211 protein-coding genes and 1 pseudogene (1 of these 212 running past the window's edge) are annotated in these 223,417 nt (G+C 66.0%); 88 read left to right on the top strand and 124 right to left on the bottom strand.

The window, feature by feature from the left end; all coding sequences use genetic code 11:
- The 3 genes in view from glcF to glcD are tightly spaced (at most 12 nt apart) and all read right to left on the bottom strand, a layout consistent with a single transcriptional unit that may run on beyond the window.
- Positions 1-1,142, bottom strand: the 5' portion of a protein-coding gene (glcF, locus tag ACUCV0_RS13205) for a glycolate oxidase subunit GlcF (protein ID WP_482212891.1). 91 nt of this gene lie to the left of the window's left edge; the window shows 1,142 of its 1,233 coding nt (coding positions 1-1,142); it begins with the start codon at positions 1,140-1,142; its stop codon lies off the left edge, out of view.
- Positions 1,143-1,154: 12 nt separating this feature from the next.
- Positions 1,155-2,201 (bottom strand): glycolate oxidase subunit GlcE, encoded by a 1,047-nt coding sequence (gene glcE, locus ACUCV0_RS13200; protein ID WP_482212890.1) that lies wholly within the window; start codon positions 2,199-2,201, stop codon positions 1,155-1,157.
- Positions 2,201-3,700: a glycolate oxidase subunit GlcD gene (gene glcD / locus ACUCV0_RS13195; protein WP_482212889.1), complete on the bottom strand. Its 1,500-nt coding sequence runs from the start codon at positions 3,698-3,700 to the stop codon at positions 2,201-2,203. The genes glcE and glcD overlap by 1 nt, the downstream gene beginning before the upstream one ends.
- A 208-nt stretch (positions 3,701-3,908) precedes the next feature.
- Here glcD and glcC point away from each other — a divergent pair, with 208 nt between their 5' ends.
- Together glcC and ACUCV0_RS13185 are read left to right on the top strand one after the other, a co-directional pair.
- Positions 3,909-4,676, top strand: a complete 768-nt coding sequence (gene glcC, locus ACUCV0_RS13190; RefSeq protein WP_059316654.1) for a transcriptional regulator GlcC — start codon at positions 3,909-3,911, stop codon at positions 4,674-4,676.
- Positions 4,677-4,812: 136 nt separating this feature from the next.
- The gene (locus ACUCV0_RS13185; protein WP_059316655.1) at positions 4,813-6,177 is read left to right on the top strand and encodes a hemolysin family protein; all 1,365 of its coding nucleotides are present in this window, start codon (positions 4,813-4,815) and stop codon (positions 6,175-6,177) included.
- A 12-nt stretch (positions 6,178-6,189) separates the two neighbouring features.
- On the opposite strand, the gene ACUCV0_RS13180 is transcribed toward ACUCV0_RS13185, so the two are convergent.
- Positions 6,190-8,088, bottom strand: coding sequence for a sensor domain-containing diguanylate cyclase (locus ACUCV0_RS13180; protein ID WP_482212888.1), 1,899 nt, complete (start codon positions 8,086-8,088; stop codon positions 6,190-6,192).
- Positions 8,089-8,274: 186 nt separating this feature from the next.
- On the bottom strand, positions 8,275-9,162 hold the full coding sequence (locus ACUCV0_RS13175) for a M23 family metallopeptidase (protein ID WP_059316657.1): 888 nt from the start codon (positions 9,160-9,162) through the stop codon (positions 8,275-8,277).
- Between the two features lie 350 nt (positions 9,163-9,512).
- Between ACUCV0_RS13175 and ACUCV0_RS13170 the strand changes: the two genes are divergently transcribed.
- A complete protein-coding gene (locus ACUCV0_RS13170) occupies positions 9,513-10,313 on the top strand; it encodes a helix-turn-helix domain-containing protein (protein ID WP_059316658.1) in 801 nt (266 codons plus the stop codon).
- Positions 10,314-10,340: 27 nt separating this feature from the next.
- Here ACUCV0_RS13170 and ACUCV0_RS13165 read toward each other — a convergent pair whose 3' ends face one another.
- The 7 genes from ACUCV0_RS13165 to ACUCV0_RS13135 form a co-directional block, all read right to left on the bottom strand.
- A complete protein-coding gene (locus ACUCV0_RS13165; RefSeq protein WP_323149807.1) occupies positions 10,341-11,240 on the bottom strand; it encodes a M23 family metallopeptidase in 900 nt (299 codons plus the stop codon).
- 77 nt (positions 11,241-11,317) lie between these two features.
- The gene (locus ACUCV0_RS13160) at positions 11,318-12,238 is read right to left on the bottom strand and encodes a response regulator (RefSeq protein WP_271653388.1); all 921 of its coding nucleotides are present in this window, start codon (positions 12,236-12,238) and stop codon (positions 11,318-11,320) included.
- Positions 12,239-12,310: 72 nt separating this feature from the next.
- Complete coding sequence (phoU, locus tag ACUCV0_RS13155) at positions 12,311-13,036, bottom strand: phosphate signaling complex protein PhoU (RefSeq protein ID WP_059316661.1); 726 nt, start codon at positions 13,034-13,036, stop codon at positions 12,311-12,313.
- A 57-nt stretch (positions 13,037-13,093) separates the two neighbouring features.
- The gene (gene pstB, locus ACUCV0_RS13150; protein ID WP_156428981.1) at positions 13,094-13,921 is read right to left on the bottom strand and encodes a phosphate ABC transporter ATP-binding protein PstB; all 828 of its coding nucleotides are present in this window, start codon (positions 13,919-13,921) and stop codon (positions 13,094-13,096) included.
- 22 nt (positions 13,922-13,943) lie between these two features.
- A complete protein-coding gene (pstA, locus tag ACUCV0_RS13145; protein WP_323149808.1) occupies positions 13,944-15,614 on the bottom strand; it encodes a phosphate ABC transporter permease PstA in 1,671 nt (556 codons plus the stop codon).
- Positions 15,615-15,642: 28 nt separating this feature from the next.
- A complete protein-coding gene (locus tag ACUCV0_RS13140; protein WP_482212887.1) occupies positions 15,643-17,928 on the bottom strand; it encodes an ABC transporter permease subunit in 2,286 nt (761 codons plus the stop codon).
- A gap of 94 nt (positions 17,929-18,022) precedes the next feature.
- On the bottom strand, positions 18,023-18,994 hold the full coding sequence (locus ACUCV0_RS13135) for a PstS family phosphate ABC transporter substrate-binding protein (protein WP_059316664.1): 972 nt from the start codon (positions 18,992-18,994) through the stop codon (positions 18,023-18,025).
- Between the two features lie 267 nt (positions 18,995-19,261).
- On the opposite strand from ACUCV0_RS13135, the gene ACUCV0_RS13130 reads away from it, so the two are divergent.
- The 3 genes from ACUCV0_RS13130 (at position 19,262) to ACUCV0_RS13120 (ending at position 22,730) form a co-directional block, all read left to right on the top strand.
- The gene (locus ACUCV0_RS13130; protein ID WP_271653391.1) at positions 19,262-20,560 is read left to right on the top strand and encodes an MFS transporter; all 1,299 of its coding nucleotides are present in this window, start codon (positions 19,262-19,264) and stop codon (positions 20,558-20,560) included.
- A gap of 11 nt (positions 20,561-20,571) precedes the next feature.
- On the top strand, positions 20,572-21,753 hold the full coding sequence (locus ACUCV0_RS13125; protein WP_434775287.1) for a M20 aminoacylase family protein: 1,182 nt from the start codon (positions 20,572-20,574) through the stop codon (positions 21,751-21,753).
- 110 nt (positions 21,754-21,863) lie between these two features.
- A complete protein-coding gene (locus tag ACUCV0_RS13120; protein ID WP_482212886.1) occupies positions 21,864-22,730 on the top strand; it encodes an SMP-30/gluconolactonase/LRE family protein in 867 nt (288 codons plus the stop codon).
- A 20-nt stretch (positions 22,731-22,750) separates the two neighbouring features.
- Here the strand turns inward: ACUCV0_RS13120 and ACUCV0_RS13115 are convergent, their stop codons facing one another.
- The 9 genes from ACUCV0_RS13115 to arnB are packed head-to-tail and all read right to left on the bottom strand — an operon-like array spanning position 22,751 to position 33,224.
- Positions 22,751-24,433: an ArnT family glycosyltransferase gene (locus ACUCV0_RS13115; protein ID WP_482212885.1), complete on the bottom strand. Its 1,683-nt coding sequence runs from the start codon at positions 24,431-24,433 to the stop codon at positions 22,751-22,753.
- Positions 24,433-25,830 (bottom strand): UDP-glucose dehydrogenase family protein, encoded by a 1,398-nt coding sequence (locus ACUCV0_RS13110; RefSeq protein WP_434775290.1) that lies wholly within the window; start codon positions 25,828-25,830, stop codon positions 24,433-24,435. The genes ACUCV0_RS13115 and ACUCV0_RS13110 overlap by 1 nt, the downstream gene beginning before the upstream one ends.
- Positions 25,827-26,228: a 4-amino-4-deoxy-L-arabinose-phosphoundecaprenol flippase subunit ArnF gene (arnF, locus tag ACUCV0_RS13105; protein WP_059316670.1), complete on the bottom strand. Its 402-nt coding sequence runs from the start codon at positions 26,226-26,228 to the stop codon at positions 25,827-25,829. The genes ACUCV0_RS13110 and arnF overlap by 4 nt, the downstream gene beginning before the upstream one ends.
- Positions 26,225-26,566: an EamA family transporter gene (locus tag ACUCV0_RS13100; RefSeq protein WP_482212884.1), complete on the bottom strand. Its 342-nt coding sequence runs from the start codon at positions 26,564-26,566 to the stop codon at positions 26,225-26,227. Before ACUCV0_RS13100 ends, arnF begins: the two co-directional genes overlap by 4 nt.
- Positions 26,563-28,206: a lipid IV(A) 4-amino-4-deoxy-L-arabinosyltransferase gene (arnT, locus tag ACUCV0_RS13095; RefSeq protein WP_482212883.1), complete on the bottom strand. Its 1,644-nt coding sequence runs from the start codon at positions 28,204-28,206 to the stop codon at positions 26,563-26,565. The genes ACUCV0_RS13100 and arnT overlap by 4 nt, the downstream gene beginning before the upstream one ends.
- Positions 28,203-29,084, bottom strand: coding sequence for a 4-deoxy-4-formamido-L-arabinose-phosphoundecaprenol deformylase (arnD, locus tag ACUCV0_RS13090; protein ID WP_059316968.1), 882 nt, complete (start codon positions 29,082-29,084; stop codon positions 28,203-28,205). The genes arnT and arnD overlap by 4 nt, the downstream gene beginning before the upstream one ends.
- Positions 29,085-29,095: 11 nt before the next feature.
- Positions 29,096-31,075, bottom strand: a complete 1,980-nt coding sequence (gene arnA / locus ACUCV0_RS13085; protein WP_482212882.1) for a bifunctional UDP-4-amino-4-deoxy-L-arabinose formyltransferase/UDP-glucuronic acid oxidase ArnA — start codon at positions 31,073-31,075, stop codon at positions 29,096-29,098.
- Between the two features lie 14 nt (positions 31,076-31,089).
- Positions 31,090-32,079 carry an undecaprenyl-phosphate 4-deoxy-4-formamido-L-arabinose transferase gene (gene arnC / locus ACUCV0_RS13080; RefSeq protein WP_059316674.1) on the bottom strand — a complete coding sequence of 330 codons (990 nt, stop codon included), beginning with the start codon at positions 32,077-32,079 and terminating at the stop codon, positions 31,090-31,092.
- The gene (gene arnB, locus ACUCV0_RS13075) at positions 32,076-33,224 is read right to left on the bottom strand and encodes a UDP-4-amino-4-deoxy-L-arabinose aminotransferase (protein ID WP_482212978.1); all 1,149 of its coding nucleotides are present in this window, start codon (positions 33,222-33,224) and stop codon (positions 32,076-32,078) included. The genes arnC and arnB overlap by 4 nt, the downstream gene beginning before the upstream one ends.
- 243 nt (positions 33,225-33,467) lie before the next feature.
- Here arnB and ACUCV0_RS13070 point away from each other — a divergent pair, with 243 nt between their 5' ends.
- From ACUCV0_RS13070 to ACUCV0_RS13050, 5 genes are all read left to right on the top strand, one after another.
- Positions 33,468-33,797, top strand: a complete 330-nt coding sequence (locus ACUCV0_RS13070; protein ID WP_237140551.1) for a hypothetical protein — start codon at positions 33,468-33,470, stop codon at positions 33,795-33,797.
- Positions 33,794-34,084: a cell division protein ZapA gene (zapA, locus tag ACUCV0_RS13065; protein ID WP_313648665.1), complete on the top strand. Its 291-nt coding sequence runs from the start codon at positions 33,794-33,796 to the stop codon at positions 34,082-34,084. Before ACUCV0_RS13070 ends, zapA begins: the two co-directional genes overlap by 4 nt.
- Before the next feature lie 1,011 nt (positions 34,085-35,095).
- The gene (locus ACUCV0_RS13060) at positions 35,096-35,653 is read left to right on the top strand and encodes a chorismate mutase (RefSeq protein ID WP_482212881.1); all 558 of its coding nucleotides are present in this window, start codon (positions 35,096-35,098) and stop codon (positions 35,651-35,653) included.
- A gap of 93 nt (positions 35,654-35,746) precedes the next feature.
- The gene (locus ACUCV0_RS13055; protein WP_271653399.1) at positions 35,747-36,424 is read left to right on the top strand and encodes a response regulator transcription factor; all 678 of its coding nucleotides are present in this window, start codon (positions 35,747-35,749) and stop codon (positions 36,422-36,424) included.
- A complete protein-coding gene (locus ACUCV0_RS13050) occupies positions 36,421-37,815 on the top strand; it encodes a sensor histidine kinase (protein ID WP_482212880.1) in 1,395 nt (464 codons plus the stop codon). The genes ACUCV0_RS13055 and ACUCV0_RS13050 overlap by 4 nt, the downstream gene beginning before the upstream one ends.
- A gap of 339 nt (positions 37,816-38,154) precedes the next feature.
- Here the strand turns inward: ACUCV0_RS13050 and ACUCV0_RS13045 are convergent, their stop codons facing one another.
- Genes ACUCV0_RS13045 through ACUCV0_RS13030 form a run of 4 tightly spaced genes read right to left on the bottom strand, consistent with a single transcriptional unit; the run spans position 38,155 to position 42,655 of the window.
- On the bottom strand, positions 38,155-39,387 hold the full coding sequence (locus ACUCV0_RS13045) for a thiolase family protein (protein ID WP_482212977.1): 1,233 nt from the start codon (positions 39,385-39,387) through the stop codon (positions 38,155-38,157).
- Between the two features lie 23 nt (positions 39,388-39,410).
- Positions 39,411-39,959 carry a DUF3237 domain-containing protein gene (locus tag ACUCV0_RS13040; protein WP_482212879.1) on the bottom strand — a complete coding sequence of 183 codons (549 nt, stop codon included), beginning with the start codon at positions 39,957-39,959 and terminating at the stop codon, positions 39,411-39,413.
- Positions 39,952-41,184, bottom strand: a complete 1,233-nt coding sequence (mhpT, locus tag ACUCV0_RS13035; protein WP_482212878.1) for a 3-(3-hydroxy-phenyl)propionate transporter MhpT — start codon at positions 41,182-41,184, stop codon at positions 39,952-39,954. The genes ACUCV0_RS13040 and mhpT overlap by 8 nt, the downstream gene beginning before the upstream one ends.
- A 10-nt stretch (positions 41,185-41,194) precedes the next feature.
- Positions 41,195-42,655 (bottom strand): alginate export family protein, encoded by a 1,461-nt coding sequence (locus tag ACUCV0_RS13030; protein ID WP_482212877.1) that lies wholly within the window; start codon positions 42,653-42,655, stop codon positions 41,195-41,197.
- A gap of 392 nt (positions 42,656-43,047) precedes the next feature.
- On the opposite strand from ACUCV0_RS13030, the gene ACUCV0_RS13025 reads away from it, so the two are divergent.
- Entirely contained in the window at positions 43,048-43,380 is a 333-nt protein-coding gene (locus ACUCV0_RS13025; protein WP_017639258.1) for an I78 family peptidase inhibitor, read from the top strand.
- Between the two features lie 52 nt (positions 43,381-43,432).
- Here the strand turns inward: ACUCV0_RS13025 and ACUCV0_RS13020 are convergent, their stop codons facing one another.
- Positions 43,433-44,080: an HAD hydrolase-like protein gene (locus ACUCV0_RS13020; protein WP_482212876.1), complete on the bottom strand. Its 648-nt coding sequence runs from the start codon at positions 44,078-44,080 to the stop codon at positions 43,433-43,435.
- Between the two features lie 97 nt (positions 44,081-44,177).
- Here ACUCV0_RS13020 and ACUCV0_RS13015 point away from each other — a divergent pair, with 97 nt between their 5' ends.
- Positions 44,178-45,074: an alpha/beta hydrolase gene (locus ACUCV0_RS13015; protein ID WP_482212875.1), complete on the top strand. Its 897-nt coding sequence runs from the start codon at positions 44,178-44,180 to the stop codon at positions 45,072-45,074.
- Here ACUCV0_RS13015 and ACUCV0_RS13010 read toward each other — a convergent pair.
- On the bottom strand, positions 45,071-45,559 hold the full coding sequence (locus ACUCV0_RS13010; protein ID WP_059316686.1) for a GNAT family N-acetyltransferase: 489 nt from the start codon (positions 45,557-45,559) through the stop codon (positions 45,071-45,073). The two genes, ACUCV0_RS13015 and ACUCV0_RS13010, sit on opposite strands and share 4 nt — an antisense overlap.
- A 37-nt stretch (positions 45,560-45,596) precedes the next feature.
- Entirely contained in the window at positions 45,597-46,187 is a 591-nt protein-coding gene (locus ACUCV0_RS13005) for a TetR/AcrR family transcriptional regulator (RefSeq protein ID WP_482212874.1), read from the bottom strand.
- A 76-nt stretch (positions 46,188-46,263) separates the two neighbouring features.
- On the opposite strand from ACUCV0_RS13005, the gene ACUCV0_RS13000 reads away from it, so the two are divergent.
- The 4 genes from ACUCV0_RS13000 to ACUCV0_RS12985 all read left to right on the top strand — a co-directional run bounded on the left by ACUCV0_RS13000 (position 46,264) and on the right by ACUCV0_RS12985 (position 51,276).
- Positions 46,264-46,899 (top strand): glutathione S-transferase family protein, encoded by a 636-nt coding sequence (locus tag ACUCV0_RS13000; protein WP_482212873.1) that lies wholly within the window; start codon positions 46,264-46,266, stop codon positions 46,897-46,899.
- A gap of 217 nt (positions 46,900-47,116) precedes the next feature.
- On the top strand, positions 47,117-49,810 hold the full coding sequence (gene mgtA, locus ACUCV0_RS12995; RefSeq protein ID WP_482212872.1) for a magnesium-translocating P-type ATPase: 2,694 nt from the start codon (positions 47,117-47,119) through the stop codon (positions 49,808-49,810).
- A gap of 122 nt (positions 49,811-49,932) precedes the next feature.
- A complete protein-coding gene (locus ACUCV0_RS12990; protein ID WP_482212871.1) occupies positions 49,933-50,691 on the top strand; it encodes an SDR family oxidoreductase in 759 nt (252 codons plus the stop codon).
- A gap of 51 nt (positions 50,692-50,742) precedes the next feature.
- Positions 50,743-51,276 (top strand): DUF924 family protein, encoded by a 534-nt coding sequence (locus ACUCV0_RS12985; protein ID WP_482212870.1) that lies wholly within the window; start codon positions 50,743-50,745, stop codon positions 51,274-51,276.
- Positions 51,277-51,346: 70 nt separating this feature from the next.
- Here the strand turns inward: ACUCV0_RS12985 and ACUCV0_RS12980 are convergent, their stop codons facing one another.
- Positions 51,347-52,012, bottom strand: coding sequence for a nucleoside/nucleotide kinase family protein (locus ACUCV0_RS12980; protein WP_482212869.1), 666 nt, complete (start codon positions 52,010-52,012; stop codon positions 51,347-51,349).
- Between the two features lie 269 nt (positions 52,013-52,281).
- On the opposite strand from ACUCV0_RS12980, the gene ACUCV0_RS12975 reads away from it, so the two are divergent.
- Positions 52,282-53,742: a YdgA family protein gene (locus tag ACUCV0_RS12975; RefSeq protein WP_482212868.1), complete on the top strand. Its 1,461-nt coding sequence runs from the start codon at positions 52,282-52,284 to the stop codon at positions 53,740-53,742.
- Between the two features lie 145 nt (positions 53,743-53,887).
- On the opposite strand, the gene ACUCV0_RS12970 is transcribed toward ACUCV0_RS12975, so the two are convergent.
- From ACUCV0_RS12970 to ACUCV0_RS12950, 5 genes are all read right to left on the bottom strand, one after another.
- Complete coding sequence (locus ACUCV0_RS12970) at positions 53,888-55,849, bottom strand: DUF7844 domain-containing protein (RefSeq protein WP_482212867.1); 1,962 nt, start codon at positions 55,847-55,849, stop codon at positions 53,888-53,890.
- Positions 55,846-56,166 carry a DUF2388 domain-containing protein gene (locus ACUCV0_RS12965; RefSeq protein WP_059316695.1) on the bottom strand — a complete coding sequence of 107 codons (321 nt, stop codon included), beginning with the start codon at positions 56,164-56,166 and terminating at the stop codon, positions 55,846-55,848. Before ACUCV0_RS12965 ends, ACUCV0_RS12970 begins: the two co-directional genes overlap by 4 nt.
- Before the next feature lie 34 nt (positions 56,167-56,200).
- Complete coding sequence (locus ACUCV0_RS12960; protein WP_059316696.1) at positions 56,201-56,500, bottom strand: DUF2388 domain-containing protein; 300 nt, start codon at positions 56,498-56,500, stop codon at positions 56,201-56,203.
- Positions 56,501-56,602: 102 nt separating this feature from the next.
- Positions 56,603-56,923, bottom strand: a complete 321-nt coding sequence (locus ACUCV0_RS12955) for a DUF2388 domain-containing protein (RefSeq protein ID WP_323149593.1) — start codon at positions 56,921-56,923, stop codon at positions 56,603-56,605.
- A 73-nt stretch (positions 56,924-56,996) separates the two neighbouring features.
- Complete coding sequence (locus ACUCV0_RS12950) at positions 56,997-57,206, bottom strand: DUF1127 domain-containing protein (RefSeq protein ID WP_482212866.1); 210 nt, start codon at positions 57,204-57,206, stop codon at positions 56,997-56,999.
- Between the two features lie 261 nt (positions 57,207-57,467).
- On the opposite strand from ACUCV0_RS12950, the gene argC reads away from it, so the two are divergent.
- Positions 57,468-58,421 (top strand): N-acetyl-gamma-glutamyl-phosphate reductase, encoded by a 954-nt coding sequence (argC, locus tag ACUCV0_RS12945; RefSeq protein ID WP_059316699.1) that lies wholly within the window; start codon positions 57,468-57,470, stop codon positions 58,419-58,421.
- Positions 58,422-58,610: 189 nt separating this feature from the next.
- Here the strand turns inward: argC and yihA are convergent, their stop codons facing one another.
- Positions 58,611-59,249: a ribosome biogenesis GTP-binding protein YihA/YsxC gene (gene yihA, locus ACUCV0_RS12940; protein WP_059316700.1), complete on the bottom strand. Its 639-nt coding sequence runs from the start codon at positions 59,247-59,249 to the stop codon at positions 58,611-58,613.
- 202 nt (positions 59,250-59,451) lie between these two features.
- On the opposite strand from yihA, the gene ACUCV0_RS12935 reads away from it, so the two are divergent.
- From ACUCV0_RS12935 to ACUCV0_RS12925, 3 genes are all read left to right on the top strand, one after another.
- Positions 59,452-60,081, top strand: a complete 630-nt coding sequence (locus ACUCV0_RS12935) for a thiol:disulfide interchange protein DsbA/DsbL (RefSeq protein ID WP_017639243.1) — start codon at positions 59,452-59,454, stop codon at positions 60,079-60,081.
- A gap of 177 nt (positions 60,082-60,258) precedes the next feature.
- Complete coding sequence (locus ACUCV0_RS12930; protein WP_482212865.1) at positions 60,259-62,022, top strand: diguanylate cyclase; 1,764 nt, start codon at positions 60,259-60,261, stop codon at positions 62,020-62,022.
- A 25-nt stretch (positions 62,023-62,047) separates the two neighbouring features.
- A complete protein-coding gene (locus tag ACUCV0_RS12925; protein WP_482212864.1) occupies positions 62,048-62,833 on the top strand; it encodes an N-acetylmuramoyl-L-alanine amidase in 786 nt (261 codons plus the stop codon).
- A gap of 15 nt (positions 62,834-62,848) precedes the next feature.
- Here the strand turns inward: ACUCV0_RS12925 and gbdR are convergent, their stop codons facing one another.
- Positions 62,849-63,946 (bottom strand): choline metabolism transcriptional regulator GbdR, encoded by a 1,098-nt coding sequence (gene gbdR / locus ACUCV0_RS12920; RefSeq protein ID WP_017639240.1) that lies wholly within the window; start codon positions 63,944-63,946, stop codon positions 62,849-62,851.
- Between the two features lie 465 nt (positions 63,947-64,411).
- Between gbdR and choX the strand changes: the two genes are divergently transcribed.
- The 4 genes from choX (at position 64,412) to choV (ending at position 68,755) form a co-directional block, all read left to right on the top strand.
- Positions 64,412-65,353, top strand: coding sequence for a choline ABC transporter substrate-binding protein (gene choX, locus ACUCV0_RS12915; protein WP_482212863.1), 942 nt, complete (start codon positions 64,412-64,414; stop codon positions 65,351-65,353).
- Between the two features lie 268 nt (positions 65,354-65,621).
- Positions 65,622-66,560, top strand: coding sequence for a choline ABC transporter substrate-binding protein (locus ACUCV0_RS12910; RefSeq protein WP_059316704.1), 939 nt, complete (start codon positions 65,622-65,624; stop codon positions 66,558-66,560).
- A gap of 116 nt (positions 66,561-66,676) precedes the next feature.
- Positions 66,677-67,519, top strand: coding sequence for a choline ABC transporter permease subunit (choW, locus tag ACUCV0_RS12905; protein ID WP_059316705.1), 843 nt, complete (start codon positions 66,677-66,679; stop codon positions 67,517-67,519).
- 3 nt (positions 67,520-67,522) lie between these two features.
- Complete coding sequence (gene choV / locus ACUCV0_RS12900) at positions 67,523-68,755, top strand: choline ABC transporter ATP-binding protein (protein WP_059316706.1); 1,233 nt, start codon at positions 67,523-67,525, stop codon at positions 68,753-68,755.
- Between the two features lie 312 nt (positions 68,756-69,067).
- Here the strand turns inward: choV and ACUCV0_RS12895 are convergent, their stop codons facing one another.
- The 6 genes from ACUCV0_RS12895 to glyA form a co-directional block, all read right to left on the bottom strand.
- A complete protein-coding gene (locus ACUCV0_RS12895) occupies positions 69,068-69,925 on the bottom strand; it encodes a formyltetrahydrofolate deformylase (protein ID WP_059316707.1) in 858 nt (285 codons plus the stop codon).
- 100 nt (positions 69,926-70,025) lie between these two features.
- Positions 70,026-70,655, bottom strand: a complete 630-nt coding sequence (locus ACUCV0_RS12890; RefSeq protein WP_059316708.1) for a sarcosine oxidase subunit gamma — start codon at positions 70,653-70,655, stop codon at positions 70,026-70,028.
- A gap of 15 nt (positions 70,656-70,670) precedes the next feature.
- Positions 70,671-73,691 (bottom strand): sarcosine oxidase subunit alpha, encoded by a 3,021-nt coding sequence (locus ACUCV0_RS12885; RefSeq protein WP_059316709.1) that lies wholly within the window; start codon positions 73,689-73,691, stop codon positions 70,671-70,673.
- Positions 73,688-73,987, bottom strand: coding sequence for a sarcosine oxidase subunit delta (locus ACUCV0_RS12880; protein WP_059316710.1), 300 nt, complete (start codon positions 73,985-73,987; stop codon positions 73,688-73,690). Before ACUCV0_RS12880 ends, ACUCV0_RS12885 begins: the two co-directional genes overlap by 4 nt.
- An 11-nt stretch (positions 73,988-73,998) precedes the next feature.
- Positions 73,999-75,249 carry a sarcosine oxidase subunit beta family protein gene (locus tag ACUCV0_RS12875; protein WP_059316711.1) on the bottom strand — a complete coding sequence of 417 codons (1,251 nt, stop codon included), beginning with the start codon at positions 75,247-75,249 and terminating at the stop codon, positions 73,999-74,001.
- 79 nt (positions 75,250-75,328) lie between these two features.
- Entirely contained in the window at positions 75,329-76,582 is a 1,254-nt protein-coding gene (gene glyA / locus ACUCV0_RS12870) for a serine hydroxymethyltransferase (protein ID WP_059316712.1), read from the bottom strand.
- On the opposite strand from glyA, the pseudogene ACUCV0_RS12865 reads away from it, so the two are divergent.
- The 3 genes and pseudogenes from ACUCV0_RS12865 to ACUCV0_RS12855 form a co-directional block, all read left to right on the top strand.
- Positions 76,499-77,569: pseudogene (locus ACUCV0_RS12865) on the top strand (PAS domain-containing protein); the annotation flags it as partial. The gene glyA and the pseudogene ACUCV0_RS12865 sit on opposite strands and share 84 nt — an antisense overlap.
- The gene (locus tag ACUCV0_RS12860; protein ID WP_482212976.1) at positions 77,570-78,157 is read left to right on the top strand and encodes a methyl-accepting chemotaxis protein; all 588 of its coding nucleotides are present in this window, start codon (positions 77,570-77,572) and stop codon (positions 78,155-78,157) included. It begins immediately after the preceding pseudogene.
- Between the two features lie 93 nt (positions 78,158-78,250).
- Positions 78,251-78,679 (top strand): universal stress protein, encoded by a 429-nt coding sequence (locus ACUCV0_RS12855; protein ID WP_271653423.1) that lies wholly within the window; start codon positions 78,251-78,253, stop codon positions 78,677-78,679.
- A gap of 57 nt (positions 78,680-78,736) precedes the next feature.
- Here ACUCV0_RS12855 and ACUCV0_RS12850 read toward each other — a convergent pair whose 3' ends face one another.
- Complete coding sequence (locus tag ACUCV0_RS12850) at positions 78,737-79,516, bottom strand: catabolite repression control protein Crc (protein ID WP_007160046.1); 780 nt, start codon at positions 79,514-79,516, stop codon at positions 78,737-78,739.
- A gap of 80 nt (positions 79,517-79,596) precedes the next feature.
- Between ACUCV0_RS12850 and pyrE the strand changes: the two genes are divergently transcribed.
- The 4 genes from pyrE to ACUCV0_RS12830 all read left to right on the top strand — a co-directional run bounded on the left by pyrE (position 79,597) and on the right by ACUCV0_RS12830 (position 82,662).
- The gene (pyrE, locus tag ACUCV0_RS12845) at positions 79,597-80,238 is read left to right on the top strand and encodes an orotate phosphoribosyltransferase (protein WP_059316715.1); all 642 of its coding nucleotides are present in this window, start codon (positions 79,597-79,599) and stop codon (positions 80,236-80,238) included.
- A gap of 25 nt (positions 80,239-80,263) precedes the next feature.
- On the top strand, positions 80,264-80,860 hold the full coding sequence (locus tag ACUCV0_RS12840; protein ID WP_482212862.1) for a DUF4124 domain-containing protein: 597 nt from the start codon (positions 80,264-80,266) through the stop codon (positions 80,858-80,860).
- Between the two features lie 269 nt (positions 80,861-81,129).
- On the top strand, positions 81,130-81,795 hold the full coding sequence (locus tag ACUCV0_RS12835; RefSeq protein WP_482212861.1) for a GntR family transcriptional regulator: 666 nt from the start codon (positions 81,130-81,132) through the stop codon (positions 81,793-81,795).
- Positions 81,796-81,810: 15 nt separating this feature from the next.
- On the top strand, positions 81,811-82,662 hold the full coding sequence (locus tag ACUCV0_RS12830) for an urea carboxylase-associated family protein (protein ID WP_313647635.1): 852 nt from the start codon (positions 81,811-81,813) through the stop codon (positions 82,660-82,662).
- Between the two features lie 60 nt (positions 82,663-82,722).
- Here the strand turns inward: ACUCV0_RS12830 and argB are convergent, their stop codons facing one another.
- The 4 genes from argB to coaBC form a co-directional block, all read right to left on the bottom strand.
- Complete coding sequence (gene argB / locus ACUCV0_RS12825) at positions 82,723-83,625, bottom strand: acetylglutamate kinase (RefSeq protein WP_059316719.1); 903 nt, start codon at positions 83,623-83,625, stop codon at positions 82,723-82,725.
- A gap of 74 nt (positions 83,626-83,699) precedes the next feature.
- Entirely contained in the window at positions 83,700-85,094 is a 1,395-nt protein-coding gene (gene algC, locus ACUCV0_RS12820; protein ID WP_271655882.1) for a phosphomannomutase/phosphoglucomutase, read from the bottom strand.
- A 1,212-nt stretch (positions 85,095-86,306) separates the two neighbouring features.
- Positions 86,307-86,762: a dUTP diphosphatase gene (gene dut / locus ACUCV0_RS12815; protein WP_059316721.1), complete on the bottom strand. Its 456-nt coding sequence runs from the start codon at positions 86,760-86,762 to the stop codon at positions 86,307-86,309.
- A complete protein-coding gene (gene coaBC / locus ACUCV0_RS12810; RefSeq protein ID WP_059316722.1) occupies positions 86,755-87,978 on the bottom strand; it encodes a bifunctional phosphopantothenoylcysteine decarboxylase/phosphopantothenate--cysteine ligase CoaBC in 1,224 nt (407 codons plus the stop codon). Before coaBC ends, dut begins: the two co-directional genes overlap by 8 nt.
- Positions 87,979-88,114: 136 nt before the next feature.
- Between coaBC and radC the strand changes: the two genes are divergently transcribed.
- On the top strand, positions 88,115-88,789 hold the full coding sequence (gene radC, locus ACUCV0_RS12805; protein WP_482212860.1) for a RadC family protein: 675 nt from the start codon (positions 88,115-88,117) through the stop codon (positions 88,787-88,789).
- 52 nt (positions 88,790-88,841) lie between these two features.
- Here radC and ACUCV0_RS12800 read toward each other — a convergent pair whose 3' ends face one another.
- Entirely contained in the window at positions 88,842-89,348 is a 507-nt protein-coding gene (locus tag ACUCV0_RS12800) for a hypothetical protein (RefSeq protein ID WP_482212859.1), read from the bottom strand.
- A gap of 323 nt (positions 89,349-89,671) precedes the next feature.
- Between ACUCV0_RS12800 and ACUCV0_RS12795 the strand changes: the two genes are divergently transcribed.
- The gene (locus ACUCV0_RS12795; protein WP_271653427.1) at positions 89,672-90,109 is read left to right on the top strand and encodes an acetyltransferase; all 438 of its coding nucleotides are present in this window, start codon (positions 89,672-89,674) and stop codon (positions 90,107-90,109) included.
- A gap of 75 nt (positions 90,110-90,184) precedes the next feature.
- Here ACUCV0_RS12795 and ACUCV0_RS12790 read toward each other — a convergent pair whose 3' ends face one another.
- Positions 90,185-90,853 carry a uracil-DNA glycosylase family protein gene (locus ACUCV0_RS12790; RefSeq protein ID WP_482212858.1) on the bottom strand — a complete coding sequence of 223 codons (669 nt, stop codon included), beginning with the start codon at positions 90,851-90,853 and terminating at the stop codon, positions 90,185-90,187.
- A gap of 141 nt (positions 90,854-90,994) precedes the next feature.
- Here ACUCV0_RS12790 and ACUCV0_RS12785 point away from each other — a divergent pair, with 141 nt between their 5' ends.
- The gene (locus ACUCV0_RS12785; RefSeq protein ID WP_059316742.1) at positions 90,995-91,372 is read left to right on the top strand and encodes a glutaredoxin family protein; all 378 of its coding nucleotides are present in this window, start codon (positions 90,995-90,997) and stop codon (positions 91,370-91,372) included.
- A 110-nt stretch (positions 91,373-91,482) separates the two neighbouring features.
- Here ACUCV0_RS12785 and ACUCV0_RS12780 read toward each other — a convergent pair whose 3' ends face one another.
- From ACUCV0_RS12780 to ACUCV0_RS12730, 11 genes are all read right to left on the bottom strand, one after another.
- On the bottom strand, positions 91,483-92,031 hold the full coding sequence (locus ACUCV0_RS12780) for a DUF3299 domain-containing protein (RefSeq protein ID WP_271653430.1): 549 nt from the start codon (positions 92,029-92,031) through the stop codon (positions 91,483-91,485).
- Positions 92,032-92,198: 167 nt separating this feature from the next.
- Entirely contained in the window at positions 92,199-92,447 is a 249-nt protein-coding gene (locus ACUCV0_RS12775) for a GlsB/YeaQ/YmgE family stress response membrane protein (protein ID WP_059316743.1), read from the bottom strand.
- 129 nt (positions 92,448-92,576) lie between these two features.
- Complete coding sequence (locus tag ACUCV0_RS12770; protein WP_059316744.1) at positions 92,577-93,659, bottom strand: 5-(carboxyamino)imidazole ribonucleotide synthase; 1,083 nt, start codon at positions 93,657-93,659, stop codon at positions 92,577-92,579.
- The gene (gene purE / locus ACUCV0_RS12765) at positions 93,656-94,150 is read right to left on the bottom strand and encodes a 5-(carboxyamino)imidazole ribonucleotide mutase (RefSeq protein WP_007160060.1); all 495 of its coding nucleotides are present in this window, start codon (positions 94,148-94,150) and stop codon (positions 93,656-93,658) included. The genes ACUCV0_RS12770 and purE overlap by 4 nt, the downstream gene beginning before the upstream one ends.
- A 361-nt stretch (positions 94,151-94,511) precedes the next feature.
- The gene (locus ACUCV0_RS12760) at positions 94,512-95,432 is read right to left on the bottom strand and encodes a dihydrodipicolinate synthase family protein (protein WP_271653433.1); all 921 of its coding nucleotides are present in this window, start codon (positions 95,430-95,432) and stop codon (positions 94,512-94,514) included.
- Entirely contained in the window at positions 95,429-96,220 is a 792-nt protein-coding gene (locus ACUCV0_RS12755) for an AraC family transcriptional regulator (RefSeq protein ID WP_059316747.1), read from the bottom strand. The genes ACUCV0_RS12760 and ACUCV0_RS12755 overlap by 4 nt, the downstream gene beginning before the upstream one ends.
- A complete protein-coding gene (locus ACUCV0_RS12750; protein WP_482212857.1) occupies positions 96,217-97,452 on the bottom strand; it encodes an FAD-dependent oxidoreductase in 1,236 nt (411 codons plus the stop codon). The genes ACUCV0_RS12755 and ACUCV0_RS12750 overlap by 4 nt, the downstream gene beginning before the upstream one ends.
- Positions 97,449-97,685: a (2Fe-2S)-binding protein gene (locus tag ACUCV0_RS12745; protein ID WP_059316749.1), complete on the bottom strand. Its 237-nt coding sequence runs from the start codon at positions 97,683-97,685 to the stop codon at positions 97,449-97,451. The genes ACUCV0_RS12750 and ACUCV0_RS12745 overlap by 4 nt, the downstream gene beginning before the upstream one ends.
- Positions 97,679-98,794 carry an NAD(P)/FAD-dependent oxidoreductase gene (locus tag ACUCV0_RS12740; protein ID WP_482212856.1) on the bottom strand — a complete coding sequence of 372 codons (1,116 nt, stop codon included), beginning with the start codon at positions 98,792-98,794 and terminating at the stop codon, positions 97,679-97,681. Before ACUCV0_RS12740 ends, ACUCV0_RS12745 begins: the two co-directional genes overlap by 7 nt.
- Complete coding sequence (locus ACUCV0_RS12735) at positions 98,791-99,729, bottom strand: 4-hydroxyproline epimerase (protein WP_482212855.1); 939 nt, start codon at positions 99,727-99,729, stop codon at positions 98,791-98,793. Before ACUCV0_RS12735 ends, ACUCV0_RS12740 begins: the two co-directional genes overlap by 4 nt.
- Positions 99,730-99,835: 106 nt before the next feature.
- On the bottom strand, positions 99,836-100,741 hold the full coding sequence (locus ACUCV0_RS12730; RefSeq protein ID WP_059316971.1) for a LysR substrate-binding domain-containing protein: 906 nt from the start codon (positions 100,739-100,741) through the stop codon (positions 99,836-99,838).
- A gap of 154 nt (positions 100,742-100,895) precedes the next feature.
- On the opposite strand from ACUCV0_RS12730, the gene aspA reads away from it, so the two are divergent.
- The 6 genes from aspA to ACUCV0_RS12700 all read left to right on the top strand — a co-directional run bounded on the left by aspA (position 100,896) and on the right by ACUCV0_RS12700 (position 107,464).
- Complete coding sequence (gene aspA / locus ACUCV0_RS12725) at positions 100,896-102,329, top strand: aspartate ammonia-lyase (RefSeq protein WP_323150188.1); 1,434 nt, start codon at positions 100,896-100,898, stop codon at positions 102,327-102,329.
- Positions 102,330-102,428: 99 nt separating this feature from the next.
- Positions 102,429-103,430, top strand: a complete 1,002-nt coding sequence (locus ACUCV0_RS12720; protein ID WP_482212854.1) for an AraC family transcriptional regulator — start codon at positions 102,429-102,431, stop codon at positions 103,428-103,430.
- 45 nt (positions 103,431-103,475) lie between these two features.
- On the top strand, positions 103,476-103,835 hold the full coding sequence (locus ACUCV0_RS12715) for a cupin domain-containing protein (protein ID WP_313647667.1): 360 nt from the start codon (positions 103,476-103,478) through the stop codon (positions 103,833-103,835).
- A 123-nt stretch (positions 103,836-103,958) separates the two neighbouring features.
- Positions 103,959-104,990 (top strand): histone deacetylase family protein, encoded by a 1,032-nt coding sequence (locus ACUCV0_RS12710; RefSeq protein ID WP_454252229.1) that lies wholly within the window; start codon positions 103,959-103,961, stop codon positions 104,988-104,990.
- Positions 104,991-105,013: 23 nt separating this feature from the next.
- A complete protein-coding gene (locus ACUCV0_RS12705; protein ID WP_257704948.1) occupies positions 105,014-106,114 on the top strand; it encodes a polyamine ABC transporter substrate-binding protein in 1,101 nt (366 codons plus the stop codon).
- A 144-nt stretch (positions 106,115-106,258) separates the two neighbouring features.
- Complete coding sequence (locus ACUCV0_RS12700; RefSeq protein ID WP_482212853.1) at positions 106,259-107,464, top strand: GGDEF domain-containing protein; 1,206 nt, start codon at positions 106,259-106,261, stop codon at positions 107,462-107,464.
- Here the strand turns inward: ACUCV0_RS12700 and ACUCV0_RS12695 are convergent.
- Positions 107,461-108,249, bottom strand: a complete 789-nt coding sequence (locus tag ACUCV0_RS12695) for a helix-turn-helix domain-containing protein (protein WP_482212852.1) — start codon at positions 108,247-108,249, stop codon at positions 107,461-107,463. The genes ACUCV0_RS12700 and ACUCV0_RS12695 overlap by 4 nt on opposite strands.
- 276 nt (positions 108,250-108,525) lie before the next feature.
- Here ACUCV0_RS12695 and ACUCV0_RS12690 point away from each other — a divergent pair, with 276 nt between their 5' ends.
- Together ACUCV0_RS12690 and ACUCV0_RS12685 are read left to right on the top strand one after the other, a co-directional pair.
- Entirely contained in the window at positions 108,526-109,980 is a 1,455-nt protein-coding gene (locus ACUCV0_RS12690) for an alanine/glycine:cation symporter family protein (protein ID WP_454252231.1), read from the top strand.
- 161 nt (positions 109,981-110,141) lie between these two features.
- Positions 110,142-111,125: an asparaginase gene (locus ACUCV0_RS12685; RefSeq protein WP_482212851.1), complete on the top strand. Its 984-nt coding sequence runs from the start codon at positions 110,142-110,144 to the stop codon at positions 111,123-111,125.
- A gap of 600 nt (positions 111,126-111,725) precedes the next feature.
- On the opposite strand, the gene ACUCV0_RS12680 is transcribed toward ACUCV0_RS12685, so the two are convergent.
- The gene (locus ACUCV0_RS12680; RefSeq protein WP_059316761.1) at positions 111,726-112,628 is read right to left on the bottom strand and encodes a D-hexose-6-phosphate mutarotase; all 903 of its coding nucleotides are present in this window, start codon (positions 112,626-112,628) and stop codon (positions 111,726-111,728) included.
- Positions 112,629-112,797: 169 nt separating this feature from the next.
- On the opposite strand from ACUCV0_RS12680, the gene ampC reads away from it, so the two are divergent.
- Positions 112,798-113,958 (top strand): class C beta-lactamase, encoded by a 1,161-nt coding sequence (ampC, locus tag ACUCV0_RS12675; RefSeq protein ID WP_482212850.1) that lies wholly within the window; start codon positions 112,798-112,800, stop codon positions 113,956-113,958.
- Between the two features lie 201 nt (positions 113,959-114,159).
- On the opposite strand, the gene ACUCV0_RS12670 is transcribed toward ampC, so the two are convergent.
- The 4 genes from ACUCV0_RS12670 to ACUCV0_RS12655 form a co-directional block, all read right to left on the bottom strand.
- Complete coding sequence (locus tag ACUCV0_RS12670) at positions 114,160-115,830, bottom strand: Na/Pi cotransporter family protein (protein WP_059316763.1); 1,671 nt, start codon at positions 115,828-115,830, stop codon at positions 114,160-114,162.
- 164 nt (positions 115,831-115,994) lie between these two features.
- Positions 115,995-116,747: a TerC family protein gene (locus tag ACUCV0_RS12665; RefSeq protein WP_059316764.1), complete on the bottom strand. Its 753-nt coding sequence runs from the start codon at positions 116,745-116,747 to the stop codon at positions 115,995-115,997.
- 116 nt (positions 116,748-116,863) lie between these two features.
- The gene (locus ACUCV0_RS12660; RefSeq protein ID WP_482212849.1) at positions 116,864-118,198 is read right to left on the bottom strand and encodes a CitMHS family transporter; all 1,335 of its coding nucleotides are present in this window, start codon (positions 118,196-118,198) and stop codon (positions 116,864-116,866) included.
- Between the two features lie 265 nt (positions 118,199-118,463).
- Positions 118,464-119,381 carry a LysR family transcriptional regulator gene (locus ACUCV0_RS12655; RefSeq protein WP_482212848.1) on the bottom strand — a complete coding sequence of 306 codons (918 nt, stop codon included), beginning with the start codon at positions 119,379-119,381 and terminating at the stop codon, positions 118,464-118,466.
- Between the two features lie 99 nt (positions 119,382-119,480).
- Here ACUCV0_RS12655 and ACUCV0_RS12650 point away from each other — a divergent pair, with 99 nt between their 5' ends.
- On the top strand, positions 119,481-120,233 hold the full coding sequence (locus ACUCV0_RS12650; protein ID WP_482212847.1) for an SDR family oxidoreductase: 753 nt from the start codon (positions 119,481-119,483) through the stop codon (positions 120,231-120,233).
- Positions 120,234-120,304: 71 nt separating this feature from the next.
- On the opposite strand, the gene ACUCV0_RS12645 is transcribed toward ACUCV0_RS12650, so the two are convergent.
- The gene (locus ACUCV0_RS12645; RefSeq protein ID WP_482212846.1) at positions 120,305-121,207 is read right to left on the bottom strand and encodes a homocysteine S-methyltransferase family protein; all 903 of its coding nucleotides are present in this window, start codon (positions 121,205-121,207) and stop codon (positions 120,305-120,307) included.
- 100 nt (positions 121,208-121,307) lie between these two features.
- Between ACUCV0_RS12645 and ACUCV0_RS12640 the strand changes: the two genes are divergently transcribed.
- The 5 genes from ACUCV0_RS12640 to ACUCV0_RS12620 all read left to right on the top strand — a co-directional run bounded on the left by ACUCV0_RS12640 (position 121,308) and on the right by ACUCV0_RS12620 (position 126,856).
- The gene (locus tag ACUCV0_RS12640; RefSeq protein WP_482212845.1) at positions 121,308-122,129 is read left to right on the top strand and encodes an ABC transporter substrate-binding protein; all 822 of its coding nucleotides are present in this window, start codon (positions 121,308-121,310) and stop codon (positions 122,127-122,129) included.
- Positions 122,126-122,932, top strand: coding sequence for an amino acid ABC transporter permease (locus tag ACUCV0_RS12635; RefSeq protein ID WP_482212844.1), 807 nt, complete (start codon positions 122,126-122,128; stop codon positions 122,930-122,932). The genes ACUCV0_RS12640 and ACUCV0_RS12635 overlap by 4 nt, the downstream gene beginning before the upstream one ends.
- Positions 122,933-123,068: 136 nt before the next feature.
- A complete protein-coding gene (locus ACUCV0_RS12630; protein ID WP_271653453.1) occupies positions 123,069-123,959 on the top strand; it encodes an SH3 domain-containing protein in 891 nt (296 codons plus the stop codon).
- A 12-nt stretch (positions 123,960-123,971) separates the two neighbouring features.
- On the top strand, positions 123,972-125,849 hold the full coding sequence (locus tag ACUCV0_RS12625) for a hypothetical protein (protein ID WP_482212843.1): 1,878 nt from the start codon (positions 123,972-123,974) through the stop codon (positions 125,847-125,849).
- The gene (locus ACUCV0_RS12620; protein WP_059316773.1) at positions 125,849-126,856 is read left to right on the top strand and encodes a hypothetical protein; all 1,008 of its coding nucleotides are present in this window, start codon (positions 125,849-125,851) and stop codon (positions 126,854-126,856) included. Before ACUCV0_RS12625 ends, ACUCV0_RS12620 begins: the two co-directional genes overlap by 1 nt.
- A 9-nt stretch (positions 126,857-126,865) precedes the next feature.
- Here ACUCV0_RS12620 and pdxR read toward each other — a convergent pair whose 3' ends face one another.
- The gene (gene pdxR / locus ACUCV0_RS12615; protein ID WP_482212842.1) at positions 126,866-128,281 is read right to left on the bottom strand and encodes a MocR-like pyridoxine biosynthesis transcription factor PdxR; all 1,416 of its coding nucleotides are present in this window, start codon (positions 128,279-128,281) and stop codon (positions 126,866-126,868) included.
- Positions 128,282-128,369: 88 nt separating this feature from the next.
- Between pdxR and ACUCV0_RS12610 the strand changes: the two genes are divergently transcribed.
- From ACUCV0_RS12610 to ACUCV0_RS12600, 3 genes are read left to right on the top strand one after another with little or no spacing between them, the layout of a single operon-like run.
- Positions 128,370-129,020, top strand: a complete 651-nt coding sequence (locus ACUCV0_RS12610; RefSeq protein WP_482212841.1) for an FMN-binding negative transcriptional regulator — start codon at positions 128,370-128,372, stop codon at positions 129,018-129,020.
- On the top strand, positions 129,017-129,466 hold the full coding sequence (locus ACUCV0_RS12605; protein ID WP_482212840.1) for an N-acetyltransferase family protein: 450 nt from the start codon (positions 129,017-129,019) through the stop codon (positions 129,464-129,466). Before ACUCV0_RS12610 ends, ACUCV0_RS12605 begins: the two co-directional genes overlap by 4 nt.
- Complete coding sequence (locus ACUCV0_RS12600; RefSeq protein WP_482212839.1) at positions 129,463-130,134, top strand: GNAT family N-acetyltransferase; 672 nt, start codon at positions 129,463-129,465, stop codon at positions 130,132-130,134. Before ACUCV0_RS12605 ends, ACUCV0_RS12600 begins: the two co-directional genes overlap by 4 nt.
- A 4-nt stretch (positions 130,135-130,138) precedes the next feature.
- On the opposite strand, the gene ACUCV0_RS12595 is transcribed toward ACUCV0_RS12600, so the two are convergent.
- The 8 genes from ACUCV0_RS12595 to ACUCV0_RS12560 form a co-directional block, all read right to left on the bottom strand.
- Entirely contained in the window at positions 130,139-130,573 is a 435-nt protein-coding gene (locus ACUCV0_RS12595; RefSeq protein ID WP_017639179.1) for a CBS domain-containing protein, read from the bottom strand.
- 66 nt (positions 130,574-130,639) lie between these two features.
- A complete protein-coding gene (locus tag ACUCV0_RS12590) occupies positions 130,640-131,485 on the bottom strand; it encodes a metal ABC transporter permease (protein ID WP_482212838.1) in 846 nt (281 codons plus the stop codon).
- Positions 131,485-132,339, bottom strand: coding sequence for a metal ABC transporter permease (locus ACUCV0_RS12585; RefSeq protein WP_454252247.1), 855 nt, complete (start codon positions 132,337-132,339; stop codon positions 131,485-131,487). Before ACUCV0_RS12585 ends, ACUCV0_RS12590 begins: the two co-directional genes overlap by 1 nt.
- The gene (locus ACUCV0_RS12580) at positions 132,339-133,100 is read right to left on the bottom strand and encodes a metal ABC transporter ATP-binding protein (protein WP_482212837.1); all 762 of its coding nucleotides are present in this window, start codon (positions 133,098-133,100) and stop codon (positions 132,339-132,341) included. Before ACUCV0_RS12580 ends, ACUCV0_RS12585 begins: the two co-directional genes overlap by 1 nt.
- Positions 133,097-133,990, bottom strand: coding sequence for a metal ABC transporter substrate-binding protein (locus tag ACUCV0_RS12575; protein WP_482212836.1), 894 nt, complete (start codon positions 133,988-133,990; stop codon positions 133,097-133,099). The genes ACUCV0_RS12580 and ACUCV0_RS12575 overlap by 4 nt, the downstream gene beginning before the upstream one ends.
- Positions 133,991-134,178: 188 nt before the next feature.
- Positions 134,179-134,310, bottom strand: a complete 132-nt coding sequence (locus ACUCV0_RS12570) for a hypothetical protein (protein WP_256562914.1) — start codon at positions 134,308-134,310, stop codon at positions 134,179-134,181.
- Positions 134,311-134,457: 147 nt separating this feature from the next.
- On the bottom strand, positions 134,458-136,263 hold the full coding sequence (oadA, locus tag ACUCV0_RS12565; RefSeq protein ID WP_482212835.1) for a sodium-extruding oxaloacetate decarboxylase subunit alpha: 1,806 nt from the start codon (positions 136,261-136,263) through the stop codon (positions 134,458-134,460).
- A gap of 10 nt (positions 136,264-136,273) precedes the next feature.
- Positions 136,274-137,689, bottom strand: coding sequence for an acetyl-CoA carboxylase biotin carboxylase subunit (locus tag ACUCV0_RS12560; protein ID WP_482212834.1), 1,416 nt, complete (start codon positions 137,687-137,689; stop codon positions 136,274-136,276).
- 139 nt (positions 137,690-137,828) lie between these two features.
- Here ACUCV0_RS12560 and ACUCV0_RS12555 point away from each other — a divergent pair, with 139 nt between their 5' ends.
- Positions 137,829-138,803 carry a LysR family transcriptional regulator gene (locus ACUCV0_RS12555; protein ID WP_482212975.1) on the top strand — a complete coding sequence of 325 codons (975 nt, stop codon included), beginning with the start codon at positions 137,829-137,831 and terminating at the stop codon, positions 138,801-138,803.
- Here the strand turns inward: ACUCV0_RS12555 and ACUCV0_RS12550 are convergent.
- Together ACUCV0_RS12550 and hexR are read right to left on the bottom strand one after the other, a co-directional pair.
- Entirely contained in the window at positions 138,733-138,954 is a 222-nt protein-coding gene (locus ACUCV0_RS12550) for a PA3496 family putative envelope integrity protein (RefSeq protein ID WP_082696406.1), read from the bottom strand. The genes ACUCV0_RS12555 and ACUCV0_RS12550 overlap by 71 nt on opposite strands.
- Positions 138,955-139,028: 74 nt before the next feature.
- Positions 139,029-139,898, bottom strand: a complete 870-nt coding sequence (hexR, locus tag ACUCV0_RS12545; protein WP_059316785.1) for a transcriptional regulator HexR — start codon at positions 139,896-139,898, stop codon at positions 139,029-139,031.
- A gap of 341 nt (positions 139,899-140,239) precedes the next feature.
- Between hexR and ACUCV0_RS12540 the strand changes: the two genes are divergently transcribed.
- The 3 genes from ACUCV0_RS12540 (at position 140,240) to ACUCV0_RS12530 (ending at position 143,500) form a co-directional block, all read left to right on the top strand.
- Positions 140,240-140,758, top strand: coding sequence for an Hcp family type VI secretion system effector (locus ACUCV0_RS12540; RefSeq protein ID WP_482212833.1), 519 nt, complete (start codon positions 140,240-140,242; stop codon positions 140,756-140,758).
- A gap of 142 nt (positions 140,759-140,900) precedes the next feature.
- Positions 140,901-143,069: a DNA helicase II gene (uvrD, locus tag ACUCV0_RS12535; protein WP_482212832.1), complete on the top strand. Its 2,169-nt coding sequence runs from the start codon at positions 140,901-140,903 to the stop codon at positions 143,067-143,069.
- A 2-nt stretch (positions 143,070-143,071) separates the two neighbouring features.
- Entirely contained in the window at positions 143,072-143,500 is a 429-nt protein-coding gene (locus ACUCV0_RS12530; protein ID WP_059316787.1) for an EamA family transporter, read from the top strand.
- A gap of 180 nt (positions 143,501-143,680) precedes the next feature.
- On the opposite strand, the gene ACUCV0_RS12525 is transcribed toward ACUCV0_RS12530, so the two are convergent.
- Positions 143,681-145,441 carry a cation:proton antiporter gene (locus tag ACUCV0_RS12525; RefSeq protein ID WP_482212831.1) on the bottom strand — a complete coding sequence of 587 codons (1,761 nt, stop codon included), beginning with the start codon at positions 145,439-145,441 and terminating at the stop codon, positions 143,681-143,683.
- 272 nt (positions 145,442-145,713) lie between these two features.
- On the opposite strand from ACUCV0_RS12525, the gene ACUCV0_RS12520 reads away from it, so the two are divergent.
- The 5 genes from ACUCV0_RS12520 to ybaL all read left to right on the top strand — a co-directional run bounded on the left by ACUCV0_RS12520 (position 145,714) and on the right by ybaL (position 150,301).
- Positions 145,714-146,559 carry a Tim44 domain-containing protein gene (locus ACUCV0_RS12520; protein ID WP_482212830.1) on the top strand — a complete coding sequence of 282 codons (846 nt, stop codon included), beginning with the start codon at positions 145,714-145,716 and terminating at the stop codon, positions 146,557-146,559.
- 178 nt (positions 146,560-146,737) lie between these two features.
- Positions 146,738-147,139 carry an SMI1/KNR4 family protein gene (locus tag ACUCV0_RS12515; RefSeq protein ID WP_059316790.1) on the top strand — a complete coding sequence of 134 codons (402 nt, stop codon included), beginning with the start codon at positions 146,738-146,740 and terminating at the stop codon, positions 147,137-147,139.
- A gap of 68 nt (positions 147,140-147,207) precedes the next feature.
- The gene (locus tag ACUCV0_RS12510; protein ID WP_059312981.1) at positions 147,208-147,966 is read left to right on the top strand and encodes an SDR family NAD(P)-dependent oxidoreductase; all 759 of its coding nucleotides are present in this window, start codon (positions 147,208-147,210) and stop codon (positions 147,964-147,966) included.
- Between the two features lie 59 nt (positions 147,967-148,025).
- Positions 148,026-148,508, top strand: a complete 483-nt coding sequence (locus ACUCV0_RS12505; protein ID WP_059312982.1) for an acyl-CoA thioesterase — start codon at positions 148,026-148,028, stop codon at positions 148,506-148,508.
- 74 nt (positions 148,509-148,582) lie between these two features.
- Entirely contained in the window at positions 148,583-150,301 is a 1,719-nt protein-coding gene (gene ybaL / locus ACUCV0_RS12500) for a YbaL family putative K(+) efflux transporter (protein ID WP_271653465.1), read from the top strand.
- Here ybaL and ACUCV0_RS12495 read toward each other — a convergent pair.
- Both ACUCV0_RS12495 and ACUCV0_RS12490 read right to left on the bottom strand, forming a co-directional pair.
- Entirely contained in the window at positions 150,298-151,257 is a 960-nt protein-coding gene (locus ACUCV0_RS12495; protein ID WP_434775364.1) for an energy transducer TonB, read from the bottom strand. The genes ybaL and ACUCV0_RS12495 overlap by 4 nt on opposite strands.
- Before the next feature lie 131 nt (positions 151,258-151,388).
- Positions 151,389-152,345, bottom strand: a complete 957-nt coding sequence (locus tag ACUCV0_RS12490) for a GTP-binding protein (RefSeq protein ID WP_313648212.1) — start codon at positions 152,343-152,345, stop codon at positions 151,389-151,391.
- 49 nt (positions 152,346-152,394) lie between these two features.
- Here ACUCV0_RS12490 and ACUCV0_RS12485 point away from each other — a divergent pair, with 49 nt between their 5' ends.
- The gene (locus ACUCV0_RS12485) at positions 152,395-152,745 is read left to right on the top strand and encodes a hypothetical protein (RefSeq protein ID WP_059312986.1); all 351 of its coding nucleotides are present in this window, start codon (positions 152,395-152,397) and stop codon (positions 152,743-152,745) included.
- A gap of 18 nt (positions 152,746-152,763) precedes the next feature.
- On the opposite strand, the gene glmS is transcribed toward ACUCV0_RS12485, so the two are convergent.
- From glmS to rpmH, 21 genes are all read right to left on the bottom strand, one after another.
- Positions 152,764-154,599 carry a glutamine--fructose-6-phosphate transaminase (isomerizing) gene (gene glmS / locus ACUCV0_RS12480; protein WP_271653468.1) on the bottom strand — a complete coding sequence of 612 codons (1,836 nt, stop codon included), beginning with the start codon at positions 154,597-154,599 and terminating at the stop codon, positions 152,764-152,766.
- Between the two features lie 67 nt (positions 154,600-154,666).
- Positions 154,667-155,437: a DeoR/GlpR family DNA-binding transcription regulator gene (locus tag ACUCV0_RS12475; protein WP_323148287.1), complete on the bottom strand. Its 771-nt coding sequence runs from the start codon at positions 155,435-155,437 to the stop codon at positions 154,667-154,669.
- Between the two features lie 54 nt (positions 155,438-155,491).
- Positions 155,492-156,859: a bifunctional UDP-N-acetylglucosamine diphosphorylase/glucosamine-1-phosphate N-acetyltransferase GlmU gene (gene glmU, locus ACUCV0_RS12470; protein WP_482212829.1), complete on the bottom strand. Its 1,368-nt coding sequence runs from the start codon at positions 156,857-156,859 to the stop codon at positions 155,492-155,494.
- A 154-nt stretch (positions 156,860-157,013) separates the two neighbouring features.
- Positions 157,014-157,439, bottom strand: coding sequence for a F0F1 ATP synthase subunit epsilon (locus ACUCV0_RS12465; RefSeq protein ID WP_059312990.1), 426 nt, complete (start codon positions 157,437-157,439; stop codon positions 157,014-157,016).
- Between the two features lie 38 nt (positions 157,440-157,477).
- Complete coding sequence (gene atpD / locus ACUCV0_RS12460) at positions 157,478-158,854, bottom strand: F0F1 ATP synthase subunit beta (protein WP_017641466.1); 1,377 nt, start codon at positions 158,852-158,854, stop codon at positions 157,478-157,480.
- A 30-nt stretch (positions 158,855-158,884) separates the two neighbouring features.
- On the bottom strand, positions 158,885-159,748 hold the full coding sequence (atpG, locus tag ACUCV0_RS12455; RefSeq protein ID WP_059312991.1) for a F0F1 ATP synthase subunit gamma: 864 nt from the start codon (positions 159,746-159,748) through the stop codon (positions 158,885-158,887).
- A gap of 48 nt (positions 159,749-159,796) precedes the next feature.
- Complete coding sequence (atpA, locus tag ACUCV0_RS12450) at positions 159,797-161,341, bottom strand: F0F1 ATP synthase subunit alpha (protein WP_059312992.1); 1,545 nt, start codon at positions 161,339-161,341, stop codon at positions 159,797-159,799.
- A gap of 18 nt (positions 161,342-161,359) precedes the next feature.
- The gene (locus tag ACUCV0_RS12445) at positions 161,360-161,896 is read right to left on the bottom strand and encodes a F0F1 ATP synthase subunit delta (RefSeq protein ID WP_017641468.1); all 537 of its coding nucleotides are present in this window, start codon (positions 161,894-161,896) and stop codon (positions 161,360-161,362) included.
- A 12-nt stretch (positions 161,897-161,908) separates the two neighbouring features.
- Complete coding sequence (locus ACUCV0_RS12440) at positions 161,909-162,379, bottom strand: F0F1 ATP synthase subunit B (RefSeq protein ID WP_059312993.1); 471 nt, start codon at positions 162,377-162,379, stop codon at positions 161,909-161,911.
- 55 nt (positions 162,380-162,434) lie between these two features.
- Positions 162,435-162,692: a F0F1 ATP synthase subunit C gene (gene atpE / locus ACUCV0_RS12435; protein ID WP_003097235.1), complete on the bottom strand. Its 258-nt coding sequence runs from the start codon at positions 162,690-162,692 to the stop codon at positions 162,435-162,437.
- 138 nt (positions 162,693-162,830) lie between these two features.
- Complete coding sequence (atpB, locus tag ACUCV0_RS12430; RefSeq protein ID WP_059312994.1) at positions 162,831-163,694, bottom strand: F0F1 ATP synthase subunit A; 864 nt, start codon at positions 163,692-163,694, stop codon at positions 162,831-162,833.
- 16 nt (positions 163,695-163,710) lie between these two features.
- Positions 163,711-164,115, bottom strand: a complete 405-nt coding sequence (locus ACUCV0_RS12425) for a F0F1 ATP synthase subunit I (protein WP_037006585.1) — start codon at positions 164,113-164,115, stop codon at positions 163,711-163,713.
- 146 nt (positions 164,116-164,261) lie between these two features.
- Entirely contained in the window at positions 164,262-165,134 is an 873-nt protein-coding gene (locus ACUCV0_RS12420) for a ParB/RepB/Spo0J family partition protein (protein WP_059312995.1), read from the bottom strand.
- A gap of 9 nt (positions 165,135-165,143) precedes the next feature.
- Positions 165,144-165,938: a ParA family protein gene (locus ACUCV0_RS12415; protein WP_059312996.1), complete on the bottom strand. Its 795-nt coding sequence runs from the start codon at positions 165,936-165,938 to the stop codon at positions 165,144-165,146.
- 8 nt (positions 165,939-165,946) lie between these two features.
- Positions 165,947-166,591: a 16S rRNA (guanine(527)-N(7))-methyltransferase RsmG gene (gene rsmG / locus ACUCV0_RS12410; protein WP_059312997.1), complete on the bottom strand. Its 645-nt coding sequence runs from the start codon at positions 166,589-166,591 to the stop codon at positions 165,947-165,949.
- Positions 166,591-168,483 carry a tRNA uridine-5-carboxymethylaminomethyl(34) synthesis enzyme MnmG gene (mnmG, locus tag ACUCV0_RS12405; RefSeq protein ID WP_059312998.1) on the bottom strand — a complete coding sequence of 631 codons (1,893 nt, stop codon included), beginning with the start codon at positions 168,481-168,483 and terminating at the stop codon, positions 166,591-166,593. The genes rsmG and mnmG overlap by 1 nt, the downstream gene beginning before the upstream one ends.
- Positions 168,484-168,926: 443 nt before the next feature.
- Complete coding sequence (gene mnmE, locus ACUCV0_RS12400) at positions 168,927-170,291, bottom strand: tRNA uridine-5-carboxymethylaminomethyl(34) synthesis GTPase MnmE (RefSeq protein WP_482212828.1); 1,365 nt, start codon at positions 170,289-170,291, stop codon at positions 168,927-168,929.
- A 63-nt stretch (positions 170,292-170,354) separates the two neighbouring features.
- Positions 170,355-172,070, bottom strand: coding sequence for a membrane protein insertase YidC (gene yidC, locus ACUCV0_RS12395; protein ID WP_059313000.1), 1,716 nt, complete (start codon positions 172,068-172,070; stop codon positions 170,355-170,357).
- 2 nt (positions 172,071-172,072) lie between these two features.
- The gene (gene yidD, locus ACUCV0_RS12390) at positions 172,073-172,321 is read right to left on the bottom strand and encodes a membrane protein insertion efficiency factor YidD (RefSeq protein WP_082696248.1); all 249 of its coding nucleotides are present in this window, start codon (positions 172,319-172,321) and stop codon (positions 172,073-172,075) included.
- Positions 172,314-172,715, bottom strand: coding sequence for a ribonuclease P protein component (gene rnpA, locus ACUCV0_RS12385; protein ID WP_059316791.1), 402 nt, complete (start codon positions 172,713-172,715; stop codon positions 172,314-172,316). Before rnpA ends, yidD begins: the two co-directional genes overlap by 8 nt.
- A 12-nt stretch (positions 172,716-172,727) precedes the next feature.
- Complete coding sequence (rpmH, locus tag ACUCV0_RS12380; RefSeq protein WP_007160134.1) at positions 172,728-172,862, bottom strand: 50S ribosomal protein L34; 135 nt, start codon at positions 172,860-172,862, stop codon at positions 172,728-172,730.
- Positions 172,863-173,388: 526 nt separating this feature from the next.
- Here rpmH and dnaA point away from each other — a divergent pair.
- The 4 genes from dnaA to gyrB are packed head-to-tail and all read left to right on the top strand — an operon-like array spanning position 173,389 to position 179,527.
- The gene (dnaA, locus tag ACUCV0_RS12375; RefSeq protein ID WP_017641477.1) at positions 173,389-174,858 is read left to right on the top strand and encodes a chromosomal replication initiator protein DnaA; all 1,470 of its coding nucleotides are present in this window, start codon (positions 173,389-173,391) and stop codon (positions 174,856-174,858) included.
- Positions 174,859-174,886: 28 nt separating this feature from the next.
- The gene (gene dnaN, locus ACUCV0_RS12370) at positions 174,887-175,990 is read left to right on the top strand and encodes a DNA polymerase III subunit beta (RefSeq protein WP_007160136.1); all 1,104 of its coding nucleotides are present in this window, start codon (positions 174,887-174,889) and stop codon (positions 175,988-175,990) included.
- A gap of 10 nt (positions 175,991-176,000) precedes the next feature.
- Positions 176,001-177,110, top strand: coding sequence for a DNA replication/repair protein RecF (gene recF, locus ACUCV0_RS12365; protein WP_017641478.1), 1,110 nt, complete (start codon positions 176,001-176,003; stop codon positions 177,108-177,110).
- Positions 177,107-179,527: a DNA topoisomerase (ATP-hydrolyzing) subunit B gene (gene gyrB / locus ACUCV0_RS12360; RefSeq protein WP_271653475.1), complete on the top strand. Its 2,421-nt coding sequence runs from the start codon at positions 177,107-177,109 to the stop codon at positions 179,525-179,527. Before recF ends, gyrB begins: the two co-directional genes overlap by 4 nt.
- A 402-nt stretch (positions 179,528-179,929) precedes the next feature.
- Here the strand turns inward: gyrB and ACUCV0_RS12355 are convergent, their stop codons facing one another.
- The 4 genes from ACUCV0_RS12355 to glyQ are packed head-to-tail and all read right to left on the bottom strand — an operon-like array spanning position 179,930 to position 184,247.
- Positions 179,930-180,679 carry a lysophospholipid acyltransferase family protein gene (locus ACUCV0_RS12355; RefSeq protein WP_059313002.1) on the bottom strand — a complete coding sequence of 250 codons (750 nt, stop codon included), beginning with the start codon at positions 180,677-180,679 and terminating at the stop codon, positions 179,930-179,932.
- The gene (gmhB, locus tag ACUCV0_RS12350; protein WP_323148285.1) at positions 180,679-181,221 is read right to left on the bottom strand and encodes a D-glycero-beta-D-manno-heptose 1,7-bisphosphate 7-phosphatase; all 543 of its coding nucleotides are present in this window, start codon (positions 181,219-181,221) and stop codon (positions 180,679-180,681) included. The genes ACUCV0_RS12355 and gmhB overlap by 1 nt, the downstream gene beginning before the upstream one ends.
- Before the next feature lie 3 nt (positions 181,222-181,224).
- Complete coding sequence (glyS, locus tag ACUCV0_RS12345) at positions 181,225-183,282, bottom strand: glycine--tRNA ligase subunit beta (protein WP_482212827.1); 2,058 nt, start codon at positions 183,280-183,282, stop codon at positions 181,225-181,227.
- The gene (glyQ, locus tag ACUCV0_RS12340) at positions 183,282-184,247 is read right to left on the bottom strand and encodes a glycine--tRNA ligase subunit alpha (RefSeq protein ID WP_271653478.1); all 966 of its coding nucleotides are present in this window, start codon (positions 184,245-184,247) and stop codon (positions 183,282-183,284) included. Before glyQ ends, glyS begins: the two co-directional genes overlap by 1 nt.
- A 343-nt stretch (positions 184,248-184,590) precedes the next feature.
- Here glyQ and ACUCV0_RS12335 point away from each other — a divergent pair, with 343 nt between their 5' ends.
- From ACUCV0_RS12335 to ACUCV0_RS12325, 3 genes are all read left to right on the top strand, one after another.
- Complete coding sequence (locus tag ACUCV0_RS12335) at positions 184,591-185,175, top strand: DNA-3-methyladenine glycosylase I (protein WP_323148282.1); 585 nt, start codon at positions 184,591-184,593, stop codon at positions 185,173-185,175.
- A gap of 90 nt (positions 185,176-185,265) precedes the next feature.
- Positions 185,266-186,153 carry a lysophospholipid acyltransferase gene (locus ACUCV0_RS12330; protein WP_482212826.1) on the top strand — a complete coding sequence of 296 codons (888 nt, stop codon included), beginning with the start codon at positions 185,266-185,268 and terminating at the stop codon, positions 186,151-186,153.
- Positions 186,154-186,345: 192 nt separating this feature from the next.
- Positions 186,346-186,618: a PilZ domain-containing protein gene (locus ACUCV0_RS12325; protein WP_482212825.1), complete on the top strand. Its 273-nt coding sequence runs from the start codon at positions 186,346-186,348 to the stop codon at positions 186,616-186,618.
- On the opposite strand, the gene ACUCV0_RS12320 is transcribed toward ACUCV0_RS12325, so the two are convergent.
- From ACUCV0_RS12320 to def, 4 genes are read right to left on the bottom strand one after another with little or no spacing between them, the layout of a single operon-like run.
- The gene (locus ACUCV0_RS12320; protein WP_482212824.1) at positions 186,609-186,926 is read right to left on the bottom strand and encodes a tetratricopeptide repeat protein; all 318 of its coding nucleotides are present in this window, start codon (positions 186,924-186,926) and stop codon (positions 186,609-186,611) included. The genes ACUCV0_RS12325 and ACUCV0_RS12320 overlap by 10 nt on opposite strands.
- Positions 186,927-186,937: 11 nt before the next feature.
- A complete protein-coding gene (gene rsmB / locus ACUCV0_RS12315) occupies positions 186,938-188,239 on the bottom strand; it encodes a 16S rRNA (cytosine(967)-C(5))-methyltransferase RsmB (protein WP_482212823.1) in 1,302 nt (433 codons plus the stop codon).
- The gene (fmt, locus tag ACUCV0_RS12310) at positions 188,236-189,180 is read right to left on the bottom strand and encodes a methionyl-tRNA formyltransferase (protein ID WP_482212822.1); all 945 of its coding nucleotides are present in this window, start codon (positions 189,178-189,180) and stop codon (positions 188,236-188,238) included. The genes rsmB and fmt overlap by 4 nt, the downstream gene beginning before the upstream one ends.
- Positions 189,181-189,238: 58 nt before the next feature.
- On the bottom strand, positions 189,239-189,745 hold the full coding sequence (gene def, locus ACUCV0_RS12305) for a peptide deformylase (RefSeq protein WP_059313012.1): 507 nt from the start codon (positions 189,743-189,745) through the stop codon (positions 189,239-189,241).
- Positions 189,746-189,974: 229 nt separating this feature from the next.
- Between def and ACUCV0_RS12300 the strand changes: the two genes are divergently transcribed.
- The 3 genes from ACUCV0_RS12300 to tsaC all read left to right on the top strand — a co-directional run bounded on the left by ACUCV0_RS12300 (position 189,975) and on the right by tsaC (position 192,762).
- On the top strand, positions 189,975-191,006 hold the full coding sequence (locus ACUCV0_RS12300; protein ID WP_059313013.1) for a LysM peptidoglycan-binding domain-containing protein: 1,032 nt from the start codon (positions 189,975-189,977) through the stop codon (positions 191,004-191,006).
- A gap of 51 nt (positions 191,007-191,057) precedes the next feature.
- On the top strand, positions 191,058-192,143 hold the full coding sequence (gene dprA, locus ACUCV0_RS12295; protein ID WP_482212821.1) for a DNA-processing protein DprA: 1,086 nt from the start codon (positions 191,058-191,060) through the stop codon (positions 192,141-192,143).
- A 64-nt stretch (positions 192,144-192,207) separates the two neighbouring features.
- Positions 192,208-192,762, top strand: coding sequence for an L-threonylcarbamoyladenylate synthase type 1 TsaC (gene tsaC / locus ACUCV0_RS12290; protein ID WP_271653484.1), 555 nt, complete (start codon positions 192,208-192,210; stop codon positions 192,760-192,762).
- Between the two features lie 54 nt (positions 192,763-192,816).
- Here the strand turns inward: tsaC and ACUCV0_RS12285 are convergent, their stop codons facing one another.
- Positions 192,817-196,200: a PAS domain S-box protein gene (locus ACUCV0_RS12285; protein ID WP_482212820.1), complete on the bottom strand. Its 3,384-nt coding sequence runs from the start codon at positions 196,198-196,200 to the stop codon at positions 192,817-192,819.
- Between the two features lie 158 nt (positions 196,201-196,358).
- Positions 196,359-197,336 (bottom strand): NADPH:quinone reductase, encoded by a 978-nt coding sequence (locus tag ACUCV0_RS12280; protein WP_482212819.1) that lies wholly within the window; start codon positions 197,334-197,336, stop codon positions 196,359-196,361.
- Positions 197,337-197,452: 116 nt separating this feature from the next.
- On the opposite strand from ACUCV0_RS12280, the gene hemF reads away from it, so the two are divergent.
- Positions 197,453-198,382 (top strand): oxygen-dependent coproporphyrinogen oxidase, encoded by a 930-nt coding sequence (gene hemF / locus ACUCV0_RS12275; protein WP_482212818.1) that lies wholly within the window; start codon positions 197,453-197,455, stop codon positions 198,380-198,382.
- A gap of 4 nt (positions 198,383-198,386) precedes the next feature.
- Complete coding sequence (gene aroE / locus ACUCV0_RS12270; protein WP_323149837.1) at positions 198,387-199,202, top strand: shikimate dehydrogenase; 816 nt, start codon at positions 198,387-198,389, stop codon at positions 199,200-199,202.
- 104 nt (positions 199,203-199,306) lie between these two features.
- Here aroE and ACUCV0_RS12265 read toward each other — a convergent pair whose 3' ends face one another.
- On the bottom strand, positions 199,307-199,732 hold the full coding sequence (locus ACUCV0_RS12265) for a hypothetical protein (protein WP_059313020.1): 426 nt from the start codon (positions 199,730-199,732) through the stop codon (positions 199,307-199,309).
- Positions 199,733-199,803: 71 nt separating this feature from the next.
- Between ACUCV0_RS12265 and ACUCV0_RS12260 the strand changes: the two genes are divergently transcribed.
- A complete protein-coding gene (locus ACUCV0_RS12260) occupies positions 199,804-200,154 on the top strand; it encodes a MerR family transcriptional regulator (protein ID WP_482212817.1) in 351 nt (116 codons plus the stop codon).
- Positions 200,155-200,340: 186 nt separating this feature from the next.
- Here ACUCV0_RS12260 and ACUCV0_RS12255 read toward each other — a convergent pair whose 3' ends face one another.
- Positions 200,341-200,892: a gamma carbonic anhydrase family protein gene (locus ACUCV0_RS12255; RefSeq protein ID WP_482212816.1), complete on the bottom strand. Its 552-nt coding sequence runs from the start codon at positions 200,890-200,892 to the stop codon at positions 200,341-200,343.
- Between the two features lie 44 nt (positions 200,893-200,936).
- On the opposite strand from ACUCV0_RS12255, the gene prlC reads away from it, so the two are divergent.
- The 5 genes from prlC to gloA2 all read left to right on the top strand — a co-directional run bounded on the left by prlC (position 200,937) and on the right by gloA2 (position 205,973).
- Positions 200,937-203,033 (top strand): oligopeptidase A, encoded by a 2,097-nt coding sequence (prlC, locus tag ACUCV0_RS12250; RefSeq protein ID WP_174523118.1) that lies wholly within the window; start codon positions 200,937-200,939, stop codon positions 203,031-203,033.
- Positions 203,030-203,302, top strand: coding sequence for a YheV family putative zinc ribbon protein (locus tag ACUCV0_RS12245; protein ID WP_058762516.1), 273 nt, complete (start codon positions 203,030-203,032; stop codon positions 203,300-203,302). Before prlC ends, ACUCV0_RS12245 begins: the two co-directional genes overlap by 4 nt.
- Before the next feature lie 369 nt (positions 203,303-203,671).
- Positions 203,672-204,136, top strand: a complete 465-nt coding sequence (locus tag ACUCV0_RS12240; protein WP_482212815.1) for an anti-virulence regulator CigR family protein — start codon at positions 203,672-203,674, stop codon at positions 204,134-204,136.
- A 281-nt stretch (positions 204,137-204,417) separates the two neighbouring features.
- The gene (locus tag ACUCV0_RS12235) at positions 204,418-205,584 is read left to right on the top strand and encodes a lactonase family protein (protein WP_482212814.1); all 1,167 of its coding nucleotides are present in this window, start codon (positions 204,418-204,420) and stop codon (positions 205,582-205,584) included.
- Positions 205,584-205,973: an SMU1112c/YaeR family gloxylase I-like metalloprotein gene (gloA2, locus tag ACUCV0_RS12230; RefSeq protein WP_482212813.1), complete on the top strand. Its 390-nt coding sequence runs from the start codon at positions 205,584-205,586 to the stop codon at positions 205,971-205,973. Before ACUCV0_RS12235 ends, gloA2 begins: the two co-directional genes overlap by 1 nt.
- Before the next feature lie 9 nt (positions 205,974-205,982).
- On the opposite strand, the gene ACUCV0_RS12225 is transcribed toward gloA2, so the two are convergent.
- Positions 205,983-206,969, bottom strand: coding sequence for a choline sulfate utilization transcriptional regulator (locus ACUCV0_RS12225; protein WP_482212812.1), 987 nt, complete (start codon positions 206,967-206,969; stop codon positions 205,983-205,985).
- Positions 206,970-207,087: 118 nt separating this feature from the next.
- On the opposite strand from ACUCV0_RS12225, the gene betC reads away from it, so the two are divergent.
- Positions 207,088-208,587 (top strand): choline-sulfatase, encoded by a 1,500-nt coding sequence (betC, locus tag ACUCV0_RS12220; protein WP_482212974.1) that lies wholly within the window; start codon positions 207,088-207,090, stop codon positions 208,585-208,587.
- A gap of 19 nt (positions 208,588-208,606) precedes the next feature.
- A complete protein-coding gene (locus ACUCV0_RS12215) occupies positions 208,607-209,524 on the top strand; it encodes a choline ABC transporter substrate-binding protein (protein WP_059313030.1) in 918 nt (305 codons plus the stop codon).
- A 3-nt stretch (positions 209,525-209,527) separates the two neighbouring features.
- Here the strand turns inward: ACUCV0_RS12215 and norR are convergent, their stop codons facing one another.
- Positions 209,528-211,066, bottom strand: coding sequence for a nitric oxide reductase transcriptional regulator NorR (gene norR / locus ACUCV0_RS12210; RefSeq protein ID WP_313648573.1), 1,539 nt, complete (start codon positions 211,064-211,066; stop codon positions 209,528-209,530).
- A 132-nt stretch (positions 211,067-211,198) separates the two neighbouring features.
- Between norR and hmpA the strand changes: the two genes are divergently transcribed.
- Positions 211,199-212,368, top strand: coding sequence for an NO-inducible flavohemoprotein (hmpA, locus tag ACUCV0_RS12205; RefSeq protein WP_482212811.1), 1,170 nt, complete (start codon positions 211,199-211,201; stop codon positions 212,366-212,368).
- 87 nt (positions 212,369-212,455) lie between these two features.
- Here the strand turns inward: hmpA and ACUCV0_RS12200 are convergent, their stop codons facing one another.
- Together ACUCV0_RS12200 and ACUCV0_RS12195 are read right to left on the bottom strand one after the other, a co-directional pair.
- Entirely contained in the window at positions 212,456-212,683 is a 228-nt protein-coding gene (locus ACUCV0_RS12200) for a DUF1161 domain-containing protein (protein WP_482212810.1), read from the bottom strand.
- Between the two features lie 40 nt (positions 212,684-212,723).
- Complete coding sequence (locus ACUCV0_RS12195) at positions 212,724-212,939, bottom strand: dodecin (RefSeq protein ID WP_482212809.1); 216 nt, start codon at positions 212,937-212,939, stop codon at positions 212,724-212,726.
- Positions 212,940-213,160: 221 nt separating this feature from the next.
- Here ACUCV0_RS12195 and ACUCV0_RS12190 point away from each other — a divergent pair, with 221 nt between their 5' ends.
- Positions 213,161-213,484: an ElaB/YgaM/YqjD family protein gene (locus ACUCV0_RS12190; RefSeq protein ID WP_059313034.1), complete on the top strand. Its 324-nt coding sequence runs from the start codon at positions 213,161-213,163 to the stop codon at positions 213,482-213,484.
- 39 nt (positions 213,485-213,523) lie between these two features.
- On the opposite strand, the gene ACUCV0_RS12185 is transcribed toward ACUCV0_RS12190, so the two are convergent.
- Positions 213,524-214,420, bottom strand: a complete 897-nt coding sequence (locus ACUCV0_RS12185; RefSeq protein ID WP_482212808.1) for a LysR family transcriptional regulator — start codon at positions 214,418-214,420, stop codon at positions 213,524-213,526.
- 92 nt (positions 214,421-214,512) lie between these two features.
- On the opposite strand from ACUCV0_RS12185, the gene trpB reads away from it, so the two are divergent.
- Both trpB and trpA read left to right on the top strand, forming a co-directional pair.
- Entirely contained in the window at positions 214,513-215,721 is a 1,209-nt protein-coding gene (gene trpB, locus ACUCV0_RS12180; protein WP_059313036.1) for a tryptophan synthase subunit beta, read from the top strand.
- Complete coding sequence (gene trpA, locus ACUCV0_RS12175; RefSeq protein ID WP_482212807.1) at positions 215,718-216,524, top strand: tryptophan synthase subunit alpha; 807 nt, start codon at positions 215,718-215,720, stop codon at positions 216,522-216,524. The genes trpB and trpA overlap by 4 nt, the downstream gene beginning before the upstream one ends.
- Positions 216,525-217,254: 730 nt before the next feature.
- On the opposite strand, the gene ACUCV0_RS12170 is transcribed toward trpA, so the two are convergent.
- From ACUCV0_RS12170 to gbcA, 5 genes are all read right to left on the bottom strand, one after another.
- Positions 217,255-217,665, bottom strand: coding sequence for a DUF2141 domain-containing protein (locus ACUCV0_RS12170; protein WP_482212806.1), 411 nt, complete (start codon positions 217,663-217,665; stop codon positions 217,255-217,257).
- Between the two features lie 10 nt (positions 217,666-217,675).
- On the bottom strand, positions 217,676-218,308 hold the full coding sequence (locus ACUCV0_RS12165) for an HAD hydrolase-like protein (RefSeq protein ID WP_323148995.1): 633 nt from the start codon (positions 218,306-218,308) through the stop codon (positions 217,676-217,678).
- 97 nt (positions 218,309-218,405) lie between these two features.
- The gene (locus ACUCV0_RS12160; protein WP_482212805.1) at positions 218,406-220,031 is read right to left on the bottom strand and encodes a methyl-accepting chemotaxis protein; all 1,626 of its coding nucleotides are present in this window, start codon (positions 220,029-220,031) and stop codon (positions 218,406-218,408) included.
- A 134-nt stretch (positions 220,032-220,165) separates the two neighbouring features.
- The gene (locus tag ACUCV0_RS12155; RefSeq protein WP_482212804.1) at positions 220,166-221,791 is read right to left on the bottom strand and encodes a methyl-accepting chemotaxis protein; all 1,626 of its coding nucleotides are present in this window, start codon (positions 221,789-221,791) and stop codon (positions 220,166-220,168) included.
- A 174-nt stretch (positions 221,792-221,965) separates the two neighbouring features.
- Positions 221,966-223,258: a glycine-betaine demethylase subunit GbcA gene (gbcA, locus tag ACUCV0_RS12150; protein WP_059313042.1), complete on the bottom strand. Its 1,293-nt coding sequence runs from the start codon at positions 223,256-223,258 to the stop codon at positions 221,966-221,968.
- Positions 223,259-223,417: the final 159 nt, after the last annotated feature.

The following is a 223,417-nucleotide window of genomic DNA, read 5'->3' as shown; positions in this document are numbered from 1 at the left end:
CAACCGATGTTGGCGGTGGCGATCACCTCGGGGTGGCCGCTCTCCAGGGCATCGAGCTTGGCGTCGCGCAGCCGCCGCGACAAGTCCGGCTGGGTCAGCGAATAGGTGCCGGCCGAGCCGCAGCAGAGGTGGCCGTCCGGCACCGGCGCCAGCGGAAAGCCCAGGCGTTGCAGCACGCCTTCCACGGCGCCACCCAGGCGCTGGGCGTGTTGCAAGGTGCAAGGGCAGTGGAACGCCAGCCGCGGGGTGTCCGTCAGGCGCAACTCCTCCAGTGGCAGATCACGCAGCACCTCCACCAGATCAAGGGTGCGCGCCGAGACCTCCCGGGCCTTGGCGGCGTAGACCGGGTCGTCCTTGAGCAGGCTGGCGTATTCCTTGACGAAGGCGCCGCAGCCGCTGGCGGTCTGGATGATGGCCTCGGCGCCGCCCTGCAGGGCCGGCCACCAGGCGTCGATGTTGCGCCGGGCGCGGTCGAGGCCGGCTTCCTGGGCATTGAGGTGATAGTCCACCGCGCCGCAGCAACCGGCGCGGGGCGCGGCGTCCAGGCTGATACCGAGGCGATCCAGCACCCGCGCGGTGGCGGCATTGGTATTGGGCGACAGCCCCGGTTGCACACAGCCTTCGAGGATCAGCATGCGCCGGGCATGGCGAGGTGCCGGACGCACCCCGGGCGCGGCGATGCGCGCCGGCAGTTTGGCCTGGACGCTGGCCGGCAACAGCGGTCGCAGGGTCTGGCCGCTTTTCAGCAGGGCGCCGAACAGCCGTGGCTGCGGCAGCACCTGGCGCAGTCCGGCGCGCAACAGGCGCTGACCCAGGGGCCGCGGCACCCGGCGCTCCACCTCGGCGCGGCCGATATCGAGCAGCTCGTGGTAGGAGACGCCCGAGGGACAGGTCGTCTCGCAGTTGCGGCAGGTCAGACAGCGGTCCAGGTGCTCGCGGGTCTTTTCGCTGACCTCGCCGCCCTCGAGCATGCCCTTGATCAGGTAGATGCGCCCACGGGGCCCGTCCAGCTCGTCGCCGAGCAGCTGGTAGGTCGGGCAGGTGGCATTGCAGAAGCCGCAGTGCACGCAGCTGCGCAGCACCCGCTCGGCATCGGCGGCGCGGGGCAGTTCGCGGGCGGCGGGACTCAGATTGGTTTGCATGACATCGCTCCCTTACAGCCCGGCGTACAGCCGACCCGGATTGAAGATCCCCTGGGGGTCCAGGCGCGCCTTGAGGCGACGGTGATAGTCCAGCAGCGCGGCCGGCAGCGGATGCTGGGCCTCGCGTTCGGCGTCGGGCGTATAGCAGAGGGCATGGCCGCCAGCGCGCTCGGCGATCTCGCGCAGGACCGTGGCCGGGGCATCGCTCTTGAGCCAGTACTGGGCACCGCCCCAGTCCAGCAGCCGGGTGCCGGGCAGCTCCAGCAATGGCGTATTGACCGGTACCGACAGTCGCCACAGCGGCGCGGGGCCGGCGAAGAAGGCCAGGCGCTGCTCGTTGAGGTCGTCCCAGAAAGCCTCGGCCAGGCTGTCACCGCCAAGGCGATCGACCGCCGAGCGTACCGAACCCTCCCCACCTTCCAGGCGCAGGTGCAGACGCTGGCCGTCATGGCAGGCCGCCGAGATCGGCAGAGCTTCACGGCCCCAGGCGGCGAGGCGCTGCAGGGCGCGCTCGGCGTCCAGTTCCAGACTCAGGCTCTGGGTGCAGCGCGGCTTGGGCAGGACCTTGAAGGACACCTCGGTGACCACCCCCAGGCAGCCCTGGCTGCCGGCCAGCAACCGGGAGACGTCGTAGCCGGCGACGTTCTTCATTACCTCGCCGCCAAATCTCAGGTGTTCGCCAGTGCCGGTGATCAGTCGGGTACCCAGGACGAAATCCCTCAGGCTGCCGGCCCAGGGCCGCCGCGGACCGGAAAGCCCACAGGCCAGGGTGCCGCCAACCGTGGCGCCCTCCCCCAGCCCTGGCGGTTCGCAGGGCAGCATCTGGCCCTGCTCGGCCAGGGCGGCATTGAGTTCGGCCAGCGGCGTGCCGGTACGGACCGTGGCTACCAGCTCGGTGGGGTCGTAGTGCACCAGGCCGCGATGGCCACTGACGTCCAGCGGCTCACCGTCCACCGGGCGGCCCAGGTGGGCCTTGGTGTCGCCGCCATGGATACGCAGCGGCTGGCGACGAGTCAGGGCCTCGCGGACCTGGTCGAGGAGCAGTTCCAAGTTGTCCATCAGAAACGCTCCAGTTCGGGGTGGGGCAACTGGCCGTGGTGCACGTGCAGCCCGCCGAACTCGGCGCAGCGGTGCAGGGTCGGCACGTTCTTGCCGGGGTTGAGCAGCCCAGGAGCGTCGAAGGCGGCCTTCACCGCGTGGAAGAAGGTCAGCTCGCCCGGCTGGAACTGGGTGCACATGGCGTTGATCTTCTCGCGACCCACGCCGTGTTCGCCGGTGATGGTGCCCCCCACCGCCACGCACAGATCGAGGATGCGCCCGCCCAGGGCCTCGGCCTGCTCCAGTTCGCCGGGACGATTGGCATCGAAGAGGATCAGCGGATGCAGGTTGCCGTCGCCGGCGTGGAAGACGTTGCCCACCGCCAGGCCGTATTCCGCCGACAAGGCCTCGATACCGCGCAGGACTTCGGGCAGGGCGCGACGCGGGATGGTGCCGTCCATGCAGTAGTAGTCGGGCGACAGCCGCCCCACGGCGGGAAAGGCGTTCTTGCGCCCGGCCCAGAATTTCTGCCGCTCGGCCTCGTCGCGGGCCAGGCGGATCTCGGTGGCACCGGCGGCGGCCAGCAGGCTGCTGACGCGCTCGATATCGGCGGCCACGTCGGCCTCCACCCCGTCCAGTTCGCAGAGCAGGATGGCCGCGGCGTCCACCGGGTAGCCGGCGTGGATGAAGTCCTCGGCGGCTCTCAGGGTCAGGTTGTCCATCATCTCCAGGCCACCGGGGATGATGCCGGCGGCGATGATGTCGGCCACCGCCGCCCCGGCGCGCTCGATGTCGGCGAAGCTGGCCATCACCACCCGGGCACAGGGCGGCTTGGGTAGCAGCTTGACGGTCACTTCCACCACCACCCCGAGCAGGCCCTCGGAGCCGGTGAACAGGGCCAGCAGGTCGAAGCCGGGACTGTCCAGGGCGGCGCTGCCCAGGGTCAGGCGCTCACCCTCCAGGGTGACGATCTCCACCGCCAGCACGTTGTGCACGGTCAGGCCGTATTTCAGGCAGTGCACGCCGCCGGCGTTCTCGGCCACGTTGCCGCCGATGGAGCAGGCGATCTGCGACGAGGGATCGGGAGCGTAGTAGAGATCATGGGGCGCCGCGGCCTGGGAGATGGCCAGGTTGCGCACCCCGGGCTGGACCCGGGCACGGCGGCCATCGGGATCCACCGCGAGGATGCGATTGAAGCGCGCCATCACCAGCAGCACGCCCTGCTCCAGCGGCAGGGCACCGCCGGAGAGACCGGTACCGGCACCGCGCGCCACCAGGGGTACGTTCAGCTCATGGCAGAGGCGCAGGGTCGCCTGCACCTGCTCCACTGTTTCCGGCAGCACCACCAGCAGCGGCGTGGTGCGGTAGGCCGCTAGGCCGTCGCATTCGTAGGGCTTGAGGTCTTCCCTGTCGTGCAGCAGGCAGTGCTCGGGCAGCGCGGCGCGCAGTCGCTGCAACAGCTGCGCCTTGTCCGGGCGGGGCAAGACGCCGTCGAGACGTTCGTCGTAGACCAGGCTCATCGGGTAACCACCCTTGTTGTTGTTCTGGCTGGAGAGGCTTCGTTGTACCCCGACTGCAACGGGCCCGTCCATTGCTCGGCGTACTGGTCATACCAGTTTTTTCGTCTTCTTCGACCAAAGGATTAGCCTGTTTCTGCCGCCTTGACGGCGATGAGCGCCAGTGGCTCACTAGCGCTGAACCTTGTGGTCATACCAGCAGGAAACCAGCATGTCCGCGCCCATCGCCCGCCTTCCCGTCGCCGAGAACGTCAGCCAGCAGATCGAACGCCTGGTGGTGGACGGCGTGCTCAAGGTCGGCCAGCCGCTCCCCTCCGAGCGGCGCCTGTGCGACAAGCTCGGCGTCTCCCGGACCGCCCTGCGCGAGGGCCTGGGCCTGCTGCGTGCCCGTGGCATCATCGAGACGCGCCACGGCCAGGGCAGCTTCGTCGCCCGGCTGGCGGCGCCGGCGGCGGAAAATCCCCTGCTGCACCTGTTCAGCAGCCAACCGCGCACCCTCTACGACCTGCTGGAAGTCCGCGCGCTGTTGGAGGGCGAGGCCGCGCGCCTGGCCGCGCTGCGCGCCACCACCGCCGACCTGGTGCTGATCGGTCGGCGCTACGAGGAGCTCTGCGCCGCCTGCCAGGATCCGGCCAGCCTGCCCGCGGAAACCCATGCCCGCCTCGACCACGCCTTCCACCTGGCGATCAGCGAGGCCTCGCACAACCCGGTGCTGGTGCACACCCTGCAATCGCTCAACGAATTGCTGCTGGGATCGGTGTTCGCCTGCATCGCCAATCTCTATCACCGCCCGCCGCAGCGCCGCGAAATCGACGCCCAGCACGCCCGCCTCTATGCCGCGGTGAGTGGACGCCTGCCCGACGAGGCCCACGCCGCCGCTCGCGACCATATCCACAGCGTCAGGGACAGCCTGCGCGAGATCGAACAGGAAGAGCAGCGGCTGGTACGGGCGACCATGCGTCTGGAGGGCTGGACCTGAGCCGGGGCAAAGGCCTGCGCCAGACGTGACGCGGAACCTGACAGGCGCCAACCCGACCATCCGTCGGGCGCAACATCTTGCAACTGCCCTGCCCCGCCCCCATGCTTAGGCGACCTTTCTCCAGCTCTCGGCCCTAATGGACCCTTCCACTAGTCTTTCCTCGACGTTGTTCGCCGATCTCGGCCTCGTGTTCTTTGCTTTCTTCCTCGTGCTGCTCAACGGCTTCTTCGTCGCCGCCGAGTTCGCCATGGTCAAGCTGCGCGCTACCCGCGTGGAGGCCATCGCCAAGAAGCACGGCTGGCGCGGACGCATCCTCAAGAAGGTGCACAACCAGCTCGACGCCTACCTCTCCGCCTGCCAGCTCGGCATCACCCTGGCCTCCCTGGGCCTGGGCTGGGTCGGCGAGCCGGCCTTCGCCGAATTGCTCGAACCGGTGCTCGGTGCCGTGGGGGTCAACAGCCCCGAGGTGATCCACGGCATCGCCTTCTTTTCGGCCTTCTTCATCATCTCCTACCTGCACATCGTAGTCGGCGAGCTGGCACCCAAGTCCTGGGCGATCCGCAAGCCCGACCTGCTTTCGCTGTGGACGGCGGTGCCGCTGTACCTCTTCTACTGGCTGATGTATCCGGCCATCTGGCTGCTCAATGCCAGCGCCAACGGCATCCTGCGCATCGCCGGCCAGGGCGAGCCGGGCGCGCACCACGAGCACCACTACAGCCGCGACGAACTCAAGCTGATCCTGCACTCCAACCGCGCCACCGACCCGGACAGCCGGGTGCTGGCCTCGGCCGTGGAGCTGGGCGAGCTGGAGGTGGTGGACTGGGCCAACTCCCGCGAAGACCTGATCTACCTGGACAGCAAGGCCAGTCTGGACGAGATCCTCACCCAGATCCGCCGCTCCAAATACAGCCGCTATCCGGTCTATGACGAAGACAGCCAGACCTTTACCGGGGTGCTGCACATCAAGGACCTGCTCCTGGCCATCGCCGGGCTGGACAGCGAAGTCGCCTCCTTTGACCTCGACGACCTCGTGCATCCGCTGGAGCGGGTGACCAAGCACATGCCGCTGTCGGAACTGCTGGAGCAATTCCGCCGCGGTGGCGCGCACTTCGTGCTGGTGGAGGAAGCCGACCACAAGGTCATCGGCTTCCTGACCATGGAGGACGTGCTCGAGGTGCTGGTGGGCGACATCCAGGACGAACACCGCAAGACCGAACGCGGCGTGGTGGCCTACCAGCCGGGCAAGCTGCTGGTGCGGGGCGACACCCCCCTGTTCAAGGTCGAGCGGCTGCTGGGCATCGACCTGGACCACGTCGAGGCCGAAACCCTGGCTGGCCTGATCTACGACAGCCTGAAGCGCGTTCCGGAAGAAGAGACGGTGCTGGACGCCGAAGGCTTGCGCATCATCGTCAAGAAGATGAAGGGCCCGAAGATCGTCCTGGCCAAGGTCATCAAGCTGGACCCCAAGGACGCCCGCCGGCACTCACCCGAAGAACGCTGAGAAGGGGCGCCCTCAGCCGCGGCCGCTGCCCAGCCCCGGCAGGCCATCGCTCAGGCAGACGCGGTTGCGGCCGCCGCGCTTGGCGGCATAGAGCGCCCGATCGGCATCTTCCAGCAGTCCCAGGCCGTGTTCGAGGTTGCTCGGCACGGCCACCGCGACGCCAAGACTGAGCGACAGCCGCAACCGCCCCTGCTCGGCTTCCAGCTCCAACCCCGCCACCTCCTGACGGATACGCTCCGCCAGCACCTGGGCCGCCGCCAGGTCGCTGCCTGGCAAGGCGATGACGAACTCCTCGCCGCCGTAGCGCGCCGCCACCTCACCGGCACGCTGGGTGTGCCGGCCCAGCACCTCGGCCACGCACTTCAGGCATTCATCACCCAGGGTATGGCCATGGGTGTCGTTGACCGCCTTGAAATGATCGATGTCCAGCAGCAGCACCGCCAATGGACGCTCCGCGCGAATGGCGCGCCGGATCTCCTGCTGGAAGACCCGCTCGAAATGCCGGCGATTGCTCAGCCCGGTCAGGGGATCGGTCTGGCTCTGATGCAGCAGCTCCCGATTCAATCGCTCCAGCGCGGCCTTGGCCTGCTGCAACTCCACCGTGCGCAGCGCCACTCGCAGTTCCAGCTCGACAAAGGAGGCCTCTCGCTCCCGCGTCAGGGCGGTCGAGGCTTCCAGCGCCTGGCGCTGCGCCTCGATCCGCGCGCGCCGTCGCAGGCTGAGGCCCTCACTGAGCCCTATGGACAGGACCACGAAGCCCAGCGCGAAGCCGGTCATCTGACCGTGGAAGGCCAGGCTCGTCGGCGCCAGCCAACCCGCGACCGCCAGCAACTGGACCAGACTGCCCAGCAGCAGCAACGCCCAGGCGGCGCTGAACCACAGCGCCATGCGATTGCCATGCAGCGCCAGGTACGAGGTGGTGCCCAGCAGGCCCAGGCAACTCAGCGCCATCATGCCGAGCAGTTCCTGGAAGCTCAGCAGATTCGGCCAGAACAGCGCGACGACCAGCGCCACGCTCCAATAGCCGATGAGCAGGCGATTGCCAAAGTCGATCCAGCGGCCACCGTGATAGAGGCTGAGCAGATAGCGGACGAACAGGCCCGCGCTCAGGAAGCACAGGGCGGCACACACCAGGTGGGCACGCAGGCCGAAGGCCGGACTGTCCGGCCAGAGCAGCCAGGCGCCGTAGCCGGTGGTCACCGCCTGATACCCGATGACGCTGAGCAGATAGAGGGCATACCAGCCAAAACCCGAGCGGCGCCCGAAGCTCCACAGCGTGAGGGTCAGCAACAGGATGGTGAACAGACCACCAAAGAAGCCGCCGATCAGCCAGGCATCCTGCTGGGCTTCCTTCAGATAGACAGTCGGCGTCACCAGGCGCAGCGGCAGGATGAAGGTCTCGCGCGACTCCAGGCGTAGATAGACCTCTTCCACGGCGCCGGCCTTTGGCGTAAGAGCGAATATCAGCTGGCGGCCAGGCAGGGCTCGCGCCGCTACCGGCAAGGCGATGCCACTCCGTTGCAGCGGGCTCCAGCGGCCAGCGCTGTCGCGCGTGCGCACGTCGAGCCGATCCAGCACCGGCCAGCTGGGAATCAGCCACCAGGCCTGGTCATCGCGCCCCTGGATGCGAAAGCGCAGCCAGAGTCCCTGGCGCCCGTCGTGAAGCAGCATCTCCAGCACGCCAGGCGCATGCCAGCCCTGTTCCGTTCCGCTGGGTCGGGCGGCGGCCTCGGCGAAACTCAGGCTGGCCGGCGCCTTGAGGATTTCCAATACTGGCCGCGGATCGTAGGTGCGGGCGGGATCGTCGAGCAGCAGCACCTGCGCCCGGCAGTCGAAGGCGACCAACAGCAGCAACAGACAGAGAGCATGGCGATGCCTACAGGCGCGCAAGGCGACTAAAAGTCCATTCATGGGCAGCGTCCACGGCCTGGAGAGAGATAGGCAGCTGGAAGACCAGCGGGCTAGACGGGAAAAGGCAAGTGATAGCATAACGCCACCTGCCCGGTGCCTGGCAATGGATTTCTAGGCGCGGCGGCGCCCCTGACCGCCTGCCAGACAGGCGGCGACGCTATGGCGGGAACGCCTTTACCGTGGGACTCAGCGGTCGCCCAGCGCCATGTTGGGCAGCGCCGCCAGCGGCCGCACGAAGCGGAAGGGAATGGAGACCATTTCGCCGCCTTCGCGAGCCTGGACCACGAAGTGCAGATGGGGGCCGGTGCTGCGTCCGGTATTGCCGGACTCCGCCAGGGGCGTACCGATCTCCACCCGCTCGCCGGGACGCACCTTGACCGAGCCGCGGCGCAGGTGCAGATAGGCGCTCTGACTGCCGTCTTCGTGGGCGATGCGCACGAAGTTACCCGACGGACTAGGGCCATGGCCGAACTGGCCGTTTTCCACGTCGATCACCGTGCCGGCGCGGGCGGCGCTGATCGGCGTGCCCTCGGGCATGGCGATGTCCACTGCATAGCGGCCCTTGGGCGTGTGGTGACTGAAATCACCCCCGGCGCCCTGGGTCACGTAGTAGTTCCCCTCCCGCCAGGGCCAGGCGTAACCGTAGCCCAGTCCGCTACCGGTCGCGCTCGGAGCGCCGTCCGCCAGCGGCGGCAGGGTGCCGACGGCCAGCTGCGGGCTATAGTTGAACGACTGGTCGAAGTGCATGGGAAAGCCCTGCTGGCGCTTGCGAATCACCGCCAGCTGCACGGTGGAGCGCGGCGCCACGACCTGACGGATCGGCCGTTCGGCGCCGGCCACGTTCACGGTGCGTTGCAGGCGCAGTTCGACGCGCACGGGCACGTCGAAATCGTTGCGGACTTCGAAGATGCGACCCTCGCTGGCGTTGCGGACCTTGAGCTTGACCTGCCCCTTGCGGGCCTGGCTCTTGGCGGAGGTCTTGGTCAGGGTCGCCGACTCGGCGGCCGGTGCAACGGCGGGCACGGCCAAGGCGAGGGTCAGGCAGGTGATCAGGGCGGTCAGGCGTCGGTCCATGGCATAGGGCCACCATGATGGGCAAGGACAGACGCTAACAAAGCCGCAGCGCGTGAGCGATGCCCAAACCTTGGCTTTGTGAAGCCGCTGGCAAAGCATCGTCATGAATAAAAAAGCGAGGCACTCAAATCCCTGTGCCACGCTGTCACCGATCGGACGGTAGTTCAAAATACAGGCCTGACGGTTCAGGCAGGTCAGCCAAGCGGCGGGTGTTCTGTGCGACACTCCCGCGAGAGGCATGTCTTCGGCGTGCAGAGGGATCACCCCTGGGCTCGCCTAATGCTCCGGCCATAGTGCTGCAGGTTAGGCCCTAGCGCCTTGACGATGCCCAACCGAAACGGACAGCCGCTATGCAGGAACAGACAATCGACCCGGCGCGGAGCGTGGCCGCGGACGCCCCCGTCCCCGCCGCCGGGCCCCTGGTGTCCCAGCTCAACACCTTCGTCCATGGCCAGGTGTGGCCGCCGCATGTCCACGATCAGGCGCACCTGATGTACACGGTCAACGGCGTGCTGGAGGTCACCACTCACGAAGGGGTCTGGTACGTCCCGCCCAAGCAGGCGATCTGGATTCCCCCGCGCATCGAGCACCAGGCGCGGGCCAATGGCGAAGCCACCCTGCAGGTGGTGGTGATCGAGCTGCCGAGCGGCCTGCCCTGCCCGCAGTCGGCCACCCGCATGGTGCTCATCTCGCCGCTGCTGCGCGAACTGCTGCGCTGCCTGCGCCGGGGCGGCGCCTCCTATGGCGAGGCAGAGCTGGGCAGGCATGTGCGGGCGCTGATGTTGGCGGAACTGGTGTTTCTCGAAGAGACCGCGCTGCACCTGCCGGCGCTGGCCGATCGCCGGCTGCAGACCATCCAGACCAGCCTGCACGCCGATCCCGCCAACGACACGGCGCTGGAGACCTGGGCGCAGCAGCTGCACCTCTGCTCGCGCAGCCTGGCGCGGCTCTTCCTCAAGGAAACCGGCACCAGCTTCTCCACCTGGCGCCAGCACACCCGGCTGATGCTGGCCCTGCCACGCCTGGCCGCCGGCGAGCCAGTGACCCGCGTCGCCCTGGATCTGGGCTATGCCTCACCCTCGGCCTTTACCCGGATGTTCCGCCGGGTGCTGGGCGTATCGCCCAGCGAGTATCTCAACGCCCAGGGCTAGCGGGTTCTATCTGACAAGCGCCAAGGATCAGGGACCGCCGACGGCGAAATTCGGCAGGCTGTCCACCGCCTGGGCGAAGCGGAAGGGAATGGACTCGACGGCCTCGCCGGTATTGCGCTGAACCACGAAATGCAGGTGCGGCCCGGTGCTGCGTCCGGTGTTGCCGGAAGCCGCCAGCGCCTGGCCGGTACGCACCCACTGCCCTTCGCTGACCTTGATCGAGCCGCGCTGCAGGTGCAGATAGACGCTCATGGTGCCGTCGTCGTGGAGGATACGGACGAAGTTGCCGGAAGGATGGTTGCCGCGGCCGTCCTGGCCGTTCTCCACCTCGACCACCTGGCCGCTGCGCGAGACCACGATGGGCGTACCCTCGGGCATGGCGATGTCCACCGCATAGCGACTCTTGGGGGTGTGGTGGCTGAAACCGCCGCCAGCGCCCTGGCTGACGCTGAAGGGCCCGCCCAGCCAGGGCAAGGGATAGGCAAAGCCCGCGGTGAAGACCGGCGTGGCGCTACCCATCAGGGTGGTGAGCTGGGGGGTGTAGCGCTGCGGACGGCTCGGATCGGGGGCGACCAGGGTAGCCAGGCGGGTCAGGCTGCGCGCCGGCAGCACCTTGCGGATCGGCGCCTCGCCCACGCCGCTGACGTTCTGCAACGCCGAGAGGCGCAGGGTCACGGTCACCGGCAGGAAACTGTCGTTGCGCACCTCCAGCACCGTGCCACCGGCATAGTGCCGCGGCTGCAGCTTGACCCGCTGGTCCAGCCGCTCGATGGGATCGTCGCTGAAGGTCATCACCTTGGCGCCCTTCTGCGCCTTGTCGGTGTAGGTGACCACGCCATTGGCATCGACGTACTTGTAGATAGGCGCCGCCAGGGCGGTACCGGACAGCGCGAGCGACAGCAGCAACAGGCGATGGACGAGGGGCATGGGCAGGGCGTCAGAAATCCGCGGTATCACCGCGTCAAGCAGTCTCCGTGCCAGCCCCCTCATGGCGCCACCCTGCCCTAGGCGCCCGGCACGTAGTGCCGCTGAGCGGTACCCTTGGCGATCAGCCGCGACAGATAGTCGAGCTTGGCCGGGTCACGGTCGATGAAGCGGAAATTGACCTGCACCCACTCGCTGGCCGGCGTCGCTTCCACCGCGGTCAGCGAATGCAGGTAGCCGTTGAGACGTGCCACGTCACCGCCGTCTTCGCCCTGCTCCAAATCGAGCACGGCAGTTTCCAGAATTTGCGGTAGCGGATCACCCCGACGGACCACCAGCAGGGCCTCCTTGATGCTAATGGCCTTGATCAGGCAGGCCATGCTGGCGTTGGGCAGACGCAGCTGCCCCTGACCGAAGTTGGGAGCGGCCTTGCCCCGGGTGGGAGCCGACGGCGCAGCGCCAGTGAGCAAGGCGGCACTGGAGGAAGCGACCGGTGCGGCGGCGGGCGCGGCGGTCGGCTGGACCACCTCGCTGCGGCCGGCGGTCAGGGCACCGAGAGAATCGTTGGCGAAACCGGTGGCCGGGCGCGGTTGAGCCCCAGCCTGCAGCTCGGCCAGCTTGCCGGTGCGCTGCAGGGCCTTCTTGACCTTGGCGGCCAGTTGCTCGTTGGAGAAGGGCTTGCCCATGTAGTCGGACACGCCGGCCTGGATGGCCTGGACGACGTTTTCCTTGTCGCCGCGGCTGGTGACCATGATGAAGGGCACGCCCTTGTGGTCCGGCTGGGCACGAAACCAGGTCAGCAGTTCCAGGCCGGTCATGCCGGGCATTTCCCAGTCGCAGAGGATGAGGTCGAAACGCTGCTTGCCGAGTATCGTCTGGGCGCGGCGACCATCGGCCGCCTCATCCACCACGAGCCCGGGAAACAGATTGCGCAGGCCCTTCTTGATCAGATCGCGGATGAAGGGCGCATCGTCCACAACCAGTACGTTCAACTTGCTCATCGGTCACTCCATGCCAAGTCTTGCAGCATAGCAGGCAGCTCCGGGACGCTACCCGGGGAGTGACCGGGCGGATCATTCCCGCGACCGGTTGACCTCTTCGGCCATGCGCTTGAGGCCCATGTGCCGTACATCGGTACCCTGCACCAGGTAGATCACCAGTTCGGCGATGTTGCGCGCATGGTCGCCGACCCGCTCCAGGGAGCGCAGTACCCAGATGATGCTCAGTACCCGGGAGATGGAGCGCGGGTCTTCCATCATGTAGGTGGCCAGCTCGCGCAGGGCGGACTTGTACTCGCGGTCGATCAGCTTGTCGTACTGGGCCACCGACAGGGCCAGCTCGGCGTCGAAGCGGGCGAAGGCGTCCAGCGACTGGTGGACCATCTTGCGCACCTGCTCGCCGATGTGGCGGACCTCGACGTAGCCACGCGGGGCCTCGCCGTCCTCGGTCAGCTCGATGGCACGGCGGGCGATCTTCGAGGCTTCGTCACCGATGCGCTCCAGGTCGATCACCGACTTGGAGATGCTGATGATCAGGCGCAGGTCGGATGCCGCCGGCTGACGGCGGGCCAGGATGCGCAGGCATTCCTCGTCGATGCCGCGCTCCATGATGTCGATCTGGTCGTCGATGGTGCGCACCTGGCGAGCCAGACCGGCATCGGCGTCGATCACCGCGCGCACGGCGTCGCTGACCTGCTTTTCCACCAGACCGCCCATGGCCAGCAGGTGACTGCGGACCTCCTCCAGTTCGACGTTGTATTGCTGGGAGATGTGCTGCGTGTGACCGTCTTTGTTGATCATGCTGTCAGTCCTGCCTGAGAGGATCGAGTCGCCGGGTGGGCACCGGTCTGCCTGGAACTAGCCGTAGCGGCCGGTGATGTAGTCTTCGGTCTGCCGCTTCGCCGGATTGGTGAAGAGGGTATCGGTGTCGCCGTGTTCGACCAGCTGGCCCATGTACATGAAGGCGGTGTAGTCGGACACCCGCGCCGCCTGCTGCATGTTGTGGGTGACGATGACGATGGTGTAGCGCTGTTTCAGTTCGTGGATCAGCTCTTCCACCTTGAGGGTGGAGATGGGGTCCAGCGCCGAGCACGGCTCGTCGAGCAGCAGCACATCGGGCTGCACGGCGATGGTGCGGGCGATCACCAGCCGCTGCTGCTGGCCGCCGGAGAGGCCCAGGGCGGACTCGTGCAGACGGTCCTTGACCTCGTCCCACAGCGCCGCGCCGTGCAGCGCCCATTCCACCGCCTCGTCGAGCACCCGCTTCTGCTTGATGCCCTGGATGCGCAGGCCATAGACCACGTTTTCGTAGATGCTCTTGGGAAAGGGATTGGGCTTCTGGAACACCATGCCCACCCGCCGCCGCAGCTCGGCGATCTCGGTGCCGCGGGCATAGATGTTCTGGCCATCGAGCAGGATTTCGCCCTCGATGCGGCAGTCTTCCACCAGATCGTTCATGCGATTGAAGCAGCGCAGCAGGGTCGACTTGCCACAGCCGCTGGGACCGATGAAGGCGGTGACGCGCTGGCGCGGGATCTCCAGGGCGATGTCCTGCAGCACCTGCTTCTTTCCATAAAAGAGGTTGAGCCGCGGCACCGACAGGGCCACGCCACCTTCGCTCGCCGCCGGCTGGGCGCTGGCCGCGTAGGCGGCGGCGGTTCTGAAGATGGAGGAATCGGAAGGCATGGGGTCTCCTCGGCCGTGGCCGTTAATCTTCCAGCAGCCGGTATTTTTCGCGCAGCCGGTTGCGCAGCAACACGGCGGACACATTCAGCCCGGCGATCACCAGCACCAGCAATAGCGCGGTGGCGTAGACCAGCGGGCGGGCGGCTTCCACGTTGGGGCTCTGGAAGCCAACGTCATAGATGTGGAAGCCCAGGTGCATGATCTTCTGGTCCAGGTGCAGATAGGGATAGTTGCCGTCCAGCGGCAGCGAGGGCGCCAGCTTGACCACCCCCACCAGCATCAGCGGCGCCACCTCGCCGGCGGCCCGGGCCATCGCCAGGATCAGACCGGTCATCATCGCCGGGCTGGCCAGCGGCAGCACCACCTTCCACAGGGTCTCGGCCTGGGTGGCGCCCAGCGCCAGGGAGCCTTCGCGGATGCTGCGGGGAATCCGTGCCAGGCCCTCCTCGGTGGCGACGATCACCACCGGTACGGCGAGGATCGCCAGGGTCAGCGAGGCCCATAGCAGGCCCGGGGTGCCAAAGGTCGGCGCGGGCAGGCTGGCCTGGAAGAACAGCTGGTCCAGGGAGCCGCCCAGCACATAGACGAAGAAGCCCAGGCCGAAGACGCCATAGACGATGGCCGGCACCCCGGCGAGGTTGTTGACGGCGATGCGGATGGTGCGGGTCAGTGGCCCCTGGCGAGCGTATTCGCGCAGGTAGATGGCGGCGATGACGCCAAAGGGGGTGACGATCACCGCCATCAGCAGGGTCATCATCACGGTGCCGAAGATGGCCGGGAAGACGCCACCCTCGGTGTTGGCCTCGCGCGGATCGGCGCTGAGGAACTCCCACAGCTTGCTGCCATAGAAGCCGAGCTTGGCGCCCACGCCCATGGCGTTGGGCTGGTAGGCGCGCACGATGCGGGCGAGGTTGAGCTCCAGGGTGCGGCCCTCGACGTCGCGCAGCACCACACTGTCGCGCCGCCGCTCCTGGCGCAGGCCGGCCAGCTGGTCTTCCAAGTCGCTGTAACGCGCTTCGAGTTCGGTGCGGCGCGCGGCGAGATCGGCCTGGGCGGTGGCATCGAGGCGGCCGTCCAGCTCCAGGCCACGGCCCTCCAGGCGCAGCCGCTCCAGCGCATGATTGACGCTGCCAATGTCATGCTTTTCCAGGCGCTCCAGGCGCTCGCTCAGGTCACGGGTACGCAGCAGCCGGCGCTGCAATTCGGGCACGGCCGCCGCGCCCTTGGCCACCTGGCGCCCCTCTTCGCGCACCTCCAGCGCATAGCCGTAGAAGTTGCCCCATTCGCGGCGCTCCAGCACCAGGACGTCGGCGGGGGTCTGCCGATCCTGCAGCCAGTCTCCGATCAGCCAGACGAAATCGCTACCATAGAGGTCGCGATTGCCCAGCTTGAAGAGTTCGCGGGTCAGGGTTTCACCGCTGCCAGCCGGCAAGGTCATTCCGGCACTCTGCAGACGCGCCGCCGGTACCGCTTCGCGCTCCACCACCTCGCCCAACACCAGCCGCGGTTCGAGACCCGGCGGCGTATAGCGCGCCTGCACCACCTCGGCCGGCCAGAAATGCGCCAGGCCGCGCACGGCGATGATGCCGATCAGCCCCAGGGTCATGAGCACGGCGATGGCCACGGCGCCGCCGCTGAGCCAGACGCCAGGCGCGCCGCCGCGCAGCCAGTGGCCAAGAGAGCGCCGCTTCACGACGCCTCGTCCCTGCGACGCGCGTGATTCAGAGCGCCGCATACTTTTTCCTCAGCCGCTGGCGGATCAGCTCGGCCAGGGTATTCATCAGGAAGGTGAAGCTGAGCAGCACCAGCGCGGCCAGGAACAGCAGCCGGTAATGGGTACCGCCCACCTCGGATTCGGGCATCTCGACGGCGATGTTGGCGGCCAGGGTACGCATGCCCTCGAAGAGGTTGGCATCCATGATCGGGGTGTTGCCGGTAGCCATGAGCACGATCATGGTCTCGCCCACGGCGCGGCCCAGGCCGATCATCAGCGCCGAGAAGATGCCGGGGCTGGCGGTGAGCAGCACCACCCGCGTCAGGGTCTGCCAGGGGGTAGCGCCCAGGGCCAGGGAGCCCAGGGTCAGGCTGCGCGGCACGCTGTAGATGGCGTCCTCAGCGATGGAGAAGATGTTGGGAATGACGGCGAAGCCCATGGCCAGCCCGACGATCAGGGCGTTGCGCTGGTCGTAGGCGATGCCCAGCTCCTGGCTCAGCCAGAGACGCAGGTCGCCGGCGAACAGCAGCTCTTCCAGCCAGGGACTGAGCGAGAGTGCCAGCGCCGTGGTCAGCAGCACCACCGGCAGCAGCAGCAGGCTCTCCCAGCCCTCCGGGATCCGCTCGCGCAGACTTAGCGGCAGCCGCGACCAGCCGAAACCCGCTGCCAGGATGCCCAGCGGCAGGAGCAATAGCAGGCTGAACAGCCCCGGCAGGTGATTTTCCACGAAGGGCGCCAGGAACAGGCCGGCGAAGAAGCCGAGGATCACCGTGGGCAGGGCCTCCATCAGCTCGATGACCGGCTTGACCGTGCGCCTCATGCGCGGCGCCATGAAGTAGGCGGTGTAGACCGCCGCGGCGATGGCCAGGGGCGCGGCGAACAGCATGGCGTAGAAGGCCGCCTTGAGGGTGCCGAAGGTCAGCGGCGCCAGGCTCAGCTTGGGTTCGAAATCAGTGGTGGCCGCACTCGACTGCCAGACCCGCGCCGGCGCCTCGTAATTCTCGTACCAGACCTTGCCCCACAGCGCCGACCAGGAGACTTCCGGGTGCGGATTGTCCAGCTTGAAGCCGAGCAGCCGGCCGTCCGCTTCCAGCAGCAGGCGATCGGCCCGGGGCGACAGGGCCAGCATCCCGGCAGTCGGCGCGATCTGCGCGCGCAGCAGGGTACGCCCAGCGGTGCTGTGGAAGACGCCGAGCTCGCCTGTGGCGTCCAGCGCCAGAAAGCCCTTGCGCCGCTGTTCGGGCACCAGCTGGACGATGGGCGCAGCGCCCAGCTGGAAGCTGCGGATGTGCCGCAGCACCGGCTCGCCATCCGGGCCGCGGACCATGAACCATTGGCCGATGCCGCCCTTGGCGGTGCCCACCAGCAGCGACACGCCGCCAAGCAGCTGGGCGCTGGCGGTGATCTCGTCATCGGCTGCGTCGAGCAGCTTGTAGTGGCCGTTGAGACTGCCGTCGCGCAGATCGAAGACATCCGCCTGGGCGCGGCCATTGAGGGCATAGAGCCAATGGCCGCGCGGGTCCAGGTAGAGGGCCTTGGCGGCGGCATTGAGCGGACCGAATTGGGTAGAGCTCCGCACCGGGCTCACCGCGCCGCCGGTCACCGGTGGCGCCAGGCCGGCGAGTCGCAGCGCCGTTACCCGATTGCCCTGGGCGCCGGCGAGCACCAGCAGGTCATCGTCACCGGCGATGGCGACGCGGTCCAGGGCCGCGCGCGGAGCGCCCAGGTCCAGCGGCTCGCGCCCGTAGGGGAAGTCGAGCTCGGGGGTGATGACACGGCTACCCTGGGGATAGCGGGAGACATAGCGCTTGTGCGCCACCAGCACGCGGCCGTCGGACAGGCCCAGGGCGATCAGCCCGCGAGGGGCGTCCTGGGCCTGGCTGGTGATGGCCACCCCGGGCGGCAGCGGCAGGCGCTCGCGCGTGATTGGCTGGCCGTCGGCCAGGGTGAAGAACACCGCCTCGCCAGCGCGGGAGAGGTGCAGGCCGAGGCGATTCTGCTCATCGATACCCAACAGCAACGGTGCGCCAGCGGCGGCCAACCAGCTGGGCTGGGGCAGCGGCTGCGCTTCGAGACTGGCGCCACGCAACAGCGGCAGTACCACATAGGCCAGATAGAAGAAGATCAGGGTGATGGTGGCCAGGACGGCAAGGCCGCCCACCAGCACGGACCCTCGTACCAGTCGATCCTGCAGGGCCCGCCAACGTCGCCGCCGGCGTAGTGCGGGCGTGTTGAAGTCCAGCCGAGCAGGGCCGCGAGGATCGGGCAGGGACGGGGGTACCGGGGATTTCATGGCGCAGAGCCTAATCACGTCGTGTGACAGAAAGGTTACAGCGAATGGGCGGCCGCAGCCGCTACCACCGTGGCAGCGACAGCGCGCCAGGCGCTCAGTAGCCCAGGGTCTTCAACGCCTGCTGCACCACCGGGGCCGGCAAGGGAATGTAGCCATCCTTGACCACGGCCTCCTGCCCCTTGCGCGAGAGGATCAGCCGCAGGAATTCCCCTTCCAGGGGGTCGAGCGGGCGATTGGGCGCCTTGTTCACATAGACGTAGAGATAGCGCGCCAGGGGATAGCGCCCGGACAGGGTGTTTTCCTGGTTGTCCTCGACGTAGTCGGTGGTGCCTTGCCGCGCCAAGGCCACGGTGTGGACGCTGGCGGTCTGGTAGCCGATGCCGGAGTAGCCGATGCCACCGAGGGACTGGCTGATGGCCTGGACCACCGAGGCCGACCCGGGCTGTTCGTTGACGTTGGCGCGGAAGTCGCCACGGCACAGCGCCGCTTCCTTGAAATAGCCGTAGGTGCCCGACACCGAATTGCGACCGAATCGCTGGATCGGCCGCTTGGCCCAGTCACCGGTCAGCCCCAGGTCACCCCAGGTCTTGAGTTCGCGCGGGCCACCGCAGAGACGGGTGCTGGAAAAGATCGCATCGACCTGCTCCAGGGTCAGCTGGCGCAGCGGGTTGTCCTTGTTGACGAAGATCGCCAGGGCATCGATGGCTACCGGCACCGCGGTGGGCTGGTAGCCGAAACGCTGCTCGAAGGCCTGCAACTCGGCGTCCTTCATCTTGCGACTCATGGGGCCGATGCTGGCCGTGCCCTCGATGAGCGCCGGCGGCGCGGTGGACGAGCCGGCCGCCTGGATCTGGATGTTGAGGTTGGGATACTCGCGCTTGTAGCTCTCGGCCCAGAGCGTCACCAGGTTGGCCAGGGTGTCGGAACCCACGCTCGACAGGTTGCCGGAGACCCCGCTCACCTTCTGGTAGTCGGGGATGGCCGGGTCGACGCCCTCGGCCCGAGCGGTCGTGCCACTCAGCGCCAGAGCGAGCGCCACAGCGGTCAGCGGACCTTTGACGTACATGCCGGATTCCTCGCGGGGATGGGAGACGGGCCTGGGCCGCCGACGCTCAGGCGCAAGCGGGCACTCTAGGCGGGCATTGTGACGGATTTATGAGAGAGCGCCAGCCGCACTCGGCGCTTCGACTAGGCTGCAAGGACGCCGCTTCCTGCACCAGGCTGGCGCAGGCAGCGACCACTCGTCCGGCGCCCGGGCTCTGCCTTGCGGCTCTCGCGTACCGGACCATCATTTGCATAGCGACGCATTCATCTCAGTGCAGAGGAACGCACCATGGCCCAGGCTCTTCCGACGTCCTCCACCCCGGCCGCTCAGGCAACCACCGCCCCGCCCTCGCGCGCCAAGCTGATCGCCGCGGCCAGCCTCGGCAACGGCCTGGAGATGTTCGACTTCACGGTGTTCAGCTTTTTCGCCGCCATCATCGGCCAGCTCTATTTCCCCTCGGATACCCCCTATGGCTCGCTGCTGATGGCGGTCGGGGTCTTTGGCGTCGGCTTCGTCATGCGGCCGCTGGGCAGCATGGTGCTGGGCGCCTATGCCGACCGTCACGGCCGCAAGCAGGCCATGCTGCTGACCATCTCCCTGATGGGCCTGGGCAGCGCCCTGATCGCCTTTACCCCGACCCACGCCCAGATCGGCCTCGCCGCACCGCTGATCCTGCTCCTGGGGCGCCTGCTGCAGGGCTTTTCCGCCGGCGGCGAGATAGGCGCCGCCACCACCCTGCTGCTGGAATCGGCCAGCCCCGGCCGGCGCGGCTTCCATGTCAGCTGGCAGGTGATCAGCCAGGGCGGCAGTGCCCTGCTCGGCGCCGCCCTGGGCGCCCTGCTCACCCGCAGCCTGTCCGAGGCCGAGCTGCACGCCTGGGGCTGGCGTATCCCCTTCCTGGTCGGGCTGCTGATCATCCCGGTCGGCCTCTATATCCGCCGCCAGGTGGACGAGACCTGGCGCGGCGCCGGCGCGGTCGAGGGCGGTCCGGTGCGCGCCTTCCTGCGCGAGCATCCGCGGCGCTTCGGCCTAGGTCTGTTGATCGTGATGTCGGCCACCCTGCTGACCTACCTGATGCAGTTCTACATGCCCACCTACATGACCCGCATCGTCGGCCTGCCGGCCACCAGCGCCTACCTGGCCGGGGTGGCCTCCAGCGCGGTACAGATGGCCGCCGCCCTGGCCGCCGGCCTGCTGCTGGACCGCTTCGGCCGCTACAAGCCGGTGGCCCTGGTCAGCCTGGCGGTGGCCCTGCTGGGCATCTACCCGGCCTTCGTCTGGTTGAACGACCCCACCACCCAGGGCCTGGCCTTCGCCGCCCGCTTCGTGGTGATCACCGCCATGAGCGTCAACATGACCGCCGGTCTGCTGCTGATCCTCGCTGGATTGCCGCGGCCGGTGCGCGCCACGGGCCTGGCCATGACCTACGCCCTGGCGGTGACGTTGTTCGGCGGCACCGCCCAGTTCATCGCCACCTGGCTGATCGAGGCCACCGGCAGCCCGCTCGCCCCGGCCTGGTACCTGATCGTCATGCTGCTGATAGGATGGCTGGCATTGCTGAGCTATCCCGAACGCCACCTGGACTGAGAGAGATCGCCATGAGCCTTGCCACCGCTGCGGATCAAGACGCCACCGCCCGTCATATCGCCGGCTACCTGCCGGAAATGGTCGCCCTGCGCCGCGACATCCACCGCCATCCCGAACTGGGCTACCAGGAGCAGCGCACCAGCGACCTGGTGGCTGCCGCTCTCGAAGGTTGGGGTTACGAAGTCCATCGCGGTCTGGGTGGTACCGGAGTGGTCGGTACCCTGCGTGCCGGCAGCGGCAGCAAGGTGCTGGGCATCCGCGCCGACATGGACGCCCTGCCGATCCTGGAAACCACCGGGCTCGACTACGCCAGCCAGCACCCCGGACGCATGCACGCCTGCGGTCACGACGGCCACACCACCACCCTGCTCACCGCCGCCCGCTGCCTGGCCGAGACCCGCGCCTTCGACGGCACCCTGCACCTGATCTTCCAGCCCGCCGAGGAAGGCCTGGGCGGCGCCCTGAAGATGATGCAGGACGGCCTCTTCGAGCTGTTCCCCTGCGATCAGGTATTCGGCCTGCACAACATGCCCGGCGTGCCCACCGGCAAGTTCTGCTTTGTCGACGGCGCCGCCATGGCCTCCTCGGATACCGCCCTGCTGCGCATCCGTGGCCAGGGCGGCCACGGCGCGGTACCGGACAAGGCCGTCGACCCCATCGTCGCCAGCGCGGCCACGGTGATGGCGCTGCAAACCGTGGTCTCGCGCAACGTGGCGCCGCTGGACACCGCGGTGGTCACCGTGGGCAGCATCCACGGCGGCGAGGCCTCCAACGTCATCCCCGACGCGGTGGAGATGAAGCTCACCATCCGCGCCTTCCAGGACAGCACCCGCGACCTGCTGGAGCAACGCATCGGCGCCCTGGTGCGCGCCCAGGCGGAAAGCTTTGGCGCCACGGCCGAACTGGACTACCAGCGCGGCTATCCGGTGCTGGTCAACCACGACGGTCCCACCGCCTTCGCCCGCCAGGTGGCCGTGGACCATTTCGGCGCCGACGCCCTGCACCCCTTCGCGCCCATCCCGGCCAGCGAGGACTTCGCCTACATGCTGCAGCAGGTGCCCGGCTGCTACCTGTTCGTCGGCAACGGGCCGAGCGCCAACCTGCACAACGCGGCCTACGACTTCAACGACGCCCTGCTGCCGGTGGGCGCGCGCTACTGGGTCAAGCTGACCGAGGCCTTCCTCACCGCCTGAGGCACCTCCTCCGTCGCGCCGGCCGCCGCCCAAGTGGCGCGCTGGCTACGGAATCTTCACGCACCGCCCGCTAGACTGGCCGGTCATTCCTTCTATCCAGAGAGGTCGCCATGCGACGTGTTTCGCGCCTGGGCTGGCGCCAGGGCCTGGCGCTGGGCGTCGTTGTGCTGGCCGCGGGATTCGCCTATCCGGCCTGGCGGCATTTCCATCCGGTGAGTGCCGCCGCGGGCTGGAGCTACCGGGAGTTCGCCGCGGACATCCCCATGGTCAGTGCCCTGGCCCTGGATGCCGATGGCAGCCTGTTCGTCACCCAGGAGTTCTCCAGTCGCCGCGGCAGCCTGCTGCGCCTGCTGGCCAATGGCGAGCGCCAGCCGGTGCTGGGCGAGCTGTCCAAGCCGGATGGCCTGGTGATGTTCCAGGGCGGTCTGGTGGTCAGCCAGGAAGGCGGTCCGCTGCCGGTGTTTCTCCTGCGCGACGGGCATCGCGACGCCCTGTTCGACGGTAACGATGTCGAGGGCGTCGCCACCGATGGCCAGACCCTCTATGCCATCGAGGACCTGCCGCGCGGGCGTCTGCTCAGCTACGACCCGGTGCAGCGACGCCTGGCGGTGCTGCGCGAGGGCCTGGAAGAAGGCGAAGGGGTAGCGCGCTGCCCGGATGGCCGGCTGTTCTATACCGAAAAGGCCAAGGGCTGGGTCAAGCAGTGGCAACCCGGGGGTGCAGACACCCTGGTCGCCACGGGCCTCGACGCCCCCGGTTTCGTGCAGTGCTCGGCCGATGGCCTGTGGATCACCGAGGATGCCACCCACGGCGCCCGGGTGCTGCTGGTCGAGCCCGACGGCCACCTGGTCACGGTGCTCTCGCACCTGCGCTCGGCGCAGACCCTGATCCCGCGCGGCGACGGTCATTACCTGGTCGCCGAGCAGGGCCGCAACCGCATCCTGGAGTTCTCTCGAGAAGCTGGAGCCGACCGCTAGGGCGATCGGCTCCAGGGGTCTCAGGGCAGGCGATACACCAGGCAGGGATTGCCGTTGAGATGGCGCCCCAGCACCGGGGTCAGGTCGGCCAAGGGGGTGCCGGCCAGCAGGCCGCGGTCTTCGCGGGCCAGGATGATCCAGGCGCCGGACGGCAGGTGCGCCAGGTCCGCAACCTGGGGCCGGGCGATGAAGATCGGCTGCTCGTCATGGTCCAGGTTCATCATGTAGCGGATCGCCCAGCTGTCCTGGCCGAGGCCAAAGAACACCAGCGGACCCGGCTGCTGCTGACGCAGGCCTTCCACCTGCTGGACGAAGCCACGGGTGTCGTACTGCAGGTCCTGCGCCGGCTCCACCACCGCGACCAGCATCAGCCACTGGGCGGACAGCGCCAGGGCGCTCAGGGCCAGCAGCTGGCGGCTGCCGGTCAGCCGACGCCAGCCGACCAGGGCGGCGATCTGCAGGGCGACAAAGACCGGCACCAGCAGCGCCAGGGAGACGTCCGGCCAGTAGTCGTGGCGCTGCCAGAGGTGACGGCAGACCAGCATGGCGATCAGGGCGAGCCCCGGCAGGGCCAGCACCAGCGCCGTGTAGAGCGGCGCGACCCGGCGGAACCAGCTCTCCGCACGCAGCAGGCCATGGGCGGCGATGGCGGCCAGGAAGGGCACCATGGGCACCACATAGTAGGCCCGCTTGAAGTGCGGGATGGACAGCCCGATCAGGATCAGCAGACCGCTGCCGGCGAGCCCCAGCAGCAAACGACGCTGGGCGGTGTGCGGCCAGCTCAGCAGGCGGCGGCGCTCGGCGATCAGCACCAGCAGCGCCAGGGGCAGCACCGGCAGATAGCGATACAGACCTAGTTGCAGATAGAACCAGAACGGCTTGCCGCTCTCGTCCAGCCGGCCGGTGACCTGCATGTGCCAGACCTCGGCGGCGAAATCCGCGCCGCCTTCATGGTGGGCCAGCTGGATCAGCGTCCACCAGCCCAGGACGAGCAGGGCCAGACCGGCCAGGCCATAGCCAAAGAGGCGTTGCAGGGCGAAGGTGCGGCGCGCCGGTTCGCCCCAGGCCACCACCAGCCAGTAGAGACAGACCACGCCGCAGGGCTCGATCAGCCCGAGCGGGCCACGGATGGCGAAGCCCAGGGCGAACAGCGGCAGCACCAGCAGCCGGCGCAGCGGACGACCGTCGCGGTCGGCGCTGTGCATCAGATAGAAGCAGGCCAGCACCACCAGGGCGACCAGCTGGTCGAGGCAGACCGCGCGGGCCTTTTCCAGCCACTGTGGGGTCAGGGCCACCAGCAGCACCGTGAGCAGCGCCCAGGTGCGGCGGGTGTCGGCCAGCAGCCGATAGGTCAGCGCCAGCACGCCGGCCGAGGCCAGGGCGGTGGGCAGGACATTTGCCAGGTGATTGGGCGCGCCGATTACCCGCGCCGCCAGCCAGCTCAGCCAGGTGGCAGTGCCGGGATAGTCCGGATAGGGCTGGCCGTAGGTGGTGGCGAAAAAGGATGGGCCATGGCGAAACATCTCGCCGAGAAAGACCGCCCAGCGGCCGTCGAAGCCCTGGGGCGCCTGGTTCCAGATGCCGAGGGTGAACATCAGGGTGGCGACCAGTCCGAGCAGCAGGCTTTCGCGGCGCAGGCGACTGGCCGCCGGCAGCGCGAAGAGGGGCGCGCTGCGTGGAGTCAGGGGCATGGGCGAGACCATCAGGCGGCATCCACGCGGCGGGCGACCTGGGGACCGCCCAGGGCGGCGCCACGACCGATGGCGAAGTATTCGATGCCGCGGCGCTCCATGCGCTCGGGATCGAACAGGTTGCGGCCGTCGAAGATCACCGGCTGGTTGAGCTGGCGGGCGATGAGGTCGAAGTCCGGGGCCTTGAACTGTTGCCACTCGGTGCAGATGACCAGGGCATCGGACCCGGCCAGGGCCGCCTCGGGGGTGCCCATCAGCGCCAGGCGCTCGTCGTGGCCATAGAGGCGCTGGGCCTCGGCCATGGCCACGGGGTCGAAGGCGCGCACCTTGGCGCCGGCCGCCCAGAGGGCTTCCATCAGCACCCGGCTGGGCGCATCGCGCATGTCGTCGGTGTTGGGCTTGAAGGCCAGGCCCCAGAGGGCGAAGGTGCGACCGCGCAGGTCACCGTCGAAGTAGGTATTGATGCGCTCGAACAGCTTGGTCTTCTGGCGCACGTTGATGGCTTCCACGGCGCGCAGCAGATCCAGCTCCACGGCATTTTCCTCGCCGGTGCGGATCAGCGCCTGCAGGTCCTTGGGGAAGCAGGAGCCGCCGTAGCCGCAACCTGGATAGATGAAGTGGTGCCCGATGCGCGGGTCGGCGCCGATGGCCTGGCGCACCGCCTCGATGTCGGCGCCGACGTGCTCGGCGAGTTCGGCGATCTGGTTGATGAAGCTGATCTTGACCGCCAAGAGGCTGTTGGCGGCGTACTTGGCCAGTTCGGCACTGCGCAGGTCCATGCACTGGATACGGTCATGGTTGCGGTTGAAGGGCGCATAGAGTTCGCGCATCACGTCGCGGGCCACCGGCGAGTCGGTGCCCACCACGATGCGATCGGGCTTCTTGCAGTCGGCGATGGCGGCGCCTTCCTTGAGGAATTCCGGGTTGGAGACCACCTCCACGTGCAGGGTGCGGCCCTCTTCGGCCAGCACCTCGTGGATCAGCGCGCGAACGCGGTCGCCGGTGCCCACCGGCACGGTGGACTTGTTCACCACCAGCAGCGGATCGCGGGAGACCGGCTGGCCGATCAGCGGCTCGCGCCGCAGGCGGGCGATGGTCTCGGCCACGGCGAAGACGGCGGACAGATCGGCCGAGCCATCGGCGGCCGGCGGGGTGCCCACGGCGATGAATTGCACGGCGCCATGGGCCACGGCCTCGGCGGCCTCGTGGGTGAACACCAGGCGACCGGCAGCCAGGTTGCTGCGCACCAGCTCTTCCAGACCCGGCTCGTAGAGGGTTACCTCGCCGCGCTTGAGCTTGTCGATCTTGGCGCGGTCGATGTCCATGCACACCACCTGGTGGCCGACTTCCGCCAGCACGGCGGCCTGCACCAGACCCACGTAGCCGATGCCGAAAACGCTGATGTTCATAGGGTATTCCTCAGGGTGGGAGTGGCGCTGGCCCGGGGCCCGCCGACAAGGGCGACGCCGGCCACGACCAGCGCGACGCCCAGGGTTTTCCAGGGGGTAAAGGATTCGGCGGCGCCTGGCAGCCAGGCCGCGCCGAGGTGGACGAACACGTAGGAGAGGCCCAGCGCCGCATAGGCGCGACCCAGCGGCAGGCGTGCCAGGGCCGCCAGCCAGGCCAGCAGCGACAGGCCATAGCAGAGGATGCCCAGGGCCAGCAGCAGACCGGCCGCGCCGAACAGCGCCGACGGCGTGCTCAGCCAAGTGGCCATCGCCGGCAGCCGCACCAGGGCGGCGCGCAGGGACAGTTGCGCGAGGGTGGTGAGCAGGATGCTCAGGCCGAGCGGGAACAGGCCGTTCATAGCTGGCCCCCCAGCAGCGCGGCGCCGGCGACGATGCACAGGCAGCCGCACCAGGCGCGGGCATCCACCCTCTCGCCAAACACCAGCCGGGCCAGCAGGGTCACCGCCAGGGTGTTGAGCGAGAGCAAGGGATAGGCGACGCCCACCGGCACCCGCTGCAGCACCGCGCACCAGACCAGCAGGGCCAGGCCCAGGCAGACCAGCGCGCCCCACAGCCAGGGCGAACGCAGCCGTGCGGCCAGGGCACCGCCCGCGGCCACCGCGCGCTTCTGGCCCAGTTGGCCGGCGCTGGTGAGCAGGATCACCAGGGCGATCAGCAGGCCGTCGACGGCGCTCATTGCCCGGTCCTCGGATAGACCAGCAAGACCAGGCGCTCGCTGGCAATGCTCTCGCCTGGCTCGGGCAGGCTGTCGAGCAGCTGGCGGTCACTGGGGCCGTCCACCCGCAGCAGGATGGCCACCGGGCCCTGGTCGCGATGGGCGGCGAGCCAGCCGGCCAGGTCGCGCTCTTCGATCAGGCGCCCGCTGTCGGGTTCACGGGCGAAGCCGTACTTGAGTTCGCCCGGACCGCCTACCAGCACCACGTCGTCGCGGTGGGTGGCCCAGGCCAGGCTGGCGGCCACGCCGAGGTCGTTGCTGACCAGCAGGCCGGCGTGCTTGAAGTGGCCGAGCTGGGCCTGGATGAAGCTGCTCGGCAGCTTATTGTCGACCAGGCCGTTGGGCAGCGCGACGGACAGCAGCGGCAACAGCACCCAGAGCGCCAGGGCCGGCGCCAACAGGGTACGCCGCGGCCAGACCAGCGCCGCCAGACCGGCCAGCAGCAGGGCCAGGGGCGCCAGCAGGGCCAGGCCATGGGTCAGGCCTTCACCGGCCGCGTAGAGGCGACCGCCGTAGATCAGCAGGGCCACCAGCCCCACCAGGCCCAGGAGCAGGTTGCACAGGCCGTTCAGGCGCAGCGCGCCGGTGGCACCGCGGCGTCCGGCCTCCAGCAGGGTACGCGCCAGCAGCGGTACCAGAGCGGCCAGGACGGGCAGCAGGTAGGTGGGCAACTTGCCCCGGCTGAGGCTGAAGAACAGCAGCTGGCCGACCACGGCGATGCCCAGGAAGGCGGTGCCGACATGCCGGCGTTCCTGCCAGGTACGTCCCAGGGTACGCGGCAAGAGGCCGGCCCAGGGCAGGATGGCCACCAGCAGGATGGGGCCATAGAACCAGAAGGGCCGCTCGTGCTGGGCGTCCTGGCCAGCGAAACGCTGGATGTGTTCGTGCCAGAAGAAGAAATTCCAGAAGTCCGGATCGCGATGGGCCACCAGCAGCGCCCAGGGGGCGACCACCAGAGCGGCCACCAGCACCGCGAGGGGACCGCGGCAGAGCAACTCGCCAAGGCGTCCCTGCAGCAGGAAGAAAGGCACGGCGACCAGCACCGGCAACACCAGGGCGAGAAACCCCTTGGTCAGCAGACCACAGCCACAGGCCAGGCCCAGCAGTGCCCACTGGGCCAGGGCCGCGCTACGGGTTTCGGCGGCCTGTGCCTGCCAGAGGGCGAGCAGCGCCAGTGCCATCCAGAAGGCGAACTGGGCATCGAGGGTCACATAGGTGGCCAGCCCCGCCACGGCCATGCAGGAGAGATAGAGCACCCCGGCGAGCAGCGCCAGGGAACGGTCCTGCCAGATCAGCCGGGTCAGGCGCACCACCAGGGCGGCGGTGGCGAGACTGGCCAGCAAGGGCACCAGGCGCACGCTGAACAGCGAATCACCCAGCCAGGCCTGGGCGATGGCCTGGGTCCAATAGCCGCCGATGGGTTTTTCGAAATACGGCAGACCGAGGAAGTGCGGCACCACCCAGTCGCCGCGGCGCCAGAGTTCCTGGGCGATCTGCGCATAGCGCGACTCATCCGGGATCCACAGGCCACGCCAACCCAGCGGCAGCCCGTAGGCCAGGAGCGCCAGTGGCAGCAGCATCCAGAAACGACGCCGACTCATGCCTGCACACCCAGCCAGCCCTGGCGTCCGGCCAGGCTGCCCCGCACCAGGTTGCCCGCGGGCAACTGGCGCGGGTCGGCCGGCAGGCGGTCGCCCAGGGTCAGAAAGAGAATGCCCTCCTCCCGCGCCGCCTTGAGCAAGGCGCGGAAGTCCTCGGCGAAGGCGATGCCTTCCACCTCGGCGTGCAGGGTGTAGACGTTTAGCGCGCCCGGACGGAAGCGCTTGAGCAGGTAGCTGTTCCAGTTGGCGGCGGCGAGTTCAGGGCCGACCACTTCGTCGAAGGTCGGCATGTCCACCGGTACCTGAGGGGTGCCGTGGCCGCCGTTGCCCAGCCGCGGCCGGAACAGGGCGCTGCCGCGGCAATCGCTGTTGTATCTGAGGCCGAAGGCCTCCTTGGCCAGCACCACGCGCGGATCGGCGCGCCAGCCAGCGGCGGCGGAGCAGTCCACCTTGGCACCGAGGATGTCTTCCAGGGCCTGCAGACCGCGACCGAACTCCTCGCCCAGTCGCTCCAGGCTCCAGTTGCCGGTGTGGGCCTGCCAGGCGTGGTGATCCCAGGCGTGCAGCCCGACTTCGTGGCCGCGGGCGCGGGTCTCGCGCATCAGGTGGCCGAGGTCGCGGCCGATGGGCCGACCCGGCCAGGCGGTGCCGGCCAGCAGGATGTCCCAGCCATAGAGGCTGGCGGCCTTGGACCTGAGCATCTTCCACAGGAAGGTGGGCTTCACCAGGCGCCAGAGATGGCGCCCCATGTTGTCCGGCCCGACGCTGAAGAAGAAGGTGGCCTTGACCCCGGCCTCGTCCAGCAGGTCGAGCAGCCGCGGTACCCCTTCGCGGGTGCCGCGATAGGTGTCCACGTCGATGCGCAGGCTGGCCGGGATCAAGGTGTTCATCAGGCCTCCCGCTGCGCCATGGCTTCGCGCAGGAAGAAGTCCAGCGTCTTGCCGACGGTGGCGGCCATGGCGGTGCTCGGCTGCCAGTCGATCAGGCGGCGGGCGTTCTCCACGCTGGGCTTGCGGTGGGCCACGTCCTGGTAGCCATCGCCATAGAAGCTCTTGCTCTCCACCTCGCGGAAGCCGGCGAAGGGCGGGAATTCGTGGCGCAGCGGATGGGCCTCGAACTGGGCCAGCAGCTCCTCGGCCAGCTCGCGAATGCTCGCTTCGTTGTCCGGGTTGCCGATGTTGATGATCTGGCCGTCACAGCGACCGCCCTGGTTCTCGATGATGCGGAACAGCGCCTCGATGCCATCGTCGACGTCGGTGAAGCAGCGCTTCTGGGCGCCGCCGTCCACCAGCTTGATCGGGGTGCCTTCCACCAGGTTGAGGATCAGCTGGGTGATGGCGCGGGAGCTGCCGATGCGCGCCGAGTCCAGGCGATCCAGGCGCGGGCCCATCCAGTTGAACGGGCGGAACAGGGTGAATTTCAGGCCCTTGGCGCCGTAGGCCCAAATGACCCGGTCGAGCAGCTGCTTGGAGACCGAGTAGATCCAGCGCTGCTTGTTGATCGGACCGACCACCAGGTTGGAGCGGTCTTCGTCGAAGCGCTCGTCCTGGCACATGCCGTACACCTCGGAGGTGGACGGGAAGATCACGCGCTTTCCGTACTTCACGCAGTGGCGAACGATCTTGAGGTTTTCCTCGAAGTCCAGTTCGAACACGCGCAGCGGATTGCGGGTGTATTCGATGGGGGTGGCGATGGCCACCAGCGGCAGCACCACGTCGCACTTCTTGATGTGGTATTCCAGCCACTCGGTGTGGATGGAGATGTCGCCTTCCACATAGTGGAAATTCGGATTGGCCTTGAGCCGCTCGATGGCGTCGGAGCCGATGTCCAGGCCATAGACCTCATACTCGCCGTCGGCCAGCAGGCGCTCGGAGAGGTGGTTGCCGATGAAACCGTTGACGCCCAGGATCAGCACCCGGGTACGGCGCTTGGCGCGGCGATCCTGGCGGTGCAGGCGGGCACCGGCCACCAGGCCGGCTTCGCGGCCCAGTTGCGGACCGGACAGGTAGAGGCCGTTGTCGCCCAACTGGCCGGCCTGGATTTCCAAGACGCCCTCGCCACAGGCAATGCGCAGCGGCTCCAGGCTCAGCACGCTGCCGGGGGCCTGGCCATGGGCTTCCTGGCGCGCCTGGGCGCTCCAGACGATCAGCTTGCGATCACCGATCCAGCCGAAGGCGCCCGGATAGGGTTGGGTCACGGCGCGCACCAGGTTGTTCAGCTCCACGGCCGGACGGCTCCACTCCAGCTCGCCATCGGCGGCGCTGCGGCGGCCATAGGTGGTGGCCTGGCTCTCGTCCTGCTCGCGCTCGGTCAGGCGGCCTTCGGCCAGGGCCGGCAGGGCGTCGCGCAGCAGCGTCTGGCTGGCTTCGCGCAGCTTGGCGTGCAGGGTCAGGGCGGTGTCGTCGGCGGCGATGGCGACGCGCTGCTGGGCGACGATGGCGCCGGCGTCGGCGCGCTGGACCATGCGGTGCAGGGTCACTCCGGTCTCGGTCTCGCCGTTGACCAGCACCCAGTTGGCCGGGGCGCGACCACGATAGCGCGGCAGCAGCGAGCCGTGCAGGTTGTAGGCGCCGCGCTTGGCGCAGGCCAGGACGTCGTTGGACAGCAGGTTGCGGTAGTAGAAGGAGAAGATGAAATCCGGCTCCAGGGCGCGGATGCGCTCGACCCAGATCGGGTGGTTGACGTCTTCCGGGGCATGCACCGGGATACCGTGGCGGGCGCAGAGCTGGGCCACCGAACCAAAGAAGCGGTTCTCGCTCGGGTCATCCGGGTGGGTGAAGACGGCGGCGATGGGATAGCCGGCCTGGATCAGCGCGGCGAGGCCGGCGCAGCCGATGTCGTGGTAGGCGAAGACGATGGCGGTTTTCATCAGGGGCTTTCCTGTTACTGGACCTGGCGCAGCGGCGCCGGCGAAGGAGAAAGGGTGGCGGCGCGGATCACTTGTTCCACGTGGAACCGGGGCCGGGCACGGACGTCGTGGTACACCCGGCCGAGGTACTCGCCAAGCAGACCGAGGCCGACGAACTGGGCGCCGGTAAAGATGAACAGCACGGCGAACAGCGAGAACACGCCATCGGCCGCCCACTCGGCGCCGTGGGTGACGCGCAGGACCAGCAGCAGTGCGGCGAATAGGAAGCCGAAGACGGCCAGGCCGCCGCCGAACAGGCTGAGCATGCGCAGCGGGGTGGTGGTCATGCAGGTCAGCAGGTCGAACATCAGGTTGATCAGCTTGAGGAAGCCGTACTTGGAATCCCCGTGTTCGCGCTCGGCGTGGCCCACCTCGATCTCGGTGGTGTGGCGGGCGAAACTGTTGGCCAGGATCGGGATGAAGGTGCTGCGCTCGTGGCAGGCCAGCATCGACTGCACCACCTGGCGGCGGTAGGCGCGCAGCATGCAGCCGTAGTCGCGCATGGCGACGCCGGTAGAGCGCTGCACGGCGCGATTGATCAGCCGCGACGGCAGGGTGCGCAGGTAGGAATCCTGACGCTGCTGGCGCACGGTGCCGACCACGTCGTAGCCCTGGGCGGCGGTGTGCACCAGGCGTGGGATCTCTTCCGGGGGATTCTGCAGGTCGGCGTCCAGGGTGATGATCAGATCGCCCCTGGCCTGCTCGAAGCCGGCGAGGATCGCCGAGTGCTGGCCGTAGTTGCGATTGAGCAGCACCGCCACGACGGGACTGTCTGGCTCGCTGGCGGCCTGCTGCAGCAGTTCGGCGCTGCGGTCGCGGCTGCCGTCGTCGACCAGGATGATCTCCACCTGGCAATCCAGCAGGCGGCAGGCGGCGCGGGTGCGGCGCAGCAGTTCCGGCAGGCTGGCTTCTTCGTTGTAGACGGGAATCACCACGGATACCCGGTCGATGGCATAGGGCTTCATGCGCCTTTCTCCAGCAGGTCTTCGATGGCGCCAACCACGCGGTCGACGTCGGCGAGGGTCATGTCGGGAAACAGCGGGATGGAGCACAGCCGTGCCGAATTCCATTCGCTGTTGGGCAGCGCCAGCGCCGGCCAGCGCTCGCGGTACCAGGGGTGCAGGTGGGTGGCGGTGAAATGGATGCCGGTGCCGATGCCGCGCGCCTTGAGGCCGGCCATGAAGGCTTCGCGCTCCAGCCCGCACCGCTCGGGGCAGATGCGCAGGATGTAGAGGTGCCAGGCGTGGGTCTGGGCGTAGTCGGGCAGCGCCAGAGGGGCGACCGGCAGATGCGCCAGGCGCTGGGTGTAGGCCTGGGCCAGCAGCCGACGACGGCTGTTGATGTCGCCCAGGCGGTCCAGCTGCACCAGGGCCAGGGCGGCGTGGATGTCCGAGAGGTTGTACTTGAAACCGGGCTCCTGCACCTGGGCCTGGGGCTTGCGGCCCAGGGCGTGGCGGTCGAAGGCGTCCACGGCCAGGCCATGGAATTTCAGCCGACGCACGCGCTCGGCTAGGGTGGCGTCGTCGGTCACCAGCATGCCGCCTTCGGCGCAGGTTAGATTCTTGATGGCGTGAAAGCTGAAGATGGCGGTGCCGCGCTGGCCGATGGACTCGCCCTGGTAGCGGGTGCCAGCGGCATGGGCGGCGTCTTCGATCAGCGCCACGCCATGCTGCTGGGCCAGGGCGCGCAGCGGAGCCAGGTCGCAACTGGCGCCGGCATAGTGCACCGGAACGATGGCCTTGGTGCGCGGGGTGATGGCCGCAGCCACCTGCTCGGCGGAGACCATCAGGGTATCGCGGTCGACGTCGACGAACACCGGGGTGGCGCCGATCAGGGTGATCATGTTGGCGGTGGAGACCCAGGTCAGCGAGGGGGTGATCACCTCGTCGCCCGGGCCGATGTCCAGTGCCAGCAGGGTCACGTGCATGGCAGCGGTGGCCGAGCACAGGGCCACGGCATGGGCGGCGCCCACGGAATCGGCGAAGCGCTCTTCCAGCAGGTTGGCCTGGGGGCCGGTGGTGATCCAACCCGAGGTCAGCACCTTGCTCACCGCGGCCACTTCCTCGGCGCCGATGCTGGGCCGGGAGAACGGCAGGAACGGCTCGTCCAGCTGATGCGGGGCGGTGCTCTGGGACAGATCGGTCATGGCGGCTCATCCGAAGCGAGGGGCGCCGGAACAGGACAGCCGACGCGATGAGCCCAGGCTAAGGCGCCTTGCCTTACGGCCCCCTTAGCGCAACCTGACAACTGCCTGACAGCCCGTCAGTTGCCTGGCCACCCCCGTGAACCCTTTGGCAAAACAAGGGCTTAGCCCGCGATGAATGGGGTGCCGGTGGTCGGCGAGAGGCCTAGAATGCACACCCTGCCCCCACCGGCAGCCCTGAACCTGACACGAGAGACGACCGCGCCCATGCTGGACAAGACCCTGAGCGAACTGGAAACCGCGATCCGCGACCTGCTGCAACGCAACCAGCGCCTGACCGCCCGCACCCACGAGCTGGAGCAGGCCCTGCAAGCCGCGCGCGAGGAAAACGACACCCTGCAACTGAGTCTGATGGAGCAGGAAGAACACGGCGCCAGCACCCGTCAGCGCGTGGAAGGCCTGCTGGCACTGCTGTCGGCTCAGTCGGTCGAGCACCAGGCCGCGGCCGAGGTCGAGCAGCGCCACGTGGCCGTCGAGTGAAGACCGCCAACGCGGGCGCCGACGACGAGGTGGAGGTGCTCGGTCGCCGCTACCGCTTCAAGGTGGCCGAAGGCGACCGCGCCGCCCTGCAACAGGCCGCTGCCCGCCTGCGCGACGAACTGGTCGCCATCCAGGGCGACCGCCGCCGCGGCGATGCCATCGAACTGCTGGTGCTGGCCGCCCTGCGCCTGAGCCTGAACACCGCCGCCGATGCCGGCGCCCTGAGCGCCCTCGACGCCCGCCTCCAGGCCCTGACCGCCGAGGTGCGGGCGGCGCAGGAGGCCTAAGGCCTCTCCCCTCCCCTGACACGCTGATCCGCTCTCTCCTGAGGTGAGGGAAGGACGCCGGTCGCGGCCACGCCCTGTGTTCGAATCCGCCTTGTTGGTCTTCGACGATAGCGCCGTCTCAACCCAACCTACGAGGACGTTCGGAGGTTGGGTTGAGCGCAGCGAAGCCCAACACTGGTGAGCACCTATGCGCGGGTACCCGCGTGGAAAACGCTGCGCGGTTTTCCACTCTACGCCTCCCTCACCTCCACGCCGATCCGCTCCCTTTCCTGGGGTAAGGGAAGGACGCCGGTCGCGGTCACGCCCTGTGCTCGAATCCGCCTTGTTGGGCTTCGACGTTAGAGCCGTCTCAACCCAACCTACGAGGAGTTCGGAGGTTGGGTTGAGCGCAGCGAAGCCCAACACTGGTGAGCACCTATACGCAGGTACCCGCGTGGAAAACGCTGCGCGGTTTTCCACCCTACGCCTCCCACGCCTATCCGCTCTCTCTCTCTCCTCGGGTAAGGGAAGGACGCCGGTCGCGGCCACGCCCTGTGCTCGAATCCGCCTTGTTGGGCTTCGACGATAGAACCGTCTCAACCCAACCTACGAGGAAGTTCGTAGGTTGGGTTGAGCGCAGCGAAGCCCAACACCGATGAGCACCTATGCGCAGGCACCCGCGTGGAAAACGCTGCGCGGTTTTCCACCCTACGCCTCCTCACCTCCCTCACCTACCTCACCTCCCACACCGATCCGCTCCCTCTCCCGCCGGGAGAGGGCTGGGGTGAGGGAAACCTGGTCGCGCTTCAGAACACCCGCCAGGTGGAGATGCGTAGGTGACGGCACTCGCGCATCTGAGCCTGATACGCACGCTACCTACCTCGGCTGGGAGCTGGGGGCTATCCAGGGTGCTTCGCGCCGCACGAGCTGCTCTAGAATGCAGGTTCAGGCCCACCCATCCTGGGTGACGAAACCACACCTTCACGTGCCCCCTGTAAATTTCACTCCCCGTGCCTGTTCCTGGAGATCGCCATGCGTCATCTACGTGTGCTCAGCCTGCCCTTGCTCTCTCTCGCCCTGAGTGGCCCCTTGCACGCTGCGGCCAACCCCCTGCCGGCGTTGATCGATGCCGTCAGCCAACGCCTGGCGATAGCCGACCAGGTCGCCCGCAGCAAGCTCGATACGGGCAAACCCGTGCTCGACGAGACTCGCGAGCAGCAGGTACTGCAGTCGGTGCAGCGCGCGGCAGCCGACCGGGGAGTTCCGACCGCCACGGCCCGGACCTTCTTCAGCATCCAGATGGAAGCCAACAAGCTGGTCCAATACGGCCTGCTGGATGCCTGGCGGCGCCAGCACCATATTCCGCCGCCAGACAAACCGGACCTGAGCAAACTTCGCAGCCGCCTGGACGAGCTGCAGGGACGCCTGCTCGACGGCCTGGCCGCCACCGCGCCCCTGCGCCAGGACAAGGACTGCCAGGCCAAGGTCGATCAGGCGGTGACCCGCTACCAGCTACAGCACTGGCAGGACAGCCTGCATCGCCTGGCCCAGGTGCGCGCCCTGGGCGACTTCTGCAGCCTACCGGACTGAACGCGCCGGCGGACAGCGGCGCGGTCTGCGACAGACCTCGGCGGCGGACGCTACACTCTGCGGCAGACCGTACTCACCGCTTGAGGAATGCCCATGCACATCCTGCTCGTCGAAGACGACGCCACCCTGGCCGACGGCATCCGCCGGGTCCTGGAAGGGCATGGCATGCAGGTCGATCTGCTGCGTAACGGCGCCGAGGCCGATGCCTGGCTGCGCACTACCCGCTTCGCCGTCGTGGTGCTGGACATCGGCCTGCCTGGCGGCCTGGACGGCTTCGAGGTGGTGCGGCGGCTGCGTCAGCGGGGCAGTGACCAGCCAGTGCTGCTGCTCACCGCCCGCGACGCCATCGACGACCGGGTGCACGGCTTCGAGGTGGGCGCCGACGACTACCTGGTCAAGCCCTTCGCCGTGCCCGAGCTGGTGGCGCGGATCAAGGCGCTGGTCCGTCGCGCCGGTGGCCAGAACAGCGCCGACCTCACCCTCGGCGCCCTGCGCCTGGACACCGCCGCCCACCAGGCGCGCGTCGGCGACATGCCGCTGGATCTCTCGGCACGCGAGTGGGCCGTACTCGAACACCTGCTGCGCCAGGCCGGCAAAGTGGTCTCCAAGCAGCAGATCATCGACGCCCTGGCGCCCTGGGGTAGCGAGGACCTGACCCACAACGCCGTGGAGGTCTATGTCTCGCGTCTGCGCTTGAAGCTGGCCGACTCGGGCGTCGGCATCCGCACCGTGCGCGGCTTCGGCTATCGCCTGGAGGAAGCCGCGCCATGACCGCCACTGCGCCCAGCCTGCGTCGGCGGCTGCTCAAGTGGCTGGTGCTGCCGGTGCTGCTGGTCAACCTCGGCGGCGCAGTGGTCAGCTACCAGTTCGCCCGCAAGCCGGCGTTCAGCGCCCTGGACGGCGATCTCACCGATGCGGCGATCCTGCTGGTCGAGCAGCTGGAGATGGACGGCAATGGCCGCCTGTGGCTGCCGGCGGAGGCCGACTACCTGCTGCGGCACAACAGCCACGACCATGTCTGGCTGGCGGTGAGGAGCCTGGACGGTCAGCTGCTGTTCGGCGACGCCGCCATGCCGGTCCAGGAGATCACCGACGAGATGCGCGACGGCCACACCACCGCCCTACGTACCCACATCAATGACCGCTCGGTGTTCATGGTCGGCCGGCTAGGCAACGTGGCGGGACAGCCGGTGGTGGCCAGCGTGGCCCAGACCCTGAGTCGCCACACCGCCGCCCTGCAGCGCATGGTGCTGACCCTAGTGGCGGTGCAGATCCTGGTCGCCCTGCTGATCGCCGCCCAGCTGCTGTGGGCGGTACGTCGCGGCCTGAAGCCGCTGGAACGGCTGGAGCGCCAGCTCGACAGCCGCCACTACGATGACCTTGCCCCGCTGCGCGAAGAAGGGGCACCCCGCGAGCTGGGCACCTTCGTCACCGCGCTCAACGGCCTGCTCCTGCGCATCCGCGAAGGCGCGCGCAACCAGCGCGCCTTTCTCGACGACATGGCCCATCAGCTGCGCACCCCGCTGGCCGGCATCAGCACCCTGACCCAGTGGCTGCGCCAGCGGCACGCCGGCGATGCCGAGAGCGCCGCGGCCCTGGCGCAACTCCAGGCTGCCACCGAGCGTATGACCCGCCAGACCAACCAGCTGCTGACCCTGGCCCGCGCCGCCACCGCGCGCCTGGAGAGTCCGCCGCGCGAACCCCTGCGGCTGGACGAACTCATCGGCGAAGCCATGCCCAGCCAACTGTCCCAGGCCGATTGCCACGGCATCGACCTGGGCTATGAACTGGAGCCGCAGACGGTACTGGGCAACGCCTTCCAGCTGCGCGACCTGCTCGACAACCTGGTGGACAACGCCCTGAGATACACCCCGCAGGGCGGTCAGGTCACGGTTCGGCTGCACGGTCAGGCCGGGGCGACGGTGTTGGAAGTGGAAGACGACGGCCCGGGTATCCCCGAGGCCGAGCGCGAACGCATCTTCGAACGCTTCTATCGCCTCGACCGCGGTATCCACGGCACCGGCCTGGGGCTGGCCATCGTCCGCGACATCGCCACCGCCCACGACGCCGGCATCGAACTGGCGACCGCGACCGGCGGCCAGGGTCTGCGGGTGGCCATCCATTTCCCGCCCCTGGCCTTGCCGCCAGCGGAGGCTTCGTAGGTTGAGTTGAAAGCTACCCTCACCCCAACCCTCTCCCCAAGGGAGAGGGGGCAATCCGGCACACCCTGCACCTTTGTAGGTTGGGCTGAGCGCAGCGAAGCCCAACACGCCGGAGCCTATCCCCTTACCCCAACCCTCTCTCCGCGGGAGAGGGGGCAATCCGGCACATCCTGCACCTCCGTAGGTTGGGCTGAGCGCAGCGAAGCCCAACACACCTGAGCCTATCCCCTCACCCCAGCCCTCTCCCCGCAGGAGAGGGGGCAATCCGGCACATCCTGCACCTCCGTAGGTTGGGCTGAGCGCAGCGAAGCCCAACACGCCCAGACCAACCCCTGCACCTTAACGCCCCCGCCACCCCGGGTTCTCCAGGAGCACCGCCATCCCCTGCCCACCACCAATGCACACCGCCGCCACGCCGTACCTGAGCCCCTCGGTACGCAGCTGGCGCGCCAGGGTGATGGCCAGGCGCAGACCGGTCGCGGCCAGCGGATGGCCGAGGGCGATGGCGCCGCCGTGGACATTGAGACGCACCGGATCCAGCTCCAAGGCGCGCTGTACCGCCAGCAGCTGGGCGCCCTGGGCTTCGTTGATCTCCAGGCGGTCGATGGCGTCCAGCGTCAGGCCGGCACGGTCGAGCAGGCCCTGGATGGCCGGCACCGGACCGCTGCCCATGAGGTCCGGCGGCACCCCGACCACGCAGCTACCCCGGACCCAGGCCAGCGCCCGTTCCGGCACGGCGTCCGCGCCCCGCGTTAGCAGCACGGCGGCGGCACCGTCGGCCACCGCGCAGCTGTTGCCGGCGGTCTGGACCCCGCCCGGATGCACCGGCGTCAGCCGTGCCAGGGCCTCCCGCGAGGTTTCCCGTGGATGGCTGTCATGCTCGACCACCGCGCAGCCCCGCGGCAGGCGCAACTCCCGCGGCGCCAGGCCCTCGGCCTCGAAGCGCGCCGCCGCCACTGGCACGATCTCTTCCGCGAACCAGCCCTGGCGCTGGGCCGCCAGGGCGCGCTCGAAGCTGCGCAGCGCCCAGGCATCCACAGCCTCGCGGGCGATGCCATGGCGCTGCGCCAGCCGCTCGGCGGTGGCGATCATGTCCAGCCCCGCCGCCGGATCCTTGAGCGCTTCCCAGAGAAAGTCGTGGAATTCCACCGGCGCACCGAGGCGAAAGCCACTGCGGTGGGTATAGGCGGCGATGGGATTGCGAGTCATGGACTCGGCCGCTACGCACAGCACCTGGCTGGCCTGGCCGCTCTGCAACTGGTCACCGGCCTGGCGCAGCAGCTCCAGGCCAGTGCCGCAGACCCGCTGCACCTGCAACGCCGGTACCGACTCGGGCACCCCGGCATAGAGGCCGATGTGGCGTGGCAGCAGATAGGCATCGAAGCTGGCCTGGGCCACCGAGCCGGCCAGCACGGAATCCACCACGTCGGCGTCGTGACCGCGCGCCAGCAGTGCGCGGGCCACGGCGATGCCCAGGTCGGTGGGCGATACCTGCCCCAGGGCGCCATTCAGATCGGTCCAGGGCGTGCGCACGCCATCCAGCAGCAGGACATCGTCGTAGAGCGCACTCATTCCGGTAGCCATCGGGTACTCCTCTATTGCAGCAGATAGGCGTCGTAGACCACCGCCTTGCCCAGGCGCATGGCGCTGCCCACGCCCAGGGCGCGGTTGAGCCAGGCATAGGCCGGGGCGGCGGTCTCGAAGGTCAGGGTGACGCGAAAGAAATAGCGCCGCGGGTCCACTGGTTTGCCTGCCGCCAGCTCGCGCATCACCTCCGGCGGGCCATAGCGATAACCCTTGGTCTGCAGATAGATCAGGGCGCCGTCGTCGGTCTGCAGCAGATAGCGGGTGTCGATGATGGCCAGGCCATCGGCGGTCACCACCTGCCAGTCGGCGCCATTGTTGAGGATCCGTCCGTGCAGGCGTTTGCCATCGAAGCGGCCACCGGTAATGGGGATGATGCGCCGCTTGCCCAGGCCGCTGGTCTGGCCCAACTCCCACACCGGGGCGTCGAGGGCTACCTCGAAGCGCGCCAGGGGTTCGAGCTGCAGCGGCGGCGGCGTGGCGGTGGCCGGATCGCCGTCCACCGTGGCCGCGCGGGCCAGGCCGGTCAGCAGCAGCATGACCAGCAGCAGGCTACGCATGACCGGGAGCCTCCACGCGGGCGATGGCCGTCGGCGCCGGTGCCCGGCGTTGCAGCAGGGCCAGCACAGCGCCCGCCGCCACCAGTACCGCCGGGGTGGTGGCCACCACCAGGGTCGCCGCACCGCCGCCGACAGCCAACACCTGGCCGGCCAGCAAGGGGCCGGCCATGGCGCCCAGGCGCCCCACCGCCACCGCCGCACCGGTCCCGGTGGCCCGTACCGCCGCCGGATAGAGTTGCGGTGCCAGGGCATAGAGCACCAGCTGGCCGCCGACCACGAACAATCCGGCGGCGAAGCCGGCCAGGGCCACCAGCGGATAGTCCTTCGCCAGACCCAGTCCGGCCAGACCCAGCAGGATGCCTAGGTAGATGGCCAGCACCGTCAGGCGTGGCCGCCAGCGATCCATGAGCAGGCCGAACAGCACCGAGCCGATGCCGCCGCCCAGGTTGAAGAGAATCTGCACCCCCACCGCCTGGCCGCGGCTGAAGCCCTGGCCCACCAGCAGCGAGGGCAACCAGTTGAGCAGCATGTACATCACCGTGAGGGTGAAGAAGTAGCCCAGCCACAGCAGCAGGGTGGTCGACAGCGGCACCGCTCCCAGCCAAGCCCCGCGCCTGCTGCCTGCCTGAGCCGCTTCGTGGCCGCGGAGAAAACCGGCGGTCTCCGCCAGGTAACGTCCAAGCAGGGGCGCCACCAGCAGCGGCGCCAGACCGCCGACATAGAACACCGTCTGCCAGCGGCCGACATCCAGCAGCCCCACCACCGCCGCCAGGGCGCCGCCCAGGGGCACGCCGCAGTACATCAGGCTGACCGCCGTGGCGCGGGCGCGCTCGTCCACCGACTCGGCGGACAGGGCGATCAGGTTGGGCAGGGCACCGCCCAGGCCGATACCGGTGAGCAGCCGCGCCAGCAAGAGGCTTTCCAGACTCCAGACATGGGCGGTGGCCACCGAAAAGACACCGAAGATCAGCACGCAGGCGATCAGCACCTTCTTGCGGCCGATACGGTCGGCACACCAGCCGCCAATGAAGGCGCCAGGCAGGAGGCCAAGGATGCTGGCGCTGAACACCAGGCCCATCTGCCCTGGCTGGAAGCCGAAGGTCTTGGCCATGGCCGGGGCGGCGATGCCCATGGCCTGGAGGTCCATGCCCTCCAGCAGGGCGACGATGAAACACAGCACGAGGGTCAAGCGGGCCCCGGAGGGGGCGTTGGCGAACAGACGCATGGCGGATTCCTCAGAAACGGAAGGTGGTGGCGGCCGACAGGTAGCTCGTACTGTCGCCATCGGCCTGGCGGATCGCAGCGCCGGCCTGGAAGTAGCTGTATTCCAGGTCCAGGGTCAGGTAGGGCAAGGGGCGCCAGCGCAGGTTGTTGCGCCAGAGGTTGCCGGTCTTGCGTGCGCTGCTGGCGGCGGAGCCCGGCACCGTCACCATGCCCGGCAGATAGACGCCGTCGTTGGTGTTCTGCCGCCAGACGGCGAACAGCCCGCTTTCCAGCTGCAGCGTGGGTTGGGGCGCAAGGGTCAACAGCGGACCGACCAGGTAGAGGTTGGCCAAGGTGGTGAGGCCGGAGTTGCCGTAGACGCCGTTCTTCGGATACAGCGGATCGAAGGTACCGGCCCGGTCATCGCCGGGCCGGTCATCACCGCTGGCGGCATCCAGGCGCACGGCCAGGCGCGGCTTCCAGGCGCCGGCGAGTCGGTAGCCGGTCTCGCTGCTCACCGCCCAGGCGCGGATCTGGGCACCATCGAGATGCCCGCCCTGCCCCATCAGATCCCAGCTCCAATCCCAGCCGTCGGCCTTGCCGAACAGCCGCACGCCGCCGGTGTAGCGCTGCTCCGCGCCGCTCAGGCCGTCCAGGCTGCGCTGATCCTTCTCCTGGCCGAAGCCATAGACGTCCAGCTGCAGCGATCCTGCCAGCGGCAGGGTGCCGTAGAGGCCATAGAACTTGACCGCGTTGTCGGAGCCGTCGTCGAAGCTGTCCTCGCCGGTCACCACCGGCCGCAGGGCGAAGGCATCCAGGCGATAGCCGCCCGGCTGGTTCCAGGACAGGCGCAGGCCGTCGAAATTGATGCGGATGTTGGGGCCGTCGCGGTAGGTGACCAGGACCTGCTCGCCATAGCCCAGCTCCTGGCGGCCGATCCGGGTCATCAGTTTGCCGCCGGCCAGCGGCGTGTTGAGGTCGATGAAGGCCTGGTGCAGCTCGGTGCGACTCTGGTCGAAGGGGCCATAGATCGCCTTGTTCCAGGTCCGGGTGTTCTCCAGCTGGACGAAGGTACGCACCGCATCGTCGAACAGGTGCAGGTCGGCGTGCAGCTGCAGACGCTGCTGGATGTAGTGGTCGGTGTTCACCCCGCGCCGACCAAAGACCGGATTACGAAAGGTATCGACGCGATAGCGGGCCTCGCCACCGGTCTGCAGCCAGGCTGACTCACTCAGGCGCTGGTAGCGCAGGCCATCGAAGGGATCGGTGCGCTTGGCGTGATCGTCGAGGAAGCGGTAGTCCTCGATCCAGCGCGGTGGACCGGGCGGTAGCGGCCGTTCCACCTCCAGCCTGTTGAGCGGCTTTGGCGGTTGCTCCAGATTGAGCGAAGGTGCGGCGGCAATGCCCTGGCTGAAAAGCAAAGCGGCGAGAGAGGCGAACGCAAGGCACGAGCGGGCCCGTGCGCAGGCCTGGGGCGAGCGCGATGTCGACATGGTGTGAGTCCTGACGAAGGAGGCGGAAAGCGCCTTGGGGCGCGAGGATCAGGGCCTAGCGGACGCGGATCGGCTGATCGTCAGGAGGGAAAGCGGCGGGATAGCGAGCTGACATGGCGGGTGTTCCTTTCTTGTTGTTGTCATCACCGTAAGAGGCCGTATGGCCCTGGTTCGATGATGGTCGATGCCAAAAATGGATCAAGCCGTGCCACCCGAATTTGGCCGATTACCGAACGTTATATTTGTTAACTTTATCCCTGGGAGATGACTGGTCACCTGTGGCTATCAACGTCGCCTGACTCGCGATTTGTAACAATGCCCACCCCAGAGGGGTCCATGCAGAGGCCCGTACGGGTTAAGGTTCCTTCCCCCACGATCGAAAAGGCGAACTCATGAGCTCCAAGTCCCCTCTCCTGCTGGCCAGTGCCGCCCTCTTCACCCTGCTGGCCGGTTGCAGCTCGCATGAAACCCAGGACAGCCCGGCGGCCTCCTCGACCACGAGCGGCGCCGTCAGCAGCAGTGGCCGTTGCAACTCCGATGCGGTCCAGGACCTGGTTGGCAAGGCCCTCTCCCCGGCCCTGGCCGAGGAAGGCCGTCAGCGCGCCGGTGCCCAGGTCGTCCGCGTGGTCCGTCCGCAGGACCCCATGACCATGGACTTCAATTCCCAGCGCCTGACCATCACCACCAGCGCCAGTCTGGTAGTGCAGACCGCCACCTGCGGCTGATCCCCGCGCCCCTCGACCTGCCGGCCCAGGCCGCGCAGGTCGGCACGCTCCACTAGAGGCCGAAACCCTGGCGCAGGGCTGCCACGCTGTGGAAGTGAAAGGCCGGGCGCTGGCGCTCCAGTTCTTCCCGGCTGCCGAAGCCATAGCCCAGGGCCACCGCCGCCACGCCGTTTTCACGCGCGGCGATCAGGTCGTGCTCACGATCGCCCAGCATCAGGCAACTTTCCGGCGCCAGCCCTTCGGTTTCCAGCACGAAACGCAGCAGCTCGGTCTTGTCGGCGCGGGTGCCATCCAACTCGCTGCCATGCAGCGCGGTGAAGAACTCCGTCAGGGCGAAGTGCCTGAGGATCTCCACGGCGAACACCCGCGGCTTGGCCGTCACCAGATAGAGCCGCCGCCCGGCTGCCTGCAGATCGGCCAGCACGTCGCGGATGCCCGCGTAGACCTCGTTTTCATAGAGACCGGTGGCGCGGAAATACACCCGATAGGCCTCCACCGCGCGCCAGGCCCGCGCCTCGTCGAGGCCATAGTGGGTCATGAAGCTCTGCAGCAGCGGCGGGCCGATGAAGACCTCCAGCCTGCGCGAGTCGGGCTCCTCGATCCCCTCGGCGCGCAGCGCCACCTGGATCGCCCGGGTGATGCCCAGGCGTGAATCGGTGAGGGTGCCATCGAGATCGAACAGCAGATGGGGGTGATGCATGGGGTGTCCTGGCAACGGGAAATCCTGGCCAGTATGGCGAGCGGGAACAGAGATCGGTAGGCTCGACCGCTCTACTGGAAATGAGTCTTGTTCGCTAATGCCGCTTTCGCCACGCTTCACCCGTCAGAGCGCCTGGCTGGCCCTGCCGCTGCTACTCGCCCTCGCCGCTCCCGGCCAGGCCCGCCCCATCGATCAGCCCATGGACGCCCAGGTGCTCCAGCAGCCGGGCCATGGCTATGCCTTCAGCGAGCTCAAGCTGGATTCCGTCGATGGCGCCCGCCACTACCAGGTATGGATCGCCCGACCCGCCACTCCGGCACCGGCTGCCGGCTATCCGGTGCTCTATCTGCTCGACGGCAACGCCGCCCTGGGCGGCCTGAACGCCGAGTTGCTCGACACCCTGGCCAAGCGGCCTAATCCGCCCGTGCTGGTGGCGGTGGGCTATGTCGGCGGCAAGCGCATCGACGGCCCCGGACGGGCCTACGACTACACGCCGTCAGCGCCTACCAGCGAACGCTTTCGCGAGATGGCCACCGGCGGCGCCGACGTCTTTCTCGCCTGGCTGCTGGAGCGCCTGGAACCGGCAGTTGGCCGTCAGGTGCCGTTGGATCGCGGCCAGCGTGCGCTCTGGGGTCACTCCCTGGGCGGGCTGTTCGTCCTCCATGCCCTGCTCACCCGCCCGGACGCCTTCGCCCAGGGCTATGCCGTGAGCCCCTCGCTGTGGTGGAGCCCTACCGTGCTGCCCCAGGGTGATGAACAGCTCAAGGAGCGCTTCAGGGCGCATCCGGCCCGCCTGGTACTGCTGCAGGGCGGCGCCGAACGCGAGCTGCCCGCGCATTTCCAGAGCGAGGTCCCCGCCGACGCCACCCGGCGGCTGGCCGATCGCCTCGGCCAGATCCCTGGCATCCAGGTGCGCTACGAGGTCCTCGCAGGCCTCGGCCACGGACCCATGCTGCCGGCCTCGCTGAAAGCCGTGCTGAGCGAGTGGCGCTAGTCCGCCAGCCAGCGATACATCACCAGGCAATCCACCAGCCCCAGGCTGGCATGGCGATAGGCCCTGGGCAGGGTGCCAACGATCTCGAAGCCATGCTTTTGCCAGAGCCGCACCGCCACCTGATTGCTGGCCACCACCGAGTTGAATTGCATGGCCTGGAAGCCGAGTTCGCGGCCTACCTGCAGGGAGTGCTCGCAAAGGGCGCCGGCCACGCCCTGGCCGCGGGCGGCGGGGGCGACCATGTAACCGCAGTTGCAGACATGATCGCCCGGGCCCATGGCATTGGCCTTGAGGTAGTAGCTGCCGAGAATCTGGCCATCGCGTTCGGCGACGAAAGTCGCCCGGGGCAATTCCACCCAGAGCCGCCAGGCGTCGTCACGGCTCATGTCCGGATCGTAGGCGTAGGTTTCCCGGGCCTGGGCAACCTGCTGGATCAGCGGCCAGACCTGGTCGAAATCGGCGGCTTCGAGGGGGCGAATCTGCATGGGTGACTCCGGCGGACAAGAGAGTCGCCAGTGTCGCCTAGCCGGCCGCCGCTGCCAAATCCTCGCCCGCGTCCAATAGCCCCTGACCGCCCTGGCGACAGGCCGCCAGCAATTCCTCGGCGAGCCCCTCGTCATCCAGCGCTCGCGCCAGGGCCACGCCGCCGATCAGGGTGGTGGCCAGCTGCAGCGCCTGGGTGCGCCGTTGCGCCGGCGGCCCTGGTAGATCCTGTTCCAGACGGGCGACGAAGCGCGCGAAGAAACGGGTATAGCTGCTACGGATGGCGGCCTCCTGGTGGGTGACGTCGGCCGCCAGAAAGGCCAGGGGACAGCGTAGCGACTCGCCCTCGGCGTGCTCGCGACTCAGGTAATGCTCGACCAGTTGACCGAGGCCCTCGCCACCCAGGCTGTCGAGCCGGGCGCTGCCTACCTGGGCGGCATGGGCGATGGCATGGTCATAGAGCTCGGTCTTGGTGCGGAAGTGGTGGTAGAAGGCGCCACGGGTGAGACCGGCAGCGGTCATCAGTTCGTCGAGCCCGACGGCGTCGAAGCCCTTCAGCGCGAACAGGCGGGCGGCGCTGTCGAGGATGCGCTGGCGGGTCTGCTCGCGCTGATCAAGGGGCCAGGCCATGAAAACTCCAGATTATGTTCTTGAACATAAGGTCCCCTTTGCCAGCATCAGGCCTTCTTTGCAAGGAGCCTGATCCATGACGCCCTATCTCTTCGGTCCCGCCTTCAGCACCCTGGTACGCAGCGTACGCCTCCATGCCCTGGAAGGAGGCCTCGAACTACCCTGCGGCCTGGCCCCCGGTGGTCAGGCCGTCGCCTGGCGCAGCGAGGCCCATCTGGCACTGCATCCCTTCGGCCAGGTCCCCGTACTGCTGCATGGCGAGCAGCGGGTCTTCGAGACCCTCGCCATCTGCCGGTATCTCGACCGTCAGCTGCTACCGCCCCGTGAGGCGGTCGACGACCCGGAGCAGGACGCCTGGGCCAGCGCCCTGCTGACCACCGTGGACACCCGCCTGATCCGCCACTATCTGCTGCGCGTGGCCGGCCCTCGTCCTCGTCCCTACCAGACGCCGGAAGAACAGCAGCGGGCCGTGGCCGAGGTCGACGCGACCCTGGCGGTGCTCGATCGCCAGCTGGGTGACAGGGGCTTTCTCTGCGGTCCCCGCTTCGGCCTGAGCGATGCCCTGCTGGCACCGATGCTGGACTACCTGGAGCGCCTGCCGGAGCCGCGCTGGCTGGCTACCTGGCCGCGCCTGGACGCCTACCTCGCCCGCCTGCGCGCGCGGTCGTCCGGCCAGGCGATCCTGGTGGCAACCGACTTCGCCCTGCGTTAAGCCAGTCTTAACCCACCTCTGGTGCAATCGCCCCGCGCCACCGGCCTGCCCGGTGCGCACCCCCTTTCCAGACGGAGGCCACCGCGCCTGATGAACCCCGACCCCAGTCCGTTACTCAGCGCCAGGTAGCCCCGTACGGCCGCCTGGCTTGCCAGGCGGCCGCGACTCTCGCGTGCCGCAGCCCGCTTATCGTGGCCCCGGCCACGGGGAGTTCGCCATGTTCAAAACCCTGACCCAACCCCTGCTGGAGTTCTTCAGCCAGCGTCTCGACCGCCGCCTGTTCCGCCGCCCCGTCCTCTGGCAACACCTGCCCACGGGCCACGGCCGCAGCGAACCCCAGGCCGACTTCAGCCGCCGCCTGCACGAGGCCGCCAGCCTCGCCGAAGGCGACCTGTTGCGCCGCCATCGCAGCAGCCCCCTGGGCCTGTCCGCGGCCGAGGCCGCCGAGCGCCGCGGCAGCGACGGCTACAACGAGGTCGAGCAGGACCAGAAGCTCAGCGCCTGGCGTCACCTCTGGCTGAGCTATCGCAATCCCTTCAACCTGCTGCTGACCCTGCTGGCCATCGTCTCGGCGCTTACCGACGACCTGCCCGGCGCCACCGTGATCGGCACCATGGTGCTGGTGTCCACGGTGCTGCGTTTCGTCCAGGAATCGCGCTCCAACCGCGCCGCCGAGCGGCTCAAGGCGCTGGTCAGCACCACCGCCACGGTACTGCGGCCGGAGGCCGGCAATCCCTTCGGCGTCGAGGTACCGATCCGCGAACTGGTGCCGGGCGACGTGGTGCGCCTGGCCGCCGGCGACATGATCCCGGCCGACCTGCGCCTGCTCAGCGCCCGCGACCTCTTCGTCGGCCAGGCCGCCCTCACCGGCGAATCCTTGCCGGTGGAAAAGCGCGCCCTCACCCTGACCGCCGCCGGCAGCGCGCTGGAGCTGGACAACCTCTGCTTCATGGGCACCAACGTGGTCAGCGGCGCCGCCACCGCCGTGGTCATCGGCACCGGTGTCGGTACCTATTTCGGTAGCCTGGCCGAGCGGGTGACCCGCGTCACCGAGGAGCCCAACGCCTTCCAGCAGGGGGTCAACAAGGTCAGCTGGCTGCTGATCCGCTTCATGCTGGTGATGGCGCCGCTGGTGCTGCTGATCAACGGCCTGACCAAGGGCGACTGGCTGGAAGCGGCACTGTTCGCCCTCTCGGTGGCGGTCGGCCTGACCCCCGAGATGCTGCCGATGATCGTCACCTCCACCCTGGCCAAGGGTGCGGTGGTGCTGGCCCGGCAGAAGGTGGTGGTCAAGCGCCTGGACGCCATCCAGAACTTCGGCGCCATGCAGGTGCTGTGCACCGACAAGACCGGCACCCTGACCCAGGACCGCATCGTCCTGGAACGCCATACCGATGCCCGCGGCCGGCCCAGCGATGCCGTGCTGGAGTACGCCTATCTCAACAGCCACTACCAGACCGGGCTGAAGAACCTGCTCGATGTGGCGGTGCTGCAGCACGCTGAACTGCGTGGCCTGAGCCTGGCCTATCGCAAGGTGGACGAACTGCCCTTCGACTTCGAGCGCCGGCGCATGTCGGTGGTGGTGGCCGACGGTCAGCGCCATCTGCTGGTGTGCAAGGGCGCCCTGGAAGAGATGCTCGCCGCCTGCACCCGGGTTCGCGAAGACGGCGTCGACCTGCCGCTCACCGCCGAGAGCCTGGCGCACATCCGCACGCTCACCGCCGAACTCAATGACGAAGGCCTGCGCGTGGTGGCCGTGGGAATTCGCGAACTGCCCGGCGACAGCCTCGACTACAGCGTCGCCGACGAGCGCGATCTAGTGCTGATCGGCTACATCGCCTTTCTCGATCCGCCCAAGGAGACCGCGGTGGCCGCCCTGCGCGCCCTCGCCGCCCAGGGCGTCGCGGTCAAGGTGCTCACCGGCGACAACGAGCGCGTGACCCGGCGTGTCTGCCAAGAGGTCGGCCTGGAGGTGGACGGCCTGCTCACCGGCGCCGAGATCGAGGCGCTGGACGACCGCGCCCTCACCGCGCGGCTGGCCACCACCACGGTCTTCGCCCGCCTCACCCCGGCGCACAAGGAGCGCCTGGTCCGGCTGCTGCGTGACCAGGGCCTGGTGGTGGGCTTTCTCGGCGACGGCATCAACGACGCCCCGGCGCTGCGTGCGGCCGACATCGGCATCTCGGTGGATTCGGCGGTGGACATCGCCAAGGAAGCCGCCGACATCATCCTGCTGGAGAAGAGCCTGCTGGTGCTGGAAGAAGGCGTGCTGCAAGGCCGCAAGACCTTCGCCAACATGCTCAAGTACATCAAGATGACCGCCAGCTCCAACTTCGGCAACGTCTTCAGCGTGCTGGCGGCGAGTGCCTTCCTGCCCTTTCTGCCGATGCTGCCGCTGCACCTGCTGGTGCAGAACCTGCTGTACGACCTGTCGCAGACCGCCATTCCCTTCGACCACGTCGATGACGACCTGCTGACCCGCCCGCAGCGCTGGAAGGTGGAGGACATCGGCCGCTTCATGCTGTTCTTCGGCCCGCTGAGCTCCATCTTCGACATCCTGACCTTCCTGGTCATGTGGCACGTCTTCGGCGCCAACACCCCAGCCCACGAGACGCTGTTCCAGACCGGCTGGTTCGTCGAAGGCCTGTTGTCCCAGACCCTGGTGGTGCACCTGATCCGCACCCGCCGCCTACCCTTCGTGCAGAGCCGCGCCGCGGCCCCGCTGCTGATCATGACCGGCGTCATCGTCGCCATCGGCCTGCTGCTGCCCTTCTCGCCGCTGGCCAGCTACTTCCGCCTGCAGCCGCTACCGCTGGGCTACTTCCCCTGCCTGGTGCTCCTACTGGCAGGCTACGCCCTGGTGGTCCAGGGCATGAAGGGCTGGTTCATCCGGCGCTACGGCTGGCAGTAGGGGACGCGGCCAAGGCTCCCACCCGCGCCCTCTCCTGCGGGGAGAGAGCCGGGTAAGGGGCGCCCACCACCCCAGCACGACCTGCTAGCCTTGAGGCACCCTTTCCGCCCCAAGGATCGCCCATGACCACCACCCGCCCCATCGCCCTCGTCACCGGTGCCTCCCAGGGTATCGGCCGCGCCGTCGCCCTCGGCCTGCTCGCGGACGGTTTCCGCGTGGTCCTCGCAGCGCGCCGCGCCGAGCCCTTGGAAGCCCTGGTGGAAGAAGCCCGGCAGCAGGGTGGCGAAGCCCTGGCGGTCCCCTGCGACGTCACCGACGCCGCCAGCGTCGAGGCGCTCTTCGCCCGGATTCGGGACACCTATGGCCGTCTCGATCTGCTGTTCAACAACGCCGGCGTCGGCGCCCCGGCGGTGCCCATCGACGAGCTGGAACTGGATGCCTGGCACCGGGCGGTCAACACCAACCTCACCGGCGTCTTCCTCTGCAGCCGCGCCGCCTTCGCCCTGATGCGCGAGCAGTCGCCGCGTGGCGGGCGGATCATCAACAATGGTTCCATCTCGGCCCATACCCCGCGTCCCTTCAGCGCGCCCTATACCGCCACCAAGCACGCCGTGGCCGGGCTGACCAAGGCCCTGGCCCTGGACGGCCGCGCCTTTGACATCGCCTGCGGCCAGATCGACATCGGCAACGCCGCTACCGAGATGACCGAGCGCATGGCCAACGGCGTGCTCCAGGCTGACGGCAGTACCGCCGTGGAACCGCGCATGGACGTCAGGCACGTCGCCAACGCCGTCCGCTACATGGCCAGCCTGCCGCTGGACGCCAACGTCCAGACGCTGACGGTAATGGCAACCAAGATGCCCTACGTTGGTCGCGGCTGAACGGTTCCACGTGGAACCCGATCAGGCCAGCCCTCATCCGAGGAGTACGACATGACCCCAGCGGACGTGGTCACCTTCTGGCGCACCGCCGGGCGCCACCAATGGTTCAACGGTGGCGCCGCCTTCGACGCCAGCTGCCGCGCACGTTTCCAGGCAGCGCACCTTGCCGCCAGTCGCCGCGAGTTCGATGACTGGGCCACCAGCGCCGAAGGCGCCCTGGCCCTGTGCCTGTTGCTCGACCAGATTCCACGCAACATCTTTCGTCACAGCGGCCATGCCTTCGCCACCGACGGCCTGGCCCTGAGCCATGCCCGGCAGGCGATCGAGGCCGGTCTGGACCTGCAGATCGAACCCGAACTGCGGGCCTTCTGCTACCTGCCCTTCGAGCACTCCGAGGTGCTGGCCGACCAGCAGCGCTCGCTCGAATTGTTCGCGGCCCTGGGCATCGAGCACTACCTTCGCTACGCCAAGGCGCATCTGGAGGTGATCGTCCGCTTCGGTCGCTTTCCCCATCGCAATCGGGCGCTGGGCCGCATCAATACGCCGGACGAACAGGCCTGGCTGGATGCTGGTGGCGGTTTCTAACCAGGCCCTTACGGACGAGGCCCGCAGCCCTGTCGGTCGGCAGGGAAGCAGACCTTTCGTCCTTGCCGGACTATAGGGCCGCCGCCCCGTCGCGCCACTCCACCACCAGATCCGCCCGTGCCCGGTCGCCGTCGATCAGCTGTGCATTGGGCTCGTCGGTGCTGGCCACCCAGGCTTCGGCGTCTGCCCGGCTCCGGCCGAAGTGCATGTGCCGGGCGACCAGGCGTTCGCGACGCTCCTCGGGGTCGACGCGAACGTACCAGCACTCGTCGAACACCTCGGCGACATCGCTCCAGGGCGCCTGGGTCAGCAACAGGTAATTGCCCTCGCTGATCACCAGCTGGGTCTCGGCCGGCACTGGAATGGCGTTGGCGATAGGCTCCTCGATCTCGCGATTGAACAGCGGCGCATAGACGATTTCCCCAGCTACCGGCGTCTTGAGTCGCTGCAGCAGGGCGCGATAGCCCCGGGCGTCGAAGGTGTCCGGCGCCCCTTTGCGCTGGGCGCGTCCCAGGCGGGCCAACTCACGATTAGCCAGATGGTAGCCGTCCATGGGCACCACCACGGCGCGCTCGCCCAGCGCCGCCGCCAGCAGCTCGGCTACGGTGGACTTGCCCGCACCCGGGGTGCCGGCGATGCCCAGCAGGCGGCGTCCGCCCTGGGCCAGCAGCGCCTCGGCGCGGGCCAGGAGTTCGGCGGGTAGTTGTAAGCCCGCTACCGGACGCTGACTGCTCATGCTGGCACCCCCGGCAGCAAGACGGTAGCGAAGACAGGCAGGCATGGGAGAGCAGTCATGGCGGATGTTCCGGCAATGGGGATCGCGGCACGCTAGCACCCACCGGAGCGGCCGTCGACTCGGGGTATGCGCCGGCGGAAAGCGATCACAGTCGGCACCCCATTCGACCGGATGGCCGAGTGCCCCCTCGGCATCCGCCCAAGGCTCTCGTACACTCCGCCTCCACTCGGCGCGGGTTGCTGCGCTACCTACAAAGGGATTTGGTCTCCATGAAGAAGCCGCTACTTACCACCCTCGCCGGACTGGCCCTGGTCGCCGTCGGCACCGCCGTGGGGGGCGCCTGGTACACCGGCACCCGGCTGGAAGGCGAATTGCGCCAGGCCGCGAGCCAGGCCCAGGTGGCCTTGCAGGTGCAACTGCCCGAGTACCCCTTGCAGCTCCAGCTGGTCGAGCTGCAGCGCGGTGTGTTCAGCAGCACCGCCACCTTCAGCCTGACCGTGCAGGCCGAGGATCGACCGCCGGTGGAGGTGCTGCGGCTGCAGGACGACATCCAGCATGGCCCCTTCCCCCTGACCCGTCTCAAATCCCTGCAGCTGGCGCCGGTCATGGCGGTCAACCGCTTCACGCTGGCGCGCACGCCGGTCACGGCCGATCTCTTCACCCTGGCCAAGGGCGCCGAACCCGTGCAGCTCGACGCCACGCTGGGCTACGACCGTGGGGTGCAGGGTGGCCTGACCCTGGCCGCCCTGCACCTGGACCAGCCCCAGGGCGCGGTGGCCTTCTCCGGCCTGAACGCCACCTTCCACACCGACATGGAGGCCAGCCGGCTACGCCTGGACAGTTCAGTGGGGCAATTCAGCCTCAACGTCCGCACCCCCGACGGCTGGGCCAAGCTGGAGACCGAAGGCTTCGCCCTGACCGGCGACAATCGCCGCAATGCCGATGGCTTCTGGCTAGGCCCAGGCCAGCTGCGCCTGACACGCCTGATGCTGGCGATGCCCGGCAAGCCGGCGGTCGAACTGCAGGATCTGCAGCTGCGTGGCGATACCCAGCAACAGGGCCAGCAGCTGTCCGGGACAATCGACGCCAGCCTCGGCCGGCTCGACGTCGCCGGCCAGACCCTGGGCAAGGCGACCCTGAGCGGGCGCTACACCAACCTCGACAGCCCCGCCCTGGCCCAGCTCAACGCCCTGCTGCAGCACCTGCAGCTGGATGCCGAAGAGGGTCTCGATCCCACCACCCAGGCCACGCTGCGGCAGCACCTCAACGATGTGCTAGCGGCTCGGCCGCACCTGGTGGTGGATGATCTGCGCCTCGACACCCCCAGCGGCAGCAGCCATCTGCGCCTGGACCTGACCCTGGACAAGCCGGCGACCTTCGATCTGCCACCGGAGCAACTTACTGCCCAGCTGCTGTCTCGGCTTGATGCTCGCCTGTCGGTCGCGCGCGGTAGCCTGGTGGATGGCGTCCTCTTTCAGGCCGGTGCTCAGCGCACGCAGCCGGCGATGCAGCAACAGGCCCAGGCCACTGCCGAAGCCCTGGCCGGCATCGGCCTGAACAGCGGCCTGCTCAAGGCCGAAGGCGACGACCTGGTGGCTACCCTGGCCTATGCCGCAGGCCGCTTGACGCTCAACGGCCAGGAGGTGCCACCGGAACAGCTGCTGGCCCTGCTGGAGCGCCCGCAGCCGGCAGCTCCGACGCCACCCCAGGGTAAGACACCGAAGCGATAAGCGTGGCAGGTAGGTTGGGCTGAGCAAAGCGAAGCCCAACAAGGCCTTCACCCGCTGGACTTCGACGGTGAAGCCGTCTCAGCCCAACCTACAACGCCCCGTAGGTTGGGCTGAGCGCAGCGAAGCCCAACAGGCCCCAACCGCCCTATTTCAGCTCCAGCCCACCGCTGGCTTTGTTCAGCTCGCGCAGGTGCTTGCCGAGCAGATCCAGGTTGGCTTCGGTCAGGTCCAGGCCGTCGCGGGCCTCCGGCGAGAGCAGCTGCCGGACCTCGTTGTTGAGCGTATCCCTGAGGCTGCGCAGATGGGCCTGGCGCTTCTGGCTCTCGGCAGTCAGCTGTTCCCACTCGCCCGGTTGCGGCAGGCCGTAGCCGTCGGTGCCCAGCAGCTCGGCCGGGCGGCTCAGGTAGCCGCTGTCCTTGAGGATCTGCTCCAGGGCGCCACCGGCCTTGCCGAAGCGCGCCTTGTCCACGGCATCCTGACCCAGGTAGCGATCCTTGAGCTCGGTCTGCGCCTGCAGCAGCGCACGGCGATAGGCCGCTTGCTCCAGCAGCAGCAAGGCGGCGCTGGCGCGCAGGTCGGCGCGCTGGAATTGCTCGCGACGCTGCTGCGGGGTCAGCGCCAGCCAGGCCTCGACGTCCGCCTGGGGCAGGTTCAGGCGCTCCCTGGCCACCTTGAACATGGCCTGGAAGCGTTCGCGGAAGCTGTCGAAGCGATAGCCCAGCCGCAGCGCCTCGCGCGGATCATCCAGCACCGAGGTGTCCACCAGGTCCTTGAACCTGAGCGCGTCCATCAGCCCGGTGGGGGTGATGACATCGAGCTGGGCATCGGCCAGACGCGGCACGCCGTCGTGCAACAGCTTGAAGGTTTCCACCGCGCAATTGTTGGTGACGAAGTAGTACTGGCCGTCATAGCTCCAGTGCACCTGGGCGGTACGTTCGAGAAAGTCGGCGATCTCCGGGCGGGTCAGCTTGAGCGGGACCGATTGCAGGCCGCGCAGCTCCACCTTGGTGTACTCGTCCACCACCTGGGCCAGCGGCAGCACGAACAGCCGCGAGGGGTAGGAGCCGGTCAGACCGCGCCAGCTGGAGAGCTGGACGTCGTTGACAAAGGCCCGGAACGACAGCACCAGGTGGTATTGCAGGTCCAGCCGGCAATCCGGGCCGCGTGGCCGACCGGGGGCGCAGACCACCAGGCGCAGCATGCTGTGGCCCCAGCGGCTCATGACCTTCTCGTTGCCCTCGGCCAGCAGGTAGTCGACCGCATAGACCCGCTCCGGATCGAGCCAACCCAGGGGCGCCTCGCCGAAGTCATTGCCAGCGTTGAGATAGGGATAGCGCCCCGGACAGGCGTCGTGCGCCGGTGACCAGCCGAAGTGCTCGGCGAAGTAGCGCTGCAGCGCTGGCCGGCGACAGGCGTAGCTGGGATCGAGCAGGAAATACTCCATGTTCACCGCCACGAATTCCTTCGGGTTGGTGACTTCATAGAGATCGGGACTGCGCGCGATAAAGAGGTTCTTCGACTCGCGATTGCCGTGCTTGCGCGTCTTCACCTGCCAGCCGGCCAGGTCCAGCAACCGTGGATCATCGGACAGGGTATAGCTGCGCCCGGCCTGGCCCTGGCATTTCACCGGCAACTGGTCGGAAGTCAGCCCCAGGCCGCCGCAGGACAGGATCAGCTGGCGCTGCTCGGGCGTCCAGACGCGCTCGCGGTCATAGAAGTGGGTCAGCTCATGCAGCACCGTGGCCAGCAGCTCGCGGTGCTGGGTGCCATGGGGTCGACCGGTCTGGATGCGGGTGTCGCTGCCGTCCACCAGACTGGGCAGCAGGCGGCGATTGAGCAGCAGATTGCGCCGATCCGCCTCGCCATAGGCTTCTTTCAGCAGCTCGCTGCTCCAGCGCACCGGAATGCGTTCGTCGAGCGCCGCCTTGAATTTGGGTGGCAGCAACGCCTGGGCCTCATCCAGCAACTGCTGGGTAGCCTGGATCTGCGCGGGCGTCAGGCCCTGGGTGTCGAGTTCGAGGTGCAGGGCGGCCTGAGCCCCACCGAGGGCCAGGCCGGCCGCGAGGCCAGCCAGCCACTGCCGCAGCCGGCCGGCGCGGTTGTTCACAGCGCCAGGATGGCCTGAGCCAGCTGCAGGTCGTTGGCCTGACGCGCGGCCGGGAACTGGTCGCGCAGGCTACGGAAGGCTTCTTCCAGCTGCACGCCGCGGATGTCGCCGTCGGTGGCGACAAAGCTGGCGGCATCGCCACGGGCAGCCTGGACCACCTTGGCGTCACGGATGGAGGTGGTGGTGTCGGAAGTGAAGTCGATGCTGCGCTGCAGCGCCCGCACCACGATGTTACTGGTGGCCACCAGGGTCTGGGCCTGAGCCAGGCTCGAAACGCCCAGGGTCAGGGCAGCGGCGATAAGCAGGGAACGGCGCATGGATACTCCAGGGATGTCACGGAATTGAAACGGACTACTGACTCAGAATGGCCTGGGCGAGTTCCCGGTCGGAAGCGTGCAACCCGGGATCGGCCGCGCGCAGGGCTCTTAAGGTTTCTTCCAGCTGAGCGCCGCGCAGGGCGCCGTCGGTGGCGACGAAAGCCGCGGCATCGTCACGGGCCGCCAGGACCAGTTTGTTCTGGAAGGGGCCGGTGGTGAGCTGGCTGGTGCCGTAGATGGTCTTGACCAGACCTTCGGTGGTGGAGTCGAACGCCAGAACCGGCGTGGCAAGACAGAGCCCGAGCAACAGCCCGGCAGAACGGCGGAAATACATGGATGACGACCCTCCGGTGGCAGATGGTCGCCAAGGCTAACGCAGCCCCCCGCTCCGGGCTAGCAGACAGGCGGCGCAGGGGGTATTTCGCGGTGTTGCGGTCTAGATCGCCAGGATCGCCTGAGCCAGCTGGTCGTCGCTGGCCTGACGCAGTTCTGGCGCCTGGCTGCGCAGGTGGTCCAGCGCCGCTTCCAGACGTACACCGCGGATGTCACCGGCGCTGCCGACGAAGCTGGCCGCATCGTCGCGGGCATCCAGCACCAGCTTGTCGTTCTTGAAGGACCCGGTGATGGACGACGTCGTATCGGAGGTCGCATCGATGGCGTTGACGATGATGTCGGTGGTGACATAGAAGCTCGACGCCGACGCGGCGGTGGACAGGCAGAACAGCGCCGCAGCGGCGCCCAGGTGCAAGGTTTTCATGGGTAGCTCCCGTCTGGATATGCCTGAGTGAGACTACTGCCAGCCGGCGGAAGTCTCACCTCGACGCATAATTTCACTCCTGCCAGAAGGACTTGCTTCCTTCCCGATACTGATCGGCCAGGTTCAAGCCCAGATCGCCTAGCGCTCGGGGATCCAGCCGCTGCAGTTGGCGACGGCCGATCGATCGTCGCCGCCAGCGGGCGAAGAGCTGCAACAGTCGACGAAAGCCGCGACCGCAGGCCAGAGACCGCACGGGGGCAGAACCGAAGGTCAGGGGATCCATGGCGAATTCCGGTGTAGTGGCAGGAAGACTCCAGCTTCGCCGCCACAGGCAAGGCAGACCACTTACAGCTATCGAACACTGTATCCGTACAAAACCTGCCAATTTGGATCTGTACCTCTATCCATCAGGGAGAGGACGCTGGCGCGTCCGGCTGCGCTGGTCTGACAGGCCCTTGCTGTAACCCTGACCTCCGGCGTATGCCTGCTGTGCCCGAGTCGCTACAATCGATGCTTTCAGCGCCCATCCGCGAGAGGCACCGCCATGAGCTTCAAAGTTTTCGTCGACGGCCAGGAAGGCACCACCGGCCTGCGCCTGCTGGACTATCTGACCGGCCGTTCGGATATCGAGCTGCTGCGCATCGACGAGAGCAAGCGCAAGGACCCGGCCGAGCGTGCGCGCTTCCTCAATGCCGCCGACGTGGCCTTCCTCTGCCTGCCCGATGCCGCCTCCCGGGAAGCGGTCAGCCTGGTGACCAATCCGAACACCTGCATCATCGACGCCAGCACCGCCTTCCGCACCGACAGCGGCTGGACCTACGGCCTGCCCGAACTCGCCCCCGGACAACGCGAGGCGCTGCGCGCCAGCAAGCGCATCGCCAACCCGGGCTGCCACGCCAGCGCCTTCATCCTGCTGGCTCGCCCGCTGGTGGACGCCGGCCTGCTGGCCCCGGAAACCCCGCTGTCGGCCTTTTCCCTGACCGGCTACAGCGGCGGCGGCAAGCAGATGATCGCCGCCTACGAAGCCGGCGGCGATGCACGCCTGCAGAGCCCGCGTCCCTATGCCATGGGCCAGGGCCACAAGCACCTGCCGGAAATGCGCGTACAGAGCGGCCTGGCCGCCGCGCCGGTGTTCAGCCCCATCGTCGGTCCCTTCCTCAAGGGCCTGGCAGTCACTATCCCGCTGCACGCCAGCCAGTTGCGTCCCGGCACCACGGCGGCCGACCTGCAGGCGGCGCTGGCCCGGCACTATGATGGCGAAGCCTTCATTCGCGTGGCGTCGGTAGCGGCCGAGGAGGAACTGGACAATGGCTTCTTCGACGTCCAGGCCAGCAACGACACCAACCGCGCCGATCTTTTCGTCTATGGCAATGCCGAGCGGATGACGCTGGTAGCGCGCCTCGACAACCTGGGCAAGGGCGCGGCCGGTGCCGCCGTTCAGTGCATGAACGTACACCTGGGGGTCGACGAGGGCCTGGGACTCGCCAGCGGCCGCTAGTCAGGGCGCCGGCTTTCTTCCCGGGTAGGGCGAACCTTTCTCAAGGCGCCCCGTCTGAATTGCTGAACGGTTCGGATAACCGTTCAGCTCCTTTGCTGTTTAGTGTTGGCAGATGCTGGACCCCTGCTTTGGCGGTCCAGTCTTGAACTCCGGACTTCTCCCCTCCCCCGATGGAAGTCCGGAGTTTTTTTATGCCTCGGCGACGGGCTCGTCGAGCCCCAGCCAGCCGGCCAGCACCCGCTGCGCATCTTCCACGCCCTGGCGCTTGGGCGCCGAGAACAGCTGGATACTGGCGGTATCGCCCCAGCCCTGACGTATTTCGCGCTGCACCTTGAGCAGGGCATTCTTCTGCGCGCCGAAGGCCAGCTTGTCGGCCTTGGTCAGCAGGATGTGCAGCGGCATGGAGCTGGCCTGGGCCCAGTCCAGCATCAAGCGGTCAAATTCGGTCAGCGGATGGCGGATGTCCATCATCAGCACCACGCCGCTGAGCGAATTGCGGCTGCTCAGATAGGCCTCCAGGTGCTCCTGCCAGTGCTGCTTGAGCGGGATCGGTACCTTGGCGTAGCCATAGCCGGGCAGGTCCACCAGGCGCCGCTCCTCATCGAGGCTGAAGAAGTTGAGCAGCTGGGTGCGCCCCGGCGTCTTGGAGGTGCGCGCCAGGTTGGCATGGGTCAGGGTGTTGAGCGCGCTGGACTTGCCGGCGTTGGAGCGGCCGGCAAAGGCCACTTCCAGGCCGCTGTCGAACGGGCATTGATCGACCTTGGCGGCGCTGATGAGAAAGGACGCCTGTTGGCACAGACCGACGATGGGATTCTTGAAGCTGGACATGGGGGTACTCGCGAGCGCGCGGCAAAGCCAGCAGTATATCGGATGCGCCGGACGAGAGCCTTGCCCGCCGGCAACCTGAACGAAGCCTGAACATGGCCGGCCTCGGCCGCTCTGGCGACTAGGCGCGGCGATGCACCCGGCTACAATGCCCGCAATCCGTCATGCCCGGTTGGTGGGCGTGCCTTCTTCCAGGAGTAGTCCCATGCGCAACCTGCTTTTCTCCGCCGTGTTCGCCGCCGCCAGTCTGTTCGGCGCGGCCGCCCATGCCGACGACATCCAGGCCGGCAAGCAGTACACCGAACTGAGCAGTCCGGTTCCGGTGTCCGAGCCCGGCAAGATCGAAGTGGTTGAGCTGTTCTGGTACGGCTGCCCGCACTGCTACGCCTTCGAGCCCACCCTCAACGCCTGGTCCAAGAAGCTGCCCGACGACGTTACCTTCAAGCGCGTGCCGGCCATGTTCGGTGGCGTCTGGAACGTCCACGGTCAGCTGTTCGTGACCCTGGAAGCCATGGGCGTGGAAGCCAAGGTGCATGACGCCGTCTTCGCCGCCATCCACAAGGAACACAAGAAGCTCGCCACCCCCGAAGAGATGGCCGACTTCCTCGCCACCCAGGGCGTGGATCGCGACAAGTTCCTTAGCACCTACAATTCCTTCGCCGTGAAGGGTCAGGTGGAAAAGGACAAGAAACTGGCCATGGCCTATCAGATCACCGGCGTGCCGACCATGGTGGTCAATGGCAAGTACCGCTTCGACCTGGGCTCCTCGGGTGGTCCGGACGAGACCCTGAAGGTCGCCGACTTCCTGATCCAGAAAGAACGCGCCGCCAAGTAAGCGTTACCCGCCGCCGCGCCCTGCGGCGGCGGCTCCTCAGCTCGTCCCTCTCAAGCGGCCTCCGGTCGTCCTGCTCAAACTTTCTCCGAAACCGCCGATACCCTAGCGACTATCAAGTGGGCTGGCCGCCTGGTCGCGCCTGCCTGCTGGCCACCCTTAAGCCTTTGGAGCGGGCGGATGGAGCGCGCGGACGTCGAACGCTGGAAAAGCAAATACCTGGAAAGCCTCGAGAACCTCGAACGCCTGGAAAGCCGGTGGGAAAACCGCCTGGATCTGGTGCGACGCGGTCTCGTGCGCAGCAGCCTGGCCGCCGAAGGCAACGACGTGGCGGTGGACGCCTGCCTGGTCGAATTGCGTGACATCCTCCGCCGTGACGACAGCGACGCCGACCTCGCCAAGCTGATCCCGCGCCTGGAGCGCACCGTACTCGATTCCGAGCAGCGCCGGGAATTGCGTGCACGCCAGGTGGCCGATGCCTTCGCCGAACTCTGTCGCCTGCTGCAGACCCTGGAGTTGCCCCGCGATCTGCGCAAGGCGCTCAAGGGTTTCGCCAAGCGCGCCCAGGCCGCGGCCGGCCAACCGGGCGAACTGCCCGCGCTGCTGGGAGAGTTCAGCCGTCTGCAGCAACAGGCCCTGAACCAGTTGCACCCCGAGCAGCCCGCCCGCCCTGGCTTTTTGCAACGCCTGCTGGGGAGTCGCGGTGAGACAGCCGAGGACGGGCCGGCCCCGCTGCCCGCGCAACCCGTGGAGTCCATCCCACCTCCTGCACGGGAGGAAGCGGCGGAGCTGTCCGAACCGGCTTCGTCAGCGCTCGATCATCCGCCATCACCGGCTCCCGAGGCCTCGCCTGCCCCGGCCGATCCGGCCTATGCCCTGCCTCCCGTTCCCGAGCCGGGCTACAGCGCCATCGCCCCGCATCTGGAAGCCACCCTGCTGCGGCTGCTCGATGACCTGGCCCTGCCCGATAGCCACAAGCCCCAGGCCGAACACCTGCGCCAGCGCATACAGGGCAGCCTGAACTGGTACGAACTCGTCCCGGTGCTCGACGACCTGTCGGTGCTGGTGCTGGCCCTCAACCATTCCGGGCAGAGCGAATTCCAGCTCTACCTGCGCCGCCTCAACGAACGTCTCGCCGCCTTTCAGAGCGGCCTGCAGGACGTCCACGAGCAGCGTCAGGATGGCCAGACCCAGGAGCGCGCCTTTGGCGAAGTCCTGCGCGGTCAGGTCAACGACCTGCAGAGCGAGGTGCAGGACGCCACCGACCTGGACAGTCTCAAGCTGTCTCTGGACAGTCGCCTGGAAGGCCTGCTGGCCAGCCTGGCCGAGCAGCAGACCCAGCGCGAGACCCGTGAACAGGAGGCCAGCGACCAGCTCAGCGCCCTCACCGAGCGCGTCGCCGGCATGGAACGCGAAGCCAAGCAGTATCGCGGCCACCTGGAAGAACAGCGGCTGAAGGCCCTCTGCGACCCGCTCACGGGGCTGCCCAACCGCGCCGCCTGGAGCGAGCGCCTGGACCTTGAGGTAGCCCGCTGGCAACGCCATGGCGGCGACCTGCTCATGGCCGTGCTCGACGTCGATCTGTTCAAGCGCATCAACGACGGCTACGGCCACCTGGCTGGCGACAAGGTGCTCAAGATCATCGCCAACGAATTGCAACGCCGCCTGCGCAAGACCGACTTCATCGCCCGCTTCGGGGGCGAGGAGTTCGTCGTGCTACTGGGCGCCACGCCCCTTGCCGGCGGGGTCACCCTGATCGAGCAACTCCGCGCCGCGGTCGCGGCCTGCCCCTTCCATTTCAAGGGTGAACGGGTGGTGGTCACCCTGTCCGCCGGTCTTGCCGCCTTTGCGCCAGGCGAGGATGCCGATACCGTATTCGAACGTGCCGACCAGGCGCTCTACCGCGCCAAGCGCGCCGGACGCGATCGCCTGGACGTGGCCTGACCCTTCCGCCGTTCGCGAGGTAACCGTGCGAAATCCCTTCAAGCTCCTTCCCTGGCTGCTCTGCGGCCTGCTCCTGGCCGGCTGCTCCAGCGGTCCGCGCATCAATGACGACTACACCGCTCGCGACCAGGACAGCCGGGTGCAATACATCGTGCTGCACTACACCGCGGCCGGCTCGCAGCAATCGCTCAAGCTGCTGACCCAGGCTGGCGTCAGTGCCCACTACCTGATCGACACCGATGGCACCATCTATCGCCTGGTGGACGAAAATCGCCGCGCCTGGCACGCCGGCGTCAGCGAATGGGAGGGGCGGACCTGGCTCAACTCCACCTCCATCGGCATCGAGATGGTCAACCTGGGCTTTCGCGACACCCCGGCCGGACGCCAGTGGTATCCCTTCAGCGAAGCCCAGATCAAGGCACTGATTCCGCTGCTCAAGGACATCGAACAACGCCATGGACTGGATCGCCGCGCCATCGTCGCGCACAGCGACATCGCCCCGGGGCGTAAGCAGGATCCGGGTCCGCTGTTTCCCTGGGCTCGTCTGGCCGCGGCGGGCCTGATCAACTGGCCGGATCAGAACGTGGTCGCCCAGCGCCAGGCCAGCCTGGGCGGCGTGCTGCCGCCTCCGGCTTGGTTCCAGGATCAACTGGCACGAGTTGGTTATGCGGTACCCCGCACCGGCGTGCTAGACCAAGGCACTCGCGATGTCATCGGCGCCTTCCAGATGAAGTACCGGCCAGGCCGTTTCGACGGCCAGCCGGATCTGCAGACGGCGGCGTTGCTGCTCAGCCTGCCCAGCGGTCGCTAGGCGCTGTGAGGCGGCTTACAGCCGCACGCTGGCAAAGGTGGATTCGCCCTGGGCCTGGCTCAGGGCGGCCAGCGCCGAGGACGCGGGCATCAGCGACAGCTCCTGGGACAGCGGCATCAGCGCGATGGGCTGCTGGATGGTCGGCCCCTGACGCTCGTCGCGCGGCGGGATGCCGAAGTACTCGCGGTAGCACTTGGAGAAGTGCGGGGTGGAGACGAAGCCGCACACCGAGGCCACCTCGATGATCGACAGGGTGGTCTGCTTGAGCAGCTGCCGGGCGCGGATCAGGCGCAGCTTGAGGTAGTAGCGCGACGGCGAGCAGTGCAGGTACTTCTGGAACAGGCGCTCCAGCTGGCGCCGGGACACGTCCACATAGACCGCCAGCTCGTCGAGATCGATAGGCTCTTCGAGATTGGCCTCCATCAGCGCCACGATCTCCTGCAGCTTGGGCTGGTTGGTGCCCAGCATGTGCTTGAGCGGGACCCGCTGGTGATCCTGCTCGTTGCGGATGCGCTCGTAGATGAACATTTCCGAGATCGCCGCCGACAGCTCTCGACCATGCTCGCGACCGATCAGGTGCAGCATCATGTCCATCGGCGCCGTGCCGCCCGAAGCAGTGCAGCGGTTGCGGTCGATGGTGAAGAGACGGGTGCTGAGCACCACGCGCGGATAGGCTTCCTGCAGCGCTGCCAGGGTTTCCCAGTGCACGCTGCAATCGTAACCGTCAAGCAGGCCGGCGCGGGCCAGGGCCCAGCTGCCAGTACAGACCGCGCCCAGCTTGCGACCCTGACGCGCCTGGCTCTGCAACCAGGTGCAGTGTTCGCGAGACACGCTGCGCTGGATGCCCACGCCGCCACAGACGATCACCATGTCCATTGCCGGGGCAGCGCTCACGGCGCTGTCCGGGGTGATCTGCAAGCCGTCGCTCGCCCGCACCGGACGGCCATCCAGGCTCAGGGTGCACCAGCGATAGAGTTCCCGTCCTGACAGCTGATTGGCCATGCGCAGCGGCTCCACGACCGAAGCCAGGGAGATGAGCGTGAAATTATCCAGTAGCAGAAAGCCGATGGACTGGATCGCACGGGCCTGTGACGAGGTGGGAATGGGCGACATGGTTTGAATCTCCTTCACGCAGGCTAAGGCCCTTGGCTGGGCTCTAATGAGGTGCGGCAGACGACTGTGGGCGAAGAATGTGTCGCGGACGCATAAGTCATGTCGCAATTCCCATGCCGAAAATAGGTGAACCCAGTGACGACGAGGCTGTCTGGGCCGAATAACCCATTCAGCAGCAGCCAATAGCCTTGATTAGATAGGTTTTTTAATTGCGACCCTTCTGATCCGAGACCGACCTCTGGGCAGTAGCACTTCGCCACATGTATTCCATTGGTAACACCGGGACGTAACCGACGCGCGCCAAAATGTGGCATGGCGACTCAGTGGGCACAGTCGTAGGTCAGCCGATCGACCGTTTGTCGCCCCTCTGGTGACACATGGCGAAAAGCCAGTAAAGCCCGGGCTAGACGGACCGGTACGTGCAACGGTCAGGCCCCTCACCGTCGCGATCCGTTGGAGTCTAGGATGAAGATCTCCCAAGCGCTGTGGCTGTCCGGTCTGTTGCTGTGCTCGGCTGCGCAGGCAGCGGGCGAACTCGAAAGCTGCCATGAGGTACGTCTGGCCGATGTCGGCTGGTCGGATCTCAATGTCACCAACGCCATGACCCGCTATCTGCTCAGCGCCCTGGGTTACGAGACCGAAGTGCTGCGACTTTCCCTGCCGCAGACCTACGAAGCCCTGGCCAAGAACGAGGCCGATGTCTTCCTTGGCAACTGGATGCCCGCCCAGACCAAACTCAGCCAGGCCTATCTCGATGCCGGCACGCTCGAACGCCTGCACGCCAACTTGGAAGGTGCTCGCTACACCCTGGCCGTGCCCCAGTACGTTTATGACGCCGGGGTGAAGAACGTCGCCGATATCGCCCGCTACGCTGATCGCTTCGGCCACACCCTCTACGGCATCGAGCCGGGCAACGATGGCAATGCCCTGGTCAAGAAGATGATCGCCAACAACGCCTTCGCTCTGGGCGGCTTCACCCTCGACGAATCCAGCGAACAGGGCATGCTGACCCAGGTGCGGATGAAGGAGCTGCTGGACCGGCAGTGGATCGTCTTTCTCGGCTGGGAGCCGCACCCGATGAACATCCGGCACAAGCTGGCCTATCTCGATGGCGGTGACGACTACTTCGGTCCCCAGCAGGGCGGTGCTACGGTCTACACGGTGGTGCGCAAGGGCTATGCCCAGCAGTGCCCCAATGTGGCCCGGCTGCTGGGCAACCTGGTGTTTTCCCTGGACATGGAAAACCAGCTGATGGACAGGGTGCTCAACGAAAAGGACAACCCGCGCCGCGCCGCGCGCCTTTGGCTACAGCGCAATCCCGAGCAGCTCGAAACCTGGCTCAAGGGCGTTGTCACCCGCGGCGGAACTCCTGGCAACCTGGCGATCAAGGCCAGTCTGGCCCAGTGACCATCCACCTTGGAACGCTCGCCAACACCTCTGGCCTGGGTTTTACCGCACGAGCCCGCGTAGCCGGCGGACCAACCGATGCGCTCTGCCGCGACCGCCGCGAAAGCGCCCTGGACCCCATGCTGGATACGACATTTCCGCTTCTGGTTACGACGCCGCGTACACTGGTAGCGACGCAGGCGGTAGGCGCGCCTGGGGGGATGAGTTACAGATAAATACACGTGGGGCGCACCGAAAGGTACCCCACCAAACGCAAGGAGATGTGTCCATGAAAGGTTGTTCCCGTTGGCTCTGGAGTGCCGCCCTGCTGGCGCCACTTTTTGTTCAGGCAGCCGAGCCGGCCTCTTGTGCCAAGGTACGCTTCGCGGATGTCGGTTGGACCGACATCACGGTAACCACGGCCGTGACCAGCGAGGTGCTGCACGCCCTGGGCTACCAGACCACGACCAACATGATCTCCGTACCGGTCACCTATAAGTCCCTGCAAAACAAGGACATAGACGTCTTTCTCGGCAACTGGATGCCGAGCATGGCAGCGGACATCAAGCCCTATGCGGACAATGGCAGCGTCGAGACCGTACGCGCCAACCTGGAGGGCGCCAAGTACACCCTGGCCGTCCCCCAGTACGTCTATGACGCCGGGGTCAAGAGCTTCGCCGACATCGCCAAGAATGCCGACAAGTTCGACGGCAAGATCTACGGGATCGAGCCGGGCAACGACGGCAACCGCCTGATCCAGGGCATGATCGACAAGAATGCCTTCGACCTGGGCAAGTTCAAGCTGGTGGAGTCCAGCGAGGCCGGGATGCTGTCGCAGATCCAGCGCGCCGAGCGACGCAAGCAGTGGGTGGTATTCCTCGGCTGGGAACCCCATCCGATGAACACCCGCTTCAAGATGGCCTACCTCCAGGGCGGCGACGACGTCTTCGGCCCCAACTACGGCGGCGCCACCATCTACACCAACGTGCGCAAGGGCTACGTCCAGGAATGCTCCAACGTGGGCAAGCTGCTGACCAACCTGTCCTTTACCCTGGACATGGAAAACCAGCTGATGGACAAGGTCCTCAACGAAAAACAATCCGCGAGCGCGGCCGCCAAGGTGTGGCTCAAGGCGCATCCGCAGGTGCTCGACCAGTGGCTGGCCGGCGTGACCACACGCGACGGCAAGCCTGCGCTAGAAGCGGCCAAAGCCGCCTTGGCACCCTGACGGAACAATAACATTCGACTGTCCCGCGCCACTTCGGGCGGGTACTGCCACAGCCGAAGCACGAATCAGCGTTTCTCGTGCTTCGACCTGTCCACTCCTACCTGACGGGCACCGTTATGTTAATAACAGACCACAAACTCCCTCTCGGTCAGCAGATCGCCGACTTCATCGACTGGTTGACGCTGCATGGCGCCAGCGTCTTCGACAAGATCTCCGATGTGCTATCCGGCCTTATCCATGGCCTCACCGCCGGCCTGATGTGGTTCAACCCGCTGGCCTTCATTGCGCTGGTGGCGGTGGGCGTCTATCTGCTGCAACGCAGCATCGGCCTGGTGATCTTCGCCCTCATCTCCCTGCTGCTGATCCTCAATCTGGGGTACTGGCAGGAAACCATGGAAACCCTGGCCCAGGTGGTCTTCGCCACCCTGGTCTGCATCGCCGTCGGCGTGCCACTGGGCATCATCGCCGCGCACAAACCCTGGTTCTACACAGGCCTGCGCCCGGTCCTGGACCTGATGCAGACGGTCCCCACCTTCGTCTATCTGATTCCGACCCTGACTCTGTTCGGCCTGGGCGTAGTGCCCGGACTGATCTCCACGGTGGTATTCGCCGTGGCCGCGCCGATCCGCCTGACCTGCCTGGGCATCCAGGACGTTCCCGCCGAGCTGATGGACGCCGGCAAGGCCTTCGGCTGCTCGCGCTGGCAGCTGCTGACCCGCATCGAACTCCCCCACGCCATGCCCAGCATCGGCGCCGGTATCACCCAGTGCATCATGCTGTCGCTGTCCATGGTGGTGATCGCTGCCCTGGTGGGCGCCGACGGTCTCGGCAAGCCAGTGGTGAACGCCCTCAACACCGCAGACATCGCCCTGGGCTTCGAGGCGGGGCTATCCATCGTCCTGATCGCCATCCTGCTCGACCGGGTGTGCAAGCAACCCGCCCCACGCGAGGTTAAATAAGTCATGACCGCCATTCGTTTCGAACATGTCGACGTCATCTTCGGCAAGCAGAACAAGCGCGCCCTGGAAATGCTCGACCAGGGCAAGGGCCGCAGCGATATCCTCCAGGAAACCGGCCAGGTGCTGGGCGTCGAGGACGCCTGCCTGGAGGTCCAGAAGGGCGAGATCTGCGTGCTGATGGGCCTGTCCGGCTCAGGCAAGTCCAGCCTGCTGCGCTGCATCAACGGCCTCAATACCGTGAGTCGCGGCAAGCTGCTGATCGAGCACAAAGGCAGCGAAGTGGACATCGCCAACTGCTCGCCCGCGGTACTCAAGGACATGCGTACCACCCGCATCGCCATGGTGTTCCAGAAGTTCGCCCTGATGCCCTGGCTGACCGTGGCCGAGAACGTCGGCTTCGGTCTCGAGATGCAGGGTCGCTCGGCCGCCGAGCGCAAGAAGCTGGTCGACGAGAAGCTGGAACTGGTCGGCCTGACCCAGTGGCGCAACAAGAAGCCCGACTCCCTCTCCGGTGGCATGCAGCAGCGCGTGGGCCTGGCCCGCGCCCTGGCCATGGATGCCGACATCCTGCTGATGGACGAACCCTTCTCCGCCCTCGATCCGCTCATTCGCCAGCAGCTGCAGGACGAATTGCTGCAGCTGCAGGCCAAGGTCAACAAGACCATCGTCTTCGTCAGTCATGATTTGGACGAAGCCCTCAAGATCGGCACCAACATCGCCATCATGAAGGACGGCCGCATCATCCAGCACGGCCGCCCCGAGGACATCGTGCTCAATCCGGCGGACGAATACGTACGCACCTTCGTCGCCCACACCAATCCGCTCAACGTGCTCAGCGGCTATAGCCTGATGCGCGGCCTGGACAAGTGCGGTCGTGAAGGCAACGAGATCTGCCTGGAGCGCAGCCACGACATCTGGCTGGCCCTGGAAAACCAGACGGTCAAGGCCCTGCGCCGTGGCGGCGAAAGCCTGGCCCTGCAACGCTGGACCCCGGGTATGCCGGTCACCAGCCTGCAGCGCCAACCGACCCTGGCACCGGCCGACATCCGTATGCGCGATGCCCTGGAGATCCGCTACCACACCGGGCACAAGCTGGTACTGGAGACCGATGGCCGTGCCGTGGGCATCCTCGGTGACAAGGAGCTCTACCACGCCTTGCTGGGCAAGAACCTGGAGAAGGCCGGCGAAGACGTCGCCCCACCCGCCGTGCGCTCTACCTTGTCCCAGGCGGGCTGACCGCCTGCCCTGCCGCCCGCCTCCCCCCTGCGGAGGCGGGTGCGCCCCGCCCTCCTGCTCCCCCCGCCGGCAGAGCCAGCCAGGCTCCCTTCCCGGCCCCCTCTCCTCATCCATAGCTACCTCTCTATCCCGGCCATCACCTAGCCTGACGCTGTTCGTCTGGTACGGCCAAAGGACGCGCGAACGTCTCCGGGCAGCACCTGATGGGTGCGCTGCCGAGCTGATAGGAAAGATGATCGAGGTAGCGCAGGACAGGCAGGCTGCGAACGCCTTGGCGATCTCGCAGCCTGCCAGGATGGATAGCGAGATGGGTTAGAGCACCACCGTCCGCCCGGCATTGAGGAAGACGCGGCGCTCCAGGTGATAGCCCACCCCGCGCGCCAGGGTCAGGCACTCGATGTCACGGCCGCGGGCCACCAGGTCCTCGGCATAGTGGGCATGGTCCACGGACTCGACGCCCTGGGCGATGATGGGGCCTTCATCGAGGTCGTTGTTGATGTAGTGCGCGGTGGCGCCCACCAGCTTGACGCCCTTGGCGTAGGCCTGGTGATAGGGCCGCGCGCCCTTGAAGCCCGGCAGCAGAGAGTGGTGGATGTTGATCGCCCAGCCATCGAGGCGGCGGCAGAGTTCGGGCGACAGCACCTGCATGTAGCGGGCGAGGATCACCAGTTCCGCACCGGTTTCCTGCAGCACCTGCCAAACCTTGGCCTCCTGGGCCGGCTTGTCCTGGGGATCCAGGGGGAAATGGTGATAGGGAATGCCGTGCCAGGCCGCCAGGGGCTCCAGGTCGGGGTGGTTGGAGATCACCGCCACCACGTCCATGGGCAACTGGCCGATGCGCTGGCGATAGAGCAGGTCGTTCAGGCAGTGGTCCGCCTTGGAGACCATGATGGCGACCTTGGCCCGATAGGCCGGCGGGGTCAGCTCGAAGGTCATGTCGAAGGGGGTGAAGCGCAGGTCGAGGCCGACGCGGAACAGCCCCTCGTTGAAATCGCCGGGCACCTGGAATTCCACCCGGATGAAGAAGCGCTGGGCTTCGCGATCATCGAAGCTGTGGTGCTGGGTGACATAGCAGCCCTGCTCGAAGAGATAGCGCGTGACCACGTCCACGGTGCCGAGGCGACTCGGGCTCTGGGCGGTGAGAATCCAGGTATCGGGCGTGCGGCTCATGTTGAATTCCTTTGCATAGAGATGAAGCCAAAACCACAAAACCCGACCTGCGCGTCACGCAGGTCGGGTTCGCTAGAACGGGACTGAACGTAGGCCGTGATCAGGCCTCGATGCGCAGTCCGTACTCGGCACTCGCGTCCTGCAGCCACAGCCAGACGTAGTCGGCGAAGCTCCGGCGCACCACCAGCTCCCAGGTGTCCTCCGCGGTGTGGCGGATGATCAGCTGGGACTTGGCGAATACCGTCCCCACTGCCTTGCCTACCGGGAAGTTGTCCGGATGGACATCGTAGGACGTGGACTTCATCAGCACTTCACGCACCTTGGGTCCCTTGAGCTCGACCAGCGTCTGGCCGCCACCGACGTTGACGATGGCGACGTGGCGCTCGCCCAGGGCCTGGCGCAGCGCCTGCTCGGTGGCGAATTCGCTGCCACCGGGCACGACCAGCAGCCATTCGTCCGGGCCGAGCCACTGCAGCGAGCTCTCGCCCTTCTGGGTGATCGCCAGCGGACCGGGCACTTCCAGGCCGACCACGCTCTGCACGGCGCCGGTGAAGCCTTCGTCATGGGCATCGCCACGGAGCACCAGGTGACCCAGCAGGGCCCGCTCGCGCAGGGTCACCCCGGCGGTGGCCGGGCCCCGTCCGGCGAGCTTGCTCAGCTCGGCATGGAACAGCGGGGATTCGGCGCGCGCCTTGGCGGAGTATTGGTCGTACACATTGATATTGTTCATGGGGCGCTATCCTCGTTAGGCGACGTTCTGCCGCTCACCCTTGGGGTCGTAGAACACCGGCGAGACGATCTCGGCAGCGATGTAGCGGCCGTCGGCCAGCGGGGCGTAGACGGTCTGCCCCATGCGGCCCAGACCACCCTTGACCATGGCCATGGCGAAGCCGTAGCCCAGGGTCGCGCTGTAGTAGCTGGAGGTCACGTGGCCCACCATGTCCATGGGGATCGGCTGGTTGCGTTCGAACACCAGCTGCGTACCCTCCGGCAGGACATCGCGTGCATCCAGCGGCTTGAGGCCGACCAGTTGCTTGCGATTCTCGCGGACGCAGTCCTGGCGATGCATGCCGCGCTTGCCAACGAAGGAGAAGCTCTTGTTCAGGCTGACCGCCCAGCCCATGCCCAGGTCCTGCGGCGTGACCGAACCGTCGGTATCCTGGCCGATGATGATGAAGCCCTTCTCCGCCCGCAGTACGTGCATGGTCTCGGTGCCGTAGGGGGTGAGGTCGAACTCCTTGCCCGCGGCGACCACCTGCTCCAGTACGCCCATGGCGTAGTTGGCCGGCACGTTGATCTCGTAGGACAGTTCACCGGTGAAGGAGATACGGAACACCCGTGCCGGCACCCCACCCACCTGGCCTTCCTTCCAGGCCATGAAGGGGAAGGCGGCGTTGTCCAGATCGATGTCGGTCAGCTTGGCCAACAGCTTGCGGCTGTTGGGGCCGGACAGGGTCAGGGTCGCCCAGTGGTCGGTGACCGAGGTGAAGTACACCTCCAGCTCCGGCCATTCGGTCTGGTGGTAGAGCTCCAGCCATTCGAAGACGCGTGCGGCGCCGCCGGTGGTGGTGGTCATCAGGAAGTGGTTGTCGCCGAGACAGGCGGTGACGCCGTCGTCGAAGACCATGCCGTCTTCCTTGCACATCAGGCCGTAACGGGCCTTGCCGATGTCCAGCTTGGTCCAGGCGTTGGTGTAGACGCGATTGAGGAACTCGCGCGCATCCTTGCCCTGGATGTCGATCTTGCCCAGGGTGGAGGCGTCGAGCAGACCAACGCTACGGCGCACGGCCAGGCACTCGCGGTTGACCGCGGCGTGCAGGTCCTCGCCCGCCTTGGGGAAGTACCAGGGACGCTTCCACTGGCCGACGTCCTCGAACAGGGCGCCCTGCTTGAGGTGCCAGGCGTGCAGCGCGGTGTAGCGCTTGGGCTCGAACAGGTGGCCGCAATGCCGTCCGGCGATGGCGCCGAAGGTGATGGGCGTGTAGTTCGGGCGGAACATGGTGGTGCCGACTTCCGGGATGGCCTTGCTCTGCACGCGGGCGGCAATGGCCAGGCCGTTGATGTTGCCCAGCTTGCCCTGGTCGGTACCGAAGCCCATGGCGGTGTAGCGCTTGACGTGCTCGATGGACTCGAAGCCCTCGCGGCAGGCCAGCTCGATGCCAGCGGCGGTCACGTCGTTCTGCAGATCGACGAACTGCTTGGGAGCCCGCGACGACGGCTTGTCGTGGGGCACCTGGAACAGCGCCAGACTCGGCTCTTCCTGGCGGAATTCGGCCTGGGGCAGTTCACCACTGACGACCTTGGCACCGGCTTCGGCCGCTGCGGTGGCGCCAGCTTCGAAACCATCGGCGAGGACGTCACCCAAGGCGAAGACCCCGTTCACCCCACCGGCGCAGACACGCTTCTGCGGGGCCGGACCGGGTACGAAGGCCTGGATGTCATCGCGCCACAGCGGACGACCGCCCAGGTGCGAGGCCAGGTGGACCACCGGGCTGTAGCCGCCGGAAGTGGCGATCAGGTCGCAGTCGAGCCACTCGCCGCCACCCAGGGTACGGAAGGCGGTCAGGTCGATGGTGGCGATCTTGGCGCCGGTCACGCGGGTGTTGCCGCGGGCTTCGCTCACGGCCGTTCCGCCCATGACGCGCACGCCACGCTTGCGCACTTCCTCGACCCAGGCACCGCGCGGATTGGGACGCGCGTCGGCCACGGCCACCACCTGGCGACCGGCTTCGAGCCAGTCCAGCGCCACGCGGTAGGCATAATCGTTGTTGGTGGACAGCACCAGCCGCTGGCCCGGGGCCACGGCATAGCGGCGGATGTAGGTGGAGACGGCGCCGGCCACCATGTTGCCCGGCAGGTCGTTGTTGCCGTACACCAGCGGCCGCTCGTGGGCGCCGGTCGCCAGTACCACGCGAGTGGCGCGGACACGGTGCAGGCGCTGACGCACCTGGCCATGGGGCGCGCGATCACCCAGGTGATCGGTCAGCCGCTCGTGAATGGTGAGAAAGTTGTGGTCGTGATAGCCGTTGACCGTGGCGCGCGGCAGCAGCACCACGTTGTCCAGGCCCTGCAGTTCGGCGACCGCCTTGGCCGCCCAGTCGGCAGCCGGGGCGCCGTCGAGACGCTCGCGACTGTCCAGCAGGCTGCCACCGAACTCTTCCTGTTCGTCGGCCAGGATCACCCGGGCACCGCTACGACCGGCGGCCAGGGCGGCAGCCAGACCGGCGGCGCCACCGCCCACCACCAGCACATCGCAGTGCTGGTTGAAGTTGTCATAGGTGTCGGGGTCGACCTGAGTCGGCGCACGCCCGAGGCCAGCGGCCTTGCGGATGTACTTCTCGTAGGTCATCCACAGATTCTGCGGATACATGAAGGTCTTGTAGTAGAACCCGGGCGGCATCATCTTGCCGCCGACCTTGCCGAGAATGCCCATGAGGTCGTTGTTGACGCTCGGCCAGCCATTGGTGCTGGCGGAAACCAGACCCTGGTACAGCGCCTGCTGGGTCGCCCGCACGTTGGGCACCTGGGTGGCCTCGGTGGCGCCGATCTGCATGATGGCGTTGGGCTCTTCGGCACCGGCGGCGACGATGCCGCGGGGGCGGGAGTACTTGAAGCTGCGACCGATCACGTCCACGCCGTTGGCCAGCAGCGCCGAGGCCAGGGTGTCACCCTTGAAGCCCTGGTAGGTCTGACCGTTGAAGGTGAAGGTGATGGCCTGGCTGCGGTCCAGGCGACCGCCCTGGGTGAGTCGATGGACCTGGCTCATTTGCGCTCTCCTCGCTCGGCGGTGAAGCGGGGCTGCTCGCCGATCGGATAGGTTTCGAGAATTTCGTAGGTCTCGGTGTTACGGGTCGCGTTGAAGTACTGGCGGCAACCCGACGCGTGGACCCACAGCTCGTGACGCAGACCGCGCGGATTGTCGCGGAAGAACATGTAATCGCCCCACTCCGCGTCGCTGCAGGCCTCGGGATCCAGCGGACGCGGGATGTGCGCCTCGCCAGCGGCGTGGAATTCTTCTTCGGAGCGCAATTCCCCGCAGTGGGGGCAATGGATGTACAACATGCTCGGGCTCCTTAGTGCGCGACGGCCGCTGCGCCGTGTTCGTCGATCAGCGCGCCAGTGTGGAAACGGTCGATGGAGAAAGGCTTGGCCAGCGGATGCATCTCGCCGGAGGCCAGGGACGCCGCGAAGACGTTGCCCGAGCCGGGAGTGGCCTTGAAGCCGCCGGTACCCCAACCGCAGTTGAAGAACAGGTTTTCCACCGGGGTCTTGGAAATGATCGGGCAGGCATCCGGCGAGGTGTCGACGATGCCGCCCCACTGACGGTTCATGCGTACCCGCGAGAGGATCGGGAACATCTCGACGATGGCCTGCAGGGTGTGCTCGATCACCGGATAGGAGCCGCGTTGGCCGTAGCCGACCCAGCTGTCGATACCGGCGCCGATCACCAGGTCGCCCTTGTCGGACTGGCTGATGTAGCCGTGCACCGCGTTGGACATGATGACGCTGTCGATGATGGGCTTGATCGGTTCGGAGACCAGCGCCTGCAGCGGGTGGGATTCCAGCGGCAGGCGGAAGCCCGCGAGCTTGGCCATGTGCCCGGAGTTGCCTGCGGTGACCACGCCGACGCGACGGGCGCCGATGAAGCCGCGATTGGTTTCCACGCCGATCACCTTGCCGTCCTGCTTGCGGAAGCCAGTGACTTCGGTCTGCTGGATCAGGTCCACGCCCAGGGCGTCGGCGGCGCGGGCGAAGCCCCAGGCCACTGCGTCGTGACGGGCCACACCACCACGACGCTGCACGGTGGCACCGAAGATCGGGTAGCGGGTGTTCTTGCTGCAGTCCAGGTAGGGAATCTCCTCGGCCACCTGGCGGGTGTCGAGCAGTTCGCCGTCCACGCCATTGAGGCGGTTGGCACTGACCCGGCGCTCGGAATCGCGCATGTCCTGCAGGGTGTGGCAGAGGTTGTAGACGCCGCGCTGGGAGAACATGACGTTGTAGTTCAGGTCCTGGGACAGGCCTTCCCACAGCTTCATGGCGTGCTCATAGAGGTGCGCCGACTCGTCCCACAGATAGTTGGAGCGAACGATGGTGGTGTTGCGTGCGGTGTTGCCGCCGCCCAGCCAGCCTTTCTCGATCACCGCGACGTTCTTCACGCCGAATTGCTTGGCGAGGTAATAGGCGGTAGCCAGACCGTGACCGCCACCACCGACGATGACTACGTCGTATGCCGGCTTGGGCGTCGGAGTGCGCCACATCCGCTGCCAGTTCTCGTGATGGCTCAGGGAGTGCTTGAAGAGGCCGAAGCCGGAATAGCGTTGCATCTGGAGACTCCTGCAGACGACGCCCCTTTCCGCTGAGAGGGAAAGGGGTTGGATAGGGGTTGCGTCAGGATTGCAGCGACTAGCGGTAAACCGGATAGTCGCGGCACAGCGCAGCCACCTGGCGCGCCACCTGGGCTTCCACATCGGCATCGCCGAGGTGGTCGAGGATGTCGCAGATCCAGCCGGCGACGCGCTCGCTTTCGCTGACGCCCAGACCACGGGTGGTCAGGGCCGGGGTGCCGATGCGCAGACCCGAGGTCACGAAGGGCGACTGGGGATCGTTGGGCACGGCGTTCTTGTTCACGGTGATGCAGGCACGACCCAGGGCGGCGTCCGCATCCTTGCCGGTGATGCCCTGCTTGATCAGGCTGACCAGGAACAGGTGGTTGTCGGTACCGCCGGAGACCACGTCGAAGCCGCGGGCCTTGAACACGCCGGCCATGGCCTGGGCGTTCTTGATCACCTGCTGCTGGTAGGTCTTGAAGCCCGGCTCCAGGGCTTCCTTGAAGCACACGGCCTTGCCGGCGATGACGTGCATTAGCGGGCCACCCTGGGCACCCGGGAACACCGCGGCGCTGAGCTTCTTCTCGATGTCGGCGTTGGCCTTGCACAGGATCAGGCCGCCACGGGGGCCGCGCAGGGTCTTGTGGGTGGTGGTGGTCACCACGTCGGCGAAGGGCACCGGGTTCGGATAGACACCGGCAGCGACCAGACCGGCCACGTGGGCCATGTCGACGAACAGCAGGGCGCCCACGCTATCGGCGATGTCGCGGAAGCGCTGGAAGTCCAGGGTCTTGGAGTAGGCGGAGAAGCCCGCCACGATCATCTTGGGCTTGTGCTCCTCGGCCAGACGCTGGATCTCGTCATAGTCGATCAGCCCGGTGTCAGTGTTGATGCCGTACTGCACCGCGTTGTACAGCTTGCCGGAGGAGCTGACCTTGGCGCCGTGGGTCAGGTGACCGCCATGGGCCAGGCTCATGCCCAGGATGGTGTCGCCGGGCTGCAGCAGTGCCAGGTAGACGGCCGAGTTGGCCTGGGAGCCGGAGTGCGGCTGGACGTTGGCGTAGTCGGCGCCGAACAGCTGCTTGGCGCGCTCGATGGCCAGCTGCTCGACCTTGTCGACGTGCTCGCAGCCACCGTAGTAACGCTTGCCCGGATAGCCTTCGGCGTACTTGTTGGTCAGCACGCTGCCCTGGGCTTCCATGACGCGCTGGCTGGTGTAGTTTTCGGATGCGATCAGTTCCAGGTGATGCTCCTGGCGCCGCGCTTCCTCGCCCATGGCGGCGAACAACGCATCATCGTAGCCCTGGATTTGGTCCTGCTTGCTGAACATCGCGGCGCTCCTAAAGTCTGTGGCGGTGAAAACCACCCCCTTGGCCGCGATGGTAGGCCCGGCCCCAGACCCCAAGATGCCTGTTTACGCCCCGGGCCGGCGCGTTTGCGACAGCCGTCCAGACGCCGTGTTCCACCGCTCGCCGGGTCCCGTCAAGTCGGCTCGCTTGGAGCCGATAGGCTGGCTACGTCTTTATCCCAGCCAGCGAGTTCTGCCATGTTCAATGCGCATCTAAAGAAGACCATCGCTCGGCTGGAAGCCGAGGCGAACGCCAACCAGGGCCTGACCCAGGCACTGGAGCGTTCCATGGCGGTGATCGAGTTCGACCTCGACGGCGTGATCCTGCGCGCCAACGACAACTTCCTCCGGCTGACCGGCTACGGGGCCGACGTCCTGATCGGCCAGCATCATCGTCGCCTCTGCCCTCCCGCCGTGGTCCAGAGCCGCGACTACGGCGATTTCTGGGCCCGCCTGAAGCGCGGCGAGTACGTCTCCGGCGCCTTCCAGCGTCTCGACGCCCAGGGCCGTACGCTTTGGCTCGAAGCCAGCTACAACCCGGTCCCCGACGGCAGCGGCAAGATCGCCAGGGTGGTGAAATACGCCCTCGACGTCACCGAACAGGTCGAGCGCGACAGCGAAGCCCAGAGCAAGCTCAAGGCCCTGGACCGCGCCATGGCCCGGATCGAATTCGACCTGGACGGGCGCATCCTGACCGCCAACGACAACTTCCTGGCCACCCTGGGCTACAGCCTGAAGGAGCTCCAGGGCCAGCATCACCGCCTGTTTTGTGAGCCCGACCTGGTCAACAGCAACGAATACGGCGACTTCTGGCGTCGCCTCAACGCCGGCGAATTCTTCCGCGGCCAGTTCAAGCGCCTGGGCAAGCACGGCCGGGTGATCTGGCTCGAAGCGAGTTACAACCCCGTGTACGACGCCACCGGCCGGCTATATAAGGTGGTCAAGTACGCCAGTGACATCAGCGAGCGGGTGGAAAAGCACGAAAGCGATGGCCGCAGTGCCTCGCGGGCCTATCACATCTCCGCCGAGACCGAAAAAGTCGCCGAGCAGGGCACCCGGATCATCCAGGCCGCGGCAGGCGAGATGCGCGAGATCGCGCAGAACGTCAGCCAGTCCGCCGAGGTGATCGGCCAGCTGGGCCAGCGCTCCGAGCAGATCACCGCCATCGTCAACACCATCCGCGGCATCGCCGACCAGACCAACCTGCTGGCGCTCAACGCGGCCATCGAGGCCGCCCGCGCCGGCGATCAGGGCCGTGGCTTCGCCGTGGTCGCCGACGAGGTCCGCCAGCTGGCGGGGCGTACCAGCAGCGCCACGGCGGAAATCGCCGAGATGATCGGTCGAATCCTCAGCGAAACCCAGCAGGCCGTCGCCAGCATGGAAAGCACCCAGGGCCGGGCGGTCAAGGGCGTCGAGCTCGCGGATCAGGCCGGTGCGGTGATCGTGCAGATCCGCGATGGTGCCAGCGAGGCCGTGGACGCCGTGAGCATGTTCGCCAGCAAGCTGGACGAATCCGAGGTGATGTCCAAGAGCGCCCGCAACCGGGTGGGTCACTGATATCGCCGGCGCTGGCAGCGACTTGATCCGGATCAAGCGCCCCTAGCGTCGGCGGTCTAGCATGAAGGCATACCCCTTTCGTGGAGATGCCCCATGCACAATGTCCTGGTCGCCTACGACGGTTCACCCAGCGCCGACAACGCCCTGCGCTACGTCCTTGAGCTGGTGAAGGCCGGTCTGTCGCTGGACCTGCACCTGCTCAATGTACAGAACGAACCGGAAATCTACGGCGCGCCCTTCGATGACCGCATCCTGCGCGAATGGCGAGGCAGCCTGCAGGACAAGGCCGAAGACATTCTGGTCAGGGCGCGCCCGGCCCTGCTGGAAGCCGGTATCGAGGCCCAGACCCATGTGGGCTTCGGCAGCATCGCCGAGACCATTGGCGAAACGGCACGGCGACTGGAGGTGGACACCGTAGTGATGGGCACCCGTGGCCTGGGTTCGCTCAGCGGCCTGCTGCTCGGCTCGGTGGCCCACCGCGTGGTGCACCAGGTACCGCTGCCGGTGATCCTGGTGAAATAGGCACCCAACAAAAAACCAGCCCGTGGGCTGGTTTTTTCGTTTCAGGCACCTGGCGGCTCAGATGCTCAGCGTCCAGTCATAGTCGACGATCAGCGGCGCGTGCTCGGAGAAGCGTGGTTGCCGCGGCAGCCGAGCCGAGCGCACGAAGCGGCGCAGCCCCGGAGTGAGGATGTTGTAGTCGAAGCGCCAGCCCAGATTCAGGTGCTCGGCCTGGTCGCTATCGGGCCACCAGCTGAACTGGTCGCCTTCGCGGCTCACTTCGCGCAGGGCATCCACATAGCCCATGTTGCCGATCACCTCGTCCATCCAGGCCCGCTCGGGGGCGAGGAAGCCAGGGATCTGCTGGCAGTCGCGCCAGTTCTTCACGTCCTGCTTCTGATGCGCCACATACAGCGAGCCGCAATAGATGTACTCGCGGCGCTTGCGGCGCTGCTTGTTCAGGTAATGGGTGAAGTCGTCCATGAACTTGAATTTCATGTTCAGATCCTCATCACCACGCTTGCCCGAGGGCAACAGCAGGCTGGCGATGCTGACCTTGTCGAAGTCCGCCTGCAGATAGCGGCCGAAGCGATCGCAGGACTCGAAGCCCAGGCCGCTGATCACCGCTTTCGGCTGAACCCGGGTATAGAGCGCGACCCCGCCCTGGGACGGCACTTCGGCGTCGCAGGCATAGAGGATGTAACCCTCCAGCGCATAGGCCGGATCGTCCATGTCATAAGAAGAGGCGCGGGTATCCTGCAAGCAGATCACGTCGGCATTCTGCGCCTTAAGCCAGGGCAACAGGCCCCGCTCCACAGCGTCCTGAATACCATTGACGTTCAAGCTGATGATCCGCATAAATGGCCCCCAAAAAATCGTGGATGTATGATACCCGAGCTAAACCGGTTTAGCTAAATACAAGCCGCGCAAGGACTTATATGCAGGCGTATCAGCGTAATTTCATTCGTTTCGCCATCGAGCGCGGAGTTCTGCGTTTTGGCGAATTCACTCTGAAATCGGGACGCGTCAGCCCCTATTTCTTCAACGCAGGCCTGTTCCACAGCGGTTCGGCGCTGGCCCACCTCGGGCGCTGCTATGCCGATGCGCTGGTCGCGGCCAACCTGCCCTTCGATGTGCTCTTCGGCCCGGCCTACAAAGGCATTCCCCTGGCGGCCGCCACGGCGGTGGCCCTGGTCGAGCACCACGGCCGCGATACGCCCTGGTGTTTCAACCGCAAGGAAGCCAAGGATCACGGCGAAGGCGGCCTGCTGGTGGGCGCACCCCTGACCGGCCGGGCGCTGATCATCGACGACGTCATCACCGCCGGCACCGCCATCCGCGAGGTCATGCAGATCATCGAGGCGCAGGGCGCCAGCGCGGCCGGTGTACTCATCGCCCTGGACCGCCAGGAACGCGGGCGCGGCGAGCTGTCGGCCATCCAGGAAGTCGAGCGTGACTATGGCATCCCGGTGCTGAGTATCGTGGCCCTGGATCAGGTGCTCGAATACCTGGCCGAGGACGCCGAGCTCAAGCGTCACCTGCCCGCCGTCCAGGACTATCGCGCTCAATACGGCATCTAGCCGCCAGCCCCCAGGAGAGACGGTCATGCTCGTACGTCGCGCCGCTGCCAGCCTGTTGCTCATCGCCCTGCCGCTGGCCGGCCAGGCGGCCGAGCTGTATCGTTATCTGGACCGCAACGGCACCCTGGTCATCGACCGCCAGGGCGTGCCGCCGGAATACGCTGGCAAGGGCTACGACGTGCTCAACGAGCAGGGCCGGGTGATCCGCAAGGTCGCCCCAGCCCTGCCCGCCGCGGAAATCGACCGCCAGGCGCAAGCGCGCCAGCAGGCGCTGGTCGACGGCCAACTGCGCAAGCTCTACAGCAATGTCGAGGATGTCGACCGCGCCAAGGCGCGCAAGCTGGCGGAGCTGGATGGCCTGATGCAGATCAAGAAGGCCACCCTGGACTCCGTGCGCCAGCAGCAGAGCCAACTGATGGAGCAGGCGGCGGTGTACCAGCGCAATGGCCAGGCACTCCCTGCGGACCTGCAGGCCCGCCTCGACGCCATGGCAGCCGATCAGATCCGCCTGCGGGCCGATCTGCAGCGCTACGCCGAGCTGCGCATCACTACCAGCGCCGCCTTCGATGCCGATCGCGCGCGCATGCAGCGGCTGGAAGCGACCCAGGACACGGACCAGTAAGTCGACTGACGCCACTTCACCGATCCCTCGGCCTTCCCGTGGCGGCGCCCGTTCGCTCACGTGGTAATGGCTGTGCGCTCTCCACTCAGCGGCCCCTTCCCCTCCATCGCCTGCCCAGCGATACCGCTAGCTCCTCATGTCTTGGCACACAGTGTGCAAACTCGACCTCAGCCTATTGTTGAACAATCGGATGCATGCCTGGTGATGGTCGGAAACGGCTCAGCGTTGGACTGAGACCGATACCGTCACGGGTTGGTGAGGAGCCCGCCATGAATGGCAAAGACGCGAGCGGACTACCGCTAGGGATTCAGCTGCTCCAGGAGATGCGCGAAGACATCATCGGCGGCCGCCTGCTGCCCGGTACCGCGCTGGTCGAGAGTGAGCTGGTGCGGGCCTACAACGCCTCGCGCAACACCATCCGCGAAGCCCTGCACCAGCTGGATCGCGAGGGCCTGGCCACCTATGTGCGCCACAAGGGCGTGATGGTGCGCCGCCTGGGCCTGGCCGAGGTACGCGACATCTTTCAGGTGCGCCGTACCCTGGAGGTGCAGGCCATCCTCTCCAGCCGACCGCTGCGCGAGTACCAGTCCGATCGCATGCTGGACGCGCTGGAGGCCGCCGACCTGGCGCAGTCGCGCGAAGACTGGCGCGCCTTCGGTACCCACGGCCTGCATTTCCATCAGCACATCGTCGGCCTGCTGCGCAGTCCGCTGTTCGACGAATTCTTCGCCAACGTCGCCGCGCAGATGCGCCTGCTGTTTTCCATCGCTCCCGACGAAGAACACTTCCAGCGCCCCTGGCTGGCACGCGACCGCCAGATCCATGACCTGCTCGGCGCCGGTCGCCTGCAGGCGGCGGCGGAGGCCATGACCAGCTATCTCGATGATTCCGAAAACCGGCTGCTGGACCTGCTCAGCGCCGCCAAGCCGCACTGACCGAGGAGACCGCCCATGTACAAGGACTACCCCGCCGCCTACCAGGCCACCCAGGGCTCCGCCCTGCAAGTCGACCAGGCCTTCTATGATCGCCTGCGCGAAAGAAAGGAGGCCCGCACCCTGATCGAGCAGTTCGAGATCCCGATCCGCACCGGCCGCGCCTGGAAGGTGCCGGCGGGTCATCTGTTCCGCGTCACCACTCCGCACGGTCCCCAGGTCGGCGACTTCAACGTCTGGAACGCCGAGGACCCACGCGAGCGGATGTGGGCCGCGCGCACCCGACAACTGCAGGGTGCCCATGTCAGCACCTATGATCGTCTCTGGTCGAACCTGCCCTTCCTGCGCCCCCTGCTGACCATCACCGACGACAGCCTGGCCGGTTATGGCATCGACGAACACGGCGGCCGCCTGCATGACCTGCTGGGCACCCGCTGCGATCCCTACGTCAACAAGATGCTCACCGGCGAGGACTTCCACCACCACTGCCACTCGAATCTGACCCGCGCGGTGCTGCCCCATGGCCTCACCGAATTCGACGTGCACGACGTGCTGAACATCTTCCAGTGCACCGGCCTGAATCACGACGACCTGTACTTCATGAAGGCCTGTCCGGCCAAGCCCGGCGACTACCTGGAGTTCTTCGCCGAGATCGACGTGCTCTGCGCCCTGTCCACCTGCCCGGGTGGCGATCTGTCCCTGGCGATGTGGGGGCCCGAGGCCGAGGACCCGCTCAAGGTCTGTCGCCCACTGGGGGTGGAGATCTACCGGGTCGAGGAGGCGTTGCTGGAGGGTTGGGAATCACCCAAGCGAGCCGCCTACAACGGCCAGCATGGCCTGACCCTGCCCACGCCCAGCTGGGAGCAGTGAGCCTCAGACAGTAATGAAAACGGCGCCCTGGGGCGCCGTTTTCGTCCGACCGCAGCGCGATCAGCGCTTGCGGTTGGAGATCAGGGTACCGACGCCGACGTCGGTGAAGATTTCCAGCAGCACCGCGTTGGGCACCCGGCCATCGATGATGTGGGCGCTCTCTACGCCCCCCTGCACCGCTTCCAGCGCACAGCGGATCTTTGGCAGCATGCCGCCGTAGATGGTGCCGTCGGCGATCAGCGAATCGACCTGCTCGGTGGACAGCCCGGTGAGCACCTGGCCCTGCTTGTCCATCAGGCCGGCGATGTTGGTCAGCAGCATCAGCTTCTCGGCCTTGAGCGCCTCGGCCACCTTGCCCGCCACCAGGTCGGCGTTGATGTTGTAGGACTCGCCGTCCGGACCCACGCCGATGGGCGCGATGACCGGGATGAAGTCACCCCGCACCAGCATGTTGATCAGGTCGACGTTGACCCCGGTGACCTCGCCCACGTGGCCGATGTCGATGATCTCCGGCTTGGTCATCTCCGGCGTCTGCCGACTGACCTTGAGCTTGGTGGCGCGGATCAGGCCCGCGTCCTTGCCGGTCAGGCCGATGGCCTTGCCGCCATGGCGGTTGATCAGGTTGACGATGTCCTTGTTGACCTGGCCGCCGAGCACCATTTCCACCACATCCATGGTCTGGGCGTCGGTGACGCGCATGCCGTCGATGAAGTGGCTTTCGATGGACAGGCGCTTGAGCAGGTCGCCGATCTGCGGACCGCCGCCGTGCACCACCACCGGGTTGATGCCCACCGCCTTCATCAGCACGATGTCACGGGCGAAACCGGCCTTGAGCTCGTCGCTCTCCATGGCGTTGCCGCCGTACTTGATCACCAGCGTCTTGCCGACGAACCGGCGGATATAGGGCAGCGCCTCGGACAGCACCTCGGCGACGTGCGAGGCATCCTCGCGGCTCAGGGTCATGGCTCACCTCTCAAGGTCGACAAAGAAAAGACAAAGGGCGCCTAGGCGCCCTCTGTGCTACCGCTGACCCGAGGTCAGAACGGCAGGTTCAGATCCGGCTGCACCGCCAGCAACTGCTTGCGGAACACCGTCTTGATGCGCTCCAGCTCCTCGAGGGTTTCCGCCTCGAAACGCAGCACCAGCACCGGCGTGGTGTTGGATGCACGCACCAGGCCCCAACCGTGCTGGTAATCGACGCGGACGCCGTCCAGGGTGGTGATCTGGGCATCGCCCCACTGGGCGTCGCGCTGCAGGGTTTCGATGATGCCGAACTTGTTCTCTTCGGTCACCTGGATATTGATCTCCGGGGTGGAGATGTCTACCGGGAAGGTATCGAACACCTGTTGGGCGCTGGTCTTCTCCTGGCTGAGGATCTCCAGCAGACGCACGGCGCTGTAGATGCCGTCGTCGAAACCGAACCAGCGCTCCTTGAAGAACACGTGGCCGCTCATCTCGCCGGCCAGCAGGGCGCCGGTTTCCTTCATCTTTTTCTTGATCAGCGAGTGGCCGGTCTTCCACATGATGGGACGACCGCCGTAGCCGGCGATGAGGTTGTTCAGGCGACGGGTGCATTTGACGTCGAAGATGATGTCGGCGCCCGGGTTGCGGGAGACCACGTCCTTGGCGAACAGCATCAGCAGCTGGTCGGGGTAGATGATCTTGCCTTCGTTGGTCACCACGCCCACGCGGTCGCCGTCGCCATCAAAGGCCAGGCCCAGGTCGGCGCCGGTTTCCTTGACCTTGGCGATCAGGTCTTCCAGGTTCTCGGGCTTGCCCGGATCCGGATGGTGGTTGGGGAAGTTGCCATCCACCTCGCAGAACAGCGGGATGACCTCACAGCCCAGGGACTCGATCAGCTGGGGCGCATTGACCGCGGCAACACCGTTGCCGGCGTCCACCACGACCTTGAGTTTCTTGGCCAGCACCACGTCGTTGCGGATGTAGTCGGCGTAGCTCTTGAGCACGTCGACCTGCTTGATCTGGCCCTGGCCGCTGGCTACTTCGCCGGTCTCGATGCGCTCGCGCAGACGCTGGATGGATTCGTTGGCCAGGGTCTCGCCAGCGATGACGATCTTGAAGCCGTTGTAGTCCGGCGGGTTGTGGCTGCCGGTCAGCATGACACCGGACTTGCCTTCGAGCACGTTGGCTGCGTAGTAGAGCACCGGGGTCGGCACCATGCCGACATCGCTGACATTGGCGCCGCTATCGGCCACGCCCTTGATCAGTTGGGCGACCAGTTCGGGGCCGGACAGACGGCCATCACGGCCGACGGCCACGTTGGGCTCGCCACGCGCCAGGCTCTCCGAGCCGATGGCGCGCCCGATCCAGTAGGCGGCTTCGGCAGTCAGGGAGTCACCCACCACGCCACGGATGTCGTAGGCGCGGAAGATGCTGGCGTTGAGTTGGGGGGCTTGCGGGGTAGTGCTCATTGGGGGTTTCTCCAATCCCAGGAGATCCTGGTCTTCGTCGAGGATACTGATATCGAGGATGTCGGTGGTCTGGAACAGCGGCTCGCTCTGCTGAGCGCGGCCTCTGTCGGCAAACTCCGCCAGGGTCTTGGCCACGGCATCACTAGGTGCTGCGGCGTAGAGGTCCGGCGACGACCCGGCCGATCGGTTGGCCAATCGGGCCGTCGACTTGGCCACGGGTTCCATTACCGCCAGGCGCAAGGTCGGGCTTTTGGCTATCTGATTGGATTCAAGTTCCTCGGCATAGGCCGTCAGACTGCGGACGTCATCACGTAGCCGCCGTGACAGCTCCCGGGAAAACAGCCAAAAGCCCGCCAGCAGGCCGAACAGCGCCAGCAGCAGTGCCACCAGGGGAATGCCCACCGGGGTGTCGGCGCCCGCCTCGGCGGCAGGTGCCAGTTCCAGCGTCCAGAGCGGGCTACCAGTGGCGAGCCGGCGCATCAGCGCCGGATCACCGGGGGTACCGCCACTGGCCAGTACCTGCACCCCGCCACCGGGAAACTGCTGCAGCAGGCGCCACTGACCAACCGTCGCCGGCGGCGTGGCCCAGCCCTGCAGGACGGCCGAGAGTTCTTCCACCAGCACGGCGCTGCCCAGCAGTTGATCGCCACGGCGAATGGGCTGGGCACTGTAGACCAGCCAGCGGTCGCCCACGCGATAGGCTTCCGGCGGCGTGCGCTGGCCGCTTTCCAGGCGCTTGAGCAAGTCGAGCGCGGCGTAGTTGAGGGGACCGGGACGGTCGTCTTCGATCTGGCGCATGCCGGCCGGCACCACCAGGACATCGACCACTTCCAGTCGCTCGCGCAGCTGGCTTTCCGCCGCCGCGCGCGCCGCAGGGTCATCGCCCTGGAGCGCCTGCAGCACCAGGGCATCCCCGGCGACACCCTGCAGCCGTCGCGTCAGACCGACCAGCAGCTGATTGAGGGAGGTGGCCTGGGCCTGCAGGGCCTGATCCGCCTGCTGCTCCTGATTGCGTGCGCCCTGCGGCTGCAACACCAGGAACCACAGCAGCACCGCGGCCAGCAGCAGGCCGGCGAGCGCCAGCAGCAGACCCGCGCCCATGCCGGGCAATGCAGCGACCCGAGGGGCCGTCTTGCGCACATCCTTGCCGTTCTTGCCCCTTGCCATGCCGTTCTTCTCCTTTATGTCACGGCGCGCCTTGCGTATCTGGCGTCAGCGGGTACCGGAGTGCCCGAAGCCGCCGGTACCGCGTTCGGTCTCGGTAAAGCTCTCGACGATGTCGAAGTGCGCCTGCACCACAGGTACGAGCATCAGCTGGGCGATACGTTCGCCGATGCTCACGGTGAAGGTGGTCTGGCCGCGATTCCAGCAGGAGACCATGAGTTCGCCCTGGTAGTCCGAGTCGATCAGGCCGACCAGATTGCCCAGCACGATGCCGTGCTTATGGCCCAGCCCCGAGCGCGGCAGGATCAGCGCCGCCAGCGACGGATCGGCGACATGGATGGCGAGCCCCGTGGGGATCAGCGCGGTCTGGCCCGGCTCCAGCACCAGTTCCTCCTGCAGCATGGCACGCAGGTCGAGGCCGGCCGAACCAGGCGTGGCGTAGGACGGCAGCGGAAAATCGCGCCCCAGGCGCGGGTCGAGGATCTTGGCTTGAAGGCTATGCATGAGTCTGAGCGGTGTCTTTGAGGTGGGTGGAAATCAGGGCGATGAGCTGGCGGGCGATCTTGCTCTTGCTGGTCTGCTCGAAGCGGATCTCGTGCAGGCCACGGTCGATCACGGTGACCGCATTGTCTTGGCTGTTGAAGCCGATGGCCGGATTGGCCACATCGTTGGCGACGATGAGGTCGAGATTCTTGTCGCGCAGCTTGCGCTGGGCGTACTCCAGCAGGTTCTGGGTTTCCGCGGCAAAGCCGACGCTGAAGGGCCGATCCGGGCGCCCCGCCAGGGTGGCGAGGATGTCCGGGTTGCGCACCAGCTCCAGCAGCAGGCCGTCGCCACGGGTAGGGTCCTTCTTCAACTTGTGCGGCGCGATGACCTCGGGGCGATAGTCCGCCACCGCCGCCGAGGCGATGAGCACGTCGCAAGGCATCAACGCCTCGCAGGCCGCCAGCATGTCGCGGGCGCTGATCACGTCGATACGCTCGACACGATCGGGCGTCGGCAGGTGCACGGGCCCGCTCACTAGGCTGACGCGGGCACCCGCCTCCGCCGCCGCTTCCGCCAGGGCGAAGCCCATGCGGCCGGAGCTGTGGTTGGTGATGTAGCGCACCGGGTCGATGTTTTCCTGGGTCGGGCCGGCGGTGATGACCACATGGCGACCGGTCAGGTCCAGGCGCTGGAAGCAGTCGGCGGCGAGCTGCGCCAGGTCGGTGGCTTCCAGCATCCGGCCGGGGCCGACGTCGCCACAGGCCTGGCTGCCACTGGCCGGGCCGAACAGCGCGATACCACGGCGGCGCAGGAGCTCGGCATTGGCCTGGGTAGCCGGATCGCGCCACATGGCCTGGTTCATGGCCGGTGCCAGGGCGACCCGGGCATCGGTGGCCAGCACCAGGGTGGTGAGCAGATCGTCCGCCATGCCCTGGGCCAGGCGCGCCATCACATCGGCGGTGGCCGGCGCGACCAGCACCAGATCGGCCCAGCGGGCCAGCTCGATATGACCCATGGCCGCTTCGGCGGCCGGATCCAGCAGATCCAGGTGCACGGGCAGCCCGGACAGTGCCTGCAGGGTCAGCGGCGTGATGAATTCGCGCCCGCCGCGGGTCAGTACCACCCGCACCTCGGCGCCCTGATCCTTGAGGCGGCGCACCAGCTCGGCGCTCTTGTAAGCGGCGATGCCACCTCCGACGCCCAGCACGATGCGTTTACGATGGAGCCGCTGCATATAGCCTTTCCGTTCTCGAACCGTCTAGAACGGGCATCGCACGGCCAATCGAGGCCTGCGCGCACCCGCGAATGATCCGGTTAAGATAGCACAGCGCCTGCAGGACGCAGGCGCCCCGCCAGACAGGGAGCGCCCCATGAGCATCAAGGATTGGCCGGCCCAGGAGCGGCCGAGGGAAAAACTGCTGGCACAGGGCGCCCAGGCCCTCACCGACGCCGAGCTACTGGCGATCTTTTTACGCACCGGCGTGGCCGGTAAAAGCGCCGTGGACCTCGCCCGCCAGCTGCTCGGGGAATTCGGCAGCCTGAGAGCCTTACTAGAGGCCGACCTTGCCGCCTTCAGCGCTCACCTCGGCCTCGGCCCGGCCAAGTACAGCCAGCTGCAGGCGGTGCTGGAAATGGGCCGCCGTCACCTCGCCGAAGGTCTCAAGCGCGACTCGGCGCTGGAAAGCCCCCAGCAGGTCCGCGACTATCTCAAGGCGCGCCTGCGCCACGAACCCCACGAAGTCTTCGGCTGCCTGTTCCTCGACACCCGCCACCGGGTACTGGCCTTCGAGGCGCTGTTCCACGGCACCATCGACGGCGCCAGCGTCTACCCCCGCCAGGTGGTCAAGCGCGCCCTCGCCCACAACGCCGCCGCCGTCATCCTCACCCACAACCACCCTTCCGGCATCGCCGAACCCAGCCAGGCCGACCGCCTGCTCACTACGCGCCTGAAGGATGCCCTGGCGCTGGTAGATGTGCGGGTGCTGGATCATTTCATCGTCGGGGATGGAGAGCCCTTGTCGATGGCGGAATATGGGTGGCTTTAGCTATTGAATCTAATGCTTTTAAAACTATTTAGAGGAATGTTTAAAAAATTTTTTATTTTGGGTCATTTTTGTTGGAACAGTTACTAGCATCATCCTTGCAAATTATAAATTTTTCTGGGCCTAAATTTGTAGGCCCTAGCAAATGCTTTCTTACTTTGCTTAAGTCCTGTCTGACATCAGGCGCATCTGGAGAATGTGAAAGCACTGCAGAGAGGTCCTCAAGAATTTCATCAGGAAGCCACAAAAAAGCTTCGAAAGTCAGCAAATTTAGCTTTTTTCGGCTCTCCGGCCATGAAAACCACTCCGATAAAAGATCAGCAATCTTTGCGGCTCTATCTCTGATTTGAATTTCTCTTTTTAACTCTTCGATGGCCTTGACTTGATCTCTAATTATCTCATCCTTGATGCGTTCCAAATCCTTTGAATACTCGTGATCTATACTCGCCCTCAAGCGATTTTCAATCTGGGTTTTTCCTAAAAACCCTATAAGAAAGGTACCTAGACCTACCCCAAACAAGGAGCATACAAAAGACCAGAACCCTTTTATTTCGGCATCCAAGATGGCATAAGAATCTTGTTATAACGTAAGCGTCCGGGTAAGTCACCGTAAGTTCCTGACATCATCCGGTTCTAGCGTCCCGCGTGAGATCCTTACCGGCCCGGCCACCATCTGTCAGGTATGCTTCCACCATTCCCTTCCGTAACTTTTTTTGACACCCCCAAAGCCTCCCAGTATCGTCCTTCCTCCCTCCTTTCCGGCTACCTCTGCCGTGAACCGCCCAGGCGTTAACTCGCGAAGCGGTCATACAAGTTGCCGACACTTTTACGGTCGCCATCTACTAGCGCGCCTCATTTCCGATATCAAGTGTAAAGGATGATTCTATGATCATTCGTCAGGCTACTAACGCCGACCATCCGCAACTGCTCAACATTTGGCTGCGCTCCGTTCGCGCCACACATCACTTCCTGCAAGAATCCGATATCGAGGCATTGCTTCCTCAGCTCCGCGATATTTACCTACCCGCTGTTGAATTATGGGTTACGGTAGATGCCGAGGACTGCCCGCTAGGGTTCATCGGGCTCAATGAAAACCACGTAGAGATGCTCTTCATCGAACCAGATCTTCGAGGGAAAGGGATTGGCCGCGCACTGCTGGATCATGCCCGCAGTCTGCGCAGTCAGATGAGTGTTGATGTGAATGAACAGAACCCTGAAGCGGTAGGGTTCTATTTACATTACGGGTTTGTTCAAACAGGTCGTTCTCCGCTGGATGGCGAGGGCCGCCCCTTCCCCTTGCTGCACTTGAGCCTGCCCGGCTAGAACTGTAGTAGTGAATCGCTCGCCCTTAAAGCGGGAGTTCGGAAGGTGAATTCGCCGGACGCTTACGTTATAACCCTATACGAGTTTTTTTATTCTACTTTCTAACAACCCCGGAAACCTCGTATACCACGTCTGATTCAACGGCGACGGATGCGGCAGTGGATAGAGCGTCAGCGTCTTGCAAGTACCCTCCTCCGTTTCCAGGGTGACCTCGATGCTGCTTTCGAAGCGGTCTTCGCTCTTCCAGAAGGCTTCCAGGCGGGCGCGTTCTTCCTTGGATTGGCCGATGCCGAACCAGAGGAAGGCTTCGCGGCCAAAGGTGATGAGCTGGGTGCCGTGCCAGTGCTCTACCAGCAGACGGCGCATCAGGGGGTGGAAGGTCTTTTTTATCCGTTCCGACCAGGCTTTGTTGCCCAGGGGTTTGTAGGGCACGGTGTTAGCCCAGAAGAATTGCTGGCTCAGGCTGCGGCTGGCCTCGAAGTCGGCCGGGGGATGGCCGTACAGGTGTTTGTAGAGGACCTTGCGGGCGATCTGGCCGCCGCTGCCGATGAAGGGCTCGCCGTACTTCACTTCTTCCCGCCCGGGATCGCGACCGAAAAAGCCCAGGGGCGCCTCGGGATCGCCCAGACCGATGATGGGGTCCAGCGGGTCCTTGGCGAATTGTTCGTAGATCGGAAGATCGACACCAGGAAGGTCGGCGGCGAGTTGGCGAAAGGCTTCGCGCTCTGCGGAAGACAGCGGCATGCAACAGATCCCCATCGAGGAATTAATCCCTCTTGTAGAGCGCTGCCTTGCGGGTGACGTTCCGTAACGACTGGCGGAGCGGCAGCCCTGAGGCGATAGGGTAAACTGCCCGGCTCGAACGACCCCTCAAGGTGAATCCCGTTGATCAATCTGCTACGCAACGGCCTCGGCCAGGTGATCGTCGGCCTGGATCTGGTGACCCGGCCGCGCAAGCTCAAGCGCAGTGAGCAGGCCCAGGCTGCCATCGAGGCGGAACTGGCGAATCTGTCGCTCTATCAGTTCCAGGCCTGCCCCTTCTGCGTGAAGACCCGCCGCGCCCTGCATCGGCTGAACCTGCCGATCCGGCTCAAGGACATCAAGAAGGACCCGCAGCTGCGTGCCGAGCTGGAACAGGGCGGTGGCCGGGTGAAGGTGCCTTGCCTGCGCATCGACGAAGGCAGCCAGAGCGTATGGATGTACGAGTCGGACGACATCATCGCCTACCTGGAGCAGCGCTACGGCGAGCGGCAGCCGGCGTGATGTCTGAGTGTTGAGCTGTAGTGGACAAGGCTGCGCCGTTGTCCACGCTACGCATTTGCCTTGGTTTGTTGGGCTTCGACGGTGGAGCTGTCTCGGCCCAACCTAAGGGGCTACAGGTCGCTTTCTTCGACCTTGCGGACCTTGCTGGCGTCCAGGGTATAGGACGCTTCGGCCAGGTCGTTATCGACCGACTCGGTGTGCAGGGTGCCTATGACCCAGTAGGGCTCATAGATGTCCGGTAGCGGCACGCCCTTGGGGTAGCGCACCAGGACGATCTGGTTCGGCGGTGGCGGTGGCACGTGGATGCAGGCGCCCGGATAGGGCACCAGGAAGAATTCGCGGAAATTGCCCTTGGCGTCGGTCTCCAGGGGCACCGGAAAACCACCCAGGCGCACGTTCTTGCCATTCAGGGCGGCCACTGTACGAGTGGAGTGCATCACCTCGGGCAGGCCATTGTCTTTCTGCTTGAGCCCGCCCGGCGAGCCGAAGCCGCCCGGCGCCTCCGGGCTGTTGTGGGTGATCTCGGGCATGGTTTCCAGGGCCCGGCGATCTTCCGCGGTGAGCAGGTCCAGCCAGTTGGTTTCGGGCGGTTCGCCCTTGGCGGCGTGAGTCAGCAGGGGCAGGCTGGCGAGCAGCAGGGTGATGAGCAGTCTGGGCATGGTCGGCAGGCTAGGCGCAAAAGTCCGAGTGTGCGGCGCGGCGGCCTAGGGGTCCAGACCCACGACCGCGAACCAGAGCGTCTTCCATAAAAAAGCCCCCGGGTCGACGGGCGACTCCGAGGGCTGAAAACCTTTGTAGCTAGGCTTCGCCGAGGCGAAGCGGCGTCTTAGCGACGCTTGGTCACCATGCCGTAGATGAACAGCACGATGATGGCACCGACCACGGCACCAATGAAGCCTGCGCCTTCACCGGCACGGTAGATGCCCATTGCCTGGCCCAGGTAGGTGGCGACCACGGAGCCGACGATGCCCAGAATGATGGTCATGATCCAGCCCATGCTGTCGTCGCCCGGCTTCAGAAAGCGGGCAACCAGGCCGACGATGAGACCGATGATGATGGTTGCGATGATGCCCATGTGAAGAATCCCCTGTTTGAGTGCTGGTAAGACAACGCCGGTCAGCAGGCGTCGTTGTACTCTCCGACCACCGGTGATCGGCTGAGGTTCAGGGGGAAAACGGCTTCCGTGCACGGAAGCCGTTTGGCATCAGTCCTGGATCAGGGCTTCCAGGGCGGCGATGCGGGTCTGCAGGGTCGCCGCGTCAGCACTGCGCAGGGTGGCGTGACCGACCTTGCGGCCGGCCTTGAAGGCCTTGCCGTAGTGGTGCAGGTGGCAGTCTTCCAGGGCGGTGACGGCCGCTACCGGCGGCACCGAACCGATGAAGTTGACCATGGCGCTCTCGCCGACCTTGGCGGTGGAGCCCAGCGGCAGGCCGGCCACGGCGCGCAGGTGGTTCTCGAACTGGCTGCACTCGGCGCCTTCGATGGTCCAGTGCCCGGAGTTATGCACGCGCGGCGCGATCTCGTTGGCCTTGAGGCCACCCTCGACCTCGAAGAACTCGAAAGCCAGCACGCCGACATAGTCGAGCTGCTCCAGCACACGGCGGGCATAGTCTTCGGCCAGGGCCTGCAGCGGGTGGTCGGAACTGGCCACCGACAGGCGCAGGATGCCGCTTTCGTGGGTGTTGTGTACCAGCGGATAGCAGGCCACCTCGCCGTCACGGCCGCGCACGGTCACCAGGGAGACCTCGCCGGTGAAGGGGACGAAGCCTTCCAGCAGCAGGGGGACGCTGCCCAGTTCGGCGAAGGCGCCGGCGACGTCTTCCGGTTGGCGCAGGACCTTCTGGCCCTTGCCGTCGTAGCCCAGGGTACGGGTCTTGAGCACCGCCGGCAGGCCGATACGGGCCACGGCGGCGTCCAGGTCGGCCTGGGACAGGACATCGGCGAACGCGGGCGTAGGAATGCCCAGGTCGCGGAACATGGACTTTTCGAACAGGCGGTCGCGGGCGATGCGCAGGGCTTCGGCCGATGGATAGACAGGTACGAACTGCGAGAGGAAGGCCACGGTTTCAGCCGGGACGCTCTCGAATTCGAAGGTCACCAGATCGACTTCATCGGCCAACTGGCGCAGGTGATCCTGGTCGCCGTAGTCGGCGCGCAGGTGTTCACCCAGGGCAGCGGCGCAGGCATCCGGCGCCGGGTCGAGAAACGCGAAGTTCATGCCCAGCGGCGTGCCGGCCAGGGCGAGCATGCGGCCCAGCTGGCCGCCACCGATGACACCGATCTTCATGCCTGCTCCCTCGGATCGGGATTGTCCAGCACGGTGCGGGTCTGCTCGTCACGGAAGGCGTTCAGCCGCTCGTGGTACTCGGGATACTTGCCACCGAGGATGCTGGCGGACAGCAGCGCGGCGTTGATGGCGCCGGCCTTGCCGATGGCCAGGGTGGCGACCGGTACACCGGCGGGCATCTGCACGATGGACAGCAGGGAGTCGACGCCCGAGAGCATGGACGACTGCACCGGCACGCCCAGCACCGGCAAGTGGGTCTTGGCGGCGCACATGCCCGGCAGGTGGGCGGCGCCACCGGCACCGGCGATGATCACCTCGATACCGCGACCGGCAGCCTCTTCGGCGTACTGGAACAGCAGGTCGGGGGTGCGGTGGGCGGAGACCACCTTCACTTCGTGGGGAATGCCCAGCTTGTCCAGCATGTCGGCGGTGTGGCTCAGGGTGGACCAGTCGGACTTGGAGCCCATGATCACGCCTACGAGTGCGCTCATCGTCGTGCCTCTGAAATGAAGAAGCCACGCGGCGGACGTGGCTTGGGAAATGAGCGGCACAGTATAGACGAAAGCGGGGCGGAGCGTGCTCCTGCGCCGGGTATCGCCTGTCGGTTGGAGGACAGGACGTGGCGCTCATGGAATGGGGGGTGGTGTGGAGTGAAAGGTACGGGCCAGAGGGCCGGGTGATTCGGGTGGGACCGCCCTGAAGAGCGCCCTCACCCCAGCCCTCTCCCGCAGGCGGGAGAGGGGGTGGATTGGCGTGTGTGGAGGCATATCGGTTTATCGCGGCCATGGGCCGCTCCTACGGTAGCGTTCGCCCCTGTAGGACCGAGCCGCTATGGCCGCGGTTGACCCTGCCTCAGATCCCTACATTCGGCAATTGCGGACGGGTTTCCAGGGCCTTGGCCATCAGGCGTTCGACGAAGGCGCGATCCGCGTCGGGCAGGGCCAGGCGGGGTGGGCGGGTCAGGGCGCGGCCGCGGCCGGCGAGTTCTTCGCAGAGCTTGATGCACTGCACCAGGTCCGGACGGGCGTCCAGGTGCAGCAGCGGCATGAACCACTCGTAGAGCGGCATGGCGTCGGCGAAGCGGCCGGCCTTGGCCAGGCGGAAGATGGTTTCGCCTTCGGTGGGGAAGATGTTGGACATGCCCGAGACCCAGCCTTCGGCGCCCACTGCGATGCTTTCCAGCACCACGTCGTCGAGGCCGGCGAAAAGCACGAAACGGTCGCCCACCTCGTTGCGCACGTCGATGAAGCGGCGGGTGTCGCCGGAGGAATCCTTGAAGCAGACGATGTTGTCGACGTCGGCCAGGGAGATGAGGATGTCCGGGGTGACGTCGTTCTTATAGATCGGCGGGTTGTTGTAGACCATCAGTGGCAGGTCGAGGGCGCTGGCCACGCTGCGAAAGTGGGCGGCGGTCTCGTGGGGCTTGGCCGAGTAGACCAGGGCCGGCATGAGCATGATGCCGTCAGCGCCGGCGCGACCTACAGCCTGGGCGGTGCGGGTGGCGTTGAGGCTAGTGAATTCGGCCACGCCACAGATCACCGGCACGCGGCCAGCGGCGGCGTCCTTGGCGACCTCCACCAGGGCGATCTTCTCTTCCAGGGTCAGGGAGGTGTTCTCGCCCACGGTGCCGCACATCACCAGACCGGAGACGCCATCGCGCACCAGGTTGCTGATCACGCCATGGGTCTGGTCCAGATTGACCGAGAAGTCATCGTTGAATTGGGTGGTGACGGCGGGAAAGACGCCGCTCCAGTTGACGCGGGGAGTGCTCATGCAGGGGTTTCCTCCAGACGCAGACGGGGCTTGAGAGAGTCGCGGTATTGCCGGGGCGACAGGCCGGTGAGACGGCGGAACTGGCGGCTAAAGGCGCTGTGGTCGGTATAGCCACAGGCCAGGGCCACTTCGGTGACGGGCAGATCGCGGGCCAGCAGGCGCGAGGCGGCGTCGAGCCGGGCCTTGTGTAGCAACTGCTGGGGCGTGAGGCGCAGGATGCGTTTGCATTGGCGTTCGAGCTGGGAGACCGACAGGCCCACCCGCTGACTCAGTTCGCCCACCGAGAGCGGCTGGGCATAGTGCTCGCGCAGATAGCGATCGACTTCGGCCACCTTGGCGTGGGCCGGATGATCGGCGGCCGGCGCCTGCAGATCGTGGGAGATGCCGGCCATGCCCATGAGTCGACCCTGGGCGTCGTGCAACGGCAATTTGCGCGTCAGGCACCAGCCGGGAGTGCGGCCGGCATAGAGGTGCAGCTCCAGCTGGTCGTCCAGCGCCAGGCCTTCGCGCAGCACACGGCGATCCTGTTCGGCGTAGGCCCCACCCAGGGGGGCGGGAAAGACTTCCTCGGCAGTCTTGCCGAGCAGTTCGCTGACGTCTTCATAACCGCAGCGCTGGGCCAGGGTTAGGTTGACCAGCACATAGCGCGCCTCCAGGTCCTTGACGAAGAACACCACGCCGGGAATGGCATCGAGCAGCGGCGCCACCAGGCTCAGGCTGGCAAGCAGCGCGGGCAGATCGGCGGGCCGGGCGCGGCTCAGGGCGTCCAGGTGGGCAGCGGCGTTCATCTCTCGTCCTCGGTCAGGGCCAGCAGGCTGTCGATACGGGTGGGTTGCAGGGGAAAGCGCGGTGCGGGCGGCGTCCAGCCCAGCAATACCCGGGTCGCCTGACCACAGATGCGACCCTGGCATGCACCCATGCCGCAACGACTGCGCAGCTTGGCCTGGGTCCAGTCGCCATGACCAACCAGGGCACCCAGCGCTACGTCCTCGCAGCGGCAGACCAGGGTATCCGGTTGAGCCAGACGGGCAATGGCGGGATTCAAGGCAAAGGTGTGGGCCAGCTGGGCGGCGAAGCGACGCCAGGGGCGTGCCTCCGGTTGCACGGCGTGGGCAGCGTCGAGCTGGCTGGTGGCGACCAGGCCGGCAATCCGTCCGGTGACCTGGGCCAGTTCGTTGCCGCCGATGCCGGTGCACTCGCCGGCCGCCAGGATGTGTGGCTGGCTGGTGCGCTGGTGCTCATCTACCGCCACCGCGCCGTCCAGGGTGGCGCAGCCCAGGCTCTGGGCCAGTTCCACGTTGGGCACCAGGCCATAACCACAGGCTAGGCGATCGCAGGCTATCTCCCAGCGACGCTCGCCCTGGCACAGGCGAACGGCTTCGAGGTGATCGGTGCCAAGCGCGGCCTCGACCCAGGTGCCGGGGCTATAGCGGGGGGTAGCTAACGTGATCGCCTGACGCAGCTTGTTCGGCCAGCGCCAGAGCCCCAGGCCGAAGTCCATCACAGCGTGGCGTCCGGCCTGTTCAGCGACCAGGGCGATGCGGGCACCCGCCTGACGTGCCGTGGCGGCACTGGCCAGCAGCAGCGGACCGGTGCCGGCGACGACGATGCGCTCATCGGCGACTTCAACGCCACCCTTGATCAACGCCTGCAGGCCGCCGGCGCCGGTCACGCCAGGCAGGGTCCAGCCGGGAAACGGCAGCAGCAGTTCGCGGGCGCCGGTGCAGAGGATGAGCGTTTCGAACGCCAGGGTACGACTGCCACAGGCGTCTTCCAGCAGCAACTGGCGCGGCCCCAGAACCGCCGCGACCCGGGTGCCGCTCAGTAGCGTCACGTCGGCCGGCAAGCTGCCGACCTCGGCCGCAACCTGCCCGACTCTGGCACGCCAGATCTGGCCGCCGGGCAAGGGATTGTCGTCCAGCAGCACCAGGTTCAGGCCGCGGCCACTGGCGGCGCGGGCGGCGGCGAGACCGGCCGGGCCGGCGCCGATGACGAGCAGATCGCAGCTCGCGCTATTCATGACAGGCGCTCCACCTGCATGCCGTCCTGGCAGCAGGTCTGGCACGCCAGACGGCGCACGCCATCGACCTGCACCCGGCATTCCTGGCAGATACCCATGCCGCAGAAAGGCGCTCGGGCCTCCCCGGTCACCGAACGGCGTGCGGCGGGGTTGCCGCTCTTGGCCAGGGCGGCGGTGAGCAGACTGCCAGGGCGGACCTCCAGGCGCTCGCCATCGATGAACAGGGTCAGCATGCCTGGCTCCTCGGGGCGGTCGTGAAACGCGCCGGTGCGAAGGGTTCCACGTGGAACGTCGAAGGCTCGCCGAATAGCCCATTGGCGATGGCTTCGGCGGTGGCCGGCGCGGTAGTGACGCCCAGGCCTTCGTGACCGACCGCCAGCCATAGACCGGGCTGGTCGGGATGAGCGCCGATCAGCGGCAGACCATCGGGGCTGGCGGCGCGCTGGCCTGTCCAGCCGCGGATCAGCGAGGTATGGGTCAGACCCGGCAGGAAGTCCAGGGCGCGACGCAGCAGTTGGCCGACCACCGCAGGTTCCACGGCCATATCCGGGCGCTCGAATTGCCGCGACGAACCAATCAGCAACTGGCCGGTGGGTCGCGGCTGGACATTGAAGGCCACCGAAGCACCGCTGCTGGCGTGAGCGCTGGCGCCGTAACCGATCTCCACCAGCTGGTGGCGGACCTGCTCGGGATAGCGGTCGGTAATCAGCAGATGGCCTTTCTTTGGCACCAGGGGCAGGTCCGGGCAGAGACTGGCGGCCTGCAGGCCGGCGGCGAGCACCACGGCATCGGCGGTCAGCCAGCGACCATTGTCCAGCCGCACGTGCTTACCTTCGACGGCGCTTACCCGGGCGCGCTGGAATTCGATCAGCGGCGAGCGCTGCAGCAACCAGGCGGCGACTACCGGGGCATAGAGCAGACCATCGCCAGGCACCTCCAGGCTGCCGGCCAGGGCGGTCAGTGCCGGTTCGGCGGCGGCGGTCGCCGCAGCGTCGAGCGGCTGGTTGGCAACGCCTTGGGCATCCAGGCGCTGACGCTTCTCTTCGATCAGATCCAGCTCAGCGGCATCGCGGGCCAGCCAGAGGGTGCCGCAGTTGCGGTAGTCGGCGGCGCCCGGCAACTGGGGCACCAGCTCACGCCAGAGTGCCAGGGAGCGGGCGCTCAAGGTCAGTTCGGCAGGGTCGTCGTCCATCACCACCAGGTGGCCCATGCCAGCGGCGGAGGCGCCAGGCAGGCCGGCGTCCAGCACCCGCACGCGACAGCCCCGTGCGGCCAGGGCCGCGGCGCAGCTGGCACCGACGATGCCGCCGCCAACGACGAGGACGTCCGCTACCGACTTCACCCCGGGATGCCCCAGGCGAAGGGATCGTCGTTGGCCAGCAGCAGGGTCGCTTCGGCCATGACATGAGCGCGCCCACGGATCACTGGCAGGATGCGGCCCTCGTCGCCCGGCTGGTAATGGGCCTCGAAACGACTGCCGATGACGCTGGCCTGATGCCAGACGGCGCCGGGTTCGAGATCGCCGTCCGCCGCCAGGCACGCCAGCTTGGCGCTGGTGCCGGTGCCACAGGGCGAGCGGTCATAGGCGCGGCCCGGGCAGAGCACATAGCTGCGGCTGTCGGCGCCGTCCGGGTCGTCGGCGAAGAGCTCGATGTGATCGATATGGCCGCCCTGCTCGCCGGTGATCCCCGCGGCCTCCAGGGCGCCGCGCAGGGCCAGGCTGAAGGTGAGCAGCTCTTCGAGGTTATCGGCGGCGACGCGCTGGCCGTGATCGGCACAGAGGAAGAACCAGTTGCCACCCCAGGCGATATCGCCGGTGACCGGGCCGTGACCGGGAATATCCACCTGCATACCCTGCCGGTAGCGATAGGCCGGGACGTTACGCACGCTGACGCTGCCATCGTCGTGCAGGGTGGCGGTGACGTCACCCACCGGCGTCTCGATCAGATGATCGCCAGGGCCGATCCGGCCGAGATGGGCCAGGGAGACGACCAGGCCGATGGTGCCGTGGCCGCACATGCCGAGGTAGCCGACCTCGTTGAAGAACACCACGCCAGCGCTGGCGGCAGGAGATACCGGCTCACAGAGCAAGGCGCCGACCAGCACCTCGTTGCCGCGCGGTTCGCGCATGCAGGCCCGCCGGAAGGCGTCATGCTCCCCGGCCAGCAGGGTGCGGCGCTGGGCCATGCTGCCCTGGCCGAGATCGGGAAAACCATCGAGGACCAGGCGGGTGGGTTCACCGCCGGTATGGGAGTCGATGACGCGGATGCGCTGCATGGCTGACCTCCGTGAGAGAGGCTCCAGTGTCGCGCAGACAGGCGCAAAAGGCTTGCAGGACGTCGGCTAGCTAAAAGCCGATATCAGCATAATTGCCTGCCGTCGATCAGCCGCCGTGGCTTTGACTTTCCAGATGTCGCCAGACCTGCTGCACCAGCCGCTTGCGCAACAGGGCACAGCGGTAGAGGCGGATCTCCAGGCCGACCTGCCAGGCGGCGTCGCCACACACGGCCAGTTCGCCCCGGGCCAGCTCCGCCGCCACCGACAACTGCGGCACCCAGGCCACGCCCAGGCCTTGCAGGGCCATGGTCTTGAGGCTGTCGGCCATGGCGGTTTCATAGAGGGTCACGGCGCGCAGCTTGCGCTGGCGCAGGAGCAGATTCACCGAGCGGCCGAGAAAGGCACCCGCGCTGTAGGCCAGCAGCGGCACACTGCTCTGCCCGTCCAGCTGGAACATGGGGCGGCCCTCGCCATCGGTGGCGCAGACCGGCAGCATGGCGGTATGTGCCAGGTGCAGCGAAGGAAACAGCTCCGGGTCCATCTGCAGGGCGGCGTCGGGATCGTGGAAGGCCAGCATCAGGTCGCAGGCGCCGTCACGCAGGGCGTGGATGGCATCGCCGACGTTGGTGGCCACCAGGCGACTGGCCAGCGCCAAACCCTGGCCACGCAGCCCGGCGATCCACTGCGGGAAGAAGCCCAGGGCCAGGGAGTGGGCGGCGGCGAACTGCAGCACCTCGCCCTGCCCGCCTTCCAGGTGGTGCAGATGGCGCACCGTCTCGCCCAGTTGCTCCACCACGCTGCGCGCCGTGACCAGAAACAGCTGGCCGGCCTCGGTCAGGCTGATCGGGGTGTGGGATCTGTCCACCAGGGTCAGGCCGACGCTTTCCTCCAGGGCGCGGATGCGCCGGCTGAAGGCGGGCTGGGTGACGAAACGCTTTTCGGCGGCCTGGGAAAAACTGTAGGTGGCCGCCAGGGCCACGAAGTCTTCCAGCCATTTGAATTCGATGTTCATGGCGCCCATACGTCTTCGGATCTCGTGAGGTCACAACCAAAGTTATGCCGATCCGGCATGAGGCTTGGCGGATCGGCATTGGCCGAGATCGGCTGGCAGGCCTAGATTCTAAGGCATCGCGGCGCCCGCCGCTCGATCGAAGCCTAACGCTATCATGTCCGACTCTGCATCACCCGTCCGCCTCGAAAAAGATCTCCTCGGTACCCTCGACGTCCCCGCCGATGCCTACTACGGCATCCAGACCCTGCGAGCCGTACAGAACTTCCGCCTCTCCGGCGTGCCCCTTGGTCACTACCCCAAGCTGGTGGTGGCCCTGGCCATGGTCAAGCAGGCGGCGGCCGACGCCAACCACCGGCTCGGCCACCTGCCGAGCGAGAAGCACCAGGCGATCGTTGACGCCTGCTCGCGCATCATTCGCGGCGAATTCCACGACCAGTTCGTGGTGGACATGATCCAGGGCGGGGCCGGCACCTCGACCAACATGAACGCCAACGAGGTGATCGCCAACGTGGCGCTGGAGCTGCTCGGCCATGCCAAGGGCGAGTATCGCCACCTGCACCCGAACAACGACGTCAACATGGCGCAGTCGACCAACGACGCCTACCCCACCGCCATCCGCCTGGGCCTGCTGCTCGGCCATGACGCCCTGCTCGCCAGCCTGGACAGCCTGATCACCGCCTTCGCCGCCAAGGGCGTGGAATTCGCCGAGGTGCTGAAGATGGGTCGCACCCAGCTGCAGGACGCGGTGCCCATGACCCTCGGCCAGGAATTCCATGCCTTCGCCACCACTCTGGGCGAAGACCTGGCGCGGCTGAAAAGCCTGGCGCCGGAGCTGCTCACCGAGGTCAACCTGGGCGGCACCGCCATCGGCACCGGCATCAACGCCGACCCCGGCTACCAGCTGCTGGCCGTGCAGCGCCTGGCGGAAATCAGCGGCCAGCCGCTGACCCCGGCCGCCGACCTGATCGAAGCCACCTCGGACATGGGTGCCTTCGTGCTGTTCTCCGGCATGCTCAAGCGCACTGCGGTGAAGCTGTCGAAGATCTGCAACGACCTGCGCCTGCTCTCCAGCGGCCCGCGCACCGGCATCAACGAGATCAACCTGCCGCCGCGCCAGCCGGGCAGCTCCATCATGCCAGGCAAGGTCAATCCGGTGATCCCCGAGGCGGTCAACCAGGTGGCCTTCGAGATCATCGGCAACGACCTGGCGCTGACCCTGGCGGCCGAGGGCGGCCAGCTGCAGCTCAACGTCATGGAGCCCCTGATCGCCTACAAGATCTTCGACTCCATCCGCCTGCTGCAACGCGCCATGGACATGCTGCGCGAGCATTGCATCACCGGCATCACCGCCAACGTCGAGCACTGCCGCCGCCAGGTGGAGCACTCCATCGGCCTGGTCACCGCGCTCAACCCCTACTTGGGCTACGAGACTTCCACACGCATCGCCAAGACGGCGCTGGAAACCGGTCGCGGCGTACTGGAGCTGGTACGCGAGGAAAACCTGCTGGACGAGGCGACCCTGGACGACATCCTGCGCCCGGAAAACATGATCGCCCCGCGGTTGGTGCCCCTGAAGGCCAAGGTCTGAGCCTCGCACGCCAGACCTGAGCGGTAACCGACGGCAACTCCCCGCGAGCGCGGTATCCTTCTTGCTTGGAAGGCTGCCACCGCTCCGGGGAGTTTTCACATGCGTCAGTCCGGCTTGATCAATCTCAACCTGGTATCCCTGGTCCTCCAGCAACTGGCGGCCGACACGCCGGCCCGGGCGGCACCGCTGCTGGCCGGTAGCGGCCTGCAGCTGGACGACCTCGAACAGCCCCATCGCCTCATCACCCTGGCCCAGGAACAGCGGGTCATCGCCAACGCACTACCCGTCGCGCCGCCCGAACTGGGGCTGCTGCTGGGCTGGCGGCTGCGCGTCTCCGGCTACGGCCTGCTCGGCTATGCCCTGCTCAGTGCCCCGACTCTGGGCGCGGCGTTGCAGGCGGCCCTGGCCCACCAGGGCCTGCTCGGCGCCTATTTCACCCTGCGCCTGGAGCGCCATGGCGACCTGGCCTGGCTCAGGGCCGACGACCATCCCTTCGCGCCAGAACTGGAACGCTGCAACGCCGAGTGCTGCCTGGCCTCGCTACGGGCGATCTGCTGCGACCTCCTGGGCACGCCTCTACCCCTGGTGCAGGTGGCTTTTCGGCACCCCGAGCCGACCTATCGCGAGCGCTATGACGATTGCTTCGGCGCCACGCCCCTGGCCTTCGGAGCCGCCTTCAACGGCCTGGCCTTTCCCATTGCCTGGCTGGAGCGCGGCCTGCCGCTGGCCGATCCGGTGACCCATCGCGACGCCCTGGAGCAGTGCGGCCGGCTGGCCCCCGAGCAGGATCGCCAGCGCGCCCTGCTCGCCCGCATCCGCACCCTGCTGGGCGCCGATCTCGCGGCACCGCCCTCCTTCGAGGCCCTGGCCGGCCACCTCGGCATGGCGCCGCGCAGCCTGCGCCGCCACCTGCAGGCGGGCGGCAGCGGCTATCAGCAACTGCTCGACGAACTGCGCTTCGAACGGGCACGTGATCTGCTGGCCCAGGAGCGCCTGCCCATCTATCGCATCGCCGAGGTGATGGGCTTCAGCGAAACCGCCAGCTTCCGCCATGCCTTTCGCCGCTGGAGTGGGCAATCGCCACGGGGTTATCGGCTCTAGCGGCTGGCGTATGCTGGCGGTTCCTGCATACCGAGAGGCTCTGCCATGCCAGCCCTGCACCTGCTCGCCGAACGCGGCCAACCCACCGACCAATACCGGCTGCCGGCGGAAAAGCGCCTGGAAGGCGATCCGCTGCAGAGTCTCTGGCTCGACTACGAGGATGCCAGTGGCGTCTTCGCCGTCGGCCATTGGCACAGCGAGGTGGGCAAGTGGCGCGTCCAGTACACCGAGGAGGAGTATTGCCAGGTCCTCGAAGGCCTGAGCCTGGTCACCGATGACCAGGGCCGCACTACCCGCCTGGGGCCGGGCAGCACCTTCGTCGTGCCGCGTGGTTTCCAGGGCACCTGGGAGGTCGTGGAGCCAACCCTGAAGCGGTTCGTGGTCTACGAAGCCAAGGGCAGCTGACATCTCTTGTGACGGCGCAAGGTGAGAATCTGGCCGGATCTATCCCCTTTTGGCCGCTGCGCCTCTCGTCGCGAGGCGCCGGGCTGGCAAGAATCAGGAGAGATCCCGCCGCCCGGAGTCACCATGCGCATCCACCACAGTCCCGATCACGCCCTGCACCATGGTCGCTGCGAATTGATCGACGGCCAGCTGCAGCCCTGTTTCGAAAAGCCCCAGCGCGTCGAATTCATCCTCGCCGAGTGTCACCGCCGGCAGCTCGGTGAGGTGGTGGCGCCCAGGGACTTTGGCCGGGCGCCCCTGGCGCGTGTCCATAGCGAGGCCTATCTCGACTTTCTCGCCGGTGCCTGGGACGAATGGGCCGCCGGAGGCGAGACCGTGGATCTGCTGCCCTATACCTGGCCCGCACGCACCCTGCGGCAGGTGCTGCCGCCCACCAGCCTGCATGGGCGTCTGGGCTACTACAGCTTCGACGGCGGCGCGCCCATCACCGCTGGTACCTGGCAGGCCGCCTACAGCGCCGCCCAGGTGGCGCTGAGCGCCGGTGCCGAGGTTGCCGCAGGCACGCGCAGCGCCTTCGCCCTCTGCCGTCCGCCGGGCCATCACGCCGCCGCCGATGTCATGGGCGGCTACTGCTATCTGAACAACGCCGCCATCGCCGCCCAGGCCGCCCTCGACGGCGGCGCGCGGCGGGTCGCCATCCTCGATGTCGACTACCACCACGGCAACGGCACCCAGGACATCTTCTATGCCCGCGACGATGTCCTGTTTCTTTCGCTGCACGGTGATCCGGGCTTCGAGTTCCCCTTCTTCCTTGGCTATGCCGACGAGACCGGCACCGGCGCGGGCCAGGGCTTCAACCTCAACCTGCCGCTGCCCGCCGGCAGCGCCTGGGACAGCTGGAGCGCCGCGCTGGAGGTGGCCCTGACGCGACTCCAGAGCTATGCCCCGGACCTGCTGCTGGTCTCCCTGGGCGTGGATACCTTCAAGGCCGATCCCATTTCCCAGTTCAAGCTGGAGAGCGATGACTACCTGCGCCTGGGCGAACGCCTGGCGCGGCTCGGCCTGCCGACCCTGTTCGTCATGGAGGGCGGTTACGCCGTGGCGGAGATCGGCATCAATACGGTGAACGTCCTGGCCGCCTTCGACGGCGCCTGACCCCTATCGCGAGGAATCCCACCATGCACAGCCTCTTGCGTCCGCTCACCGCCCTGCTGGGCAGCGCCCTGCTCGCCAGCGCCGTCCAGGCCGCCGATCCCGGCGAACTGCGGGTCTACAACTGGGCCGACTACATCCTGCCCGAGACGCCCAAGGACTTCGCCAAGCAGACCGGCATCCGCGTCACCTGGGACACCTTCGACAGCAACGAGTCGCTGGAAGCCAAGCTGCTGACCGGGCGCTCCGGCTATGACCTGGTGATTCCCTCCAACCAGTTCCTGGAAACCCAGATCAAGGCCGGGGTGTTCCAGAAGCTGGACAAGACCAAGCTGCCCAACTGGCAGAATCTCGATCCCGAGTTGCTCAAGCTGCTGGAGGTCAACGATCCGGGTAACCAGTACGGCGTGCCCTACATGTACGGCACCATCCTCATCGGCTTCAATCCGGCCAAGGTCAAGGCGGCGCTGGGCGCGGACGCGCCGGTGGACAGCTGGGACCTGGTGTTCAAGCCGGAGAACATGGCCAAGCTCAAGAGCTGCGGCGTGGCCATGCTGGATTCGCCCTCGGACATCCTGCCGGTGGTACTGCACTACCTGGGCCTGGACCCCAACAGCGCCAACGCCAAGGACTACGAGAAGGCCACGGCGCTGATGCTGAAGATCCGTCCCTACATGGCCTACTTCAACTCCACCAAGTACATGACCGATATCGCCAACGGCGACATCTGCGTGGCGGTGGGCTATTCGGGCAGCTTCTACCAGTTCGGCAACCGCGCCAAGGAAGCCGGCAACGGCGTGGTGGTGGACTGGCGCCTGCCGCGCGAGGGTGCGCCCATCTGGTTCGACACCTGGGCCATTCCGGCCAGCGCCGCCAACGTCGACCAGGCCCATGCCTTCATCAACTATCTGCTCGAACCCAAGGTGATCGCCGGGATCAGCGACTACCTCGGCTATCCCAACGCGAACAAGCCGGGCATGCCGCTGGTGACGCCCACGATCCGCGACAACCACGACCTGGTGCCCACCCCGGAAATGCTCAAGAAGCTCTATGTGGTGCAGCCCCTGCCACAACCCATCGAGCGGGTCCGCACCCGTGCCTGGAGTCGCATCAAGGCCGGCAACTGAAGGCCGAGACGTCCATGACGGCCCGAATGGTAGCCAAGTGCTACCATTCGGCGGCTATACCCTCTTATTCGGGAACCCCCTATCGCGCTAAGGGACTTATTGTGCTGAAGTGACCTATCGGATTTTCCTGCCAGGTACGGCACCATGTCCCTCAGTCTTGCCCTCGCCCGAGCGCTGGCTCGCCCTTTCTGGGCCCTGCGCTTCGAGCCGATATTGGAACAGCATTACCAGCAGGACATCGCCCGTTCGCGCCAGCGCCACCTGCTCATCAGTCTGACGGTCGCCATCCTGGCCTACGCCAGCTTCTCGATCTGGGACTGGATCCTGATGACCGAGGCCTTCTGGGTCATCAGCCTGCTCAGTGCCCTGGTGGTGCTCGGCGGGGGCATGACGCTCTTGGCCCTCAAACTGATGCCGGCCGAGCATCCGGCGCGCGAGTGGCTGGGCATCCTGCCGTGTCTGCTGGCCTATGCACCGCCGCTGTTCGACCTCCAGGCGAGCGATGTCGCGCATCGCGCCCTCTGGCTGGCCACCCTCCCCCTCATGACGCTGTTCACCAACAGCTGCATCGCCCCACCCCTGCGGCAGGCGGCGGCACATAGCCTGTTCGCCCTGCTGACCATCGGCCTGGCCACCCAGATGCACGGTCTGCCCGCCGTGGAGGCTTCGCTGGTGCTCACCCTGGCCGGCGCCACCGTGGTCTTTACCCTGCTCAACAGCTTCTGGATGGAAAGGGCCCGCCGGCAGGGCTATCTGCTGATTCTGCGTGATCGGTTGCGCAACGAAGAGCTGGCCGCCACCAACCGCGTTCTGGAACAGCAATCAGCCACGGACCCCCTCACCGGCGTGGCCAACCGCCGGGCCCTGATGCAGGCCCTTACCACCGCCCTGGCGCGTCCCCCGATCCGACCGCTGCTCCTGCTGATGATCGATGTCGATCACTTCAAGGCCTTCAACGATCGCTATGGGCACCCGGCCGGCGATCGCTGCCTGCAGCAGGTCGCCACTGCCCTGGCCAGTGAATTGCGCGCCGGCGACTGCCTGGCCCGCTACGGCGGCGAGGAATTCGCCATCCTCTGCACGCCCACGCGCGAGGAAGATAGCGGCAAACTGGCCCAGCGCCTGCTGGAGGCGGTGCGTCGACTGGAGATTCCTCATCTTGGGCCCAACGCCGGTCCGCGGGTAACGGTGAGCATCGGCGGTGCCTGTGCCCGGCTGGACCACGACTGCGCCGAAACCTTTCTCGAAGCCGCCGACCGGCAACTCTACTGGGCCAAGCAGGCAGGCCGTGACCAGGCGATCCTGGAAGACTGCGATCGATGCCAGACGCCGGTCGGTGATCTCCGCTAGCCTAGCCGATAGACCCGATCGACCAGGGTCGCGCTGGCCAGGCGCTGGCGCAGATCGTCGTCCAGGTGGGGGTCCTGCCAGTCGTAGAGACCGATGCGGCCATAGGCCTGGCCGCGCCGGGGGCGGGTGCCCAGGTACTTCCAGACCACCCGGGTGCAGGCCGGCTCGCGCCGGTCGGAGGCGCTGACGCCCAACTTGAGGCCGTTGAGGCGATCGATGCGATTGCGGGCGCTGGGCAACAGCACCGTCTGCGACAGCTCGTTGCCGGTGAGGGACTCGTAGTCGGTGAAGAACAGCCGGCTTTCCAGGCTCATGGCCAGGCCCAGGTAGCGAAAGCGTGCCTGGCTCGTGGCCTCGCCCTGACGACGCAGGCGTTCGAAACGCACATAGCGAAAGACGCCTTCCTCCTCGAACAGCCGCACCAGCCCACAGAGCACCACGCCCGGGGTGGAGAGCGACGGATAGTATTCGTGGTAGTAGCCCTGGTACCGGGCCAAGCCTTCCTGGCGCTCGCCGAACAGGGCCAGCGCCTGCCCCGCCCACCCCGTCTCCTGGCTGACCGGTGCCCCCAGGCGCGCCGCGAATTGCCGTTGCGACAGCTGCAGATCGCTGGCCGGCAGCCCGAAGAACTCCGCCAGTCGCTGCAGGTTGTAGGGCGACGGACGGCTCTGGCCGTTGAGGTAGCGATTGAACTGGGCACGGTTGATACCGACGGCGCGACAAACGGCGGCAATCGAGCGGTGGCGCTGGCAGAGCAGCTGCAAATTGGCGGAAAAGTCGCTCATGAACCCTGCCCAAGCTTGACAGACGGCCGGAAAACTAGCATCAAGTCGCGCCATTTTGAAGCGAGGCGCGGAATTGTCCACGCCGGTGGGATAGCCGAACCTAGGCGGCCCGGTCCGTCTTACTGCCCGTTCCACCCGGACCGATCCGTCCCAGCGCCCTGTCCCGGTCGTCTCCCCACGACCGGGCGCGGCGTCGGGAGCGGGATATTCCACAATAATAGCCCCAAGGCTTGCGAGCCGGCCTTGGAGCATCACTAGCATGCTCGAGGATTCTTCATGCACTACCTAGAAATGCTCAATGACTTCCTGTCCGGCCACGTACTCATCGTGCTGATCGTCGGCCTGGGCAGCTATTTCACCCTGCGCTCGCGATTCGTGCAGTTTCGTCATTTCCCGCACATGTTCACCGTGTTCAAGGATTCCCTGCGCAACAGCGGCGACGGCCTGAGCTCCTTCCAGGCACTGATGCTCAGCCTGGCCGGTCGTGTGGGTGCCGGCAACATCGCCGGCGTAGGCCTGGCCGTGACCCTGGGTGGCCCCGGTGCCGTGTTCTGGATGTGGGTGACCGCCCTGGTCGGCATGGCCAGCAGCTTCTTCGAGTGCACCCTGGCGCAGGTCTACAAGCGCGCCGATGGCGATGGCCTCTACATCGGTGGTCCGGCGTACTACATCCAGCACGGCCTCAACAAGCGCTGGATGGCGCTGATCTTCTCTGGCCTGCTGCTGGTGACCTACGGCTTCGCCTTCGTCGGCCTGCAGTCCTTCACCGTGACCCACTCGCTGGAAAACGCCTTCGGCCTGCCGGTGCAGTACACCGGGATCGCCCTGGCCATCCTGCTGGGCCTGGTGTTCATCGGTGGTATCAAGCGCATCGCCGCGGTCTCCGACATCCTGGTGCCGGTCAAGACCCTGGCCTACATCGCCGTCACCCTCTATGTGATCATCACCCAGATCGAGCTGGTGCCCGGCACCCTGATGACCATCGTCAAGAGCGCCTTCGGCCTGGAGCCGGCCTTCGCCGGTCTGCTGGGCGCCGCCATCACCATGGGCGTCAAGCGGGGCGTCTTCGCCAACGAAGCCGGCCTGGGCGCCGCGCCCAACGTCGCCGCCGTGGCCGCGGTCAAGCACCCGGCCGCCCAGGGCGTGGTGCAGGCCTTCAGCGTCTTCCTCGACACCTTCGTCATCTGCACCTGTACCGCGCTGCTGATCCTGCTCTCCGGCTTCTATGCCCCGGGCTTCGACGGCGACGGCATCGTGCTGACCCAGAACTCCCTGGCCGCGGTGGTCGGTGACTGGGGCCGCATCTTCATCAGCGTCGCCCTGTCGCTGTTCGTCTTCACCTGCATCCTCTACAACATCTACCTGGGTGAAAACGGCCTGCGCTACCTGCTCGGCCGCGGCAAGGCCGTGCTGCTCGGCTATCGCGGCCTGGTGCTGGTGCTGATCTGCTGGGGCTCCATGCAGAACCTGACCACGGTGTTCGCCTTCGCCGACATCACCATGACCTGCCTGGCCTTCGTCAACCTGATCGCGCTGGCGATGCTGATCAAGGTCGGCATGCGCATCCTCAACGACTACGACGCCCAGCGCCGCGCCGGTGTCGATCAGCCGGTGTTCGATGCCGACCAGTTCCGCGACCTGGACCTGGATCGTCAGGCCTGGCCGTCGCTGGATCGTCTGGAAGACACCGTCGCCGAAGCCCGCGCCGCCCAGCCGCGCCAGGCGCACTGACCGCCGCAGCGGTCACGTTGGGCTTCGCTACGCTCAACCCAACCTACGGGTGACGTAGGTTGGGTTGAGGCGGCTCCATCGCCGAAGCCCAACGGCCCCGAACCATGATTCGCTTGTCTGCCCCCACCTCGCGTGGGGGCAGTCCTATCAGGAAGTCCCCCATGACCTCACCCTACCTGCACATCCTCTACACCGGCGGCACCATCGGCATGCAGGCGACCGCCGCCGGCCTGGCTCCGGCCGCCGGGTTCGAGGCGCGTATCGAAGCCCTGCTGGCCAGTCGCCCGGAACTGGGCGATCCGGCCTGGCGCCTGGAGGAACTGCTGCCGCTGATCGACAGCGCCAACATGACCCCCGCCGCCTGGGAGCGCATGGCCCAGGCCATCATCACCACCGCCGCGGACCCGGCCTGTCGCGGCGTGCTGGTGTTGCACGGTACCGATACCCTGGCCTACAGCGCCGCCGCCCTGGCCTTCCGCCTGCTGGGCCTGGCCATCCCGGTACTGCTGACCGGGTCCATGCTGCCGGCCGGCGTGCCGGACAGCGATGCCGATGGCAACCTGGCCGACAGCTTCGCCGCCTTCGCCAGCGGGCTGGCGCCGGGCGTCCAGGTGCAATTCCATGAAGAGCGTCTACCCGCCGCGCGCTGCACCAAGCAGGCCAGCAGCGGCTGGAAGGCCTTCGTGGAAAGCGCACGGCCGCGCAGTGGCGACATCCTGGTCGTCGCGCCTGCGGCCCTGCGCTTCGACCAGCCGCGCCACGCGGTACGGGTAGCGGTGCTGCCGCTGTTTCCGGGGGTCGATGGCGCCACCCTGCGCGGTCTGGCGGGCAGCGGCGTGCAGGGGCTGGTACTGGAATGCTACGGCAGCGGCACGGGCCCGGCCGACGACGCCGACTTCCTCGCCGCACTGGCCGAACTACGCGATGCCGGGGTACCGGTGGTCGCCCTCAGCCAGGGTGCCCGCGGCACGGTGGAACTGGGCACCTACGCCGCCGGCAGCGGCCTGGCCGACGCCGGGGTGATCTCCGGCCGCGGCATGACCCGCGAAGCCGCTCTGGGCAAGCTACACAGCCTGCTCGGCTGCGGCCTGGAGCGCGCGGCGGTGGCCGAGTGGATCGGGCGTAATCTGTGCGAGGAGCTGTAAGCGTCGGCCAGGTGCCGGCGGCTCCCTCACCCCGGCCCTCTCCCAGGGGGAGAGGGGGCGTTTGAGTAGGCTGCGTACTGGCCCTGAGGCTGTCGATCCGACACCTCGGGGGCTTGAAGACGTAGGTTGGGTTGAGACAGCTCTTTCGCCGAAGCCCGACAGCGCGCGCTCGACCTGGGCAGCGTTGGGCTTCGCTCACGCTCAGCCCAACCTACGCCACCGCGGCCTGGATCGTGCGGCGGTGGCCGAATGGATCGGCGTAATCTGTGCGAAGAGCTGTGAGCGTCGGCCAGGTGCCGGCTGCTCCCTCACCCCGGCCCTCTCTCAGGGGGAGAGGGAGCGTTTGAGTAGGCTGCGTGCTGGCCCTGAGGCTATCGATCCGACACCTCGGGGGCTTGAAGACGTAGGTTGGGTTGAGACAGCTCTTTCGCCGAAGCCCGACAGCGCGCGCTCAACCTGGGCAGCGTTGGGCTTCGCTCACGCTCAGCCCAACCTACGCCTGACAACCTCAGGCACCCCGCACCAAACTCTCCCCTGAGCGCCCCCTCTCCCCCTGGGAGAGGGTCGGGGTGAGGGCTACCCCGGACGTCTGAACAACCCCTACAGCGCCTCGCGCCACAGGCTCACCGCCATCTCGGCCGAGGCGCCCGGCGCCACGGTCAGGACGTCGTCCATCACCCGCGCGGTCTCGATGCACAGCATGCCGGGCCAGGCGTCGTCGGCGAACTGGCTCAGGCGCGCGGCCTTGTCGATCCAGGGATTCCACAGCACGGCCGAATGGCTGTTGCGTGTCTCGACGAACAGTCGGCGCTGCCACTGCTGATCACGGATCGCCAGGCGCGCCGGCAGGCCGACATAGACCCGATCGGTCTCGGCGGTGATGGTCGGCTCGCCGTTCTGCCGCTTGCGGGTCCAGCCGTCCAGGCAGTCGTAGTAGTCGGCATTGGCCAGGCCTTCGATACCCACCTCGCGCACGTCGCTCACGGCGAAATAGGTGTGCAGCGCCTGGCTCAGCACCAGCGGGTGATCCTCGAGGTTGCGCACGCTCAGGGTCAGCTCCAGGCGTTCGCCCACGCTCAGGCTCAGGGTCAGCTCAGTGGCATGGGGCCAGCCCGGGGTAGTCTCGGCGGAGGTGCGGTGGTGGAAGTCCAGGCGCACCCGATCGGTGTCCACTTCAACCCCACCGGCCTGCCAGGCTACCTGACGGGCCAGGCCGTGGGCCGGGGCGTCCTCGGTGGTGGTGCACATGGCCTGGACCTCGGCCGGATTCTTCAGCAGGTCGCCGAACCAGGGCCAGCAGACCGGTATGCCGCCACGGATCGGCGTACCGGGCTCGAACACGGCTTCCGGGTTGCCCCAGACGATGTCCGGTTCGCCGTCGAAACCGTAGCGCAGCACATGGGCGCCCTGGCAGGCCACCAGGGCTTCGGCCTGACCGACGCGGATACGCCAGACGGGCAATTGGCCCAGTTGGATCTGTTCGACGAGGGGGGCAGCGGACATGGGATGACTCCTGGAAAAGGTGAGAGGCGACTGTAGTCCAGTCGAGGACCGGGCTCCAGCCAGCCATGGACAGCGTCGGCGGCAAAATCTCGCGGCGTTGCCCGGTTCTCATGTCCGCAGGCCAGGCTCGGCTAGACTCCAGGCCCCTTACCTCAGGAAATGTCTGGCCATGTCGGGTATCCCTCGCGTTCACCGCTCTTGCGGCCTCCTCCTGGGGCTGGCATTGCCGATCCTCGCCCAGGCCGCGCCCAGCCTCGACGACGAGGTACGTACTGCCGCCCGCGCGGTGATGGCCGAGCAGGACGTCCCCGGCCTGGCGATAGGCGTCAGCGCGCCAGGGCTGCGCCGGCTCTACTACTTCGGCGTGGCCGACCGCCGCAGCGAGCGGCCGGTGGACGCCGCCACCCTGTTCGAGATCGGCTCCCTGAGCAAGACCTACACCGCCACCCTCGGCGCCTACGCGTCGGCGACCGGCCGCCTGCGGCTGGACGAGTCCGCCGCTCAGGTCCGCCCGGCCCTGGCCGGCAGCGCCATCGGTCAGGCCAGCCTGCTGCAGCTGGCCACCTACAGCGCTGGCGGACTGCCCCTGCAGTTTCCCGACGCCATCACCACCGAAGCCCAGGCGACAGGCTTCTATCGCGACTTCCAGCCACCCTTCCCCGTTGGCAGCCGCCGTCTCTATTCCAATCCCAGTATCGGCCTGTTCGGCGCCCTGGCCGCCCAGCGCCTCGATGAACCCTTCGCCACCGCCCTGCAGCGCCACGTACTGACGCCCCTGGGGCTCAGTCACACCTATCTGCAGGTACCGGCGGCGGCGCAGGACCATTACGCCTGGGGCCACGGCAAGAAAGGCGAGCCGCTGCGGGTCAATCCCGGCGTCTATGCCGAAGAGGCCTATGGCATCAAGACCACCGCCGGGGATCTGCTGGGTTTCATCGAGGCCAACCTGAATCCTGGCCGGCTGCCGGCACCTCTGGCCAAGGCGATCACCACCACCCAGCAGGGCTACTACCGCAGCGGCCCCATGACCCAGGGCCTGGCGTGGGAGGCCTACCCCTATCCGCTACCCAAGACCCAGCTGCTGGCCGGCAATACCACGGCGATGGCGCTGGAGCCGCAGCCGGTGGATTGGCAACGGCCACCGCTGCCAGCGAGCGGCGTCCGGTTGCTGAACAAGACCGGCTCCACCAACGGCTTCGGCGCCTATGCGCTGTTCATCCCGGAGCGCCAGCTCGGTCTGGTGATCCTGGCCAACCGCAATTATCCGATTTCCGCGCGGATCGAGGCGGCTTGGCGGATCTTGCAGAAGCTCGATGGCGGGGTGCCGTAAGCGAACCTATTTCGCGGCCATGGGCCGCTCCTACAGAACCGTCGAGTCTGTAGGAGCGGCCCATGGCCGCGATAGGCCGGAACGTCGTAGGAGTGGCCGCATCGGCGAACCGCCATGGCCATGATGGTTCTGAGCAACTATGCCTCGTAGGGTGGATGACGGCGCAGCCTCATCCACGAATCCCCGCGTCAAACCGCAACCTCAAACCCCGCCCGACTCCTCGCGTCCCTCCACCGGCACCTCGTGCTCGGTGGCGTAGCCGGCGTCGGCCGCTTCCAGCACGCCGTGGGCGATGCTGCAGAACAGCGAATTGACCCGGCGCATGTCGCTGAGCAGCCCCAGGTGCAGGGAGCTGGTCTCGAAGCTCTCCACCACCTGCTGGTGCAGCCGCTCGACGTGGGCATGGGCATAGCGCCGTTCAAGCAGGCGGAAGCGCTGCTTGAGCCGACGCAGGCGGCGCGCCGCGTCCAGATCGCCGGAGAGATAGACCGACAGGCACAGCTTGAGGCTGTCGACCAGCAACCTGTGCAGGGCGGTGAGTTCGTCCACGCCGGAGGCCGAGAAGGACCGCCGCGCGGCGATCTTCTTGCTCTCCACGTCACTGGCCATGCGCTCGATCAGGTCGGCGGCCTGCTCCAGGTTGATCGCCAGTTCGATGGTCTCGGCCCAGCGCCGGCTGTCGCGCTCGTCCAGGTCGTCGCGCGGCATCCGCGCCAGGTACAGCTTGATCGCCGTGTAGAGGGCGTCGACATCGTCATCGAGGCGGCGCACCTCGCGGGCCAGCTGCTTGTCGCCCGCGTTGATCAGCACCAGCAGGTGCTGCAGCATCTGCTCGATGACGTCGCCCATGCGCAACAGCTCGCGTGAGGCATTGGTCAGCGCCAGGGCCGGGGTATCCAGGGCGGCGGTGTCCAGGTGACGTGGCCGCAGAATGGTCTCGGCGCTGTCCTTGGCCGGCAGCATGGCGGTGCAGAAACGCGCCAGGGGGCCGGCCAGCGGTAGGAACAGCAGGCAGCGCACCAGGTTGTAGGCGACGTGGAAGCCGATCACCACCTCGGCGTCGTTGAAGTCATAGCCCTGCAGCCAGTCGGCCAGCAGGCCGATCCAGGGCAGCACCAGGATGCAGCCGGCCAGCTTGAACAACAGGCTGCCCACCGCCACCCGCCGCGCCTCGACGCCCTGCTTGGCGGCGCCCATCAGCGCCAGCACACCGCTGCCCAGGTTGGCGCCTACCACCAGGCACAGCGCTACCTTGAGCGAGATGACCCCCGAGCCGGCCAGGGTGGCGGTCAACAGCACCGCCGCCAGGCTGGAATAGGAAACCATGGCGAAGACGGCACCAGTCAGGGCGTCGAGCAATTGGTCGCCGGTCAGCGAGGAGAACAGCACCTTGACCCCGGCCGCGTGGGTCATGGGCGACGCCGCCTCGACGATCAGCTGCAGCGCCAGGATGATCAGGCCCAGGCCGATGGCGACCCGACCGAGCTGGCCGGCGCGGGTCTGCTTGCGGCCGAGAAAGAACACCACGCCAAGAAAGATCAGCAGCGGCGACAGCCAGGACAGGTCGAAGGTCAGCACTCGCGCCATCAGCGCGGTGCCCACGTCGGCGCCCAGCATGATGGCCAGCGCCGGGGTGAGCGGCACCAGGCCCTGGGCGACGAAGGAAGTCACCAGCAATGCGGTGGCGTTGCTGCTCTGTACCAGGGCGGTGACGGCGATACCGGAAAGAAAGGCCAGCGGCGTGCGCTGCATGCTGCGACTGAGCACCCGGCGCAGGCTGGCGCCGTACACCCGCAGGATGCCGGTACGGACGATATGGGTGCCCCAGACCAGCAGGGACACGGCGGATAGCAGATTGAGCAGTGTCAGCATCGTGGCGCCCTCCCGGCGCGTGTCCAAGAGCTCCTGACGAGCTTGTCACAAAATCGTAATGACCGTTCTGCACAGACGCACGAGCCCGAAGGCAGGGCACCTTCGGGCTCGTGGGGACTTGCTGGATTAGGCGGCGGAGACCCGGTCGGGTTCCGCCGCTGGGCTCAGATCTGCTCTTTGCGCAGCTTGACCGCCTCGCGGGCCTTGGCCTTGCCGCGCAGGCGGATGTTGATGGCTTCCACCGCCAGCGAGAAGGCCATGGCGAAGTAGACGTAGCCCTTGGGCACGTGGACTTCGAAGGCCTCGGCGATGAGCACGGTCCCGACCACGATCAGGAAGGACAGCGCCAGCATCTTCAGGCTCGGGTGCTTGTCGATGAAATTGCTGATGGCGCCGGCCGCCAGCATCATCACCAGCACCGCGACGATGATCGCCGCGACCATGACCGGTACGTGGCTGACCATGCCGACCGCGGTGATCACCGAATCCAGCGAGAAGACGATGTCGATGATGGCGATCTGGATGATGGTACCGATGAAACCGCTGCCCTTTTTCTGGGGGGCGTCCTCGTCCTGCTCTTCCTCGCCTTCCAGGCCGTGGTAGATCTCGGCGCTGCTCTTCCACAGCAGGAACAGGCCACCGAAGAAGAGAATGAGGTCACGCCCGGAGATGCCCTGGCCAAAGACGAAGAACAGGTCGGCGGTGAGGCGCATCACCCAGGTGATGGACAAGAGCAGCAGGATGCGGGTGACCATGGCCAGGGCCAGGCCGAAGAAGCGGGTCCGTGCCTGCATGTGCTTGGGCATGCGGCTGACCAGGATGGAGATCATGATGATGTTGTCGATGCCGAGGACGATCTCCAGGGCAGTCAGGGTAAAGAAGGCGACCCAGATTTCCGGGTTGGTCAGCCAGTCCATTGCAAATCCTCTTTTAGCTGAGACGCGCTCGGGCGCGCGCTCCAATGGAAAAGGCGCGTCAGGCGACGCGCCATTTTCGAACAGCCGGCAAGGCTAGTCGTACATTTGGTAAAACTCTAGCGGCTGTACAGCGGAAACACACCCAGTAACAAAGCACCGCCCAGCAGGAACATGCAGGTCACGGTCGCCCATTTCAGGGTGAAGCGCTGATGGTCACCGAACTCCACCTTGGCCAGGCCCACCAGCAGGTAGGTCGAGGGCACCAGGGGGCTGAGCAGGTGCACGGGCTGGCCGACGATGGAGGCCCGGGCGATCTCCACCGGACTGATGCCATAGGCCGCGGCGGCCTCGGCCAGCACCGGCAGTACGCCGAAGTAGAAGGCGTCATTGGAGATGAAGAAGGTGAACGGCAGGCTGACCAGGGCGGTGATCACCGCCATGTACGGCCCCAGGGCGTCCGGGATTATCGCCAGCAGGCCCTTGGACATGGCGTCGACCATACCGGTACCCGAAAGGATGCCGGTGAAGATGCCCGCGGCGAAGATCAGCGAGACCACCGCCAGGACGTTTTCGGCATGGGCGGCGATGCGCTGCTTCTGCATGTTCAGGCAACGGTAGTTGACGGTCATGGCGATGCCGAAGGCGATCATGAACAGCACCGGCATCGGCAGCACGCCAACGATCAGCGCGGCCATCAGCGCCAGGGTCAGCAGGCCGTTGAACCAGCGCAGGTGCGGGCGGCGGGCCTCGGCGCACTGGGAGACGGTGACGTCGGCGCCTTCGGTCTCGCCGATCTGCAGGATGCCCAGGCGCGCGCGCTCGCTGCGGCCATAGAGGTAGGCGAGGAAGAACAGCCAGGCGATCGCCAGCAGCATGGGCGCGATCATGGGCACGAAGACGTCGGCCGGATCCACGTGCAGGGCACTGGCGGCGCGGGCGGTCGGACCGCCCCAGGGGGTCAGGTTCATCACGCCACTGGAGAGCAGCATCAGGCAGGTCATGATCAGCGGATTCATGCCCAGGCGCTTGTACAGCGGGAACATGGCCGCCACGCAGATCATGTAGGTGGTCGAGCCGTCGCCGTCCAGGGAGACCACCAGGGTCAGGAAGACGGTGCCCATGGCCACCTTGAGCGGATCGCCCTTGACCAGCCGGAGAATCCAGCGCACCGCCGGGTCGAACAGACCGGTGTCGATCATCACGGCGAAGTAGAGGATCGCGAACAGCAGCATCACGCCGGTGGGCGCCAGCTTGCGGATGCCGTCGAGCATCATCGGGCCGAGGGCGTCGAGCTTGACGCTGCCGAGGCTGGCGAATTCGCTGGACAGCGCCCAGGCCAGCACGGCGAAGGCGATCGGCACCATGGTCAGGGCGATCAGCGGAGACAGGCGCTTGGTCATGATCAGGTACATGAAGGTCATGACCATGGCGAAGCCGAGGAAAGTCAGCATGGGAATACCTCTGAATTTTCGCGAAGAGAAGGAGGGTTCAGCCGCGGCGCAGCGGCGCGGTAAGGGCGAAAATCCAGGGGAGACGGGCGTGCGGGGACGCCTGGAGGGACAGGTACGGCATGGCAAGGATCCTGGTTATTTTTGTAGGACGGCACCCGCTCACGGAGGCGGGTCTTGAACGGATCCTATGAGTTCAACCTTTCGCCAGCCTTGCGTGGCGAAAGGCGGATGTTGCGGGATGTCACGAAGCCGACACGGAGGGATGCTAACTGCCCCGCTGCCATTCCGGAGCGCTCAGGTGCTCGACGAAGAAGTCGAGCAGGACCTGAATCTTGGTGGGCCGGCTGCGCGCCGAGGGCGTCACGAAATAGAGGCCGCCACGGGTCAGGTGCCAGTCCGGTAGCAAATGCACCAGCCGGCCATCGGCCAGGTAGTCGTTGGCGATGAATTCCGGCAACTCGGCGATGGCCATGCCTTCCAGCAGGACCGGCAGCAGGGCCTCGGAATTGGTGACGCGCAGGGGGCCGCGGGGCAGCACGCTTTCCTCGCGGCCATCGTCCTGGGTGAAGCGCCACACCTGGCTGCGCGCCCGGTAGGCGTAGCTCAGGCAGGCATGTTCGGTCAGCTCCTGCGGATGTCTTGGGCAACCGTGGCGCTCGACATAGGCTGGCGCCGCCACCAGCCGCTGACTGACCGCGCAGAGACGCCGGGCGACCAGCGAGGAGTCGGGCAAGGCGGCGATGCGCAGGGCGGCATCGAAGCCCTCCGCCACCAGATCCACGGCGGCATCGGACAGGTGCAGATCCACCGTGAGCTGGGGATAGCGACGCAGCAGCTCAGGCAGCAGCGGCGCGACCCAGCGCAGGCCAAAGGCCATGGGCACCGCCAGCCGCACCTGGCCGCGCGGCTGCACGGCGCGTGCCTGGGCGGCGCTTTCGGTCGCCTCCGCCTGCCGGTAGAGATCGCCGGCCTGGGCGGCCAGCTCGTGGCCGAATTCGGTCAGCGCCAGCTGTCGCGAGGTGCGATTGAACAGCCGTCCGCCCAGGCGCTCTTCCAGGCGCGTCACCGCTCGCGACACCGTGGCCACCGACACCCCCAATACCCGCGCCGCAGCGGCGAAGCTGCCCTCCTCGGCTACCTTCGCAAACATCGCCAGGCCTTCGAAATCCGGCAATCTTTTCATTTCATTCTTGCAACGATGACTTTCCAATCATTCTATTTTGCAAAGAAGACCTGGTCGATAGGCTGACTCCACCTGATCACAACCTTTTGGAGATTCAGCATGACTCTCAAACTTGCAGACAAGATCGCCCTCGTCACCGGTGCCACCAGCGGCATTGGCCTGGCCGCCGCCACGCTCTTCGCCCAGGAGGGTGCCCACGTCATCCTCACCGGTCGGCGGCAGGCCGAACTGGATGCCGCGGTCGCCCGGGTCGGCAACGCCACCGGCATCGCCGTGGACTCCTCGCGTCTGGACCAGCTCGATGTCCTCTATGAGCGCATCCGCCGTGAGCACGGACGCCTCGATGTGCTCTACGTCAACGCCGGGGGTGGCAGCATGCTGCCGCTCGCCGAGGTGACCGAAGCCCACTACGACGACACCTTCGATCGCAACGTGAAGGGAGTGCTGTTCACCGTGCAGAAGGCCCTGCCGCTGCTGGCGGACAATGCCTCGGTGATCCTGGCCGGCTCCACCGCCGCCACTACCGGCACCCCGGCCTTCAGCGTCTATGGCGCCTCCAAGGCTGCCGTGCGCGCCTTCGCCCGCAATTGGATCCTGGAGCTGCAGGGGCGCGGCATTCGTATCAATACCCTGAGTCCGGGCGCGACTCGCACCCCGGGCCTGGTGGAACTGGCCGGGCCGGATGCCGCCCAGCAGCAGGGCCTGCTGGACCACCTGGCCACCCAGATACCCCTAGGCCGCGTCGGCGAGCCGGAAGAGATCGCCAAGGTCGCCCTCTTCCTGGCTTCCAGCGACTCCAGCTTCGTCAACGGCGCCGAGCTGTTCGCCGACGGCGGCCAGGCGCAGATCTGAATGGCACCTTGCAAGAAAAAAGCGGACAGCGCTCGGGCGCGGTCCGCTTTTTTACTAACTGAACGCGGGCGTCAGCCGCGCAGTCGCTGGTCGAGCACGGCGATGTGTTCCGGGCCGATGCCGCAGCAGCCGCCGATCAGGCTCGCGCCACGCGCCTGCCAGTCCTGGGCGAAGCTCAGGTAGCCGGGCGGGTCCAGGTCCGGGCGCAGGGGGTCGAGGCCGTCATTGGCGGTAGCCTCTTCTGGCTGGGGTGGAAAGGCATTGGCATAGGCGCCGAAGGGAATCTCGACACCCGCCGTGGCGAACGTTGCCCGCGCGGTATCCAGCGCCGCGGCCATCACCTCGGGCTGGCTGCAATTGAACAGCAGCGCCCCGGCGCCCAGCTCCACGGCCAGTTGCGCCGCCTCGGCCACCGGCTCGCCGGATCTCAGGCGCGGTACCTCGTCGACGTCTTCGTCCTTCAGGGTAAAGGACAGCCACAGCGGCTTGCCGTCATCCGGCAGCCCGGCGGCGATGGCGCGCACCTCGGCCAGGGAGCTCTGGGTTTCCGCCAGCCAGAGATCGACATGGGGCGCCAGTCCGCGAATCAGCGGCTGCAGCACCTCGTCCACCCGTGTCGGCTCGAACAGGTCGGGGCGATAGGAGCCGAACAGCGGTGGCAAGGAGCCCGCTACCCGCACCGGCTGCCCGCTGGCCACCACGGCCTGCCGTGCCAGCTGACCGGCTCGTGCCGCCAGGGCCTCGCCTTCGGCGGCGAAACGCGCCTCGCCGATATGGAAGGGCACCACCGCATAGCTGTTGCTGGTGATCACCTGGGCGCCCGCCTCGATATAGGCGCGGTGTACCGCTTCCACCTGCTCCGGCGCCTCGCTCAGCGCCAGGGCCGACCATTCCGGCTGGCGAAAAGGCGCACCGCGTCGCTGCAGTTCGCGTCCCATGCCACCATCGAGAAGAACAAGATTCATGTTGGCCATATAGCTATTTCACTTTTCCTTATAACCAAAACAGAGTTCAATATCGGTTCTCATATCTCTCTAATACCAGGCCCTCTTTCCCTTTGCAAAGGACGCCCCCATGAGAACCGCTCTGCTATCGGCCCTCGGCCTGACCCTGGCGCTGGTCGCCACCTCGGCCTCGGCCGGTGCTACCCTGGACCGTATCAAGACCAAGGGCGAGCTGGTCAATGTGCTCATGGAGAGCTATCCGCCGTTCTCCCAACTCAATGCCCAGAACCAGCTGGAAGGCTTCGACGTCGACGTGGCCAAGGCGGTGGCCGACAAGCTGGGCGTCAAGCTGCGCCTGGAAACCCCCTCGTGGGACGTGATCGCCGCCGGCCGCTGGAGCGGTCGCTACGACGTTTGTATCTGCTCCATGACGCCCAGCCAGGCACGCGCCCAGGTGTTCGACTTCCCGGTCAACTACTACGCCTCGCCCGCGGTGATCGTGGTCAACGCCGGTGACGACCGCATCCACGGCGCCAAGGACCTTTCCGGCAAGAAGGTCGGCGTCACCAGCGCCTCTTCCTACGAGAGCTACCTGAACAAGGACCTGACCATCGAAGGCCAGGAAGACAAGCCGTTGAGCTACCCCTTCGACCAGGTGCAGGTGGTGCCCTTCCCCGACGACAACGTCGCCTTCCAGGACCTGGGCCTGGGCGCCGGCAAGCGGCTGGACGCGGTGCTGACCAACCTGGTGACCGCCCAGCCGCGCCTCGCTCAGGACAGCAAGTTCAAGCTGGCCGGCGCACCCCTCTATGCCGAGCCCAACGCCGTGGCCATCGAGAAGGGTGACCCGGAATTCGCCGCCAAGCTGCACGAGATCATCGAGGGACTGCGCCAGGATGGCACCCTGAAGCGGATCTCCGACAAGTGGATCGGTGCCGACATCAGCCAATGAGCCAGTTACCGCCCCCGGTCGAATCGCGTCCGCTGCTGAGCTTTCGTACCCGTGTCTGGCTGACCTGGCTGGCGCTGCTGGCCGGGGGCGTGTTCTTCGTGCTCGGTTTCGACCTGAAATTCGCCACCGTCTGGCCGCGCCTGCCCAATCTGGTGGGTTGGCGCCTGGGCCCCAACGGCTTCCTGCAGGGCGCGGCGCTGACGCTGTTCCTCAGCCTCAGCTCCATCCTGGTGTCGGTGCTGCTCGGCTTCGCCGCGGCCCTGGCGCGGCTGTCGTCCAGCGCCCTGGCCTATGGCGTGGCGACCTTCTACGCCTCCTTCTTTCGCGGCACCCCGCTGCTGATCCAGATCCTCCTGATCTACCTGGGCCTGCCGCAGATCGGCGTGGTGCCCGGCGCCATCAGCGCCGGCATCCTCGCCCTGTCACTGAACTACGGCGCCTACCTGAGCGAGATCTTTCGCGCCGGCCTGCTTGGCGTTCCCGCCGGTCAGCGCGAGGCGGCCCTGGCCCTGGGTCTGTCGCCCCGGGTGATCTTCTGGCGCGTCACCCTGCCCCAGGCCATGCGCAGCATCATCCCGCCGACCACCAGCCAGTTCATCTCCATGCTCAAGGACTCCTCCCTGGTCTCGGTGATGGGTGTCTGGGAGGTGATGTTCCTCGCCCAGTCCTATGGCCGCTCCAGCTATCGCTATCTGGAAATGCTCACCACCGCCGCAGTGCTCTACTGGCTGATGTCCCTGGCCATGGAGTTCATGCAGTCGCGCCTGGAGCGGCATTACGGGAAGGCGTATCAGGGGCGTTAGAGCCTTTCGCTGCGCCTTCTAGGCCATGCTAGCCCTTTGATGCCAAACCCGCTTTCAGTGAATCAGGTCACAACATCTCTGGAGCAAGCCTCTACCATTCCCTTCTCCTAAATTTTCGCTTCGGAAAGGACTCGTTATGAAGCCTCGTCATCGCCTTGCCGTTCTCTGCCTCGGTGGCAGCCTCGCCGTCACCGGCTGCTCCAACATGTCGCAGAACGAATGGCTCAACCAGGAAAACGTCGGCACCGTCGTTGGTGCCGCGGCCGGCATCCTCATCGGCAGCCAGATCGGTGGTGGCAGTGGCCGTACCGCCGCCATGCTGGCCGGCGCCCTCGCCGGTGGCGCCCTGGGCAAGACCCTGGGCGCCAAACTCGACCAGCGTGATCGCGAGGCCCTGGCCGTGCAGACACAAAAGGCGCTGGAGCACGCCCAGGATGGTCAGGTGACCACCTGGACATCCGACCACAGCGGCGCTACGGCCCGCATCGTGCCGGTGGCAACCGAGACCGAAGCCCGCCAGGTAGCGGTCAAGCGCACGCCCAAGGTGCAGAAGGTCGAGCAGCTGACCCTGCTCAACAAGCCCTATCAGTCGATCAAGTCGGCCAACCTGCGCGCGGCACCCAATGACAGTGCCGACAAGGTCGGCGGGCTGCCTACGGGTACGCGCTTCACCGCCTTGGGCCGTACCGGCAACGACTGGATCGCGGTGGGCCGCAAGGGCGTGACCATCGGCTACGTCTATGCGCCATTGGTAGCTCCGGCGACCACTACCTCCGTGGCGACGGCAGGCAAGACCAAGGCCCAACCAGCGCCTGCGGTGGATCTGGACACCCTGGACGTGGCCAGCGCCAAGCAGCAGGGCGTGGACCTCGATGCGGCCGATCTCGATGCCGCGCCGGTGCAGGACAAGGTCGCCGCCAAGACCACCTGCCGTACCCTGAACTACAGCCTCAGCCAGGGCGGCCAGCAGGATCAGCAGACCACCAAGGCCTGCCAGGCCGCTGACGGTGCCTGGGAACTGATCTAAGGAAGGATGACCATGAAACCCACCCTGCTGGCCCTGACGCTGCTGGCCACGGCTGCCCAGGCTGAAAGCACCCGCCTCGCCTACTCCAAGGCCGAAGAGGTCGAGGTCTTCGTCGATCACGCGGCGGCGGCCTGGTGCGCGCCTGATCTGGCGCTGCGCTTCGTCTATGGCAAGCCCGCCGAGGCCGTGGCCGTCGAACGCTTGATGCCCAAGATCGGCGCATTGCTCGGCAAACAGTGCGACCAGGCCGAACGTCTGACCTGGACGGCGACCGGTACCACTGACGCCCGGCTGAACGGCACGGCCGCCAAGGCTACGGCCTGGACGGCGCAGGTACAGAATCCGGCTGCCGTCGCCGCAGCTCCTACTCCTGCTCCTGCCCCTGCCCCTGTCGAACCGCCCAAGGCGCCCGCTGCTGCGGCGCCTGAGACGGCCAAGCCCGCCACTCCTCCAGTAGTCCCAAAGGCACCGGCACCCGCAGCTCCGCCGGCCCCGGTCGCTGAATCGGCACCTGTCGCGCCGGCCAAGGTCGAGCTTGCACCTGCACCTGCACCTGCACCTGCACCTGCACCTGCACCTGCGGCAGCCAAGGAGCCTGCCGGTCAGATCGCCACCGATTTCGATGTCGCCGGCTGGCGTCCGGGCGATGGCGAAGCCGAACTGGCCAAGAGCGACTTCATCACCACTCTCAAGGACAGCCAGGGCTGTGCCTTCCGCGTCCCCTTCAAGGCCGAGGAAGACAGCCGCTACCTGCAGGTTCGCTCCAGCGGTATCCGTTGCGAGAACGGCCTGGCCCAGGGCGAGGGTGAACTCGCCGTGGAGCGAAGCGATGGCAAGCAATTGCAGCGTTGGAAGGGCTTCTTCCTCAACGGCCTGCCGCTGGACAAGCCCTTGCCGCCGCTGCGCTTTGTCGGCTTCGATAGCCAGAAGCAGGCTCTATTCCTGCTGGCCAGCGATCCGGTGACCGCCAGCTACAGCCTGCTGCGTCTCGGCTACAGCTATCGCGGCCAGTGGTCGATCAGCGGTCCGGATGTACTGTTCGTGACCGGCAACAGCGAACAATTCCGTCAGCTCGACCAGATCCGCCCCATCATCGCCAAGACACAGCAACAGCTCGACGCGCTGGGTACGATGGTCCCGCACTTCACCTTCCTGGCCGTGCGCGACTTCACCAAGGGTATCTTTCCTCGCCCCTGGAACAGCGACGAATCCAGCCAGGACTTCTGGCTGTATCGCGTCAATGTCGACCGCAACTGGCGCAGCAAGGCCTGGCAGTTCAGTCCCGAGCAGGCCACCAACTACCTGTTCATGTGGGATGAGAAGCAGGCACGCCAACGCGAGCAGGCCGCACGCGAGCGTGAGCGCGAAGCCCAGCAGGCACGAATGCAGCAGGCGTTCCGTGCCCGTGATCAACTCGCCACCTACGAGCGCCTGACCCAGGAAGCGCGCAGCAATCCACAGGCGCTGCTGGCTCGCCAGGTTAACGACGTGCGCTATACCCCAGGCGGCGGTGGTGGCTATGCCGCCCTGGTCGGGGGCGAGACCCGACCGGTACGCCTGATCGCCAGGGTCACCAGGACGAATAGCGACGGCTGGACCCTCGACTATCCCTATCCGATCCAAGCGCAGGTACCGGCCGGCATCCCGGCCAAGACCGGCTGGTATGTCCTGAGCGGCACCCTGCAGCTCGATCCGAAGGCGCGTGACGCCGACGACCTGCCCCTGACGCACCTGACGGCCAAGGTCGTGCAGCCCTGCACCAGCGAAGGCTGCAGCGACCTGCGCGATCCCCTGGCGCTGGCACGGGTGCAATTCGAGGACCCCGCCTGGACCCCCGAGGCGGCCCGCCAACAGCTCAAGGATGCCGGTCTCGGCGAGGAGCGCTTCTGATGAAACGGACTCTCAACGTCAAACTCTTGGCCGGTGCGGCACTGGTCGTGGTGGTCGGGGGCTATTTCGGTCTCAAGGCCTACGCCGCTCATGTCGCTGATGGACGTCTGCGCGACTGGCTGTTCGAACACCGCCTGCAGGACAAGATCAGCTGGCAGTCGCTGTCCTCCTCACCGCTGGGCGGCACGATCAAGCTGCACGAGGTGCGCATCAGCGATGGTCCGAGCATCGCCCAGCTGACCCTCTCCGACCTCAAGGACGAACCCGCCCACCGCCGGGCCGATGTCCAGTTCGAAGGCGTGGCTTTTCCGCCCGACGCCAAGGGGCGCTCGACGGCGCTGCACCTGCCCCTGGTTGGTGGTCTGCTGCTCGCCAGCGGACGTGCAGAACTGGCGCCCTTTTCCGGCCGGCTGAAATGGAACGTCGAGGATGAGCTGGCGGACATCGGCCTGACCCTGGACCTGCCGGAGCTGCTGGACGTGGATGCGAGCCTGTCACTGGCTCAGGTCCGCCGCCTGGCCGAAGACCTGAGTGATATGGCCGAAAATGGCCAGCAGGTGGGCCAGCGCGGTCTGCTGTCATCCTTCGGCATACTGGGCAAGCTGCAGCAGAGCGCGCAACGCGCCGAGCTCAAGGGCTTGCAGGTGGATGTCACGGATCAGGGCTACTTCAAGCGCAGCCTGGCCTTGACCCGCCGATATCTGCCGCTCGACCCTACTGCGGGCGACTTCGACAAGCAGCGTGACCGGGCCCTGGCCGCCGCGCACCAGCAGCAGCGCGATGACTGCCTGCAGGACTTCCAGAACCTGGGCACGCGCGGCAAGGATCTCTGCAAGGGTCTGGTCGATCTGGCCTCTGGCGAAGAAGACGGTCTGCGGGTAAGCCTTGCGCCCAAGGAACGCGTGCGTCTGAGCGACACCCTGGAAGTCGCGCTGACCGCGGCCCTGGATCCCGCTGGCGCCGCCGGTCTGCTGGACCGCCTCAACCTGGAGTCGAAAAGCCTCTGACGGCAGCGCTCAGGTCCAGGCCCCCCGCAGCCTGGCCAGCGCCTCGACGATCCGCGCCTCCGGCACCGCGGCGAAGCCGAGGACCAGTCCGGCGCGGGCGTCGGGCGGGGTCGGTCCCTCCGGCAGCCAGTAACGCGACAGGGCATTGAGCTCTACCCCGACCGCGGCTGCCTGGGCTAACAGCTCGGCTTCGCGGGGGAGGCTGGCGACCGGCAGGCACAGGTGCAGGCCGGCCACCGGGATGCTGGGCGTGGCGCAGCCAGCGACTTCGGGCCAGCCGGCTAGCAGGGCATCGCGGCGGCTACGCGCCGCGCGTCTCATGCGCCTGATGTGGCGCTGGAAATGGCCCTGTTCGATGAAGTCGGCCATGACCGTCTGGGTGGCGCTGTCGAGATGGCGGATCCCAGCGCGCTGCAGCTCCAGCAACGCCGGCACCAGCGCGGGTGGGGCCACCAGATAGCCCAAGCGCAGGCCGGGAAAGGCGATCTTGGAGAAGGTGCCGACATAGAGCACCCGACCGTGACGATCCAGCGCGGCCAGGGGCGCCAGGGGCGCGCCCTGGTAGCGGTACTCGCCGTCGTAATCGTCCTCGACGATCCAGCCGTCCCGCTGACGTGCCCAGTCCAGCAGCGCCAGGCGTCGCGGCAGGGAGAGCACCGCACCGGTGGGGTACTGGTGCGAGGGGGTGACGTAGACCAGCCGGCAGTCCGGTTGCCGGGCCAGGTGCTCCACCACGAGCCCCGCGTCATCCACCGGCACGCCCTGCAGCCGTGCCCCCCCACTTTGCAGTGCCAGGGCCGCGGCGCGGTAGCCGGGATCTTCCATGGCCGCTTGTGCACCGGGCGCCAGCAGCAGCCGAGCACACAGCTCGATGGCCTGCTGGGCGCCGTTGGTGATGAGGATCTGCTCGGGTGCGCAGACCAAGCCCCGCGCCTGGCGCAGATAGGCGCATAGCAGGCGGCGCAGCCGCGGTTCGCCGCCGGGTTCCCGATAGCCGAGCAGCGCCGGCTCGGGCTGGCGCCAGAAACGCTGCTGCAGCCGCGCCCAGGTAGCGAAGGGAAACAGATCCACCGCTGGCAGACCGACGCGAAAGGCGCACGGCGCGCCGGGTGGCACGCTGGCCGGAGGCGCGGGCGTGGCCCTGACCGTGGCATCGGGAACGGTCAGGGCCTGGGTCACGGGCACGACATAGGTACCGTCGCCCGCGCGGCTGTCGAGAAAACCTTCGGCCAGCAGCTGCTCGTAGGCGGCGGTTACGGTATTGCGCGACACGCCCAGCAGCCGCGCCAGTTCGCGACTGGCCGGCAGGCGCACCCCGGCGGCCAGCTCACCAGTCAGGATCCGCTCCCGCAGACCCTGGTAAAGCTGGCGCGCCAGGCCCTGGCCGGGCTCCAGCAACAGCCCCGATGGATCGAATCCCAGCATGGATTGGCACCCTGAAAATTGCAGGAATTGGCTCTTACAGGGAGCCAAAGCCGACCTTAGCATGGCGAGACGTTGCTGGAGCCTTGCCATGTACCCCAACCCCGCCTTCTGTCTCGATGACCTGCCCAGGCTGCACCAGCACCTGCGGGATCACGCCCTGGCGCTGCTGGTCAGTCAGACCTCATCCGGTCCGCTGGTGAGCCATCTGCCGCTCTGGCTGGCGACCGACGAGGGCCCCTATGGCACCCTCTACGGCCATCTGGCGCGCAGCAATCCCCAGGCCCAGGCCCTCGTCGCGGCGGGGCAGGTACTGGCGGTGTTCCAGGGTCCCCAGGCCTATGTCAGCCCGGCCTTCTATCCCGGCAAGGCCGAGCATGGCCGGGTGGTGCCGACCTGGAATTACCAGGCGGTGCACGCCCGTGGCAGCGTCGAGGTGTTCGATGATCCCGAGCGCCTGCTGTCTCTGCTGGAGCGCTTGACCGACCGCCATGAAGCCGGACGAGCACAACCCTGGCAGGTCGCGGATGCGCCAGCGGACTTCATACAGGGCATGTTGCGCGCCATCCGCGGACTGCGCCTGCCCCTCGACAGCCTCCAGGGCATCGCCAAGCTCAGCCAGAATCGCAACGGCGCCGACCGCGAAGGCGTCCGCCAGGGCCTGGCCGCCAGCAACGATCACGACGCGCAAGCCCTGGCCGCACTGATGACCTCCCCTCTTGCCCCCCGGAGCCACCCATGACCATTCGCCCATTGACCGAAGCCGATCACGCCGCCTGGCATGAGCTGTGGCAGGCCTATCTAGCCTTCTACGAGACCACGCTGCCGGAAACCACCTACGCCCGTACCTGGCAGCGCCTGCTCGATCCGAGCGAACCCGTCCATGGCGCCCTGGCCTGGGACGGCGAGCGGCCCCTAGGCTTGGTGCATTTCATCTATCACCCGTCCTGCTGGACCGAGACCGACTACTGCTACCTGCAGGATCTCTATGTCGCCGAAGGCCATCGCGGCGGCGGCCTGGGCCGCGCCCTGATCGAGCACGTCTATGCCCGTGCCGAAGCGGATGGCTGCAACCGGGTGCACTGGCTGACCCAGGAAACCAACCAGGCGGGACGCCAGCTCTATGATCGCATCGCCACTCGCTCGGGTTTCATCCAGTACCGCCACCTGCTGGGAGACAGGCCATGACCACCCTCGACTGGACCCCGGCCCGCCTGCCCCAGCCGCGCCTGCTGCAAGGCCACCATGTGCGCCTGGAACCCCTGGATCCAGAGCGCCACGGTGCCGATCTCTGGCAGGCCCTGCACGACCAGGACCCGGCCCTGTGGGACTATCTACCCTATGGGCCCTTCACCGAGCAGGCCGCCTTCGCCACCTGGCTGACGGGTCTCGCCGAGGGTCGCGATCCGCTGTTCTATGCCGTGGTGGATCCCCAGGACGGACGTGCCCTGGGTCAGCTCAGTCTGATGAGCATCGTCCCCGAACATGGCAGCATCGAGATTGGCCATGTCGCCTTTGGCGGACGTCTGCAGCGCACACCCCTGGCCACCGAAGCCTTTCACCTCCTGATGCAGGAGGCCTTCGCCCTGGGCTATCGCCGCCTGGAATGGAAGTGCGATGACGCCAATGCGCGCTCGAAGCGAGCCGCCGAGCGCCTAGGCTTCAGCCATGAAGGCCTGTTTCGCCAGCACCGGGTGGTCAAGGGCCGCAACCGCGACACCGCCTGGTTCAGCCTGCTGGATCACGAGTGGCCAGGTGTGGATGCCGGCTTCAGGCGCTGGCTGGCGGCAGAGAACTTCGATGCCGCAGGGCGCCAGCGGAGCGCCCTGGCCGTGACCGCCGGACATACCAGCTGAGGCATTACTCACCGCGGATATAGCCCTCCAGATGGCGGATCAGCTCCGCCTGCTGCACGGTGGTCGCCTTGACCAGGTCACCAATGGACAGCAGACCGATCAGCTTGCCATTACCCATGACCGGTAGGTGGCGCAGGTGGTGGTCGGTCATCATCTGCATGCAGTCACCCACGGTCTGCTGCGGCAGCACGATGATGACCGCCTCGGTCATGATCTCGCTGACCGGCGTCGCATAGGAGGAGCGCCCCTCTAGTGCCACCTTGCGCGCATAGTCGCGCTCGCTGACGATGCCCACCAGCTCGCCGTCGCGCATCACCGGCAGCGCCCCCACGTTCTTTTCCGCCATCAGCCGCAGGGCGTCGAGTACCCAGGCGTCCGGGGCGATGGTGTAGACGTCCTGCTGGGTCTTGAGGGCAAGCAACTGGGCGACGGTTTTCATTGTAGTTCTCCTGATGGAAGGCGAGCGTGACCGGAAACGCCTGGCAGGGCCGGTCAGTCGATTACATCAGGCCACTTGAACGCCCTTGTCGCGCGAACGACGTCGATCCCGCCACAGGCGCCATGTCAGGGCCAGCAGGAAGCCGGCCGTCAGCAGTACCACCATGGTCGGTGCCGGTGCGCTGTCCCAGACCAGACTCAGGAGTACCCCGCCCAGGGCCGCCAGCACCGCCAGCGTCGTGGCTACCAGCAGCATCCAGCCAAAGGAGCGGGTCAACAGGAAGGCGGTGGCACCTGGGGCGATCAGCAGCGCCACCACGGGTACCATGCCCACTGCCTGCAGCGCGCCGACCACGGTCAGGGCGATGAGTCCGAGCAGGCCGTAGTGCAGCACATCCACCCGCAGGCCCAGCGCCCGTGCCTGGGCCGCATCGAAAGCCAGCACCAGCAGGTCGCGCCAGCGGCAGGCCAGTGCCAGTACCACCAGGCCGGCGATCACCGCCATCTGCCAGAAGGCCTCCGGGGTCACGCCCAGCAGATCGCCGAGCAGGATGTGGTCCAGGTGCAGCTCGGTAGGCAGCTTGGCATGCAGCACCAGGCCCAGACCGAACATGCCGGAGAAGACCACGCCCATCAGGGTGTCCTGCTTCACCCGGCTGTGGCGTTTGAGATAGCCGGTCGCCAGGGCGCAGCCCAGCCCCGCGACAAAGGCGCCCACGACCAGGGGCGCCCCCAGCGCCGAGGCCAGCACCAGGCCGGGAAACACCGCGTGGGCGATGGCGTCGCCCAGCAGCGCCCAGCCCTTTAGCACCAGAAAGCACGACAGCAGCGCCGTCGGGACCGCTACCAGCACGGCCATCAACAGCGCCTGGCGCATGAAGTCGACTTCCAGGGTCAGCCGCAACCAGTCCATCAGCTGACCTCCGCGGTCCGCCGTGCCCGGCGCCGATTGGCCAGCAGGCCATGGCGGGGTGCCAGGACGAAGGCCAGTAGAAAGATCAGCGTCTGCAGGACCACCACGCAGCCACCGGTGGCGCCGTCGAGGAAGTAGCTGAGATAGGTGCCCAGCAGGCCACTGCCGACGCCGATGGCCACGCTGATCAGCACCACCCGCGAAAAGCGATCACTGAGCAGATAGGCCGTCGCCCCCGGCGTCACCACCAGGGCGATGACCAGAAAGGCGCCCACCGTCTGCATGGCCGCCACGGTGCTCAGCGCCAGCAGGGTGAAGAACAGCAGCTTGTAGCCGGTGGGATTGAGGCCACAGGCGCGCGCCTGGCCCTCGTCGAAGAACACCAGCAGGAGGTCGCGCCACTTGAGCACCAGCACCAGCAGGGAGACGGCGGCGATGATCAGCAGTTGGCGACTGGCGTCGGGGGTAATGGCCAGGATGTTGCCGAAGACGATGGTCTGGATGTCCACCGCCACCGGCGCCAGCGAGACCAGGAACAGCCCGCCGCCAAAGAAGGCGCTGAAGATCAGACCGATGATGACGTCTTCTTTCAGCCGGGTGTATTGCCGCAGCCCCAGCATGGCCCCAGCCGCCGCGCCGCCGGCGAGAAAGGCGCCCAGGGCCAGCGGCAGGCCGAGCAGATAGGCGCCAGCCACGCCTGGTACCACCGCGTGAGACAGGGCATCGCCGATCAGCGACCAGCCCTTGAGCATCAGGTAGGCGGAGAGGAAGGCGCACAGTCCGCCCACCAGCGCCGCCGCCCCCAAGGCATTTCTCATGTAGCCGTAGGCCAGCGGCTCCAGCAGTCCTTCCATCAGGCGCGCTCCCGCCGCAGAGGTTCTGGTCGGTCACTTTCGAACAGGCGCAAGGCGCCGCCAAAGGTGCGCTCCAGGTTTTCTCGGGTAAAGACCTCGGCCGTCGGCCCCTCGGCCAGCACGGTGCGATCGAGCAAGACGGTGCGATCGCAGAAACGTTCGATGCTGGCCAGGTCATGGGTCGAGACCAGCATCGAGCGACCCTCGGCGCGCAGGGCCTGGAGCAGTTCGATGATGGCTCGCTCCGAGGTGGCATCCACCCCGGTGAAGGGTTCGTCCAGGAGGATCACCCGGCTGTCCTGGGCCAGGGCACGGGCGAGGAAGACGCGCTTCTTCTGGCCGCCGGAGAGTTCGCCGATCTGCCGCTTGCGCAGCTCGGTCAGCCCCACCCGGGCCAGGGCGGCGTCGACCGCCTGGTGGTCGGCCGCGCGCGCCAGCCGCAGGAAATTCATCCGCCCGTAGCGGCCCATGAGCACCACGTCCTCCACTCGTACCGGAAAGTCCCAGTCCACGTCTTCGCTCTGGGGCACGTAGGCGACGAGATTGCGCTTGAGCGCCTGAGCCACCGGCAGGTCATCGACCCGCACCTGACCGGTGCGCAGGGATACGAAGCCCATGATCGCCTTGAACAGGGTGGACTTGCCGCTGCCATTGACTCCCAGCAGGGCGGTGATGGACCCGCTGGGCACCGTCAAGCTGGCCTCGCGCAGGGCGGTGTGGCCGTTGCGATAGGTCACGCTGACCCCGTCGAGGGCGATCATGGCGCCAGCCCCTGTACCAGGGTCTCGGTGGTCACTCGCAACAGGTCGAGATAGGTGGGCACCGGGCCGTCGGCGGCGCTCAGCGAATCCACGTAGAGCACCCCGCCATAGCGGGCGCCGCTCTCCCGCGCCACCTGCTCGGCCGGCGCGGCGGAAACGGTGCTCTCGCTGAAGACCGCCGGAATCCGCTCGGCGCGCACCGTCTCGATGACCCGGCGCACCTGCTGCGGCGTACCCTGCTGGTCGGCATTGATCGGCCAGAGATAGAGCTCCTTCAGGCCCAGGTCACGCGCCAGATAGCTGAAGGCGCCCTCGCTCGATACCAGCCAGCGGCGCTCGGCGGGAATCGCCTGCAATTGCTGGCGCAAGGGGTCGAGGGTAGCGGTGATGCGCGCCTTGTAGGCGTCGGCGTTACGCCGGTAGGTGTCGGCCTGGGCCGGATCGTGCTCGACCAGGGCATCGCGAATGTTGTCGACGTAGATCAGGGCCGCCTGAGGTGACATCCAGGCATGGGGGTTGGGCTTGCCGGCATAGGGCCCCTGGGCGATGGCGATGGGTTCGATACCCTGGGAGACCACCGCACGGGGCACGTCTTTCATGCGGCCGAAGAAGCGCTCGAACCAGACTTCCAGATTCAGGCCGTTCCACAGCACCAGCTGGGCGTCACGCACCTTGAGCAGATCGCCTGGCGTGGGCTGGTAGTTGTGGATCTCGGCGCCGGGCTTGGTGATGGATTCCACCTGGGCAGCGTCACCCGCCACATTGCGCGCCATATCGGCGATAACCGTGAAGGTGGTGACCACCTTGAAGGGTTCCGCCGCCTGGGCAGCGTTGCCCAGCAGCAGTCCCAATAGACCCGCCAGGGTCCAGCGTCGCGTCTTCTCTAGCATTCGGCCCGCCTCTCGGTGGTTTATAGCCTTGGCTAAATTAGATAGCACAATCTATCAGGCGTGCAGCGAGACTTTGTAACCTGTGATGAGGACGTTCGTTAGCGACACGAACAGGGGAAGGCGCCTCGACAGAACGAATGCGAGACGCCGCGGCCGGGCCAAGCGTCTCCGGCCTGATAGGTAGAAGATCAGTGCGCGGCGTGCACCAGGGCGCTGCGCGAACGCTCGGGCTGGGTCTCCAGCGGGCGACGTTCGGCGTGCTGATCGAGCAGCTTGTCCAGTAGTCCACGCAGAGCACGTCTTTTCAGATCTTTCAGCATCGCGAATCCTCCCGGGATCGTTATAGCCTTGGCTATATTAAATAGCAGACCCTATCGGAAGGCGTTAGTGCTTTTTATCAATCGAGCGGATAGAAACCGCCCTTAAAAAAGGGGACCCGCAGGTCCCCGAGGGAAATCGAAGTGATCTCAGCCTTCGATTTCAATCAAGACTTCACCCGGATTGACCCGGTCGCCCTTGGCCACCCGTACCGCGATGACGGTACCGGCGATGGGCGCCTGGATCTCGGTCTCCATCTTCATGGCTTCGGTAACCAGCACACCCTGCCCGGCCTTGACCTGGTCGCCTTCCTTGACCAGTACCTCGACGATGTTGCCTGGCATGGTGGTGCTGACGTCGCCCGGGCGATCCGCCTGGCGCCGCCGTTGGCCACCTTCGGCGACGAAGTCGCCGCTGGCCTCGAACACCACCTCTTCCGGCACGCCGTCGATGGACAGGTAGAAGTGCCGCTTGCCCTCGCTCTTGAGACCGATACCGGTGATGTCCACCTGGTAGGTCTCGCCATGCACGTCGACGCTGAAGGCGGTCGGTACACCTTGACCACCGACCGCCGCCACGCCATCGGCCGACGGCATGGGCAGCAGGGCTTCCGGTACCAGGGTGCCGGCGGCGCGCTCTTCGAGAAACTTGCGCCCGATGTCGGGGAACATGGCGAAGGTCATCACGTCTTCTTCGCTCTTGGCCAGGTCGCCGATCTCGGCACGCAGTCGCGCCAGCTCGGGGCTGAGCAGATCGGCCGGGCGTACCTCGATGACTTCTTCCTGGCCGATGGCCTGCTTGCGCAGCTGCTCGCAGATGGTCCCTGGTGCCTTGCCGTAGCGGCCCTGCAGGTAGAGCTTCACCTCGTTGGTGATGGTCTTGTAGCGCTCACCCGCCAACACGTTGAAGAAGGCCTGGGTGCCGACGATCTGCGAGGTCGGGGTCACCAGGGGCGGATAGCCCAGGTCCTGGCGTACCCGTGGGATCTCTTGCAGCACCTCGTTCATGCGATTGAGGGCGCCCTGCTCGCGCAGCTGGTTGGCCAGGTTGGAGATCATGCCGCCCGGCACCTGGTTGACCTGTACCCGGGTGTCGACCCCGGTGAATTCACTCTCGAACTGGTGGTACTTCTTGCGTACCGCATGGAAGTACAGGCCGATCTCCTGCAGCAGCTCCAGGTTCAGGCCGGTGTCGTAGGGCGTGCCGCGCAGGGCCGCGACCATGGATTCAGTGCCTGGGTGACTGGTGCCCCACGCCAGGCTGGAGATCGCCGTGTCGATGCGATCGGCGCCATTTTCCACCGCCTTGAGCTGGCACATGGAGGCTACCCCGGCGGTGTCGTGGGAATGCACCACCACATCCAGCGTCAGGGCCTCCTTGAGTGCCTTGACCAGCTCGCCGGTGGCATAGGGCGTCAGCAGGCCAGCCATGTCCTTGATGGCGATGGAATCCACGCCCAGGTCGGCCATGCGCCGTGCCTGGTCGACGAAGGCGCTCACGGTGTGCACCGGGCTGGTGGTGTAGCAGAGGGTACCCTGGGCGTGCTTGCCGCTGGCCTTGACCGCGCGGATGGCGGTTTCCAGGTTACGCACATCGTTCATGGCGTCGAAGATGCGGAAGACGTCGATGCCGTTGGCCGCGGCGCGCTCGACGAAGGCCTCAACCACGTCGTCGCTGTAGTGCCGGTAGCCCAGCAGGTTCTGCCCGCGCAGGAGCATCTGCAGCCGGGTATTGGGCAGCGCCTGGCGTAGCTGGCGCAGGCGCTCCCAGGGGTCTTCCTTGAGGAAGCGCACGCAGGCGTCGAAGGTCGCGCCACCCCAGACTTCCAGCGACCAGTAGCCGACCTGGTCGAGCTTGGCGCAGATCGGCAGCATGTCTTCGGTGCGCATGCGGGTCGCCAGGAGCGATTGGTGGGCGTCGCGCAGGATGGTGTCGGTGATCTGGATGGTTTTCATTGTTCTGTCCTTACAGACCGGCATGGGCGGCGATGGCGGCGGCGATGGCGATGGCCAGGTGCGTCGGGTTGCGCTTGATCGAGTACTGGGTCAGCTCCGGATGGCTTTCCACGAAGCTGGTGTTGAAGCGCCCGCTGCGGAATTCGGGATCGCGCAGGATGGCCTGGTAATAGGGTGCGGTGGTCTTCACCCCCTGCACGCGCATGTCGTCCAGGGCGCGCAGGCCGCGATCCATGGCCTCTTCCCAGGTCAGCGCCCAGACGATCAGCTTGAGGCACATGGAGTCGTAGTACGGCGGGATCACGTAGCCGGTGTAGATGGCGGTGTCGGTGCGCACCCCCGGCCCACCTGGCGCGTAGTAGCGGGTGATCTTGCCGAAGCTCGGCAGGAAGTTGTTCTTCGGGTCTTCGGCATTGATGCGGAACTGCAGGGCGAAGCCACGGTGCTGCACGTCTTCCTGAGCGAAGGACAGCGGCAGGCCGGAAGCGATGCGGATCTGCTCGCGGACGATGTCGATGCCAGTGATTTCTTCGGTGATGGTGTGTTCCACCTGCACCCGGGTGTTCATCTCCATGAAATACACCTCGCCCTCGGCGAGCAGGAATTCCACGGTACCGGCGTTCTCGTAGCCCACCGCCTTGGCCGCGCGTACCGCCAGGTCGCCGATGTAGGCGCGCTGCTCGGGGGTCAGCTGGGGGCTTGGCGCGATCTCGATCAGCTTCTGATTGCGTCTCTGGATGGAGCAGTCGCGCTCGAACAGGTGCACGGTATTGCCGTGGCTGTCGGCGAGGATCTGCGCTTCGATATGCTTGGGATTGACGATGCACTTCTCGAGAAACACCTCGGCCGAGCCGAAGGCCTTGGTCGCCTCCGAGATCACCCGCGGATAGGCCTGCTCCAGTTCCTCGCGGGAATTGCAGCGACGAATGCCGCGACCGCCACCACCGGACGTGGCCTTGAGCATCACCGGGTAACCAAGGCGGTCACCTTCGCGCAACGCCTCGGCGATATCCGCCACGTTGCCCTCGGTACCCGGGGTACAGGGCACCCCAGCGGCGATCATGCTGCGGCGCGCCTCGGTCTTGTCGCCCATGCGGCGGATGACCTCGGCGGATGGGCCGATGAAGCGAATACCGCGCTGAGCGCAGATTTCCGCCAGTTCGGCGTTCTCGGAAAGGAAGCCATAGCCAGGATGGAGGGCATCGCAGCCGGTCTCCACCGCCAGGTTCACCAGCTTGCGCGGATTGAGATAACCCTCGAGCGGATCGCTGCCGATGCCATGGGCTTCATCGGCACGTTTCACGTGGAGCGCTTGGCGATCGGCATCGGAATAGACCGCTACCGAGCGAATACCCATCTCGGCGCAGGCCCGTACGATACGCACGGCGATCTCGCCTCGATTGGCGATAAGTATCTTCTTGATCACACCTGGCTCCTTGTCTGCTGCAGCCTGCAGCCGCTTGTTATTGCCGGTGTCTCGAAGCTACGCCAGGGTCTCTCTTATGGAAAATAAATAATTGTTGGATACTCCATAAGTCATCCCTTATGGATAGAGCCAGATGCCCATGCGCAAGCCGCTGATGCGGCTCACCTTTCGCCAGTTGCAGGTGTTCGAGGCCGTCTGTGAAGCCCGCTCCTATAGCCGGGCGGCCGATATCATGGCGCTGACCCAGCCGGCGGTGAGCCTGCAGGTACGTCAGCTCGAAGAGGTAGTGGGCGCACCGCTGTTCAACTACGTCAATCGCACCCTTTATCTCACCGAAGCCGGCGAGGCGCTGCGCCAGACCGGGCGCGATCTCTTCGCCCGCCTGGGCAGCCTGGACATGCAGTTGTCGGATCTGCGCGGTGCCCTGCATGGTCAACTGCGCCTGGGGGTGGAGAGCAGCGCCCAGTACCTGGCGCCGCACCTGTTCAGCCAATTTCGCAGCAGTCATCCCCAGGTCGACCTGGCACTGACCGTGGGCAATCACGCCCGAGTACTGCGGCGGCTAACGGAGAATCGCGAAGACGTGGCACTGATGTCCGGGGTACCGAGCGGTACGGACCTGGATTTCCTGCCCCTGCTGGACAACGCCATCGTGGCCGTGGCGCGCCCCGGCCATGCCCTGGCCGGACGTAGCGGTCTGAGTTTGCGCGACCTGACGGCCTATCCATTGCTCGTGCGCGAAGTCGGCTCCGGCACGCGCCAGGCCTGCGAGGACTATCTCAAGCAGAAGCGCGCGCACTTCGCCGAACAGCTGGAGATCGGCGCCTTCGAGGCACAACGCGAGGCGGTCCGTGCCGGACTCGGCCTGGCCCTGCTGCCGCGCCAGGCCATTCGCAGCGATCTCGCCGCTGGCAGCCTGGTCGAGCTGGACGTCGCCGAATTGCCGCTGCGACGCTCCTGGTGCGTGGTCCAGGTACGCGGCAAGCCGCTGTCGCCGGTGGCCCAGGCCTTCGTCGACTATCTGCGCGGCCAGCGCAGTCTGATCAATGCGTTAGGTATCGCCCTGGAGCCTGCTGCAGGCGCTGGGCCTGGCGCTCGTCCAGCAGCTGATTGAGAAACAGCAATTCATCGAGCTCCACGGCCAGACGCTGCTCTTCGGCGCGGGCTTCGATGGCGCGACGGAATTTCATCCGCCGCTGATCCTGTAGCTTTCTGCGAGTCTTGCTGTCGAGACGAACGCTGGATTCCTGGATGAGAGCGGTCATGCCAATTCCTCCGGGCTGGGATCGGAATGGGCAGCTTCACCTCAACAGGTGACCGTTTGGCGACAGAAAGACGACTATTGAGTGTCGCTGTGCTTGGTCGACTTCGACGACAGCCGCAGGCTACGCAGACTGCGCTTAACGCTCTTGAGGTGCTCGACCAGCGCCGGACCGCGGGACATGGCTACCCCCATGGCCAGGACATCGATCACCACCAGGTGAGCGATGCGCGAGGTCAGCGGGACATAGATGTCGGTGTCCTCGTGCACGTCGATGGCGATGTTCACCGTGGACAGATCTGCCAGCGGCGTCTGCCCCGGGCAGATGGTGATCAGGGCGGCGCCGTTGTCGCGCACCAGATTAGCGGTGATCAGCAGGTCCTTGGAGCGCCCCGACTGGGAGATGCAGATGGCGGCGTCGGAAGAGGTCAGGGTCGCCGCCGACATGGCCTGCATGTGCGGATCGGAATAGGCGGTGGCGCTGAGCTGCAGGCGGAAGAACTTGTGCTGGGCATCGTTGGCCACCGAGCCCGAGGCCCCGAAACCGTAGAACATCACCCGCTGGGCCTTGGCGATCGCCTCGATGGCCGTCTCCAGCGCGCGCATGTCCAATCGCTCACGGACGTCCATGAGGGTATGCAGGGTGGTATCGAAGATCTTCAGGCTGAAGTCTTCCACCGCATCGTTCTCGTGAATGGCGAACTGGCCAAAACTGGCCCCCGCCGCCAGGCTCTGGGCCAGGCGCAGCTTGAGATCCTGGAAGCCGTCGCAGCCGATGGCCCGACAGAAACGCACGATGGTGGGCTCGCTCACGCCAACGTTGTGGGCAAGGTCGGCCATGGAGCTGTGCATGACCGCAGCCGGATCGACCATGACTTGCTCGGCGACCTTGAGCTCCGACTTGCGCAGCAGGTGGCGGGATTGAGCAATGTGTTGCATCAGGTTCACAGGCGTATCTCGTCTAGCGGGCGGATGTAGTGCGTCGCACTTATACTACATAACGGTCGGCAAGGCTCTTGGTCATTACGATTCAGCACGGCCTTTTTCACCCTCGTACTGGCACTTGGTAGTCGCCTGAATAACCGACTACCTGAATCGAGAAAGCTTTTGCGCCGCTCTGCGCAAGGCTTTGCGCAGATTCTCGAGCACTGCCGCACAGTCCCTCTGCCCCCTCCTTGTAGTCGTTTTTCAAGCCACTGATCAGAAAGGATTTTTTCATTTCTGGCACAGCCCTTGTTAGATCCTGGCACCCGGGCCATGAAGCCCTATCACCAGGCAAGGAGAGCACCATGCCAACCCCCGCGTATCTGTCCCTCGAAGGCACCAAGCAAGGCCTGATCACCGCCGGCACCTTTACCGAGGACTCGGTCGGCAACATCTTTCAGGAAGGCCATGAAGACCAGATCCTGGTCCAGGCCTTCAATCATCAGGTGATCATTCCCCGCGATCCCCAGTCGGGCCAACCCACCGGCCAGCGCGTGCACAAGCCGTTGATGATCACCAAGATCTTCGACAAGGCCTCGCCGCTGATCTTCAACGCCCTCACCTCTGGCGAGCGCCTGGGCAAGTGCCGTCTGGAGTGGTACCGCACCTCGGCCACCGGTACCCCGGAGCACTACTTCACCATCGAGCTGGAGGACGCCATCATCGTCGATGTCCAGTCGCGCATGCCCAACTGCCAGGACCCGAGCATGGCGCACTTCACCCACCTCGAAGACGTCTACTTCACCTATCGCAAGATCGTCTGGACCCACGAGGTCTCCGGTACCTCCGGTTCCGATGACTGGCGTTCGCCGATCGCCGCCTGACGCCACGGCCGTACGGCCGCGACCGTCTTCCTGCAGCCTTCGGCCGGCCCTGCCGGCTGCAGGCTCAGCTCCCCGCCCTACCCGCTTCGCCTCCCATCCGTCCGGTTTGGCGCTCCTTTCGCCGCATCGGTAGAATGCGGCGATGAATGACGACATCTCCCTGCTGCTCAATTCCCTCAACGATGCCCAGCGCCAGGCCGTGGCCGCGCCCCTGGGTCGCCAACTGGTCCTGGCTGGTGCCGGCTCGGGCAAGACCCGGGTGCTGGTTCACCGCATCGCCTGGCTGATCCAGGTCGAGCGCGCCTCTCCGCACTCGATCCTCTCGGTGACCTTTACCAACAAGGCCGCCGCCGAGATGCGCCACCGCATCGAGCAGTTGCTGGGGATGAGTCCGCAGGGCATGTGGGTAGGCACCTTCCATGGCCTGGCTCACCGCCTGCTGCGCGCTCACTGGCAGGAAGCGGCGCTGTCACAGAATTTCCAGATCCTCGACAGCGACGACCAGCAGCGCATCGTCAAGCGGGTGATCCGCGAGCTGGGTCTCGATGAGCAGCGCTGGCCAGCGCGCCAGGCGCAGTGGTTCATCAATGGCCAGAAGGATGAAGGCCTGAGGCCGCAGCACATCCAGGCCGCTGGTGATCTCTTCCTCAGCACCATGCGCAGCATCTACGAAGCCTACGAGGCGGCCTGCGCCCGCGCCGGGGTGATCGATTTCTCCGAGTTGCTGCTGCGCGCCCTGGATCTCTGGCGCAACAACCCCAGCCTGCTCGAACACTACCAGCGGCGCTTCCAGCACCTGCTGGTGGACGAATTCCAGGACACCAACGCCGTCCAGTACGCCTGGCTCAAGCACCTTGCCCAGAATGGCGCCAGTCTCATGGTGGTGGGCGACGATGATCAGTCCATCTACGGCTGGCGCGGTGCCAAGATCGAGAACATCCAGCAGTTCAACGAGGACTTCTCGGCGGAGATCATCCGGCTGGAGCAGAACTATCGCTCCACCGACACCATCCTCAAGGCCGCCAACGGCCTGATCGCCCACAACTTCGGTCGTCTCGGCAAGGAGCTGTGGACAGATACCGGCGAAGGCGATGCCATCACCCTCTATGCCGGCTTCAACGAGCACGACGAGGCGCGCTACATCGTCGAGACCATCGAGAGCGAGTTCAAGAAGGGCACGACCCGCCGCGAGATGGCCATCCTTTATCGCTCCAACGCCCAGTCACGGGTGCTGGAAGAGGCCCTGTTGCGCGAGAAGATCCCCTATCGCATCTATGGCGGCCTGAAGTTCTTCGAGCGCGCCGAGATCAAGAACGCCATGGCCTATCTGCGGCTGATCCAGCACCGCCACGACGATGCCGCCCTGGAGCGGGTGATCAACGTGCCGCCGCGAGGCATCGGCGAAAAGACCGTGGAGGCCTTGCGCACCGCCGCACGCGCCCAGAACACCTCGCTGTGGCAGGCGCTACACGACCTGGTTGGTGCCCGTGCCGTATCCGGTCGCGCCGCCTCGGCGCTCAACGCCTTCGTCGAACTGGTCGACACCCTGGCGCTCAAGGCCGAAGACCTGTCCTTGCACAGCTTGGTGCAGCAGATCATCGAGCAGACCGGCCTGGTCACCTTCCACAAGGAAGAGAAGGGCGAAAAGGGCCAGGCGCGGGTGGAAAACCTGGAGGAACTGGTCAGCGCCGCGCGCTCCTTCGATTTCAGCGGCGACGAGGAGATGACGCCCCTGGCGGCCTTCCTCGACCATGCCGCCCTGGAATCCGGCGATACCCAGGCCGACAGCCACGAAGACAGCGTCCAGCTCATGACCCTGCACAGCGCCAAGGGCCTGGAATTCCCCCTGGTGTTCCTGGCCGGCATGGAAGAAGGCTTGTTCCCGCACAAGATGAGTCTGGAAGAGCCCGGCCGTCTGGAAGAGGAACGCCGTCTGGCCTATGTCGGCATCACCCGCGCCATGCGCCGGCTGGTGATGAGCTATGCGGAGACCCGCCGCCTCTATGGCAGCGAGACCTACAACAAGGTCTCGCGCTTCGTCCGCGAGGTGCCGGATGGCCTGATCCAGGAGGTGCGGTTGTCCAACGCGGTCAAGCAGCCCTTCGCTGGCAGTCGGGCCAGTCCCTTCGCCCAGGCACCGGTACCGGAAACCACCTTCAGCCTCGGTCAGCCGGTGCGCCATGCCCTGTTCGGCGAAGGCGTCATCCTCAACTACGAGGGCTCCGGCGCCCATGCGCGGGTGCAGGTGAACTTCAAGTCCGAAGGCAGCAAGTGGCTGATGGTGAGCTACGCCAAGCTCGAACCGCTCTAGGCATGACGGCGTCCTGGCTGTTCTGGGCGCTGCTGGCAGCGGCCTTCGCCGCCCTCACCGCTATCTTCGGCAAGCTGGGCGTGGAACAGGTCAACGCAGACTTCGCCACCCTGTTGCGGACTCTGGTGGTGGTCGTGGTGCTGGCTGCCATCGTCACGGCTACCGGCCAGGCACAATCGCTGGCCAGCATCAGCGGCCGTAGCTATCTGTTTCTGCTGTTGTCGGGGGTGGCCACTGGCCTGTCCTGGCTGTGCTACTACCGGGCGCTCAAGCTGGGACCGGCTTCGCTGGTGGCGCCGGTGGACAAGTTGAGCGTGGTGTTGGTGGCAATCTTCGGCGTGGCGCTGCTCGGCGAACGCCTGGACCTGCGCCAGTGGTGCGGTATCGCGGCCATTGGCGGTGGCGTGCTGCTGCTCGCCTGGAGGCCCTGAAAGGGCGCAGGAAACGGGCCTGACCGCCAGTGGGAGATTGCCGGACGGCAGAAAGCGGCCAAGCCCATTTCCTGCATTGTGCATTCCCTTGCCATCGACCCGCTTATGCAAACGGGCGACTTAGAGCGATTCTGCCGCGTCGATCCCCAGCCGGCAATGGCTGGATTGCGCAAAAGCGGCCTAATGCTGTCCGCCCTTGTCCTGCTCCAGAGTCTCGATGAAGGCGATCTGCAGCCGCGAATGCACGCGGATGAACCAGCGCCACAGCACCGCGATCACCACCACCGCGACCAGGCCGATCAGCAGCAACAGCTCACCACGGGGCAGGATGCTACTGCTCAGGGCGGCCAGCAGCACCAGGATGCCGGCCAGCGACAACAGCGGGATCAGCTCACTGACCAGACGCCGCACCGGCTGGGTATAGCGCCCGGCCTGGTTCTGCCGCACGCTGAGTTCGGCCATCAGCATGGCCAGGGCCTTGAGCTTGCGATAGGCGGCGATCAGGCAAGGCAGCGACAAGAGCAGCGCCCCACCCCAGATGCAGGCCTTCTGCAGGTCGGGATCGGCAATCCAGGTGCCAAGCCAACCCGCCAGGCCGTTGGCGAAATAGGCGCCGCCCAGGAAGATGGCGATCACCAGCGACAGGTTGATGCCGACCTGCAGCAGGATACGTCTCATCATCCCGGCCAATACCGCCTTCTCGCCCTGTGGCTGGATGCTGCGCAACCATTCGCCATAGATGCCCAGTACCCGCTGCAGTGGCTGCGGCAGCCAGCGTCCGATCCACAGCGCCAGCGGATCGGCGGCCTTGATCAGGTAGGGCGTAAGCAGCGTAGTGACCGCCGATACGGCGACCGCCACCGGATAGAGGAAATGACTGGTGACACCCAGGGTGATGCCCAGGGTGGCGATGATGAAGGAGAACTCGCCGATCTGCGCCAGGCCCATGCCCACTCGCAGTGAGGTACGACCATCATTGCCGGCGATCAGGGTACCCAGGCTGCAGGCGAGGATCTTGCCCAGTACCACGGCGACGCTGATCACGGTGATCGGCCAGGCGTATTCGACCAGCACCTTGGGATCGAGCAGCAGGCCGATGGCGACGAAGAAGATGGCGCTGAACATGTCGCGCAGTGGCTCCACCAGCGTCTCGATCTTCAGCAACTGACGGGACTCGGCCATGATGGCGCCGATCAGGAAAGCCCCCAGTACCACACTGTATTCCAGCTTGGCGACCAGCAGGCAGAAGCCGAAGCACAGCCCCAGCACCGTGATCAGCAGCATCTCGTTGCTTTCGAACTTTGCCACGTAGGCCAGCAGCCGCGGCACCAGCAGGATGCCGATCACCAGCGCCACGATCATGAACAGACTCAGCTTGCCCAGGGTCGAGGCCACAGCTCCCGGTTCCACCGAACCGCTTACCGCCAGCCCCGACAGCAGTGCGATGATGCCGATGCCGAGGATGTCCTCGACGATCAGCACGCCAAAGATCTGCTGGGCGAAGCGCTCGTGCTTCATCTTCAGCTCGTTGAGTGCCTTGACGATGATGGTGGTCGAGGAGATGGCCAGGATGGCGCCGAGGAACAGCGAATCCATGTGCGACCAGCCGAATATCTGGCCTACCTGATAACCCAGCCAGAGCATCAGGCTGATCTCCAGGAAGGCCGCGATGAAGGCCGTGGCGCCTACCCGGAACAGTTTGCGCAGTGAAAACTCAAGGCCAAGACTGAACATCAGGAAGATCACCCCAACCTCGGCGAGGGTCTTGATGCTTTCTTCGTCGTGGATCAGACCGAATGGCGGGGTATGGGGTCCGATGATGAAGCCGGCGAGGATGTAACCCAGGACCACGGGCTGCTTGAGGCGGTGAAACAGGATGGTCACCACGCCGGCCACCAGCATGATGACCGCCATGTCCTGGATGAAAGCTAAGGCATGCATCGGCCGGGCCCTCCTATGACGGGCCGGGTTATCTCCCGACACCTGCGCTGACTGGAGTCCAAGACTAGCATCTGCAAACTCTTGTGACGGATTTTGCAAAAATCTGTAATAGATTGATGTAGCTAGAGATTTTCCGCTGTCCGCAGGAGCGACGTTGGTCGCTTGGGCGGCGAGCGCAAAGGGCAAAATACCGAAACAATTCACGCTGGCTGTACTTGACCGTGCAGCGCAAGATGTATCCAACACCAGACTCTTCACTGAGAGAACACCACATGCAACGCCTGATGAGCTTCTTCATGATCCTGTGCCTGGGCCTCACGCTCAGCCTGGATGCCAATGCCAAACGCATGGGCGCCGGCAAGTCCGCTGGCGCCGCGCCCATTCACCAGACCCGCCAGGCCGCACCGACACAGCAGCCGGGCATGGCCGCACCGGCCGCCGGTGCTGGCGCCGCCGCTGCTGCCCGTACCAGTGGCGCCTCGCGCTGGCTCGGCCCACTGGCCGGTATCGCCGCCGGTGGCCTGCTGGCCTCCATGTTCATGGGTGACGGCTTCGAAGGCTTCCAGTTCTTCGACTTCCTGATCCTGGCGCTCATCGCCTTCGTGATCTTCCGTCTGATCGCCCGTCGCAAGCAGCAGGCCGGTCCGCAGCCCGCCGTTGCTGGCCATGCGCCCATGCAGCGCGAAATGCCCAATCAGCCCGCCAACGGTGGCCTGTTCGGGGGTGCCGCACCGGTGATCAATGCGCCGAGCTGGTTCAATGCCGAGCGCTTCGTGGCCGCCGGTCGCGACCACTTCATGAGCCTGCAGCAACACTGGGACGCCAACGAGATGGACAAGATCTCCGAGTTCGTCACCCCGCAGATGCTGCAATGGCTGCGTGACGAGCGCGCTGCGCTGGGTGAAGGCTTCCAGTCCACCTATATCGAGAACCTGAACGCTAACCTGGATGGGGTCGAGGATCTGCAGGGCAAGACCATCGCCACCATCACCTTCAACGGTGTGTCCAAGGAATCGCGTTTCGACCAGGGCCAGCCGTTCAGCGAAAGCTGGCGCATGGAGCGCATGGCTGGTGAAAACCAGCCCTGGCTGCTAGCGGGTATTCGCCAGAACGCCTGATAAGCGCGCGTTACTCGAAAGCCCGGCTCTAAGCCGGGCTTTTTCATTGGTGTCCCAGGCGAACCCTCTTGCGAAACCGCTATCAAGTCCGTACGGAAGCTGCCGTTATCCCGGACTGAACTGCTAACCTTGCGCGCCTCTTTTCCCTATCCGGTGCGCATTTCGAGAGAGGCCTGCTATGGAAGACGTCATCGAACGCCTGCGTGAAGAAAACGAACCCGTTCCCGTTCCCCTGGAACTGCCCGACGAAGACCTGCTGGTCGAAATCGAGGAAGAACTACTCATCAGCCTGCCGCCGGAATTCCGTGAATTCCTGCTGACCGTCAGCGACGTGGTCTATGGCCGCATCGAGCCGGTGACCGTTACCGATCCCCAGTCCCATACCTATCTGCCGGAAATGGCCGCGACCGCCTGGGATGAAGGCCTGCCGCGCGAGTACATTCCTCTCTGTGCCAGCGATGACGGCTACTACTGCGTCAGCCAGGAAGGCGAGGTGCTGTTGTGGGAAGATGGCGACCTGACCGACGAATCCTGGGATTCGGTCTGGATCTGGGCACGCGACGTCTGGCTGGAAAGCTGACAGGGCCGCCACTGAACGACCCCGCCTCACGCGGGTCTGGATAAGGCCATTACTCCGGAGGAAGCGTCATGAGCACTCCCGTCGTCCTGATCACCGGCGCCGCGGGCGGCCTCGGCCGTGCCCTGGCGCAACGCTTTGCCCAAAGTCGCTGGCGCGTCGCCGCAGCCGACCGCGATGCCGAAGGCCTGCATGGACTCAACGGCATCGTCGGCCTGGATTCCAGTGTGACCGCCGATATTTCCAGTGCCGAGGGCTGCCGTTCCCTGGTCAGCAAGGTCATGGCTCGCACCGGACGCCTGGACGCCCTAATCAATGCGGCCGGCATCTGGCGCGAAGGCGAGGTGGAGACCTTCAGCGAGGAAGACTACGACCTGGTGATGGCGGTCAATCTCAAGGCCACCTTCTTCATGTGCTCGGCGGCCATCCCCTTCCTCAAGGAAAATCGCGGCGTCATCATCAACGTCGCCAGCGGTGCTGGCCGTCAGCCCATCGCCGGGGCAGCGGCCTATGGCGCGGCCAAGGCCGCGGTCCGCTTCTTCAGTCAGAATCTGGCGGTGGAGTTGGCTCGGGACGGCGTGCGGGTCAATGCCGTTTCCCCTGGCGACATCGACACCCCCATGCTGGACTTCCAGGCAGCGCACTATGGCAGCGGCGATCCGGCCGGCTACCGGCGCAATCTGCTCAACCGCTATCCCCAGGGCGATACCGCACGCTTCATCCAGCCAGAGGAAGTCGCCGAATTCGTCTATTTCCTCTGCCAGCCCCAGGCGGCCGCCATCTCCGGCGCAGACCTGCCCATCGACTTCGGCCTCTCCGCCGGCCGTTGACGGCTGTGACAGACGGCGCTGCGGCGCCGTCTACAGGATTTCCCCTCGAGGATTCGCCCATGGAAGCCGGCAACCACCAGTTGAGCATGACCATCCTGATGACCCCGGACCTGGCCAATTTTTCCGGCAATGTCCACGGCGGCGCCCTGCTCAAATACCTCGACGAGGTCGCCTATGCCTGCGCCAGCCGCTATGCCGGTCGCTATGTGGTGACTCTGTCGGTGGATCAGGTGATCTTTCGCGAGCCCGTGCATGTCGGCGAACTGGTGACCTTTCTCGCCTCGGTGAACTACACCGGCACCACTTCCATGGAGATCGGCGTCAAGGTCATCACCGAGAATATCCAGCAACGTTCGGTGCGCCACACCAACAGCTGTTTCTTCACCATGGTGGCGGTGGACGAGAACGGCAAATCCTGCCCAGTGCCTCAGCTCCAGCCCGTCACCCCGGACGAGAAGCGACGCTGTGTGCAGGCACAGCAGCGCCGGCAGATCCGTCGGGAACTTCAAGAGCGCTATCAGGCACTCAAGGAAACCTTTTGAGTTTTGCCGGCTAGGTCGCCGTCGTTCGACGGCAGCGGCTCCAGGATCTGGCAATCCAAATCCTTGGAGCCAGCATGTCCCATCACACCCCTCTGATATCGACCCTGGCGATCGGCCTGGTCCTGGCCTTCGTCTTCGGTACCCTGGCTACCCGCCTGCGCCTGCCACCCATCGCCGGCTATCTGCTCGCCGGCGTGGTCGCTGGACCCTTCACCCCTGGCTTCGTCGCCGATCCCGAGCTGTCCAAGGAACTGACCGAAATCGGCGTCATCCTGCTGATGTTCGGTGTGGGCCTGCACTTCTCCATCAAGGACCTGCTGGCAGTCAAGCGCATCGCCATTCCCGGCGCGATCGTCCAGATCGCCGCCGCCACCCTCATGGGCATGGGCGTGAGTCATTTCCTGGGCTGGGGCCTGGGCAGCGGGCTGGTGTTCGGTCTGTCGCTGTCGGTGGCCAGTACCGTGGTGCTGTTGCGGGCGCTGGAAGAGCGCCAGATGGTAGAAAGCCGGCGTGGACGCATCGCCGTGGGCTGGCTGATCGTGGAAGACCTGCTGATGGTGCTGGCCCTAGTGATCCTGCCGGCCCTGGCGGGCCCCCTGGGCGGTGACAGTGGCGAGCAACCGGGCCAGAGCCTGGGGCTGGAGCTGGGTGTTACCGCCCTCAAGGTGGGCGCCTTCATTGCCCTGATGCTGGTGGTGGGTCGGCGAGCCATTCCCTGGCTACTGGCCCGCGTCGTGCGTACCGGTTCGCGTGAACTCTTCACCCTGGCCACCCTCGCCATCGCCATGGGTATCGCCTATGGCTCGGCCTCGCTGTTCGGGGTGTCCTTCGCCCTGGGCGCCTTCTTTGCTGGCGTGGTGCTCAACGAATCCGAACTCAGCCACGATGCGGCGGAAAATTCGCTGCCGCTACGTGAAGCCTTCGCCGTGCTGTTCTTCTTTTCGGTGGGCTGCCTGTTCGATCCGGAAATCCTGCTGGAACGGCCCTGGGCGATTCTGGCGACGGTCGCAGTCATCGTCTTTGGCAAATCCATCGCCGCGATGCTGATCGTCCTGGCCTATCGTCGCCCCTTGAGTGTGGCCCTGACCATCGCTGCCAGCCTGGCGCAGATCGGCGAGTTCTCCTTCATCCTCGCCAGCCTCGGCCTGTCGCTGAAATTGCTCGACCAGGGCGCGCACGATCTCATCCTGGCTGCCGCCATCATCTCCATCATCCTCAATCCGTTGCTGTTCCACGGCATCGATCGCCTGCAGCCCTGGCTAGAGCGCCGCGAAGGTCGTCGGCTCGTCAACGCCAAGGGCAAGCATGCACCGGAACTGGACGACGAACCCGAGCCCGTCGAACACAGTGGACATCTGGTCCTGGTGGGCTATGGCCGGGTAGGTCGCTACATCTGCGATCGCCTGGATCGCCAGGGTCCGCCGCTGATCGTGATCACCGATGAGCCCGAGCATGTCACGGCGTTACGCCAGCAGGGCTTCAAGGCGATCCTCGGCAATGCGACCCAAGACAAGGTGCTGGCGCGGGCCAAGCTCAAGGAAGCACGCGCCCTGCTGCTGGCGATACCCAACGGCTTCGAAGCCGCCGAGATCGCCCGCCGTGCCCGCGAGCTGACCCCCGATCTGCACATCCTTGCCCGCGCGCACCACGATGACGAGATCCGTCATCTGGAGGCCAATGGGGTGGACGAGGTAATCATGGGCGAGCGCGAGATCGCCCATGGCATGTTTCGCTACCTGGGTCTGGAACGACCTGGCGAGCATGAGGCGGAGCCCAGGGGCTCCGCGGCCTAGCGGCGTTGGATCTTGAAGTTGAAGGTCTTGGTGGCCTTGCGCGGCACGATCTGACCGCCAGAGACCCGCGGGGCGAAGCGCCATTCACCCAGCACCTCGAGCACAGCGCGCTCCAGTTGCTTGTTGGAGGCTTCCAGCACCTGGATATCGGCCAGTCGACCATCGGCGGTCACGGTGAACATCACCCTGACCTCGCCACCCACGCCGCGGCGGCGCAGCATTTCCGGATACTCCGGCGGTGTCATCTTGATCGGCCGGATATCGGCGTCATCGATGCTACCCGTGGGTAGACCCGCGGTCTTTGGCGGACCGGAAGGCGCAGCGGCAGGTGCAGGCTGACTGGGTGCGGTAGCCGCGGGAGCAGGCGCTGGAGAAGGCGCCGCCTGGGCGACCGGTTCCGGCGCGGGCTCAACCTTTTTCGGCAATGGCTTCTGCTGGCTGTGCTCGACCGGCTTGGGTTTGGGCTTCGGCTTGGGTTTGGGCTTTTCCACCACCGGCTTGGGCGGCTCCACCGGTTTCGGCGGCTCCACGGGCTTGGGCGGTTCTGGCGGCGGTGGTTCGGGTTGCGGCGGCGCTGGCGGTGCCGGGGCGGGTGCAGGTGGTTCGGGTACCGGCTTGGGCAGCTGGATGAAGCTCACCTGCATGGGCTCGTCGCCCTTGGCGATCTTCAGCTCCGGCGGGGCCTGGACCACCAAGAACAGGGCTGCCGCCATGCTGGCGTGCATGATCAGCGACAACGCCGAGGCGGCGCCCCAGCCACGGCCGCGCGGTGGCTGCTCACCCGGCTCGGCGGCGCCTACCGGGGTCAGCACCGGCGTCAGGATCTCTTCGTTACGTTCGGGCATCCGAAACGACAGGATGGTGGCCGAGGGCTCGCTACGCTTGGCATTGACCCCTGCGACCGGTTCCACGTCACCTGCCAGGGCGGCCCTGACGGGTCCCTGGACGGATTCCACCTCGTCACCGTCAGAACGCGCAGCAACTACGAGAGGTTCAGGCTTGGCAAGAGATGTCGGAGCCATGGGAGCGATACGCAGAGGAAGTAAATTTAATAATCATTATCATTAACTGAAAAGATTTGGCAACCTCAAATGTCGCGAATGGTCCCGCGCAGGGCTTTTTCGAGGGCCTCTAGATCCGGCATCTGCTCCAGGATCAGCTCCAGCCGATTGTCACGGCGCCATGGGCTTGGCTCCCAACGACCTTCCCCGGCCAGACCATTGTAAGCCTGCCAGCCGTCCTGCAATTGCAGGACGGCCTTCAGCCGGCGCAGGCCCGGGAGCCTGGTCAGAAGAGCCAGCAGCGCAGGCCCGTCGAAGCGGTGCTGGGAATGCCAGCGCCAACCGACGGCGTGATGCCCCTCCTGGGTATGACTGAAACGCAGCGGGCGATGGGGTAGCACGAGCGCCTGTGGCGAAGAAACGGCCGTGGGCTCGGGTAACTCGCAAGCGCTTGAGGACTCCTCGGTAGCCAAGGGCAGCTCAGCCAGCGTGATCCGGCCCTCCTCCGTCCAGTACAGCGGCCGGTCGCCCAGCTGCGGTGGCAAGAGCGTCTGGTCCAGCCCTTCGCTCTTGTTGAGCACGACCAGACCGGCCTGCTGCAGTGCCTGGTACTGAGCATCCGGCAGAGGCAAGCCCTTAAGCAATTGCCCGGCGTCCACCACCCAGACCAGCGGTTGCAGCGTCAGCACCCCGGTCCAGGGCGGTGCCTGGAGTTGTCGATACAGGCTGGCGGGATGACCCAGGCCGGAAGGCTCGATGAACAATCGCTGCGGTCGCGCGCGCCGGAGCAACCGCGTGAGAGCTACCTGCAGGGGCACGCCCTGGACGCAGCACAGGCAGCCGCCCGGAACCTCGGCAATACTGACTCCCTCGTCGTCCCGGGTCATGAGCGCCGCATCGAGGCCGATCTGGCCGAATTCATTGACCAGGATCGCCCAGCGCTCGTTGGCAGGACGCTGGGTGAACAGCTGGCGGATCAGGGTGGTCTTGCCGGCGCCCAAGGGACCGGCGATCACATGGGTGTTGATATCGGCTAGGCGCATGGCGAAAGGTCGAATGCTAGAGTGACGGTTTTGCGAGAGGTTGCTTGGAATGCGGCGCCTGTTGATTGCTCTACTGCTGTTGCCTTCACTGGCGCTCGCCGACGCCTGCGTGATCCGCAGTCGTCAGGGCAGTGTGGACGTGCAGATCTGCCAGAGCAATATCGACATCCCGGCCAAGCTGTTTCGCGAGGGCTTCTGCCAGCCCCAACTCAAGGGCCAGCAGACCGAGGTCCGCTTCGTCGACCGTTGCCCGGTGGGCGAGATCGGCATCTGCCGAGACGCACGCAGCCCCGGCGTGCCCTATCGGCAGGATATCCACTACTACGGCGAACCGGGCGACGGCCGTTTCCTGGCCGTCGCCTGTCGTCAGCAGAATCAGGGCAGCTGGCGCGTGCCCTGAGGTTTCACGTGAAACCCCTTATTCCACGGTCACCGACTTGGCCAGGTTGCGTGGCTGATCCACGTCGGTGCCCTTGAACACGGCCACGTGGTACGACAGCAGCTGCAGCGGGATGGTGTAGAGGATCGGGGACAGGGCATCGTGGATGTGCGGCATGGGCACGATACGGGTACCTTCACCTTCCTCGAAGGCAGCACGCTCGTCGGCGAAGACGATCAGCTGACCACCCCGTGCTCGCACCTCCTGCAGGTTGGACTTGAGCTTTTCCAGCAGTTCGTTGTTGGGCGCCACCGTCACCACCGGCATGTCGGCGTCGACCAGGGCCAGGGGACCATGCTTGAGCTCGCCAGCCGGATAGGCCTCGGCGTGGATGTAGGAGATCTCCTTCAGCTTGAGCGCGCCTTCCATGGCCACCGGGTACTGCTCGCCACGCCCGAGAAACAGGGTGTGGTGCTTTTCGGCAAAGGACTCCGCCAGCTTTTCCACGGTCTTGTCCATGGCCAGGGCTTCATCCAGACGCGCCGGCAGACGGCGCAGCTCGGCCACCAGTTCGGCCTCGACACCGGCGTCCAGGCGCTGTTGGCAACGTCCCAGGCTCAGGGTCAGCAAGAGCAGTGAGACTAGCTGCGTGGTGAAGGCCTTGGTCGATGCCACGCCGATCTCCGGACCCGCCTGGGTCAGGAAGCTCAACTGAGATTCTCGCACCAGGGAGCTGGTCGCTACGTTGCAGATCGCCAGGCTGCTCAGATAGCCGGACTGCTTGGCCATGCGCAGGGCCGCCAGGGTATCGGCGGTCTCGCCGGACTGGGAAATGGTCACGAACAGAGTGTCCGGACTGACGGCAACGCGGCGATAGCGGAATTCGCTGGCCACTTCTACCTGGCAGGGAATGCCCACGTATTCCTCGATCCAGTAGCGTGCCACCGAGCCTGCATGGAAGCTGGTCCCGCAGGCGACGATCTGTACCTGGCGCACCTTGGCGAACAACTCGGATGCCGCCGGGCCAAAGGCCTCGGGGAGCACCTGGCCATCGCCCAGGCGACCTTCCAGGGTGCGCTGGACCACGCTAGGCTGCTCGTGGATCTCCTTGAGCATGAAGTGGCGATAGGCGCCCTTGTCGGCGGCCTCGCTGCCTTCGTGGTACTGGACCGTCTCACGCTGAACCGGCTGGCCATCCACGTCCCAGAGGTTGACCTGATCCAGGCGGATCTCGGCCACGTCACCCTCTTCCAGGTAGACGAAGCGGTCAGTGACCTGGCGCAGCGCCAGTTGGTCGGAGGCCAGGTAGTTCTCGCCCAAGCCGAGGCCGATCACCAGGGGGCTGCCACTGCGGGTCGCCACCAGGCGATCCGGCTGCTGGCGCCACACGGCCGCCAGGCCATAGGCGCCGTGCAATTCCTTGACCGCCGCCTTGAGCGCCGTGGTCAGGTCGCCGCTGTCCTGCAGCTTGAGGTGCAGCAGGTGGACAATGACCTCGGTGTCGGTCTGGGAGGTGAAGACATAGCCCTGAGCCTTGAGCTGGGTCCGCAGGGCTTCGTGGTTCTCGATGATGCCGTTGTGCACCACCGCCACATCACCTTGGGAGAAGTGCGGGTGGGCATTGGCTTCGGTGGGCGCGCCATGGGTGGCCCAGCGGGTGTGGGCGATGCCCAGGCGACCGGCCAGGGGGTCTGCCAGCAGGGCCGCTTCCAGTTCGCTGACCTTGCCGATGCGGCGCAGGCGCTGCAACTCGCCCTGGGCATCCAGCAGCGCCAGGCCGGCACTGTCGTAGCCACGGTACTCCAGGCGCTTGAGACCCTCGACCAGAATGGCGGTGATGTTACGCTCGGCAATGGCGCCGACGATTCCACACATGCTTACCTCCCGTTGCCTGTCTTATCCACAGCGACCCCGTTGAGTCGACTGTGGATGACCTGATTGTCTAGTTGTCCACAGGGGCGCAGATGACCTGCACCCCTTGGGTTTCGATCGCTCGGGCCGCTTCGGCCGGCAGGCGCTCATCGGTAATGAGCACATCCACTCTTTCCCAAGGTAGTTCCAGATTGGGAATTCGCCTGCCCAGCTTGCTCGCTTCGGCCATGACCACCACCTCCCGTGCCACCTCGGCCATCACCCGCGACAGCGACAGATGCTCGTTGAAGGTGGTGGTGCCCCGTTCCAGATCGAGACCGTCGGCACCGATGAACAGCTGATCGAAGTCGTAGGATCTCAATACCTGTTCGGCCACCTGTCCCTGGAAGGATTCAGAATGCGGATCCCAGGTCCCGCCGGTCATCAGCAGCATGGGTTCCTGTTCCAATTCGTGCAGGGCCGTAGCGACTTGCAGGGAATTGGTCATGACCACCAGGCCAGGACGGTGATCGAGCTGCGGAATCAGCGCCGCCGTGGTGCTGCCGCAGTCGATGATGATCCGCGCATGCTCACGCAGGCGCTGGACCGCCGCCCGGGCAATGGCCTGCTTGAAGGGCGAGGCCTGGGGGGGTGCCTCGGCCAGCAACTCCTGGGGCATGGCCACGGCGCCGCCGTAGCGACGCAGGAGCAGCCCATTGCGTTCGAGTGCGGCCAGATCCTTGCGGATGGTCACCTCGGACGTTTCCAGCTGGCGAGCCAGGCCATCCACGCTGACCTCGCCCTGCTCCTGAACCTGGGCAAGGATGGCGTGACGACGCTGAGCAGTATTGCGGCGAGTCATAAATTTCGATTCGAAAGATAATGGATCGAATCAAAACCTAATAGTGGACAGCCGTCAAGTCTTGGGGGCCTTCTTCGGTCGCTGCCAGCCGGTCTTGTTGACCTGGCGTGCGCGGCCCAGTGCCAGGGCTTCGGCCGGCACATCGGCTGTGATGACCGAGCCTGCCGCCGTGGTCGCCCCCGCGCCCAGGGTGACCGGGGCCACCAGGGAGCTGTTGGAACCCACGAAGACATCCGCGCCGATTTCGGTTCGAAACTTGTTGGCACCATCATAATTGCAGGTGATGGTACCCGCCCCTATGTTGCTGCCTGCGCCGATACTGGCGTCTCCGAGGTAGGTCAGGTGACCGGCCTTGGCGCCGTCCTGCAGCTGGGCGTTCTTGAGCTCGACGAAGTTGCCCACGTGCGCCTTGACGCCCAGTTCGCTGCCGGGACGTAAACGGGCGAAGGGACCGACGTCGGCGCCCTCCCCTACCACGGCCCCGTCCAGGTGGCTGTTGGCCTTGATGATGGCGCCGCGTTTGAGGACGCTGTCCTTGATCACGCAATTCGGACCGATACTGACACCATCCTCCAACACCACCCGGCCTTCGAGGATGACATTGATGTCGATGGAGACGTCGCGTCCGGTCTCGACCTGGCCCCGCTGATCGAAGCGCAGGGGATCGACCAGGGTCACGCCCTGCAGCATCAGGCGCTCGGCAGCGCGCTGCTGGAAGTGCCGTTCCAGCTGGGCCAGTTGCCGGCGATCGTTGGCGCCCTGGACTTCCATGGCCTCCGCCGGCTGACTGGTGGCGATGGTCAGGCCGTCCGCCACTGCCAGGGCAATGACGTCGGTCAGGTAGTACTCGCCCTGGGCATTGCTGTTGGATAGTCGGCCCAGCCAGTCGGCCAGCCGCTGTCCCGGTACCGCGAGAATGCCGGTGTTGCCCTCACGGATGGCGCGCTGGGCATCGCTGGCGTCCTTGTGCTCGACGATGGCGGTGACCCGACCCTCGCCATCGCGCAGGATACGGCCGTAGCCGGTGGGGTCGTCCAGCTCCACGGTCAGCAGCGCCAGGTGGCTGTCATCCACCTGCTCCAGCAGACGCTGCAGGGTTTCGGTCTGGATCAAGGGTACATCGCCATAGAGGATCAGCACGCGCTCCGCTGTCAGCGCCGGGGCCGCCTGAGCCACGGCATGGCCGGTGCCGAGCTGCTCGGCCTGCACCACGAAGCTCACGTCGTCCGCGGCCAGCTGGCTGCGGACCTGGTCGGCGCCATGACCGATGACGACGTGGATGCCGGCCGGCTGCAGCTCACGGGCGCGGTCGAGGACATGCCCCAGCATGCTGCGACCGGCCACGGGATGCAGCACCTTGGGTAGAGCGGATCTCATGCGGGTGCCCTGGCCAGCGGCCAGGATGACGATTTCCAGGGACATCGGAACCTCGGAGACAGGAGGAAGAGACGGGCCGGCGACCGAAGGCGACAGGCGCCTTCCGAATCTGACCACGCGACATTTCTCGCCCACTTTTCGGGCGACAAAAGAAAAGGGTAGCCGAAGCTACCCTTGTCGTTACAGCCTGACCTTGCGCTTAGCGCTTGGCTTGCCGCTTGAGCTGCTGGATGGTGCGCAGCTGGGCGGCGGCTTCGGCGAGCTGAGCGGCGGCAGCGGTATAGTCGAACTCCGTGCCCTTGTCGCTCAGGGCGGCCTCGGCGCGCTGCTTGGCTTCCAGAGCGGCAGCTTCGTCGATGTCACCGGCGCGGCTGGCGGTATCGGCCAGCACTTCGACGACATTCGGCTGCACTTCCAGGAAACCGCCGGAGATGTAGAACACCTCCTCGGCGCCCCCTTCCTTGACCAGGCGAATGGGGCCCGGTTTCAAGTCGGTGAGCAGCGGCGCATGGCCCGGGGCGATACCCAGATCACCCAGGTGGCCGTGGGCGATGATCATCTCCACCGCGCCGGAGAAGATTTCCCCTTCCGCGCTGACGATGTCGCATTGGACTGTCTTGGCCATAGCGTGCCTCTAAGAGCGCCCGTCGCCGGGCGCGGCAGTTACAGTTTCTTGGCTTTCTCGATGGCTTCGTCGATGCCGCCGACCATGTAGAACGCCTGCTCGGGCAGGTGATCGTAGTCGCCGCGCAGAATCCCGGAGAAGCCGGCGATGGTGTCCTTGAGGGACACGTACTTGCCGGGCGAACCGGTGAAGACTTCGGCCACGAAGAACGGCTGGGACAGGAAGCGCTGGATCTTACGAGCGCGGGATACCAGCTGCTTGTCGGACTCGGACAGTTCGTCCATGCCCAGGATCGCGATGATGTCCTTCAGCTCCTTGTAGCGCTGCAGCACGTACTGGACGCCGCGAGCGGTGTCGTAGTGCTCCTGGCCAATCACGTTCGGGTCCAGCTGGCGCGAGGTGGAGTCCAGGGGATCGACCGCCGGGTAGATACCCAGGGAGGCGATGTCACGGGACAGAACCACGGTGGCGTCCAGGTGGGCGAAGGTGGTCGCCGGGGACGGGTCGGTCAAGTCATCCGCAGGGACGTAAACGGCCTGTACGGAGGTGATCGAGCCCAGCTTGGTGGAGGTGATGCGCTCCTGCAGGACACCCATCTCCTCGGCCAGGGTCGGCTGGTAGCCCACCGCGGACGGCATACGACCCAGCAGCGCGGACACTTCGGTGCCGGCCAGGGTGTAGCGGTAGATGTTGTCGACGAACAACAGGACGTCACGGCCTTCGTCACGGAATTTCTCGGCCATGGTCAGGCCGGTCAGGGCCACGCGCAGACGGTTGCCCGGCGGCTCGTTCATCTGGCCATAGACCAGGGCGACCTTGTCCAGAACGTTGGAGTCCTTCATCTCGTGGTAGAAGTCGTTCCCTTCACGGGTACGCTCGCCCACACCGGCGAACACGGAATAACCGCTGTGCTCGATGGCGATGTTACGGATGAGCTCCATCATGTTGACGGTCTTGCCCACGCCGGCGCCGCCGAACAGGCCGACCTTACCGCCCTTGGCGAACGGGCAGACCAGGTCGATGACCTTGATGCCGGTTTCCAGCAGGTCGTTACCGCCAGCCTGTTCTGCATAGGACGGGGCCTTGCGGTGGATTTCCCAACGCTCTTCCTCGCCGATGGGGCCGGCTTCGTCGATGGGGTTGCCCAGGACGTCCATGATGCGGCCGAGGGTCTTGACGCCGACAGGGACCTTGATGGCCTCGCCGGTGTTGCCCACGTTCAGGCCACGCTTGAGGCCTTCGGTGCTACCCATGGCGATGGTCCGGACCACGCCGTCGCCCAGCTGCTGCTGGACTTCCAGGGTGGTTTCGGCACCCTGCACCTTGAGGGCGTCAAAGACGCGCGGTACCGCGTCGCGCGGGAATTCCACGTCGATCACGGCGCCGATGATTTGTACGATACGTCCGCTACTCATTTCGCGTTCCTCGAATGTTTAAGCTGTCCGTCAGACCGCGGCGGCGCCGCCGACGATTTCCGAAATTTCCTGGGTGATCGCAGCCTGGCGAGCCTTGTTGTAGACCAGCTGCAGGTCCTTGATGAGATCGCCGGCGTTGTCGGTGGCGTTCTTCATCGCGATCATCCGCGCGGCCTGTTCGCTGGCAGCGTTCTCGACCACGGCCTGATACACCTGGGACTCCACGTAGCGCACCAACAGGCCGTCGAGCAGGGTCTTGGCGTCGGGCTCGTAGAGGTAGTCCCAATGCTTGCCCTGCAGCTCACCGCCCTCGGCCGGAACCAGCGGCACCAGCTGCTGGATGGTCGGCTTCTGGGTCATGGTGTTGACGAAGACGTTGGACACCACGTACAGGCGGTCGATACGGCCGTCCAGGTAGGCATCCAGCATCACCTTGATGCTGCCGATCAGATCGCCGATCGCCGGCTCTTCGCCGAGGTGGCTGATGGCCGCGACCACGTTGCCGCCGAAGCTACGGAAGAAGGAGGCACCCTTGGCCCCGATCACCGCCAGATCGATTTCCACACCCTTGCCGCGCTGGTCGCCCATGTCGCGGACCAGAGCCTTGAACAGGTTGGTGTTCAGACCACCGGCCAGACCCCGATCGGAGCTGACCACGATGTAGCCGACGCGCTTGACCTCGCGTTCCACCATGAAGGCATGGCGGTACTCGGGGTTGGCGTTGGCCAGGTGGCCGATCACAGCGCGGATGCGCTCGGCATAAGGCTTGCTGGCAGCCATGCGGGCCTGAGCCTTACGCATCTTGCTGACCGCAACCTTTTCCATGGCGCTGGTGATCTTCTGTGTGCTTTTGATGCTCGCGATCTTGCCGCGAATCTCTTTTGCGCCTGCCATGTGACACCTATCGGGTTGGCAAACGGGGGCTGGCGCCCCCGTCGCGGCTTACCAGGTTTGCGTGGCCTTGAACTTCTCGATTCCCGCCTTGATACCGGCGTCGATCTCGTCGTTGAAGTCGCCCTTCACGTTGATCTTGGCCATCAGGTCGGCGTGATCGCGGTTGAAGTAGGCGATCAGGGCCTGCTCGAAGCTACCAATCTTGTCCAGGGCCACATCGCTCAGGAAACCACGCTCGGCGGCGTACAGGCTCAGGGACATCTCGGCGATGGACATGGGCGCGTACTGCTTCTGCTTCATCAGCTCGGTGACGCGCTGACCATGCTCGAGCTGCTTGCGGGTGGCTTCGTCCAGGTCCGAGGCGAACTGGGCGAAGGCCGCCAGTTCACGGTACTGGGCCAGCGCGGTACGGATACCGCCCGACAGCTTCTTGATGATCTTGGTCTGGGCCGCACCACCCACACGGGATACCGAAACACCGGCGTTGACCGCCGGGCGGATGCCCGAGTTGAACAGGCCGGCTTCCAGGAAGATCTGGCCGTCGGTGATGGAGATCACGTTGGTCGGAACGAAGGCGGACACGTCGCCGGCCTGGGTCTCGATGATCGGCAGGGCGGTCAGCGAGCCGGTCTTGCCGGTCACGGCGCCGTTGGTGAACTTCTCGACGTAGTCGGCGGAGACGCGGGAAGCGCGCTCGAGCAGACGGCTGTGGAGATAGAACACGTCGCCGGGATAGGCTTCACGGCCCGGCGGACGACGCAGCAGCAGGGAGATCTGGCGATAGGCCACGGCCTGCTTGGACAGATCGTCATAGACGATCAGGGCGTCTTCACCGCGGTCGCGGAAGTATTCGCCCATGGTGCAACCCGAGTAGGGCGCCAGGAACTGCAGGGCAGCCGATTCGGACGCACTGGCTGCCACCACGATGGTGTTGTGCAGAGCGCCGTTCTCTTCCAGCTTGCGTACCACGTTGGCGATGGTCGACTGCTTCTGACCAATGGCGACGTAGACGCAGCGGATGCCGCTGTTCTTCTGGTTAATGATGGCATCGATCGCCATGGCGGTCTTGCCGATCTGACGGTCACCGATGATCAGCTCACGCTGACCACGACCAACCGGGATCATGGCATCGACGGCCTTGTAGCCGGTCTGCACCGGCTGGTCGACCGACTGACGCCAGATCACGCCCGGTGCGACCTTCTCGACGGCGTCGGTGGCGCTGGCATTCAGCGGACCCTTGCCATCGATGGGGTTGCCCAGGGCGTCGACGACGCGACCCAGCAGTTCCGGACCAACCGGGACTTCCAGGATGCGGCCGGTGCACTTGGCGCTCATGCCTTCGGCCAGACCCAGGTAGCTACCCAGGACCACGGCGCCGACGGAGTCCTGCTCCAGGTTCAGTGCCATGCCGTAGATGCCGCCGGGGAATTCGATCATTTCGCCGTACATGACGTCGGCCAGACCGAAGATCCGCACGATACCGTCAGACACGCTGACGATGGTGCCTTCGTTGCGGGCTTGCGAGGTCACGTCGAGCTTGTCGATGCGACCCTTGATGATTTCACTAATTTCGGAAGGATTGAGTTGCTGCATGCTACTGCCCCTTCAAACTCAAGGTTTCAACGCTTCGGCCAGTTGCGCGAGCTTGCCGCGAACGGAGCCATCGATTACCAAGTCGCCGGCGCGGATAACCACACCACCGATCAGGCTCGCATCCTCGGATGCATTAAGTCGCACGTGTCGACCTAGCCTTGCGCTGAGAGCCTTGGCGAGTTTGTCTTGCTGTTCTTCGCTCAGGGCGAAAGCACTGGTGACTTCCGCCTCGATGGATTTTTCCTGCTCGGCCTTGTACGCCTCGTAGATCTCGGCGATGGCCGGGAACAGGTCGATCCGGTTGTTTTCTGCCACGGTCCGAACGAAGTTCTGGGACTGTGCATCCAGCTGATCGCCACATACGTCGATGAGCAATCCGGCCTTGGCGTCCGCAGTCAACTGCGGCTGCTGAAGCAGCTGGCGCACGGTCCCGTCCTGGGATACCGCGGCGAGCAGCCCGAGCGCGGCCGACCATTGGGTCAGCTGCTGCTGGGACTGTGCGAACTCGAAAGCCGCCTTGGCATAGGGCCGGGCCAGCGTGTTCAGTTCTGCCATTGGTGGCCTCGCTTAGATTTCCGCTGCCAGTCGGTCAACCAACTGGGCATGAGCATTGGCATCAACGGTCGATCCAAGGATCTTCTCGGCGCCGGCCACGGCCAGCAGACCGACGCGAGCACGCAGGGCGTCCTTCGCACTGTTGATTTCCTGCTCGATTTCAGCCTGAGCCTGCGCCTTGATCCGGTCGCCTTCGGCACGGGCCTTGGCCTGTGCGTCCTCGACGATCTGAGCGGCACGCTTGTTGGCTTGCTCGATGATCTCGGCCGCCTGCCCCTTGGCTTCGTTCACTTTCTGGTTGGCTTGCTGCTGTGCCACTTCCAGATCACGAGCCGCGCGGTTGGCAGCGTCAAGGCCATCGGCAATCTTCTTCTCACGCTCACGCAGCGCCGAGATGATCGGCGGCCACACGTACTTCATGCAGAAGAGCACGAAGATGAAGAAGGCAACGGACTGGCCTATCAGGGTTGCATTAATGTTCACGCCAACACCTCGCTCGTTCGTTGTCCATCAGTCCTGCCTACACCCCTGGGGGTGATCAGCCGGCGATCTGACCAACGAAGGGGTTAGCGAAGGTGAAGAACAGGGCGATACCAACACCGATCATGGTCACGGCGTCGAGCAGACCGGCGACGATGAACATCTTGACTTGCAGCATCGGAACCATTTCCGGCTGACGAGCGGCGCCTTCGAGGAACTTGCCACCCAGCAGACCGAAGCCAATGGCGGTACCCAGAGCGCCCAGGCCAATCAGCAGAGCAACGGCGATCGCGGTCAAACCAACTACAGTTTCCATCTTTCCTCCCGACTTTTTTAGTCGTCTTGGTTAAGGTTGAAGCGAAAAAGTTTTCCCAAGTCCCCCGGCGGACAAGGCCCCCGGGACTCACGGCAGAACCGCCTCCAGACGCCGTCAGCAGCGCCCGGGGGCCATTCCTCAGTGACTTTCTTCGTGCGCCATCGACAGGTAGACGATGGTCAGCATCATGAAGATAAACGCCTGCAGGGTGATGATGAGGATGTGGAACACCGCCCACGCCCACTGCAGCACGATACCCAGACCACCCAGTGCCAGACCGTTGGCGAACATGATGGCGATGAGGATGAAGATCAGCTCGCCAGCATACATGTTGCCGAACAGTCGCAGTGCCAGCGAGATCGGCTTGGCGATCAGGGTGACGAACTCGAGCAGGAAGTTGATCGGGATCAGGATGATCTGCAGCAGCATGTTCTTGCTGCTGAAGGGATGCAGGGTCAGCTCGCCGAAGAAGCCGCCGATACCTTTCATCTTGATGCTGTAGAAGATCAGCAGGGCGAACACCGACAGGGCCATGCCCAGGGTGGCGTTCGGGTCGGTGGTCGGAACCACGCGGAAGTAGGTGTGCTCGCCAAACAGCATGCCGGCCACGGACGGCAGCCAGTCCACCGGCACCAGGTCCATCAGGTTCATCAGGAAGATCCAGACGAAGATGGTCAGGGCCAGGGGCGCGATCAGGGCGTTCTTGCCGTGGAAGGTGTCACGGACGCTGCCATCGACGAATTCGACCAGCACCTCGACGAAGTTCTGCAGACCGCCAGGCTGACCACTGGTGGCCTTCTTGGCGATGCTGCGGAACAGCACCAGGAAGATCAGGCCCAGGGCGACCGACCAGCCAAGGGTATCCACGTGGAAGGCCCAGAAGCCCATTTCCTTAGCTTCAGCGGGGGTGTGGGCGAAGCTCCAGCCGTTCACCGGGTGCATACCATAGGTCAGGTTCTGCAGGTGGTGCTGGATGTAGCCCGAAGCGGAGTCTGCTGCCATGTGTGCCTCGAATGCCTTAAGGTCTAGTCGGTTTTTTCAGTAGCAGGGGCGCGCCGGCATTGACCATCAGCGTCAACAGATAGACGCCGAACAGTGCAGGAGCCGAAAGCGGTTTTACCCCGGCAAACGTCAGTGCAAAGAGCACTGCCGTGAGAATCAGTTTGCCCGCCTCGCCCGAGTAGAAAGAACGGACGATGTCACGGGCGGCATGGGCGCCGCGATAGCGGAACGCCTTGAACGAAAAATACAGATTGGGCAGCCAGGCAATCAGCCCGCCCAACAATCCGGAATAACCGGCGACCTTACCGACGAAGCAAGACAAGACAACGGCGGCACACGACGCGACAGCCAGTTGGACGAGCAGCAGGCGAAAGGCAGGCTGATGATGGAAAGGCAGGCGTTTGGGCGTGCGGCGGTCCATCGGCTCGAAGTCCTCTGGTGTCGGCTTAATAGTTGTTTTCACTGGCATGCTTTGTGCCGACAAAAAGCGGGCAAAGTATAGGGGCGCGCCAGGGGTGGTTCAAGCCACCCCGGACAGATTGCCTTTCCTGCCGTAACGCATTTGTGTCAGCGAATGTGCGCCAGTACGCCTTGAAGTTCGTCCAAAGAGGTGTAACGGATGACCAGTTGCCCCTTCCCCTTCTCGCCATGGCGGATCTGCACGTTGGCGCCCAAACGCTCGGCCAGACGCTGCTCCAGACGACTGATGTCCGGATCTACGGGTGGCGCCTTCTCGCTCGGTTCCACGCCACTGAGCCACTGGCGGACCAGGGCTTCGGTCTGACGAACCGTCAGGCCCCGTGCGACAACGTGCCGCGCCCCTTCGGCCTGACGGCCCTTCGGCAGGCCGAGCAAGGCCCGCGCGTGGCCCATTTCCAGCTCGCCCTTGGCCAGCAGCTCCTTGGCGTCTTCGGCCAGCGCCAGCAGGCGCAGCAGGTTGGTCACGCCCGAGCGCGACTTGCCGACGGCTTCGGCCACCTGGGCCTGGGTCAGCTCGAACTCATCCTGTAGCCGCTGCAGGGCCATGGCCTCTTCCAGCGGGTTGAGGTTCTGCCGCTGGATGTTCTCGATCAGCGCCAGGGCAATGGCCACCTGGTCAGGAACGTCGCGGACCAGCGCCGGGATACGCTCCAGACCGGCCTGCTGGCTGGCACGCCAGCGGCGTTCACCGGCGATGATCTCGTAGCGACCCTCACCGATGGCACGCACCACGATGGGCTGCATCAGTCCCTGGGTGCGGATGGAATTGGCCAATTCTTCCAGCGCGACGGGATCCATGTGCTGGCGCGGCTGGTACTTGCCGCGCTGGATGATGTCCAGCGGCAGCGATTGCAATTCGCTGACCGGGGTGGCGGCAGCCTGCTCCTGCAGGACCTTGACGCTGGCGCCGCCGAGCAGGGCATCGAGGCCGCGGCCCAGTCCTCGTTTCTTCACAGCCATGGGGATTCCTTAGGCAGTCTTGGCGGTGCGAGCCGCCTTGCGCTGACGTTTGACCAGCTCGCTGGCCAGCTCCAGATAGGCCGCAGCCCCTTTCGAACTCTTGTCGTAGACCAGGGCGGGCATACCGTAGCTGGGCGCTTCGGCCAGGCGGACGTTGCGCGGAATGATGGTTTCGTAGAGCTCGTCGCCAAAGTGCTGCTTGAGCTGGGCGGCGACGTCGTTGGCCAGGCCGATGCGCGGATCGAACATGGTGCGCAGCAGGCCTTCGATCTTGAGCTGGGGATTCAGCCGCTGGGCGATGTGCTGGATGCTGCCGATCAGATCGGTCAGGCCTTCCAGGGCGAAGTATTCGCACTGCATGGGGATGATCACGCCATCGGCGGCCACCAGCCCGTTGATGGTCAGCATGGACAGCGACGGCGGACAGTCGATGAGCACGTAGTCGTAGTTGTCCCGCACCGGCGCCAGGGCATCGCGCAGGCGACTCTCGCGACCGGTCATCTCCAGCAGTTCGACCTCCGCGGCGGTGACATCACGGTTAGACGGCAGCAGCTGGTAGCCGCCATGCTCGGAGAAGTGCATGGCATCGAGCAGACCGCAGGCGCCGGTGAGAACATCCAGTACCGAATGCTCCAGGGCGTGCTTGTCCACCCCGCTGCCCATGGTGGCGTTACCCTGGGGATCGAGATCGATCAGCAGCACCTTGCGCCGGTTGGTGGCGGCCAGAGAAGCGGCGAGATTGATGCACGTGGTGGTCTTGCCCACCCCGCCCTTCTGGTTGGCTATCGCGTAAACCTTGGCCATGTACCGCCTTACCCCTCTCCAATCGTGCGGCGCAGTATCAGCAAGTGCCGCTGGCCTTGGCAACCGGGAACCGCGAGGACGTGCGCCGCCGCAACCCGGAAATCCGCTGGTAGCTTGGCCAGCTCGTCGTCGGGGTGCAGCCCCTTCATCGCCAGCCACTGTGTTTGGTTGTCGCCCAGGTGCCGCGTCCAGGTGGCGAAGTCGTCGATGGCGCTGAACGCCCGCGAGACGATGCCGGTGAAGGGCGTCGCCGGCTGGAAGGCCTCGACACGGGCGTGGACCACCTCGAGGTTGTCCAGACCCAGTTCGATCTTGGCCTGGGTCAGGAAGCGCGTCTTCTTGCCGTTGCTGTCGAGCAGGGTGAAGCGCGATTCGGGAAACAGGATCGCCAGGGGAATGCCCGGCATGCCGCCGCCGCTGCCCACATCCAGCCACTGCCCGGCCGCCACATGGGGGACGATGCTGAGGCTGTCCAGCAGGTGCCGCGAAACCATCTCGTCAGGATCGCGCACCGCGGTCAGGTTGTAGGCCTTGTTCCACTTGACCAGCAGGTCCAGGTAGCCCAGCAGCCGTTCCTCCACCGGGGCGGAGAGCATCACACCCAGGGTCTCGGCGCCCTGGCGCAGTTCGTTGGCTTGAATCGCGCTGGCCATCAGGCGCTGTGCTCCAGGCTGCGACCGGCGCTGCGCTTCTTCAGGTGGATCAGCAGCAGCGAGACCGCCGCCGGCGTGACGCCAGGGATGCGCGAGGCCTGCCCCAGGGTCTCGGGACGGGCCTGGGCCAGCTTGTGCTGGATCTCCTTGGACAGTCCGGAGATGGTGGCGTAGTCGAGCTCTGCCGGCAGCGCCACGGCGTCACTGGCGCGCAGACGCTGGATCTCGTCCTGCTGGCGATCGATGTAGCCGGCGTACTTGGTCTTGATCTCGATCTGCTCGGCGACCTGGGTCTCGGCTGGCGTCTGGCCCACGGCGGCCATCAGGCCGGCGTAGTCGATCTCCGGACGCGCCAGCAGATTCTGCAGGTTGTATTCGTGATTGAGCGGCGTGCCGAAGCGCTCGGCTACCGCCGTGCCCTCGGGCGTGCCCGGGCGAATCCAGGTCGCCTTGAGGCGCTGCTCTTCCAGGGCGATGCCTTCGCGCTTGGCCTCGAACAGCGCCCAGCGCTGATCGTCCACCAGGCCCAGTTCCCGGCCCTTTTCGGTCAGGCGCAGGTCGGCGTTGTCTTCGCGCAGGATCAGCCGGTACTCGGCGCGCGAGGTGAACATCCGGTAGGGCTCCTGGGTACCCAGGGTGATGAGGTCATCCACCAGGACGCCGAGGTAGGCCTCGTCGCGGCGCGGACACCAGGCCTCACGGCCCTGGGCGCGCAGCGCGGCGTTGGCCCCGGCGAGCAGACCCTGGGCGCCGGCTTCTTCGTAACCGGTGGTGCCATTGATCTGGCCGGCGAAGAACAGGCCGGCGATGACCTTGGTTTCCAGGCTGTACTTGAGATCCCGCGGATCGAAGAAGTCGTATTCGATGGCGTAGCCGGGCCGCAGGATGTGGGCATTTTCCATGCCGCGCATGGAGCGCACCACCTCGAGCTGCACATCGAAGGGCAGCGAGGTGGAGATGCCGTTGGGGTAGAGCTCGTGGGTGGTCAGACCCTCGGGTTCGAGAAAGACCTGATGGCTGTCCTTGTCGGCGAAGCGATGGATCTTGTCTTCGATGGATGGACAGTAGCGCGGCCCTACCCCTTCGATCACGCCCGAATACATGGGCGAACGATCCAGGTTGGCGCGGATGATGTCGTGGGTGCGGGCGTTGGTATGGGTGATCCAGCAGCTGACCTGCTGCGGATGCTGCTCGCGATTGCCGAGGAAGGACATCACCGGCAAGGGGGTATCCCCGGGCTGCTCGGTCATCACCGAGAAATCCACCGACCGGCCGTCGATGCGCGGTGGCGTACCGGTCTTCAGGCGGGACACCCGTAGCGGCAGTTCCCGCAGGCGCTGGGCCAGGGCGATGGCGGGCGGATCTCCCGCTCGTCCACCGCTGTGGTTCTGCATGCCGATGTGGATAAGACCACCAAGGAAGGTCCCGGCGGTCAGCACCACGTTATCCGCATGGAATTTCAGGCCCATCTGGGTGATCACGCCGGCAACGCGATCCCCCTCGACGATGAGGTCGTCACAGGCTTGCTGGAATATCCACAGGTTGGGCTGGTTTTCCAAGGCGTAGCGGATAGCCGCCTTGTACAGCACGCGATCGGCCTGGGCGCGAGTGGCGCGGACGGCAGGTCCCTTGCGGCTGTTGAGAATACGGAACTGGATGCCGGCGAGATCCGTCGCCGCGGCCATGGCGCCGCCCAGGGCATCGATCTCCTTGACCAGATGGCTCTTGCCGATGCCGCCAATGGCGGGATTGCAGCTCATCTGGCCGAGAGTTTCCACATTATGCGTGAGCAGCAGGGTACGCACACCCATACGGGCGGCCGCCAGGGCCGCTTCGGTACCGGCATGGCCGCCGCCGATCACGATGACGTCGAAACGGGAAGGAAAGTCCACCACGCACCTCGTGCCTGTTGGCAGGAATTCGAAGGAAAGCCGGCAAGTATAAGGCCTAGGCCAGTCTTGCAGAAGGGGCTCTGGCCAAAAAATGACCAGTCAGCGGTGAGGGGCTCCAATATAAACAATAGGGAAGAAAGTTTTAAAAGGACTGTTATAGAGCTTATGTATACGCAAGCCATTTTCTGTGGATAACCCTACACAGGCCACGTCGGGGCTGGGCTGGGGAAAACCTGAACCCGGTGTACGTCTTGTGCTGTGGATGAACACAAGCTCTCAGCATCCTGTGGAGCCTTTGCTCGCTTATCCACAACGCCAATCATGGACAGGTCGTGCACCGATTTATGGGCAGACCTCAGGCAGGGTTATCAACAGGGCTCTGGAAAGGGGGAATGAGGATAGCCAAGGCCTGCATTGCACAGGCCTGGAGCAGCGGGCAGGGTTTACTTGCCGATGCAGAAGCTGGAGAAGATGCGGCCGAGCAGGTCGTCGGAGCTGAAGGCCCCGGTGATCTCGCCAAGTACCTGCTGGGCCTGCCGCAGGTCTTCGGCCAGGAGTTCGCCAGAGCCGGCCAGGGTGAGTTGGCGATAGCCATGGTCCAGAGCGCTGGCGGCCCGCTGCAAGGCGTCCAGGTGGCGACGCCGTGCGCTGAAGCCGCCCTCGGTGGTCTGTTCGAAGCCCATGCAGGCCTTGAGGTGTTCGCGCAGGGCCTCGACACCGCCACCATCGGTGGCACTCAGAGCGATCTCCACCGGCTCGGTGCTGGGCAACAGGCCGGTGGCTTCGCCGGTGAGGTCGGCCTTGTTGCGGATCACCGTCAGCTTGTCCAGTGGAGGCCGGGTGCTCAGCAGTTCCGGCCACAGCGCCTGGGGATCCCCGGCTTCCGGGGCGCTGGCATCCACCACCAGCAGCACCCGATCGGCACCGGCGATGGCGTCCAGGGCGCGCTGGACGCCGATCTGCTCCACCCGGTCGGCGGTATCGCGCAGTCCGGCCGTATCGACCACATGCAGCGGCATGCCATCGATGTGGATATGTTCGCGCAGGACATCCCGGGTGGTGCCGGCGATGTCGGTGACGATGGCGGCTTCCCGGCCGGCCAGGGCGTTGAGCAGGCTGGACTTGCCGGCATTGGGCCGGCCGGCGATCACCACCGTCATGCCGTCGCGCAGCAGGGCACCGCGATTGGCTTCACGCTGGACCTCGTGCAATTCGGCCTGCACACCCTCCAGCAATCCCTGGACCCGACCATCGGCGAGGAAGTCGATCTCCTCCTCGGGAAAGTCGATGGCGGCTTCGACATAGATGCGTAGGCGGATGAGCTGCTCGACCAGGCTTTCCACCCGGCGGGAGAACTCGCCCTGCAGCGAGCGCAGGGCATTGCGCGCCGCCTGCTCGGTGCTGGCCTCGATGAGATCGGCGATAGCCTCCGCCTGGGCCAGGTCCAGTTTGTCGTTGAGAAAGGCGCGTTCGCTGAATTCGCCCGGACGGGCCAGCCGCGCGCCCTCTTCCAGCGTACGGCGCAAGAGCAGGTCGAGGATCACCGGGCCGCCGTGACCTTGCAATTCCAGGACGTCTTCGCCGGTGAAGGAGTTCGGGCCAGGAAAGAACAGGGCAATGCCCGCGTCCAGTACGCTGCCGTCGGCGGCAAGGAAGTTGCCATAGTGAGCATGCCGCGGCGTTAGCTCGCGGCCGCAGATGGCCTGGGCCAGGGGTGCGGCCAGGGGACCGGAGACGCGCACGATGCCGACACCACCACGGCCGGTGGCGGTGGCGATGGCGGCGATGCTGTCGGAAGGCAGGGACATGACGATCCTCCAGAAAGCACGACGCCCCAATCAAGGGGCGTCGTATGGACAGGTTGAGCGGGGTCAGGCCTTCTTGGCGGCCGCCTCGATCTTCCGGGTAATGTACCACTGCTGCAGGATCGACAGGCAGTTGTTGACGATCCAGTACAGCACCAGACCGGCCGGGAACCACAGGAAGAAGAAGGTGAAGATGATCGGCATCATTCTCATCACCTTGGCCTGCATGGGATCCGGCGGCGCCGGGTTCAGCATTTGCTGCACCAGCATGGTACCGCCCATGATGATCGGCAGGATGAAGAAGGGATCCTTGGCCGACAGGTCGGTGATCCAGAACATCCAGGGCGACTGGCGCATCTCGACGCTTTCCAGCAGCACCCAATACAGCGCCAGGAATACCGGCATCTGCACCACGATGGGCAGGCAGCCACCCAGCGGATTGATCTTCTCCTTGCGGTACAGCTCCATCATCGCCTGGGACATCTTCTGGCGATCGTCGCCATGCTGTTCCTTCAGCGCTTGCAGGCGTGGTCCGACGGCACGCATCCGGGCCATGGAACGGTAGCTGGCGGCGGACAGCGGGAAGAACAGCATCTTGATGATGATGGTCAGGACGATGATCGACCAGCCCCAGTTACCCAGGATGCTGTGGATATGCTGCAGCAGCCAGAAGATCGGCTGGGCGATGAACCACAGGAAGCCGTAGTCGACGGTCAGCTCCAAGCCATGGGACAGGGTCTTGAGGTGTTCCTGGATCTTCGGACCAGCGTAGAGGGTGAGCGAGGTCTCGCCCTTGCCACCCGCCGGCACGCTGAATTGCGGACCGGTGAAGCCGACGATGTAGTTGCCCTGGGCATCCTTGCGGGTGGTGATCTGGTGCTGCTCGTCCTTGTTCGGCACCCAGGCGGTGACGAAGTAGTGCTGCAGCCAACCGACCCAGCCGCCCTGCACGGATTCCTGCAGGCGGTTCTTGTCCATGTCGCCCATGGACACCTTGCGATAGGGCTCGGCCGGGGTACCGACCGCGGCGCCCAGGTAGGTGGAGACGCCGGTCGCGGTAGTGGCCGACGGATCCCCGCTCTTGTCACGCTTGAGCTGCGCATAGAGCACGCCATTCCAGGCGTTGGCGCTCTGGTTGTCGATCAGGTAGCTGACCTGGATCTGATAGGCGTCCGGGTTGATGCAGGTGATCTTCTTCTGCGCCTTCTCGGCGTCCGAGCAGTCGACCTTCAGACCCCGGTGGAAGGTGAATCTCTTGATGTAGTCGACGCCATTGGCCTGGTACTTGAGATCCACCACCAGCTGTTGCTTGCCATCGGCGAGCACATAGCTGGACTGGGCCGAGGTGTACAGCGGGCGACCGGCGCTGTTGGCGTCGGGACCGTTGGCACCGGTCAGGCCGCTCTGGGCCAGGTAGAGACGCTCGTTGCCGTTGTCGAACAGCATGAAGGGAACGTCGGGATGGTCCTGGCGCCGGGGGTACTGCACCAGACCGAGCTGGACGATGTCGCCGCCACGGGGGTCGATGGCCAGATCCAGAACGTCGGTACGTACCTTGATGAGCGCAGTGCTGGCCTGAGCGGTCGAGTTGTCCACCGGGGCCGCGGCCTTGGCGTCAGCCGGAACGTCGGTGGGCACGTTGGGGGTATCGCCGGGCAGGACGCTGGTTTGCGTCTTGGCCGTGGGCAGATCGGCCTGGCCGTAATCCTTGTTCCACTGGAAGACCAGGGTGTAGGACACGATCGCCAGGGCGGCAATGAGTAGCGGGCGCTTGATATCCATGTTTACTCGGCCATCGAAGAGGTCGGGGCTGGGTTCTTTGCGGGAGGAACGGGATCGTATCCGCCTGAGTGCCAGGGATGGCACCGGCACAGTCGCCGTGTGGTCAGCCAGCCACCACGCAGCAGCCCGTGGCACTCGATGGCTTCGAGGGCGTAACCGGAACAGGTCGGATAGAAACGACAGTGACTGGCCATCATGGGGCTGATGGCATAACGGTAGAAGCGAATCAGCAGCAGGGCCGGTTTACGCATGAGCACCGTCGGGACTGTCGGTTGGCTGGGCAACGGCCTTGCTCGCCTGGCGATTGAGACGTTTCCAGAGTTGCAGCAGTTGATCGTGCAATTCGGGATTGTCTACTTCGCCGAGCCCTTTCCGGGCGACGAAGACCAGATCGAAGCTGCCCAAGCGGTCCTGATTCAGACGGAAGGAATCTCGGATGACCCGCTTGATGCGATTGCGCTCGACAGAAAGCTTGACGCTTTTCTTGCCGATGACCAGCCCCAGGCGGGAATGGTCTAGCCCATTGGCATGGGCGAGCAGCAGCAGGTGCTTGCCGGATGCCTTGTGGGTGGGAGAGTCAAAGACCGCTTGGAACTGTTGGGAGCTCAGTAAGCGCCTGTCCCGACCGAAACCCTGACTCACCACCTGACCGGGCAATCAGATCGCCAGACGCTTGCGGCCTTTGGCACGGCGACGGGACAGAACCTGACGGCCGTTCTTGGTTGCCATACGAGCACGGAAACCGTGGACACGGGCGCGCTTCAGGGTGCTGGGTTGGAAGGTGCGTTTCATGGACTTTTACCTAGGTGAAAGCGGCAAGGCATGAGCGCCCCGCGCAAAGAGACCGGGGATTCTAGAGAAAGCCTCGGTATAGGTCAATTTCCAACCAGCACACGCTGACAGGAGACCGCGTAAATAAAATTAACAGGTCAAAAGGTTTTAAAGGACTGTTGAAGTGAATATGTATGGTGAAGCCGATTTCTGTGGATAGAACGCGCAGACACAGATGCCCACTGGCCGGAGCGAGACCGGCAACTCTGTTTTCAACAGGTGGAGCAAGGGTGGCTAGCCTGGTCAGAGGCTGTGGATAAGCGAAGGGGTTACCCACATCACGATTATCCACAGCGCAAACCCGGTACTTGTCCAGAAAGGTCAGACGGCGTTATCCACAGAGCTGACGGTCGCCTGGAGAGTGGTCTGGGCGGAAGGGGCTATTCGCCGGGAAACTGCGCGGTCATGTGGATAACCCGGGTGGGGAGGGATACAATGGGCGTTTGCTCATGGCCCTTCCGGGCCGCTCCAGTCCTTGGGAGACGCTGTGTCGGTCGAACTCTGGCAACGTTGCGTAGATGTGCTGCGCGACGAGCTGCCTTCGCAACAATTCAATACCTGGATCCGGCCACTGCAGGTGGAAGCGGAAGGGGATGAGCTGCGGGTGTTCGCGCCCAACCGCTTCGTGCTCGATTGGGTCAACGAGAAGTACCTGAGCCGAATCCTCGAATTGCTCGAGGAGCATGCCGACGACGGTATCGCGCCAGTGCTTTCCTTGTTGATCGGGAGCAAGCGCAGCAACAAGCCGCGCCCGGCCCAGACACCCAGTAGCCAGAGCAGCCCCCTGCCGCCGCCGGTACAGGCCCCGCAGCCGATCCAGTCGGATATCGTCACCGCGGGTGTGGCCCTGGAAGACGTGACGGCGGAACTGGCCGAGGCCGACGAGCCGGCGGTCAAGACCGAACGCACCGTGCAAGTGGAAGGTGCACTCAAGCACACCAGCTATCTCAACCGTACCTTCACCTTCGAGAACTTCGTCGAGGGCAAGTCCAACCAACTGGCCCGCGCGGCGGCCTGGCAGGTGGCGGACAATCCCAAGCACGGCTACAACCCGCTCTTCCTTTATGGCGGCGTGGGTCTGGGTAAGACCCACCTGATGCACGCAGTGGGCAACCACCTGCTCAAGCGCAATCCGAATGCCAAGATCGTCTATCTGCATTCGGAGCGTTTCGTCGCCGACATGGTCAAGGCGCTGCAGCTCAATGCCATCAACGAGTTCAAGCGCTTCTACCGCTCGGTGGATGCCCTGCTGATCGATGACATCCAGTTCTTCGCCCGCAAGGAGCGATCGCAGGAAGAGTTTTTCCACACCTTCAATGCGCTGCTCGAAGGTGGACAACAGGTGATTCTCACCAGCGACCGTTATCCCAAGGAGATCGACGGCCTGGAAGAGCGGCTCAAGTCGCGCTTCGGCTGGGGCCTCACCGTGGCCGTGGAGCCACCGGAGCTGGAAACACGGGTGGCGATCCTGATGAAGAAGGCCGACCAGGCCAAGGTCGACCTGCCCCACGACGCCGCCTTCTTTATCGCCCAGCGCATCCGTTCCAACGTGCGTGAACTGGAAGGCGCGCTCAAGCGGGTGATCGCCCACGCCCACTTCATGGGACGGGACATCACCATCGAGCTGATCCGTGAGTCGCTCAAGGATCTCCTGGCACTGCAGGACAAGCTGGTCAGCATCGACAACATCCAGCGCACCGCGGCCGAGTATTACAAGATCAAGATCGCCGATCTGCTGTCCAAACGCCGCTCGCGCTCGGTGGCCCGGCCGCGGCAGGTCGCCATGGCGTTGTCCAAGGAACTGACCAACCACAGCCTGCCGGAAATCGGCGACGCCTTTGGCGGACGCGATCACACGACGGTGTTGCACGCCTGTCGAAAGATCGCCGAACTTCGGGAATCCGACGCGGATATTCGCGAGGATTACAAGAACCTGCTGCGTACCCTGACCACCTGACGGACGCGGCCCTGGCAAGGACCTGACCATGCATTTCACCATTCAACGTGAAGCCCTGTTGAAACCGCTGCAGCTGGTGGCCGGTGTCGTGGAACGTCGGCAAACGCTGCCGGTGCTGTCCAACGTACTCCTGGTCGTGGAAGGCCAGCGGCTGTCGCTGACCGGTACCGACCTGGAAGTCGAACTGGTTGGCCGGGTCGATCTGGAAGAAGCCGCCGAGGCTGGCGAGATCACCGTGCCGGCACGCAAGCTCATGGACATCTGCAAGAGCCTGCAGCCCGATGCGCTGATCGACATCCGCACCGAGGAGCAGAAGCTGCTGATCCGTGCCGGACGCAGCCGTTTCACCCTGTCCACCCTGCCCGCCAACGACTTCCCCACCGTGGAGGAAGGCCCGGGCTCGCTGAAGTTCAGCATTCCCCAGGGCCGCCTGCGTCGCCTGATCGAGCGCACCGGCTTCGCCATGGCCCAGCAGGACGTGCGCTACTACCTCAACGGCATGTTGCTGGAAGCCAGCACCGGACGCCTGCGCGCCGTGGCCACCGACGGCCACCGCCTGGCCATGTGCATGCTGGAGGCCGACGTCGACCAGGCCGAGAAGCACCAGGTCATCGTGCCGCGCAAGGGCATCCTGGAATTGTCGCGCCTGCTCACCGAACCGGAAGAACCGGTCAACGTCGTTCTGGGTCAGCACCATATTCGTGCCACCACGGGCGACTTCACCTTTACCTCCAAGCTGGTGGACGGCAAGTTCCCCGACTACGAGCGTGTCCTGCCGCGGCATGGCGACAAGCTGGTGCTGGGTGAGCGCCAGCATTTGCGCGAGGCTTTCAGCCGCACCGCCATTCTCTCCAACGAGAAATATCGCGGCATTCGCCTGCAGCTGGAAAACGGCTTCATGAAGATCCAGGCCAATAACCCGGAGCAGGAAGAGGCCGAGGAAGAGCTGCAGGTCGACTATGACGGCGGCAGCCTGGAGATCGGTTTCAACGTCAGCTACCTGCTCGACGTGCTGGGCGTGATGACCACAGACCAGGTGCGTATCACCCTGTCCGATTCCAGCAGCAGTGCGCTGTTGCAGGAGGCGGGCAACGACGATTCCTCCTATGTCGTGATGCCGATGCGCCTCTGATCGCCGCTCGATGACATTGATCCGCTTCAATGCCGACCGCCTGCGCAATCTGCAGGCGGTCGCGCTTCAGCCCTCGCCACGGGTCAACCTGCTGCATGGCGCGAACGGCAGCGGCAAGACCAGCCTGCTGGAAGCCATCCACCTGCTGGGACTGGCCCGCTCCTTTCGCAGTACCAAGCTGGCGCCGGTCATCCAGCACGAGCAGGCCAGTTGCACGGTGTTCGGTCAGGTGCGGCTGCCTGGTGGGCAGGACTGCAATCTGGGCATCCAGCGCGAGCGCGGCGGTGACTACCAGATCCGCATCAATGGCGAGAATGCCCGCAGTGCGGCGCAGTTGGCTGAGGTGCTGCCGCTGCAGCTGATCAACCCCGATGGCTTCCGGCTGCTCGAAGGCAGCCCCAAGATCAGGCGGCAGTTTCTCGACTGGGGCGTGTTCCACGAGGAACAGCGCTTCCTGCCGCTCTGGCAACGCCTGCAAAAGGCGCTCAGGCAGCGAAATCACTGGCTCAGACGTGGTAAAATCGACCCTGCGGCGCAGGCCGCCTGGGATCAGGAACTGGCCCTGGCCAGCGGCGAGATCGATGGCTTTCGCCAGGCCTATATCCAGCGTCTGAAGCCGGAATTCACGGCGGTGCTGGCCGAGCTGATCCAGCTGGACGGCCTGACCCTGAGTTATTACCGCGGCTGGGACCGCGAGCGCGATCTGCGCGAGGTGCTGGCGGATAGCCTGCCGCGGGATCTGCAGCTGGGGCATACCCAGGCCGGCCCGCAGCGCGCCGACCTGCGGATCCGCATTGGCAATCACAACGCGGCGGACATCCTGTCGCGTGGTCAGCAGAAGCTGGTGGTGTGCGCACTGCGCATTGCCCAGGGGCGGCTGGTCAACCAGGTCAAGCGAGGCCAGTGCGTCTATCTCATAGACGATCTGCCCTCGGAACTGGACGAGGGACACCGGCTGGCCTTGTGCCGGCTGCTGGAGGCACTGGAGTGCCAAGTCTTCATTACCTGTGTCGAGCGCGAGACGCTACAGGCCGCCTGGCGGCCGGAGACAGAGGTCAGCGTGTTTCACGTGGAACACGGCCATATCAAGCAGACCCACACTAGCGGGAGCCAAGCATGAGCGAGAACAATACCTACGACTCTTCCAGCATCAAGGTGCTGAAGGGACTGGATGCCGTGCGCAAGCGCCCCGGCATGTACATCGGCGACACCGATGACGGCACTGGCCTGCACCACATGGTCTTCGAAGTGGTGGACAATTCCATCGACGAAGCCCTGGCCGGCTTCTGCAGCGAAATCAGCATCACCATCCACATGGATGAATCCATCACCGTACGCGACAACGGTCGCGGCATCCCGGTGGACATCCACAAGGAAGAAGGCGTCTCGGCGGCCGAGGTCATCATGACCGTCTTGCACGCCGGCGGTAAGTTCGACGACAACACCTACAAGGTGTCCGGCGGCCTGCACGGCGTGGGTGTCTCGGTGGTGAACGCGCTGTCCGAAGAGCTGCGGCTGACCATTCGCCGCGCCGGTCAGGTGTGGGAGCAGGTCTATGTGCATGGCGTGCCCCAGGCGCCCCTGGCGGTGATCGGCGAAACCGACACCACCGGTACCCAGGTGCACTTCAAGCCCTCGGCCGAGACCTTCAACAACATCCAGTTCAACTGGGACATCCTGGCCAAGCGGATTCGCGAGCTGTCCTTCCTCAACTCCGGCGTTGGCATCGTCCTGCGCGACGAGCGCAGCGGCAAGGAAGAGCTGTTCAAGTACGAGGGTGGCCTGCGCGCCTTCGTCGACTACCTGAACACCAACAAGACCGCGGTGAACGAGGTGTTCCACTTCCAGGTGCAGCGCGAGGACGACGGCGTGGCCGTGGAAGTGGCCCTGCAGTGGAATGACAGCTTCAACGAGAACATCCTCTGCTTCACCAACAACATTCCCCAGCGCGATGGTGGTACCCACCTGGCGGGCTTCCGCTCGGCGCTGACGCGCAACCTGAACAGCTACATCGAGGCCGAGGGCCTGGCCAAGAAGTTCAAGGTGGCCACCACCGGTGACGATGCCCGCGAGGGCCTGACCGCCATCATCTCGGTCAAGGTGCCGGATCCCAAGTTCTCCTCCCAGACCAAGGACAAGCTGGTCTCCTCCGAGGTGAAGACCGCGGTGGAACAGGAGATGGGCAAGCACTTCTCTGATTTCCTGCTGGAGAATCCCAACGAAGCCAAGGCGGTGGTCGGCAAGATGATCGATGCCGCGCGGGCTCGTGAAGCGGCCCGCAAGGCGCGGGAGATGACCCGGCGCAAGGGCGCCCTGGACATCGCCGGCCTGCCTGGCAAGCTGGCGGACTGCCAGGAGAAGGACCCGGCGCTGTCGGAACTCTACATCGTGGAGGGTGACTCCGCCGGTGGCTCGGCCAAGCAGGGCCGTAACCGGCGCACCCAGGCGATCCTGCCGCTCAAGGGCAAGATCCTCAACGTCGAGAAGGCGCGCTTCGACAAGATGCTCTCCTCCCAGGAAGTGGGCACCCTGATCACCGCGCTGGGCTGTGGTATCGGCCGCGAAGAGTTCAACATCGACAAGCTGCGCTACCACAACATCATCATCATGACCGATGCCGATGTCGACGGCTCGCACATCCGTACTCTGCTGCTGACCTTCTTCTTCCGTCAGATGCCGCTGTTGATCGAGCGGGGCTACATCTACATCGCCCAGCCGCCGCTGTACAAGGTGAAGCGTGGCAAGCAGGAGCAGTACATCAAGGACGACGAGGCGATGGAGGAATACCTGACCCAGACCGCCCTCGAAGAAGCCAGCCTACATGTCAACGAGAACGCCCCGGGCCTCTCCGGCGTGGAGCTCGAGAAGCTGGTGAACAGCTACCGCCAGGTGATGAAGACCTTCAAGCGCTTGTCGCGGCTGTATCCGGCCGCCGTCAGTGAACACCTGCTGTACCTGCCACGGGTCGGTGTCGATCAGCTGGCTGATGAAGCGGCGATGCGTCAGTGGCTGGAAGGCCTTAGCGCACGCCTGCAGACCTCCGAGCGCTCCGGCACTACCTACCGTGTCAGCTTGCGCGAGGACCGCGAGCGAGGTCTGTGGCTACCAGAGGTGGAGACCCTCGCCCATGGCCTATCCAGCTACGTCACCTTCAACCGGGACTTCTTCGGCAGCAACGATTACCGCCTGGTGACCGAGCTGGCCGCCCAGCTGGACAACCTGCTGGAAGAAGGAGCCTATGCCAAGCGCGGCGAACGCCGTCGCCCGGTCAGCACCTTCAAGGAAGCCTGGGAATGGCTGATGAACGAGACCAGCAAGAGATTCAACATCCAGCGTTATAAGGGGCTGGGCGAGATGAATCCGGATCAGCTGTGGGAAACCACCATGGACCCGAACGTGCGCCGCATGCTTCAGGTGACCATCGAGGATGCCATCACGGCGGATCAGATCTTCAACACCTTGATGGGTGATCAGGTGGAACCGCGTCGCGACTTCATCGAGAGCAACGCCCTGGCGGTGTCGAACCTCGACGTCTGATAGCTTCGGTTATGCACAAGCCCCGCCATGCGGGGCTTTTTTGTGGAAAACATTCTGGCTAGAGGCAGACGCCGTTTCGTTCCCTGCTCAGGAATGCCGCTCATCTTATAGCCAGGGGTTTTGTGGATAGTTTTGCTCAGCGTCTTTTGAAGAGACCTTGGAATGCAAGCAAAGAGGCCGTGCCATGCGGCATAGAGACACAGGCTATAAAGGATCATCCTGTGGATAAGCTTGGGAATAAGCTTGTCGGTACTTGTGGATGAGCGCTGATCCGAGGTAGCAGGCCGAAATTCGGGCACGCAGAAATGCCTAGTCCGCCTGTGGATAAGTGTGTGGGTAAAGTGAGGAAAACCGGTGAAAACAGCCAGGCCATTGCGGCCTGGCGATCAGGCGATTATGCGGTCAGGCGACGCGGCGCTCGGTTGGGCTGGCGTCAGAGGCGGGCGCAAGCGCCTGCTCGATGAAGGCGAAGCTGCGAGCATTCAGATCGACGATGGCGCGGGGATCCTGACCCTGTGGATAGAGCAGCGGGCCGATGCTGACCTTGATGGTCCCCGGCGACTTGATCCACGAACGATTTGGCCAGTAGGCACCGGCGTTGTGGGCGATGGGCAGGATGGGGACGTTCAGGCTGCAGGCCAGGGCGGCACCGCCGCGGGAGAACTTGCCCATCTTGCCAGGATCGATGCGGGTGCCCTGGGGGAAGATCAGCACCCAGCAGCCCTGGGCCAGGTAGCGGCCGCCCTGCTCGGTCAGCTGCTGCAGGGCCAGCTTGCCGTTGTCGCGGTCGATGGCGATGGGCTTGAGCAGCGAGAAAGCCCAGCCAAAGAAGGGAATCCGCAGCAGTTCGCGCTTGATCACCTGGGAGGTGGGTTCGAACTGGGCGGACAGGAAGAAGGTTTCCCAGGTGCTCTGGTGATTGGCCACGATCACGCAGGGCTGCGCCGGGACGTTTTCCAGCCCTTCGATTTCGTAACGAATGCCGCAGATGACCTTGGCCAGCCAGACGGCAAAGCCGGTCCAGGCCTTGACCACCAGCCGATAGCGGGCGCGATAGGCCAGGAAGGGCGCGATCAGCAGGCTGACGCAGGACCAGAGGATGCCGCTGGTCCCCAGCAGCACGTAGAACAACAGGGTACGCAAGAGCCGCATCAGCGCGTTTCCTCAAGCAGGTGATCAACCACCGCAGCCAGGTCGGCGAAGACCTGGGTACCGGATGGCAAGGGCTTGGCCAGGGTGCGCTCGCCCTTGCCGGTACGCACCAGGTAGGGCGTACAGCCAAGGGCCACGCCGGCTTCCAGGTCGCGCAGGCTGTCGCCGACCACGGGGACTTCTGCAAGATCAGGGCGCCCGTAATGGGTGGCGATGGCGCGGAACAGGCCGGGTAGCGGCTTGCGGCAGTCACAGCCTGTTTCCGGGCCATGGGGGCAGTGCAGGATCAGATCGACCCGGCCGCCCTCCTCCGCCAGCAGGCGTTGCAGCTTCTCGTGCATGGCCGCCAGGTCATCTTCCGTGAAATAGCCCCGGGCCAGACCTGACTGGTTGGTGGCCACGGCCACCTGCCAGCCGGCCCGGTTCAGGCGGGCGATCGCGGCGAGGCTGCCGGGCAGCGGTTGCCACTGCTCGGCGCTACGCACGTAGTCATCGGAGTCGACATTGATGACGCCATCGCGGTCCAGCACGATCAACTTCATGCCCTAGCCCAGCACCGAGATGTCGGCGATGCCGAGGAACAGGCCGCGCAGATGCGCGAGCAGCGCATAGCGATTGGCGCGGACGCGCTCGTCTTCGGCGTTGACCAGGACTTCGTCGAAGAAGGCATCCACCGGAGCACGCAGGCTGGCCAGACGCTCGAGGGCTTCGCCATAGCGACGGGCTTCGGCCAGGGGCGCGGCATCCCGCTCGGCAGCGGCGATGGCGGCGGCCAGGGTGCGCTCGGCGTCAGTCTCGAACAAGGCGGCATCGGCCTGGGCGGCAACCTGACCTTCGAATTTACCGAGCAGGTTGGAGACACGCTTGTTGGCGGCCGCCAGGGCTTCGGCTTCGGGCAGGCGACGGAAGGCCTGCACGGCCTGGACGCGCTGGTCGAAATCCAGTGCCGAGGCCGGACGCAGGGCGCGCACGGCCAGGTAGGCGGCGGTGTCGATGCCTTCGTCCTCGTAGCGGGCGCGCAGCCGGTCGAAGACGAAGTCCAGTACCTGCTCTTGCAGGCCGGCCGCCTTGACTCGCTCGCCGTAGCCGGCGATGGCGAAGGCGACGGCGGCTGGCAGATCCAGCTCCAGTCCCTTCTCGATGAGGATGCGCAGCACGCCCAGGGCCTGACGGCGCAGGGCGAAGGGGTCCTTGCTGCCGGTGGGCAGCATGCCGATGCCGAAGATGCCGACCAGGGTATCGAGCTTGTCGGCCAGGGCCACCGCCGCGCCGGTCAGGGTCTGCGGCAGTTCGGCGCCGGCGCCGCGCGGCATGTACTGCTCGTTGAGCGCCAGGGCCACGTCTTCGGCCTCGCCGCCTTTCTTGGCGTAGTAGTAGCCAGCGATGCCCTGCATCTCGGGGAATTCGCCGACCATCTCGGTGGCCAGGTCGCACTTGGCAAGCACGCCGGCGCGGTGGGCACGCTCGGCATCACCGCCGATGCGTTCGGCGATAAAGGCGGCCAGGGCGGCGACGCGCTGGGCCTTGTCGTAGACCGTGCCGAGCTGGGCCTGGAAGACCACGTTCTTGAGGCGCTCGTTGAAGCTTTCCAGCGGCTGCTTCTGGTCCTGCTTGAAGAAGAACTCGGCATCGGTGAGACGGGGGCGCACCACCTTCTCGTTGCCGCTGATGATCTGCGCGGGATCCTTGCTTTCCAGGTTGGCCACGGTGATAAAACGTGGCAAGAGCTTGCCCTGGGCGTCCAGCAGGCAGAAGTACTTCTGGTTGTCCTGCATGGTGGTGATGAGCGCTTCCTGGGGCACCTCGAGGAAGCGTTCCTCGAAGGCACAGACCAGGGGTACCGGCCATTCCACCAGGGCGGTCACCTCGTCCAGCAGCGCGGGCGGCACCACGGCACTGCCCTGCTCCGCCGCAGCCAGTTCGGCCACGCGGGACTCGATGAGCTGACGTCGCTCGGCGAAGTCGGCCAGCACATGGGCGGCACGCAGATCGGCGGCATAGTGGGCCGGGGCGCTGATACGCACGGCATCGGGATGGTGGAAACGATGGCCACGGGACTCACGACCGGCACGGCGGGTGAGGATCTCGCAGTCGATGACCTCATCGCCCAGCAGCATCACCAGCCACTGGGTCGGACGGACGAACTCCTCGCGGCGGGCGGCCCAGCGCATGCGCTTGGGAATCGGCAGCTCGGCGAGGGAGGCTTCGACGATACCAGGCAGCAGGGAGGCGGCTGGCTGGCCAGGAATGCTCTGGGAAAATCTCAGCTTGGGGCCGCTGCGATCGATGGCGCTGATGTCGACGCCACACTTGCGGGCGAAACCCAGGGCCGCCTGGGTGGGCTGGCCATCGGCGCCAAAGGCGGCCTGGACCGGCGGGCCATCCAGGTTGACACTCCGCTCGGGCTGCTGGGTCTGCAGGGCTTCGACCAGTACCGCCAGACGGCGCGGCGCGGCATAGGCGCGGGCGCTGGCGTAGCCGAGACCGGCCTGCTTGAGGCCCTTCTCGATGCCGGCGAGAAAGCTGTCGCCAAGGGTCTTGAGCGCCTTGGGGGGCAGTTCTTCGGTACCCAGTTCGACCAGGAAATCCAGGGTATCGCTCATCATTCGCCCTCCTTGAGCAGCGCTTGGACATCGTCGCGACCCAGGACCTCGTCACGCAGCGCCGGGGTGGCCAGCGGGAAGCCTAGCCGGGCGCGGGCCTTGAAGTAGCCCTGGGCGACGCTGCGGGCCAGGGTGCGCACGCGCAGGATGTAGCGCTGGCGTTCGGTCACCGAGATGGCGCGGCGGGCGTCCAGCAGGTTGAAGGTGTGGGAGGCCTTGAGCACCATCTCGTAGGTGGGCAGCGGCAGGTCCAGGGCGATCAGGCGATTGGCCTCGGACTCATAGAAGTCGAACAGCTCGAACAGCTTGGGCACATTGGCGTGCTCGAAGTTGTAGGTGCTCTGCTCCACCTCGTTCTGGTGGAAGACGTCGCCATAGGTCACGGTGCCGAAGGGACCGTCGGCCCAGATCAGGTCGTAGACCGAGTCCACGCCCTGCAGGTACATGGCCAGGCGTTCCAGGCCATAGGTGATCTCGCCGGTCACCGGATAGCACTCGATACCGCCGGCCTGCTGGAAGTAGGTGAACTGGGTGACTTCCATGCCGTTGAGCCAGACTTCCCAGCCCAGACCCCAGGCGCCCAGGGTGGGCGATTCCCAGTTGTCCTCGACGAAACGCACGTCGTGCACCAGAGGATCCAGGCCGATGGCGGCCAGGGAACCCAGGTAGAGCTCCTGGAAGTTGTCCGGATTGGGCTTCAGGACCACCTGGAACTGGTAGTAGTGCTGCAGGCGGTTGGGGTTCTCGCCATAGCGGCCGTCGGTGGGGCGGCGGCTGGGCTGCACATAGGCGGCGTTCCAGGTCTCGGGACCGATGGCGCGCAGGAAGGTGGCGGTGTGGAAGGTACCGGCGCCAACTTCCATGTCATAAGGCTGGAGTACCACGCAGCCCTGCTCGGCCCAGTATTGCTGCAAGGCCAGGATCAAGTCTTGGAAGGTGCGCGCGGTGGGCTTGGACTGGCTCACGAAAAATACCCGTTCGGCTGCGACGAAAAGCCGGAGAGTATAGCTGAAAGCCGGGGGTGACCGCATGGGCTCGTAGGGCTGCCCGGTGGTATTTGGCAAGGATGGCTGCCTGCGCGCTTTATCGCGGCCATGGGCCGCTCCTACAGGTACGGGTTGGCCTGTAGGAGCGGCCCATGGCCGCGATAAAGGTAGCTGCTCCTAAGGTAGCAGCGCCTGCGGCCTGGTAGAAACGTGCGTTCTGAGCATTCGCCATACCACCCATTTCAGAAGCCGTTGTGATTCGCCTCCGCTGGCGGGCAATTGCGCTAAGGTGAGGCCTTTCCTCCTCGACCGAGTCTTCGCCATGCCGCGTTGCTTCTGGTGCACCGCCGATCCGCTGTACATCGAGTATCACGACCACGAATGGGGCGTACCCCAGCGCGATCCGGCGGTGCTCTTCGAATTCCTGCTGCTGGAAGGCTTCCAGGCGGGTCTGTCGTGGATCACCGTGCTGAAGAAGCGCGAGCGCTATCGCCAGGTGCTGCACGGCTTCGATCCTCGGCGGCTGGCGCAGTTGACCGATGCGGAGCTCGCGGAGCTGATGCAGGACCCGGGCATCATCCGCAATGGCGCCAAGCTGCGCGCCGCCCGTCAGAATGCTCAGGCCTGGCTCAGGCTCGAAGACCCGGCCGATTGGCTGTGGTCCTTTGTCGGTGGCGCGCCGCGCATCAACCATTTTCGCGACCGCGACGAGGTGCCGGCGATCACTCCGGAAGCCGAGGTCATGAGCAAGGCGCTCAAGAAAGCCGGTTTCACCTTTGTCGGCCCGACCATCTGCTACGCCTTCATGCAGGCCATGGGGTTGGTGATGGACCACACCCTCGATTGCGACCGCCATGCCGAGTTGGCTCGTCCGTCGGCAGAACTGCAAGAAAAGTCGAATGTATAGCTGCCAGTTGGCGCGAACCTTACGCTTTCTTAACGTTTCCGGGACCTGTAGACGCTAAACTGTCGGCGCATTCAGACAGGAGTCCCTCTTTTGGAAAGATTCAAAGGCGCGCTGATGATCGCCTTCCTGCGCCTTTTCGCCCTGCTGCCCTGGCCACTGGTCCAGCGCCTGGGTGGATTCATCGGCTGGTGCATGTGGAAGCTGCCGACCCGCGCCAGCAAGGTTACCCGCATCAACCTCGCCCACTGTTTTCCCGAACTCGATGCCGCCGGCCTGGAACGGCTGTCGCGCGAGTGCCTGCGCGGCATCGGCAAGACCCTGACCGAAAGCGCCTGCGCCTGGATCTGGTCGCCCCAGCGCTCTCTGCGCCTGGTGCGCGAGGTGGAAGGCATGGACGTCCTGCAGGAGGCTCTGGCCTCCGGCGATGGCGTGGTGGGTATCACCAGCCACCTGGGCAACTGGGAATTGCTCAACCACTTCTATTGCTCCCATGCCAAGCCGATCATCTTCTACCGGCCGCCCAAGCTGAAGGCGGTGGATGACCTGCTCAAGCGCCAGCGGGTCCAGCTGGGTAACCGGGTGGCGCCTTCCACTCCGGAAGGCATCATCAGCGTGATCAAGGAAGTCCGACGCGGTGGCGCCGTCGGCATTCCCGCCGATCCCGAGCCGAGTCGCAGCGCCGGGCTCTTCGTGCCTTTCCTCGGCACCACCGCCCTGACCAGCAAGTTCGTCCCTTCGCTGCTGGCGCGCGGCAAGGCCCGTGGGGTGTTCTTCCATGCCATGCGCCTGGAAGATGGCAGCGGCTACAAGGTGATCCTGGAAGCCGCCCCCCAGGCCATGTACGACCCGGATCCGGAGGTCTCGGTGGCCGCCATGAGCGAGGTGCTGGCCGGTTACGTGCGTCGCTATCCGACCCAGTACATGTGGAGCATGAAGAGATTCAAGAATCGCCCGGACGGCGAAGAGAAGTGGTACTGAGTCCCCTGGCCCGGGTCATGTCTGGGCCCTGAAGGGCGTGCGGTCGTCTTATGACCTATCGCTCGGCGCTTCGCCAGGACCGTTCGCTCGGCGCTTCGCCAGGACCGTTCGGTCGGCGCGCGGCTGACAGGCGCGGGGCTTTGCCGGAAGCTGCCCGGACCTCAAGGAAGCGCCAAGTCAGGGAGTCAGGCGATGAATTCGCGGGATCAGCGCCAGCATACCCGTACCCCCCTCAAGTGCCGGCTGTGGATCGCCTATCCGGATGGCGAGATCGTCGGCGAGACCCGCGATCTGTCCGATGGCGGCGTCTACGTGGTGCATCCCGAACTGACGCGGCTGCCGCGAGGTACTCGGGTAGTGGGTCAGGTGCTCGACCTGCCCATGGAAGCACCCAAGGTGACCATGGAAATCATGCGCACCGACGGCGACGGCGCAGGACTCAGATTCCTGCGCGATCAGGACTGAGCGCGGCGCGCCAGGCGCTTGAGAAACACCGTCATCTCCTTTTCCGCCTGCTTGTCGCCCTTGGCCTGCGCCGCCTGCAGGCCTTGCGTCCAGGCGGCTTCGGCGCTTGCCAGGTCGCCGCTACTCTCGTGGGCCTTGCCCAGCATCTTCCAGGCCGCCGAATACGCCGGATCGAACTCGACGCAGTGCGCCAGGTGCTCGAGCGCCCGCGCAGGCTCGCCCGCATCCAGATAGCCCTTGCCCAGACCGAACCTGAGCAGGGCATTGTCCTGGCCGCGAGCGAGCATTTTCTCCAGGGATTCGAGCATGGCGAGGTCTCCTACTTGGCGATCTTGATCAGCTTGCAGTAATAGAAGCCGTCGTGGCCGTCGGGCTGCGGCAGGAGCTGGCGGCCATGGGGCTGGGCAAGGCCCCAGGGAGCGGGGATATCCAGCTCGCGGGCGCCCGGGGTGCGGGCGAGAAAGGCGGCGAGGTTGTCGCTGTTTTCTTCCGGCAACACCGAGCAGGTGGCGTAGACCAGGATGCCGCCTACCTCCAGCGTCGGCCAGAGCGCGTCCAGCAATTCACCCTGCAGCTGCACCAGGGGCGCGATGTCGCTGGCCTGGCGGGTCAGCTTGATGTCCGGATGACGGCGGATCACCCCGGTGGCGCTGCAGGGAGCGTCCAGCAGGATGCGCTGGAAGGACGTGCCGTCCCACCAGTCGGCCACGGCGCGGCCATCGGCGGCCAGGGTACGGGCCGTGAGGCCCAGGCGCGCCAGATTCTGCTCGACGCGCTCCAGGCGACCGGCATCGGCATCCAGCGCCACCACCTCGGCCAGGGCGGGTTCGCGCTCCAGCAGGTGACAGGTCTTGCCACCGGGCGCAGCGCAGGCGTCCAGCACTCGCTGGCCGGGCGCCAGTTCCAGCAGGTCCGCCGCCAGCTGGGCGGCCTCGTCCTGCACGCTGAGCCGACCCGCGGCAAAACCCGGCAGGGCGGTGACGTCCTGGGGTTGCAGCAGGCGGATGCCGTCGACGCTGAAGGTGCAGGGCACCGCCTCGATACCGGCGGCGGCCAGGTCGGCCAGATAGGCATCGCGACTGCCCTGGCGGCGATTGACCCTGAGGATCAGCGGCGGGTGCAGATTGTTCGCGGAGGCGATGGCTTCCCACTGCTCCGGCCAGCGCGCCTTGAGCGTCTTCTGCAGCCAGCGTGGATGGGCCAGGCGCGCGGCGGGGTCATGCTCCAGGGCCGGCAGCAGGCTCTCGTATTCGCGCTGGGCGCGGCGCAGCACGGCGTTGAGCAGCCCCTTGGCCGAGGACTTCTTCAGCTTGTCGACACAGCCCACCGTCTCGCCAATGGCGGCATGGGCCGGGATGCGGGTGTGGAACAGCTGGTAGAGACCGATCAGCAGCAGGGCTTCGAGATCGCGGTCGCCGGCCTTGAAGGGCTTTTGCAGGAGCTTTTCCGCCAGCAGCGACAGCCGCGGCTGCCAGCGCGCAGTACCAAAGGCCAGGTCCTGGGCCAGGGCGCGGTCACGTGGATCGACCTTGGCCAGTTGCTCGGGCAGGCTGCTGCCCAGGGAGGCACGTCCGGCCAGGACCGCGGCCAGGGCACGGGTGGCCGCCAGCCGCGGATTCATAGACCCAGCACCTGACCGGGGGCGAAGCGCTCGCGGCGGGCGTTGTAGAGATCGGCGAAGCCCAGCGGTTTGCCGCCAGGCAGTTGCAGGCGGGTCAGACGCAGGGCGCCTTCGCCACAGGCAACCAGCAGGCCTGCGCGATCGGCGTCGAGCACCATGCCCGGAACGCCCTGCCCTTCGGCCAGTTCGGCGGCCCAGACCTTGAGGGGTTCACCAGCCAGGGCGGTGTGGCACAGCGGCCAGGGATCGAAGGCGCGGATACGGCGCTCCAGTTCCACCGCCGGACGACCCCAGTCCAACCGGGCCTCGTCCTTGTTGAGCTTGTGGGCGTAGGTGGCCAGGTTGTCGTCCTGTACCTCGCCCTGCAGACTGCCGTCGGCCAGCCCCGGCAGGGCCTGGACCACGGCGGCGGCGCCTAGGGCGGCCAGGCGATCGTGCAGGCTGCCACCGGTGTCCGTGGCGGTCAGCGGCGTGGTCACCTTGCTCAGCATGGGGCCGGTATCCAGACCGGCTTCCATGCGCATCACGGTGACGCCGGACTCGGCATCACCTGCCTCCAGCGCACGCTGGATGGGCGCCGCGCCGCGCCAGCGCGGCAGCAGCGAGGCATGGCTGTTGATGCAACCCAGGCGGGGGATGTCCAGCACCACCTGAGGCAGAATCAGGCCGTAGGCCACCACCACCAGCAGGTCGGGTTCCAGGGCCGCCAGGGTGGCCTGGGCCGCGGGATCACGCAGGGTCGGCGGCTGCTGCACGGGAATGCCGTGGGCCAGTGCCAGCTGCTTGACCGGACTCATGGCCAGCTTCTGGCCTCGCCCGGCGGGGCGATCCGGCTGGGTGTAGACGGCAGCGATGGGGTAACCGGCAGCGATCAGCGCCTGCAGGTGCACGGCGGCGAATTCCGGGGTTCCGGCGAAGACGAGGCGAAGGGATCTGGACATGGCGGACCTGGCGGAAAGGGCGAGCGGCGGACGCCAGAGACGCCGTCCGCCAGGGCGATCAGGCCTTGTGGCGCTGCTGCTTTTCGAGCTTCTTCTTGATGCGATCACGCTTGAGCGGCGACAGATAGTCGACGAACAGCTTGCCATCGAGGTGATCGATCTCGTGCTGGATGCATACCGCCAGCAGGCCGTCGCACTCCAGCTCGAAGGACTTGCCGTCGCGGTCCAGGGCAGTCACCCGGACGCGCTCGGGACGGCAGACCTTTTCGTAGAACCCGGGGATCGACAGGCAGCCTTCCTGGTACTCGCCCAGTTCCTGGGTGAGCGGCTCGGCTTCCGGATTGATGAAGACCAGCGGTTCGCTCTTGTCTTCGCTGACGTCGATCACCACCAGGCGGCGATGGACGTTGACCTGGGTGGCGGCCAGACCGATGCCGGGCGCTTCGTACATGGTCTCGAACATGTCGTCGATGGTCTGGCGCAGAGCGTCGTCGACCACGTCGATGGGCTTGGCGACGGTGCGCAGGCGGGGATCGGGAAATTCGAGGATGTCTAGGATCGCCATGGCGTTGAGGGCACTTGTGGAATACAGTCAAGGGGCGCTGCTAAGATGCCGCAGCGTTGTATCCACCCGCTTCGGGCAGGTCCCGGAAGGTGGATGACGTCGGTCGACGGGGATGAGCGCCTGCGCTGCCCGGTGCCGACAGAGGTGGCACTCAGGGCACGACTGGGGCGATTCCCCGACGTTTGCGTGAAGACGGTTCTTCAAAGCCAAGTGTAAAGGGATTCGACGCATGAGGAAATCTTTGTTCGCCCTGCTGCTGGTCGCAGGGGGCGCCCTGCAGTCGGCGTACGCGGCGGTCACCCTGCGTCAGGACCACCCGGAAAGCTATACCGTGGTCCGTGGCGATACCCTCTGGGACATCTCCGCCAGATTCCTCAGCAAGCCCTGGGAATGGCCAGAGATCTGGCAGGCCAATCCGCAGATCAAGAATCCCCACCTCATCTATCCCGGCGATACCCTGGTGCTGAGCTATGTCGACGGCCAGCCGCGCCTGCAGCTCAACCGTGGCGCCTCGCGTGGCACGGTCAAGCTGTCACCCACGGTGCGCAGCACGCCCATCGCCGAAGCCATCCCGGCCATTCCGCTGGAAGCGGTGAACAGCTTCCTGCTGCAGAATCGCGCCATCGACTCGGCCGAACAGTTCCAGTCGGCGCCCTATGTGGTGGCCGGCAACGCCGAACGCGTGGTGAGCGGTGCCGGTGATCGCATCTATGTGCGCGGCAAGTTGCAGCCAGGGGTGTCCGCCTATGGCATCTACCGCCAGGGCAAGACCTATGTCGATCCCAAGACCGGCGCCTTTCTCGGCATCAACGGCGACTTCATCGGCAGCGCCGACCTGGTCACCCAGGAAGGCGATATCGCCACCTTGAAGCTGACCCGCACCACCCAGGAGGTCCGCCTGGGCGACCGGCTGTTCCCCACCGAGGAACGGCTGGTGAATTCCACCTTCATGCCCAGCGCCCCGGCCCGCGACGTCAGCGGCCTGATCCTCGACGTGCCCCGCGGCGTCACCCAGGTCGGCCAGTTCGATGTGGTGACCCTCAACAAAGGCACCCGCGATGGCCTGATCGAGGGTAACGTCCTGGCCGTGTACAAGACCGGCGAGACGGTACGTGATCGCATCACCGGCGAACTGGTGAAGATCCCCGACGAGCGTGCCGGTCTGCTGATGGTCTTTCGCGCCTATGACAAGATCAGCTACGGCCTGATCCTGACCGCTACCCGCCAGCTGGAGCTGATGGACAAGGTGCGCAACCCCTAACCTCTCTCAGGTCGCCAGGATGGCGACCGGCCACACTCAAGGAAGACTTCCATGGCCACCCTCTCCCCCGCCGAGCAGGACGCTCGGCTCCGCCTGCATGCCCTGCCGGAACTCGGTGCCGTGCGCCAGCGGCTGCTGCTGGATGCCTTCGGCAGCGCCGCCGCCGCCCTTAGCGCGCCCGCGTCGGCCTGGCGGTCGCTACGCCTGCCGGCGGTGGCTGCGGAGGCCCGCCGCAGCGCCGCGACCCGTGAGCGGGTCGCCCGAGCCCTGGCCTGGCTGGACGGGCCCGATCGCCATCTGCTCTGCCTGGGCGACGACCGCTATCCGGCGCTGCTCGCCGAGATCGTCGATCCACCGCCGCTGCTGTTCGTCGAAGGTCGCGTCGAGTTGCTCGAGCAGCCGCAACTGGCCCTGGTCGGCAGCCGCCAGGCCAGTGCCCAGGGCCTGGACAACGCCCGGCGCTTCGCCCAGAGCCTGGCCACGGCCGGATTCTGCATCACCAGTGGCCTGGCCCTGGGTATCGATGGCGCCGCGCACCAGGGGGCTCTGGATGGCGGTGGTGCCACGGTTGCGGTGCTAGGTACCGGTCTGCTGCAGCTCTATCCTCGGCGGCACCTGGGTCTGGCCCAGCGCCTGCTGGCGGAAGGGGGCGCGCTGGTCTCCGAGTTGCCGCTGGACTGCACCCCCCAGGCGGCTAACTTCCCCCGGCGCAACAGGATCATCAGCGGCCTGAGCCTGGGCACCCTGGTGGTGGAAGCCAGTCCGTCCAGTGGCTCCCTGATCACCGCCCGGCTGGCCGCCGAGCAAGGTCGCGAGGTCTTCGCCCTGCCCGGCTCCATCCACCATCCGGGCGCCCGAGGCTGCCATCAGCTGATCCGCGAGGGCGCGCAACTGGTGGAAAGTGTGGAGCACATCCTCGAAGCCCTGCAGGGCTGGCGTCGCCTGGCACCCGTGGCCGCAGCCGTGGTGGTCGAGGACGACCCGCTGTTGCGGCATCTGGCAGCAGGACCGCTCAACAGCGAGGAACTGGCGCGCCTCAGTGGGCAGTCGCTGCCGGAGGTGCTGGTGCGCCTGACCGACCTGGAGCTGGAAGGCCGGGTGGCCGCACAACAGGGCAGCTGGAGTCGCCTCGGCTAGAGCCGGATGACTGGCATCGGCGCCGCGCTCGGGTAGACTTCAGGGATTTGGCGGAGGCAAGGCGATGCACAACAGCTGGCGAGTGCGGCAGGCGGCGCGAATCGTGCGCGAGGGGGGCGTGCTGGCCTATCCCACCGAGGCCGTCTGGGGCCTGGGCTGCGATCCCTGGGATCAGGCCGCGGTCTATCGCCTGCTGATGCTCAAGCGGCGCCCCCTGGAAAAGGGCCTGATCCTGGTCGCCGACACCATCCGCCAGTTCGACTTCCTGCTCCACGACCTGCCGGAAGAGTCCCTGGCCAAGCTGGCCAGTACCTGGCCAGGGCCCAACACCTGGCTGGTGCCCCACCACAACCGCCTGCCCGGCTGGGTGACCGGCGCCCACGCCACCGTGGCGCTGCGGGTCTCCGAACATCCGCTGGTGGGCGAACTCTGCGCTCTCACCGGTCCGCTGATCTCCACCTCGGCCAACCCCGCTGGACGCCCGGCGGCGCGCTCGCGGCTGAGGGTTCAGCAGTACTTTCCAGGCATGCTGGATGGCATCCTCATGGGCGAGCTGGGTGGGCGCAGGAATCCCAGCGTGATTCGCGATCTGGTCACCGGCAAGGTCTTTCGGCCCTAGGTTCCGTACGCACCGTCACCGACCTCGCGCAGGCACCTTTCGCACAGCTGAACGTCAGTCCAGCAACTGGCGCAGCTGCCGGGCCAGGGCTTCGATCTGGAACGGCTTGGCCAACGACGGCTCGCCATTCGGCGTCGAGCGCTCGGCGTGGCCGCTGACGAACAGCACCGGCAATCCCGGCCAGCGTTCGCGCAGGCGATCCGCCAGGTCGGCGCCGTCGAGATCCGGCAGGCCGAGATCGGTGATCAGCAGGTCGCAGGGCAGGTCGCCGTCCACCAAGGTGAGCGCCGCCGAGGCGCTTGCCGCGGTACGCACGCGATAGCCCAGTTCGGTGAGCATCTCGCGCAACAGCAGCCGCACCGAGACATCGTCTTCCACCAGCAGCAGACGTTCACCGCGGCTCTGGGCGACAGCCGCCTGGGGCACCTGATGCTGCGCCTGGGTCTCGGAAGGAGCGCAGGGCAGCCAGAGGCTGACGCGGGTACCGTTGCCGGGCGCACTGTCCAGGGTGACATGGCCGCCCGACTGCTTGATGAAGCCATAGAGCATCGACAGGCCCAGACCGGTGCCCTGGCCGATGGGCTTGGTGGTGAAAAAGGGGTCGAAGGCGCGATCCACCACCTCGGCGGGCATGCCGCTGCCGGTATCGGCGATGGTCAGGCGCACGTAGTCGCCTGGCGGCAGATCGTGCTCGGCGGCGAGGTCGGTGAGGTGATCGAGGGCGGTTTCCAGGGTCAGACGACCCCCCTCGGGCATGGCATCGCGGGCGTTGATCACCAAGTTCAGCAGGGCGTTTTCCAGCTGGTTGGTGTCGGTGCGGGCCGACGGCAGCTGCGGCGCGAGACTGGTGCGCAGGGTGATGCGCTCGCCCAGGGTGCGCTGGAAGAGTTCTTCCAGGGACAGGATCAGGTCGTTCACCGCCACCGATCGCGGGTCCAGGGTCTGCCGGCGGGCGAAGGCCAGCAGTCGATGGGTCAGGGCCGCGGCACGGGTAGCGGACTGCTCGGCGGTATCCAGATAGCGCTGCAGATTGTCGTGGCGGCCCTGGTCCAGGCGGCGGCGCAGCAATTCCAGCGAGCCGCTGATGCCGGTGAGCAGATTGTTGAAATCATGGGCGATGCCGCCGGTGAGATGACCGATGGCCTCCATCTTCTGCGCCTGGCGCAGCGCCGCTTCGGCGTTCTGCAGCGCCAGGGCAGCGTCGTGCTCGACGGTGATGTCGCGGCCGAAGACATAGATGCGTCCATCGTGATCGGCGGTGGCCTTCCACATCATGTAGCGCCAGTTACCCTCGCGGGTGCGCAGCCGTCCAGGCAGATCGCTCAGCACCTCGCCCTGGCGCAGGGCGGCCAGGCGTGGGAATACCGGTGGATCGTCGGGGTGCTCCAGAGACGCGGGCGGCTGATGGCGCAGTTCCTCGTCGTCCCAGCCGAGGGTGCGGCTCCACGCTGGATTGCGACTCAGCCAGCGCTGGCCCTGGATCACTCCGAGCAGGTCGTCGGCCACCCGCCACATGCGGTCGCGTTCGACGGTGCGCTCGTGGACGCGCTGTTCGAGCAGTTCGGCCAGCCGCCGCAGCCGATGTTCGGCCATGCGGATCTCGCTGACGTCGGTATGGACGCCGACCCATTCGCAGACCACACCGTTCTCTCGCACGGGCAGGGCGCGCACGCTGAAGGTGCGCCACTGGCCGTCGCGGCAGCGCAACCGGTGTTCGTCATGGAAGTCCACCTGCTGCTGCACGGCCAGGCGCCAGCGGCGTAGGGTGCGGGGCGCATCCTCGGGATGCAGGGCATCGGCCCAGCCTTCCTGCTGATACTGGGCATAACTCTGTCCAGTCAGGGTGCTCCAGGCGAGCTGTTCGCCAAGCAGATGACCCTGGGCGTTGCTGGTCCAGACCACCCCTTGTACCGCCTCGACGGCGTTGCGAAAGCGCTGGTTGGACAGGTGCAGCGCGGCTTCGGCCTGCTTGCGCTGGGTCAGGTCCACCACCACCAGGCTCACCGAGAGTTCCTGGCCCACTTCCGACTGCAGCGGCGAGCCATGCAGGCTGACCCAGACCACCGAACCGTCCGGGCGCAGGAAGCGCTGATCCAGCTTGAAGCTGTCGCCGCGTTCACGCAGCGTTTCGAGACTGCGCTCCAAGAGAGCCCGGTCCTCGGGGTGGGTCTGGGCCTGCAGGGTCTGTTCCAGCACCCCGACCTCGTTGCGATCGAGCAGCTCGCAATAGCGACGATTGGCGAGCAGGATGCGACCGCGGGCGTCGGTCTGGCAGATGCCGACCGCCGCCTGGTTGATCAGGCTGGCCAGGCGTGCGCTGTGCTCGCGCAGGGCGTTCTCTGCGTCGACCCGCTGCTGGACGTCGTCGAACAGGGTGACCGAGGCGATCACCTCTCCGCTGGCCGAGCGGACCGGCGCACTGGAGACCTCTAGCAGCCGGATGCTGCCGTCGGGTCGCCGATAGCGCATCAACTCGGGTGCCACCGCCTGGCCGCTGCGCAAGACCCGCACGGTGGGATAGTCGTCCACTGCGTAGGGTTGGCCATTGGCATGCAGGGCACCGATGGCGCCATAGCGTTCGTCCAGCGTCTCCCCGGCCGGGCGTTTGCCCAGGAGGATATCGACGCGATCATTGAGCATCACCGCTTCTTCGCTGCCGGCTTCGGTGATGGAGATGCCCAGGGGCGCCTGTTGCAGCACGCTGGCCAGCAACCCCTGTTCCAGCGATAGCCGCCGTTCCAGGTGCCGGGCCTGATCCTGGATCTGCTGGCGCGCCAGCAGGGCGCCGAGCAGCAGGGCCAACTGGTCCAGCAACAGGCGCGTGTCCGCATCGACGGTATTGCCCAGCTGCAGGTAGCCCAAGGGCTGGGCGGCAGGACCGAAGGGAACGAGCAGCTGCCCCGGTAGCGGACTGCCCGCCTCGGCCACGGACAGCATCCGCGCCTGGGGATCATTGGCGAGGTCACGCAGGGCCTGGGTGGCGCACAGCCGCAAGGCGGCGAGATCCGCCGTGCCGCTGAGTCGTCGCGACCACTCGCCAAGCGCCTGCAGGCGCTGCGCTAGATCCCGCTCGGCGCTGCGTCGGGCGGCGAAGCGGGTACGCGTCGCCGGCGCCTGCCAGACGTGCAGCAGCCAGCCTACCGCGACATCCGCCCGGCGCAGGGGCATCAGGTGCAGGTCAAGTCGCACCAGGTGACCGTCGCGGTGGCGCAGACCCTGGGTCTGGCAGCGTTCGAGTGCGTCCAGCCACTGATCGGCGGGCGGCTCCGGCAGCAGCAGGCCGACGATGGACTCGCCGACCTTGTCCTGCGCGCTCCAGCCCAGCAGCCGGGCGACGACCGGGCACCACTGCCCGATCCGCCCTTCGGCGGTCAGGGTGATCAGGGCCGTGTCCGTGGCGGTGTCGAGCAGGCTGGCGAGTGGGCTGGAGATAGGCATGACAGGGGCAGCGATCCGGCCGATTCTGAAAAGGACGCCGAGTCCGTACTGGCTCGACTGTCCGAGATAGACCGGCGTTTACCCCTGTCGTGCCGGCCGGCTGCGGGAAACTTAATGGCCGTCACGATTTACCCAGCCAGGCGCGTGGGCGTCTCGTCTCAGGGCAACAGGATGGTCGAGCCGCTGGTCTCCCGGCCCGACAGGGCGCGGTGCGCCTCCTGTACCTCGGCCAGTGGATAGCGCCGGCCGATGTCCACCTGGATGCGGCCGTCGGTGATCAGCTCGAACAGCTGGTCGGCCATGTCCTGCAAGGTCTCGGGCGAGGCGGCGTAGGTGGCGAGGGTCGGACGGGTCACATAGAGCGAACCCTTCTGCGAGAGGATCCCCAGGTTGACCCCGGTGACCGCACCGGAGGCATTGCCGAAGCTGACCATCAGGCCGCGCGGCGCCAGGCAGTCCAGCGACATCTCCCAGGTGTCCTTGCCGACGCCATCGTAGACCACCGGCACCTTGGCCCCGTCGGTCAATTCACGGACCCGCGCCGGGACGTCTTCCTGGCGATAGTCGATCACCGCCCAGGCCCCCAGGGCCTTGGCCTTCTCCAGCTTTTCCTGCGAACCGGCGGTGCCGATCAGCCGCACGCCCAGGGCCTTGGCCCATTGGCAGGCCAGGGAGCCGACACCACCCGCCGCGGCATGGAACAGCACGGTGTCACCGGCCTGCAGCGGATAGGTCTGGCGCAGGAGGTACTGCACGGTCAGCCCCTTGAGCATGACCGCGGCGCCCTGCTCGAAGGACACCGCTTCCGGCAGGTGCACCAGGTGCCGCTCGGGCAGCACATGGACTTCGGCATAGGCGCCCAGCGGACCGGTGGCGTAGGCGACGCGGTCGCCGGCCTTGAAGCGGGTGACCGCGCTGCCCACCGCCTCCACCACCCCGGCACCCTCGGTGCCCAGGCCCGAGGGCAGCGATGGCGGCGGATAGAGACCGCTACGGTAGTAGGTCTCGATGAAGTTGAGGCCGATGGCGTGGTTACGCACCCGTACCTCGTCGGGGCCGGGAGCGGCGGGTTCGAAATCCACGAGTTCGAGTACTTCGGGACCACCGGTGCGGCTGAACTGGATGCGCTGGACCATGCTGTCGGTTCCTTATGGACGTGAGCCTTCATCCAAGCCGCAACCGCGGGCCACGTCAACCGGTCGGATACGGGTGTTATGCTCTGCCCTCCCCGCCTGTTGTGGAAATCCTTGCGATGAATCCCTCCCTGGAGGCCGTCAAGGCCTATCTGCTCGATCTGCAGGAGCGTATCTGCGCCGCACTGGAAGCCGAGGACGGTACCGCCCGGTTTGCCGAGGACGCCTGGACCCGGCCGACCGGTGGCGGTGGCCGCACCCGGGTGATCGCCGAGGGCGCCCTGCTGGAAAAGGGCGGCGTGAACTTCTCCCACGTGCACGGCGACAGCCTGCCGCCCTCCGCCAGCGCCCATCGGCCGGAACTGGCCGGACGCAGCTTCGAGGCCATGGGCGTGTCCCTGGTCATGCACCCGCGCAATCCGCATATCCCCACCGCCCATGCCAATGTGCGCTTCTTTCTGGCGGAAAAGCCCGGCGAGGCGCCGGTCTGGTGGTTCGGTGGCGGTCTCGACCTCACCCCCTACTACGGCAACGAGGCCGACTGCGTGCATTGGCACCAGGTCTGCTTTGATGCCTGCGCGCCCTTTGGCCCCGACGTCTATCCGCGCTACAAGGCCTGGTGCGACCGCTATTTCCACCTCAAGCACCGCGGCGAACCACGCGGCATTGGTGGCCTGTTCTTCGATGACCTGAACGACTGGGATTTCGAGACCTGCTTCGCTTTCCAGCGCGCCATCGGCGATGCCTTTGTCGACGCCTACCTGCCCATCGTCCAGCGCCGCCGTGACCAGCCGTACCGCAAGGCCGAGCGTGAATTCCAGGCCTATCGCCGTGGGCGCTACGTGGAATTCAACCTGGTCTACGACCGCGGCACCCTGTTCGGCCTGCAGTCTGGCGGCCGTACCGAGTCCATCCTCATGTCACTGCCGCCCGAGGTGCGCTGGGGCTATGACTGGAAACCCGTGCCCGGCTCGCCCGAGGCGCGCCTGACCGACTTCTTTCTCACCGACCGCGACTGGCTCGCGCTCGCCCCGACGCCCGCAGGATAGACCCATGGATCGCTACGCCGTCTTCGGCAACCCCATCGCCCACAGCAAGTCGCCGCTGATCCACAGCCTGTTCGCCGACCAGACCGGCGAGCGCCTGCACTACGGCACGCTGCTGGCGCCGCTGGACGGCTTCGCCGAAAGCGCACGCAGCTTCTTCCAGAGTGGCCTGGGCGCCAATGTCACGGTGCCCTTCAAGGAAGAGGCCTACCAGCTGTGCGACGACCTCACTCCGCGCGCCCGGCGCGCCGGGGCGGTCAACACCCTCAAGCGTCAGCCTGACGGTCGCCTGCTGGGCGATAACACCGACGGCGCTGGCCTGGTGCGGGATCTCACGGTCAACGCCGGTCTGCAGCTGGCTGGGCAGCGCATCCTGGTGCTGGGTGCCGGAGGCGCGGTACGCGGCGTACTGGAGCCGCTGCTGGCCTGCAATCCCGGGCAACTGGTGCTGGCCAATCGCACCGAGCTCAAGGCGGTGCAGCTGGCGCGGGAATTCGCCGAGCTGGGGGCCATCGAAGTGGCCGCCTTTTCCACCCTGCGCGAGCCCTTCGACGTCATCATCAACGGCACCTCCGCCAGCCTCGGCGGCGGTCGCCCACCGATCTCGGAAGCGGTGATTGGCCCCCAGACGGTGACCTACGACATGATGTACGGCAAGGACCTGACCGCCTTCAATCGTTGGGCGCAGGATGAAGGCGCCTTCCACACCCTGGATGGCCTGGGCATGCTGGTGGAACAGGCCGCCGAGGCCTTCGAACTCTGGCGCGGCGTGCGCCCCGACGGTGCGCCGGTGCTGGCGGAGCTGAGGCGACAACTGGGTTAGTTCCGGGATGCTGTTGGGCTTCGCTGCGCTCAGCGCCAACCTACGGGAACTCCATTGTAGGTTGGGTTGAGGCGGCTCCATCGCCGAAGCCCAACGGGCCGCGGTCAGCCCGCCAGCTGGGGCTGGCGCCTGCGCGAGGCCAGAGACACCGGCCACGCCTGGGCGATGCCGAAGCCGATTTCGATCACCAGGAACATTGCCAACAGGGGACTGGCACCCTGGTACAGTGCCCAGGCCTGCCAGAGGGCAAACAGGCCCCTGGCCACGGCGTCGTAGCGCCCCAGCGTCACCGAGGGGCTGGCCAGCCGCAGCGCCGCCCAGACGCACACCACGGAGCCGAGCAGGTTGCCTAGCAGCAGGGCTTCCGGGCTGAAGGTCGCCAGGGGGGCGAATCCCAGCCACTGCCCCAGGGCATCGAGCTGCCGCAGCAGCCAGGCGAGACTCCAGGGGGTGGCAAAAGGCGCGGTGACCAGCAGATCATAGAGGGCGCTGGCACGGACCAGCCGCAGATAGGGCGCAAGCTTCCACATGGACGGACTTCCTTGAACGAGAGGAAATCCAGTGTCGACCCTGGAGCTAGGTCCAGGGTCAAGGAGAACGGATGCGTATCGGCACCCTCGCCCAGGCGACCGGCCTGACCCGCGATACCCTGAGATTCTACGAGCGCCAGGGACTGCTCAAGGCCAGGCGCCAGGCCAATGGCTACCGCGACTATCCGCCCGAAGCCGTGGAATGGCTGGGCTATATCCGCACCGCCCAGCGGTTGGGCTTCAGCCTGCAGGAGATCGCCGCGAATCTGGACGCCGTCGAGCGCGCCGCTGACCCCGACGCCTTTCTGCAAGAACTGCTGCGCGACAAGCTCAGGGTCATCGAGGCGCGCATCGATGAATTGCAGGCGTTGCGTGGGGTGCTGTATTCGCGCTTGGGTGAAGCCTGTCCGCTGCGGACGTAGCTGAGCGTTGGGCTTCGCTGCGCTCAACCCAACCTACGGCCGTGAGCGACCATCGCGGCCGTGGGCCGCTCCTACAATTGCGTTGGAACCTGTAGGAACGGCCGCATCGACGGACCGCCATGGCCGCGATCAGTTGAGGTTGGATTAAGGCGGCTCCATCGCCGAAGCCCAACAGGACCAGGCCTGCTAGGCCCCCTCCTCCGCATACCCCTCGGCCAGATGCTGGTCCTTGAGCTTCACGTAGTTGCCAGCGCTGTAGGTGAAGAAGGCGCGTTCCTTCTCTTCCAGCGGGCGGATCTGCTTGACCGGGCGGCCAACGTAGAGGTGGCCGCCTTCCAGCCGCTTGCCTGGCGGGACCAGGCTGCCGGCGCCGATCACCACCTCGTCCTCCACCACGGCGCCGTCCATGATGATGCTGCCCATGCCCACCAGTACCCGGTCGCCAATCGTGCAGCCGTGGAGGGTCACCTGGTGGCCGACGGTGACGTCGGTGCCGATCAGCAAGGGATAGCCGTCCGGATTGAAGGGGCCGGCGTGGGTGATGTGCAGGACGCTGCCGTCCTGAATGCTGGTGCGAGCGCCGATCCGAATGCGGTGCATGTCGCCGCGGATCACCGTCAGCGGCCACACCGAGCTGTCTGCACCAAGGCTCACGTCGCCGATCACCACCGCGGTGGCATCGACGAAGGCGCCTTCGTCCAATTGCGGAGTCTTACCCTGGAAGGTCCTTATGGTCACGATAGATACCTTTTCTCGTCGGAAGGGTCTTGAGACCTATTAGGATGGGCTCCATATATAACTGTCAAAGCCATCGCCCCGAGGGGAACGCCGTGAGCGCCAGCAATCCGCTGCTTCAGTCCTACGACCTGCCGCCCTTTTCCGCCATCAAGCCCGAGCATGTCGAGCCGGCCATCGACACCATCCTGGCCGAGAATCGCGCCGCCCTGGTCAAGCTGCTGGAGACCCAGAAGGAGCAGCCCACCTGGTCCGGCCTGGTGCTGGCAATGGACGAGCTGAACGATCGTCTGGGCCAGGCCTGGAGCCCCATCGGCCACCTCAACGCCGTGTGCAACAGCGCCGAACTGCGCGCCGCCTACGAGGCCTGCCTGCCCAAGCTGTCGGCCTATTCCACCGAGATCGGCCAGAACAAGGACCTCTTCCAGGCCTACAGCCGCCTCGCCGAAAGCGAAGAAGCCAAGGGCTTCGATGCCGGCCAGAAGACCACGCTGGAGCATGCCCTGCGCGACTTCCGCCTGTCCGGCATCGACCTGCCGCCGGCCGAGCAGCAGCGCTATGCCGCCATCCAGGCACGTAAGTCCGAGCTGGGCAGCAAGTTCTCCAACCAGCTGCTCGATGCCACCCAGGCCTGGACCAAGCACGTCACCGACGAAGCGACCCTGGCGGGCCTGCCCGAGTCGGCCAAGGCGCAGCTGCAGGCTGCTGCCCAGGCCAAGGAGCTGGACGGCTGGCTGGTGACCCTGGAATTCCCCAGCTACTACGCGGTAATGACCTACGCCGACGACCGTGCCCTGCGCGAGGAAGTCTATGCCGCCTATGCCACCCGCGCCTCCGAACAGGGCCCCAATGCCGGCCAGTTCGACAACGGCCCGGTGATGGAGGAACTGCTGGACCTGCGCCAGGAACTGGCGCGCCTGCTGGGCTATGCCAACTACGCCGAGCTGTCGCTGGCCACCAAGATGGCCGAAAGCAGCGATCAGGTGCTGGGTTTCCTGCGCGACCTGGCGGTGCGCTCCAAGCCCTTCGCCCAACGCGACCTGGAAGAATTGCGCGCCTTCGCCGCCGAACAGGGCGTAGAGGATCTGCAGAGCTGGGATACCGGTTACTTCGCCGAGAAGCTGCGCCAGCAGCGCTATTCGTTGTCCCAGGAAGAGGTCCGCGCCTGGTTCCCGGTGGACAAGGTACTCTCCGGCCTGTTCGCCACAGTGCAGAAGCTCTATGGCATCGAGATCGCCGAGCTGCGCGACTTCGAGAAGTGGCACCCGGACGTGCGTCTGTTCGAGATCAAGGAGAACGGCAACTCCATCGGCCGCTTCTATTTCGACCTCTACGCCCGTGCCAACAAGCGCGGCGGTGCCTGGATGGACGGCGCTCGCGATAAACGCCGCGATGCCCAGGGCCGCCTGATCGATCCGGTGGCCTACCTGGTGTGCAACTTCACCCCGGCCAGCCCTGGCAAGCCGGCGCTGCTCACCCATGACGAGGTGACCACCCTCTTCCACGAATTCGGCCATGGCCTGCACCACCTGTTGACCCGCGTCGAGCATGCCAGCGTCTCCGGCATCAACGGCGTGGCCTGGGATGCGGTGGAGCTGCCCAGCCAGTTCATGGAGAACTGGTGCTGGGAGCCCGAGGGCCTGGCGCTGATCTCCGGTCACTATGAGACCGGCGAGCCGCTACCCCAGGAGCTGCTGGACAAGATGCTGGCGGCGAAGAACTTCCAGTCCGGCCTGATGATGCTGCGCCAGCTGGAATTCTCGCTGTTCGACTTCGAGCTGCACGCCAGCCATGGCGACGGCCGCAGCGTGCGTGAGGTGCTGGAAGGCATCCGCGACGAGATCTCCGTGGTGCGTCCGCCGGCCTACAACCGCTTCCCCAACAGCTTCGCCCACATCTTCGCCGGTGGCTATGCGGCGGGTTACTACAGCTACAAGTGGGCCGAGGTGCTGTCCGCCGATGCCTTCGCCAAGTTCGAGGAGGAAGGCGTCTTCAACCCGGAGACCGGACGTGCCTTCCGCGAGGCCATCCTGGCCCGCGGCGGCTCCCAGGCTCCCATGGTGTTGTTCGTCGACTTCCGCGGTCGCGAGCCCAGCATCGACGCCCTGCTCCGCCATTCCGGGCTGAGCGAGGAGGCGGCGTGAGCGAGCCGATCCGCAAGAGGTTCATCGCGGGGGCCGTGTGCCCCGCGTGCCAGGCGCAGGACACCCTGAAGATGTGGACCCAGGACGGCACGCCCCACCGCGAGTGCGTCTCCTGCGGTTACAGCGATACCCTCGATGAGCGTGGCAATTCGGTACCCAAGGAATTGCCGACGCGGGTCAATATCAGTGCGCTCAAGCCCAAGAAGCCAGACCCCAAGGTCCAGGCGGTGCAGTTCTTTCCCAATCCCAAGCTGAAGAAGCCGGACTAGGGCAAAGCGCTACCCAGGAAACCGCGCGTGGTGATCAACCAGGCGCGGTTTTTTGTTTAAGCTGGGTAAAACGAGCTGCTCAGGGTGGCTGCGAGCAGTACCAAAACAGTTGGCAGTCCAGGGGGGGTCTCAAGCTTTATCCACAAAAACTGGATTCGATAGCCAGCCGATCATCTTTTTAACTCATTGATAGAAAAGAACTTTTATCTGGTCATCCGATGGTCTTCGGCATTTCTTCCTGAGTTATACCGATTTTATCCCCGATTTATCCACAGGGGTGAAAGTCCGGGAGTGACCCGGGAGTCTCATCTGGCGCTCGAACGTCCACTGGATAGCTGGCCACTGTCGTTACTCATGAGGAAGACCTCCATGCGTACCCTCCTCTCTGCCGCCGCGCTCTGTCTGGTCGGTAACCTGGCGCTGGCCGCTCCCCCGGATCCGGGGCCTGGTGGTCCCAAGGGCCAGGAGTCGCACGGACCCGAGTGGCAGGACCGAGGCGGTCCCCATGGCAAGGGACCGGGACTTGAAGAGCACGGGCGCGGTCGGCCAGGTGCCGGCCCTGTGGCGGGCGGCCCCGCCGACTTGGGACCGGCACGCGAGCGCATCCAGGCGTTGCGGGGCCAGATCGGCCGTGGCGGTGAGTTGCCACCGGGTCTGCGACTGGAACGTGGTCGACCACTGCCTCCCGGTTATGGCCGGCCGCTACCGCCGGGCATCGTGCGGCAGTTGCCGGACTACCCCGGTTACGAATGGCGGCGCCTGGGGACCGACATGGTGCTGATCGCCGTGGGGAGCGGAATCGTCTATGCCATCCTGCAGGGTGTGCTCGACTAGGACCTGCACCGGGCCGGTGAGATTTCGTCGCGGACGAGGTGCGGCGGCCTGGCCCGGTCAACGACCACCAGAGGCTCTGGCACGCCGTCTCTGGCTGACCGCCTCGGTTGTAGCCGTCACGCGGGCGGCGGCAATCGACATCTGGAGCCCTCCCTCTGGCACAGTGCCAGCCCGGATTTCAGTAGAATAGCCGCCGCGCGGCCGTCCTTCGCTTTCGAGCGCCAGGGAAACCGGGCCGCCTTCCATCGGTCTCAACGCCAATCGCTCGCCAAGGATTTCCCATGAGAGCTCTGCCCCGTCTGCTGCCGCTGGCCCTGTTCGCCCTGCTCGTGGGGCATGGCGCTACTGCGCGCGCCGAACCTGGTCTGTTCAATCTGCTGGTCGGCAGCTACACCGGGGGCAGCAGCCAGGGCCTGTATGTCTATCGCTTCAACAGCCGCAACGGCCAGATCGACGGCCCGCTGCGCATCGTCAAGGCCTCCAATCCATCCTTCCTCACCCTGTCGCGTGATGGCCGGACCCTGTTCGCGGTCAACGAGAATGGCCGGGGCTCGAACGGCGATACCATCGGCCGGGTTACCTCCTATCGTTTCGAGCCGGGCAATGGCCGGTTGCAGCAGATCAGCCAGGTCAAGAGCCTGGGCGACGAGCCGACCCATTCCAGTCTGAGCAACGATGGCAAGTACCTGTTCGTGGCCAACTACTCCAGCCTGCCGGAAGGCTCCCTGGCGGTGCTGCCGATCCAGGACGGTGGCGTGCTCAGCCCGGTGGCGCAGATCGAATTCCACCAGCCCAGCGAACAGCACCCGCGCCAGCAGTCCAGCCATGTGCATGCCGCCGTGACTACCCCGGATGGCCGCTTCGTCTTCGCCCCGGATCTGGGCGCCGACAAGGTGTTCATCTATCGCTATCTGCCGCAGCAGCCGGAGCGGCCGCTGGTGGCCGCCGAGACGCCGTTCGTCCCGGTGCCGGAAGGCAGCGGCCCGCGCCACCTGGTGTTCAGCGCTGATGGCCGCTATGCCTATCTGACCCTGGAGCTGGCCGGACAGGTCATGGCCTTCGCTCACCAGGATGGCATGCTGCGCCAGCTGCAGAGCTACAGCCTGACGCCCCAGGAATTCGTTGGCGAGCGTGACGCTGGGGCCTTGCACCTGTCCGGCGACGGACGCTTCCTCTACGTCGCCAGCCGTGGCACGGACAACCAGCTTGCCGTGTTCGCGGTCAATCCCGACGGCACCCTGACCTTTGTCGAGCGCCATTCGGTCAATGGCCTATCGCCGCGGGAATTCGCCATCGATCCGTCCGGGCGGTACCTGCTGGTAGCCAACCAGAAATCCAACCAGCTCAAGGTCTTCGCCCGCGATCCCGACAGCGGCAAGCTCGGCGATGAACTGCAGAGCCTGGACGTCGGTGCCCCGTCCGACCTCAAATTCGTCGCGGTACCCTGATGACCCCTTTCGACCGTCTGCACCACGTGGCGCTGATCTGCGCCGACTATGAACGCTCCCGGCACTTCTACACCGAGATCCTCGGCCTGTCGGTGATCGCCGAGACCTATCGCGAGGCCCGGCGCTCCTGGAAGCTGGATCTGGCGGTGGGCGAGCATGCCCAGCTGGAGCTGTTTTCCTTTCCCGATGCTCCGCCGCGACCCTCGCGCCCGGAGGCCCAGGGCTTGCGCCACCTGGCCTTCGCCGTGGCCGACCTGGACGCCACCGTCGCCCACCTGCAGGGCCATGGCGTGGTCACCGAGCCGATCCGCACCGACGAGCTGACCGGCAAGAGATTCACCTTCTTCGCCGACCCGGACGATCTGCCGCTGGAAGTCTACGAGCGCTGAGTGCTGTGGTCAGGTCGCCAGCCGCGCGCCGGCCAGTGACTCGCGCGGCGCCTCCAGCTCTTCCAGCAGCCAGTCCAGAAAGCGCTGTACCAGTCGCTGGCGCCGCTTGCGCTCGGGCAGGATGGCGTAATAGCCATAGCGCGACGTGGCGATCCCGCTGAAGGGACGACAGAGCAACTCCTGTTGCAGCAAGTCGTCCACCAGATGACGCCAGCCGATCGCCAGGCCCTGGCCGGCGATGGCGGCCTGGATCACCAGGGTGTAGTTGTCGAAGCTCAGCACCGCACCGGCGGGTGCCGGGGGCAGGGCGGCCAGCTCCAGCGCCGGCAGCAGGGTCTTCCAGTCGTACCAGCGGCTGTTGGGCGCCGCCTTGAGGTGCAGCAGCGGCCAGCGCCCCAGTTCCGCCGTGGGTAGGGGTGGCTGCCGCCCCTGCAGCAGCCGCGGACTGCACACCGGAAAGACTTCCTCGCGAAACAGCGGCCAGGCCTCGCCATGCTTGAAGCGGCCATCGCCGAAGCCCAGGGTGATGTCGATCTCGGGGCCGGGCAGGGGGACTCGATCGCTGGTGACCAGGCTGACGTCCAGCTCCGGGTGGCGGGCATGAAAGCGCGGCAGGCGGGGCAACAGCCAATAGGCGGCGAAGGCGAAGTCGGTAGCCACCTGCAGGACTTCATGGGCGGGCCGGGCGGTGACCAGGCGTACCCCTTCGTCCAGGGTGGCGAGTCCGGCTTCCACATATTCCTGCAGTACCCGCCCGGCCTCGGTGAGCAGGATGCCACGATGGACCCGGTCGAACAGCCGGACCTGCAACTGGGCTTCCAGACGCTTGATCTGCTGGCTGATCGCCGGCTGGGTGGTACCCAGTTCGCTGGCCGCCGCGGTAAAGCTCAGGCGGCGTGCCACCACCTCGAAGGTGCGCAGGCTGTCCAGCGCCAGGGCAGGGCGGTCGGCAGGCGTGGTGGCGTCCAAGGTGAAATCCCCGCGATGTTCAGACATAAGCCCAGCTTATCCGAAACATCATCTCCTATGCCCTTCACGTGATTTTCCTGGCATCGGATGATGGACCACCCATAAGCAACCCTGATCCGAAGCGGAGGCGATCTTGTCCAAGCCGATGAACATCCTCTTTCTCATGGCCGACCAGATGGCGGCACCCGTCCTGCCGCTGTACGACGCCGCCTCGCCGATCAAGCTGCCAAATCTGCAACGCCTGGCCGAGCGCGCCGTGGTGTTCGATTCCGCCTACTGCAACAGCCCGCTGTGCGCGCCCTCGCGCTTCACTCTGGTGAGCGGCCAGCTGCCGTCGAAGATCGGCGGCTACGACAACGCCGCCGACTTCGCCGCCGATATCCCCACCTATGCCCACCACCTGCGCCGCCTCGGCTATCGCACGGCGCTCTCGGGCAAGATGCACTTCTGCGGACCGGATCAGCTGCACGGCTACGAAGAGCGCCTGACCAGCGACATCTATCCCGCCGACTATGGCTGGGCGGTGAACTGGGACGAAGCGGACGTGCGCCCGAGCTGGTACCACAACATGTCCTCGGTGCTGCAGGCCGGGCCCTGCGTGCGCACCAACCAGCTGGATTTCGACGAGGAGGTGGTCTTCAAGGCGCGCCAGTATCTCTACGATCACGTGCGCCGTGGCGACGACAAGCCGTTCTGCCTGACCGTGTCCCTGACCCACCCCCACGATCCCTACACCATTCCGCGGGAGTACTGGGACCTGTACAACGACGTCGACATCCCCCTGCCGGACAGCGCCATTCCCCAGGCCGAGCAGGACCCCCACAGCCAGCGCCTGCTCAAGGTGATCGATCTCTGGGACAAGCCGCTGCCCGAGGCCAAGATCCGTGACGCCCGCCAGGCCTACTATGGCGCCTGCAGCTATGTCGACGCCCAGGTCGGCCACCTGCTCAAGACTCTGGAGGAGTGCGGTCTCGCCGACGATACGGTGATCGTCTTCTCCGGCGATCACGGCGATATGCTCGGCGAGCGCGGGCTCTGGTACAAGATGCACTGGTTCGAGATGGCTGCGCGGGTACCGCTGCTGATCCATGCGCCCGGACGTTTCGCCCCGGCGCGGGTGCAGGCGTCGGTCTCGACGATGGATCTGCTGCCGACCTTCGTCGAGCTGGCCGGCGGCCAGTTGCCGGCCGAGCTGCCGCTGGACGGGCGCTCGCTGCTGCCGCACCTCGAAGGGCGGGAAGGGCATGACGAGGTCATCGGCGAATACCTGGCCGAGGGCACCGTCAGCCCGCTGCTGATGATCCGCCGCGGCCCCTACAAGTACATCCACTGCGAACTGGACCCGCCGCTGCTGTTCGATCTGCAGAACGATCCGCTGGAGCGCGAGAACCTGGCCGCCAGCGCCGATTACGCCGAGCTGCTCGCCAGCTTCCAGGACGAGGTCCGCCAGCGCTGGGATCTGGAGCGCCTGCACGGCGAGGTACTGGCCAGCCAGCGGCGGCGGCGCTTCGTCGCGACGGCCCTGGAGCAGGGCGAGCGGACCAGCTGGGATCACCAGCCCTTCATCGATGCCAGCCAGCAATACATGCGCAATCACATCGATCTCGACGACCTGGAGCGTCGCGCGCGCTACCCTCAACCCTGAACCGCTATGGAGAACGGCCATGAAACACGGAATCATCGCTACGTTCACGCTGGCCCTGGTCAGCCTGTCGGCCCAGGCCGAGGATCAGGCCTGCGGAACGGTTCGCCTGGCCGATCCGGGCTGGAGTGACATCGCCGCCACCAATGCCCTCACCGGGGCGGTGCTGACGGCGCTGGGCTACACCAGCAAGGTCGATACCCTGGCGGTGCCGATCATCTACGGCGGCATGCGCAACGGGCAGGTGGACGCCTTCCTCGGCAACTGGATGCCGGCACAGCAGGCGCACTATGACCAGTTCGTGAAGACCGGCCAGGTGACCGAGCTGGCGCAGAACCTGGTCGGTACCGAATTCACCCTGGCCGTGCCCACCTACGTCTGGGAGGGCGGGGTGAAGAGCTTCGACGATCTGGCCAAGCATGCCGACAAGTTCGGCAAGAAGATCTACGGCATCGGGGCCGGTGCGCCGGCCAACCAGTCGTTGCAGAAGATCATCCAGGACAACGAATTCGGCCTGGGCAGCTGGCAGCTGGTGGAGTCCAGCGAACAGGCCATGCTGTCCCAGGTAGGGCGCGCGGTGAAGCGTGACAAGTGGGTGGTCTTCCTTGGCTGGACCCCGCACCCCATGAACGTCGACTACCCGATCAAGTACCTGACCGGGGGTGACAAGTACTTTGGTACCGCCGGTACGGTGAACACCCTGACACGCAAGGGCTACGCCGAGCAGTGCCCCAATCCGGCCCGACTGCTGACCAACATGAAATTCACCCTGGACATGGAAAACGCCATCATGAGCGCCGCACGGGACAAGGGCGGCAGCTATGACACCGCCGCCAAGGCCTGGCTCAAGGCCCATCCCCAGGTGCTGGAGCCCTGGCTGCAGGGGGTCACCACCCGCGACGGCCAGCCCGGCCTGCCAGCGGTGCAGAAAGCCCTCTGAGGGCTACCTGAGACCGAGCCGGCGCGCCAGGCGGGCGAGGTTGGCGCGGTCCAGCCCCAGGGCGGCGGCGGCCAGGGTCCAGTTCTGGCCATGCTGCTCCAGGGCCAGGGTGATGGTCTGGCGCTGGAAGGCGTCGGTGGCGTCGCGCAGAGAGGTGGCGGGGACCACGGGATCGTCACTGGGCAGGGGCGCGGCATCCAGCGGCAGGCCGAGTTGCTCGCCGTCCAGGGTCAGAATGCCGCCACGCTCCGCGCTGCCGGCATGGGCCTTGAGCGCCGCGCGACTGATGAGGTGGGAGAGCTCGCGCACATTACCGGGCCAATCGTAGGCCAGCAGGATGCGCTGCGCCGCAGGGGTCAGCCGCAGGCCGCGCAGCCCCAGTCGCGCGCGATTCTGTTCCAGGTAGAAGCCCGCCAGCAGCAGGACGTCGCGCCCGCGCTCGCGCAAGGCGGGTACCGCCAGGGGGTAGACGCTCAGGCGGTGATAGAGATCGGCACGAAAGCGCCCGTCACGCACGGCTTCGGCCAGGTCGCGATTGGTGGCGGCGATGATGCGTACGTCCACCTTGAGATCGCGATCCGAGCCCAGGCGCTGCAGCTGGCCGCTCTGCAGCACCCGTAGCAGCTTGGCCTGCACCGTCAGGGGCAATTCGCCGACCTCGTCGAGAAACAGGGTACCGCCGTCGGCCAGTTCGAAACGCCCGCGGCGCTCGCTGACCGCGCCGGAAAAGGCGCCGCGCACATGGCCGAAGAGTTCGCTTTCCACCAGCGCCTCGGGCAGGGCCGCGCAGTTGAGGCTGATCAGCGGCCGCTGCTGGCGCAGGGAGCGCGCATGCACCGCCTCGGCCACCAGTTCCTTGCCGACCCCGGTTTCGCCGGTGATGAGCACCGTCAGGTCGCTGGCCGCCACGGTCTCGATCTCCTGGCGCAGCCGCAGGCTGGCCGGACTCTGGCCGATGAGTTCGCGGGGCCGCTGATGCCCCACCGATTGCTGGTAGGCCACGGTCAACTCGTGCTCGCTGACGATGCGGGCGGACAACTGGCCGATGCGCTCGGCGGCGGCCACGGTGGCGGCGGCCAGGCCGGCGAAGGCGGCGAGGGTGGTGAGATCCTCGGGGCGGGCATTCTGCGCCCGCAGCGAATCCAGGGTCAGCAGTCCCCAGAGCTGGTCCTGCACATAGAGTGGACAGCCCAGGCAGTCATGAACCTCCAGGTGCCCGTGCACGCCTTCCACCAGGCCGTCGTAGGGATCGGGCAGGTCGCAGTCGGCGGCGAAGCGGGTTGGGGTGCGGCTCGCCAGCAGCAGCGCCAGGCGGGGATGCTCGCCGACCTTGAAGCGGCGTCCCAGGGTATCGGCATTCAGGCCACGCACCGCCAGGGGCACCAGCACCTCGCCGTCCAGGCGCAGCAAGGCCACCGCATCGAAAGTCAGCACCTGGCGCAGGGCATCGAGCAGGCTGGCATAGCGCTGCTGATCGGGCAGATCGCGGGCCAGATCCGCCACCAGCGGCACCATCACATCGAGCAGGGTGGGACGAGTCAATTTGACCTCGGCGAGTCATGGGGACCTGGTCATTATGACCGCTCGACTGGGCAAAGGCCTGATCTAGCGCAGGTTTTTAGCTGGCACGACTCGTGATACGGCCAGGGCAGTCCTGTTTTGGAGAACCCTGCCATGCTGTCATCCGAGCAACAAGCCATCATCAAGGCCACCGTTCCTCTGCTGGAAACCGGCGGTGAAGCCCTGACCCGGCACTTCTACGACAAATTGCTGAACAACAACCCCGAGATCCGTCCGCTGTTCAACGGTGCCCACCAGGCCAGCGGTGCCCAGGCGCGGGCCTTGGCCCGGGCAGTGCTGATGTACGCTCGCTACATCGATCGCCTGGATACCCTGGGACCGCTGGTCGAGCAGATCGTCAACAAGCACGTCTCCCTGCAGGTCCAGCCGGATCACTATCCGCTGGTGGGCATCGCCCTGCTGCAGAGCATTCGCGAGGTGCTGGGCACCGAGGTGGCCACCGATGCGGTGATCGACGCCTGGGCCGCAGCCTATGGCCAGTTGGCCAATCTGCTGATCGGCGCCGAAGAGCAGCGCTATGCGGCCCAGGCCGACGCGCCTGGAGGCTGGCGCGGCGGACGCCCGTTCCGCATCGCGCGGATCGAGCCGGAAAGCGAAGAGATCAGCTCCTTCTACCTGGAACCGGTGGACGGCCTGCCGACCAGCATCGCCCAGCCCGGCCAGTATCTGGGCCTGAGCGTCACCCTGGACGGCGTCGAGTACCGGCGCAACTATTCGATCTCGGCGACCAGTGAGGGTCAGGGCTATCGCATCAGCGTCAAGCATCAGCCGGGTGGCCTGGTCTCGCGCTTCCTGCACACCGAGGCCCATGAAGGCACCGTGTTGCAGGTCTTTACGCCTGCTGGCGAGTTCGTCCTGCAGGCGTCAACCAAGCCTCTGCTGCTGATCGCCGGAGGCGTCGGCATCACGCCACTGCTGCCCATGGTGTCGGCGGCCCTGCCGAGCGGGCGACCAATCCAGCTGATTCACTGTACCCGCCATGTCGGGGTGCAGGCCTTCGGTCACTGGCTCGAAGAGCAGGCCGCCCATCATCCGCAACTGCAGCTTTACTTCTGCTACAGCGAGCCGGTAGCCGAGGAAGCCTTCGCTTCGCGACTGGACAAGACGCGCCTGCAGCGCTGGCTGCCCAAGGCCCGCGACCTGGACGCCTATATACTTGGCCCACAGCCGTTCATGGCCCAGGTACGCCGTGACCTGCTGGAACTGGGCGTACCGGAGCAGCAGATTCGCCACGAGTTCTTCGGGCCCGCGGCGGAGCTCTGAAAATGAAACGCCCGCAGCCAGTTGGCCGCGGGCGTTTTGCCAAGTGCTCAAGGATGCCACCCAATGGCGGCACCTTTTAGCCAGGGTTTAGCGACGCTGGTAGACGATTTCCTTGCTACCACCTTCGCAACTGCCCACCACCTTGGCGGAAGCGCTGGCACTGCCCTTGTCCACCACCTCAAGACTGTAGTGCGCCACCTGCTTGGCCCGCAGCTTGGCATCGATATCGGCCTTGACCGTGTCGCACGAGGTGCCAGCGGCGAAGGCACCGCCGCTCAGGGCCAACAAACCGACGGTGATCACGACTTTACGCATCTTGCCTGTCCTTTTGCTCGGGGAGGAAAGGGGTATCAGCTCAGCTGGCTTCGATACGGAAGCCGATCTTCAGGGTGACCTGGTAGTGGGCTACCTTGGCATCCTGGATATGGCCACGGATCTCGCCCACTTCGAACCACTCGAGGTTCTTCACCGACTTGGAGGTCTCGGCGAGTGCGTTGTTGATGGCGTCCTCGACGCTGGTAGCGGAGGAGCCAACGATTTCCAGCTTCTTGTAGGTGTGATGATCGGACATGAACAGTCTCCTGGGTCAGCAATGACGGGCGTTGCAGCCGGTGGCCGGCTACCGGTTGACCGGTGTCGCGGTCGACTCGCCGGGAAGGGTGCCGCTGTCATTTGAGGCCGCGAAAAGTCCTGATAAGTTCACTGCCCAGGTGCCAGCCCAGGGCTTTATGCTGCACTTTCCAACGGCTCGGTAGTCACATTTCCTGAATCCGTCCACCTCAGGAGGTTGTCATGGCCCGTAACACCGATTACCAAGCGTCCATCGCCGGCATCGAGAACGAAATCAACAGCCTGCTCGACTCGCTGGCATCGTTGAAGAAGAATGCCGCTCGCGAATCCCGCAGCGGTCTGAACACCTTCAAGAGCACCGCTCGCGAAGCCCTGCATCACTCGGGTGATTCGCTGGAAGAGGTCTATGACGACGTGCGCCGCCTGACCCGCCAGTATGGCCGGGCCGCTGGTGGTGTCGCCCGCGAACATCCCTGGGCCACCGTTGGCATTGCCGCCGGCGTGACCATCCTGGTCGGCTGGGCGCTGCTGCGCGGCGACAACTGATCGCCTGCCAAAGGCATCCCGGCCGGGATGCCTTTGGCCTCAGGACCCGGCCAGCTCCCGTCTGAGCCAAGCCGCCAACCGTTCCACCCGCTCATCCGCCAACCGGCCAGGCGCCCATAGCGCCAATTCCGCACCGGTCCCGGCGAAACCCCAGGGCGCGACCAGTCGCCCCGCCTTGAGATCCGCCGCCACCAGTGGCTCCGGCGCGATCGCTACCCCCAGTCCCGACAACGCCGCCTCCAGCAGGTAATAGAGGTGCTCGAAACCCTGCCCGTATTCCAGTGCCGGCGTTTCCAGGCCCTGGGTGGCGAACCACTGTGGCCAGGCCTGGGGCCGCGACAGGGTGTGCAGCAGCCGCTCCGCCAACAGCGCCGAGAGGTCGCCTTCCTTGAGTCTCAGATAGGCCGGGCAGTAGGGGCTCAGTACCGGGCCGATGCGCTCAGGCGCCAGGTGGTAGGGCATGACGTCCTGTGGTGGCGCGCTTTCGGTGAACAGCAGGCTGGCGTCCAGGCCGGCGGCGGCGAGGGGGGTGTCGTCGGTACGGGTCGACAGGTGCAAATGCAACTCCGGCAGATCCTTATTGAGCCGATCCAGCCGTGGAATGAACCAGCGCGCCACCAGACTGCCGGGGCAACCCAGCACGAAGGGCCCCTGGCGATTGCCGGCCTTGAGTTCGGCGCAGACCTCGCGCAGCCGCTCGAAGACATCGCCACTCACCTCGCGCAATCTCAGCCCGGCCTCGGTCAGCGCCAGGCCGCGGCCCTCGCGACGGAACAAGGCCACGCCCAGCTGTTCCTCCAGCGCACGTATTTGCCGGCTCACGGCTCCATGGGTCACATGCAGCTCGTCACCTGCACGACTCATTCCGCCCAGGCGGGCAGTGGCCTCGAAGGCGCGCAGGGCATTCAGGGGTGGTAAGTCGCGGGGATCGCTCATCTGTGAGGTTTCCTGACAGGTCATCGCGATCTTATCGATTTATCGCCAGCACTCAAGCAGGTAAGGTAGATCCATCTTCGCAGGAGAATCCCATGACCCAGACCGCTTATCGCCAGGGCCCCGACGCTCAAGGCATGTTCGGCCAGTTCGGTGGCCGCTATGTCGCCGAAACCCTGATGCCGCTGATCCTCGATCTGCAGCGCGAATACGAGACCGCCATGGAAGATCCGGCGTTTCTCGAGCAGCTGGCCTATTTCCAGCGCGACTACGTCGGTCGGCCCAATCCGCTGTACTTCGCCGAGCGCCTGACCGAGCACTTCGGCGGCGCCAAGATCTATCTCAAGCGCGAAGAGCTGAACCACACCGGCGCGCACAAGATCAACAACTGCATTGGCCAGATCCTGCTGGCCAAGCGCATGGGCAAGACCCGCATCATCGCCGAGACTGGTGCCGGCATGCACGGAGTGGCTACCGCTACCGTCGCCGCGCGCTTCGGCCTGCCCTGCGTCATCTACATGGGCAGCACCGACATCGACCGCCAGCAGGCTAACGTCTTCCGCATGAAGCTGCTGGGTGCCGAGGTGATTCCGGTCACGTCCGGTACCGGCACCCTCAAGGACGCCATGAACGAGGCCCTGCGCGACTGGGTGACCAACGTTGCCGACACCTTCTACCTGATCGGCACCGTGGCCGGTCCGCACCCCTATCCGGCCATGGTCCGCGATTTCCAGGCGGTGATCGGTCGCGAGACCCGCGCGCAGATCCTGGAAAAGGAAGGACGCCTGCCCGACAGCCTGATCGCCTGCGTCGGCGGCGGCTCCAATGCCATGGGCCTGTTCCACGAATTTCTCGATGACACCGACGTCGCCATCGTCGGCGTCGAGGCAGGCGGGCACGGCGTGGACACCAACAAGCATGCCTCCAGCCTCAACGGCGGGGTGCCCGGAGTGCTGCACGGCAACCGCACCTTCCTGCTGCAGGACGACGATGGCCAGATCATCGACGCCCACTCCATTTCCGCTGGCCTGGACTATCCCGGCATCGGCCCGGAGCACGCCCACCTGCACGACGTGAAGCGCGTGGAATACGTGCCGATCAACGATGACGAGGCACTCAAGGCCTTCCACCAGACCTGCCGCCTGGAAGGCATCATCCCGGCGCTGGAAACGGCTCACGCCCTGGCCGAGGCCTACAAGCGCGCTCCGCACCTGCCCAAGGACCACCTCATGGTGATCTGCCTCTCGGGCCGTGGCGACAAGGACATGCAGACCGTGATGAGCCACCTGGGAGACAAGCTATGAGCCGCCTGGAAACCCGTTTCGCCGCGCTGAAGGCCGAGGGCCGCGCGGCCCTGGTCACCTACACCACCGCAGGCGACCCGGACTATGACACCGCCCTGGCGATCCTCAAGGGGCTGCCGGCGGCCGGTGCCGACGTCATCGAGCTGGGCATGCCCTTCACCGATCCCATGGCCGACGGTCCGGCCATCCAGGCTGCTGCCCTGCGTGCCCTGCAGGGTGGCCAGAACCTGGCCAAGACCTTGGGAATGGTGCGTGACTTCCGCCGCGAAGAGCAGGAGACACCACTGGTGCTGATGGGCTACTACAACCCCATTCACCGCTATGGCGTGGAGCGCTTTCTGGCTGAAGCCGCCGAGGCTGGCGTGGATGGCCTGATCGTGGTCGATCTGCCCCCCGAGCATGACGCCGAGCTGGCCCTGCCCGCCCAGGCCGCCGATATCGACTTCATTCGCCTGACCACGCCGACCACCGATGACGCCCGCCTGCCGCGAGTGCTCAATACCAGTTCCGGTTTCGTCTATTACGTTTCCGTCGCCGGCGTGACCGGGGCCGGTTCGGCTACCACGGAGCATGTCGAGGCTGCCGTGGCACGTCTGCGCCGCTTTACCGACCTGCCCCTGGCGGTCGGCTTTGGTATCCGCACCCCGGAACAGGCCCGGGTGATCGCTCGGATTGCCGATGGCGTCGTGGTGGGCTCGGCTTTCGTCGACCAGATCGCCAAAGCCGAATCCTCCGGTGCCGCCATCGATGGCGTGCTTGGGCTCTGCAAGCAGCTGTCGGATAGCGTGCGCACTGCGCGTTGAACATGCACCTGCGCTTCAAAAAGACCGCTTAGGCGGTCTTTTTTTATGCTTGAACGACCCTGGGCCTGTGCATAACTCTGTGGGCAGTCTGTTTGCTCTAGACGCAAAGGCCCGTACTAGAAGGCCTGCAGCAGGGTTTGCCTTGTTGATCGAATTCGGTACGCGGTGATCAGATCAGTCAACCCGCGTACGAAAGCGTCCTTTGCCGTCATTGCCTGACAGGTAAAGGCTGTGGATAAGCCTTAGGCAAGTTGTCAGCAACTCAAGGGACGGAAGCCAGGCTAAAATCGATCAAAAAATAGCCAATATGGAACGACTCGGATGAAGAGCGGAGTGACGCCGCCATTGCCCGGTTTCCCACATCTACTGTGTGCGTGCCTGTGGAAAAGATGTGGGACTCACCCTGTAGGCCAGGGTTGGCAAGGCTTGCAGAGGATCGTACAAAAAATGATCAATTCATTTTCGGGGGTTTTCCACAACCCACAATAGAGCTGCATAGGCCTGTGGATAGGTTGTTCGTTCTGTCCTGAAGGCCATGACTGACGCGGCTTGCAGAGAATTGATTAAATAATGACCAGTTTCCTGGGATATTCTCAAGTCAAGGGATTTCTTGCGTAGGCCCAGAGAGTTATCCACTCTTGTTCAGCGCGTAGCTTAGCCGTCGCCGCTAAATGACCTGTGGGTAAGTCTGTTGATTTTCTGTTTGGAAGCCTGTGCATGAAGCCACTCGCTAGCGCAGCGTCACCTGTTGTTGCAGGCCAGCCGCTGGCAGAGTGAAGGCACATTCCTCGAAGGTGGCCATGCGCATGCGTAGCGGCGGATTGTTGCTGTAGCCGTATTGTTCGGTGGGCATGCCGATGAAATTGGTATCCAGCGTGCTGTTGCTGTTGCTGTCGTGGATGACCGATACGGCATAGCGCCCGGGTGGCAGTTTGAAGCGCTGTTCCTGGACACCTGGCTGGGCGGCGATATGGGCCTGGGCCACGGGCGTCTTGTGTTCCTTCCAGGCGTCTTCGCTGGCGAACACCGCCAGCAGCAGCTGGCCCCCCGAGGCATCGACCGTCTCCACTCGCACCTGCAGTTCGGCGGCGTGCAGCACACCGCTCAGACAGAGACCAGCGACCAGCAACAGAGACTTCATGGGCATTCCTTCAGCAGGGAGAGGACGTCAGCCGGAGCAGCTCGGCCGGCTGTTCGAAAAAGAGATCGGGGCGCTGCGCTCGTAGGGTGGTCGGGCAACCATAGCCCCAGGCCACCGCAGCACAGCCCAGACCCGCGCGGCGCGCGGCCTGGAGATCGCGTAGCTCGTCGCCCACATAGATCGCATCGGCCGGCGCGACGCCCTGCCGGCGGATCAGGCGCGCCAGGCGCCGCGCCTTGCCCAGCAGGGGAATATCGAATTCGCCATCGGGGAACAGATGTCCGGCCTGGGGCAGTACCTGGTGGACCGCGGCGGCGGAATTGGAGGTCGCCAGCCCCAACTGCAGTCCGCTGGTCTGCAACCGGTCGAGTGCCTGGGGGATCTCGGCGAAGGGAGCGACCTGGTCGCCCCGCTGGGCCAGCAGGCGGCGATAGTGACGGGCGATCCGCGGTACGCGCCACAGCGGGATGCCCAGGCTGTCGAGCAGGCCGGTCAGGGAGGCGGCGCGCAGCTGCGGCCACTCCTCCGGCGCCGGCTGGCGAAAGCTATGGGTCCGCGCCAGCTCGCCGAGGCAGCTCAGCAGAAAGGGCAGGCTGTCCGCCAGGGTGCCGTCGAAGTCGAAGATGACGTAGCGGTAGCTCATGCGAAAAGGGCGCGGTGGGCGAAGGCGCCAGCGTAGCGGGCGCCTTTCTGTTTTGCCACCGCGACCGCGTTCGGCAGGAGCGTCCCTGCCGGCCAGGTCACACGCGGAAGCGGCGGATCTGGCCGTTGAGTTCCACCGCCAGTTCGGAGAGCTGCTGGCTGGCGGCGCGGGTCTGTTCGGCGCCGGCGGCGGTCTGCACCGACAGATCGCGGATGCGCACCAGATTGAGGTCCACCTCGCGGGCCACCTGGGCCTGCTCTTCGGCCGCGCTGGCGATCACCAGGTTGCGCTCATCTATGCCCGACACCGACTGGGCGATGGCGGCCAGGGCGGCGTTGGCCGACTGTGCCTGCTCGCGGGTCTGGCGCGCCTGGTCGGCGCTGGTCAGCAGCGCATCGACGGTCTGGCCGGTACCCTGCTGGATGCTGCCGATCATGCCTTCGATTTCGCGGGTGGACTCGCCGGTGCGATGGGCCAGGGCGCGGACCTCGTCGGCGACCACGGCGAACCCCCGACCGGCATCACCGGCACGGGCGGCTTCGATGGCAGCGTTGAGCGCCAGCAGGTTGGTCTGTTCGGCGACCGCGCGGATGACGTCCAGCACCTGGCTGATGTTGCGGGTCTGTTCGGCCAGTTGGCGGGCCTGTTCGCTGGCGCCCAGTACGTTTTCGGTGAGTACCTCGATGGCGCCCAGGGTATCGCCGAGCTGACGCTGGCCCTGACGTGCGGTATCGGCGGCCTGGCGCGATTCGGAGGAGGTGGAGGTGGCATTGCCGGCCACCTCGTCCACTGCCTGGCTCATCTCGGTGACGGCGGTGGCCGCCATCTCGATCTCGCTGTTCTGCTGCTGCAGGCCGTGGGCGCTTTCCTGCATGACCGCGGTCATTTCCTCGGCGGCCGAGGCCAGCTGAGTAGCGGAATGGCCCAGGTGACCCAGGGTATCGCGCAGGTTGGCCTGCATCTGCTGCATGGCCTGCAGCAACTGGGCGGCCTCGTCGTGACCACGGGTGTCCAGGGTCTGGGTCAGGTCGCCGCTGGCGATGGTCCGGGCGGCGGCGACGGCTTCGGCGATGGGCCGGGTCATGCTCAGGGTCAGGCGCCAGGCCAGCAGCACGGTCAGGCCCAGGGCCAGGGCGATGACCATCCAGGTGATGGAGGTGGCCTGGGTGTAGGTGTCGCTGGAGTTCTGGGAGGCGGCCTTAATGTCTTCCTGGTTGATCTTGCGCAGGGCTTCGGTGCGCTCGTTCATCTGCGCACCGAGCTGGGCCATGCTGGTCTGGATCAGGCTGCGGGCTTCGTCGAGCTTGCCAGCACCAATCAGATCGGCCAGTTGCGCGGTATAGCGGACATAGTCGCCATGGATCTGGCGCAGGGCATCGAAGGCCTGGCGCTCGCGATCGCTGCTGACGAGTTTTTCATAGCGACCGAAACCCGCGCCAATGTCGGCGTTGATGCCGTCGATCTTCTTGCGCGTGTTGACGACGGTATTGGCGTCCGGAATGGCCAGCAGGCGCAGTACCTCGACTCGGGTCCGGGCGAGTTGCAGGGCCAGGTTATCGGCTTCGACGATGCTGGGAACGTTGTTGGTCTCGATTACCTGACCCTGGGTACGGATCTGCGACAGTTGCAGCAGCCCGAACAGGCCCAGACTGGCCACGAGGATGGCCAGGAGGCCGAAACACAGCACACTGCGGATGGCGATGGAGAAGGAACGAAAGGTCACGGCGGCAGCCCCGGTGAAGATTGAGGCCCCTTGTAACGGCTAGGACCGCCGTGACTTGATGGTCATTCGTCTTAAATCGGATCTAGGCACCGACACGGCGTCCGGGCTGACCATTCGCCATGTTCGATCTGCTACTAGAACTGGAAGCGCTGCACCTGGCCGCTGAGGGTATCCGCCAGTGCCGCCATCTGCTGGCTGGCACTGTAGGTCTGCTCGGCGCCGGCGGCGGTCTGCACCGAGAGGTCGCGGATGCGTACCAGGTTGCGATCCACTTCACGGGCCACCTGGGCCTGCTGCTCGGCAGCGCTGGCGATCAGCAGGTTGCGCTCGTCGATGCCGGATACGGCACCCGCGATGGCAGCAAGGCCGGCATTGGCCGCCTGGGCCTGTTCCCGGGTCAGGCGTGCCTGATCGGCACTGCTCAGCAGCGCATCGACGGTCTGGCCAGTGCCCTGCTGGATGCTGCCGATCATCTTCTCGATCTCGCTGGTCGAGTCCCCGGTGCGCTTGGCCAGGGCCCGTACCTCGTCGGCCACCACGGCGAAGCCGCGGCCCGCCTCACCGGCTCGGGCGGCCTCGATGGCGGCGTTGAGCGCCAGCAGATTGGTCTGCTCGGCCACCGCACGGATCACGTCCAGCACCTGACAGATGTCGCGAGTCTGGCTTTCCAGCTCACGGGCCTGGGCACTGGCGCCGAGGACCTGGTCGGTGAGGACTTCGATGGCTCCGAGGGTCTCATCCAGCTGGCGCTGGCCCTGGGCCGCCGTCTGGGCGGCCTGGCGCGACGCGGTGGAGGTCGAGCCGGCATTGCCGGCGACCTCTTCGACCGCCTGGCTCATCTCGGTGACGGCGGTGGCCGCCAGCTCGATCTCACTGTTCTGCTGGCGCAGGCCGTGGGCGCCTTCCTGAGTCACCGCGGTCATCTCCTCGGCGGCCGAAGCCAGCTGAGTGGCCGAATCGCCAATGTGCGCCAGGGTCTCGCGCAACTGGGTCTGCATCTGCTGCATGGCCTGCAGCAGCTGAGCCGCCTCGTCCCTACCACGGCTATCCAGCGCCTGGGTCAGATCACCCGCGGCGATGGTACGGGCTGCCGCCACTGCCTGGGCGATGGGGCGGGCGACGCTACGTGTCAGACGCCAGGCGAGCAACCCGGTGAGGCTCAGAGCTAGCAGGATCGCCAGCCCGGTCACGCCGTTTGAGCGCTCATAGGCGGTATCGGCCTCGGTACTGGCAATATGGATATCCTGCTGAACCGCGTTGCGCAGCGTCTCGATGCAGGCATTCATCCGGATACCCAGCTGTGCCATGCTCTGCTGGACTACCTGGCGCGCCTCGGCCATCTGGCCGGCACTGGCCAGGTCGGCCAATTGCCGCACGCCCTGCATGTATTCCCGGTGCACCTGGCGCAGATCGTCCAGGGCCTGCCGGCTCTGTGGCGATAGTGCGCCTTGCTGATAGCGCCCGAAGGCGGCCTGGACGTCGGTACTCAGGCCGTCCAGCTTCTTGCGGGTGTTGGCCAGGGTTTCGGCATCGGGCATGGCCAGCAGACGCAGGGTTTCGATGCGGGTTCGCGCCAGCAGCAGTCCCAAATCATTAGCAGCGACGAGCGTGGGAATATGGCGCTGTTCTACCTGGTGCCCCAACTGGCGGATTTGCGCCAACTGGAACCAGCCGAACAAGCCGAGGGCGGCGACAAGCGTCGCAAGAATGCCAAAACAGAGCAGATTGCGAGTAGCGATGGACAGCGAGCGAAGAGTCATGATGAGCCTGTGGAAGAGAGTACAAAATGTGACCAGGCTCACAACTTTATGTGATGTTTTAGAATAGAGACGCGAAATAAGGGTGCGTCAAAAAACCGCATTGCCATAAAGACAGATTATTGAAATGCCCATGGAGCCCTTGCGGCTCCATGGGCGATGAAAGACCAACCGTCTTCAGTCGCCGCTGACCTGGCGCAAATGGCCGGCTGGCGCCTCTTCGCCGAGGTTGTTGAGCAGGCGCTCGCTGTACCAGTCGATGAAGTTGATCACGCCGAATTCGTAAGTCTTTGAGTAGGGACCCGGCTGGTAGGCCTTGGAGTTGATACCGCGCTGGTTTTCCTCGGCCAGGCGACGATCCTGGTCGTTGGTGGCATCCCAGACCTTGCGCAGGTTGACCGGATCGTAGTCGACGCCTTCCACGGCATCCTTGTGTACCAGCCACTTGGTGGTCACCACGGTCTCGGTCGGACCCAGCGGCCAGACGGTGAAGACGATCATGTGATCGCCCATGCAGTGGTTCCAGGAGTGCGGCAGGTGCAGGATGCGCATGGAACCCAGGTCCGGGTCCTTGATGCGACCCATGAGTTTCTTGCAGCCGGGCTTGCCGTCCAGCGTCATGGACACGGTACCGGCGAGCAGCGGCATGCGCACGATGCGGTTGCGCAGGCCGAAGCTGGCGTGGGCATAGGGGATGTTGTCGGCGTCCCAGCGACTGGTGCAGGCGGCGACCTGGTCCTTGAACGCCTGGGAGGCACGCGGATCGGTGACGTCGTCCCATTCCAGCAGGGTGTTCAGCAATTCGGGGTGGGAGCCGCTGCAGTGATAGCACTCGCGGTTGTTTTCCAGCACCAGCTTCCAGTTGGCCTGCTCGACCAGGTCGGTACGCACCGCGACCTTGGCGTTCTCCATGTCGTACGGCTCCATGTAGTGCTCGAGCGTACGCAGGAAGTCATCGATGGCCGGCGGTTCATCGGCCAGGGAGATGAAGATGTAGCCGCCAGCGGTCTTGACGTGGATCGGCTTGAGGTTGAAGTCGGCCATATTGAAGTCGGCGCCCATCTCGGTGCCGGCGAACAGCAGGCGGCCGTCCAGCTCGTAGGTCCACTGGTGGTAGGGGCAGACCAGCTTGGCGACCTTGCCCTTGTCGCTCACGCAGAGGCGCGAGCCGCGGTGACGGCAGACGTTGTGGAAGGCGTGGATCTTGCCCTCGGCGCCACGGATCACCAGGATGGGATTGTCACCCAGCTGCAGGGTGATGAAGTTGCCCTTGGTGGGGATCTCGCAGGTCATGCCGGCGATCAGCCATTCCTTGCCGAAGATCTCCTGCATGTCGATCTGGAACAGGCGCTCGTCGTTGTAGAAGGGCTGGGGCAGGGAATAGGTGCGCTCGCGGGTGCGCAGCATCTCGGCCGTGGCCTTGCGGGCCGGATCGAGAGGGTCGCCCAAACTCAAGGTGCTGACGTCCATCGTACATCCTCGTGGCCACCGCGATGGGTGGCGAAAGTGGTTGGTCACGGTACTGCAAGGCTTTTTCGGCCGACGGGGCGGGAGCGCCGAATGATCCCAGACTTCGCCCGTCGCGCGCTGTTCAGGTTCGGCTTGGGGCGGAGTGTGGGGCCGGAGCTG

The sequence above is a fragment of the Pseudomonas sp. VMV1 genome (assembly GCF_056790235.1).
This window is presented reverse-complemented; position numbering and strand designations above follow the sequence as displayed.

Bases quoted from the DNA above. Each gene is read 5' to 3' on its own strand.
- glcE (WP_482212890.1), bottom strand. From the start codon at position 2,201: ATGGACAACTTGGAACTGCTCCTCGACCAGGTCCGCGAGGCCCTGACT.
- glcD (WP_482212889.1), bottom strand. From the start codon at position 3,700: ATGAGCCTGGTCTACGACGAACGTCTCGACGGCGTCTTGCCCCGCCCG.
- glcC (WP_059316654.1), top strand. From the start codon at position 3,909: ATGTCCGCGCCCATCGCCCGCCTTCCCGTCGCCGAGAACGTCAGCCAG.
- ACUCV0_RS13185 (WP_059316655.1), top strand. From the start codon at position 4,813: ATGGACCCTTCCACTAGTCTTTCCTCGACGTTGTTCGCCGATCTCGGC.
- ACUCV0_RS13180 (WP_482212888.1), bottom strand. From the start codon at position 8,088: ATGAATGGACTTTTAGTCGCCTTGCGCGCCTGTAGGCATCGCCATGCT.
- ACUCV0_RS13175 (WP_059316657.1), bottom strand. From the start codon at position 9,162: ATGGACCGACGCCTGACCGCCCTGATCACCTGCCTGACCCTCGCCTTG.
- ACUCV0_RS13170 (WP_059316658.1), top strand. From the start codon at position 9,513: ATGCAGGAACAGACAATCGACCCGGCGCGGAGCGTGGCCGCGGACGCC.
- ACUCV0_RS13165 (WP_323149807.1), bottom strand. From the start codon at position 11,240: ATGCCCCTCGTCCATCGCCTGTTGCTGCTGTCGCTCGCGCTGTCCGGT.
- ACUCV0_RS13160 (WP_271653388.1), bottom strand. From the start codon at position 12,238: ATGAGCAAGTTGAACGTACTGGTTGTGGACGATGCGCCCTTCATCCGC.
- phoU (WP_059316661.1), bottom strand. From the start codon at position 13,036: ATGATCAACAAAGACGGTCACACGCAGCACATCTCCCAGCAATACAAC.
- pstB (WP_156428981.1), bottom strand. From the start codon at position 13,921: ATGCCTTCCGATTCCTCCATCTTCAGAACCGCCGCCGCCTACGCGGCC.
- ACUCV0_RS13140 (WP_482212887.1), bottom strand. From the start codon at position 17,928: ATGAAATCCCCGGTACCCCCGTCCCTGCCCGATCCTCGCGGCCCTGCT.
- ACUCV0_RS13135 (WP_059316664.1), bottom strand. From the start codon at position 18,994: ATGTACGTCAAAGGTCCGCTGACCGCTGTGGCGCTCGCTCTGGCGCTG.
- ACUCV0_RS13130 (WP_271653391.1), top strand. From the start codon at position 19,262: ATGGCCCAGGCTCTTCCGACGTCCTCCACCCCGGCCGCTCAGGCAACC.
- ACUCV0_RS13125 (WP_434775287.1), top strand. From the start codon at position 20,572: ATGAGCCTTGCCACCGCTGCGGATCAAGACGCCACCGCCCGTCATATC.
- ACUCV0_RS13120 (WP_482212886.1), top strand. From the start codon at position 21,864: ATGCGACGTGTTTCGCGCCTGGGCTGGCGCCAGGGCCTGGCGCTGGGC.
- ACUCV0_RS13115 (WP_482212885.1), bottom strand. From the start codon at position 24,433: ATGGTCTCGCCCATGCCCCTGACTCCACGCAGCGCGCCCCTCTTCGCG.
- ACUCV0_RS13110 (WP_434775290.1), bottom strand. From the start codon at position 25,830: ATGAACATCAGCGTTTTCGGCATCGGCTACGTGGGTCTGGTGCAGGCC.
- arnF (WP_059316670.1), bottom strand. From the start codon at position 26,228: ATGAACGGCCTGTTCCCGCTCGGCCTGAGCATCCTGCTCACCACCCTC.
- ACUCV0_RS13100 (WP_482212884.1), bottom strand. From the start codon at position 26,566: ATGAGCGCCGTCGACGGCCTGCTGATCGCCCTGGTGATCCTGCTCACC.
- arnT (WP_482212883.1), bottom strand. From the start codon at position 28,206: ATGAGTCGGCGTCGTTTCTGGATGCTGCTGCCACTGGCGCTCCTGGCC.
- arnA (WP_482212882.1), bottom strand. From the start codon at position 31,075: ATGAAAACCGCCATCGTCTTCGCCTACCACGACATCGGCTGCGCCGGC.
- arnC (WP_059316674.1), bottom strand. From the start codon at position 32,079: ATGAAGCCCTATGCCATCGACCGGGTATCCGTGGTGATTCCCGTCTAC.
- ACUCV0_RS13070 (WP_237140551.1), top strand. From the start codon at position 33,468: ATGCACACCCTGCCCCCACCGGCAGCCCTGAACCTGACACGAGAGACG.
- ACUCV0_RS13060 (WP_482212881.1), top strand. From the start codon at position 35,096: ATGCGTCATCTACGTGTGCTCAGCCTGCCCTTGCTCTCTCTCGCCCTG.
- ACUCV0_RS13055 (WP_271653399.1), top strand. From the start codon at position 35,747: ATGCACATCCTGCTCGTCGAAGACGACGCCACCCTGGCCGACGGCATC.
- ACUCV0_RS13050 (WP_482212880.1), top strand. From the start codon at position 36,421: ATGACCGCCACTGCGCCCAGCCTGCGTCGGCGGCTGCTCAAGTGGCTG.
- ACUCV0_RS13045 (WP_482212977.1), bottom strand. From the start codon at position 39,387: ATGAGTGCGCTCTACGACGATGTCCTGCTGCTGGATGGCGTGCGCACG.
- ACUCV0_RS13040 (WP_482212879.1), bottom strand. From the start codon at position 39,959: ATGCGTAGCCTGCTGCTGGTCATGCTGCTGCTGACCGGCCTGGCCCGC.
- mhpT (WP_482212878.1), bottom strand. From the start codon at position 41,184: ATGCGTCTGTTCGCCAACGCCCCCTCCGGGGCCCGCTTGACCCTCGTG.
- ACUCV0_RS13030 (WP_482212877.1), bottom strand. From the start codon at position 42,655: ATGTCGACATCGCGCTCGCCCCAGGCCTGCGCACGGGCCCGCTCGTGC.
- ACUCV0_RS13025 (WP_017639258.1), top strand. From the start codon at position 43,048: ATGAGCTCCAAGTCCCCTCTCCTGCTGGCCAGTGCCGCCCTCTTCACC.
- ACUCV0_RS13020 (WP_482212876.1), bottom strand. From the start codon at position 44,080: ATGCATCACCCCCATCTGCTGTTCGATCTCGATGGCACCCTCACCGAT.
- ACUCV0_RS13015 (WP_482212875.1), top strand. From the start codon at position 44,178: ATGCCGCTTTCGCCACGCTTCACCCGTCAGAGCGCCTGGCTGGCCCTG.
- ACUCV0_RS13010 (WP_059316686.1), bottom strand. From the start codon at position 45,559: ATGCAGATTCGCCCCCTCGAAGCCGCCGATTTCGACCAGGTCTGGCCG.
- ACUCV0_RS13005 (WP_482212874.1), bottom strand. From the start codon at position 46,187: ATGGCCTGGCCCCTTGATCAGCGCGAGCAGACCCGCCAGCGCATCCTC.
- ACUCV0_RS13000 (WP_482212873.1), top strand. From the start codon at position 46,264: ATGACGCCCTATCTCTTCGGTCCCGCCTTCAGCACCCTGGTACGCAGC.
- mgtA (WP_482212872.1), top strand. From the start codon at position 47,117: ATGTTCAAAACCCTGACCCAACCCCTGCTGGAGTTCTTCAGCCAGCGT.
- ACUCV0_RS12990 (WP_482212871.1), top strand. From the start codon at position 49,933: ATGACCACCACCCGCCCCATCGCCCTCGTCACCGGTGCCTCCCAGGGT.
- ACUCV0_RS12985 (WP_482212870.1), top strand. From the start codon at position 50,743: ATGACCCCAGCGGACGTGGTCACCTTCTGGCGCACCGCCGGGCGCCAC.
- ACUCV0_RS12980 (WP_482212869.1), bottom strand. From the start codon at position 52,012: ATGAGCAGTCAGCGTCCGGTAGCGGGCTTACAACTACCCGCCGAACTC.
- ACUCV0_RS12975 (WP_482212868.1), top strand. From the start codon at position 52,282: ATGAAGAAGCCGCTACTTACCACCCTCGCCGGACTGGCCCTGGTCGCC.
- ACUCV0_RS12965 (WP_059316695.1), bottom strand. From the start codon at position 56,166: ATGCGCCGTTCCCTGCTTATCGCCGCTGCCCTGACCCTGGGCGTTTCG.
- ACUCV0_RS12960 (WP_059316696.1), bottom strand. From the start codon at position 56,500: ATGTATTTCCGCCGTTCTGCCGGGCTGTTGCTCGGGCTCTGTCTTGCC.
- ACUCV0_RS12955 (WP_323149593.1), bottom strand. From the start codon at position 56,923: ATGAAAACCTTGCACCTGGGCGCCGCTGCGGCGCTGTTCTGCCTGTCC.
- ACUCV0_RS12950 (WP_482212866.1), bottom strand. From the start codon at position 57,206: ATGGATCCCCTGACCTTCGGTTCTGCCCCCGTGCGGTCTCTGGCCTGC.
- argC (WP_059316699.1), top strand. From the start codon at position 57,468: ATGAGCTTCAAAGTTTTCGTCGACGGCCAGGAAGGCACCACCGGCCTG.
- yihA (WP_059316700.1), bottom strand. From the start codon at position 59,249: ATGTCCAGCTTCAAGAATCCCATCGTCGGTCTGTGCCAACAGGCGTCC.
- ACUCV0_RS12935 (WP_017639243.1), top strand. From the start codon at position 59,452: ATGCGCAACCTGCTTTTCTCCGCCGTGTTCGCCGCCGCCAGTCTGTTC.
- ACUCV0_RS12930 (WP_482212865.1), top strand. From the start codon at position 60,259: ATGGAGCGCGCGGACGTCGAACGCTGGAAAAGCAAATACCTGGAAAGC.
- gbdR (WP_017639240.1), bottom strand. From the start codon at position 63,946: ATGTCGCCCATTCCCACCTCGTCACAGGCCCGTGCGATCCAGTCCATC.
- choX (WP_482212863.1), top strand. From the start codon at position 64,412: ATGAAGATCTCCCAAGCGCTGTGGCTGTCCGGTCTGTTGCTGTGCTCG.
- ACUCV0_RS12910 (WP_059316704.1), top strand. From the start codon at position 65,622: ATGAAAGGTTGTTCCCGTTGGCTCTGGAGTGCCGCCCTGCTGGCGCCA.
- choW (WP_059316705.1), top strand. From the start codon at position 66,677: ATGTTAATAACAGACCACAAACTCCCTCTCGGTCAGCAGATCGCCGAC.
- choV (WP_059316706.1), top strand. From the start codon at position 67,523: ATGACCGCCATTCGTTTCGAACATGTCGACGTCATCTTCGGCAAGCAG.
- ACUCV0_RS12895 (WP_059316707.1), bottom strand. From the start codon at position 69,925: ATGAGCCGCACGCCCGATACCTGGATTCTCACCGCCCAGAGCCCGAGT.
- ACUCV0_RS12890 (WP_059316708.1), bottom strand. From the start codon at position 70,655: ATGAACAATATCAATGTGTACGACCAATACTCCGCCAAGGCGCGCGCC.
- ACUCV0_RS12885 (WP_059316709.1), bottom strand. From the start codon at position 73,691: ATGAGCCAGGTCCATCGACTCACCCAGGGCGGTCGCCTGGACCGCAGC.
- ACUCV0_RS12880 (WP_059316710.1), bottom strand. From the start codon at position 73,987: ATGTTGTACATCCATTGCCCCCACTGCGGGGAATTGCGCTCCGAAGAA.
- ACUCV0_RS12875 (WP_059316711.1), bottom strand. From the start codon at position 75,249: ATGCAACGCTATTCCGGCTTCGGCCTCTTCAAGCACTCCCTGAGCCAT.
- glyA (WP_059316712.1), bottom strand. From the start codon at position 76,582: ATGTTCAGCAAGCAGGACCAAATCCAGGGCTACGATGATGCGTTGTTC.
- ACUCV0_RS12855 (WP_271653423.1), top strand. From the start codon at position 78,251: ATGCACAATGTCCTGGTCGCCTACGACGGTTCACCCAGCGCCGACAAC.
- ACUCV0_RS12850 (WP_007160046.1), bottom strand. From the start codon at position 79,516: ATGCGGATCATCAGCTTGAACGTCAATGGTATTCAGGACGCTGTGGAG.
- pyrE (WP_059316715.1), top strand. From the start codon at position 79,597: ATGCAGGCGTATCAGCGTAATTTCATTCGTTTCGCCATCGAGCGCGGA.
- ACUCV0_RS12840 (WP_482212862.1), top strand. From the start codon at position 80,264: ATGCTCGTACGTCGCGCCGCTGCCAGCCTGTTGCTCATCGCCCTGCCG.
- ACUCV0_RS12835 (WP_482212861.1), top strand. From the start codon at position 81,130: ATGAATGGCAAAGACGCGAGCGGACTACCGCTAGGGATTCAGCTGCTC.
- ACUCV0_RS12830 (WP_313647635.1), top strand. From the start codon at position 81,811: ATGTACAAGGACTACCCCGCCGCCTACCAGGCCACCCAGGGCTCCGCC.
- argB (WP_059316719.1), bottom strand. From the start codon at position 83,625: ATGACCCTGAGCCGCGAGGATGCCTCGCACGTCGCCGAGGTGCTGTCC.
- algC (WP_271655882.1), bottom strand. From the start codon at position 85,094: ATGAGCACTACCCCGCAAGCCCCCCAACTCAACGCCAGCATCTTCCGC.
- dut (WP_059316721.1), bottom strand. From the start codon at position 86,762: ATGCATAGCCTTCAAGCCAAGATCCTCGACCCGCGCCTGGGGCGCGAT.
- coaBC (WP_059316722.1), bottom strand. From the start codon at position 87,978: ATGCAGCGGCTCCATCGTAAACGCATCGTGCTGGGCGTCGGAGGTGGC.
- radC (WP_482212860.1), top strand. From the start codon at position 88,115: ATGAGCATCAAGGATTGGCCGGCCCAGGAGCGGCCGAGGGAAAAACTG.
- ACUCV0_RS12795 (WP_271653427.1), top strand. From the start codon at position 89,672: ATGATCATTCGTCAGGCTACTAACGCCGACCATCCGCAACTGCTCAAC.
- ACUCV0_RS12790 (WP_482212858.1), bottom strand. From the start codon at position 90,853: ATGCCGCTGTCTTCCGCAGAGCGCGAAGCCTTTCGCCAACTCGCCGCC.
- ACUCV0_RS12780 (WP_271653430.1), bottom strand. From the start codon at position 92,031: ATGCCCAGACTGCTCATCACCCTGCTGCTCGCCAGCCTGCCCCTGCTG.
- ACUCV0_RS12775 (WP_059316743.1), bottom strand. From the start codon at position 92,447: ATGGGCATCATCGCAACCATCATCATCGGTCTCATCGTCGGCCTGGTT.
- ACUCV0_RS12770 (WP_059316744.1), bottom strand. From the start codon at position 93,659: ATGAAGATCGGTGTCATCGGTGGCGGCCAGCTGGGCCGCATGCTCGCC.
- purE (WP_007160060.1), bottom strand. From the start codon at position 94,150: ATGAGCGCACTCGTAGGCGTGATCATGGGCTCCAAGTCCGACTGGTCC.
- ACUCV0_RS12760 (WP_271653433.1), bottom strand. From the start codon at position 95,432: ATGAGCACTCCCCGCGTCAACTGGAGCGGCGTCTTTCCCGCCGTCACC.
- ACUCV0_RS12755 (WP_059316747.1), bottom strand. From the start codon at position 96,220: ATGAACGCCGCTGCCCACCTGGACGCCCTGAGCCGCGCCCGGCCCGCC.
- ACUCV0_RS12750 (WP_482212857.1), bottom strand. From the start codon at position 97,452: ATGAATAGCGCGAGCTGCGATCTGCTCGTCATCGGCGCCGGCCCGGCC.
- ACUCV0_RS12745 (WP_059316749.1), bottom strand. From the start codon at position 97,685: ATGCTGACCCTGTTCATCGATGGCGAGCGCCTGGAGGTCCGCCCTGGC.
- ACUCV0_RS12735 (WP_482212855.1), bottom strand. From the start codon at position 99,729: ATGCAGCGCATCCGCGTCATCGACTCCCATACCGGCGGTGAACCCACC.
- ACUCV0_RS12730 (WP_059316971.1), bottom strand. From the start codon at position 100,741: ATGAACATCGAATTCAAATGGCTGGAAGACTTCGTGGCCCTGGCGGCC.
- aspA (WP_323150188.1), top strand. From the start codon at position 100,896: ATGTCCGACTCTGCATCACCCGTCCGCCTCGAAAAAGATCTCCTCGGT.
- ACUCV0_RS12720 (WP_482212854.1), top strand. From the start codon at position 102,429: ATGCGTCAGTCCGGCTTGATCAATCTCAACCTGGTATCCCTGGTCCTC.
- ACUCV0_RS12715 (WP_313647667.1), top strand. From the start codon at position 103,476: ATGCCAGCCCTGCACCTGCTCGCCGAACGCGGCCAACCCACCGACCAA.
- ACUCV0_RS12710 (WP_454252229.1), top strand. From the start codon at position 103,959: ATGCGCATCCACCACAGTCCCGATCACGCCCTGCACCATGGTCGCTGC.
- ACUCV0_RS12705 (WP_257704948.1), top strand. From the start codon at position 105,014: ATGCACAGCCTCTTGCGTCCGCTCACCGCCCTGCTGGGCAGCGCCCTG.
- ACUCV0_RS12700 (WP_482212853.1), top strand. From the start codon at position 106,259: ATGTCCCTCAGTCTTGCCCTCGCCCGAGCGCTGGCTCGCCCTTTCTGG.
- ACUCV0_RS12695 (WP_482212852.1), bottom strand. From the start codon at position 108,249: ATGAGCGACTTTTCCGCCAATTTGCAGCTGCTCTGCCAGCGCCACCGC.
- ACUCV0_RS12690 (WP_454252231.1), top strand. From the start codon at position 108,526: ATGCACTACCTAGAAATGCTCAATGACTTCCTGTCCGGCCACGTACTC.
- ACUCV0_RS12685 (WP_482212851.1), top strand. From the start codon at position 110,142: ATGACCTCACCCTACCTGCACATCCTCTACACCGGCGGCACCATCGGC.
- ACUCV0_RS12680 (WP_059316761.1), bottom strand. From the start codon at position 112,628: ATGTCCGCTGCCCCCCTCGTCGAACAGATCCAACTGGGCCAATTGCCC.
- ampC (WP_482212850.1), top strand. From the start codon at position 112,798: ATGTCGGGTATCCCTCGCGTTCACCGCTCTTGCGGCCTCCTCCTGGGG.
- ACUCV0_RS12670 (WP_059316763.1), bottom strand. From the start codon at position 115,830: ATGCTGACACTGCTCAATCTGCTATCCGCCGTGTCCCTGCTGGTCTGG.
- ACUCV0_RS12665 (WP_059316764.1), bottom strand. From the start codon at position 116,747: ATGGACTGGCTGACCAACCCGGAAATCTGGGTCGCCTTCTTTACCCTG.
- ACUCV0_RS12660 (WP_482212849.1), bottom strand. From the start codon at position 118,198: ATGCTGACTTTCCTCGGCTTCGCCATGGTCATGACCTTCATGTACCTG.
- ACUCV0_RS12655 (WP_482212848.1), bottom strand. From the start codon at position 119,381: ATGAAAAGATTGCCGGATTTCGAAGGCCTGGCGATGTTTGCGAAGGTA.
- ACUCV0_RS12650 (WP_482212847.1), top strand. From the start codon at position 119,481: ATGACTCTCAAACTTGCAGACAAGATCGCCCTCGTCACCGGTGCCACC.
- ACUCV0_RS12645 (WP_482212846.1), bottom strand. From the start codon at position 121,207: ATGGCCAACATGAATCTTGTTCTTCTCGATGGTGGCATGGGACGCGAA.
- ACUCV0_RS12640 (WP_482212845.1), top strand. From the start codon at position 121,308: ATGAGAACCGCTCTGCTATCGGCCCTCGGCCTGACCCTGGCGCTGGTC.
- ACUCV0_RS12635 (WP_482212844.1), top strand. From the start codon at position 122,126: ATGAGCCAGTTACCGCCCCCGGTCGAATCGCGTCCGCTGCTGAGCTTT.
- ACUCV0_RS12630 (WP_271653453.1), top strand. From the start codon at position 123,069: ATGAAGCCTCGTCATCGCCTTGCCGTTCTCTGCCTCGGTGGCAGCCTC.
- ACUCV0_RS12625 (WP_482212843.1), top strand. From the start codon at position 123,972: ATGAAACCCACCCTGCTGGCCCTGACGCTGCTGGCCACGGCTGCCCAG.
- ACUCV0_RS12620 (WP_059316773.1), top strand. From the start codon at position 125,849: ATGAAACGGACTCTCAACGTCAAACTCTTGGCCGGTGCGGCACTGGTC.
- pdxR (WP_482212842.1), bottom strand. From the start codon at position 128,281: ATGCTGGGATTCGATCCATCGGGGCTGTTGCTGGAGCCCGGCCAGGGC.
- ACUCV0_RS12610 (WP_482212841.1), top strand. From the start codon at position 128,370: ATGTACCCCAACCCCGCCTTCTGTCTCGATGACCTGCCCAGGCTGCAC.
- ACUCV0_RS12605 (WP_482212840.1), top strand. From the start codon at position 129,017: ATGACCATTCGCCCATTGACCGAAGCCGATCACGCCGCCTGGCATGAG.
- ACUCV0_RS12600 (WP_482212839.1), top strand. From the start codon at position 129,463: ATGACCACCCTCGACTGGACCCCGGCCCGCCTGCCCCAGCCGCGCCTG.
- ACUCV0_RS12595 (WP_017639179.1), bottom strand. From the start codon at position 130,573: ATGAAAACCGTCGCCCAGTTGCTTGCCCTCAAGACCCAGCAGGACGTC.
- ACUCV0_RS12590 (WP_482212838.1), bottom strand. From the start codon at position 131,485: ATGGACTGGTTGCGGCTGACCCTGGAAGTCGACTTCATGCGCCAGGCG.
- ACUCV0_RS12585 (WP_454252247.1), bottom strand. From the start codon at position 132,339: ATGGAAGGACTGCTGGAGCCGCTGGCCTACGGCTACATGAGAAATGCC.
- ACUCV0_RS12580 (WP_482212837.1), bottom strand. From the start codon at position 133,100: ATGATCGCCCTCGACGGGGTCAGCGTGACCTATCGCAACGGCCACACC.
- ACUCV0_RS12575 (WP_482212836.1), bottom strand. From the start codon at position 133,990: ATGCTAGAGAAGACGCGACGCTGGACCCTGGCGGGTCTATTGGGACTG.
- ACUCV0_RS12570 (WP_256562914.1), bottom strand. From the start codon at position 134,310: ATGCTGAAAGATCTGAAAAGACGTGCTCTGCGTGGACTACTGGACAAG.
- oadA (WP_482212835.1), bottom strand. From the start codon at position 136,263: ATGAAAACCATCCAGATCACCGACACCATCCTGCGCGACGCCCACCAA.
- ACUCV0_RS12555 (WP_482212975.1), top strand. From the start codon at position 137,829: ATGCGCAAGCCGCTGATGCGGCTCACCTTTCGCCAGTTGCAGGTGTTC.
- ACUCV0_RS12550 (WP_082696406.1), bottom strand. From the start codon at position 138,954: ATGACCGCTCTCATCCAGGAATCCAGCGTTCGTCTCGACAGCAAGACT.
- ACUCV0_RS12540 (WP_482212833.1), top strand. From the start codon at position 140,240: ATGCCAACCCCCGCGTATCTGTCCCTCGAAGGCACCAAGCAAGGCCTG.
- uvrD (WP_482212832.1), top strand. From the start codon at position 140,901: ATGAATGACGACATCTCCCTGCTGCTCAATTCCCTCAACGATGCCCAG.
- ACUCV0_RS12530 (WP_059316787.1), top strand. From the start codon at position 143,072: ATGACGGCGTCCTGGCTGTTCTGGGCGCTGCTGGCAGCGGCCTTCGCC.
- ACUCV0_RS12525 (WP_482212831.1), bottom strand. From the start codon at position 145,441: ATGCATGCCTTAGCTTTCATCCAGGACATGGCGGTCATCATGCTGGTG.
- ACUCV0_RS12520 (WP_482212830.1), top strand. From the start codon at position 145,714: ATGCAACGCCTGATGAGCTTCTTCATGATCCTGTGCCTGGGCCTCACG.
- ACUCV0_RS12515 (WP_059316790.1), top strand. From the start codon at position 146,738: ATGGAAGACGTCATCGAACGCCTGCGTGAAGAAAACGAACCCGTTCCC.
- ACUCV0_RS12510 (WP_059312981.1), top strand. From the start codon at position 147,208: ATGAGCACTCCCGTCGTCCTGATCACCGGCGCCGCGGGCGGCCTCGGC.
- ACUCV0_RS12505 (WP_059312982.1), top strand. From the start codon at position 148,026: ATGGAAGCCGGCAACCACCAGTTGAGCATGACCATCCTGATGACCCCG.
- ybaL (WP_271653465.1), top strand. From the start codon at position 148,583: ATGTCCCATCACACCCCTCTGATATCGACCCTGGCGATCGGCCTGGTC.
- ACUCV0_RS12490 (WP_313648212.1), bottom strand. From the start codon at position 152,345: ATGCGCCTAGCCGATATCAACACCCATGTGATCGCCGGTCCCTTGGGC.
- ACUCV0_RS12485 (WP_059312986.1), top strand. From the start codon at position 152,395: ATGCGGCGCCTGTTGATTGCTCTACTGCTGTTGCCTTCACTGGCGCTC.
- glmS (WP_271653468.1), bottom strand. From the start codon at position 154,599: ATGTGTGGAATCGTCGGCGCCATTGCCGAGCGTAACATCACCGCCATT.
- ACUCV0_RS12475 (WP_323148287.1), bottom strand. From the start codon at position 155,437: ATGACTCGCCGCAATACTGCTCAGCGTCGTCACGCCATCCTTGCCCAG.
- glmU (WP_482212829.1), bottom strand. From the start codon at position 156,859: ATGTCCCTGGAAATCGTCATCCTGGCCGCTGGCCAGGGCACCCGCATG.
- ACUCV0_RS12465 (WP_059312990.1), bottom strand. From the start codon at position 157,439: ATGGCCAAGACAGTCCAATGCGACATCGTCAGCGCGGAAGGGGAAATC.
- atpD (WP_017641466.1), bottom strand. From the start codon at position 158,854: ATGAGTAGCGGACGTATCGTACAAATCATCGGCGCCGTGATCGACGTG.
- atpG (WP_059312991.1), bottom strand. From the start codon at position 159,748: ATGGCAGGCGCAAAAGAGATTCGCGGCAAGATCGCGAGCATCAAAAGC.
- atpA (WP_059312992.1), bottom strand. From the start codon at position 161,341: ATGCAGCAACTCAATCCTTCCGAAATTAGTGAAATCATCAAGGGTCGC.
- ACUCV0_RS12445 (WP_017641468.1), bottom strand. From the start codon at position 161,896: ATGGCAGAACTGAACACGCTGGCCCGGCCCTATGCCAAGGCGGCTTTC.
- atpE (WP_003097235.1), bottom strand. From the start codon at position 162,692: ATGGAAACTGTAGTTGGTTTGACCGCGATCGCCGTTGCTCTGCTGATT.
- atpB (WP_059312994.1), bottom strand. From the start codon at position 163,694: ATGGCAGCAGACTCCGCTTCGGGCTACATCCAGCACCACCTGCAGAAC.
- ACUCV0_RS12425 (WP_037006585.1), bottom strand. From the start codon at position 164,115: ATGGACCGCCGCACGCCCAAACGCCTGCCTTTCCATCATCAGCCTGCC.
- ACUCV0_RS12420 (WP_059312995.1), bottom strand. From the start codon at position 165,134: ATGGCTGTGAAGAAACGAGGACTGGGCCGCGGCCTCGATGCCCTGCTC.
- ACUCV0_RS12415 (WP_059312996.1), bottom strand. From the start codon at position 165,938: ATGGCCAAGGTTTACGCGATAGCCAACCAGAAGGGCGGGGTGGGCAAG.
- rsmG (WP_059312997.1), bottom strand. From the start codon at position 166,591: ATGGCCAGCGCGATTCAAGCCAACGAACTGCGCCAGGGCGCCGAGACC.
- mnmE (WP_482212828.1), bottom strand. From the start codon at position 170,291: ATGTCCCTGCCTTCCGACAGCATCGCCGCCATCGCCACCGCCACCGGC.
- yidC (WP_059313000.1), bottom strand. From the start codon at position 172,070: ATGGATATCAAGCGCCCGCTACTCATTGCCGCCCTGGCGATCGTGTCC.
- yidD (WP_082696248.1), bottom strand. From the start codon at position 172,321: ATGCGTAAACCGGCCCTGCTGCTGATTCGCTTCTACCGTTATGCCATC.
- rpmH (WP_007160134.1), bottom strand. From the start codon at position 172,862: ATGAAACGCACCTTCCAACCCAGCACCCTGAAGCGCGCCCGTGTCCAC.
- dnaN (WP_007160136.1), top strand. From the start codon at position 174,887: ATGCATTTCACCATTCAACGTGAAGCCCTGTTGAAACCGCTGCAGCTG.
- recF (WP_017641478.1), top strand. From the start codon at position 176,001: ATGACATTGATCCGCTTCAATGCCGACCGCCTGCGCAATCTGCAGGCG.
- gyrB (WP_271653475.1), top strand. From the start codon at position 177,107: ATGAGCGAGAACAATACCTACGACTCTTCCAGCATCAAGGTGCTGAAG.
- ACUCV0_RS12355 (WP_059313002.1), bottom strand. From the start codon at position 180,679: ATGCGGCTCTTGCGTACCCTGTTGTTCTACGTGCTGCTGGGGACCAGC.
- gmhB (WP_323148285.1), bottom strand. From the start codon at position 181,221: ATGAAGTTGATCGTGCTGGACCGCGATGGCGTCATCAATGTCGACTCC.
- glyS (WP_482212827.1), bottom strand. From the start codon at position 183,282: ATGAGCGATACCCTGGATTTCCTGGTCGAACTGGGTACCGAAGAACTG.
- ACUCV0_RS12335 (WP_323148282.1), top strand. From the start codon at position 184,591: ATGCCGCGTTGCTTCTGGTGCACCGCCGATCCGCTGTACATCGAGTAT.
- ACUCV0_RS12325 (WP_482212825.1), top strand. From the start codon at position 186,346: ATGAATTCGCGGGATCAGCGCCAGCATACCCGTACCCCCCTCAAGTGC.
- ACUCV0_RS12320 (WP_482212824.1), bottom strand. From the start codon at position 186,926: ATGCTCGAATCCCTGGAGAAAATGCTCGCTCGCGGCCAGGACAATGCC.
- rsmB (WP_482212823.1), bottom strand. From the start codon at position 188,239: ATGAATCCGCGGCTGGCGGCCACCCGTGCCCTGGCCGCGGTCCTGGCC.
- fmt (WP_482212822.1), bottom strand. From the start codon at position 189,180: ATGTCCAGATCCCTTCGCCTCGTCTTCGCCGGAACCCCGGAATTCGCC.
- def (WP_059313012.1), bottom strand. From the start codon at position 189,745: ATGGCGATCCTAGACATCCTCGAATTTCCCGATCCCCGCCTGCGCACC.
- ACUCV0_RS12300 (WP_059313013.1), top strand. From the start codon at position 189,975: ATGAGGAAATCTTTGTTCGCCCTGCTGCTGGTCGCAGGGGGCGCCCTG.
- dprA (WP_482212821.1), top strand. From the start codon at position 191,058: ATGGCCACCCTCTCCCCCGCCGAGCAGGACGCTCGGCTCCGCCTGCAT.
- tsaC (WP_271653484.1), top strand. From the start codon at position 192,208: ATGCACAACAGCTGGCGAGTGCGGCAGGCGGCGCGAATCGTGCGCGAG.
- ACUCV0_RS12285 (WP_482212820.1), bottom strand. From the start codon at position 196,200: ATGCCTATCTCCAGCCCACTCGCCAGCCTGCTCGACACCGCCACGGAC.
- ACUCV0_RS12280 (WP_482212819.1), bottom strand. From the start codon at position 197,336: ATGGTCCAGCGCATCCAGTTCAGCCGCACCGGTGGTCCCGAAGTACTC.
- hemF (WP_482212818.1), top strand. From the start codon at position 197,453: ATGAATCCCTCCCTGGAGGCCGTCAAGGCCTATCTGCTCGATCTGCAG.
- aroE (WP_323149837.1), top strand. From the start codon at position 198,387: ATGGATCGCTACGCCGTCTTCGGCAACCCCATCGCCCACAGCAAGTCG.
- ACUCV0_RS12265 (WP_059313020.1), bottom strand. From the start codon at position 199,732: ATGTGGAAGCTTGCGCCCTATCTGCGGCTGGTCCGTGCCAGCGCCCTC.
- ACUCV0_RS12260 (WP_482212817.1), top strand. From the start codon at position 199,804: ATGCGTATCGGCACCCTCGCCCAGGCGACCGGCCTGACCCGCGATACC.
- prlC (WP_174523118.1), top strand. From the start codon at position 200,937: ATGGGCTCCATATATAACTGTCAAAGCCATCGCCCCGAGGGGAACGCC.
- ACUCV0_RS12240 (WP_482212815.1), top strand. From the start codon at position 203,672: ATGCGTACCCTCCTCTCTGCCGCCGCGCTCTGTCTGGTCGGTAACCTG.
- ACUCV0_RS12235 (WP_482212814.1), top strand. From the start codon at position 204,418: ATGAGAGCTCTGCCCCGTCTGCTGCCGCTGGCCCTGTTCGCCCTGCTC.
- gloA2 (WP_482212813.1), top strand. From the start codon at position 205,584: ATGACCCCTTTCGACCGTCTGCACCACGTGGCGCTGATCTGCGCCGAC.
- ACUCV0_RS12225 (WP_482212812.1), bottom strand. From the start codon at position 206,969: ATGTCTGAACATCGCGGGGATTTCACCTTGGACGCCACCACGCCTGCC.
- betC (WP_482212974.1), top strand. From the start codon at position 207,088: ATGAACATCCTCTTTCTCATGGCCGACCAGATGGCGGCACCCGTCCTG.
- ACUCV0_RS12215 (WP_059313030.1), top strand. From the start codon at position 208,607: ATGAAACACGGAATCATCGCTACGTTCACGCTGGCCCTGGTCAGCCTG.
- hmpA (WP_482212811.1), top strand. From the start codon at position 211,199: ATGCTGTCATCCGAGCAACAAGCCATCATCAAGGCCACCGTTCCTCTG.
- ACUCV0_RS12200 (WP_482212810.1), bottom strand. From the start codon at position 212,683: ATGCGTAAAGTCGTGATCACCGTCGGTTTGTTGGCCCTGAGCGGCGGT.
- ACUCV0_RS12195 (WP_482212809.1), bottom strand. From the start codon at position 212,939: ATGTCCGATCATCACACCTACAAGAAGCTGGAAATCGTTGGCTCCTCC.
- ACUCV0_RS12190 (WP_059313034.1), top strand. From the start codon at position 213,161: ATGGCCCGTAACACCGATTACCAAGCGTCCATCGCCGGCATCGAGAAC.
- ACUCV0_RS12185 (WP_482212808.1), bottom strand. From the start codon at position 214,420: ATGAGCGATCCCCGCGACTTACCACCCCTGAATGCCCTGCGCGCCTTC.
- trpB (WP_059313036.1), top strand. From the start codon at position 214,513: ATGACCCAGACCGCTTATCGCCAGGGCCCCGACGCTCAAGGCATGTTC.
- trpA (WP_482212807.1), top strand. From the start codon at position 215,718: ATGAGCCGCCTGGAAACCCGTTTCGCCGCGCTGAAGGCCGAGGGCCGC.
- ACUCV0_RS12170 (WP_482212806.1), bottom strand. From the start codon at position 217,665: ATGAAGTCTCTGTTGCTGGTCGCTGGTCTCTGTCTGAGCGGTGTGCTG.
- ACUCV0_RS12165 (WP_323148995.1), bottom strand. From the start codon at position 218,308: ATGAGCTACCGCTACGTCATCTTCGACTTCGACGGCACCCTGGCGGAC.
- ACUCV0_RS12155 (WP_482212804.1), bottom strand. From the start codon at position 221,791: ATGACTCTTCGCTCGCTGTCCATCGCTACTCGCAATCTGCTCTGTTTT.
- gbcA (WP_059313042.1), bottom strand. From the start codon at position 223,258: ATGGACGTCAGCACCTTGAGTTTGGGCGACCCTCTCGATCCGGCCCGC.